The sequence below is a fragment of the Novibacillus thermophilus genome (assembly GCF_002005165.1).
In the GTDB taxonomy this organism is placed as follows: Bacteria; Bacillota; Bacilli; order Thermoactinomycetales; family Novibacillaceae; genus Novibacillus; species Novibacillus thermophilus.
On sequence record NZ_CP019699.1, the window covers coordinates 57,672 to 288,357 of the forward strand.

At 51.0% G+C, this 230,686-nt stretch carries 231 protein-coding genes, 11 tRNA genes, 3 rRNA genes, 13 pseudogenes, 1 riboswitch and 1 other annotated feature (2 of these 260 only partly in view); of the genes and pseudogenes, 211 read left to right on the forward strand and 47 right to left on the reverse strand.

Going from position 1 to position 230,686, the window contains the following annotated elements:
- The 36 genes and pseudogenes from yabN to B0W44_RS00485 all read left to right on the forward strand — a co-directional run.
- Positions 1-190, forward strand: the final stretch of a protein-coding gene (gene yabN / locus B0W44_RS00310; RefSeq protein WP_077718285.1) for a bifunctional methyltransferase/pyrophosphohydrolase YabN. The gene continues 1,289 nt to the left of window position 1, outside the view; 190 of the gene's 1,479 nt are visible here — the last part of the coding sequence; its start codon lies off the left edge, out of view; it ends in the stop codon at positions 188-190.
- An 80-nt stretch (positions 191-270) separates the two neighbouring features.
- Positions 271-543, forward strand: coding sequence for an HU family DNA-binding protein (locus B0W44_RS00315; protein WP_077718286.1), 273 nt, complete (start codon positions 271-273; stop codon positions 541-543).
- Positions 543-809, forward strand: coding sequence for an RNA-binding S4 domain-containing protein (locus B0W44_RS00320; RefSeq protein ID WP_077718287.1), 267 nt, complete (start codon positions 543-545; stop codon positions 807-809). Before B0W44_RS00315 ends, B0W44_RS00320 begins: the two co-directional genes overlap by 1 nt.
- Positions 810-905: 96 nt before the next feature.
- Positions 906-1,193 carry a sporulation protein YabP gene (gene yabP / locus B0W44_RS00325; RefSeq protein WP_077718288.1) on the forward strand — a complete coding sequence of 96 codons (288 nt, stop codon included), beginning with the start codon at positions 906-908 and terminating at the stop codon, positions 1,191-1,193.
- Positions 1,190-1,783: a spore cortex biosynthesis protein YabQ gene (gene yabQ, locus B0W44_RS00330; RefSeq protein ID WP_077718289.1), complete on the forward strand. Its 594-nt coding sequence runs from the start codon at positions 1,190-1,192 to the stop codon at positions 1,781-1,783. The genes yabP and yabQ overlap by 4 nt, the downstream gene beginning before the upstream one ends.
- Before the next feature lie 8 nt (positions 1,784-1,791).
- Positions 1,792-2,115, forward strand: a complete 324-nt coding sequence (locus tag B0W44_RS17935) for an FtsB family cell division protein (protein WP_169835348.1) — start codon at positions 1,792-1,794, stop codon at positions 2,113-2,115.
- A gap of 130 nt (positions 2,116-2,245) precedes the next feature.
- The gene (locus tag B0W44_RS00340; protein WP_077718291.1) at positions 2,246-2,632 is read left to right on the forward strand and encodes a S1 domain-containing RNA-binding protein; all 387 of its coding nucleotides are present in this window, start codon (positions 2,246-2,248) and stop codon (positions 2,630-2,632) included.
- Between the two features lie 110 nt (positions 2,633-2,742).
- A tRNA-Met gene (locus tag B0W44_RS00345) sits at positions 2,743-2,819 on the forward strand.
- A 29-nt stretch (positions 2,820-2,848) separates the two neighbouring features.
- Positions 2,849-2,925: transfer RNA gene (locus tag B0W44_RS00350), tRNA-Met, on the forward strand.
- 154 nt (positions 2,926-3,079) lie between these two features.
- Positions 3,080-3,559, forward strand: coding sequence for a ribonuclease FAU-1 family protein (locus tag B0W44_RS00355; RefSeq protein WP_169835349.1), 480 nt, complete (start codon positions 3,080-3,082; stop codon positions 3,557-3,559).
- A gap of 228 nt (positions 3,560-3,787) precedes the next feature.
- On the forward strand, positions 3,788-6,265 hold the full coding sequence (spoIIE, locus tag B0W44_RS00360) for a stage II sporulation protein E (RefSeq protein ID WP_169835350.1): 2,478 nt from the start codon (positions 3,788-3,790) through the stop codon (positions 6,263-6,265).
- Positions 6,266-7,193: 928 nt separating this feature from the next.
- Positions 7,194-8,624, forward strand: a complete 1,431-nt coding sequence (tilS, locus tag B0W44_RS00365) for a tRNA lysidine(34) synthetase TilS (RefSeq protein WP_077718294.1) — start codon at positions 7,194-7,196, stop codon at positions 8,622-8,624.
- 61 nt (positions 8,625-8,685) lie between these two features.
- Positions 8,686-9,225, forward strand: a complete 540-nt coding sequence (hpt, locus tag B0W44_RS00370) for a hypoxanthine phosphoribosyltransferase (protein ID WP_077718295.1) — start codon at positions 8,686-8,688, stop codon at positions 9,223-9,225.
- 65 nt (positions 9,226-9,290) lie between these two features.
- Positions 9,291-11,270 (forward strand): ATP-dependent zinc metalloprotease FtsH, encoded by a 1,980-nt coding sequence (ftsH, locus tag B0W44_RS00375; protein WP_077718296.1) that lies wholly within the window; start codon positions 9,291-9,293, stop codon positions 11,268-11,270.
- A gap of 198 nt (positions 11,271-11,468) precedes the next feature.
- Positions 11,469-12,239 carry a type III pantothenate kinase gene (locus B0W44_RS00380; protein WP_077718297.1) on the forward strand — a complete coding sequence of 257 codons (771 nt, stop codon included), beginning with the start codon at positions 11,469-11,471 and terminating at the stop codon, positions 12,237-12,239.
- A gap of 13 nt (positions 12,240-12,252) precedes the next feature.
- On the forward strand, positions 12,253-13,116 hold the full coding sequence (hslO, locus tag B0W44_RS00385) for an Hsp33 family molecular chaperone HslO (protein WP_077718298.1): 864 nt from the start codon (positions 12,253-12,255) through the stop codon (positions 13,114-13,116).
- Positions 13,117-13,221: 105 nt separating this feature from the next.
- Positions 13,222-14,151: a cysteine synthase A gene (gene cysK, locus B0W44_RS00390; protein WP_077718299.1), complete on the forward strand. Its 930-nt coding sequence runs from the start codon at positions 13,222-13,224 to the stop codon at positions 14,149-14,151.
- 124 nt (positions 14,152-14,275) lie between these two features.
- Positions 14,276-14,848: an anthranilate synthase component II gene (locus B0W44_RS00395; protein WP_077718300.1), complete on the forward strand. Its 573-nt coding sequence runs from the start codon at positions 14,276-14,278 to the stop codon at positions 14,846-14,848.
- 392 nt (positions 14,849-15,240) lie between these two features.
- Entirely contained in the window at positions 15,241-16,137 is an 897-nt protein-coding gene (folP, locus tag B0W44_RS00400) for a dihydropteroate synthase (RefSeq protein WP_418304081.1), read from the forward strand.
- Positions 16,138-16,153: 16 nt separating this feature from the next.
- Positions 16,154-16,525: a dihydroneopterin aldolase gene (gene folB, locus B0W44_RS00405; RefSeq protein ID WP_077718301.1), complete on the forward strand. Its 372-nt coding sequence runs from the start codon at positions 16,154-16,156 to the stop codon at positions 16,523-16,525.
- The gene (gene folK / locus B0W44_RS00410; RefSeq protein ID WP_077718302.1) at positions 16,518-17,045 is read left to right on the forward strand and encodes a 2-amino-4-hydroxy-6-hydroxymethyldihydropteridine diphosphokinase; all 528 of its coding nucleotides are present in this window, start codon (positions 16,518-16,520) and stop codon (positions 17,043-17,045) included. Before folB ends, folK begins: the two co-directional genes overlap by 8 nt.
- On the forward strand, positions 16,997-17,221 hold the full coding sequence (locus B0W44_RS00415; RefSeq protein ID WP_077718303.1) for a helix-turn-helix domain-containing protein: 225 nt from the start codon (positions 16,997-16,999) through the stop codon (positions 17,219-17,221). The genes folK and B0W44_RS00415 overlap by 49 nt, the downstream gene beginning before the upstream one ends.
- A gap of 42 nt (positions 17,222-17,263) precedes the next feature.
- Positions 17,264-18,769 (forward strand): lysine--tRNA ligase, encoded by a 1,506-nt coding sequence (lysS, locus tag B0W44_RS00420; protein ID WP_077718304.1) that lies wholly within the window; start codon positions 17,264-17,266, stop codon positions 18,767-18,769.
- Between the two features lie 381 nt (positions 18,770-19,150).
- Positions 19,151-19,933: a hypothetical protein gene (locus tag B0W44_RS00425; protein WP_077718305.1), complete on the forward strand. Its 783-nt coding sequence runs from the start codon at positions 19,151-19,153 to the stop codon at positions 19,931-19,933.
- Between the two features lie 12 nt (positions 19,934-19,945).
- Positions 19,946-20,749, forward strand: coding sequence for a Flp pilus assembly protein CpaB (cpaB, locus tag B0W44_RS00430; RefSeq protein WP_077718306.1), 804 nt, complete (start codon positions 19,946-19,948; stop codon positions 20,747-20,749).
- Between the two features lie 20 nt (positions 20,750-20,769).
- Positions 20,770-21,906 (forward strand): CpaE/TadZ family protein, encoded by a 1,137-nt coding sequence (locus B0W44_RS00435; protein WP_077718307.1) that lies wholly within the window; start codon positions 20,770-20,772, stop codon positions 21,904-21,906.
- Between the two features lie 3 nt (positions 21,907-21,909).
- Positions 21,910-23,252 (forward strand): annotated as a pseudogene (locus B0W44_RS00440) (CpaF family protein).
- The gene (locus B0W44_RS00445; RefSeq protein WP_077718308.1) at positions 23,249-24,181 is read left to right on the forward strand and encodes a type II secretion system F family protein; all 933 of its coding nucleotides are present in this window, start codon (positions 23,249-23,251) and stop codon (positions 24,179-24,181) included. The pseudogene B0W44_RS00440 and the gene B0W44_RS00445 overlap by 4 nt, the downstream one beginning before the upstream one ends.
- A 6-nt stretch (positions 24,182-24,187) precedes the next feature.
- Positions 24,188-25,126 carry a type II secretion system F family protein gene (locus tag B0W44_RS00450; protein ID WP_077718309.1) on the forward strand — a complete coding sequence of 313 codons (939 nt, stop codon included), beginning with the start codon at positions 24,188-24,190 and terminating at the stop codon, positions 25,124-25,126.
- Between the two features lie 52 nt (positions 25,127-25,178).
- The gene (locus B0W44_RS00455; protein WP_077718310.1) at positions 25,179-25,397 is read left to right on the forward strand and encodes a hypothetical protein; all 219 of its coding nucleotides are present in this window, start codon (positions 25,179-25,181) and stop codon (positions 25,395-25,397) included.
- A 20-nt stretch (positions 25,398-25,417) separates the two neighbouring features.
- Positions 25,418-25,798 (forward strand): TadE/TadG family type IV pilus assembly protein, encoded by a 381-nt coding sequence (locus B0W44_RS00460; protein WP_077718311.1) that lies wholly within the window; start codon positions 25,418-25,420, stop codon positions 25,796-25,798.
- A complete protein-coding gene (locus B0W44_RS00465) occupies positions 25,798-26,577 on the forward strand; it encodes a pilus assembly protein TadG-related protein (protein ID WP_077718312.1) in 780 nt (259 codons plus the stop codon). The genes B0W44_RS00460 and B0W44_RS00465 overlap by 1 nt, the downstream gene beginning before the upstream one ends.
- Positions 26,578-26,590: 13 nt before the next feature.
- The gene (locus tag B0W44_RS00470) at positions 26,591-27,961 is read left to right on the forward strand and encodes a hypothetical protein (protein WP_077718313.1); all 1,371 of its coding nucleotides are present in this window, start codon (positions 26,591-26,593) and stop codon (positions 27,959-27,961) included.
- A 24-nt stretch (positions 27,962-27,985) separates the two neighbouring features.
- On the forward strand, positions 27,986-28,282 hold the full coding sequence (locus tag B0W44_RS00475; protein WP_149026891.1) for a hypothetical protein: 297 nt from the start codon (positions 27,986-27,988) through the stop codon (positions 28,280-28,282).
- A gap of 46 nt (positions 28,283-28,328) precedes the next feature.
- Positions 28,329-29,015 carry a hypothetical protein gene (locus tag B0W44_RS00480; RefSeq protein ID WP_077718315.1) on the forward strand — a complete coding sequence of 229 codons (687 nt, stop codon included), beginning with the start codon at positions 28,329-28,331 and terminating at the stop codon, positions 29,013-29,015.
- 14 nt (positions 29,016-29,029) lie between these two features.
- The gene (locus B0W44_RS00485) at positions 29,030-30,400 is read left to right on the forward strand and encodes a vWA domain-containing protein (protein WP_077718316.1); all 1,371 of its coding nucleotides are present in this window, start codon (positions 29,030-29,032) and stop codon (positions 30,398-30,400) included.
- A gap of 399 nt (positions 30,401-30,799) precedes the next feature.
- Here the strand turns inward: B0W44_RS00485 and B0W44_RS00490 are convergent, their stop codons facing one another.
- Positions 30,800-31,174: a DUF4870 domain-containing protein gene (locus B0W44_RS00490; RefSeq protein ID WP_077721177.1), complete on the reverse strand. Its 375-nt coding sequence runs from the start codon at positions 31,172-31,174 to the stop codon at positions 30,800-30,802.
- A 495-nt stretch (positions 31,175-31,669) separates the two neighbouring features.
- Here B0W44_RS00490 and B0W44_RS18960 point away from each other — a divergent pair, with 495 nt between their 5' ends.
- From B0W44_RS18960 to pssA, 8 genes are all read left to right on the forward strand, one after another.
- A complete protein-coding gene (locus B0W44_RS18960) occupies positions 31,670-32,869 on the forward strand; it encodes a C40 family peptidase (protein ID WP_269466620.1) in 1,200 nt (399 codons plus the stop codon).
- A 250-nt stretch (positions 32,870-33,119) separates the two neighbouring features.
- The gene (locus B0W44_RS00500; protein ID WP_077718317.1) at positions 33,120-33,593 is read left to right on the forward strand and encodes a CtsR family transcriptional regulator; all 474 of its coding nucleotides are present in this window, start codon (positions 33,120-33,122) and stop codon (positions 33,591-33,593) included.
- A gap of 5 nt (positions 33,594-33,598) precedes the next feature.
- Positions 33,599-34,120: a protein-arginine kinase activator protein McsA gene (locus tag B0W44_RS00505; protein ID WP_077718318.1), complete on the forward strand. Its 522-nt coding sequence runs from the start codon at positions 33,599-33,601 to the stop codon at positions 34,118-34,120.
- Positions 34,121-34,137: 17 nt separating this feature from the next.
- The gene (locus B0W44_RS00510) at positions 34,138-35,220 is read left to right on the forward strand and encodes a protein-arginine kinase McsB (protein ID WP_077718319.1); all 1,083 of its coding nucleotides are present in this window, start codon (positions 34,138-34,140) and stop codon (positions 35,218-35,220) included.
- A 78-nt stretch (positions 35,221-35,298) separates the two neighbouring features.
- Positions 35,299-37,740 (forward strand): ATP-dependent protease ATP-binding subunit ClpC, encoded by a 2,442-nt coding sequence (gene clpC, locus B0W44_RS00515; RefSeq protein WP_077718320.1) that lies wholly within the window; start codon positions 35,299-35,301, stop codon positions 37,738-37,740.
- 124 nt (positions 37,741-37,864) lie between these two features.
- Positions 37,865-39,226 carry a DNA repair protein RadA gene (radA, locus tag B0W44_RS00520; RefSeq protein WP_077718321.1) on the forward strand — a complete coding sequence of 454 codons (1,362 nt, stop codon included), beginning with the start codon at positions 37,865-37,867 and terminating at the stop codon, positions 39,224-39,226.
- A gap of 3 nt (positions 39,227-39,229) precedes the next feature.
- Positions 39,230-40,309 (forward strand): DNA integrity scanning diadenylate cyclase DisA, encoded by a 1,080-nt coding sequence (gene disA / locus B0W44_RS00525; RefSeq protein WP_077718322.1) that lies wholly within the window; start codon positions 39,230-39,232, stop codon positions 40,307-40,309.
- Between the two features lie 59 nt (positions 40,310-40,368).
- Entirely contained in the window at positions 40,369-41,079 is a 711-nt protein-coding gene (gene pssA, locus B0W44_RS00530; protein ID WP_077718323.1) for a CDP-diacylglycerol--serine O-phosphatidyltransferase, read from the forward strand.
- Positions 41,080-41,177: 98 nt separating this feature from the next.
- Here pssA and B0W44_RS00535 read toward each other — a convergent pair whose 3' ends face one another.
- On the reverse strand, positions 41,178-41,573 hold the full coding sequence (locus B0W44_RS00535; protein ID WP_077718324.1) for a nucleoside triphosphate pyrophosphohydrolase family protein: 396 nt from the start codon (positions 41,571-41,573) through the stop codon (positions 41,178-41,180).
- Between the two features lie 217 nt (positions 41,574-41,790).
- On the opposite strand from B0W44_RS00535, the gene B0W44_RS00540 reads away from it, so the two are divergent.
- The 14 genes from B0W44_RS00540 (at position 41,791) to nusG (ending at position 52,517) form a co-directional block, all read left to right on the forward strand.
- Positions 41,791-42,288, forward strand: a complete 498-nt coding sequence (locus tag B0W44_RS00540) for a CarD family transcriptional regulator (protein WP_077718325.1) — start codon at positions 41,791-41,793, stop codon at positions 42,286-42,288.
- A gap of 101 nt (positions 42,289-42,389) precedes the next feature.
- Complete coding sequence (locus B0W44_RS00545) at positions 42,390-43,484, forward strand: PIN/TRAM domain-containing protein (RefSeq protein WP_077721179.1); 1,095 nt, start codon at positions 42,390-42,392, stop codon at positions 43,482-43,484.
- A gap of 211 nt (positions 43,485-43,695) precedes the next feature.
- On the forward strand, positions 43,696-44,358 hold the full coding sequence (gene ispD, locus B0W44_RS00550; protein ID WP_418304082.1) for a 2-C-methyl-D-erythritol 4-phosphate cytidylyltransferase: 663 nt from the start codon (positions 43,696-43,698) through the stop codon (positions 44,356-44,358).
- Entirely contained in the window at positions 44,346-44,825 is a 480-nt protein-coding gene (gene ispF, locus B0W44_RS00555; protein WP_077721180.1) for a 2-C-methyl-D-erythritol 2,4-cyclodiphosphate synthase, read from the forward strand. The genes ispD and ispF overlap by 13 nt, the downstream gene beginning before the upstream one ends.
- Positions 44,826-44,905: 80 nt before the next feature.
- Complete coding sequence (gltX, locus tag B0W44_RS00560) at positions 44,906-46,402, forward strand: glutamate--tRNA ligase (protein ID WP_077718326.1); 1,497 nt, start codon at positions 44,906-44,908, stop codon at positions 46,400-46,402.
- Positions 46,403-46,794: 392 nt separating this feature from the next.
- Positions 46,795-47,475: a serine O-acetyltransferase EpsC gene (epsC, locus tag B0W44_RS00565; RefSeq protein WP_077721182.1), complete on the forward strand. Its 681-nt coding sequence runs from the start codon at positions 46,795-46,797 to the stop codon at positions 47,473-47,475.
- On the forward strand, positions 47,444-48,844 hold the full coding sequence (cysS, locus tag B0W44_RS00570; protein WP_077718327.1) for a cysteine--tRNA ligase: 1,401 nt from the start codon (positions 47,444-47,446) through the stop codon (positions 48,842-48,844). Before epsC ends, cysS begins: the two co-directional genes overlap by 32 nt.
- Complete coding sequence (locus B0W44_RS00575; protein WP_077718328.1) at positions 48,841-49,287, forward strand: Mini-ribonuclease 3; 447 nt, start codon at positions 48,841-48,843, stop codon at positions 49,285-49,287. Before cysS ends, B0W44_RS00575 begins: the two co-directional genes overlap by 4 nt.
- Positions 49,280-50,014, forward strand: a complete 735-nt coding sequence (gene rlmB / locus B0W44_RS00580) for a 23S rRNA (guanosine(2251)-2'-O)-methyltransferase RlmB (RefSeq protein ID WP_077718329.1) — start codon at positions 49,280-49,282, stop codon at positions 50,012-50,014. Before B0W44_RS00575 ends, rlmB begins: the two co-directional genes overlap by 8 nt.
- Before the next feature lie 15 nt (positions 50,015-50,029).
- The gene (locus B0W44_RS00585; RefSeq protein ID WP_228441321.1) at positions 50,030-50,548 is read left to right on the forward strand and encodes an NYN domain-containing protein; all 519 of its coding nucleotides are present in this window, start codon (positions 50,030-50,032) and stop codon (positions 50,546-50,548) included.
- A gap of 92 nt (positions 50,549-50,640) precedes the next feature.
- Positions 50,641-51,306: an RNA polymerase sporulation sigma factor SigH gene (sigH, locus tag B0W44_RS00590; protein ID WP_077718331.1), complete on the forward strand. Its 666-nt coding sequence runs from the start codon at positions 50,641-50,643 to the stop codon at positions 51,304-51,306.
- Between the two features lie 211 nt (positions 51,307-51,517).
- Positions 51,518-51,667, forward strand: a complete 150-nt coding sequence (gene rpmG, locus B0W44_RS00595; RefSeq protein WP_077718332.1) for a 50S ribosomal protein L33 — start codon at positions 51,518-51,520, stop codon at positions 51,665-51,667.
- Positions 51,668-51,711: 44 nt separating this feature from the next.
- Positions 51,712-51,936 (forward strand): preprotein translocase subunit SecE, encoded by a 225-nt coding sequence (secE, locus tag B0W44_RS00600; protein WP_077718333.1) that lies wholly within the window; start codon positions 51,712-51,714, stop codon positions 51,934-51,936.
- Positions 51,937-51,983: 47 nt separating this feature from the next.
- Positions 51,984-52,517, forward strand: a complete 534-nt coding sequence (gene nusG, locus B0W44_RS00605; RefSeq protein ID WP_077718334.1) for a transcription termination/antitermination protein NusG — start codon at positions 51,984-51,986, stop codon at positions 52,515-52,517.
- A gap of 281 nt (positions 52,518-52,798) precedes the next feature.
- Here nusG and B0W44_RS00610 read toward each other — a convergent pair.
- A pseudogene (locus tag B0W44_RS00610) lies at positions 52,799-54,078 on the reverse strand (ISNCY family transposase).
- A 188-nt stretch (positions 54,079-54,266) separates the two neighbouring features.
- On the opposite strand from B0W44_RS00610, the gene rplK reads away from it, so the two are divergent.
- The 54 genes from rplK (at position 54,267) to B0W44_RS00875 (ending at position 93,761) form a co-directional block, all read left to right on the forward strand.
- Positions 54,267-54,692 (forward strand): 50S ribosomal protein L11, encoded by a 426-nt coding sequence (gene rplK / locus B0W44_RS00615; protein ID WP_077718335.1) that lies wholly within the window; start codon positions 54,267-54,269, stop codon positions 54,690-54,692.
- Positions 54,693-54,750: 58 nt separating this feature from the next.
- Positions 54,751-55,446, forward strand: a complete 696-nt coding sequence (gene rplA / locus B0W44_RS00620; RefSeq protein ID WP_077718336.1) for a 50S ribosomal protein L1 — start codon at positions 54,751-54,753, stop codon at positions 55,444-55,446.
- Between the two features lie 56 nt (positions 55,447-55,502).
- Positions 55,503-55,637, forward strand: a sequence feature (ribosomal protein L10 leader region).
- Between the two features lie 24 nt (positions 55,638-55,661).
- Positions 55,662-56,174 (forward strand): 50S ribosomal protein L10, encoded by a 513-nt coding sequence (gene rplJ, locus B0W44_RS00625; RefSeq protein WP_077718337.1) that lies wholly within the window; start codon positions 55,662-55,664, stop codon positions 56,172-56,174.
- A gap of 34 nt (positions 56,175-56,208) precedes the next feature.
- Positions 56,209-56,574, forward strand: a complete 366-nt coding sequence (rplL, locus tag B0W44_RS00630; protein WP_077718338.1) for a 50S ribosomal protein L7/L12 — start codon at positions 56,209-56,211, stop codon at positions 56,572-56,574.
- A gap of 144 nt (positions 56,575-56,718) precedes the next feature.
- Positions 56,719-57,234 carry a class I SAM-dependent methyltransferase gene (locus B0W44_RS00635; protein WP_335582639.1) on the forward strand — a complete coding sequence of 172 codons (516 nt, stop codon included), beginning with the start codon at positions 56,719-56,721 and terminating at the stop codon, positions 57,232-57,234.
- 230 nt (positions 57,235-57,464) lie between these two features.
- Positions 57,465-60,995 (forward strand): DNA-directed RNA polymerase subunit beta, encoded by a 3,531-nt coding sequence (gene rpoB / locus B0W44_RS00640; protein ID WP_077718340.1) that lies wholly within the window; start codon positions 57,465-57,467, stop codon positions 60,993-60,995.
- Between the two features lie 38 nt (positions 60,996-61,033).
- Positions 61,034-64,651: a DNA-directed RNA polymerase subunit beta' gene (gene rpoC / locus B0W44_RS00645; RefSeq protein ID WP_077718341.1), complete on the forward strand. Its 3,618-nt coding sequence runs from the start codon at positions 61,034-61,036 to the stop codon at positions 64,649-64,651.
- An 83-nt stretch (positions 64,652-64,734) separates the two neighbouring features.
- Positions 64,735-64,995, forward strand: a complete 261-nt coding sequence (locus tag B0W44_RS00650) for a ribosomal L7Ae/L30e/S12e/Gadd45 family protein (protein ID WP_077718342.1) — start codon at positions 64,735-64,737, stop codon at positions 64,993-64,995.
- A 235-nt stretch (positions 64,996-65,230) separates the two neighbouring features.
- The gene (gene rpsL, locus B0W44_RS00655) at positions 65,231-65,641 is read left to right on the forward strand and encodes a 30S ribosomal protein S12 (RefSeq protein ID WP_077718343.1); all 411 of its coding nucleotides are present in this window, start codon (positions 65,231-65,233) and stop codon (positions 65,639-65,641) included.
- Positions 65,642-65,678: 37 nt separating this feature from the next.
- On the forward strand, positions 65,679-66,149 hold the full coding sequence (rpsG, locus tag B0W44_RS00660) for a 30S ribosomal protein S7 (protein ID WP_077718344.1): 471 nt from the start codon (positions 65,679-65,681) through the stop codon (positions 66,147-66,149).
- A gap of 48 nt (positions 66,150-66,197) precedes the next feature.
- On the forward strand, positions 66,198-68,273 hold the full coding sequence (gene fusA, locus B0W44_RS00665) for an elongation factor G (RefSeq protein WP_077718345.1): 2,076 nt from the start codon (positions 66,198-66,200) through the stop codon (positions 68,271-68,273).
- 97 nt (positions 68,274-68,370) lie between these two features.
- Complete coding sequence (tuf, locus tag B0W44_RS00670; protein WP_077718346.1) at positions 68,371-69,561, forward strand: elongation factor Tu; 1,191 nt, start codon at positions 68,371-68,373, stop codon at positions 69,559-69,561.
- Positions 69,562-69,797: 236 nt separating this feature from the next.
- Positions 69,798-70,106, forward strand: a complete 309-nt coding sequence (gene rpsJ / locus B0W44_RS00675; RefSeq protein ID WP_149026892.1) for a 30S ribosomal protein S10 — start codon at positions 69,798-69,800, stop codon at positions 70,104-70,106.
- A gap of 53 nt (positions 70,107-70,159) precedes the next feature.
- Complete coding sequence (gene rplC, locus B0W44_RS00680; protein ID WP_077718347.1) at positions 70,160-70,789, forward strand: 50S ribosomal protein L3; 630 nt, start codon at positions 70,160-70,162, stop codon at positions 70,787-70,789.
- A gap of 29 nt (positions 70,790-70,818) precedes the next feature.
- Entirely contained in the window at positions 70,819-71,442 is a 624-nt protein-coding gene (gene rplD, locus B0W44_RS00685) for a 50S ribosomal protein L4 (protein WP_077718348.1), read from the forward strand.
- Entirely contained in the window at positions 71,439-71,729 is a 291-nt protein-coding gene (gene rplW, locus B0W44_RS00690; RefSeq protein WP_077718349.1) for a 50S ribosomal protein L23, read from the forward strand. Before rplD ends, rplW begins: the two co-directional genes overlap by 4 nt.
- Before the next feature lie 28 nt (positions 71,730-71,757).
- Entirely contained in the window at positions 71,758-72,588 is an 831-nt protein-coding gene (gene rplB / locus B0W44_RS00695) for a 50S ribosomal protein L2 (protein ID WP_077718350.1), read from the forward strand.
- Positions 72,589-72,654: 66 nt separating this feature from the next.
- On the forward strand, positions 72,655-72,933 hold the full coding sequence (gene rpsS, locus B0W44_RS00700) for a 30S ribosomal protein S19 (RefSeq protein ID WP_077718351.1): 279 nt from the start codon (positions 72,655-72,657) through the stop codon (positions 72,931-72,933).
- Positions 72,934-73,112: 179 nt separating this feature from the next.
- Positions 73,113-73,487, forward strand: coding sequence for a 50S ribosomal protein L22 (rplV, locus tag B0W44_RS00705; RefSeq protein ID WP_228441624.1), 375 nt, complete (start codon positions 73,113-73,115; stop codon positions 73,485-73,487).
- Position 73,488: 1 nt separating this feature from the next.
- Positions 73,489-74,145 carry a 30S ribosomal protein S3 gene (rpsC, locus tag B0W44_RS00710; RefSeq protein WP_077718353.1) on the forward strand — a complete coding sequence of 219 codons (657 nt, stop codon included), beginning with the start codon at positions 73,489-73,491 and terminating at the stop codon, positions 74,143-74,145.
- Between the two features lie 2 nt (positions 74,146-74,147).
- A complete protein-coding gene (gene rplP / locus B0W44_RS00715) occupies positions 74,148-74,582 on the forward strand; it encodes a 50S ribosomal protein L16 (protein WP_077718354.1) in 435 nt (144 codons plus the stop codon).
- Complete coding sequence (rpmC, locus tag B0W44_RS00720; protein WP_077718355.1) at positions 74,572-74,781, forward strand: 50S ribosomal protein L29; 210 nt, start codon at positions 74,572-74,574, stop codon at positions 74,779-74,781. Before rplP ends, rpmC begins: the two co-directional genes overlap by 11 nt.
- A gap of 20 nt (positions 74,782-74,801) precedes the next feature.
- Positions 74,802-75,065, forward strand: coding sequence for a 30S ribosomal protein S17 (rpsQ, locus tag B0W44_RS00725; protein ID WP_077718356.1), 264 nt, complete (start codon positions 74,802-74,804; stop codon positions 75,063-75,065).
- Between the two features lie 33 nt (positions 75,066-75,098).
- Positions 75,099-75,467 carry a 50S ribosomal protein L14 gene (gene rplN, locus B0W44_RS00730; RefSeq protein ID WP_077718357.1) on the forward strand — a complete coding sequence of 123 codons (369 nt, stop codon included), beginning with the start codon at positions 75,099-75,101 and terminating at the stop codon, positions 75,465-75,467.
- 26 nt (positions 75,468-75,493) lie between these two features.
- A complete protein-coding gene (gene rplX, locus B0W44_RS00735) occupies positions 75,494-75,820 on the forward strand; it encodes a 50S ribosomal protein L24 (protein WP_228441327.1) in 327 nt (108 codons plus the stop codon).
- Between the two features lie 27 nt (positions 75,821-75,847).
- Positions 75,848-76,393 carry a 50S ribosomal protein L5 gene (gene rplE, locus B0W44_RS00740; RefSeq protein ID WP_077718358.1) on the forward strand — a complete coding sequence of 182 codons (546 nt, stop codon included), beginning with the start codon at positions 75,848-75,850 and terminating at the stop codon, positions 76,391-76,393.
- A 24-nt stretch (positions 76,394-76,417) separates the two neighbouring features.
- Positions 76,418-76,603 carry a type Z 30S ribosomal protein S14 gene (locus B0W44_RS00745; protein ID WP_077718359.1) on the forward strand — a complete coding sequence of 62 codons (186 nt, stop codon included), beginning with the start codon at positions 76,418-76,420 and terminating at the stop codon, positions 76,601-76,603.
- Between the two features lie 68 nt (positions 76,604-76,671).
- A complete protein-coding gene (gene rpsH / locus B0W44_RS00750) occupies positions 76,672-77,070 on the forward strand; it encodes a 30S ribosomal protein S8 (RefSeq protein ID WP_077718360.1) in 399 nt (132 codons plus the stop codon).
- Positions 77,071-77,104: 34 nt separating this feature from the next.
- The gene (rplF, locus tag B0W44_RS00755) at positions 77,105-77,641 is read left to right on the forward strand and encodes a 50S ribosomal protein L6 (protein WP_077718361.1); all 537 of its coding nucleotides are present in this window, start codon (positions 77,105-77,107) and stop codon (positions 77,639-77,641) included.
- A gap of 44 nt (positions 77,642-77,685) precedes the next feature.
- The gene (rplR, locus tag B0W44_RS00760) at positions 77,686-78,051 is read left to right on the forward strand and encodes a 50S ribosomal protein L18 (protein WP_077718362.1); all 366 of its coding nucleotides are present in this window, start codon (positions 77,686-77,688) and stop codon (positions 78,049-78,051) included.
- A 26-nt stretch (positions 78,052-78,077) separates the two neighbouring features.
- Positions 78,078-78,581, forward strand: a complete 504-nt coding sequence (gene rpsE / locus B0W44_RS00765; RefSeq protein ID WP_077718363.1) for a 30S ribosomal protein S5 — start codon at positions 78,078-78,080, stop codon at positions 78,579-78,581.
- A 12-nt stretch (positions 78,582-78,593) separates the two neighbouring features.
- Positions 78,594-78,782 (forward strand): 50S ribosomal protein L30, encoded by a 189-nt coding sequence (rpmD, locus tag B0W44_RS00770; RefSeq protein WP_077718364.1) that lies wholly within the window; start codon positions 78,594-78,596, stop codon positions 78,780-78,782.
- 22 nt (positions 78,783-78,804) lie between these two features.
- Positions 78,805-79,245: a 50S ribosomal protein L15 gene (rplO, locus tag B0W44_RS00775; protein WP_077718365.1), complete on the forward strand. Its 441-nt coding sequence runs from the start codon at positions 78,805-78,807 to the stop codon at positions 79,243-79,245.
- A 1-nt stretch (position 79,246) separates the two neighbouring features.
- Complete coding sequence (secY, locus tag B0W44_RS00780) at positions 79,247-80,554, forward strand: preprotein translocase subunit SecY (protein WP_077718366.1); 1,308 nt, start codon at positions 79,247-79,249, stop codon at positions 80,552-80,554.
- A gap of 26 nt (positions 80,555-80,580) precedes the next feature.
- Positions 80,581-81,234: an adenylate kinase gene (locus B0W44_RS00785; RefSeq protein ID WP_077721185.1), complete on the forward strand. Its 654-nt coding sequence runs from the start codon at positions 80,581-80,583 to the stop codon at positions 81,232-81,234.
- On the forward strand, positions 81,231-81,977 hold the full coding sequence (gene map / locus B0W44_RS00790) for a type I methionyl aminopeptidase (RefSeq protein ID WP_077718367.1): 747 nt from the start codon (positions 81,231-81,233) through the stop codon (positions 81,975-81,977). Before B0W44_RS00785 ends, map begins: the two co-directional genes overlap by 4 nt.
- An 18-nt stretch (positions 81,978-81,995) precedes the next feature.
- Positions 81,996-82,307 carry a KOW domain-containing RNA-binding protein gene (locus B0W44_RS00795; protein WP_077718368.1) on the forward strand — a complete coding sequence of 104 codons (312 nt, stop codon included), beginning with the start codon at positions 81,996-81,998 and terminating at the stop codon, positions 82,305-82,307.
- 3 nt (positions 82,308-82,310) lie between these two features.
- A complete protein-coding gene (gene infA / locus B0W44_RS00800; RefSeq protein WP_077718369.1) occupies positions 82,311-82,529 on the forward strand; it encodes a translation initiation factor IF-1 in 219 nt (72 codons plus the stop codon).
- A 32-nt stretch (positions 82,530-82,561) separates the two neighbouring features.
- Positions 82,562-82,675, forward strand: a complete 114-nt coding sequence (gene rpmJ, locus B0W44_RS00805) for a 50S ribosomal protein L36 (RefSeq protein WP_029091518.1) — start codon at positions 82,562-82,564, stop codon at positions 82,673-82,675.
- A 19-nt stretch (positions 82,676-82,694) separates the two neighbouring features.
- On the forward strand, positions 82,695-83,063 hold the full coding sequence (gene rpsM / locus B0W44_RS00810) for a 30S ribosomal protein S13 (RefSeq protein WP_077718370.1): 369 nt from the start codon (positions 82,695-82,697) through the stop codon (positions 83,061-83,063).
- A gap of 17 nt (positions 83,064-83,080) precedes the next feature.
- The gene (gene rpsK, locus B0W44_RS00815; RefSeq protein ID WP_077718371.1) at positions 83,081-83,476 is read left to right on the forward strand and encodes a 30S ribosomal protein S11; all 396 of its coding nucleotides are present in this window, start codon (positions 83,081-83,083) and stop codon (positions 83,474-83,476) included.
- A 163-nt stretch (positions 83,477-83,639) separates the two neighbouring features.
- Entirely contained in the window at positions 83,640-84,584 is a 945-nt protein-coding gene (locus tag B0W44_RS00820) for a DNA-directed RNA polymerase subunit alpha (protein ID WP_077718372.1), read from the forward strand.
- 25 nt (positions 84,585-84,609) lie between these two features.
- Positions 84,610-84,981: a 50S ribosomal protein L17 gene (gene rplQ, locus B0W44_RS00825; RefSeq protein ID WP_077718373.1), complete on the forward strand. Its 372-nt coding sequence runs from the start codon at positions 84,610-84,612 to the stop codon at positions 84,979-84,981.
- 202 nt (positions 84,982-85,183) lie between these two features.
- Positions 85,184-85,858 (forward strand): ATP-binding cassette domain-containing protein, encoded by a 675-nt coding sequence (locus B0W44_RS00830; RefSeq protein WP_228441330.1) that lies wholly within the window; start codon positions 85,184-85,186, stop codon positions 85,856-85,858.
- Positions 85,859-85,875: 17 nt separating this feature from the next.
- Complete coding sequence (locus B0W44_RS18380) at positions 85,876-86,037, forward strand: hypothetical protein (RefSeq protein ID WP_228441333.1); 162 nt, start codon at positions 85,876-85,878, stop codon at positions 86,035-86,037.
- Positions 86,013-86,882 (forward strand): energy-coupling factor transporter ATPase, encoded by an 870-nt coding sequence (locus B0W44_RS00835; RefSeq protein WP_077718374.1) that lies wholly within the window; start codon positions 86,013-86,015, stop codon positions 86,880-86,882. Before B0W44_RS18380 ends, B0W44_RS00835 begins: the two co-directional genes overlap by 25 nt.
- Before the next feature lie 2 nt (positions 86,883-86,884).
- Entirely contained in the window at positions 86,885-87,682 is a 798-nt protein-coding gene (locus tag B0W44_RS00840; protein ID WP_077721186.1) for an energy-coupling factor transporter transmembrane component T family protein, read from the forward strand.
- 30 nt (positions 87,683-87,712) lie between these two features.
- Positions 87,713-88,462: a tRNA pseudouridine(38-40) synthase TruA gene (gene truA, locus B0W44_RS00845; protein WP_077718375.1), complete on the forward strand. Its 750-nt coding sequence runs from the start codon at positions 87,713-87,715 to the stop codon at positions 88,460-88,462.
- Between the two features lie 195 nt (positions 88,463-88,657).
- Positions 88,658-90,283, forward strand: coding sequence for a transposase (locus tag B0W44_RS00850; RefSeq protein ID WP_077718376.1), 1,626 nt, complete (start codon positions 88,658-88,660; stop codon positions 90,281-90,283).
- Positions 90,284-90,456: 173 nt separating this feature from the next.
- A complete protein-coding gene (rplM, locus tag B0W44_RS00855; protein ID WP_077718377.1) occupies positions 90,457-90,894 on the forward strand; it encodes a 50S ribosomal protein L13 in 438 nt (145 codons plus the stop codon).
- A 44-nt stretch (positions 90,895-90,938) separates the two neighbouring features.
- Complete coding sequence (gene rpsI / locus B0W44_RS00860) at positions 90,939-91,331, forward strand: 30S ribosomal protein S9 (protein WP_077718378.1); 393 nt, start codon at positions 90,939-90,941, stop codon at positions 91,329-91,331.
- Between the two features lie 492 nt (positions 91,332-91,823).
- Positions 91,824-92,057 (forward strand): hypothetical protein, encoded by a 234-nt coding sequence (locus tag B0W44_RS18385; protein ID WP_228441336.1) that lies wholly within the window; start codon positions 91,824-91,826, stop codon positions 92,055-92,057.
- A gap of 11 nt (positions 92,058-92,068) precedes the next feature.
- Positions 92,069-92,590, forward strand: coding sequence for an N-acetylmuramoyl-L-alanine amidase (locus tag B0W44_RS00870; protein ID WP_237087423.1), 522 nt, complete (start codon positions 92,069-92,071; stop codon positions 92,588-92,590).
- 70 nt (positions 92,591-92,660) lie between these two features.
- Positions 92,661-93,761, forward strand: a complete 1,101-nt coding sequence (locus B0W44_RS00875; protein ID WP_077718380.1) for an Mrp/NBP35 family ATP-binding protein — start codon at positions 92,661-92,663, stop codon at positions 93,759-93,761.
- A gap of 140 nt (positions 93,762-93,901) precedes the next feature.
- On the opposite strand, the gene gerD is transcribed toward B0W44_RS00875, so the two are convergent.
- Positions 93,902-94,504, reverse strand: a complete 603-nt coding sequence (gerD, locus tag B0W44_RS00880; protein ID WP_077718381.1) for a spore germination lipoprotein GerD — start codon at positions 94,502-94,504, stop codon at positions 93,902-93,904.
- Positions 94,505-94,667: 163 nt separating this feature from the next.
- Between gerD and B0W44_RS00885 the strand changes: the two genes are divergently transcribed.
- Complete coding sequence (locus tag B0W44_RS00885) at positions 94,668-95,270, forward strand: KinB-signaling pathway activation protein (protein ID WP_077718382.1); 603 nt, start codon at positions 94,668-94,670, stop codon at positions 95,268-95,270.
- 80 nt (positions 95,271-95,350) lie between these two features.
- Here the strand turns inward: B0W44_RS00885 and pdaB are convergent, their stop codons facing one another.
- A complete protein-coding gene (gene pdaB / locus B0W44_RS00890) occupies positions 95,351-96,133 on the reverse strand; it encodes a polysaccharide deacetylase family sporulation protein PdaB (protein ID WP_149026893.1) in 783 nt (260 codons plus the stop codon).
- Between the two features lie 93 nt (positions 96,134-96,226).
- Here pdaB and B0W44_RS00895 point away from each other — a divergent pair, with 93 nt between their 5' ends.
- The 10 genes from B0W44_RS00895 (at position 96,227) to B0W44_RS00940 (ending at position 105,261) form a co-directional block, all read left to right on the forward strand.
- Positions 96,227-96,841, forward strand: coding sequence for a stage II sporulation protein M (locus B0W44_RS00895; protein ID WP_077718384.1), 615 nt, complete (start codon positions 96,227-96,229; stop codon positions 96,839-96,841).
- A 397-nt stretch (positions 96,842-97,238) separates the two neighbouring features.
- A complete protein-coding gene (locus tag B0W44_RS00900; protein ID WP_077718385.1) occupies positions 97,239-98,330 on the forward strand; it encodes an inositol-3-phosphate synthase in 1,092 nt (363 codons plus the stop codon).
- Positions 98,330-99,664: an NTP transferase domain-containing protein gene (locus B0W44_RS00905; protein ID WP_077718386.1), complete on the forward strand. Its 1,335-nt coding sequence runs from the start codon at positions 98,330-98,332 to the stop codon at positions 99,662-99,664. The genes B0W44_RS00900 and B0W44_RS00905 overlap by 1 nt, the downstream gene beginning before the upstream one ends.
- Before the next feature lie 391 nt (positions 99,665-100,055).
- Positions 100,056-101,615 (forward strand): 16S ribosomal RNA (locus B0W44_RS00910).
- Between the two features lie 68 nt (positions 101,616-101,683).
- Positions 101,684-101,760, forward strand: a tRNA-Ile gene (locus B0W44_RS00915).
- Positions 101,761-101,777: 17 nt separating this feature from the next.
- Positions 101,778-101,853 (forward strand) — tRNA-Ala (locus B0W44_RS00920).
- A gap of 60 nt (positions 101,854-101,913) precedes the next feature.
- A 23S ribosomal RNA gene (locus tag B0W44_RS00925) occupies positions 101,914-104,947 on the forward strand.
- A gap of 34 nt (positions 104,948-104,981) precedes the next feature.
- Positions 104,982-105,098 (forward strand): 5S ribosomal RNA (gene rrf / locus B0W44_RS00930).
- The 16S, 23S and 5S rRNA genes sit together here with 4 tRNA genes alongside, the layout of an rRNA operon.
- An 11-nt stretch (positions 105,099-105,109) precedes the next feature.
- Positions 105,110-105,184: transfer RNA gene (locus tag B0W44_RS00935), tRNA-Asn, on the forward strand.
- Position 105,185: 1 nt separating this feature from the next.
- Positions 105,186-105,261: transfer RNA gene (locus B0W44_RS00940), tRNA-Thr, on the forward strand.
- Positions 105,262-105,459: 198 nt separating this feature from the next.
- Here B0W44_RS00940 and B0W44_RS00945 read toward each other — a convergent pair.
- Positions 105,460-105,711, reverse strand: a pseudogene (locus B0W44_RS00945) (transposase); the annotation flags it as partial.
- Between the two features lie 210 nt (positions 105,712-105,921).
- Here B0W44_RS00945 and B0W44_RS19150 point away from each other — a divergent pair.
- Together B0W44_RS19150 and B0W44_RS18390 are read left to right on the forward strand one after the other, a co-directional pair.
- Positions 105,922-105,996, forward strand: a pseudogene (locus B0W44_RS19150) (hypothetical protein); the annotation flags it as partial.
- 58 nt (positions 105,997-106,054) lie between these two features.
- The gene (locus B0W44_RS18390) at positions 106,055-106,402 is read left to right on the forward strand and encodes a hypothetical protein (protein WP_077718388.1); all 348 of its coding nucleotides are present in this window, start codon (positions 106,055-106,057) and stop codon (positions 106,400-106,402) included.
- 646 nt (positions 106,403-107,048) lie between these two features.
- Here B0W44_RS18390 and B0W44_RS00960 read toward each other — a convergent pair.
- From B0W44_RS00960 to B0W44_RS00965, 3 genes are all read right to left on the reverse strand, one after another.
- Positions 107,049-107,630 carry a hypothetical protein gene (locus B0W44_RS00960; protein WP_077718390.1) on the reverse strand — a complete coding sequence of 194 codons (582 nt, stop codon included), beginning with the start codon at positions 107,628-107,630 and terminating at the stop codon, positions 107,049-107,051.
- Positions 107,576-107,761 carry a hypothetical protein gene (locus B0W44_RS17945; RefSeq protein ID WP_169835353.1) on the reverse strand — a complete coding sequence of 62 codons (186 nt, stop codon included), beginning with the start codon at positions 107,759-107,761 and terminating at the stop codon, positions 107,576-107,578. The genes B0W44_RS00960 and B0W44_RS17945 overlap by 55 nt, the downstream gene beginning before the upstream one ends.
- 134 nt (positions 107,762-107,895) lie before the next feature.
- Positions 107,896-108,177: an RNA polymerase sigma factor gene (locus B0W44_RS00965; protein WP_228441342.1), complete on the reverse strand. Its 282-nt coding sequence runs from the start codon at positions 108,175-108,177 to the stop codon at positions 107,896-107,898.
- An 86-nt stretch (positions 108,178-108,263) separates the two neighbouring features.
- Between B0W44_RS00965 and B0W44_RS00970 the strand changes: the two genes are divergently transcribed.
- On the forward strand, positions 108,264-109,535 hold the full coding sequence (locus B0W44_RS00970) for an IS1380 family transposase (RefSeq protein ID WP_077721187.1): 1,272 nt from the start codon (positions 108,264-108,266) through the stop codon (positions 109,533-109,535).
- Between the two features lie 138 nt (positions 109,536-109,673).
- Here the strand turns inward: B0W44_RS00970 and B0W44_RS19155 are convergent, their stop codons facing one another.
- Positions 109,674-109,892 carry a hypothetical protein gene (locus B0W44_RS19155; protein WP_418304064.1) on the reverse strand — a complete coding sequence of 73 codons (219 nt, stop codon included), beginning with the start codon at positions 109,890-109,892 and terminating at the stop codon, positions 109,674-109,676.
- Positions 109,893-109,948: 56 nt separating this feature from the next.
- On the opposite strand from B0W44_RS19155, the pseudogene B0W44_RS00980 reads away from it, so the two are divergent.
- The 3 genes and pseudogenes from B0W44_RS00980 to B0W44_RS00985 all read left to right on the forward strand — a co-directional run.
- A pseudogene (locus B0W44_RS00980) lies at positions 109,949-110,161 on the forward strand (aldehyde dehydrogenase family protein); the annotation flags it as partial.
- 67 nt (positions 110,162-110,228) lie between these two features.
- The gene (locus tag B0W44_RS17670; RefSeq protein ID WP_169835354.1) at positions 110,229-110,477 is read left to right on the forward strand and encodes a hypothetical protein; all 249 of its coding nucleotides are present in this window, start codon (positions 110,229-110,231) and stop codon (positions 110,475-110,477) included.
- Between the two features lie 41 nt (positions 110,478-110,518).
- On the forward strand, positions 110,519-111,070 hold the full coding sequence (locus B0W44_RS00985) for a UPF0236 family transposase-like protein (protein WP_237087441.1): 552 nt from the start codon (positions 110,519-110,521) through the stop codon (positions 111,068-111,070).
- Positions 111,071-111,456: 386 nt separating this feature from the next.
- Here the strand turns inward: B0W44_RS00985 and B0W44_RS18395 are convergent.
- Positions 111,457-112,002: pseudogene (locus tag B0W44_RS18395) on the reverse strand (transposase); the annotation flags it as partial.
- A gap of 69 nt (positions 112,003-112,071) precedes the next feature.
- On the opposite strand from B0W44_RS18395, the gene B0W44_RS01000 reads away from it, so the two are divergent.
- Positions 112,072-112,584 (forward strand): hypothetical protein, encoded by a 513-nt coding sequence (locus B0W44_RS01000; protein ID WP_149026895.1) that lies wholly within the window; start codon positions 112,072-112,074, stop codon positions 112,582-112,584.
- A 5-nt stretch (positions 112,585-112,589) separates the two neighbouring features.
- On the forward strand, positions 112,590-112,901 hold the full coding sequence (locus B0W44_RS01005; RefSeq protein ID WP_077718397.1) for a hypothetical protein: 312 nt from the start codon (positions 112,590-112,592) through the stop codon (positions 112,899-112,901).
- Positions 112,902-113,108: 207 nt separating this feature from the next.
- Here the strand turns inward: B0W44_RS01005 and B0W44_RS01010 are convergent, their stop codons facing one another.
- From B0W44_RS01010 to B0W44_RS01025, 4 genes are all read right to left on the reverse strand, one after another.
- Complete coding sequence (locus B0W44_RS01010) at positions 113,109-113,438, reverse strand: transposase (protein WP_077718398.1); 330 nt, start codon at positions 113,436-113,438, stop codon at positions 113,109-113,111.
- Entirely contained in the window at positions 113,405-113,569 is a 165-nt protein-coding gene (locus tag B0W44_RS17950; protein ID WP_169835355.1) for a hypothetical protein, read from the reverse strand. The genes B0W44_RS01010 and B0W44_RS17950 overlap by 34 nt, the downstream gene beginning before the upstream one ends.
- A complete protein-coding gene (locus B0W44_RS01015) occupies positions 113,569-113,829 on the reverse strand; it encodes a hypothetical protein (RefSeq protein ID WP_149026896.1) in 261 nt (86 codons plus the stop codon). The genes B0W44_RS17950 and B0W44_RS01015 overlap by 1 nt, the downstream gene beginning before the upstream one ends.
- Before the next feature lie 1,208 nt (positions 113,830-115,037).
- A complete protein-coding gene (locus B0W44_RS01025) occupies positions 115,038-116,360 on the reverse strand; it encodes an IS1380 family transposase (protein ID WP_077718401.1) in 1,323 nt (440 codons plus the stop codon).
- 1,463 nt (positions 116,361-117,823) lie between these two features.
- Here B0W44_RS01025 and B0W44_RS01035 point away from each other — a divergent pair.
- The 4 genes and pseudogenes from B0W44_RS01035 to B0W44_RS01055 all read left to right on the forward strand — a co-directional run bounded on the left by B0W44_RS01035 (position 117,824) and on the right by B0W44_RS01055 (position 121,106).
- Positions 117,824-118,285 (forward strand): stage II sporulation protein M, encoded by a 462-nt coding sequence (locus B0W44_RS01035; protein ID WP_237087424.1) that lies wholly within the window; start codon positions 117,824-117,826, stop codon positions 118,283-118,285.
- Between the two features lie 312 nt (positions 118,286-118,597).
- Positions 118,598-119,172, forward strand: a pseudogene (locus B0W44_RS01045) (transposase).
- A 202-nt stretch (positions 119,173-119,374) separates the two neighbouring features.
- On the forward strand, positions 119,375-120,040 hold the full coding sequence (locus B0W44_RS01050) for an ABC transporter ATP-binding protein (protein WP_077718405.1): 666 nt from the start codon (positions 119,375-119,377) through the stop codon (positions 120,038-120,040).
- A gap of 322 nt (positions 120,041-120,362) precedes the next feature.
- The gene (locus tag B0W44_RS01055) at positions 120,363-121,106 is read left to right on the forward strand and encodes a transposase (protein ID WP_169835358.1); all 744 of its coding nucleotides are present in this window, start codon (positions 120,363-120,365) and stop codon (positions 121,104-121,106) included.
- A 253-nt stretch (positions 121,107-121,359) separates the two neighbouring features.
- Here B0W44_RS01055 and B0W44_RS01060 read toward each other — a convergent pair whose 3' ends face one another.
- The 3 genes from B0W44_RS01060 to B0W44_RS01070 all read right to left on the reverse strand — a co-directional run bounded on the left by B0W44_RS01060 (position 121,360) and on the right by B0W44_RS01070 (position 124,712).
- The gene (locus B0W44_RS01060; protein WP_077718407.1) at positions 121,360-121,950 is read right to left on the reverse strand and encodes a hypothetical protein; all 591 of its coding nucleotides are present in this window, start codon (positions 121,948-121,950) and stop codon (positions 121,360-121,362) included.
- 212 nt (positions 121,951-122,162) lie between these two features.
- Positions 122,163-122,675, reverse strand: coding sequence for a PadR family transcriptional regulator (locus tag B0W44_RS01065; RefSeq protein WP_228441627.1), 513 nt, complete (start codon positions 122,673-122,675; stop codon positions 122,163-122,165).
- Between the two features lie 663 nt (positions 122,676-123,338).
- A complete protein-coding gene (locus B0W44_RS01070) occupies positions 123,339-124,712 on the reverse strand; it encodes an aminotransferase-like domain-containing protein (protein WP_077721189.1) in 1,374 nt (457 codons plus the stop codon).
- 171 nt (positions 124,713-124,883) lie between these two features.
- Here B0W44_RS01070 and blaOXA point away from each other — a divergent pair, with 171 nt between their 5' ends.
- A complete protein-coding gene (gene blaOXA / locus B0W44_RS01075) occupies positions 124,884-125,687 on the forward strand; it encodes a class D beta-lactamase (protein WP_077721190.1) in 804 nt (267 codons plus the stop codon).
- A gap of 166 nt (positions 125,688-125,853) precedes the next feature.
- Here blaOXA and B0W44_RS01080 read toward each other — a convergent pair whose 3' ends face one another.
- The 3 genes from B0W44_RS01080 to B0W44_RS01090 all read right to left on the reverse strand — a co-directional run bounded on the left by B0W44_RS01080 (position 125,854) and on the right by B0W44_RS01090 (position 128,105).
- A complete protein-coding gene (locus B0W44_RS01080) occupies positions 125,854-127,002 on the reverse strand; it encodes a DUF418 domain-containing protein (RefSeq protein ID WP_228441628.1) in 1,149 nt (382 codons plus the stop codon).
- 79 nt (positions 127,003-127,081) lie between these two features.
- Positions 127,082-127,819 (reverse strand): MerR family transcriptional regulator, encoded by a 738-nt coding sequence (locus B0W44_RS01085; protein WP_077718409.1) that lies wholly within the window; start codon positions 127,817-127,819, stop codon positions 127,082-127,084.
- Between the two features lie 61 nt (positions 127,820-127,880).
- Complete coding sequence (locus B0W44_RS01090; protein ID WP_077718410.1) at positions 127,881-128,105, reverse strand: helix-turn-helix domain-containing protein; 225 nt, start codon at positions 128,103-128,105, stop codon at positions 127,881-127,883.
- A 160-nt stretch (positions 128,106-128,265) separates the two neighbouring features.
- On the opposite strand from B0W44_RS01090, the gene B0W44_RS01095 reads away from it, so the two are divergent.
- From B0W44_RS01095 to B0W44_RS01125, 7 genes are all read left to right on the forward strand, one after another.
- Complete coding sequence (locus B0W44_RS01095) at positions 128,266-129,189, forward strand: glycine betaine ABC transporter substrate-binding protein (protein WP_077718411.1); 924 nt, start codon at positions 128,266-128,268, stop codon at positions 129,187-129,189.
- Between the two features lie 172 nt (positions 129,190-129,361).
- On the forward strand, positions 129,362-130,219 hold the full coding sequence (locus B0W44_RS01100; protein WP_077718412.1) for a nitrilase-related carbon-nitrogen hydrolase: 858 nt from the start codon (positions 129,362-129,364) through the stop codon (positions 130,217-130,219).
- 101 nt (positions 130,220-130,320) lie between these two features.
- A tRNA-Glu gene (locus B0W44_RS01105) sits at positions 130,321-130,396 on the forward strand.
- Between the two features lies 1 nt (position 130,397).
- A tRNA-Val gene (locus B0W44_RS01110) sits at positions 130,398-130,473 on the forward strand.
- 16 nt (positions 130,474-130,489) lie between these two features.
- A tRNA-Lys gene (locus B0W44_RS01115) sits at positions 130,490-130,565 on the forward strand.
- Between the two features lie 75 nt (positions 130,566-130,640).
- Positions 130,641-130,724 (forward strand) — tRNA-Leu (locus B0W44_RS01120).
- Positions 130,725-130,752: 28 nt separating this feature from the next.
- A tRNA-Gly gene (locus B0W44_RS01125) sits at positions 130,753-130,827 on the forward strand.
- 123 nt (positions 130,828-130,950) lie between these two features.
- On the opposite strand, the gene B0W44_RS01130 is transcribed toward B0W44_RS01125, so the two are convergent.
- A complete protein-coding gene (locus B0W44_RS01130; protein WP_149026897.1) occupies positions 130,951-131,148 on the reverse strand; it encodes an alpha/beta-type small acid-soluble spore protein in 198 nt (65 codons plus the stop codon).
- A 155-nt stretch (positions 131,149-131,303) separates the two neighbouring features.
- Between B0W44_RS01130 and rocF the strand changes: the two genes are divergently transcribed.
- The 9 genes from rocF to glmS all read left to right on the forward strand — a co-directional run bounded on the left by rocF (position 131,304) and on the right by glmS (position 140,008).
- Positions 131,304-132,203, forward strand: coding sequence for an arginase (gene rocF, locus B0W44_RS01135; protein WP_077718414.1), 900 nt, complete (start codon positions 131,304-131,306; stop codon positions 132,201-132,203).
- Positions 132,204-132,292: 89 nt separating this feature from the next.
- The gene (locus tag B0W44_RS01140; RefSeq protein WP_077718415.1) at positions 132,293-132,835 is read left to right on the forward strand and encodes a hypothetical protein; all 543 of its coding nucleotides are present in this window, start codon (positions 132,293-132,295) and stop codon (positions 132,833-132,835) included.
- 145 nt (positions 132,836-132,980) lie between these two features.
- Positions 132,981-133,556 carry an RNA polymerase sigma factor SigW gene (sigW, locus tag B0W44_RS01145; protein ID WP_077718416.1) on the forward strand — a complete coding sequence of 192 codons (576 nt, stop codon included), beginning with the start codon at positions 132,981-132,983 and terminating at the stop codon, positions 133,554-133,556.
- Positions 133,557-133,597: 41 nt separating this feature from the next.
- Positions 133,598-133,918, forward strand: a complete 321-nt coding sequence (locus B0W44_RS01150) for an anti-sigma factor family protein (protein WP_169835360.1) — start codon at positions 133,598-133,600, stop codon at positions 133,916-133,918.
- The gene (locus B0W44_RS01155; protein ID WP_169835361.1) at positions 133,918-134,262 is read left to right on the forward strand and encodes a polymer-forming cytoskeletal protein; all 345 of its coding nucleotides are present in this window, start codon (positions 133,918-133,920) and stop codon (positions 134,260-134,262) included. The genes B0W44_RS01150 and B0W44_RS01155 overlap by 1 nt, the downstream gene beginning before the upstream one ends.
- A 110-nt stretch (positions 134,263-134,372) precedes the next feature.
- The gene (gene cdaA / locus B0W44_RS01160) at positions 134,373-135,188 is read left to right on the forward strand and encodes a diadenylate cyclase CdaA (protein WP_077718419.1); all 816 of its coding nucleotides are present in this window, start codon (positions 134,373-134,375) and stop codon (positions 135,186-135,188) included.
- Positions 135,181-136,395 carry a CdaR family protein gene (locus tag B0W44_RS01165; RefSeq protein WP_077718420.1) on the forward strand — a complete coding sequence of 405 codons (1,215 nt, stop codon included), beginning with the start codon at positions 135,181-135,183 and terminating at the stop codon, positions 136,393-136,395. Before cdaA ends, B0W44_RS01165 begins: the two co-directional genes overlap by 8 nt.
- Before the next feature lie 15 nt (positions 136,396-136,410).
- A complete protein-coding gene (gene glmM / locus B0W44_RS01170; protein WP_077718421.1) occupies positions 136,411-137,751 on the forward strand; it encodes a phosphoglucosamine mutase in 1,341 nt (446 codons plus the stop codon).
- Positions 137,752-138,178: 427 nt separating this feature from the next.
- Positions 138,179-140,008 (forward strand): glutamine--fructose-6-phosphate transaminase (isomerizing), encoded by a 1,830-nt coding sequence (gene glmS / locus B0W44_RS01175; protein WP_077721192.1) that lies wholly within the window; start codon positions 138,179-138,181, stop codon positions 140,006-140,008.
- Positions 140,009-140,243: 235 nt separating this feature from the next.
- On the opposite strand, the gene B0W44_RS01180 is transcribed toward glmS, so the two are convergent.
- The 8 genes from B0W44_RS01180 to B0W44_RS01215 all read right to left on the reverse strand — a co-directional run bounded on the left by B0W44_RS01180 (position 140,244) and on the right by B0W44_RS01215 (position 145,717).
- Positions 140,244-140,990: an SIR2 family NAD-dependent protein deacylase gene (locus B0W44_RS01180; RefSeq protein WP_228441345.1), complete on the reverse strand. Its 747-nt coding sequence runs from the start codon at positions 140,988-140,990 to the stop codon at positions 140,244-140,246.
- 182 nt (positions 140,991-141,172) lie between these two features.
- Positions 141,173-141,670: a small multi-drug export protein gene (locus tag B0W44_RS01185; protein ID WP_077718423.1), complete on the reverse strand. Its 498-nt coding sequence runs from the start codon at positions 141,668-141,670 to the stop codon at positions 141,173-141,175.
- Between the two features lie 105 nt (positions 141,671-141,775).
- On the reverse strand, positions 141,776-142,333 hold the full coding sequence (locus B0W44_RS01190; protein ID WP_228441348.1) for an RDD family protein: 558 nt from the start codon (positions 142,331-142,333) through the stop codon (positions 141,776-141,778).
- Complete coding sequence (gene sfsA / locus B0W44_RS01195) at positions 142,314-143,090, reverse strand: DNA/RNA nuclease SfsA (protein WP_169835362.1); 777 nt, start codon at positions 143,088-143,090, stop codon at positions 142,314-142,316. Before sfsA ends, B0W44_RS01190 begins: the two co-directional genes overlap by 20 nt.
- Positions 143,091-143,192: 102 nt before the next feature.
- Positions 143,193-143,543: a TM2 domain-containing protein gene (locus B0W44_RS01200; protein WP_228441351.1), complete on the reverse strand. Its 351-nt coding sequence runs from the start codon at positions 143,541-143,543 to the stop codon at positions 143,193-143,195.
- Positions 143,544-143,680: 137 nt separating this feature from the next.
- Positions 143,681-144,469 carry a hypothetical protein gene (locus B0W44_RS01205; protein WP_077718425.1) on the reverse strand — a complete coding sequence of 263 codons (789 nt, stop codon included), beginning with the start codon at positions 144,467-144,469 and terminating at the stop codon, positions 143,681-143,683.
- A 1-nt stretch (position 144,470) separates the two neighbouring features.
- Positions 144,471-145,343 carry an ATP-binding cassette domain-containing protein gene (locus tag B0W44_RS01210; RefSeq protein WP_077718426.1) on the reverse strand — a complete coding sequence of 291 codons (873 nt, stop codon included), beginning with the start codon at positions 145,341-145,343 and terminating at the stop codon, positions 144,471-144,473.
- The gene (locus B0W44_RS01215; RefSeq protein ID WP_077718427.1) at positions 145,340-145,717 is read right to left on the reverse strand and encodes a GntR family transcriptional regulator; all 378 of its coding nucleotides are present in this window, start codon (positions 145,715-145,717) and stop codon (positions 145,340-145,342) included. Before B0W44_RS01215 ends, B0W44_RS01210 begins: the two co-directional genes overlap by 4 nt.
- 266 nt (positions 145,718-145,983) lie before the next feature.
- Here B0W44_RS01215 and B0W44_RS01220 point away from each other — a divergent pair, with 266 nt between their 5' ends.
- The 6 genes from B0W44_RS01220 to B0W44_RS01245 all read left to right on the forward strand — a co-directional run bounded on the left by B0W44_RS01220 (position 145,984) and on the right by B0W44_RS01245 (position 152,731).
- Positions 145,984-146,646: a TetR/AcrR family transcriptional regulator gene (locus B0W44_RS01220; protein ID WP_228441353.1), complete on the forward strand. Its 663-nt coding sequence runs from the start codon at positions 145,984-145,986 to the stop codon at positions 146,644-146,646.
- Entirely contained in the window at positions 146,643-147,545 is a 903-nt protein-coding gene (locus tag B0W44_RS01225) for an ABC transporter ATP-binding protein (RefSeq protein ID WP_077718428.1), read from the forward strand. The genes B0W44_RS01220 and B0W44_RS01225 overlap by 4 nt, the downstream gene beginning before the upstream one ends.
- Positions 147,538-149,139 carry an ABC transporter permease gene (locus tag B0W44_RS01230; protein WP_077718429.1) on the forward strand — a complete coding sequence of 534 codons (1,602 nt, stop codon included), beginning with the start codon at positions 147,538-147,540 and terminating at the stop codon, positions 149,137-149,139. Before B0W44_RS01225 ends, B0W44_RS01230 begins: the two co-directional genes overlap by 8 nt.
- 96 nt (positions 149,140-149,235) lie before the next feature.
- The gene (locus tag B0W44_RS01235; protein ID WP_077718430.1) at positions 149,236-150,351 is read left to right on the forward strand and encodes an NAD(P)/FAD-dependent oxidoreductase; all 1,116 of its coding nucleotides are present in this window, start codon (positions 149,236-149,238) and stop codon (positions 150,349-150,351) included.
- A gap of 264 nt (positions 150,352-150,615) precedes the next feature.
- Entirely contained in the window at positions 150,616-151,518 is a 903-nt protein-coding gene (locus tag B0W44_RS01240; RefSeq protein ID WP_077718431.1) for a M23 family metallopeptidase, read from the forward strand.
- 388 nt (positions 151,519-151,906) lie between these two features.
- Positions 151,907-152,731, forward strand: a complete 825-nt coding sequence (locus tag B0W44_RS01245) for an aldo/keto reductase (RefSeq protein ID WP_077718432.1) — start codon at positions 151,907-151,909, stop codon at positions 152,729-152,731.
- A gap of 296 nt (positions 152,732-153,027) precedes the next feature.
- On the opposite strand, the gene B0W44_RS01250 is transcribed toward B0W44_RS01245, so the two are convergent.
- Positions 153,028-154,308, reverse strand: a complete 1,281-nt coding sequence (locus B0W44_RS01250; protein ID WP_077718433.1) for an ISNCY family transposase — start codon at positions 154,306-154,308, stop codon at positions 153,028-153,030.
- A gap of 434 nt (positions 154,309-154,742) precedes the next feature.
- On the opposite strand from B0W44_RS01250, the pseudogene B0W44_RS19160 reads away from it, so the two are divergent.
- Both B0W44_RS19160 and erm read left to right on the forward strand, forming a co-directional pair.
- Positions 154,743-156,166, forward strand: a pseudogene (locus tag B0W44_RS19160) (MDR family MFS transporter).
- 411 nt (positions 156,167-156,577) lie between these two features.
- Positions 156,578-157,408 carry a 23S ribosomal RNA methyltransferase Erm gene (gene erm, locus B0W44_RS01260; RefSeq protein ID WP_077718434.1) on the forward strand — a complete coding sequence of 277 codons (831 nt, stop codon included), beginning with the start codon at positions 156,578-156,580 and terminating at the stop codon, positions 157,406-157,408.
- Between the two features lie 134 nt (positions 157,409-157,542).
- Here the strand turns inward: erm and B0W44_RS01265 are convergent, their stop codons facing one another.
- Together B0W44_RS01265 and purU are read right to left on the reverse strand one after the other, a co-directional pair.
- Positions 157,543-159,279 (reverse strand): ABC transporter ATP-binding protein, encoded by a 1,737-nt coding sequence (locus B0W44_RS01265; RefSeq protein ID WP_077718435.1) that lies wholly within the window; start codon positions 159,277-159,279, stop codon positions 157,543-157,545.
- Positions 159,280-159,357: 78 nt separating this feature from the next.
- Positions 159,358-160,257 carry a formyltetrahydrofolate deformylase gene (gene purU / locus B0W44_RS01270; protein ID WP_077718436.1) on the reverse strand — a complete coding sequence of 300 codons (900 nt, stop codon included), beginning with the start codon at positions 160,255-160,257 and terminating at the stop codon, positions 159,358-159,360.
- Positions 160,258-160,341: 84 nt separating this feature from the next.
- Positions 160,342-160,443, reverse strand: a riboswitch (glycine riboswitch).
- A 269-nt stretch (positions 160,444-160,712) separates the two neighbouring features.
- On the opposite strand from purU, the gene B0W44_RS01275 reads away from it, so the two are divergent.
- A complete protein-coding gene (locus B0W44_RS01275) occupies positions 160,713-161,297 on the forward strand; it encodes a TetR/AcrR family transcriptional regulator (RefSeq protein WP_077718437.1) in 585 nt (194 codons plus the stop codon).
- A 119-nt stretch (positions 161,298-161,416) separates the two neighbouring features.
- Here the strand turns inward: B0W44_RS01275 and B0W44_RS01280 are convergent, their stop codons facing one another.
- Complete coding sequence (locus tag B0W44_RS01280) at positions 161,417-162,904, reverse strand: MDR family MFS transporter (RefSeq protein ID WP_179947361.1); 1,488 nt, start codon at positions 162,902-162,904, stop codon at positions 161,417-161,419.
- Positions 162,905-162,979: 75 nt separating this feature from the next.
- Positions 162,980-164,452 (reverse strand): MocR-like pyridoxine biosynthesis transcription factor PdxR, encoded by a 1,473-nt coding sequence (pdxR, locus tag B0W44_RS01285; RefSeq protein WP_077718438.1) that lies wholly within the window; start codon positions 164,450-164,452, stop codon positions 162,980-162,982.
- A 98-nt stretch (positions 164,453-164,550) separates the two neighbouring features.
- On the opposite strand from pdxR, the gene pdxS reads away from it, so the two are divergent.
- From pdxS to B0W44_RS01315, 6 genes are all read left to right on the forward strand, one after another.
- Complete coding sequence (pdxS, locus tag B0W44_RS01290; protein ID WP_077721197.1) at positions 164,551-165,438, forward strand: pyridoxal 5'-phosphate synthase lyase subunit PdxS; 888 nt, start codon at positions 164,551-164,553, stop codon at positions 165,436-165,438.
- Between the two features lie 134 nt (positions 165,439-165,572).
- On the forward strand, positions 165,573-165,773 hold the full coding sequence (locus B0W44_RS01295; protein WP_077718439.1) for a hypothetical protein: 201 nt from the start codon (positions 165,573-165,575) through the stop codon (positions 165,771-165,773).
- A 182-nt stretch (positions 165,774-165,955) separates the two neighbouring features.
- Positions 165,956-166,414, forward strand: a complete 459-nt coding sequence (locus B0W44_RS01300) for a DinB family protein (protein ID WP_077718440.1) — start codon at positions 165,956-165,958, stop codon at positions 166,412-166,414.
- A gap of 52 nt (positions 166,415-166,466) precedes the next feature.
- Entirely contained in the window at positions 166,467-166,661 is a 195-nt protein-coding gene (locus tag B0W44_RS01305; RefSeq protein WP_077718441.1) for a hypothetical protein, read from the forward strand.
- Positions 166,662-166,709: 48 nt separating this feature from the next.
- The gene (locus tag B0W44_RS01310) at positions 166,710-166,979 is read left to right on the forward strand and encodes a hypothetical protein (protein ID WP_077718442.1); all 270 of its coding nucleotides are present in this window, start codon (positions 166,710-166,712) and stop codon (positions 166,977-166,979) included.
- A 33-nt stretch (positions 166,980-167,012) separates the two neighbouring features.
- On the forward strand, positions 167,013-167,561 hold the full coding sequence (locus B0W44_RS01315) for a hypothetical protein (protein ID WP_077718443.1): 549 nt from the start codon (positions 167,013-167,015) through the stop codon (positions 167,559-167,561).
- Positions 167,562-167,749: 188 nt separating this feature from the next.
- On the opposite strand, the gene B0W44_RS01320 is transcribed toward B0W44_RS01315, so the two are convergent.
- The 3 genes from B0W44_RS01320 to B0W44_RS01330 all read right to left on the reverse strand — a co-directional run bounded on the left by B0W44_RS01320 (position 167,750) and on the right by B0W44_RS01330 (position 170,847).
- Positions 167,750-168,115, reverse strand: a complete 366-nt coding sequence (locus tag B0W44_RS01320) for a DUF423 domain-containing protein (protein ID WP_077718444.1) — start codon at positions 168,113-168,115, stop codon at positions 167,750-167,752.
- Positions 168,116-168,253: 138 nt separating this feature from the next.
- Positions 168,254-169,357: an aminotransferase class I/II-fold pyridoxal phosphate-dependent enzyme gene (locus tag B0W44_RS01325; RefSeq protein WP_077718445.1), complete on the reverse strand. Its 1,104-nt coding sequence runs from the start codon at positions 169,355-169,357 to the stop codon at positions 168,254-168,256.
- Between the two features lie 218 nt (positions 169,358-169,575).
- The gene (locus B0W44_RS01330) at positions 169,576-170,847 is read right to left on the reverse strand and encodes an IS1380 family transposase (protein WP_077721187.1); all 1,272 of its coding nucleotides are present in this window, start codon (positions 170,845-170,847) and stop codon (positions 169,576-169,578) included.
- A gap of 365 nt (positions 170,848-171,212) precedes the next feature.
- On the opposite strand from B0W44_RS01330, the gene B0W44_RS01335 reads away from it, so the two are divergent.
- Complete coding sequence (locus tag B0W44_RS01335; RefSeq protein WP_077718446.1) at positions 171,213-172,115, forward strand: EamA family transporter; 903 nt, start codon at positions 171,213-171,215, stop codon at positions 172,113-172,115.
- A gap of 15 nt (positions 172,116-172,130) precedes the next feature.
- On the opposite strand, the gene B0W44_RS01340 is transcribed toward B0W44_RS01335, so the two are convergent.
- Positions 172,131-172,622, reverse strand: coding sequence for a DUF3221 domain-containing protein (locus B0W44_RS01340; RefSeq protein ID WP_077718447.1), 492 nt, complete (start codon positions 172,620-172,622; stop codon positions 172,131-172,133).
- Positions 172,623-172,772: 150 nt separating this feature from the next.
- Between B0W44_RS01340 and B0W44_RS01345 the strand changes: the two genes are divergently transcribed.
- From B0W44_RS01345 to B0W44_RS01415, 14 genes and pseudogenes are all read left to right on the forward strand, one after another.
- The gene (locus tag B0W44_RS01345; protein ID WP_077718448.1) at positions 172,773-173,471 is read left to right on the forward strand and encodes a response regulator transcription factor; all 699 of its coding nucleotides are present in this window, start codon (positions 172,773-172,775) and stop codon (positions 173,469-173,471) included.
- Positions 173,472-173,475: 4 nt separating this feature from the next.
- Entirely contained in the window at positions 173,476-174,540 is a 1,065-nt protein-coding gene (locus B0W44_RS01350; protein WP_077718449.1) for a HAMP domain-containing histidine kinase, read from the forward strand.
- 129 nt (positions 174,541-174,669) lie between these two features.
- Positions 174,670-175,449, forward strand: a complete 780-nt coding sequence (locus B0W44_RS01355; protein ID WP_077718450.1) for an ABC transporter ATP-binding protein — start codon at positions 174,670-174,672, stop codon at positions 175,447-175,449.
- Positions 175,424-177,358: an ABC transporter permease gene (locus B0W44_RS01360; protein ID WP_169835363.1), complete on the forward strand. Its 1,935-nt coding sequence runs from the start codon at positions 175,424-175,426 to the stop codon at positions 177,356-177,358. Before B0W44_RS01355 ends, B0W44_RS01360 begins: the two co-directional genes overlap by 26 nt.
- A 501-nt stretch (positions 177,359-177,859) precedes the next feature.
- On the forward strand, positions 177,860-178,513 hold the full coding sequence (locus B0W44_RS01370) for a 5-bromo-4-chloroindolyl phosphate hydrolysis family protein (RefSeq protein ID WP_077718453.1): 654 nt from the start codon (positions 177,860-177,862) through the stop codon (positions 178,511-178,513).
- On the forward strand, positions 178,510-179,676 hold the full coding sequence (locus tag B0W44_RS01375) for a toxic anion resistance protein (protein WP_077718454.1): 1,167 nt from the start codon (positions 178,510-178,512) through the stop codon (positions 179,674-179,676). Before B0W44_RS01370 ends, B0W44_RS01375 begins: the two co-directional genes overlap by 4 nt.
- Before the next feature lie 13 nt (positions 179,677-179,689).
- Positions 179,690-180,484: a thymidylate synthase gene (locus B0W44_RS01380; RefSeq protein WP_077718455.1), complete on the forward strand. Its 795-nt coding sequence runs from the start codon at positions 179,690-179,692 to the stop codon at positions 180,482-180,484.
- Entirely contained in the window at positions 180,481-180,954 is a 474-nt protein-coding gene (locus tag B0W44_RS01385; RefSeq protein WP_077718456.1) for a dihydrofolate reductase, read from the forward strand. Before B0W44_RS01380 ends, B0W44_RS01385 begins: the two co-directional genes overlap by 4 nt.
- Before the next feature lie 120 nt (positions 180,955-181,074).
- On the forward strand, positions 181,075-182,133 hold the full coding sequence (locus B0W44_RS01390) for a D-alanyl-D-alanine carboxypeptidase family protein (RefSeq protein ID WP_077718457.1): 1,059 nt from the start codon (positions 181,075-181,077) through the stop codon (positions 182,131-182,133).
- A 216-nt stretch (positions 182,134-182,349) separates the two neighbouring features.
- A pseudogene (gene mtnA / locus B0W44_RS01395) lies at positions 182,350-183,422 on the forward strand (S-methyl-5-thioribose-1-phosphate isomerase).
- Positions 183,423-183,425: 3 nt separating this feature from the next.
- The gene (locus B0W44_RS01400; RefSeq protein WP_077718458.1) at positions 183,426-184,127 is read left to right on the forward strand and encodes a class II aldolase/adducin family protein; all 702 of its coding nucleotides are present in this window, start codon (positions 183,426-183,428) and stop codon (positions 184,125-184,127) included.
- 35 nt (positions 184,128-184,162) lie between these two features.
- Positions 184,163-185,872 carry an ABC transporter ATP-binding protein gene (locus B0W44_RS01405; protein ID WP_228441360.1) on the forward strand — a complete coding sequence of 570 codons (1,710 nt, stop codon included), beginning with the start codon at positions 184,163-184,165 and terminating at the stop codon, positions 185,870-185,872.
- A 3-nt stretch (positions 185,873-185,875) separates the two neighbouring features.
- Positions 185,876-186,649, forward strand: a complete 774-nt coding sequence (locus B0W44_RS01410; RefSeq protein WP_077718460.1) for an energy-coupling factor transporter transmembrane component T family protein — start codon at positions 185,876-185,878, stop codon at positions 186,647-186,649.
- 50 nt (positions 186,650-186,699) lie between these two features.
- Positions 186,700-187,515 carry a QueT transporter family protein gene (locus tag B0W44_RS01415; protein ID WP_149026899.1) on the forward strand — a complete coding sequence of 272 codons (816 nt, stop codon included), beginning with the start codon at positions 186,700-186,702 and terminating at the stop codon, positions 187,513-187,515.
- A gap of 153 nt (positions 187,516-187,668) precedes the next feature.
- Here the strand turns inward: B0W44_RS01415 and B0W44_RS01420 are convergent, their stop codons facing one another.
- Positions 187,669-188,766 (reverse strand): M24 family metallopeptidase, encoded by a 1,098-nt coding sequence (locus B0W44_RS01420; protein ID WP_077718461.1) that lies wholly within the window; start codon positions 188,764-188,766, stop codon positions 187,669-187,671.
- 212 nt (positions 188,767-188,978) lie between these two features.
- Between B0W44_RS01420 and asnB the strand changes: the two are divergent.
- Positions 188,979-190,828, forward strand: a pseudogene (asnB, locus tag B0W44_RS01425) (asparagine synthase (glutamine-hydrolyzing)).
- A gap of 18 nt (positions 190,829-190,846) precedes the next feature.
- On the opposite strand, the gene B0W44_RS01430 reads toward asnB, so the two are convergent.
- Positions 190,847-191,755, reverse strand: a complete 909-nt coding sequence (locus B0W44_RS01430) for a glutamate biosynthesis transcriptional regulator GltC (protein WP_077718462.1) — start codon at positions 191,753-191,755, stop codon at positions 190,847-190,849.
- 123 nt (positions 191,756-191,878) lie between these two features.
- Here B0W44_RS01430 and gltB point away from each other — a divergent pair.
- The 9 genes and pseudogenes from gltB to B0W44_RS01475 all read left to right on the forward strand — a co-directional run bounded on the left by gltB (position 191,879) and on the right by B0W44_RS01475 (position 204,645).
- Positions 191,879-196,397, forward strand: a pseudogene (gene gltB, locus B0W44_RS01435) (glutamate synthase large subunit).
- A 102-nt stretch (positions 196,398-196,499) separates the two neighbouring features.
- Entirely contained in the window at positions 196,500-197,984 is a 1,485-nt protein-coding gene (locus B0W44_RS01440; protein ID WP_077718463.1) for a glutamate synthase subunit beta, read from the forward strand.
- A 68-nt stretch (positions 197,985-198,052) separates the two neighbouring features.
- On the forward strand, positions 198,053-199,390 hold the full coding sequence (gene glnA, locus B0W44_RS01445; RefSeq protein WP_077718464.1) for a type I glutamate--ammonia ligase: 1,338 nt from the start codon (positions 198,053-198,055) through the stop codon (positions 199,388-199,390).
- A gap of 69 nt (positions 199,391-199,459) precedes the next feature.
- A complete protein-coding gene (locus tag B0W44_RS01450) occupies positions 199,460-200,701 on the forward strand; it encodes an LL-diaminopimelate aminotransferase (protein WP_077718465.1) in 1,242 nt (413 codons plus the stop codon).
- Complete coding sequence (gene dapF / locus B0W44_RS01455; RefSeq protein ID WP_077718466.1) at positions 200,702-201,568, forward strand: diaminopimelate epimerase; 867 nt, start codon at positions 200,702-200,704, stop codon at positions 201,566-201,568.
- 138 nt (positions 201,569-201,706) lie between these two features.
- Positions 201,707-202,054, forward strand: coding sequence for a P-II family nitrogen regulator (locus B0W44_RS01460; RefSeq protein WP_077718467.1), 348 nt, complete (start codon positions 201,707-201,709; stop codon positions 202,052-202,054).
- Between the two features lie 21 nt (positions 202,055-202,075).
- Entirely contained in the window at positions 202,076-203,482 is a 1,407-nt protein-coding gene (locus B0W44_RS01465) for an ammonium transporter (protein ID WP_077718468.1), read from the forward strand.
- A gap of 76 nt (positions 203,483-203,558) precedes the next feature.
- The gene (locus B0W44_RS01470; protein ID WP_077718469.1) at positions 203,559-203,864 is read left to right on the forward strand and encodes a MerR family transcriptional regulator; all 306 of its coding nucleotides are present in this window, start codon (positions 203,559-203,561) and stop codon (positions 203,862-203,864) included.
- 121 nt (positions 203,865-203,985) lie between these two features.
- A complete protein-coding gene (locus tag B0W44_RS01475) occupies positions 203,986-204,645 on the forward strand; it encodes a carboxylesterase family protein (RefSeq protein WP_077718470.1) in 660 nt (219 codons plus the stop codon).
- 66 nt (positions 204,646-204,711) lie between these two features.
- Here B0W44_RS01475 and B0W44_RS01480 read toward each other — a convergent pair whose 3' ends face one another.
- Together B0W44_RS01480 and B0W44_RS01485 are read right to left on the reverse strand one after the other, a co-directional pair.
- Entirely contained in the window at positions 204,712-205,701 is a 990-nt protein-coding gene (locus B0W44_RS01480; protein WP_418304065.1) for an ABC transporter permease, read from the reverse strand.
- The gene (locus B0W44_RS01485) at positions 205,694-206,608 is read right to left on the reverse strand and encodes an ABC transporter ATP-binding protein (protein WP_077718472.1); all 915 of its coding nucleotides are present in this window, start codon (positions 206,606-206,608) and stop codon (positions 205,694-205,696) included. The genes B0W44_RS01480 and B0W44_RS01485 overlap by 8 nt, the downstream gene beginning before the upstream one ends.
- 138 nt (positions 206,609-206,746) lie before the next feature.
- On the opposite strand from B0W44_RS01485, the gene B0W44_RS01490 reads away from it, so the two are divergent.
- On the forward strand, positions 206,747-207,517 hold the full coding sequence (locus B0W44_RS01490) for a GDSL-type esterase/lipase family protein (RefSeq protein WP_169835364.1): 771 nt from the start codon (positions 206,747-206,749) through the stop codon (positions 207,515-207,517).
- Positions 207,514-208,374: a VOC family protein gene (locus tag B0W44_RS01495; RefSeq protein WP_077718474.1), complete on the forward strand. Its 861-nt coding sequence runs from the start codon at positions 207,514-207,516 to the stop codon at positions 208,372-208,374. The genes B0W44_RS01490 and B0W44_RS01495 overlap by 4 nt, the downstream gene beginning before the upstream one ends.
- A 10-nt stretch (positions 208,375-208,384) precedes the next feature.
- On the opposite strand, the pseudogene B0W44_RS01500 reads toward B0W44_RS01495, so the two are convergent.
- Positions 208,385-209,517, reverse strand: a pseudogene (locus B0W44_RS01500) (conserved virulence factor C family protein).
- 264 nt (positions 209,518-209,781) lie between these two features.
- Here B0W44_RS01500 and rfbA point away from each other — a divergent pair.
- The 10 genes from rfbA to B0W44_RS01550 all read left to right on the forward strand — a co-directional run bounded on the left by rfbA (position 209,782) and on the right by B0W44_RS01550 (position 220,234).
- The gene (gene rfbA, locus B0W44_RS01505) at positions 209,782-210,714 is read left to right on the forward strand and encodes a glucose-1-phosphate thymidylyltransferase RfbA (RefSeq protein ID WP_077718475.1); all 933 of its coding nucleotides are present in this window, start codon (positions 209,782-209,784) and stop codon (positions 210,712-210,714) included.
- Positions 210,707-211,741, forward strand: coding sequence for a dTDP-glucose 4,6-dehydratase (gene rfbB / locus B0W44_RS01510; protein ID WP_077718476.1), 1,035 nt, complete (start codon positions 210,707-210,709; stop codon positions 211,739-211,741). Before rfbA ends, rfbB begins: the two co-directional genes overlap by 8 nt.
- A complete protein-coding gene (locus B0W44_RS01515) occupies positions 211,728-212,708 on the forward strand; it encodes a glycosyltransferase family 2 protein (protein WP_077718477.1) in 981 nt (326 codons plus the stop codon). The genes rfbB and B0W44_RS01515 overlap by 14 nt, the downstream gene beginning before the upstream one ends.
- Before the next feature lie 31 nt (positions 212,709-212,739).
- Entirely contained in the window at positions 212,740-213,414 is a 675-nt protein-coding gene (locus B0W44_RS01520) for a GNAT family N-acetyltransferase (protein WP_077718478.1), read from the forward strand.
- 4 nt (positions 213,415-213,418) lie between these two features.
- Positions 213,419-213,799, forward strand: a complete 381-nt coding sequence (locus tag B0W44_RS01525) for an EamA family transporter (protein ID WP_228441363.1) — start codon at positions 213,419-213,421, stop codon at positions 213,797-213,799.
- A gap of 38 nt (positions 213,800-213,837) precedes the next feature.
- Positions 213,838-214,968: a dTDP-4-amino-4,6-dideoxygalactose transaminase gene (gene rffA, locus B0W44_RS01530; RefSeq protein WP_077718480.1), complete on the forward strand. Its 1,131-nt coding sequence runs from the start codon at positions 213,838-213,840 to the stop codon at positions 214,966-214,968.
- A complete protein-coding gene (locus B0W44_RS01535; protein ID WP_077718481.1) occupies positions 214,943-216,628 on the forward strand; it encodes a DUF6044 family protein in 1,686 nt (561 codons plus the stop codon). The genes rffA and B0W44_RS01535 overlap by 26 nt, the downstream gene beginning before the upstream one ends.
- Before the next feature lie 193 nt (positions 216,629-216,821).
- Entirely contained in the window at positions 216,822-217,784 is a 963-nt protein-coding gene (locus B0W44_RS01540) for a TAXI family TRAP transporter solute-binding subunit (protein ID WP_228441366.1), read from the forward strand.
- Positions 217,765-218,310, forward strand: coding sequence for a DUF1850 domain-containing protein (locus B0W44_RS01545; RefSeq protein ID WP_077718482.1), 546 nt, complete (start codon positions 217,765-217,767; stop codon positions 218,308-218,310). Before B0W44_RS01540 ends, B0W44_RS01545 begins: the two co-directional genes overlap by 20 nt.
- The gene (locus B0W44_RS01550; RefSeq protein ID WP_228441368.1) at positions 218,285-220,234 is read left to right on the forward strand and encodes a TRAP transporter permease; all 1,950 of its coding nucleotides are present in this window, start codon (positions 218,285-218,287) and stop codon (positions 220,232-220,234) included. Before B0W44_RS01545 ends, B0W44_RS01550 begins: the two co-directional genes overlap by 26 nt.
- A 15-nt stretch (positions 220,235-220,249) precedes the next feature.
- Here the strand turns inward: B0W44_RS01550 and B0W44_RS01555 are convergent, their stop codons facing one another.
- Positions 220,250-221,470, reverse strand: coding sequence for an MFS transporter (locus B0W44_RS01555; protein ID WP_228441370.1), 1,221 nt, complete (start codon positions 221,468-221,470; stop codon positions 220,250-220,252).
- 513 nt (positions 221,471-221,983) lie between these two features.
- Between B0W44_RS01555 and B0W44_RS01560 the strand changes: the two genes are divergently transcribed.
- Together B0W44_RS01560 and trxB are read left to right on the forward strand one after the other, a co-directional pair.
- Positions 221,984-222,625, forward strand: a complete 642-nt coding sequence (locus B0W44_RS01560; RefSeq protein WP_077718485.1) for a class I SAM-dependent methyltransferase — start codon at positions 221,984-221,986, stop codon at positions 222,623-222,625.
- Positions 222,626-222,787: 162 nt separating this feature from the next.
- Positions 222,788-223,741, forward strand: coding sequence for a thioredoxin-disulfide reductase (gene trxB / locus B0W44_RS01565; protein WP_077718486.1), 954 nt, complete (start codon positions 222,788-222,790; stop codon positions 223,739-223,741).
- A 101-nt stretch (positions 223,742-223,842) separates the two neighbouring features.
- Here the strand turns inward: trxB and B0W44_RS01570 are convergent, their stop codons facing one another.
- The gene (locus B0W44_RS01570) at positions 223,843-224,514 is read right to left on the reverse strand and encodes an AroM family protein (RefSeq protein WP_169835365.1); all 672 of its coding nucleotides are present in this window, start codon (positions 224,512-224,514) and stop codon (positions 223,843-223,845) included.
- Positions 224,515-224,806: 292 nt separating this feature from the next.
- A complete protein-coding gene (locus B0W44_RS01575; protein ID WP_077718433.1) occupies positions 224,807-226,087 on the reverse strand; it encodes an ISNCY family transposase in 1,281 nt (426 codons plus the stop codon).
- A gap of 219 nt (positions 226,088-226,306) precedes the next feature.
- On the opposite strand from B0W44_RS01575, the gene B0W44_RS01580 reads away from it, so the two are divergent.
- The 5 genes and pseudogenes from B0W44_RS01580 to B0W44_RS01600 form a co-directional block, all read left to right on the forward strand.
- Positions 226,307-227,608: a cytosine permease gene (locus tag B0W44_RS01580; protein WP_077718488.1), complete on the forward strand. Its 1,302-nt coding sequence runs from the start codon at positions 226,307-226,309 to the stop codon at positions 227,606-227,608.
- A 52-nt stretch (positions 227,609-227,660) separates the two neighbouring features.
- Positions 227,661-228,464 carry a nitrilase-related carbon-nitrogen hydrolase gene (locus B0W44_RS01585; protein WP_228441373.1) on the forward strand — a complete coding sequence of 268 codons (804 nt, stop codon included), beginning with the start codon at positions 227,661-227,663 and terminating at the stop codon, positions 228,462-228,464.
- 70 nt (positions 228,465-228,534) lie between these two features.
- On the forward strand, positions 228,535-229,470 hold the full coding sequence (locus tag B0W44_RS01590; protein WP_077718490.1) for a DUF1177 domain-containing protein: 936 nt from the start codon (positions 228,535-228,537) through the stop codon (positions 229,468-229,470).
- 136 nt (positions 229,471-229,606) lie between these two features.
- Positions 229,607-230,382: pseudogene (locus tag B0W44_RS19165) on the forward strand (IclR family transcriptional regulator).
- A gap of 15 nt (positions 230,383-230,397) precedes the next feature.
- A protein-coding gene (locus B0W44_RS01600; protein ID WP_077718491.1) for an aminopeptidase crosses the window boundary here: on the forward strand, positions 230,398-230,686 show its beginning. 665 nt of this gene lie beyond the right edge of the window; only the first 289 of its 954 coding nucleotides appear in the window; the start codon lies at positions 230,398-230,400; the stop codon falls past the right edge of the window.

Genomic DNA, 230,686 nt, shown 5'->3' on the forward strand with positions numbered 1-230,686 from the left:
CAATTTAGCCCGCTTTTTGAACGTCGACCCGGAACAGGCCCTCAGGCGGGCTGAAAGCAAATTTACCGTGCGATTTGATCAAATGAAACAGAAGGCCGAACGGGAAGGACTCCTTTTCCATCATTTAACTCTAGAGCAGATGGAGGCATTGTGGCAGTCAGTTAAACAGAGCGAAGCGGTCGGACGCTGATTTTTTCAGGCGTTTAAGCAGGAATTACGCGACAAAGCACGAAGTAGTTATAAAGAATAACATAAGGAAGGTGTTAGAGTATGACTAAGCAGGAACTTATCCAAAAAATCGCGGCCAAGAGCGGCCTCACCAAAAAAGACGCCGAAAGTGTTCTGAATACGGTATTGGATGAGATTTCTCAAGCTTTAAAGTCCGGGGAAAAAGTACAGCTAATCGGTTTCGGCACGTTTGAAACGCGCAAGCGGTCCGGCAGAGTCGGGCGCAACCCGCAAACTGGGGAATCCATCGAAATTCCGGAAACGACAGTCCCCGCATTCCGCGCCGGGAGCAAACTTAAAGAAGCGGTGAAGTAGTGCGACTCGATAAATTTCTAAAAGTTTCCCGCCTGATTAAGCGCCGCACGCTGGCAAAAGAAGTGTGCGCCCAGGGGAGGGTCACCCGAAACGGAACGGTGGCCAAAGCGAGTACGTCAGTGGCTCCGGGGGATGAGCTGTCCATCCGCCTCGGACAGAAACGGATAACCGTTCGGGTGGAAAAGGTAAACGACACACCTCGCAAAGGGGAAGCAGCTGAACTGTACACACTGCTTTCGGAAGAGCGAATCGACGCTGACGTTTGAAAGCGAAAGAACTACCGCGGGCGGTAGTTCTTTCGCGCTTCGGCAGTTCTAATCCCGCATGGTCGTCATATCATGTACCAAAAGGAGGTACATGCTATGGTCGACGATCAATACCACGCGCAGCACGAGATTGTCATGGTGAACCGTCACACGTTAGACGTGAGCGGAGTCATCCATGTCGAAAGTTTCGACAGCGAGGAGTTTTTGCTCAATACCGAATGCGGCTATTTGGCCATTCGCGGCCGTGATTTACACATCAAAACGCTGAATTTGGAACAGGGTAAAGTCGCCATCGAAGGATCGCTCTTCGATGTCGGTTATTTGGACGAAGGGACACACACAGTGGAGAAGGCTAAAGGTTTCTTTAGCAGGTTGTTTCGGTGACGTTGCAAACCCAGTGGGTCGCTTTCGCCACGATGCTCGCGTCTGGAATCCTGCTCGGCGTTTTCCTCGACTTATACCGAGTGTTAAAAGGCCGGTGGCACCTAACCGGGTGGGTTGTGGCGTTAGTGGACCTGTGTTACTGGATACTAGCTGCAGGGTGGGTGTTCAGTGTACTGCTTTGGAGCACCTGGGGTGAGCTGAGGTTTTACATGCTGTTGATCCTCTTTGCCGGTATAGGGTTATACTATTGGTGGTTCAGCCGCCCGACAATCAAGGTGCTGTTAATTGCGATTGGCGTCGTACAAGCTCTCATTCACTTTTTCATTCAACTGTTGCGCACGTTTGTCTGGACTCCCCTCCAATACGGGTGGCGGTTGTGCCAGAAATTGGTTTTGTTAATGCTTCGGCTCTTATGGGCTGTTTTACGTACGGTCGCTTGGTTGTTGCAGCCGGTTTGGCGGCCGGTCCGCTCCGTTTTGGAGCCTCTATACTTGCCGCTCGTACATTTCGTGTTAAAAGTTTACCGATGGCTAGCAGGGATTTTGCGAAAGGTGAAGAAAGTACTACAGAAGTTGTTTCATCCGGAGTGAATGGCAATATGGAGAAAAGGTACCACAATCACAACCGTTATAGAGCAAAACAGGAGCCAGGTGCAAAGCGGCGCTTGACGATATGGCTTGCGGTTTGCGTCTTATTTTTCACGTGGGCGGCTGTTCAGTCGTTCCATCAACAGGGCAAAATTGCAGATAAACAGGCTGAGCTGGAGCGGGTGGAACAACAGTTGAAGGACGCCCAACGGAAAGAGAGAGAGCTTGAAACCCGCATTGAACTGCTTCACGACCCGGATTACGTGTCAGAATTGGCTCGCAAAGAATACTATATGACCAAAGAAGGGGAAATTATTATCGTGGACCCGCGCTGAGCAGTCGGCCTTTATTGACAAGCTTTTTGACAATCGCGTATAATGGTGCATACAATAGGCAATGAATACGCTCTGGCGTGCAAAGGGGTTCGCGCTCAGCGGCAAATGTTTAAGGAGGACTTTTTGTTTCATGACAATTGATGTGGGCAGCAAATATGAAGGAAAGGTGACAGGGATCACCCATTTCGGAGCATTCGTTGAGCTGCCAGGTGGTCGAACAGGACTTGTTCACATTTCCGAGGTCGCCGATCAATACGTGAAAGACGTCAATGAGCACTTATCTGTTGGCGATACTGTGACGGTGAAAGTGTTGAACATCGATGACAGCGGTAAAATCGGTCTGTCCATTCGGAAAGCGGTCGACCGGCCACAAGGACAAAGCCGCCGCGGCGGCAGAACGGACCGCTCTTTCGAAGATAAGCTGAGCCGTTTTATGAAAGACAGCGAAGACCGCTTGACTTCGTTGAAACGTCACGCGGAAGGCAAGCGAGGTGGCCGTGGAGCGCGGCGAGGCTAATGGTGACAGAATGGAATGGGGACACGATGGACGTGTCCTTTTTGGATACTGGCTCTAAATGGCACTTGACATCAAGTGCCTGGCTGATTTATAATCGAGATTGTGACTGACGCGGGGTGGAGCAGTCAGGTAGCTCGTCGGGCTCATAACCCGGAGGTCGCAGGTTCAAATCCTGCCCCCGCAACCATCCTAACAGAGTGAACTGTCGTGTAAAATGGCGGTGTAGCTCAGCTGGCTAGAGCGTACGGTTCATACCCGTGAGGTCGGGAGTTCGATTCTCCCTGCCGCCACCACAACGAAAATAGGATCGGACAGGCTGTTCTGTCCGGCATAAAACGCGCCCTAGGGGCGCGTTTTTATCTGTGGATATTCCGACTGACGTCATGGAATAACTGCGAGGTTTGATCAGTACATTAAAAGTTAAAGATGGAGTTGGGAGGTGCGACGATGGATGTGACGATTAAGAAAATTAAGTATACGACATTGAATAAAACATACACAGAAAAAGTGCGCGACTGGCGGGGAAACAACTGTTTTGCCACCCAATATCCAAATCCGGACGGGAAACGTATTTTTTTAACATTCTACATGGTGGACAAAGGGTATACGCTCTCGAAAGTTTTTAATAAAGAAGGGGAATTTATGTACTACTACTGCGACATCATGAAGATGAAGCAAGTCGGAAAATGGCGCTACGTCATGGTCGATTTACTGTTGGATCTCATTGTCTACGCCGACGGCAGTTATGACGTACTCGACATTGACGAGTTCGCCAATGCGATTGACAAAGGTGAATTAAAGCGAAACCGACAAGTGTACGCATTGCGAATATTGCACGAAATGATTCAACTGCAGAGGAAACGTCGCCTAATTCCGCCTTTTATCCACAAAGCGGAAATGTACGACACTACAATTGACGGATATTGATGAAGGCGTGTGGGGGGACTCGACAGAGACGGCGTAAGAGTATATCGATTCGACGATAAATTTAGTTTGCGAATAACCGAAATGTGGAGACTTGCTAAACAGAATGTGTGAAAGCTTGGGGTAAAAAATTGTCGGAAAGTTTTTGTGCACATTCAGTTTTTTTGACAAACTTCCTTACGGTACCACGGTATAATGGGAACCACTCACGAATTTAAAGGAGTGGACAAGATGAAAATCATCCCGTTACGTCAAAGTTTACACGAGCGATGGAGGCAGTTGGACTCACAGCTGTCCGTGAGGCGAACGTTCCGGCAGCTTCAGAACCTCGTCGTGGGGAGGTGGAATATTCTGCTGCTGTTGATGGGGTTTTTGCTGGGACGAGCTGTCTTGCTGGAGCAAGTGTCTCCGTTTGCGCTGCCTTTTTTGGCCGTCGTCTATCACTTAAAGCGAGATCGATGGGCAGCCGTCGCCGTTGCACTTCTAATCGGTCAGAGCACGACGCCCAACGGACAAGCTGTCTGGATGTTGGCGACCTTTCTCTTGTACATTGTATTGCAGAAAGGAGCGGATCGGTGGCTTAAACGTGATCTGAACTACACCCCCCTCATTGTGTTGACCACACTGCTCCTGACGCAAGGAATCCGTTTGGGAGCAGGGGGTTGGTCGCTGTACGGCGGCATGTTGGCCCTGATTGAAATGGTGCTCAGCGTATTGCTCACCTTCATATTCGTCCAGTCACTTCCTGTCTTTACAAGCCGCAAGCGGCGCAATGTCTCTCTCAAAGGGGAAGAATTAGTCTGTCTGGCCATTCTGCTGGCGTCGGTCATGACAGGAATGGTTGGATGGACGTACGGTGACATGTCGGTTGAGCACATTTTTTCCCGCTATGTTATTTTACTGTTTGCGCTGGTTGGGGGCGGGATGCTCGGAACGACCGTGGGGGTTGTAACCGGGATGATCCTCAGCCTGTCGAATCAGCAGGCAGTGTTGGAAATCAGTTTGCTCGCCTTTTCCGGACTGCTGGCAGGACTATTTCGAGAGGGGAAAAAATGGGGTGTTGCGACGGGATTCTTGATCGGAACGTCGATTCTCGCCCTCTACACCAGTCCTTCCGTCGGCCTGTGGACGTCACTGCAGGAATCGCTTGCGGCCGTTCTATTGTTACTGCTCACCCCTGCAGCGCTGACGACAGCCCTCGCCCGGTTTGTTCCAGGAACGAACGAAAATGAGCGCAGTCAGCAGGAGTATTCCCGGCGTGTCCGAGACATGACAGCGAAAAAAGTAGAGCAGTTTTCTCATGTGTTTTCTCAATTGTCCCGCAGTTTTTCTTCGCATTTTCAGCACCCGGAACAAGAGGAGGAGTACTTGCAGCGCTTTGTCACGGAACTGTCGGATTCGGTGTGTGCGGGCTGCCGAAAATATGAGGAGTGTTGGGGGACAAAGTTTTACCAGACGTACAACGGAATAACGGATTTGGTGGCTTTAGTGGAACTTGCCGACAACAAAGGAAAAATACAAACTCCCCGCTCGTGGAAGGACCACTGTGTCAAAAGTAAAGACATGGTGGCGCTCATTCGCGACAAGTATGAGACGTATCAGCGCGACTTAGCCTGGCAAGAGCGCCTCAGAGAGACGCAACAGATCGTCTCAGAACAGCTATCCGGCATGTCAAAAGTGATGATGGATTGGGCTTTCGACATCCGCCGGGAAACCCAAGTGTTAACGACGCAAGAAGAACAAATTCAACAGGCGTTGGAAGATCTCGGATTGTCAATTCACCGTGTAGACGTGATGAGTCTCGAGGAAGGGAATGTCGAAATAGAAGTGACGTTACCCCACGACGACGACTTGGAAAGCTGCCGCAAAATCATCGCCCCGCTCTTGACAGACATCGTCGGCGAGCACATAACCGTTTACGAGAAAGAAGGGCCGTTGAGTGAAAACGGCGGATTGACGACTATTACATTCGGTTCAGCTCAAAATTACGAAGTGAAGGCAGGGGTGGCCAAAGCTGCCAAAGGCGGGCGATGGTTGTCAGGAGACAGTTACAGTTACACGAATCTGGGAACGGGCAAGTACGCCGTTGCCATCAGTGACGGTATGGGAAATGGACCCCGGGCACAAGAAGAGAGTCAGGCGGCGTTAAAAATGTTGGAGCAGTTGTTGCTGGCGGGGATGGAAGAACTGACGGCGGTCAAGACGGTGAATGCCATTCTCGGCATGCGGAAGACCGATGAAGTGTACGCAACCGTCGACTTGGCGTTAGTCGACCTCGACACTGCGCGGACGACCTTTTTGAAAATAGGGTCGACTCCCAGCTTTATTAAACGTGGAAACGATGTGATCCCCGTGACAGCAAGCAATTTGCCCATCGGCATTTTGGAAGATATTGACGTCGACACTGTGACCGAACGCCTGATGCCAGGCGATATGTTAATCATGATGACAGATGGCGTGTTTGATGCGCCACGGCAGGCCGCAAATAAAGAAGCGTGGATGAAGCGGGCGATACACGAAATTCGCATACGGGATCCGCAAGCGTTCGCCGACCTTCTGTTAGAAAAAGTTGTCCGCGAACGGGGGGGTCACATTGATGACGACATGACTGTTGTCGTGACGAAAGTCGACCACTCCATTCCTAACTGGGCGACCATATCCATTCCTGGCATGCCACGGATCAGACGAAAGGAGGCGCTTTCAAATTGAGGGTGGACTAATCCCGCCGACAGTACCAGTCAAAAGAAAAAATCGAATGACCGACGTCATTCCAGTAAAGTGACCGTGTGAGGTCACTGTCCTGGCGCGACAGCACGTATTTCGAAATAGGAGTGTAGCGGAATGATTGGAGAAGTTAGATGGCAACGCTTTAAATTCGGACTGCGCATAAGGGAACCGTGTCGGACTCACGTCTTAGATACCGTCACTAAATGAACGCAGCGAGACGTGATATCACCTGGCCACAGTCCGCATCCCTGTCGCTCCGATATTGCGTCAGTTGGTTTGCGTGGCGGAGGCGGAGCGTTTGACACAATGGCGTGAGGCGAATGGTAAACGAGGGGCATAGTACCGACGGGCCTGGCTTATATCGCAGAGTGGGGTGGGAGGAGACGTACGATATCGTATCAGGGTGAGCGCATAGCGCTCTTCAAAAAGCTCTATTCCGCTTTATCAGGAGTATATGTAATGGCGTGGCGCCAAAATACCGGGGGGTGGAGTATGCCGTTATTTCCTCGGAAATAAAAATTGCCTAAATAGAACGAGTCAGGCTCAGGAGGGTTTTCCTGGGCCAAAGGTGTTTTACGAAAGAAGATGCAGTCATTGATGGGGAGCGTGTCGCTACATGTCTGAAATCAAACAACTCCTCTATATGATATAATTCGGAGGTAAAGATGCATTGTACGTATCTTTATCCTGTGGCGAGGCGTGTTACTCATTTAAGTGTCATTCGTAGTGGGAAAGGGACGTCTGAAGACAGGGAAACAGCTTCCTCAATAAGGGAAGAAAAACTCGAACGGGGGACTCATTTCAAGCCTTGAGCCCAGTCGGCATGAAGGATCTCGCGAGAGCTCGTGAATGCAGCACCTGCCAAAGGAGACGATAACGGATGACCGCGGCAGATGCAAGTTAAGCGAAGGTGATAGCCGTGATAGTCAAACAGATAGAAAAATCCGTCCGCGAATGTTCGCTGTTGGAACGAGGGGATCACATCATCGTCGGCTTTTCCGGCGGAGCTGATTCCCTGGCACTGTTAGACGGATTGCACCGTCTGTCCGATGAAGGTGGATGGGATTTAACGGCCGTTCACGTGCACCATCAGTTGCGGGGGAAAGAGGCGGATGAAGACGCGGCTTTTGCCGGGAGTTTTTGCCGCGAACGGGGTATTCCGTTTCATTTGCGCAAAGTCGACGTGCCCGGTCACATAGAGCGGTACGGCGGAAATGTGCAGGACGTGGCACGCGAGTTGCGGTATGAGGTTTTTCGGGAAGTGGCGAAGCAAGTCGGTGCGAACAAGCTGGCCCTCGGACACCATGCGGACGACCAGGCGGAAACGGTGTTGATGCGCTTTTTGAGGGGAACCGGTGCAGCTGGGTTGGCGGGCATTCCCGTGAAACGCGAATGGGATGGGCTCGTCGTCGTGCGGCCGCTGTGGCGGACATGGCGGCATGAAATTGAGGCGTACTGTCGCGCGCGGCAATTGACGCCACGATTTGACTCCAGTAACGTGTCGACCGATTATGTGCGGAACCGGGTCCGGTTAGAACTCATTCCCCAGTTAGAGGAGCAATACAACCCGCAGCTAAAGAGCGGACTGTTACAATTAAGTGAACAATTGGCCGCTGAGGAAGAAGTGTGGAAGAAGTGGACGGATGAAGCGTCGGAAAAAGTGTTGCTCAAGGGGAATGATGGAGAATGGGTGTTGTCGGTTCGCGAATTTCGCACGTTGTCCCTTGCTTTACAAAGGAGGGTGATTCAACTAATATTAAATTATCTTGCAATCCGTTCCTGGAAACATATTGAGAACGTTCGGCTTTTAGCGAATCACACTTCACCGTCGGCTCGCTGTTCACTTCCAGGAAACTGGGAAGCTGTACGAGATTACGACAAAATCAGGTTCAGTCGGACAAAACCCGCTCGTAAACCGCAAGGTTATGACGTCCAGCTCAATGTGCCCGGTTTGACGAAACTTGAACCGTGTGGCGCAAGTTTTGAAGCCATCGTGACGGACGAGGCGTTGGAAGCCGACAAATGGGGGATGCGATGGGCTGTTTTTGATGCGGCTAAAGTAACGGGAACGTTGCGCGTGCGAACGCGAAAGCGCGGAGACCGTATACATATCATCGGCATGGACGGACACAAGAAAGTCAAGGACCTGTTTATAGATGAAAAGATCTCCAGAAAAGAGCGGGACATGTGGCCCCTTGTCACGGACGAGGCCGACATTTTATGGATTCCTGGCTTGAGACGTTCGGCGAAAGCTCTGATCACGGACGATACCCGTCAGCGAATTTATCTGTTTTACCGCCAGGAGGCATCTGTACATAACCGTGATAGTCGCAACGTTTGAGGTCAGTCGTCATAGAGAACTATTACGCAGAAGAATGAACAGCACACGTAGGAGGCATAGTATGCATGACGATATCCAGGAAATTCTGTTTTCTGAGGAAGACATCGCACGAATCGTCCGGGATTTAGGCGAAAGGCTCAGTGAGGATTACCGGGGGTTAAACCCATTAGTCGTATGTGTGTTAAAAGGCGCAGCACCTTTTATGAGCGATTTAGTGCGGAGGATGGATATTGCGTTAGAGATGGACTACATGGCCGTCTCCAGTTACGGGGCATCGAGTCAATCGTCAGGTGTTGTACGGATTATGAAAGACTTGGACATTCCCGTCGAAGGACGCCACGTATTGATCGTTGAAGACATTATTGATACGGGTCTGACACTGCAGTACTTAATGGACATTTTGAAACGGCGCAATCCGGCTTCGTTAAAAGTTGTCACTCTCTTGGACAAACCGGAACGGCGGACGGAAGGTTTGGTTCCAGACTATTGTGGTGTGAGAGTACCGAACGAATTTGTTGTCGGATACGGGCTCGATTACGCTGAAAAATACCGGAACCTTCCGTACATCGGTGTACTGAAACGCGAAGTGTATAACGCGTAATCGTGTTGTGACACGTTACACGGTATGGTAAAATAATGGATGTTGTGTTCGAGAGGAGGTAACAGATGAATCGCTTCTTCCGGAGCGCCGGAGTCTATATAGTTATTCTTCTTGTCACCGTGGGGATTGTCAATTTCATTGCAAACCAGGGACAAGAAACGGACCAAATTCAGTACAACGAATACAAGGAGCTGCTCAATAACGGCGAACTTGTAGATATCACCATCAAGCCTGACGGCGGAACGTACTTAATCGAAGGAAAGTACGCTGGTCAGGAAGGTACGTTCCAAACGCGCGGGCCGCTTTACGACGGCACGGTTATCCCGGACCTGGAACAAGCGGGGGTTAATGTTACGTTTGAAAAAGAAGAAGGACCATCGATTTGGTTAACGTTCTTTACCTCCATTATTCCGTTTGCGCTCATTTTTATTTTAATCTTCTTCTTGCTCAATCAAGCACAGGGCGGCGGCGGCAAAGTCATGAACTTTGGCAAGAGCAAAGCCAAACTGTACAATGAGGAGAAGAAAAAAGTGACGTTTGACGACGTCGCCGGGGCAGACGAAGAAAAAGCGGAACTCGTAGAAGTTGTCGACTTCTTGAAAGACCCGCGAAAATTCTCTACTGTTGGCGCTCGTATTCCAAAAGGGGTGCTGCTTGTCGGTCCTCCCGGTACGGGTAAAACGTTGTTGGCACGGGCTGTAGCGGGAGAAGCAGGTGTGCCCTTTTTCAGTATTAGCGGCTCTGATTTCGTGGAAATGTTCGTCGGTGTCGGAGCTTCACGCGTACGGGATCTCTTTGAGAACGCGAAAAAGAATTCTCCCTGTATCATTTTCATTGATGAAATCGACGCCGTCGGCCGCCAACGCGGCGCCGGTTTGGGAGGAGGTCACGACGAACGGGAGCAGACGTTAAACCAGTTGCTCGTGGAGATGGACGGGTTTGGCGCAAACGAAGGCATCATAATTATGGCTGCTACGAACCGCCCGGACATTCTCGACCCGGCCCTTTTACGGCCTGGGCGGTTTGACCGACAAATTACGGTCGACCGTCCCGACGTCAAGGGAAGAGAAGCGGTGTTAAAAGTTCACGCACGAAACAAGCCCCTTGACGACAGTGTGGACCTGGGCGTGATTGCCCGTCGGACGCCGGGGTTCACAGGGGCTGATTTGGAAAACTTACTCAATGAAGCGGCACTTCTGGCTGCCCGTCGCAACAAGAAAAAAGTTTCAAAGGACGAAATCGATGAAGCCATCGACCGGGTGATCGCCGGGCCAGAAAAGAAAAGCCGTGTCATCAGCGACTACGAGAAAAAAATTGTCGCCTACCACGAGGCCGGTCACACAGTCGTCGGCTATCACTTAAAGCATGCAGACGAAGTGCATAAAGTGACCGTCGTCCCGCGTGGCAGTGCCGGAGGCTATACGGTCATGTTGCCGAAGGAAGATCGCTACTTCATGACCAAGACGGAACTGTTAGAGAAAGTGATCGGTTTGCTGGGCGGTCGTGTCGCAGAGGAGATTGTGTTAGGCGAAATAAGTACGGGGGCTCACAATGACTTTGAGCGGGCGACGAATATTGTTCGCAGAATGATTACCGAGTTCGGCATGAGTGATCGTTTAGGGCCGTTGCAGTTTGGCCGATCGCAAGGGCAAGTGTTTTTGGGGCGGGACATTGGGCACGAGCAGAACTACAGTGACGCCATTGCGTACGAGATAGACAAAGAAATGCAACAAATTATACAGGATTGTTACCAGCGGTGTACTGATCTGTTGACGAAATACCGGGACGACCTCGAAGCGATCGCCCAAACACTGCTCGTCAAAGAGACGCTGGACGCCTCCGAAATTAAACAAATTATCGAGACGGGAAAACTGGAAGAATCAGATGAAGGCGACGAAGTGAAAGTCCAAATTCAAGGTAAAAAGGAAGAAAGACCAGAAGCCGACGCTGATCAAGAGGATAGGGACGAAAGTGAATCGACAGGTGCAGGTGACCGAGAGCAGCGGGAGGATGGAGACAACGGCGAAGACGGAAAAAAAGAGTAACGGATGGAATGACCGGCACGTGATAGGATCGCGCCGGTTTTTCCGTATCACGCCTCACAGTGGGCGGTCGACTGACCACGCGACGTACTCCCGCTCCATGTCCTCAGCGAATTTCGCTTGCCTTTTCGGCTTGTTGCGCGTGTGGGACGATGTCGCAGCGCGTTTGAGATGGATTTCCTTGTTGAGCAGGTGGACGTCATGCTACTCGTGATGGATGTCGGGAATACGAACATAACGTTCGGCGTATACGAACGGCGCCGTTTAATCCACCATTGGCGTGTGCACACGAATCGCAGCGCGACCGAAGACGAATATGCCATCAGCATTAAAAACTACCTTCGGGAAGCGGGTGTACCCGTGAAGCAAATTGACGGCGTCTCCATTGCTTCAGTCGTGCCGCCGTTAAAGCATGTGATGGAGAAAATGTGCCGCAAACACTTCAACGTTACCCCGTTAGTGGTGGGTCCCGGTGTAAAGACGGGGCTAAACATCAAATACGAAAATCCCCGGGAAGTGGGGGCAGATCGCATCGTGAATGCCGTTGCAGCTGTTCAGTTGTACGGCGCTCCGGCCATTGTCGTCGACTTTGGCACAGCGGCGACGTTTTGCCTGATCGATGATCGCGAACATTATGTAGGCGGGGTCATTGCCCCCGGCATTCACGTATCCGTTGAAGCCCTTGTCAGCCGGGCGGCACAGTTGCCTCGTATTGAAATTGTAAAACCTGAACACATTTTAGGGAAAAATACGATAAACGCGATGCAATCCGGCGTGTACTACGGGTATGTCGGGCAAGTGGACGGCATTGTCTCCCGCTTACAGCGCGAAGTGGACGGGCGGGCTTACGTGGTGGCGACGGGCGGATTGGCGGAGTTGATCGGTGAAGAGGCGGAGACGATTGACACGATCGACCCTTTCCTCACTTTAGAGGGCCTCCACATCGTGTACGAACGAAATCGTTCGAAATGAAAGAGGTGCGGAAATGAAAGACTACGCCATACGGGCGACAGCTTACGAAGGTGAGGCGCGGGCGTTTGCCGCCCGCACTACCCATTTAGTCAACACGTTGCAACAGCGTCACCACAGTTGGCCTATTGCCAGCGCTGCTCTAGGACGGACTGTGACGGTCGGCGCGATGATGGGGATGATGTTAAAAAACGAGACGGATCATCTGACGATCCAGATTCGAGGTGACGGTCCCCTCGGGAGTCTGGTCGTCGACGCTAATCCGCGGGGAGAAGTGCGGGGTTATGTCCAAAATCCCCACGTCCACTTGTCAGCAAATGCCGAGGGCAAACTCAACGTAGGCGGCGGTATTGGGAAAGGCACGTTAAATGTCGTAAAAGATCTGGGCTTAAAAGAGCCGTATCGCGGCAGTGTGGAACTCGTCTCAGGGGAGTTGGCCGAAGATTTTGCCTACTACTTTACCGTCTCTGAGCAGACTCCGTCGGCAGTGGCGGCGGGAGTGCTCGTTCAGCCGGATAACAGCGTGTCACACGCCGGAGGGTTTATCGTCCAAATGCTCCCAGGGGCTCGGGATGAAACGATTGAGAGAGTGGAAACAGGCGTCCGTCAAGTCGGGTCCGTCACGGATCAGTTGTTAAAGGGTAAGAGTCCAGAAGACATACTGGAGATTGTACTCGGCGAGCCTGTCAACGTACAGGAAGAGCTGCTCCTATCATTTCGCTGTCGGTGTTCCCGCGAGCGGATTGAGAACATGCTGAAAGCGTTAGGGAGAGATGAGATTCGGTCGCTGCTTGAAGAACAGGGGGAAGCTCGCGTTCAGTGTCACTTTTGTAACGAAACGTACACGTTGTCCAGAGATGAACTGGAGGCCCTGCTGTAATCGCCCATTGCCGCGCCCTCTTTTATTGACAGGTGACCCGAACATTGCTACTATAAACTTACTTTATAAAACCTACCAATTTAATAGGAATAGGAGGATTCAGGTATGCGCGTGGCGGACAACATAACGGAGTTGATCGGGGAAACACCGCTGGTTAAAGTGAACAAACTCGTCGGTCAAAACGATGCGGAACTGTACTTAAAACTTGAATTTTTCAATCCCGGGAGCAGTGTGAAAGACCGGATTGCGGTGAGCATGATTGAAGAGGCGGAAAAGCAAGGCAAACTGAAACCGGGTGACACGATTTTAGAGCCGACTAGCGGGAATACCGGCATCGGTTTGGCGATGGTCGCCGCGGCCAAAGGTTACCGCGCTATTTTGGTGATGCCCGAGACGATGAGCATCGAGCGGCGCAACCTTCTAAGGGCTTACGGAGCAGAACTGGTGTTGACACCAGGCTCTGAAGGGATCGGGGGATCCATTCGCAAAGCGGAAGAAATTGCGGCTGAGCACCCGGAGTACTTTGTGCCGCAGCAGTTCAAAAACGAGGCGAACGTAAAAATACACCGAGAGACGACGGGGAAAGAGATTGTCAAGCAGACGGAAGGGAAGTTAGATGCCTTCGTCGCCGGCATCGGCACCGGAGGGACGATTACCGGAGCCGGAGAAGTGATAAAGAAAGAGATTCCCGGCGTAACGATCGTCGGCGTGGAACCGGCGGCTTCTCCCGTGCTGTCAGGAGGAAAGCCCGGTCCGCACAAAATTCAAGGGATCGGCACCGGCTTTGTTCCTGACATACTGGATACAGACATTTACGATCGCATTATCACAGTGGAAAATGAAGAAGCTTACCATTGGTCGCGGCGCATGGCGCGGGAAGAGGGCATTCTCGTCGGCATTTCTTCCGGCGCTTCCATAGCAGCTGGAGTGAAAGTGGCGAAAGAGCTGGGCAAAGGAAAGAAAGTACTCGCCGTCGTCCCTGACAACGGGGAGCGTTACTTGAGCACGCCACTGTTTCAGTTCGAGGACCATTAAGGAAGCTTGGTCAATACAGCAGGAGAAGGAGCACTGGAAAAGTGCTTCTTTTTATGTAGACCAATATAGTGTAAACTAAAGCATATGCGATGAGTTGAGCTGAGACGAGACGGAGGCGAGGCAGATGATTGCAGTCATTGACAATTACGATTCTTTCACGTACAACCTCGTGCAGTATGTGGGGGAATGCAGACGTAGAGTGCAAGTGTTTCGGAATGACGACATATCGGTGGCGCGCTTGACAGAGTTGGAGCCTGAGGCCGTCATTCTCTCTCCGGGACCTTGTACACCAGACGAAGCGGGCATCGGACTCGCGCTCGTGCGGGCGTTGGCCGGCAAAGTTCCGATACTCGGGGTCTGTTTAGGGCATCAGACGATTGCCCAGGCCTTTGGCGGTAAAATCGTCCGTTCGCCAAAATTGATGCACGGGAAGACGTCGCCCATTTACCACGACGGAAAAGGCATGTTTGAACGCATTCCATCTCCTTTCACCGCGACGCGCTACCATTCGCTGAGCGTGGAAAGAGAGACGCTTCCCGCGTGCTTTACTGTATCCGCTTGGACAGAAGAAGGCGAAATCATGGGGATTCGGCACAAGGAGTACCCGGTAGAAGGTGTACAGTTTCACCCGGAGTCGGTTATGACGGACGAGGGAAAGGCCATGTTAGCACGTTTTTTGGCCCGGGAAAAACGGTAGACGGTGCAACCGGAACCGTCCATCACTCTCAATTCGGCTTGATAGCCTTACAGACTTCCGACGTGGGAACAGGATGTGGAAAATTGGTGAGGTACAGCCATAGGTATGGGCAGCGACTAGGGGTGAACCGCGACATGAAACCGAAAGTGTACATGTTGAAGTGTGTTCCTTTAGAAGCCGGCGCAAACGAAGCACATGTGACGTTGTCACTGGCAGGATTTCCGGACACGGACGAGGACACGCTGTTTTTCGACGAAAGGTTGAGTGTGACTTGGCGGCAGACAGGGCGTTCCCGTGACCTCGTGATCTCCGGGCGAAAGTGCGTCATCGAAAACGCCGTCGACCGGTGGCCGGCCCCCCTCGCCCCCTGGCGCTCGTCGGTGAAGGCGGCATTGAATCGAGCGGAACGCCGTGGCCCGGACAAGCCGTTCAAGGTAGGGAAGTGGTCGTTGCCGTGGCACGAGCGGACACTCGTCATGGGGATCCTGAATGTGACGCCTGACTCTTTTTCAGACGGAGGACAATACGACTCCACCGATGCGGCCATCGAACACGCGCGACGGCTTGTTGAAGATGGGGCGGACATCATCGACGTAGGAGGAGAGTCGACCAGACCGGCGGGCGTGTACGGAGAAGGCGCCGCCTATGTGAGCGCCGAAGAAGAAAAAAGACGGGTCCTCCCGGTCATCTCCCGTTTGGCGGAGGAGATAGACGCCCCGATATCCATCGATACGTACAAAGCAGAGGTGGCGGAAGCGGCCATCAGAAGCGGGGCTCACATCGTCAACGACGTGTGGGGACTGAAGCGAGATCCGAAAATGGCGGAAGTCGTGGCCCGCTACAACGTGCCGGTCGTAGTCATGCACAACAGGGAACAGACAGACTACGCTGGGCCCGTCGTGCAGGAAGTCTTGGACGATTTGCTGGAAAGTGTGGACATTGCGCACGCCGCCGGAGTAGAGGACCATCACATTATTCTCGATCCTGGGATCGGGTTTGCTAAGACGTATGAGCACAATTTACACGTTATGCACCATCTGGAGCAGATCGCGTATTTGGGGTACCCTGTTTTGCTCGGAACATCGCGGAAATCTATCGTCGGTCAGACGTTAGGGCTGCCGGTGGATCAACGTGTGGAAGGAACAGGTGCCACCCTGGCTTACGGCATTGTGAAAGGCTGTCACATCGTACGCGTTCACGACGTGAAAGAGATGGTACGGGTGTGCCGGATGACAGACGTCCTCGTCAGATTTCCGAAAGGGGTATCACGGGACGCATCTCCTGTGTAAAAGGGGGACACGACACGTGGATAAAGTGTTTTTCCACGAAATGATGTTTTACGCTTACCACGGCGTTTATCCAGAAGAGAGCCGGCTGGGCCAGCGTTTTACGGTCGATTTAGAACTGGGACTGGATTTGCGCCCGGCAGCGGAAAGTGACGATTTGGCGAAGACGGTCAACTACCAGGCCGTGTACGAGACGGTCCGTTCAACTGTTGAGGGCAAACCGGTGAAATTGGTGGAAACATTGGCGGAACGGGTGATCGAGCAACTGTTTGCCAAGTTTCCGGTGGAGTACGCGTGGGTCCGCATCACGAAGCCGGACCCGCCAATCCCCGGACACTACCGGGCCGTGGGAGTGGAAATGCGCAGGGAGCGGAACAGGCGAGATGAGTGAGCGTGCGTATATCGCATTAGGTTCCAATGTAGGTGACAGGCTGTCTTATTTGCGCCGTGCCCTTAAAGCCCTCAAGGAGCATCCGGAGATTCGCCTGTCCGCCCTTTCTTCTGTGTACGAAACGAAACCGGTTGGATTGACAGAACAAGCTGATTTTCTCAACATGGTGGCGGCCGTTGACACGGCCCTTTCACCGCACGCGCTGCTGGACGTCACCCAGGGCATCGAACAGGCACTGCACCGGCGGCGGGAGATCCGGTGGGGTCCGCGTACGCTGGACATCGACATTCTGCTGTACGGGAATGTCACGATGGAGGAGGACAGGCTGACGATTCCTCATCCGCGCATGACGGAAAGGGCCTTCGTCCTCGTACCGCTCGCAGAGTTGGGTCCCGATGTGGACATACCTGGGACAGGGAGAACCGTTCAACAGCAAGTCGAGCATGTAAAGGGGAAAGAGGGGATTCAGCGTTGTCCGACGATATCATTGGCCGCAGAATTCGGGCTTACCGCAAGTTAAAGGGCTACACCCAGCAGGGTCTCGCCGAGGCCCTCGGTGTTTCCGTCGCCGTGATCGGTTCGGTTGAACGCGGAACGCGCATGCCGAAGAAACAGCTGTTGCAAGACATTGCGGACGTACTCAACATCGAGGTCGAAGAGTTGCTCCCGAGTGATCGGGACCTTGACGATGGGTGACCGTTTTTTGCACACTTGCCAAAAGGATCAAGGAGGAAACGTATGGATCAACAATCATCGACTTTCAATGAACTGCTGCAAGTGAGACGCGACAAATTACACCATTTGCAAGAGAGGGGAATCGACCCGTTCGGCAGCCGGTACGAACGGACGCACTTGGCAGCGGACATTCACGAAGCTCACGGAGACAAAAGCAAAGAGGAGTTGGAGCGTGAACAGCATCGGGTGAAGGTTGCCGGTCGGCTCATGTCTATACGGGGACACGGGAAAGCAGGGTTTGCCCATATCCAGGACGTGTCCGGCCGCATCCAAATCTACGTGCGACAGGATACCGTCGGCGATGACGTTTACGACTTGTTTAAGACTCTCGACATCGGTGATTGGATCGGAGTAGAGGGGGACGTCTTTAAGACGAACCGCGGCGAGACGACAGTGAAGGCAGAGGTTCTCACGCTGCTGTCTAAATCGTTGCGCCCGCTGCCGGAGAAGTTCCACGGACTGCAAGACATCGAACAGCGGTACCGGAAGCGGTATTTGGATCTCATCGTGAACCCGGAAGTTCGAGAAACGTTTGTCACCCGGAGCAAGATCATTCAAGCGATTCGCCGTTACTTGGACGAGCAAGGCTTTCTCGAAGTGGAAACGCCGACGATGCACGCCATTGCCGGTGGTGCCGCTGCCCGGCCGTTCGTCACCCACCACAACGCTTTGGACATGCCGCTGTACATGCGCATCGCCATTGAGTTGCACTTGAAGCGCCTAATCGTCGGCGGGATGGAGAAAGTGTATGAAATCGGTCGCGTCTACCGCAATGAAGGAATTTCCACGCGGCACAACCCGGAATTTACGATGCTTGAACTGTACGAAGCGTACGCGGACTTCCGCGATATTATGGATCTGACAGAACACATTGTCACATTTGTGGCAGAGACCGTGTTGGGAACCCGTCAGCTGGAGTATCAAGGGCACGACGTCGATCTGTCTTCGCCGTGGCGGCGGCGCTCAATGGTCGATCTGATTCAAGAGCACGTCGGCGTCGATTTTTCCCAAGAGATGACAGATGAACAGGCACGTCGATTGGCGGAAGAGCACGGGGTTGACGTCAAACCGGAGATGACTTTTGGCCACATCGTCAACGAGTTTTTTGAACAGCGGGTTGAAGATAAACTGATCCAGCCGACATTCGTCTACGGACATCCTGTGGCCGTTTCGCCCCTGGCCAAGAAAAATGCCGACGATCCGCGCTTTACGGACAGATTCGAGCTGTTTATCGTCGGCCGTGAGCACGCCAACGCCTTTACAGAGCTAAACGACCCCATCGACCAGCGGCAGCGGTTTGAAGCGCAATTGAAGGAACGGGAAGCCGGTAACGAGGAAGCGCACATGATGGACGAAGACTTCCTCGAAGCGTTGGAGTACGGCATGCCGCCCACCGGCGGCCTCGGCATCGGCATCGACCGCTTAGTGATGCTGTTCACTGACGCCCCTTCCATCCGCGACGTGTTGCTGTTCCCGCTCATGCGGGACAGGGATGGAGGGAACCTGTAGCCCTTGGACGATTTTGTAACAGTTCAAGTGCTGGACGGAGAAAAGACTATACGAAAAAGCATGGAAGAACGGTTCTTTAGTCGAGAATCGTTCTTTTTTGTGTCTGTATGACTTTAGCGGTAAAGTTTTTGAGGACAAAGTCTCATTTATCGACCTCCAGAACATAGCTCCAAAAGACTATTGACCGGAATGATACAAACTGAACCGCGGATTTAAAGACAAAAAAGTTATGTAGGTTGAATGGTCTACTTCTTTTTAGGGATGCCGTTGAATAATAAAAAATCAAAACTATTTACCTATTATTTTAATTCGCCAATGCTGCTAATATATGTTTATGGTCAAATTGGCCGCACCAATTTACGAGTCAGGAGTCCCTGAAAAATGCTTGTTGTGCTAGACGAATGGTTCCACTTTGAGAACTTCCCGGCTGAACATTATGCCGTTAAACCACTAAAGATAGGAAGAAAGCATCAAAGTTTGCAACAGTCGTTGAAACAGGAAGGATCAGGCTGGTTGTCGAAGCGGCTGCCGCTCAAACCGTACAGTATAGCGGAGGAACTAGAGTTCTTTACGAAATTGGTAACAGAGCAAGAAACGATTTTGTATTTTTATGAGCCGCGTTACACCAGCACGGACAACCTGTACCGCGTTCGCAACTGGCTTTTACCGGACAAACGGCTGTATCCAGTTCCTGTTTACGGTAACCGTGCGGAAGTTCTTTATTTGATGCATCACCTCGTAGAAACGTTAGGGCAAAAACGTACCGTAACATACCAGGAGTTGCAAAAAGACATTAAGGGGTTGAAAGATCAAGCGACATGTTTAATCATTTCGCCTGAACCGACGAGATTGGTCGAGTGGAAAAAATTGAATTCTGTTTACAAAGGTGTCGGAAAAAAGCAGTACTGCTTAGTAAAGGTCGAGGAGCAGCAGAAGATAAAAACGAGTGAAATCGGAGAACTGGCTGTTTTGTGGCGAAAAGTGTTAAAGGAAGAAGCGTCAGGTGGGGACATTTGGGCAGTGTGTAAAGGTGTTGCAGAAGAGCTTGTTCCCTCAAAACACTTTTATCGTGTGGGAGAGCCAGCCCCTCCTGTCAACGTCCCGTTTGTGCACGCCGTCGTAGTACCGAAAGAGATTGAACAAGAGCGCCACCGATCCGCCTAGGGAGGAAGGAACATGGTCGATTCCAAGCGCAAGGCGATGATTTTTCTCACTTTGGCCTTTATTTTAGCTGTTTTAACGGCTTGGCTCATCATTAATCAAGTCAGCCAAGCACAAGAAACCCTTGGCCAAACGGTTAAAGTGGCAGTCGCCAAAACGGATATCCAAGCGTATACAGACATCTCCCCAGACATGATTGACTGGGTGGACATGCCCCAATCTGCTAATTTGTCTACGTTAATTCAGGATGAAAAAGAGTTGGAAGGACACGTGTCAATCGTCAATTTGGAAAAAGGCGATTTGTTCACAGCTAACTTAGTGAGGTCTCGCATCGACATACCTGCTGACCACCGGGTGGTTTGGCTAAACCCGACAGAGAACGTCATCCTGGATCAAAGTGTGGTGGAAGGTGACAAGGTCGATATTGTCGCTTCCTACAAATCAGGGTCAGGTATCGTCACCAAACGGATACTCCAAAACATCCCTGTTGTGCAGAGCCAAGATCTTAAGAGCGGCGATGATGAAACGAAACAAGCCCTTAAAGTGTCGTTACCTGTTTCCCAGGCTGAGTTGTTGATCCACATGCAAAATACTGCGGAACAAGTACGGGTACTTCGGCTTGACCAATTGCCTCAAGAACAAAAAACGGATGAGGCCCAGCAGACAGAAAACAGCGGAACCCAGGAACAGACGACGAAACAGCAACCCGAAAACCAAGCGAAGGAGCCCGCCTCAAAAAAAGAAGAACCCAAAGACGCGAAACAATCAAACGACAAAAATGACAAAGATGAAAACAAAGATAAAAAGAAAGACAGCTGATTCAAAGGGAGGCTGAAACCGTGAATGAAACAGAAGCACTAATTGTGACAAAGGACGAGGGGTTAGTACATGAGGTAGAGCGTTTGCTAGCGGGACAAGGCCTCCGAGTACATGTCAGTGAAGATTGGAAGCAGCCTTTTACCGAACGTGGGAAATACGCGTATTACTTGGTTGACGACAGGACCGTTAAAAAAGTCGATGACGTAAACGTGCCATCCGCCAGTTGGTTAATCGTACTCATAGGCCAGCGGTCATTTGACCGGGTAAGGGATTGGTTGAAACAAGGGGCTCATGATGTACTTGTCATTCCCGACGAATTAGAAAAGTTAAACGCATTAGCTCAACGTATGGCGGTGCGCGCTCCTATCGATGAGACAGCGGCAGCGCAAAGGAATGCCCTTGACGCCGGTGGGAGAGTGAGGGCATTTTACAGTGTGAAGGGCGGCAGCGGCAAAACTGTCATATCCGCAATGGTTGCCCAAAGTTTACAATTGCAGTTCGGCAAGCGTGTCATGTTAATTGATTTCAACGCGCAATTCGGCGGGCTGGAGGTGATCCTCGGCTTGGAGTCGCCCCGGTCGTATTTGGATTTACAGCCCGTTTTGCAAGAACTGTCGTTTAACCACATCCAGAATGTCGCGGTCAAAGAAGAGACGACGGGAATTCACGTGCTCCTCAGCCCGTTAAACCCGGAACAGGCCGAAAGTATTTCGGATGAATTAGTCACGCGCGTGCTTCAGACGTGCAAAGCCCACTTCGATGAAGTGATTTTGGACTTGCCGAGCACGCTGAATACCGTCAGCTTTACCGCTTTGACTGGAGCGGATGACATATACTACGTCGTGACACCGGACAGCATGGCGGTGCGGGGACTGAAACACGCTCTGGATTTGTTCCGCCGGTTTCAAATCGGAAACCACGGCAATGTGCATCTCATCGTGAACCGCAACAACAAAAAAAGCGAACTGTCGGAGAAAGACCTCACTCAATTGGTGGATTTGCCGCTGATAGGAAGCGTTCGGGCAGACTACTACGGCATTCAACCTTTTGTGAATATGGGACGTCCGTTTTACAGCAAAAAAGGGGATAAAGGGTCCTCCAAAGTGGCGCAAGACGTCCGTTTGCTGGTGGAGAAGGCATTGTTAAAAGGGGTGTAGAACATGTCCTGGCTTGAGCGCGTGAAGCAACAGACAAATTCACCGGCATCTAACGGAGAGGCGGACTGGAATGTCTCGGACACTCAACTTGAACAGCGGGCACGTCATTATAAAGCCCGCCTGATTAAAGAAGCGGATCTCGAGGCCATTACCAAGTTACCTCCGAATGAAATGAAGCAGACCATAGAGCGCCTCGTGTACCGCATGATAGAGGAAGAGCGCGCCATCATCCCGCGGCAGGAGATGGAAGCCCTCGTCAGGCAAATCATCCATGAATCGGTCGGGTACGGTCCCCTGGAAGTTTTGCTCAGAGAAGACGACATTACGGAGATCATGGTCAACGGCCCGAGGGAGGTCTACATCGAGCGCAGAGGGAGATTGGAAAAGACAGATGTCCGATTCAAGGATGAGCAGCACATCCGTCACATTATTGACCGTATCATCGCACCGTTAGGCAGGAGGATCGACGAGAGTTCCCCTATGGTGGACGCCCGGCTGCACGACGGAAGCCGCGTCAATGCGGTCATTCCCCCGATCAGTTTGAACGGGCCCGTCATGTCCATTCGCAAATTTAACAAAGATCCGTTTACCATCGACGACCTCATTTCATTTGGCTCATTTACGGAGGAAATGGCAGAATTTCTCCGCGCTGCCGTGAAGGCCAAGTGCAATATTCTCGTCTCTGGGGAACAGGGAGCGGAAAGACGACCCTGTTGAATGTGCTCTCGGCGTCTATTCCTTTTGGTGAACGCATTGTCATCATTGAGGACATGGCGGAACTCCGATTTGAGTACGACAATGTGGTCCGTTTAGAAGCGAGGCCTCCCAACATGGAGGGAGAAGGGGAAATTACGATTCGCCAACTGGTGCGCAACGCGTTGCGCATGCGGCCGGATCGCATCATTGTCGGAGAGGTCCGGGGTTCAGAGGCCATAGATATGCTGCAAGCGATGAACACCGGTCACGAGGGGTCCCTGACGACCGTTCACGCCAATTCACCGAAAGACGCCCTCGGGAGACTGGAAGCGATGGTGATCATGTCCGGATTGCCCCTGACAGTCGACGTCATCCGCGGATACTTTGTCAGTGCTCTGGACTTGATCGTCCAAAGTGAGCGGTTGCCGGACGGAAAACGCAAACTTGTCAGCATTGCCGAAATCGGCGAAGAAGCCGGGCACATCCAAGTGAGAGACATCTTCCGCTACGAGCAGCAGGGGGTTGCCGAAGACGGTACGGTACAAGGCCGGTTCGTCGCTACGGGCTACGTTCCGCGAGTTTACCACCGGATGAAAACTTTCGGCATCACACTGCCGGAAACGTTGTTCAGGGAGGAGGTTTTCTCGTGACTGTGGCGTGGATTAGCGCCAGCGCCGCTATCTTTTCGTTCTTCGTCTTTGTGTACTACGTCATCCAAAGTGTGGTGACGCGGAATACCCGTAAGCGCGTAGACGACTGGTTTGAGCGGGAACGGGAGCAGGAAAGGAAAAGTACCATCCTGTTAATCGGGGATAAATACGACAACTCCGAACTCGCGGAGGAGCTGAAGAAGAAGTTAATACAAGCCGATTTGCGTCTCAAGCCTTCTGAGTATGTCGGCATTTGCCTCTTCCTGTTCGGTGCGTTGCTGTTCGTCGGGCACTTTCTGTTCCAGCTCATTTTTATCGTGAATGTGACGGTCGCCTATTTCGTCGTTTGGCTCGGTTCTAAAATGTTTTTGAGATCCCGGCAAAACAGGCGAACGGAAAGTTTTAACAAGCAATTGCCAGAAATTTGTCGCATGATGAGCAATACAGTCAAGGCCGGCTTGACGATTCCGCAGGGCATTGAAATGGTAGCCCAAGAGATGAAAGAGCCAGCGGGCCCTGAATTTCAAGCGATGTCCCAACAACTAAAGCTCGGGGATGATTTTGACGAGGTAATGAACCGGTTCCGCGACCGCATTGCCAGTAAAGAATTGAACATTTTCGTGAGCACGGTACTCATTCAGCGGCGTGTAGGCGGGAACTTGGCGGAAGTGCTGAGTCTGATGGCCGATACGCTGGAAGAGCGAGCCCGGGTGAACAAAGAGGTGGACACTGTAACGGCGGAGGCGCGGTTTGTCGCCTTTATTCTGCCGATTATGCCGCTCGTGATGGCCTTGATGATGAACTTGTTTATCGAAGGGTTTCTCAACCCGCTGTTTTCGACGTGGGGATTGGTGTTGTTGTCCATTTTTTTAGCCATGCAGTTTCTCGCCTTCATCATCATTCGCCAAATCACGAAGATAAGGGTGTAAAGTTGCATGAGTCCGCATTTTAGTACGCTGGTCACCTTGTTGATCTTAATCATACTGGGGCTCTTGTTTGTGAGTTTTGTGTACGTGTGGCTGTTTATTGCCAAAAAACAGCGCCTCGTGTCGTACCTCAAGCCCCTAGATAAGAAAAAAGAGAAACGGAGAAAGTGGAGGGAACGGCTGTGGACTCCTGTCGTTAAAGCGGCAGACTACGTCGGGCCAACGGCAGTGAAGTACCCGCTCATGTTCGACCTCGAGCAGGACAGGCAACAGCTCGTCCGGGCGGGGAATCCGATGGGAATGGATGTGGAGACGTTTCACGGACTGCGCTTCGTTCTCGGATTCGGCAGCTTGCTGTTCAGTACCCTTTACACTTTTTTGGGGATGCCGTTTGCCCTTCTGTTGCTGGTGGTGTTACCGCTCAGCGGGTTCATGTTTCCCTCGGCTTGGCTGTGGTACCGCGTGAGAGAGCGGCAAGACATCATCAGTGCCACGATGCCGGACTTTTTAGATACAGTGAGCATTACGCTGCAGGCAGGGGTGTCCATGGATTCCGCATTGCGGCAAGTGACAGAACAAATGGACGGACCGCTAAGTGAGGAAATTCAGCGGTTTAACCGTGAAATTGATTTGGGTGTCCCCCGGCGGCAGGCGCTGCTCAATTTGTTGAACCGCAATACATCAAAAGAACTGGAAATGTTGGTGAACTCGCTGATGCAAGGGGCTGATCTGGGAGTGCCGGTGTCTACGACGTTTCGGGTACAGGCAGAAGATTTGCGGTCGATGCGCGGCTTTCGCGCCAAAGAGAAGGCGGCGAAGGCGAGTCCGCAAGTGACACTAGTGACGACGTTTCTCGTGGCGCCTGCCGTGTTTTTCCTCATTATCGGCCTCTTGTTTTTGAACATGTTATACAACCCTGAAGCATTCGGACTGGATGTCTGGTTCTGATGTTTCAGGGATCATATAAAATCAATCAAAATTTAAAAGGAGAGGATAGACGATGTTTAGACGGTGGTACGTTTCCTTGACGTCGCGTATCAACCAGGCTGTGCAAAACGAGCGGGGAGCTCAGGCTTTAGAATGGATTGCCCTCGGCATGCTCGTGTTGGCCATCATGGGAGCTATCGCCGCCACAATGGAGGGCGATACACAACTTGGACAAGCGGTGAAGAACTCGCTGTCTAACATGATTAACAGCCTCAGCGAAGGTGGGAATTAAGCCGAGAAGGTGTGAAAAAGTTGAAACGCTGGAGACGCTGGATTGGAAATGAGCGGGGATCACAGCTGATCGAATTTTTAGCTGTGTTCCCCATGATCGTCATGGCCCTGCTGTTTATTTGGCAGATGGCCCTCGTGGCGTATACCGTCGTAGTCGCGGAAGCAGCCGCCCGCGACGGCGCCCGGGTGGCAGCAGTAGGGGGAGATTATGAAGCGGCCGTTGAACGGGCGGCTTACGGGCTCGATGTGAGCAGTAACAGCTATTCGAGTTCGACAGACTACGGCGAAGAAGTGACTGTGACGGTGACAGCGTCAATTCCGTCTATTAAAATACCGTTTATCGGGAAAATAGAGGAAACGTTGACAGCCGACGCGTCCATGCCAAAGGAGGATGAGGACTGATGAAGATCCCGTATCTCAATAACGAGAGGGGCAACACGCTCATGGTGGTGCTCGGACTGTTGATCGCGGCCATCTTCATCAGCTTCATCTTTTTTGACTTTTTCACGACGTTTGCCAACAAGCGCGTCAGCCAGACGGGAGCAGATGCTGCCGCTCTGGGTGCAGCGCAAAAGATCAAAGAGATTTATGACGCAAAACTCGATGACGAGATAGAGGAACGAATGGACCAGTTGCGAGAAGAAGCGAACCATCTCGTCGACGAATTGCTGGGAAGACATGAGGACGAGGAAGGAAATACCGAAGACGACGAAGGCGAGGACGAGTCGGAAGAGCCAGAAGTGACAGAAGACGAGGCCTGGGAAGAAGTTCTGGACGAAATGGACATCCCAGATGAGCTTCGCGATGCGATCCGCTATCCGTGGGCAGATTTCGATGCAAACGAGGCGTTGAAATATCTCTTCCACAACCCGTGGTACAAGGACATTTTCTCATTTGATAACGACATTGAGGAAATAAACGACGTCGTCTGTGAGGAAATCGTGAACACCGAATCCGAGTGGCGGGAGGCCGCTCGTTACTACGCTGTCACCAACGGTGCAAAAGAAGACGTGGACATCGACTTTATCGGCGATGAGTTCCGCGTGTACGTTCGCGTCAAACGTGAGCCCTCATTCATTACGGTAGACGAATCACTGTTTGGTGAAGGTGAACGGGACATTTACGCGGAAGCGGAAGCCAGCATCAAAACACCGACAGGAATTGACATCATATGCGATTAGAAGGGGGGATAACATGCGTAGTACAGAAGGAAGTAAAATGCGATACATAATCAGTTTGGCGCTGCTGTTCACACTGCTGCTCCCATTTTCGCCCGTATACGGAGACAGTTCAATTGAGTACGACGACAACGGATTGACGCCCACCGAGCAGCAGGAAGGGAACAGCGGCGGGTTCGGTTGGAATCCGCTCGGTTGGGATTGGAGCGGTGTGGGTGATTTTTTTGGTGATTTGTGGGACGGATTTGTCGACGGCCTCTCCAGTGCCTGGGAGGGAACGGTAGACTTTTTTTCGAATCTGGGCGACATGATGGCCGATTTGTGGAATGCGCTCCCTGATTGGGCCCAAGACCTCATCATCACTGTTGGCCTGATTTTGGGGGTCGCTATCGCCGCGGTTCTCCTTGTCGTCGCCGGCGTGATTTCTGTCGCCGTCGCAGTGGTGGCGGTGGTGGCCGCAGCCATTGCCGGCATTATATACTATGCGCTGTACGGTGGTACCGATGCGTTCAACTGGATGCATGCGGCCGGATGGATTTTCGGATCGGCTCTCGTCGCTGGCCTTGCTACGTTTGCTGTGACGTCCATTGGACTCGGCACGATTTGGGCTGGAATCAAATCGTTTGGGGCTATGCTCGGCAGTTGGATCGCCCGTGGCCTCTCCGGCATTTGGAGCGGCTTGAGGTGGTTGGGAGGGAAAGCCTGGGGCGGCCTCAGATGGCTGGGCGGCAAGACCTGGGGCGGCCTCAAATGGCTGGGCAGCAAAATGTGGGGTGTCCTTAAACCAGCGGGAAGCTGGGTTTGGACGTTCATCAAGGCAAATGTGACCGCTGGATTGGTGAGCGCCCTCGCCAGTATGGCAATCGACGGATTTAAATACTTCGTCCTTGGCGAAAGCATGACTCTAGGCAACTTTGTCACGAATACGCTTTTGTCAGCACTGTTTGGTTTCGTCGGGGGACCGATTGCTGGAAATATTAAAGTCGCGTTTCAAGCGAGAAGTTGGGGCCAACTCGTTGGTTGGGCCGGCCTAACTGGTTTGTTGGCTGGAGCGAATAATTTACTAGGTGATCTTTTTAAAGGGGAAGCGTCATGGCACAGTTTTGTATCGGGTACTCTGGCTGGATTGTTCGGTGCTCCTTTTGCAAGTAGTCTTTCAGACGTGGGAGGAGGATTTTTGGCAAATCTAGGAGTTGATTTCGGTACAAAGGCGATCGAAGAGTTTGTGAAGGCAGGATACAATAATGCGGGAGAGATATTTTCGTTTTTTGCAGACACGGCTGTCGCTTACTACGACTTTTTTGTCAACATAGAATTTTACTTCAATTATTACTATAATCAGATATGGGAGTACCTCCTACAGCCGTTTCCGTATTTTCCTTTTTAAATCAGAGTGTTCGGAGTGAATGCGTTGAGTAATAAAGGGTGGACTGCGTTACAGATTTGCTCGGGTGCTGCAATTGTGGTGATTATGATATTGGGTTTTACGGTGTTCGGTGAACAGCAAAGCGACGGTTCATTTGTCGCAAAAAGGACACCTTTAACCGTATTTTTAGGATTACTGTTGCCGTTCTTTGGTTTATTCGTTATTTTGGCTGAAGTGCGGAAACGCACCGGTGAACTGAGTGTGAGAACATTTTTGCTCGCGGCCCTTTGGTTTGGAGGCATTGCCTTGCTCCTGACCCTTATGAGTCTTTTTCGAAATTAAACGTGGCCCTTATAACGAGAAGTACTCATAACAGAAGGTGGTTGTGTTGGATTACGTAAAAGCCGACAAGGCTGTTAAAAATGCAGTGATCGCGGCATTAGTTTCGGCAGGAGTTACGGCCGTTTTGTCGGTTTTCACCATTTTTACAAATGTGGAAGTGCTTCCCGTCAGTCCCGCATTTTTTGTAGATATTGTCGTTATGCTGGGACTGGCGTTCGGTGTGTACAAGAAGAGCCGCGTGTGTGCGGTGTTGCTGCTCCTGTACTACCTTATCGGACAAATCAGCGTCTGGCTGTCATTGGGGAATGTGTCTTCTCTCCCGATGGCCCTTGTCTTCTGCTACTTTTATGTGCAGGGGATACGGGGAACGTTTGCATACCACAGCATGACGTCTAACGTGTCTTTAGATGACGAACCCAAAAAAACCACTGAAGTGACCAAACGTTCCATTCCGGGAATCATATCTTTCACTTTAGGGGCCGGGCTTTTTGTGACCATCGTCGTCATCGTGCTCTTCGGCTCTGGTGCCTCTCAAGGCATTAAGATTGTGATCGGTTTGTTGATGATGACGAGCATTCTCGCAAGTGTGACGGGGCTCGTGTTCGGCATCGTCGGACTCATCCAAAAAAACCGGCGGCGTTTGTTTTCTGTATTGGGCGTTATTTTAAACGGGCTGTTTTCCTTTTTGTACGTTGCCGCTGCAGTTTCTTTTGCTCAGAATCTGGGATTTTAGGAGGGTCAAACAAGTTGTACAACGTTCGGCTGTGGCTTTACATCAGCGTTGTATTTCTGCTCATTGCAGCAGGATGCACGGGGGAAGCGGGTACTTCCGAAGAGGGGGACACTTCAGAAGTAGAACAGGAGGAGGCAGACAAGGAAGAAGATGGAGGAATAGCTAATTTAGCGGAAGCCCTTGAGGCACAGGACGTTCCGCAGACGACGGAAGAACTGATTGCGTATCCAGCGGGACCGCTGTCTGGGCAATATTTCGATGACAATCGTGAAGAGATTGAGGAGACGCTATCCAAGTTGCCCAAAATCGACGAAACGCCTGAACAAGAGACAGTGAAGGCCTACTGGGCGAAATTGCTGTCTTTGTTCGCGGAAGATTATCCGGACCCGGCGGACCTCCTCAGTGAGTGGAAAATGACGGAGTTCGGCAATCCCGAATGGAACGATCCGCGCTTGCAGTTTAAGGAGAATTACAACGTGGAAATTATTTTAGATGCAAGTGGCAGCATGGCTAACGTGATCGGGGATAAAACAATGATGGAATTGGCGAAAGAAGCCATTCGCGACTTTGCGGCTGCTCTCCCGGAAGAAGCGAACGTCGGTCTTCGCGTGTACGGGCACAAGGGAAGTAATGCCGATGCTGACAAAAAAGTGTCGTGCGAGAGTAGCGAACTCGTGTACGACATACAGCCTTACGATGAAGACAAGTTAAAGGAAGCCCTGGATCAATTTGAGCCGACCGGCTGGACTCCCATTGCCCGTTCTCTGGAAGGGGCACAGCAAGATCTCGCAGACTACGACGGTGAAAACAATACAAATATCATTTACCTCGTCAGTGATGGGGTTGAGACGTGTGACGGCGATCCTGTGAAAGTGGCGAAAGCACTGTCCGAGTCCGATGTGACGCCGCTAATTAACGTCATCGGATTCAACGTGGACGGAGAGGGGCAGGAGGAACTGCGAAAAATTGCTGAAGCAGCCGACGGGCATTACGCTACCGCCCAAAACCAGGAGCAGTTAAAACAGGAGCTGGACCGCTCACAAGAGATTGCCACGAAGTGGATACAGTGGAAGCTGGATGCAGATACAGAGAATATTAATACGCTCCAAGAGCGGGAAAGCTCGGTTCACGCCTTTAAGAACGAGTGGGGAGAAAAAAAGTCACGGGAATACCGGAACCTCGACGAAGCGATTCACTATTTGTCCGCTAACGGACACATACCGCACGGCATGAGAGAACCGTTGCGGGATTTGCGTGAAAAACATTACAACTTGGTCAACGACTCAGAGAATACAACGTATCAAGATTTAAAGTCCGTAGCGCGCAAAAGTTTTGAAGAAATGGAAGAGGAAATTAAGGAAAAGTACGGACAAAACGCCCCGTAGCTCATACGACAAGAGAACCTTCCTATCGTCGGTAACGGTCTGTTACCGTCTTTTTTTATGTTTCCTAAAGTAAAAATTAAAATGTGAAGACTATCTGTATCTCATGTAAAGGTCTCAGAAAGATGTTTTTAATAGCGCTCCAAATTTCACTACCGCCACATTTTTTGTACTTGTGGCCGCAATAGCCGACTGGCTTGTGACAACCGGTTCCCAGGTAAAAAACTAGCTATAGCGAGGTGATCGAACTGAATGATAAAAAATGGATGTGGGGCATTGCAGTGCTCTCAGCTTTTTACCAGTCAGTATGTTTCGGTGAAACACTTGAGATCAAGTTCAAGCGAGCTGCTGTTGAAAGAGCAGGTACAATCGACGTTGTTGGCGACGGTACCTGCAGAAGTTTTACGTCTGGCTATTCGTGGATTGGTCAAATTTTTTCATCAAGGTTTCGGCAATGTCGCTGGCGACGGGCAGTTTATACAGTTCCTTTTGGTAGGCTTTGATCATGAGCACAATCCACAATGCGAGGCCGAAGAGAGAAACAAGGGTTCGCAAAAACCAACCGACAAGCGGGATCACATCCAGTATGAGATAGGCGATCCACAAAGACAAAAAAGTGACGAGTGACTGCATGGCGTGAAACTTGACAAACGGACTTTTTTTCTCCAAAAGAATAAATATCAGACCGGTGACGAATGTCCCGAGGTAGCATAAAAGGCCTGCGATGTGTTCGTCGATCCCTGTCGACGATTTTTCGTTTTGATTCGAATCTTCCACATTTTTCACCTCTCTTTGCACCTATAATTGTCGATCATTGTATCAAAATGACCCTTTAATTACCATAAGATTACCCAAAATCATCCAAATCGCCTACAAAATCTGGAGTTCCGATAGGTATTTTGAATGATCGTTGAGAACCGTTGAGCAATCTTTCACATACTGGACAGGTTGCCGCATATTGCTTGACTTGCCTGTTTCACGATACCGAAAGGTTTGAAAATCACAACGTCTAAGCGTGCAATGGCGACACTGTCTGCAGGCTGCGGTACGTACAAATTTTTATTCCAAAGACAAGGGGTCTATCAAAAATTTCGGCACAATATCTCGGTTTCTCCCTTTTACTCTGGAACGAGATATTGTGTTTTCTTGTGTACTTTACCGGCACAGTACGGGAAAAGAATCGGTCCCTGAGGTAAAAATCATAGGTTTTTGTGCCGATGTAATAACTACTAGTCTATGAAGCGAAATAGTATACAGGGGGAGTCATAAGTCGTGGTCAATCCGACAAAAGTAAAGAAAGTCGTACTTTCGTCCACCGTCGCGGGTATGATGTTGACCGCTCCGATGACGGGTTATGCGGCGCTTGGCGACCAAACGTTAAGGCCAGGCATGTCACACAGTGACGTGAAAGAGTTGCAAGAGTTGTTGCGGGAAAAAGGGTATTTCACTTACCACACGTCGACCGGATACTTCGGCAGCATGACGAAACAAGCTGTGATGGATTTTCAACGACATGCGAAAATTCGAGTGGATGGCATTGTAGGACCGCAGACATTTCAAGCGTTAAAGGTGACGTACTCTCGAGGAAAACAGACTTCCAATGCAAGTGCGACACCACTGCTTCGCTTAGGATCCCGCGGACAAGCCGTGACGGAGTTGCAAAACATGTTGAAAAGGGAGGGCTTGTACCGTTATCAAATTGACGGCATTTTCGGTTCCAGAACCGAGCAGGCGGTTCGGCAGTTCCAGCAAAAAAACAAATTGCTCATAGACGGGATCGTCGGACCGCAAACGTGGGCTGCTCTGAACGGTGTGGAGTCTCAACCGGACAAACCGACCCAAGCATCCCCGCCCAAACATAGTTCCAATCCCGTTTTGCGCCTTGGCGCCCGCGGGGAGGCTGTGAAAGAACTGCAAAAAAAATTGAAGGAAGCGGGTGTCTACCCGTATGCCGTCGATGGCCTCTTCGGTCAGCAGACCCTGTCTGCTGTCAAAAGCTTTCAGCTGCAGCAAGGGCTCGCCGTTGACGGCGTCGTCGGCCCTAAAACGTGGGAAAAGTTGAAATCGCCGGACAAAAACAAGTCGGGAGGGAGCAATTCCGGCAGTACGCGTTTGAATGTCATTCAATTGGTGGCGGATGCCAGCAAACTGATGGGCGTGCCTTACGTGTGGGGTGGCACGACACCCAGCGGTTTCGACTGCAGCGGGTTTATCGTGTACGTGTTTAAAAAGCAAGGTGTCCACCTGCCCCGGACAGTGGCTGAACAGTGGAAGGTCGGAAAGAAAGTGAGTAAACCGAGTGTCGGAGATGTGGTCTTCTTTGAAACGTATAAACCGGGTCCGTCCCATAACGGCATATATGTGGGAAACAACCAGTTTATTCACGCCGGATCGTCAACGGGGGTCACAGTGAGCAATATGAACTCCAGTTATTGGAAGTCCCGTTATTTAGGAGCGCGACAACTGCATTGAATGATTTTTAAGCTGATACCATACAATGACATAGAGACGTCACGAAGCTTGGGATCTACAACGTCTTGCGAAGATGTGGACGTTCCCAAGCTTTATCTTTTTTAGCAAATGGAGCTGAGAATTGTGTGTGGCGGTATGAAGTGTACCGTGTTTAGGGGAATATAAGAATAAAGTTGAAAAAGCTCTTGTCAAACAGATGAGAACTTTATATAATATAGTCAAAGTTAGTCAAAGTCAACGGAGGTTGCCTATGGCTAATGTTTCTGATGTGATCGAACAGTATATCAAGCAAGTATTATCAGAATGTGACGATGGCGTTTTAGAAATTCAGCGCAGTGAGTTGGCGAAGCTCTTTCAGTGTGTGCCGTCTCAGATTAATTACGTCATCAGTACCCGCTTTACAGTGGAAAAAGGGTACAAAGTCGAGAGCAAGCGCGGCGGAGGCGGTTACATTCGCATTCAAAAAATTGAGTGGACGTGCCCCAAGTCTTGGTACGACAACGTGATGCGCTTGATTGGCAACCGCGTGACTCAAGTGGCGGCGGAAGGGATTATTGACCAGCTGGAAGAACAGAAACACGTGACAGAACGGGAAGGGCGCTTGATGCGCACTGTCGTTTCCCGGAATGTGTTGAACGTTCCGACGCCGTTACGCGATCAGTTGCGGGCAAACATTTTGCGGGCCCTCATTACGCAATTACTTATTCGCGAAGAAGGAGGTTAAACAGTATGGTTTGCCAAGAATGCGGTGAAAGGCCGGCATCTCTTCACTTTACGAAGATCGTCAACGGGGAGAAAACGGAATTCCACTTGTGCGAAGCGTGTGCCAGGGAGAAAGGTGAGATTCTGCCTGGAACTCAAAACGGCTTTTCCATCCACAATTTACTGTCTGGCATGCTCAATTTTGACTTTCCGAATCAAACGGCGTCCAAAGCGAAGACGTCGCCTAAAAGTTTGCGTTGCGGGACGTGCGGACTGACGTACCAACAGTTCAGCAAGATGGGCCGATTTGGTTGCAGCGACTGTTACCGGCACTTTGAGCCGGTGCTAGAGCCTTTGTTTCGGCGCGTACACGGTAATACGACCCACAGCGGCAAAGTGCCTGAACGGGCGGGAAGCCAGCTCAAACGCAAACGCGAACTGAGTGACCTGAAGGCGCTGCTCAACCAGCTCGTCGCCAGAGAGGAATTCGAAGAAGCGGCTCGCGTACGGGACCGCATTCGCGAATTGGAACAGAATCGTGAAGCTTAAGCGGGGTGAACGGTTAAATGGCATTACAACGGTTTATGAAAAACGCTGTAAGTGAATGGATGAAAGGGGAAGGACCCCATTCGGACATTATGATCAGCAGCCGCATCCGCATCGCGCGCAATTTCCGCGACATTCCTTTCCCGATGTTGGCTACATCTTCGCAAGCGAATGAAGTGATTAAGCGGGTGCACCGCGCATTTCAAAAGATAGGTACACATAGACAGCTGGCCGGTTCGGAACTCATTCGCATGGATGACTTGACCGAATTGCAGCGCCGCGTTTTAGTTGAAAAGCATTTGATCAGTCCGGCGCTGGCCGAGGAATCCCGGCAAGGTGCCGTCATCTTGAGTGGAAGCGAAGCTGTGAGCATCATGATTAACGAAGAAGACCACCTGCGCATACAGTGTTTGTTCCCAGGCTTGCAGCTACAGGAAGCGTGGACCCTCGCCAGCGAGTTGGACGATCAGTTTGAACAGGAGCTCGACTTCGCTTTTGACGAAAAGCGCGGTTACTTGACGAGTTGTCCGACGAATGTCGGGACTGGAGTTCGGGCTTCGGTCATGGTCCATCTCCCTGCCCTGACGATGACACAGCAGATCAAGCGCATTTTGCCTGCTGTCACACAAGTAGGGCTTGCTGTCCGGGGCATCTACGGCGAGGGAAGTGAGGCGGTCGGGAGCCTGTTTCAAATTTCCAACCAAATTACACTGGGTCAGTCGGAACGGGAGATTGTCGATAAAATATCGAGTGTCGCCCTGCAAATCATGCATCACGAGAAAAAAGCGCGTGAACAATTAATGAATGAAGCCCGTTTAAAATTAGAAGACCGCGTACAGCGCTCCCTTGGCATTTTGTCGCACGCCCGGGTCATAGACAGTAAGGAAGCGACGGAGCGACTGTCCGATTTACGGCTGGGGATCGACCTCGGATTGATCAAGGGCGTGTCCAGTACGATTTTGAACGAACTGATGGTCATGACGCAACCCGGTTTTTTGCAGCAAATAGCGGAACGAGGCCTCGGTTCTGGAGAGCGCGATGTGCGCAGGGCTCAACTTATACGGGAACGCCTCGCCGGTGAGCGGGGAGCAGCCGAAAAGTGACGGGCGGGTATGGCGGAAACGGTAAGTGACGAACAATAAGCATGGCGCAATTTTCATGAGGAAAAGGAGTGTTCGATGATGATGTTTGGTCGTTTTACAGAGCGAGCGCAAAAAGTGTTGGCTCTTTCGCAAGAAGAGGCGGCACGACTAGGTCACAACAATATCGGGACGGAACATATCTTGCTCGGTCTCGTGCGGGAAGGTGAAGGCATTGCGGCAAAAGCGTTGATCGGTCTCGGTCTCAATTTGGAAAAAATCCAAAACGAAGTGGAAGCCTTAATCGGACGGGGACAAGAACAGCTGGGAACGCCGGCGTACACACCGCGAGCGAAAAAAGTCATCGAGCTGTCCATGGACGAAGCGCGGAAACTCGGCCACACTTACGTCGGAACAGAACATATTTTGCTCGGACTCATCCGCGAGGGTGAAGGGGTCGCGGCCCGCGTCTTGAACAACTTGGGCGTCAGCTTAAATAAAGCACGGCAGCAAGTGCTGCAGTTGTTAGGTTCAAACGAAGCGGTCTCGTCCAGTCAGACGGGGAGAAGTGGGGGAGCCAACACGCCGACCCTCGACAGTTTGGCCCGCGATTTAACGGCCATCGCCCGGGAAGGAAAGATTGATCCGGTGATCGGGCGTAACAAAGAAATCGAGCGCGTCATTCAAGTGCTCAGCCGACGAACGAAAAACAACCCGGTGCTAATCGGTGAACCAGGTGTCGGGAAAACGGCGATTGCAGAAGGTCTCGCTCAGCGAATCGTGGACAATGAAATTCCAGAAATCCTGCGCGACAAACGGGTGATGACCCTTGACATGGGCACGGTCGTCGCTGGGACGAAATACCGCGGCGAGTTTGAAGACCGTCTGAAGAAAATTATGGATGAGATTCGCCAAGCGGGCAACATCATCCTATTTATTGACGAATTGCACACGCTGATCGGTGCCGGCGGTGCAGAAGGTGCCATCGATGCGTCCAACATCCTCAAACCGGCGTTGGCCCGGGGGGAACTCCAGTGTATCGGAGCGACGACACTCGACGAGTACCGCAAGCACATTGAAAAAGATGCCGCCTTAGAGCGCCGCTTCCAGCCGATCACCGTCGACCAGCCGTCGCCAGAAGAGGCGATCCAAATTTTGGAAGGGTTGCGTGACCGCTACGAAGCCCACCACCGGGTGAAAATTACCGACGAGGCTATCCGCCAGGCGGTCAAACTGTCGGACCGATATATTACGGATCGGTTTCTGCCGGACAAGGCGATCGATTTGATCGACGAAGCAGCGTCTAAAGTGCGGCTCAGATCTTACACAGTTCCGCCGAATTTGAAAGAACTGGAACAGAAGCTGGAGGAAGTTCGCAAAGAGAAGGATGCCGCTGTTCAAAGCCAAGAATTCGAAAAGGCTGCTGCCCTTCGCGATGACGAACAAAAATTGCGTGAACAGCTGGAGGAATCGCGCAAACAGTGGAAGGAAGACCAAGGGCGCGATGACTCCGAAGTGACGGAAGAGGACATAGCGGAAGTGGTGGCCAGCTGGACGGGAATACCCGTGAAGAAGATTGCCGAAGAAGAATCCGAACGCCTGTTAAAAATGGAAGACATTTTACATGAACGCGTCATCGGACAGGACGAAGCTGTCAAAGCCGTTTCCCGTGCGATTCGCCGTGCCCGTGCCGGCCTGAAAGATCCAAAGCGGCCGATTGGGTCGTTCATTTTCCTCGGACCGACTGGTGTCGGGAAAACAGAGCTGAGCCGTGCCCTGGCCGAGGCGCTGTTCGGTGACGAAGATGCGATGATTCGCATTGATATGTCCGAGTACATGGAACGGCACTCCACTTCGCGGCTCGTGGGGGCCCCTCCGGGATACGTCGGTTACGACGAGGGGGGGCAGCTGACGGAACGAGTGCGGCGCAAACCGTATTCGGTCATACTGCTGGACGAAGTGGAGAAGGCGCACCCTGAAGTGTTTAACATCTTGCTGCAAGTGTTGGAAGATGGGCGTTTAACCGACGGAAAGGGGCGGACTGTCGATTTTCGCAACACGGTATTGATTATGACGTCCAACGTCGGAGCGAATACGATTAAGAAAAATTCGACTCTCGGTTTCGCCGTCAACAAGGACGACGGTTACGACGACATGAAGAGCAAAGTGATGGAGGAGTTGCGCAACAGCTTTCGGCCGGAATTTTTGAACCGGATAGACGAAGTCATCGTCTTCCATTCGCTGAACGAAGCGCACATTCGGGAAATTGTTTCCCTCATGTCGGAAGACGTGCGCAAGCGCCTGGCCGAACAAGATATCCACTTTGTGTTGACGGAGGAGGCGAAAGACTGGCTGTCCAAAACCGGCTTTGACCCGACTTACGGAGCAAGGCCGCTCAGGCGGGCCATTCAGAAGCACATTGAAGACCGTCTGTCAGAAGAACTGCTGAAGGGGAATTTCGAGAAGGGAGATACGGTAGAAATCGACGTACAGGGCGATGAGCTGACGGTGAAAAAAACAGATGAAGTCAAAGCGAACGCCTAAATCTTGCACTTTCATAAAACCCCCCTCTGAAGTTGAAGAGGGGGTTTCTCTTTGTTGGCTCTGTGTAGTGGCGTCATGTTCTGTGATATAATATAAACCAATGAAATTGATGGGAGAGCGGTGAATGGGGAAGGAAAAGACGAGGTTTGTCTGTCAGGCGTGCGGTTTTGTCGCTCCCAAGTGGCTGGGGAAGTGTCCTGGCTGCGGGAAGTGGAATGCGTTGGTGGAAGAGCGGGAAACGCCTGCGCGGGGAGCCCGCTACGCAACGGGTACAATGGCGAGAGCTCAGCCGATTACCTCTCTGACGGTGACATCGGAAGTCCGCCAGGATACCGGGTTGAAAGAACTGAACCGGGTTCTTGGCGGCGGGCTCGTTCCCGGTTCACTCATTCTCGTCGGTGGCGATCCGGGGATCGGGAAATCGACTCTGCTGCTGCAAGCCTCCCATCAAGTCGCCCTCGACGGGCAGAAAGTCTTGTACGTTTCAGGCGAGGAGTCGGTCCAACAGACGAAAATGCGGGCTGATCGGCTGGGGGCGTTACACGAAAGGCTTTTGGTTGCAACGGAGACGAGTGTGCCCCATGTTGAACAGATCGTCGCAGACGTGAACCCTGCCCTCTTGGTTGTTGATTCGATCCAGACTGTCTTTCACCCTGATGTGACGTCGGCCCCGGGAAGCGTGGCCCAAGTGCGAGAGTGTACCGCCCACCTGATGCGCATGGCTAAGGCGCGCGGGACAGCCGTGATTATTGTCGGACATGTCACGAAGGAGGGCGCGATAGCTGGACCGCGCCTTTTAGAACACATGGTGGACTGCGTGCTCTACTTTGAGGGAGAGCGGTCTTCCACTTATCGCATAGTTCGGGCCGTGAAAAACCGTTTCGGTTCGACCAACGAAATTGGCCTGTTCGAAATGAAATCTGACGGTTTGGCAGAAGTGGCAAATCCGTCAGAATTGTTCCTTTCAGAAAGGCCTGTCGCATCTTCTGGTTCAGTCGTCGTGGCCAGTTTAGAAGGGACGCGTCCGATTCTCGTCGAGTTGCAAGCACTTGTCACCCCGACGTCGTTCGCGGCTCCGAGGCGAATGGCGACAGGTGTGGACCACAACCGCGTCTCGCTCCTGATCGCCGTACTGGAGAAACGGCTGGGCATGTTTTTGCAAAATCAGGACGCCTACGTCAATGTAGCTGGCGGCGTCCGTTTGGACGAACCTGCTGTTGACTTGGCCATTGCCGTCAGTATCGCCTCGAGCTTCCGAGACCAAATGTGTTCGCCGCAAGACGTGCTCATCGGCGAAATAGGCTTGACCGGCGAAGTGCGCAGTGTCTCCCGCGTGGAGCAGCGCGTGCAGGAAGCAGCGAAACTCGGTTTTCGCCGTATCGTGTTGCCGCGCCAAAATGTAGACGGCTGGTCGCCGCCTCAAGGGATTGAACTCGTCGGAATTAACACAGTACAAGAAGCGCTAGAAGTCGTGTTAGGGGGGTAGCCAATGGGAGAAGACGTGAAAGACGAAGACGTCAAGGAGGAAGTTTTGCGTTTGGTGGCGCCGGGGACGGAACTGCGGGAAGGACTGGAAAACGTATTGCGGGCTAAGACGGGAGCTTTAATTGTACTCGGTTATGAGGAAGAGATGGAGGATTTGGTGGACGGTGGGTTTCGCATCGATTCGCCTTTTTCACCAGCCCATTTGTATGAACTAGCGAAGATGGATGGCGCCATTCTACTGTCGGGGGACGGCAAGCGCATCTTGTATGCCAACACTCACTTAAATCCCGATTCGAGTATACAGTCTTCCGAAACCGGCATCCGCCATCGCACAGCGCAGCGCGTGGCGAAGCAAACGAAGAAGCTAGTGATCGCGATCTCGCAGCGCCGCAACGTCATTACGCTGTACAAAGGGGCCTTCCGCTATTCGCTGAAGGACATCGGAGTCATATTGACGAAAGCGAACCAGGCGCTGCAGACACTGGAAAAATACAAATCGGTGCTGGATCAGTCGATGACCAACTTGTCCGCCTTGGAATTCGAAGACTTGGTGACGCTGCAAGACGTCACTGAAGTGGTCCAGCGCATAGAACAAGTCTTGCGAATTAAACATGAAATTCAGGCGTACATCCACGAGCTAGGAACTGAAGGGCGTCTCATACGGATGCAACTCGAAGAACTCGTTGCTGGCATTGAGAAAGAAGAGTACTGGCTCGTCAAAGATTACATTCCCCAACTAGATGAAAAGTCGGCGGAAAAAGCACTGGCCGAACTTCAACAACTGTCGTCTGAAGGACTGTTGGATCGTCAGAACATTGCGCGCATTATCGGCTACACAGACGTTGAAAATGCGGAAGAAAACGCGGTTATGCCGCGGGGGTACCGCATCATACACAAAATACCTCGTTTACCGGCTTCCGTCGTCGAAAACCTCGTGCGGGAATTTTCCCATTTGTCCAAAACGATGATGGCGACCATCGAGGAATTAGACGAAGTCGACGGTATTGGTGAAGTGCGGGCGCGCATTATTAAAGACGGTCTCAAACGAATTCAAGAGCAAGTGTTTGTAGATCGCCACATTTAAGGCGAGGCATGAGACGGACTTCGCGAACATAGTGATGGAAGATGGGGAGGTGACTGTGTTTGCTGGCAAAAGTACTTCCCAATGTGATTACGATCGGTAACCTTTTTTTTGGCTTGTTGGCGTTAAAACTCGTACATGACGGCTTGTGGGAATTTGCAGCCATTACAGTCATTGCCGGCATGTTGTGTGACGGGTTAGACGGGATTGTGGCGCGGATGCTGAAGACGGAAAGTGCTTTTGGCAAAGAGCTGGACTCATTATCGGATATGGTGACATTTGGCGTTGCACCGGCTTTCATCATGTATGTGGCAGTGCTGCATGAAATCGGTGTGATCGGCTGGGTCGTTTCAGTCGTCTTTCCCGTTTGCGGCGCATTGCGGTTGGCCAGGTTCAATGTGAGAAAAGGGATTCCCGGGTATTTCGTCGGTTTGCCGATCACAATTGCCGGGGGAGTACTTGCGACAATGGCGCTGTACAGTGAGGTCATGACCTCTCCATCTGTCCTCGTTTTGGCGATGCTAGGGCTGTCCTTTCTCATGGTCAGTTCGATTAAATATCCGAACGTGAAAAAAGTGGGGCTCCCGAAGCAGACGTATTGGTTGGGTCCCGCATTGGGAGTCGTCGCCGTCGTTCTCGCGGTGCGTTTTCCTAACGATCTTCCGCGCATCGTGTTTCTTCCGCTCATTCTATACGCATTGTGGGGACTTGGCGGACATTTTAGACGGAAGGGATACGAAGACTCTCCTTTAGAGTCGGACGTACATCTTTAAAAAGCGATAGACCGGAATGAATTCCGGTCTATAAGTTTTTTTCGAAAAAAGTGTGTAACTTTTATAAAATTATATCGTTTATTATCGTTAGAAGGGAGTCAACTCATATTGAACAAACCGAGAGTCGACAGTTTTTCTGACTCTTTTTCGATGACATCGCGCATGTGAATATCGAGCAGATTGCAGGCTGACGCTAAGTAGAACAAGTGCTTGCCCATCTCGGAAACGACCACGTCACGACAATGTTCACAAAGGTCTCCAGACAGGTGTGTGTCTACTGCGTCTTTTGCTGTGTCGAAGTTTGAGGCCGAAGTAAAGGGCTGTTTGCCGGCCTGAACCTTTAGGCAACCGCAGTTGGTGACTGCCTTTGTGATGGATCGGTTCGTACGAGCGCTTGTTTCCTGTAGTTTTGACAACACATCCAGTACACTTCGGTGTCTGAGCAACAACTCGGCGACTTGCGTTTGGAACCGGTCTAATTGGTGGTCGCGCATGTAGGTGTCCTCCCTGGGAATTGTGGGAAATTTACAGTTTTATTATAGAGCCTGGAAGTTTTAAGAGTCAATTTTTATGTAGCCGGTATGGAAGAGATTTTTATTCGCCGAAAGGGGTTGACTGCTATTATATGAATGTGCTAATATAATTGGTTTAAAAATTGACCTCCGCCTCCAATTGTGATATATTGGAAGAAGGTCCTTGGAGGTGGTGTATGTGTTTAAAGTTGGCGATAAAGTGGTGTACCCGATGCACGGCGCCGGCGTGATTGAAGCGATCGAGGAGAAAGAAATACTCGGAAAAAAGCGAGAATATTACGTCATGCACCTGCCTGTCGGAAATATAAAAGTGATGGTGCCAATGAAAAGCGCAGACGATATCGGGATACGGGAAGTTGTGGACGAACAAGGGGCCAACCGGGTTATAGAAATTTTGAAAGACGAAGCGAACGTCGATTTGACCAATTGGAATCATCGCTACCGCGCCAATTTAGAGAAGATGAGGAGCGGTGACATTTATGAATTGGCAGATGTCGTTCGTTCACTTATGCAGAGGGAAAGCGACAAAGGGTTGTCGACAGGGGAGCGGAAAATGCTGGACAATGCGAAGCAAATGTTAGTCAGCGAACTCGTCCTGGCCAAAGAGATGGATGAGGAACAGGCCCTCTCCCTTTTGGACAGCACGGTGCAACGCAATGGAACGAGCACTGTCTAGCGTGTTGAACTTTTGGGAAAAATTTTTTATTTTCGGTCTTATCGGTCGGATGTTTAGTTATGCGTGAATTGTCTATAATGAGTAAAAGGGGGTGACATATGTTGTTAAAGAGAATCGTACAGCTGTTCTTTGCCATTCTCGGCGGGACGGTTGGCTTTTACGTCGGGCCGATGTTGTTTGCGTTACTGGAACGTCCACCTGTCAACTTCGGCCAAGTTCCGATACCGGATTATATAGGCGCTGTTTTGGGTGCGATTTTGCTCATATTTGTAACAGGGAAGCTGTCAGACGCCGCTTGCAGTTGGATACGCTGGAGCGAAGAACGCCTGGCGAAAGTACCGGCAGCAGATTTTATTTTCGGAGTTATGGGCTTAACGGTCGGTCTCATTGTCGCTTATTTATTGGTTCCGTCCATATCCACCTTGCCGGTTCCAGTACTGTCCGATATACTGCCCATTGCCATTTCCACTCTTTTCGGTTATCTCGGCTTTCGCGTCGGATACAAGAAGCGGGATGAACTGGTGTCTATTTTTTCAATCGGGCGCTTGAGTCGCGATAAAGACAAGTTGAAGAAAGACAATCAGAATGCGGCTTACAAAATTTTGGATACGAGCGTCATCATTGACGGGCGCATCGCGGATATTTGCCGCACGGGCTTTGTGGAAGGAACGTTAGTCATCCCAGGATTTGTGTTGGAAGAACTACAACACATCGCCGATTCGTCGGACGTATTAAAGCGGAACCGGGGTCGACGCGGTCTGGACATACTGAACAAGATCCAAAAAGAGTTAAAAGTGAAGGTGTTGATTTACGAGGGCGACTTCGAAGACATTCATGAAGTTGACAGTAAGCTGGTTAAACTGGCGAAAGTGCTCTCGGGAAAAGTGGTCACTAACGACTACAACTTGAACAAAGTGTGTGAACTGCAAAATGTGCCGGTTCTGAACATTAACGATTTGGCCAACGCAGTGAAACCGGTCGTTCTCCCAGGTGAGGAAATTAATGTACAAGTGATTAAGGATGGCAAGGAACACGGACAAGGTGTCGCTTATTTAGATGACGGGACGATGATCGTCGTTGAAGGTGGTCGCGACTACATCGGTAAAAATATAGAGGTGTTGGTGACGAGCGTACTGCAAACTTCCGCCGGACGCATGATTTTTGCTAAGCCGAAATTGTTGGAAAAGGCTCTATAGTCTCGGCTGCGCAGAGGAATTCCGCTGAAGCGGCGGGATTCCTTTTTTCTTGCTCCGCTGGCGAGAGGAGAACACTTTGTGTACAATAGGATGTTAGAATGACGGGTTCAGGGAGGGCGGTCGTGTCCTTTTCCGCCTATTGGACGACCTTAAAGGGGAAGTGGTTGTGACAGTTGGAGTGGTTGTGGCGGCCGCCGGTCAAGGAAAGCGGATGCGAAAAGGGTTTAACAAGCAGTTTATCCAACTTGGCGACCGGCCGATTTTGATGCATACGTTGCAAGCATTTGAGCACATGTCGTTCGTCGAGCAAATCGTTGTCGTCACGAGCGCAGGGGATATCGCAAAGTGTGAGGCGTTGTGTCGTTCGTATAATGTGAGGAAAGTGACGGATGTTGTAGCAGGTGGAAAAACGCGCCAAGACAGTGTCCGTATCGGCTTAAACAAGGTGCGGACGGACTGGGTACTCGTCCATGACGGTGCCCGGCCTTTCGTATCTGAAGAAATGGTGAATGAACTCTTGGAAAGCGCGCAAAGACACGGCGCAGCTGTCCTCGGCGTTCCCGTTAAAGACACGATCAAAAAAGTGAATGTAGACGGGATCATCGAGGAAACACCGGAACGTCAAAGCATGTGGGCGGTTCAGACTCCGCAAGCATTCCGCCTGACCGAATTAAAAAGAGCCCACGCGCAGGCGAGGGAGGAAGAGCTGGCGGCTACTGATGACGCGATGTTGATGGAGCACTTAGGCTTCGACGTGCGTATCGTGCGCGGCGATTATTACAATATCAAGATCACGACACCGGAAGACTTGTGGTTTGCGGAGTCTATCTTGCAACACATGCGCAAAATGGGAGATCGAACATCATGCGAGTAGGACAAGGATTTGATGTACACCGTTTGACAGAAGGGCGTCCCCTCATCGTCGGCGGCGTCCACATCCCGTATGCAAAGGGGTTGGACGGACACTCTGACGCTGACGTCCTGTTGCACGCCGTTACGGATGCCGTGTTAGGTGCCATGGGTCGAGGAGACATCGGCAAGCACTTTCCCGATACAGACCCGGCGTACAAGGACGCAGACAGTGTAGAGCTGTTGCGGAAAGTGTGGGAACAGGGAGTCCGCTCCGGATTCAGCGTGGGCAATGTAGACGCTACGATCATCGCTCAAAAGCCCAAGATGTCTCCGTATATCGAGGACATGAAAGGCGTAATGGCGAAAATTTTTAACTGTCCCCTCGACAGGGTGAACGTCAAGGCGACGACGACGGAATGGCTCGGTTTTACAGGGCGCGGTGAAGGCATTGCAGCCCTGGCCGTCGTCTGTTTGATCGAAAAGGCGTAAGGGGCTGTTGAATGTCGATCGACGAACGGGTACTGGCAGCGTGTATAGACGATGATATGGATACAGGAAGGAGTTATACCATGGTGGAAACAGTCAAGGTGCGGACGCGTTATGCGCCGAGTCCGACTGGTCACTTGCATATAGGTGGAGCGCGGACGGCTTTATTTTGTTATTTGCTCGCCCGCAAGACGGGAGGCCAATTTATTGTCAGAATTGAAGACACCGATCAAGAGCGGAATGTGGCACAGGCGGAACAGGGGCTGTTGGACAGCCTGAAGTGGCTCGGACTCCATTGGGACGAAAGCGTCGATGTGGGAGGGCCCTTCGCCCCGTACCGTTCCATGGAACGCTTGGACACGTATGAGAAATATATACATCAATTACTGCAAGAAGGGAAAGCCTACTACTGCTACTGTACGAAAGAAGAGTTAGAGGAGGAGCGAAAGGCGCAGCAGGCGAGGGGCGAGATGCCGCGGTACTCCGGCAGGTGTCGCCAACTAAGTGAGGACGACATACGGCGGTTCCAGGCCGAGGGGCGAAAGCCGACTGTACGCTTTCGAGTTCCGGAAGACCGGACGATTGTCGTCGACGATATCGTGCGCGGAAAGGTCACGTTTGAATCCAACGGAATCGGGGATTTTGTCATTGCTCGTCCCGACGGTCGCCCGACGTACAATTTTGCCGTAACGGTCGACGATGCGCTGATGAAGATTTCGCATGTGATACGGGCGGAAGAGCACTTGTCCAACACTCCCCTCCAGGTGTTGCTTTACGAAGCACTCGGATTTCAGACGCCCCGCTTTGCCCACGCTTCGCTCATCCTCAACAAGGACCGGAAAAAAATGAGCAAGCGTGATGAGACGATTATTCAGTTTGTCGACCAATACGAGAAATTGGGTTACTTGCCAGAGGCTTTGGTGAACTTTTTCGCCCTACTCGGTTGGGCTCCGCCCGAACCGCGTGCAGAAGATGAGATCTTCTCTCTGGATGAATTAGTGGAGTTGTTTTCCCTGGAGCGGTTGTCCAAAGCGCCGGCTGTTTTTGATCCGGAAAAGTTGAAGTGGATGAACAACCACTACATAAAGGAGTCCGATTTAGATCGCATTGTGAACTTGTGTGTGCCCCACTTAGAGCAAGCTGGGCGAATCCCGAAAGAACGCACCCCCGAACAAAACGCGTGGGTTGAACGCCTCATCGGTTTGTACCAGGAGCAGTTGAGGTACGGGGCTGAAATTGTCGAACTGACGGACCTGTTTTTCCGCAATCAGCTCTCTTACAGCGATGACGCGAAGGCGGTACTGGCGGAAGATCACGTTTTAGACGTTTTGAAGGCATTTCAGAAGCAGGTGGAGGCGTTGGAAGCGTTCCGCCCCGATACGCTGCAACAGGCGTTCAAAGGGACGCAAAAGGAGAGCGGGAAGAAGGGCAAGCAACTGTTTATGCCTGTGCGGGCAGCGTTGACGGGACAAGTTCACGGCCCCGATTTGAAGGAAACGATCTCTTTGATCGGACGCGAAAAAGTGGAGCAACGGCTAAAGTACGTTATTGACAACTATCACCGCCTTGTTTCACAATAAGGGAAAGTTGAATAAAAGAAAGGCGATGAACAGGAGAAGGAGCTGGAGATCCGCGCATTCACCAGAGAAGATGGCCGCTGGCTGAGAGCCATCTGAAGCGCGCCAGCCCATGTGCCCCTGGGAGTTACAGGCTGAAAGCGAGTAAGCCTGAAAGAGACGTTCGAGATGGCGTATGCCGTTTGGAACGCGTCTCATTCGGTCCCCGCCGTTACCGGGACCTAAGGGGAGTCCTACTGGGCTCAAACAGAGTGGAACCGCGGCAATTACCCGTCTCTGTAGCCATAGCTACTGAGGCGGTTTTTTATAGAAGGATGGCGTTTTGTGCGGTGCCAAGGACTGTTGTACGTGTGAAGTTCGACAGCACTTTATAAGGAGGGGTGACATCAGTGGGCATGTGGCAAACGATGAAAGCCGACATAGACGCCGTGTTTGAGCGTGATCCAGCGGCGAGGAGCGTCTTCGAAGTCGTGTTGACTTACTCAGGGTTGCACGCGATCTGGGCTCATCGAATCGCTCACGCCTTGTACAAGCGCAAACACTTTTTGATCGCCCGCATCATCTCCCAATTGAGCCGTTTCTTTACCGGCATAGAGATCCATCCCGGTGCGCGCATCGGTAAAGGTGTGTTCATCGATCACGGGATGGGGGTTGTCATTGGCGAAACGTGTGAAATCGGGGACAACGTCACGCTGTTTCAAGGGGTCACGTTAGGTGGAACGGGAAAAGAAAAGGGCAAGCGTCATCCGACGATAGAAGATAACGTCATGATTGCATCGGGAGCGAAAGTGTTGGGCTCCATGCGGATTGGGCGCGGCTCAAAAATTGGGGCTGGTTCGGTCGTGCTGCAAGAAGTTCCCCCCAACTCAACCGTCGTCGGAGTTCCCGGGAGAGTCGTCCGCCAAGACGGCGAGCGCGTTCCAAACGACCTTGACCACATTAACTTGCCTGATCCCGTTGCCGACAAACTGAAGACGATGGAACAAGAAATAGATTCGTTGAAGCGCGAATTGGCACTTCTGAAAAAAGAGAGGGAAGAATGTTATGGGCGTGAAACTGTTCAACACGTTGACTAGAGAGAAAGAGACATTCAAGACGATTGAACCGGGAAAAGTTCGCATGTACGTCTGCGGTCCGACTGTGTACAACCATATTCACATCGGGAACGCACGGCCGTTCGTCGTATTCGACGTTGTACGGCGGTATTTGAAATACAAAGGGTATGACGTCAAGTACGTGCAAAACTTTACCGATGTCGATGACAAGCTGATCCGCGCCGCCCGTGAAGAAGGAAGTACGGTTCCGGAGATCGCAGAGCGGTACATTGACGCCTACTTTGATGCGGTCGACAAACTCGGCGTGCACCGTGCCGACGTTCATCCGCGCGTGACGGAAAATATGCCGGACATCATCGAGAGCATCCGACAACTTTTGGACAAAGGAGTCGCTTATGAATCGGAACAGCACGTCTACTTTCGCGCCCGAAGTCAGAAGGATTACGGCAAACTGTCACACCAGTCACCGGACGAGTTAAAGGCGGGAGCTCGTGTCGAAGTGAACGAGGCGAAGGAAGACCCGCTGGACTTTGTACTGTGGAAACCGGCCAAGCCGGGAGAAATTGCGTGGGACAGTCCGTGGGGGAAGGGGCGCCCGGGATGGCACATTGAGTGTTCCGTCATGAGTCGGAAATTTCTGGGAGACACGATTGACATCCACGCGGGCGGCAGTGATTTAACGTTTCCGCACCACGAAAATGAAATCGCCCAGAGTGAAGCCCTCACCGGCCAAAAGCCGTTCGCCCGCTACTGGCTGCATAACGGGTTTATTAACATGGACAACGAAAAAATGTCTAAGTCCCTCGGGAACGTCGTGCGGGTCAACGAGTTGCTGGAGCAGTTTTCGCCGCTTCCCATTCGCTATGTCTTGTTGTCAGCACACTACCGTCAGCCCCTTAATTTCAGCCAGGCGCTCATTGAACAAGCGGAAAATGCTGTTGAACGCATTCACACCTGCGCTGCCAATTTGAAACACCGTCTGTCCGCTTCGCGTTCTGAAAAGGTAGAACCAGATGTGGAACGCACTTTACAGGCGCTGTCAGAGAAGTTTGAACAAGCGATGGACGACGACTTCAACACTCCCAACGCCATGTCCGTCGTGTTTAAAGCGGTGCGCGAAGCGAATGAGTTTTTAAACCGTCCCGTCGTTTACCGCGAATCGGTAGAAGCGTACCTGGCGTGGTTTGACACGTATGCAGAAGAGATACTCGGGCTGCTCCCGCAAGATGAATCGCTTTTGGACAGCGACATCGAACGGTTGATTGCGGAGCGCGATCGGGCGCGCAAAGAGCGAGATTTTGCAAAAGCGGACAGCATACGCGATCACTTGAGGCAGAAGGGCATCATTCTCGAAGACACACCGCAAGGTGTACGGTGGCGTCGCAAATGACGTTCAGTTTTGACAAAGTCGGTGTGGTGCCTGGCGACGACGTTCGGCCCGTCCGGGTCGATCACCCCCTTTCCCTCGCCTACATCGGGGATGCCGTGTGGGAGTTGTACGTACGGTACCATTTACTCGCGTGCGGCATTGTCAAGCCGGGCGACTTGCAGAAGGAATCGATCCGTTTTGTTTCGGCTAAAGCGCAAGCGGAGGCGTTGAAACGGCTCATGCCGGAGTTGACGGAAAAAGAGCGGGACATCGTCCGTCGCGGTCGCAATGCAAAGTCGAAAACGACGCCGAAACACGCGGGCGTGCACGAGTACCGCCACAGTACGGCGGTGGAAGCCCTCGTAGGGTACCTGTACTTGACCGACCAAGTGAAGAGGTTGTCTCAAATAATGGAACAGGTCATCGACACCGTGGAAAAAGAGAGGAAACGAACGGATGAGTGAGTGGCTGGCAGGCAAAAATCCGGTGACAGAAGCGTTAAAGGCCAACCGGCCGATTGACAAGCTGCTCGTCGCCAAAGGAGTAAAACCGGCGAGTGTGGCTCCAATCTTGCAGTTAGCCAAAAGACGGGGCATCGTCGTTCAATACGTCAAGCGGCACAAGCTTGATCACGTGACGGGAGGCGTGCCACACCAAGGCGTTGTGGCCATGGCGGCTCCCCGGCATTATTCGGACTTGGCGGAAGTGCTGAACCTTGCTCAAAAGAGGGGAGACCTTCCGCTTTTGCTCGTTCTGGACGGGATTGAAGACCCGCACAATTTAGGTTCCATCATCCGGACAGCTGATGCGGCCGGTGTACACGGTGTCATCATCCCGAAACGCCGAGCCGCCGGTTTAACGCCTACAGTGGCCAAAACGTCTGCCGGCGCTGTGGAGTACGTACCGGTCGTTCGCGTGACGAATCTCGTACACACACTGAAAGAATTGAAGCAAGAAGGATTTTGGGTGACAGGCGCCGAAGCGGCGGGGGACCGTTCTTACACAGAAGTGGATTTTACTGAACCTACTGTCATCGTCATCGGGAGTGAAGGGAAAGGGATCAGCCGTCTCGTTCGAGAAAATTGCGATTACGTTGTTCGCCTTCCGATGAGAGGCACCGTCAATTCCTTGAATGCTTCCGTAGCAGCAGGGATCATGCTGTACGAAGTCATGCGTCAACGGACCGTGTGAATGCGAGGCGAACGAATGGAAGAATGGTTAGTCGTCGACGGATACAATGTGATCGGTGCGTGGCCTGAGTTGCGCCAACTGAAACGATTCAATTTAGCTGCGGCTCGGGACAGGTTAACCGACATCTTGTCAGAGTACGCGGCGTACACAGCCCAGCGCGTCGTAGTGGTATTTGATGCCCAACACGTACCGGGAAGAGGCGAACACGAGTCTTCTGAATACCTTTCTGTCATATTTACGGATGCAGAAGAAACGGCTGACGAATGTATCGAACGGCTCGTCGGTAAGTTGAGAGATCCGTACCGACGGCGGCTGTTCGTCGCGACGTCTGACTACGTAGAACAGCGCATTACATTCGGCCGCGGTGCCCTGCGCATTTCTGCGAGGGAGTTGTTGCAAGCTGTGCAAAGGGCTGAAACGTCTGTCTCCAGGAAAGTGGAGGACATGAAATTGGAACGGACGACGTTGGGGCAAGGGCTAAGCGAGGAGGTGAAACGACGTTTGGAGCAGTTGAGGAGGCGGCAGCAGTCGTGATATTTGACGATTTTGTTACAATCCAGGTATAATAATGAGACTACTGCGCTATCGCGATGGAACCGCTATATCCTGTCATCGGGGGGATGAGAGTGAGTGTAGATTTGAAAGAGAAAAAGCAGCAGACCGACTGGCACCTGTTGACGGATGAAGAGCTGGTGGAACGCGTGCACGTGTCTGACGGGACAGCGCTGGAGTACTTGATCAACAAGTATAAAAACTTTGTGCGCGCTAAAGCGAGGTCTTATTTTTTAATCGGAGCGGACCGGGAGGACATCGTGCAAGAGGGGATGATTGGTCTGTACAAAGCCATCCGCGATTTTCGCGGGGACAAGCTGTCTTCCTTTAAGGCGTTTGCGGAACTGTGTATTACCCGTCAAATAATTACCGCCATCAAAACCGCAACCCGTCAAAAACACATTCCTCTCAACTCTTACGTTTCACTGGACAAGCCTATCTACGATGAAGATTCGGACCGCACGCTGTTGGATGTCTTGTGCGCCACGAAGGTGTCAGATCCAGAAGAACTCATGATTAATCAGGAAGAGTTTGACGACATCGAAATCCGACTGTCTGAAATATTGAGCGAGTTGGAGCGTAAAGTCTTGCGGCTTTATTTGGACGGCCAATCATATCAGGAAATCGCCCTCGATTTAAACCGACACGTGAAGTCCATTGACAATGCCTTGCAGCGGGTAAAGCGAAAGTTAGAGCGATATTTGGAAGTGCGTGACGACCTCTCTCAACCTGTATCGTGACGATGTTTTGACGGGGTCTTTGTTGTCAATAATAGTCCAATAAGCAAGGAAGGCGGAGGCTGGCAGCACTGGGATCAGTTGACACGTTTTGTCCTGCTGTGATACAGTATTTTAGTGATTTGTTTTCATGCTCACCGAATTAGTAGGTTCTACGCGCTGATGCACGTGTTTGTCAACGGGCGTCAGTTTCACATAAAAGGAGGTACGCATCGTGCGTGTAACGGTTACGTTGGCGTGTACGGAATGTGGCGAACGCAACTACACAACGACAAAAAACAAACAGAAGCATCCTGATCGCATTGAATTCAGAAAGTACTGCCCGCGAGACAATCGTCACACCCTTCACCGTGAAACGAGGTAACGGAACTGTTATGAGATAGAGGGCATTAGAGGGGTGGCCAGGTAGTGGGCTTTTTGGCGAGATTGGGGAACGGCGTGAAAAATGGAGTGACGGGAACCTTCCGTTTCATACGGGACAGTGTTAACGAATTAAAGCGCGTCCGCTGGCCCAATCGCAAAGAGTTGACAAGTTACACGATCGTCGTTCTCGTAACGGTCATCATTGTTGCCATTTATTTTACGCTCTTGGATTTAGGGATTTCGAATCTTGTACAGTTGATTGTCGGATAACTTTACCCAATAAGGGGGCATAGGGGCGTTTTAGCCCTGGTCGAGCGATGGAAAAGATGTGGTATGTCGTCCATACGTACTCCGGGTACGAAAACAAAGTCAAGGCGAACCTGGAGAAACGCGTGGAATCGATGGAAATGCAAGACAAAATTTTCAGAGTTATGGTGCCGACAGAAGAGGAAGTGGAAAACAAAGACGGTCAGAAAAAGACGGTACAGCGCAAAGTTTTTCCTGGGTATGTGCTCGTCGAGATGATTATGACCGACGACTCGTGGTACGTCGTGCGCAATACACCGGGTGTGACCGGTTTCGTCGGCTCATCTGGCGCTGGCTCTAAACCGACTCCCCTCATGCCCGATGAAGTGCAGGCCATTCTGAAGAAAATGGGTGTGGAGGACGCGGTTCCAAAGATCGATTTCGACATTAACGAATCGGTCAAAGTGAAAGAGGGGCCGTTTACTGACTTCATCGGATCGATAGAGGAAATTGATGCGCAGCGGCAGAAGTTGAAAGTGCTGGTTAATATGTTCGGCCGAGAGACGCCCATCGAACTGGATTTTTCTCAAGTGGAGAAAGTTTAACAGTCTTTGTGACCGCAGTGAGACTTGTGGCTGAATCGCACCCCGCCTTAAGGTGGTGTCAAGCGTCAGTGAAAATGTCCTATTAACTCGTCAGTGATTCTGTCCTATTTTAGTTATTCCCCCATCCCGTTCAGGAGCGTAGCTTGTAGTGGGCATTTTATCAAGGGTAAAGGCGTATGCCCGAGTTTCACTCGCCCTTGATAAAATGCCCACTACAAGCTCCCTGGCTAAAAGGGATGAAGGGATCATTGTCCGTATTCTAACGGCACAGTCTAGATTTTTTAAGCCCGTTGTCGTATCCTAGATTTAGATTGGGTGCGCCCATATTGGCGCCAAGGATGATTGAGTGCGGGCTTGTGAGGTTGTTTCTCCGAGCTCGCCTTTTGTTTTTGCAGCGACTGGCGTTTTGGTTTTACTGTTTCCTTTAGGGGTAATCCACCCCTTTGTGCCGGACAAATAGTCTTCCGTCTAATGTTTCTCGCACTTCGACACGGGTTTTGCGCGGGATGGTTTGTTGGTGATCCGAGCGATCTATTGTGTAGGTTTTTCCTTTGTAAGCAATTGTTTCTCCGGTTCCCAGAGTACGCTTTTCACGGTAGCAAAGAATTAGATCCAACGCTTGTCCTTGTTCCAAAGGGACAAACGCACTTTCTGGGTCACGCGGTTCAACCGCAAACTGTTCGTTATGCGCTTTGATCAACTCCGGCAGCACCGTGTTGGCCTCCTCAATGGTGTCGATGCCCCGGAGGCGCAACTCGACAATCCAACGGTCTTGTAGCGTTTGGAACAGCCGTTCAATCCGTCCCTTGGCTTGTGGTGTTAAGGCTTTGATATGAGTCACACCTAACTCTTCAAGGGCTTGTCCGAATTGCGACAAAGGAACGGGTTCTCCCGCCAATTCCTGCTCGATCGTTTGCTTCTCGTTAGGGGAACGGAAAATCATATGGCGATCCGAATACACACTCATCGGAATGCCAGTTTGCTCAATCATCTGTCGTGTCAGCCTAAAATAGCCCTCGGTGTCCTCCTGTGGCCGGAAAAGAGCAGCCACGACTTTTCCAGTGGCATCATCAATGGCGGCAAGAAGGGACATCGGTTCCGCTCGATCTTCCAACCAAGGGTGAGGGCTCCCGTCCATTTGGACTAACATGCCGGCTTGTGGCTTTCGCTCACGTGGCCGGTGCACGTTAGCCGGACGCCGTTTGCGTTTCGGTTTGATGCCGGCCTCAGAGCGAATGCGACGCACGGTTGACGGACTGACGTGAATTCCTTCGTACTTGGCCAACAATTCGGCAAAATGCACATCATTACACCCTTGATACGCATCGCTTTGGTGGAGCTCCAGAATTCTTTGACGTGTATTGTCAGACAGTGCGTGTGCCGGTTTGCGTCCTTTGTTTTTGTGGATAATCCCCGTTTCCCCCTCCTCAAGCACCCGTTTTTTGAGACGACAAACCTGGCGGTAACTTAACCCAAGGAGTTCAGCGGCTTCACCTCCTGTGATCAAACCTTGAATCCAGCGATCAATGACGGTGTAACGCTTCAGCTCTTGTCTGCTCATGAATATGTTCTCTCCCATATGTGACATTTTCACTGACGCGTTACAATATGACAATATCACTGACGAACAACACCCCGCCTTAAGGTGGTTGCGATTTTCGTGTTTGTATGATAAATTTGGTTTTGTTTTGACAGTGGGAGGACTCACCATCCGCTCTAACCACATTATGGACGAAGGAGGTGGACGGCGTGGCAAAGAAAGTGTTTAAAGTGATTAAACTGCAAATTCCGGCCGGTAAAGCGAATCCGGCACCGCCGGTAGGGACGGCGTTGGGGCCTGCGGGCATTAACATTATGGCCTTTTGTAAAGACTTCAACGCCCAGACACAGGATCAAGCGGGACTGATTATACCGGTAGAAATTACGGTGTATGAAGACCGTTCGTTTACATTTGTCACCAAAACACCGCCGGCAGCCGTACTCTTGAAAAAGGCGTGCGGCATAGAGACGGGTTCTGGTGAACCGAACAAGAACAAAGTGGCGACGATCAAGCGGGATAAAATCCGCGAAATCGCAGAAACGAAAATGGCGGACCTGAACGCTGCCGACGTCGAAGCGGCGATGCGCATGGTGGAAGGAACCGCCAGAAGTATGGGGATTGCGGTAGAAGACTAATCGGTTCGGAAAGTGTGGGAGGAAGTCCTTCCGTTTGACCACAAAGGAGGATCGTAAGATGGCGAAACACGGCAAGAAATATAAACAGGCCTTGGAACAAGTGGACCGAGACAAGGCGTACGGCCCGACCGAAGCCCTTGATCTGGTCAAAAAAATCGCTCCGGCCAAATTTGATGAGACGGTGGAAGCCGCGATTCGGCTCAACGTGGATCCAAAGCGGTCTGACCAACAAGTGCGGGGAGCCGTCGTGCTGCCCCACGGAACCGGGAAAACGAAACGCGTTCTCGTGTTCGCCAAAGGCGAGAAAGCGAAAGAGGCAGAGGCGGCCGGCGCAGATTACGTCGGGGACGAAGACTTGATCGAAAAAGTGAGTCAAGGGTGGCTCGATTTTGACGTCGTCGTGGCCACGCCGGACATGATGGGTCAAGTGGGCAAACTCGGGCGCATTCTCGGTCCGAAAGGGTTAATGCCGAACCCGAAAACGGGGACGGTGACGTTTGAAGTCGAGAAAGCCGTCAGCGAGAGCAAAGCTGGTAAAATCGAGTACCGGGTCGATAAGGCGGGGAACGTTCACGCGCCGATCGGCAAAGTGTCGTTTGAAACGAGACAGCTGGCGGAAAACCTGGAAACGCTGATTGAGACACTAATTAAGGCCAAACCGCCGGCAGCTAAAGGCCAGTACATTCGCAATGTCTCCGTCTCTTCGTCTATGGGCCCAGGGATTCGCGTCGACATTTCGGCTGTTGCCAGCTGAAATCCTTGACGCGCGTGAAGTCGTGTGATAAGGTAAACACTGTCATTCATACATCACCCCATATACCGTCAATGCCGTAGACTGCAGGGGCGCTAAGCTTAAACCTCTACCCTGCCGAGGCGTGTGGAGCAGTTTGAACGTTTGCTTTCTGCAGCCTCCGTATGTCTTACGGAGGCTTTTCATATGCCGTGTCGAGAAGGAGGTGTTTAGAACACATGTCCTCTGCAACCATCGAGGAAAAGAAAAAAATTGTCGAGGAAATCACGGAAAAGCTGAAAAAGAGTAAAACGACCGTTCTGACTGATTACCGCGGACTAAATGTGGCCGAAGTGACGGAACTTCGAAAACAGCTTCGCGAAGCCGGTGTCGAGTTTAAAGTGTTAAAGAACACGATGTCGCGCCGGGCCGCAGAAGCTGCCGGTTTTACGGAACTCGAACAGCACCTCGTGGGTCCGACGGCATTTGCGTTTAGCTACGAAGACGTTGTGGCTCCGGCAAAAGTGTTGTACAAGTTCGCGAAAGATCACGAAGCATTAGAGATTAAAGCTGGCCTGTTGGAAGGTGAGTACGTCACCGTTGAACAGCTGAAGGAATTGGCTGATCTCCCGTCTTACGAAGGTCTGTTGTCCATGCTGTTGAGTGTTCTCCAGGCCCCGATGCGCAACATGGCTCTGGCGGTCAAGGCTGTGGCAGACCAACAAGGTGAAGGCGAAGGGCAAGAAGCGTAGACGAAAAAAGATGGAATGAATGGAGGTTATCTCATTGAGTAAGGAAGAAATTATTGAAGCGATTAAAGGCATGAGCGTTCTCGAACTGAATGACTTGGTAAAGGCGATTGAAGAAGAGTTTGGTGTAACGGCAGCTGCCCCCGTTGCAGTAGCAGGCGCTGCCGCACCGGCCGAAGCTGCTGAGGAGCAGACGGAGTTCGATGTCATTCTGGCTGAAGCTGGAGCTTCTAAAATTAACGTCATTAAAGCCGTTCGCACCATTACGGGTCTGGGCTTAAAAGAAGCGAAAGCTCTCGTCGACGAAGCGCCGAAGCCGATTAAAGAAGGGGTTTCCAAAGAAGAAGCCGAAGAAATTAAAGGCAAGTTGGAAGAAGCAGGTGCAAAAGTCGAGCTGAAGTAGTTTTAGTTCCGGTATAACCCGCTGAGTGTTCTCGGCGGGTTATCTGTCTAGGGGGCGATTTCCATCGGGGACCACTATTACTCTCGCAATCCGATCAGTGAAAGGGACAAACGGGAATTTTCGACAGACATTCGTGGCCGGACGTTGACATTTTCGACGGACGCGTCCGTATTCTCGAAAAAAGGGGTCGATTACGGAACGCGCCTGTTAATTGAAGCGCTGCCCCTGCCGCTGGAAGGAGACGTACTCGATCTCGGTTGCGGGTACGGTCCGATCGGAATCGCGGTCGCGTCGTGGTCTCCCCGTTCCCGCGTCGTGATGGCCGACGTCAATCGCCGGGCACTCGAACTGTGTCGTCACAATGCGAAACGGAATGGGGTTGAGCAGGTCACTGTCTTAGAAAGTGATGGACTGTCGGCGTTAAAACACCTTTCCTTTGACTGGGTTTTGACGAACCCTCCTATTCGCGCGGGCAAACGAGTCGTATACCGTTTATTCGAAGAAACGCGTACCCATTTGCGGGAAAACGGACAGTTTTGGCTCGTCATACAGAAAAAGCAAGGGGCTCCTTCTGCCATAAAAAAACTCCAGTCTCTCTTTTCCGACGTGACGGTCGCTGTAAGGAGTAAAGGGTATGCTGTTATACGCTGCCGTAACTAGACAGGAAAATCTGTCTGCAGAAACATTTTGACTTCGCCTATCGGCTATGATAAAATCTTAGAATGCCACCAAACCATCACAATGAATCTGTCATTTAGGGCAGGTGAATGAATAAACGATTTGAATTAGGCAAAGATGGGGATATGCACTTTTTGAATGAAAGGTAGTCACCCATTTTCTTTTTTTGTGGGGTCAAAGATTCCAATTATCGGGCATGAGGGGTGAAAGTGTTGACAGGTAAACTTGTACAGTACGGTCGGCGCCAGCGGAGAAGTTATGCGAGGATCGAAGAAGTCCTGGAACTGCCCAATTTAATTGAAGTACAGCTCAGCTCGTACCAGTGGTTTTTAGAACAAGGTTTGCGCGAAATGTTTCAAGAGATTTCCCCCATTGAAGACTTCACGGGGAATTTAGTGTTGGAATTTATCGATTACAGCTTGGGTGAACCGAAATACTCTATTGAAGAGGCGAAAGAGCGCGATGTTACGTACGCTGCGCCGCTGCGCGTCAAAGTGCGTTTGATCAATCAAGAAACGGGAGAAGTCAAGGAACAGGAAGTGTTCATGGGTGACTTCCCGCTTATGACCGATACCGGAACGTTTATCATTAACGGCGCGGAGCGAGTCATTGTCAGCCAGTTGGTCCGTTCACCTAGTGTTTATTTTAACACAAAAGTCGACAAAAACGGAAAGACAACTTACACGGGGACGGTCATCCCGAACCGCGGAGCTTGGCTAGAATTAGAGACAGACGCAAAGGACATCGTCTACGTGCGGATTGACCGTACGCGGAAGCTGCCCGTCACCGCCCTGTTGAGGGCACTCGGATTCAGTACGGACGCCGAGATCATCGAGGTGTTGGGCGATGAGGAGTACGTGCGCTACACACTGGACAAAGACAATACCGACTCGACCGAAAAAGCGTTAATTGAAATATACGAGCGTCTTCGCCCCGGCGAACCGCCGACGGTGGAAAACGCCAAGAGCCTGTTAAATTCGCGTTTCTTCGATCCGAAACGTTACGATTTGGCGAGTGTGGGCCGCTACAAGATCAACAAAAAGCTCAACGTCAAAAACCGTTTGCTCAACAAAAAGTTGGCCGAGCCGATTGTCGATGCCGAGAGCGGGGAAATCATCGCGGAGGCCGGACAAATTGTAGACCGTCGGCTGTTAGATAAGTTGATCCCCCATTTGGAAAAGGGATCCGGGAAGGAAACGTACAACATCACGGAAGGCCTGTCAGAAGAGACCAGTATCACTGTGCAGAGCGTGAAAGTGTACTCTCCGCTCGAAGACGGCAAAGTGATCAAAGTCATCGGAAACGGCGATATTTCCAACCAGACGAAGTGCATAACGGCGGCTGACATCGTCGCCTCCATCAACTACTTTATCAATCTATTGCACGGCATTGGGGACACAGACGACATTGACCACTTAGGCAACCGCCGTCTGCGTTCAGTCGGCGAACTGTTGCAAAATCAGTTTCGCATCGGCTTGTCGCGCATGGAACGCGTCGTGCGCGAGCGCATGTCCATCCAGGACGCCAACGCCATTACACCGCAGGCACTGATCAACATCCGCCCGGTCATCGCGTCCATCAAGGAGTTTTTCGGGTCCAGCCAGTTGTCGCAGTTTATGGACCAAACGAATCCACTTGCAGAGTTGACGCACAAAAGGCGTTTAAGCGCGTTGGGACCTGGCGGTCTGACGCGGGAGCGAGCCGGTTTCGAAGTGCGCGACGTCCACAACTCTCACTACGGACGCATGTGCCCCATTGAGACGCCGGAAGGTCCGAATATCGGGTTGATCAACTCCCTTTCCACTTATGCCCGGGTGAACGAATTCGGCTTTATCGAGACGCCGTACCGGAAAGTCGATCCCGAAACGGGCCGCGTCACTGATGAAATTGTCTATTTGACGGCAGATGAAGAGGACAACTACATTATCGGGCAGGCAAACGCGCCTTTAAACGAAGACGGTTCGTTTGTGAAAGACGAAGTCCTCGCCCGCTACCGGGACGACGTGATGACAGTTCCGAAGGAGCGCGTCGATTTTATGGACGTCTCCCCGAAACAAGTCGTCTCTGTCGCAACGGCGTGCATCCCGTTTTTGGAAAACAACGACTCGAACCGAGCGTTAATGGGATCGAACATGCAGCGTCAAGCGGTGCCACTCCTCGTCCCTGAGGCGCCGATCATCGGAACCGGCATGGAGTACAAAGCCGCCAAAGATTCCGGTGTGTGCGTCATTGCCAAGCGCCCCGGAACGGTGGAGCGCGTCACAGCAGATGAAATATGGGTGCGCCACGAAGGAGAAGTGGACGGTCAGCGTGTCGCAGGCGACTTAGATAAATATAAGCTGTACAAATTTGTGCGTTCCAACCAGGGAACGTGTATCAACCAGCGTCCCATCGTGAAAAAAGGCGACCGCGTGGAAAAAGGGGACGTCATCGCCGACGGCCCGTCCACGGAGATGGGAGAGCTGGCGCTCGGAAAGAATGTGATCGCCGCCTTTATGACGTGGGAAGGGTACAACTACGAAGACGCCATTCTCTTGAGCGAAAAGCTCGTCAAAGAAGACGTGTACACGTCGATTCACATCGAAGAGTACGAATCGGAAGCCCGTGACACGAAGCTCGGGCCGGAAGAAATTACCCGCGACATCCCCAACGTCGGAGAAGATGCTTTGCGCAACTTGGACGAACGCGGGATTATACGCATCGGTGCGGAAGTGAAGTCCGGGGATATTCTCGTCGGCAAAGTGACGCCGAAAGGGGTCACGGAACTGACGGCGGAAGAGCGGTTGCTGCACGCCATATTCGGTGAGAAGGCGCGGGAAGTGCGCGATACGTCTCTGAGGGTCCCGCACGGAACGAGCGGCATCGTTGTCGATGTCAAAGTGTTTACACGGGAAAACGGCGATGAGTTGCCCCCGGGTGTCAACCAGCTCGTGCGGGTGTACATCGCCCAGAAGAGAAAAATTTCCGAAGGTGACAAAATGGCCGGACGACACGGGAACAAAGGGGTGATCGCCCGCATTTTGCCGGAAGAAGATATGCCCTTTCTCCCAGACGGAACGCCGGTTGACATCGTACTGAACCCTCTCGGGGTTCCGTCGCGGATGAACATTGGACAGGTGCTGGAAACACACCTGGGCATGGCGGCAAAAGCGATGAACATTTACGTCGCTTCCCCGGTGTTTGACGGCGCAACGGAAGATGACACGATTGAAGCGTTGAAAGAAGCTGGTCTCGATGAAGACGGCAAAACTGTGCTGTACGACGGGCGCAGTGGTGAACCGTTTGAAAATCGCGTCACCGTCGGCGTCTTGTATATGCTGAAGTTGGCACACATGGTAGACGACAAAATTCACGCCCGGTCCACCGGTCCGTACTCCCTCGTCACCCAGCAACCGCTGGGCGGAAAAGCCCAGTTCGGTGGTCAGCGCTTTGGCGAAATGGAAGTATGGGCGCTGGAAGCGTACGGTGCGGCTTATACGCTGCAAGAAATTTTGACTGTCAAGTCAGATGACGTCGTCGGTCGCGTGAAGACGTACGAAGCGATTGTCAAAGGGGAAAACGTTCCGGAACCCGGTGTGCCGGAATCGTTTAAAGTGCTGATCAAAGAGTTGCAGAGTCTCGGAATGGACGTGAAAATTCTCGCCGAAGACGAGGAGGAAATCGAAATTCGCGAAATTGACGATGATGAAGATCAGTCCGGGGATAAACAGTTGAACCTGAACTTGGAGACAGCGGAAAAGTAGTGCCCACACTTGCCACCACTCATGAGGAGGGTTGACCTTTGTTAGATGTCAACAACTTTCAGTTTATGAAAATCGGCCTGGCCTCTCCCAACAAGATTCGGTCCTGGTCGCGCGGTGAGGTGAAAAAGCCGGAGACGATCAACTACCGGACGCTTAAGCCAGAAAAAGAAGGTCTTTTTTGCGAAAAGATTTTCGGTCCGACCAAAGACTGGGAGTGCCATTGCGGGAAATATAAGCGCGTCCGCTACAAGGGCGTTGTCTGTGACCGCTGTGGCGTGGAAGTGACACGGGCAAAAGTGCGCCGCGAGCGGATGGGGCACATCGAATTGGCGGCGCCGGTTTCCCACATTTGGTACTTTAAAGGCATCCCGAGCCGCATGGGGCTCGTACTGGATATGTCCCCTAGGGCTTTGGAGGAAGTGATTTACTTTGCTTCCTACGTCGTAACCGATCCCGGCGACACACCGTTGGAGAAGAAACAGCTGCTCTCGGAAAAAGAATACCGCAGTTACCGGGAAAAATACGGTCAGGCGTTCCAAGCGATGATGGGAGCGGAGGCGATTAAGAAACTGCTTTCGGAAATTGATCTGAACCAAGAGGTTGCGGCGCTGAAAGAAGAACTGAACACCGCGCAGGGACAGCGACGCAACCGCGTCATTAAGCGCCTGGAAGTGTTAGAGGCCTTCCGTCACTCGGGCAACGAGCCGGAATGGATGATTTTAGAGGTTCTGCCGGTCATTCCGCCGGAACTCCGCCCGATGGTGCAACTTGACGGTGGACGCTTTGCTACCTCCGATTTGAACGACCTGTACCGTCGCGTCATTAACCGTAACAACCGGCTTAAACGACTGCTGGATCTCGGGGCGCCGGACATTATCGTCCAAAACGAGAAACGGATGTTGCAGGAAGCAGTTGACGCTCTCATCGACAACGGTCGCCGCGGCCGCCCAGTGACAGGTCCAGGCAACCGCCCGCTCAAGTCCCTCAGCCACATGCTGAAAGGGAAACAGGGACGGTTCCGTCAAAACCTCCTCGGCAAACGCGTCGACTACTCGGGCCGTTCCGTCATCGTCGTCGGACCAGAACTGAAAATGTACCAGTGCGGACTGCCGAAAGAAATGGCCCTCGAGCTGTTTAAGCCGTTTGTGATGAAAGAGTTGGTCAGCAAGGGGCTGGCGCACAACATTAAGAGCGCCAAGCGCAAAGTGGAACGGGTACATCCCGAAGTGTGGGACGTTCTGGAAGAAGTGATCAAGGAGCACCCCGTTTTGCTCAACCGGGCCCCGACACTGCACCGGTTGGGAATTCAGGCGTTTGAACCCGTTTTGGTTGAAGGGCGTGCGATCAAACTGCACCCCCTTGTCTGTACAGCGTACAACGCCGACTTTGACGGGGACCAGATGGCCGTTCACGTCCCTCTGTCAGCGGAAGCTCAGGCAGAAGCGCGCATTTTGATGTTGGCCGCACAAAATATTTTGAACCCGAAAGACGGCAAACCCGTCGTGACCCCGTCTCAAGACATGGTGCTCGGCAGTTACTACTTGACACTGGAGCGGGAAGGCGCACTGGGAGAAGGCGGCGTGTACTCCTCGCCTGGTGAGGTGATTAACGCCTATCAGCAGGGGTACGTCGCGCTGCACGCGCGCATCGCCATTCCAGCTCGTACACTCGGCAAAACGTCGTTTAGCGACAAACAGCAAAAGGCGCTCATGGTGACGACGCCAGGAAAAATTATTTTCAACGAAATTTTCCCGGCCGATTACCCGTACATCAACTCTCCAGAAGAGCAGAAAACGATCGATCAGACGCCGGATAAGTATTTCATCTATGAGAAAGGGAAAGATGTGCGGGAATTCATTCGCGGCCTGGAGCCGACGGAAGCCGTTGCCAAAAAGTACCTCGGACTCATGATCGCTGAATGTTTCCGCCGGTACGGGACGACGGCGACGTCGGTCATTATGGACCGGGTCAAAGCGCATGGGTTTAATTACTCGACAAAAGCGGGGATCACGATTTCAGTCTCTGACGTTATCGTGCCCAACAACAAAAAGCAGCTCCTCCGAGAGGCCGAAGAGAAAGTTCAGACGGTGATGAAACAATTCCGGCGCGGCTTGATTACAGAAGATGAGCGTTACGAACGAGTGATCTCCATTTGGAGCAAGGCGAAAGACGACATTACCGACATATTGATGAAATCCCTTGACGCGTTCAACCCGATTTACATGATGGCCCATTCCGGTGCAAGGGGAAACGTTGCACAAATAACGCAATTAGCCGGGATGCGCGGACTCATGTCGGCACCTTCTGGGAAGATCATCGAAATGCCGATCAAATCCAATTTCCGCGAAGGGCTGACTGTGTTGGAATACTTCATTTCCACACACGGTGCGCGAAAAGGGTTGGCCGATACGGCATTGAGAACAGCCGACTCCGGATACTTGACCCGGCGGCTGGTCGATGTGGCGCAGGATGTCATCGTCCGCGAAGAGGACTGTGGGACAGATAAAGGGGTCCGCATTCGCGCTCTTCGGGACGGTCGAGAAGTCATCGAAAGCCTGTACGACCGCATTGTGGGCAGGCTCGCTTTCCGAACAGTTCGCCATCCGGATACGGGCGACGTCATCGTTGAACGCAACGAAATGATCGATGAAGACAAAGCGAAGCGCATTGTGGACGCCGGAATAAAGGAAGTTGACATTCGCTCTGTGCTCAGTTGCCGTACGCGGCACGGCGTGTGCAAGAAGTGTTACGGCCGCAATTTGGCCCTCGGAACACAAGTGGAAATCGGAGAGGCCGTCGGCATTATCGCCGCCCAGTCTATCGGGGAGCCCGGCACGCAGCTGACGATGCGCACGTTCCACACAGGCGGTGTCGCAGGAGACGACATTACGCAAGGTTTGCCGCGGATTCAGGAACTTTTTGAAGCGCGCAATCCGAAAGGGCAGGCGGTCATTACAGAAATTTCCGGTACAGTGACAGACATACGCGAAACGAAAGACCGCCGCGAGGTAGAAGTGAAAGGCGAGGCGGAAACGAAAGTTTACGCGATACCGTACGGGGCTCGCCTGAGCGTGGCCGTTGACGACCGAGTAGCAGCAGGAGACCTTCTGACCGAAGGCTCTGTGGATCCGAAGGAACTCCTGTTAGTGAAAGGAGTGCGCGGCGTACAAGAGTACATTTTGCAAGAAGTGCAAAAAGTGTACCGCATGCAAGGCGTGGAAATTAACGACAAGCACATCGAAGTGATGATTCGGCAGATGATGCGAAAAGTGCGCATTACCGATGCAGGGGATACCGATTTGTTGCCTGGTTCTGCTGTCGATGTCCACGAATTCGAAGAGGCCAACGAAAAAGTGTTTGAAAATGGAGGAGACCCGGCTGTCGCAAGGCCGATCCTGCTCGGAATCACAAAGGCGTCGCTGGAGACGGATTCGTTCCTGTCAGCCGCTTCGTTCCAAGAAACGACGCGGGTACTGACCGATGCGGCGATCAAGGGCAAGGTCGACGAACTGCTCGGCTTGAAGGAAAACGTCATTATTGGAAAGCTCGTACCGGCCGGGACGGGTATGAACCGTTACCGAAACGTGAAGGTCGACGACGGCCGAGCTGGCGAAGAACGAGCGGAAGCTGGCCAAGAAGCGGTCGCGGTCGATTAAAGGTTTGGCGTGTTGACATTCCGAAAACGGGATGGTACTATATTCGAGTATGTCAATGATCCTGTCAGCTTTGGAGGGCTGTCATGTCTTATGATAAAGTGAAGCAGGCGAACAAAATTTGTGTCGGCGTCAAGCAGACAAAAAAGGCACTAGAACAACAAAAACTGAAAGAAGTCGTCGTGGCACGAGACGCTGACCCGAATGTAACGGCACCGGTTGTAGAGCTGTGTGAACAACACGGGGTGCCGGTCAGTTACGTTGAATCTATGAAACAACTGGGGGCTGCAAGCAACATTGATGTCGGAGCTTCAACGGTCGGTATTTTGAATGAAGAGACCTCGTGACGGAGGCTGTCCCATGCGTCAATGTGTGTGGCAGCCGTGTCACTACATCGACGGTCTCCCTTCTTTTTTGTCCGAAAATGAACCGCCTGGATCTGTGGGCTTGAAGCGTGCGGCCGGCTTAGGCCGATGTTTTAAGCCCCTCAACGCAAGGCGTAGGTGACCAGGTGACGATAGATTTCCACAGTTTGCAGTCCGAATGTGTGGATCAAATGTTGAGGAAGGAGGTGGCAACAGGATGCCGACGATTAACCAACTCGTGCGCAAAGGGAGAAAACGCAAAGTCAGCCAATCTGACTCACCGGCTCTGCAATTTGGTTACAACAGCTTTCGCAAAGAGCATACGCATCTAAATTCGCCCCAAAAGCGCGGTGTGTGCACGCGTGTGGGGACGATGACACCGAAGAAGCCGAACTCTGCCTTGCGCAAGTACGCGCGGGTTCGCTTGTCCAACCAGATTGAGGTGACGGCTTACATTCCCGGAATCGGGCACAACCTGCAAGAACACAGTGTCGTCTTAGTGCGCGGCGGTCGGGTGAAAGATCTGCCGGGTGTCCGCTACCACATCGTGAGAGGGGCTCTGGACACCGCGGGCGTACAAGATCGTAAACAAGGTCGCTCCAAATACGGGACGAAGCGCCCGAAATAGTGCGTGAAACGAATGAAGTAGTGAAGGAGGAGTGGAAGTGCCGCGTAAGGGACCTGTCCCGCGCCGGGACGTATTACCGGATCCTATATACAACAGCAAGCTTGTGACTCGCCTAATCAATCGGATCATGATTGACGGTAAGAAAGGCGTTGCACAAAGAATTTTGTATGAGGCGTTTGAAATCATTCGCGAACGTACGGGAAAAGATCCGTTGGAAGTGTTTGAGCAAGCACTCAAAAACGTTATGCCCGTACTGGAAGTGCGCGCGCGCCGTGTCGGGGGTGCCAACTATCAAGTGCCGGTCGAGGTGCGACCGGAACGCCGAAAAAGTTTGGCCCTCAGATGGATCGTGAACTACGCACGGTTGCGGAGCGAAAAAACGATGCAAGAGCGTTTAGCTGCTGAAATTATGGATGCGGCGAACAACAACGGTGCATCGGTGAAGAAGAAAGAAGATACCCACCGGATGGCAGAAGCCAACAAGGCGTTTGCTCACTACCGCTGGTAATGAAAGGCCGGTAGGGTACGGAACTCATCACGAAAGGAGAAAAACAGAATGGCTCGCGAATTCTCCTTAAAAGACACACGTAACATCGGGATCATGGCACATATTGATGCGGGCAAAACGACCACGACAGAGCGCATTTTGTTCTACACCGGTCGAGTGCACAAGATAGGGGAGACCCATGAAGGTGCCGCGACGATGGACTGGATGGAGCAGGAACAGGAGCGCGGAATCACCATCACGTCTGCTGCGACCACTGCCCAGTGGAAAGGACACCGCATTAATATTATCGATACCCCGGGGCACGTCGACTTCACAGTCGAAGTGGAACGTTCGCTGCGTGTGTTGGACGGAGCAGTCGGCGTATTTTGCGCCAAAGGCGGGGTAGAGCCGCAATCGGAAACGGTCTGGCGCCAGGCAGACAAGTACCGGGTGCCGCGCATAGCGTACGTGAACAAAATGGACATTGTCGGGGCCGATTTCTTCGGTGCAGTCGAGCAAATGCGCGAACGCCTGCAGGCAAACGCAGTTCCGATTCAGCTGCCGATCGGAAAAGAGGACACGTTCGAAGGGATCATCGACTTAATCGAAAATGTCGCCTACTATTACTTGGACGAACTGGGGACGCGTTCTGAAGCGCGTGAGATTCCAGACGAATACAAAGAGCAAGCGGAAGAGTACCGTACCGCTTTGCTCGAAGCTGTCGCGGAGTTGGACGAAACGCTCATGGAGAAATACTTGGAAGGAGAAGAGCTGACGGAAGACGAAATCAAGTCAGCGCTGCGCAAGGGAACGTGTAACGTAGAAATTACGCCTGTGCTTTGCGGTTCCTCCTATAAAAACAAGGGCGTGCAACTGTTGTTGGATGCAGTTGTCAACTACTTGCCGTCGCCCCTCGACGTCCCGGCGATCAAAGGGCATTTGCCGGACGGCGAGGAAGCAGAGCGGCATTCGGGAGACGACGAGCCGCTCGCGGCCTTGGCGTTTAAGATCATGTCCGATCCTTACGTCGGGAAGCTGACGTTCTTCCGCGTGTACTCGGGAATGCTCAACTCCGGTTCGTACGTGTTGAATTCGACGAAGCAAAAGCGGGAACGCATCGGGCGCATTTTGCAGATGCATGCGAACCACCGGGAAGAAGTGAGCACAGTGTATGCCGGTGACATCGCCGCTGCCGTCGGGTTGAAAGACACGACGACAGGTGATACGCTATGTGACGAAAAGAGCCCCATCGTTCTTGAGTCGATGGTTTTCCCAGAGCCGGTCATTGACCTGGCGATTGAGCCGAAGACGAAAGCTGACCAGGAAAAGATGGCGACAGCCCTAGCCAAACTGGCAGAAGAAGACCCGACGTTCCGGACGAAAGCAGACGAGGAAACGGGGCAGACCATCATCTCAGGAATGGGCGAACTGCACCTTGACGTCATCGTCGACCGGTTGTTGCGGGAATACAAAGTGGAAGCGAACATCGGGCAACCGCAGGTGGCCTACAGGGAGACATTCCGCACTTCCGCTGAAGTGGAAGGAAAGTACATCCGCCAGTCCGGTGGACGCGGACAGTACGGCCACGTGTGGATTCGCTTTGAACCGTTAGAGGAAGGCAGCGGCTTCGAATTCGAAAACAATATCGTCGGCGGTGTCGTGCCGCGGGAGTACATCCCCGCTGTACAAAGCGGCATCGAAGAAGCGATGCAAAACGGCGTGTTGGCCGGCTACCCGCTGGTGGATATCAAAGCGACGTTGTACGACGGTTCTTACCACGATGTCGACTCGTCGGAAATGGCGTTTAAAATAGCCGCGTCCATCGCCCTCAAAGAAGCGAAAAAACACTGTAACCCGGTTCTGTTGGAGCCGATTATGAAAGTCGAAGTCGACATACCGGAAGAGTACCTGGGTGACATTATGGGCGACATTAACTCCCGCCGCGGGCGCATTGAAGGCATGGATGACCGGTCTGGCGCAAAAGTAATCCGGGCTTTCGTACCCCTCGCTGAAATGTTCGGCTATGCCACGACTTTGCGTTCGCGCACCCAGGGGCGCGGAAATTACAGCATGTACTTTGACCATTACGAAGAAGTGCCGAAGAATATCGCCGATGACATTATCAAAAAAGCGTCCGGTGAGTGAAACGAGTTTTAGCTGTCTGCGAGGCGGGATAACCGTTTCGCAGCTTCATCCATAAAAAATAACAGCATATTAAGGTATGAAGGAGGATTTCTTCAACATGTCAAAAGAAAAGTTTGAGCGTTCAAAACCACACGTTAACGTTGGCACGATCGGTCACGTTGACCACGGAAAAACGACGCTGACCGCTGCGATTACGACAGTGCTGGCTTCAAAGGGAAGCGGTGAAGCCCGCGGCTACGATCAGATCGACAACGCTCCGGAAGAGCGCGAACGCGGCATTACCATTGCGACGTCTCACGTGGAGTACGAAACAGAAAACCGTCACTACGCCCACGTAGACTGCCCGGGTCACGCTGACTACGTCAAAAACATGATCACCGGTGCAGCCCAAATGGACGGCGCCATCCTTGTCGTATCCGCTGCAGACGGTCCGATGCCGCAAACGCGGGAACACATCTTGTTGTCCCAACAAGTCGGCGTCTCCCACATCGTCGTGTTCTTGAACAAGTGCGACATGGTTGACGACGAAGAGCTGTTGGAACTCGTCGAAATGGAAGTGCGCGACCTGCTCTCGGAGTACGACTTCCCCGGCGACGACATTCCAGTCATTCGCGGTTCGGCACTGAAAGCTTTAGAAGACCCGAACGGGGAATGGGCTAAAAGCATTCACGAATTAATGGAGCAAGTCGACTCCTACATTCCGACACCGGAACGCGCCGTAGACAAAGACTTCCTCATGCCCGTGGAAGACGTGTTCTCCATTACCGGCCGCGGTACCGTTGCAACCGGCCGTGTTGAACGGGGAACGATCAAAGTGGGCGACGAAGTTGAAATCGTCGGAATTAAACCCGAAACGAACAAAACAGTCGTAACCGGTGTGGAAATGTTCCGCAAACTGTTGGATCAAGCAGAAGCCGGTGACAACATCGGGGCTCTTCTGCGCGGTGTGGACCGGGATGAAGTCGAACGCGGTCAAGTACTGGCAAAACCTGGTTCCGTGAATCCCCACACGAAATTTTCCGGCGAAGTGTACATTTTGACGAAGGAAGAAGGTGGGCGTCACACCCCGTTCTTTAACGGATACCGTCCCCAATTCTACTTCCGCACAACAGACGTCACAGGTGTCATCACTCTGCCTGAGGGGACGGAAATGGTGATGCCTGGTGACAACGTCACGATGGATGTCGAGCTGATCGCTCCGATCGCCATCGAAGACGGAACGCGCTTCGCTATTCGTGAAGGTGGGCGCACTGTCGGTGCCGGCGTTGTCACAAAAATTAACGAGTAGTCTGTAGATCCCCAAGCCCCTGGGTGTCTCTCACCCGGGGGTTTTGTGTACTATGCGTATATTCCGATTTTTTTCTTGCATCGTCTGGATGTTTTTTATATAATAGGGAACGTTGCCATGGACTTGCGATGAAGCGGGAGGTTGCTGACACACCCGGCTGCTTTGTCTTGGTGTGTGAGGATAATTTCCGCGGAGAATTGTCTGTTGGTCAAATAGGCGTACAAGGAGGGAAAGTCATGGCAAAGCAAAAAATTCGCATTCGTTTAAAGGCTTATGATCATCGCATTTTAGATCAATCTGCTGACAAGATCGTTGAAACGGCTAAACGGTCGGGCGCTGACGTGTCCGGACCCGTCCCGCTTCCGACGGAGAGAAGCGTGTATACGATTCTTCGAGCCGTGCACAAGTACAAAGATTCCCGTGAGCAGTTCGAGATGCGTACACATAAGCGCCTCATCGACATTGTCAATCCGACGCCCCAGACCGTCGACTCGCTGATGCGTCTGGATTTGCCGTCCGGTGTTGATATCGAAATCAAACTGTGACATTAAGCGTTGACGTGTAGATGGAACCACGTTGCAACAGGAGGTGTGCGAAAATGAGGAAAGGTATCTTGGGAAAAAAACTCGGGATGACTCAAGTGTTTAACGAAGAGGGCGAAGCGGTACCCGTCACTGTCATCGAAGCGGGGCCGTGCGTCGTCTTGCAAGTGAAGCGCGAGGAACACGAAGGGTACAACGCCATCCAGCTCGGGTTTGACGATCAGAAAGAACACCGGGCCAACAAACCGATGCTCGGCCACGCCAAAAAAGCCGGAACGGCGCCCAAGCGCTACATTAGAGAGATACGCGACGTCAATCTTGACGACTACGAAGTAGGAAAAGAAGTGAAAGTTGACATTTTCGCCAAGGGAGAGAAAGTAGACATCGTCGGAACGTCGAAAGGAAAAGGGTTTGCCGGTTCGATCAAGCGGCACAAACAGAGGCGCGGCCCGATGTCTCACGGTTCACACTACCATCGCGGTCCCGGCTCTCTCGGAGCGATAGACCCGATGCGCGTGTTCAAAGGGCGTAAACTTCCGGGCCGCATGGGCGGGGAGCGCGTCACCATACAGAACCTGGAAGTGGTGGATGTCGATGCCGATCGAAACTTGCTTCTCGTAAAAGGGGCCATCCCAGGGACGAAAAACAGCTACATCACCATTAAATCGGCCGTTAAAAGTCGTTAATGGATCTTTTGGCGAAAGGAGGAACACACATGCCTAAAGTAACGATACGCAATATGGACGGTTCCGAAGTCGGTGAATTGGAACTGTCAGATGCCGTATTCGGCATTGAACCGAACGAATCCGTCCTGCACGAAGCAGTTGTCATGCAACAGGCGTCGATGCGACGTGGAACCCACGCTGTCAAAAACCGTTCCGCCGTACGCGGCGGCGGGCGCAAACCGTGGCGGCAAAAAGGGACAGGTCGCGCACGCCATGGCAGTATTCGCTCTCCCCAGTGGGTCGGCGGAGGTGTCGTTTTCGGGCCGACTCCGCGCAGTTATCGCTATAAATTGCCGAAAAAAGTGCGTCGGCTAGCGATAAAGTCCGCCCTTTCTTCCAAAGTGAAGGACAATGAGCTCATCGTGTTGGAGAGCCTCACGTTCGACGAGCCGAAAACGAAAGAGATGGTGCGTGTTCTGTCAAACTTGGACGCCAAAGAGGCGCTCATCGTCGTCAAGGACCGCAACGAAAACGCAGAGCTCTCTGCGCGTAACATTCAGGGCGTGACGTTAATACCGTCTAGCAAAATCAACGTGTTGGACGTGTTAAAGCACGACAAGCTGATTATGACGGTCGATGCCGTTTCTCAAGTGGAGGAGGTGCTCAGCTCGTGAAAAATCCCCACGACGTCATCATACGACCGATCATTACTGAAAAAAGCACCGACTTGATGGAAAAGAAGAAGTACGCGTTTGAAGTCGACAGGAAAGCCAACAAGACGGAAATCAAGCAAGCGGTAGAAAGTATTTTTGACGTGAAAGTCGTCAAAGTGAACACGATGAAAATGCCGCGCAAACCGAAAACGTTCGGTCGGTATTCCGGCTACACGGCACTGCGCAAAAAAGCGATTGTCACGTTGAGCGAAGACAGCAAGCCGCTGGAATTCTTTGAAGGTGTGTAGAGCTTAATGCGAAGGAGGGACGAATTCCATGGCCATCAAACACTTTAAGCCGACCTCTCCGGGCCGGCGTCAAATGACGGTCTCCACATTTGAGGAAATTACAACGGACAAACCTGAAAAATCCCTGCTGGCGCCACTGCCGAAAAAGGCGGGACGCAACAATCAGGGGCGGATCACGGTACGCCACCAGGGGGGCGGGCACAAGCGCAAATACCGCATCATCGACTTTAAGCGGAATAAAGACGGCGTTCCCGGGCGCGTGGCGACTATTGAATACGACCCGAACCGTACGGCGAACATCGCACTCATCCACTACGCTGACGGGGAAAAACGTTACATTATCGCGCCTAAAGGTTTGAAAGTCGGGGATACCGTCGAATCGGGACCGTCCGCCGACATTAAACCGGGCAATGCGTTGCCTCTTGCCAACATTCCGGTCGGAACCGTGATTCACAACATCGAGCTTAAGCCCGGCAAAGGTGGACAGCTGGTGCGTGCAGCCGGAGCAGAGGCCCAGTTGCTCGGAAAGGAAAAAGGGTACGCCATCATCCGCCTGGCTTCGGGAGAGATGCGCATGGTACGTGAAGAGTGCCGGGCGACCGTCGGTCAAGTGGGGAACGTCGACCACGAAAACATCACGATCGGAAAAGCAGGGCGGTCTCGCTGGCTCGGTCGAAGACCGGCCGTGCGCGGATCCGTGATGAACCCGAGCGACCACCCGCACGGCGGTGGAGAAGGTAAGGCTCCCATCGGATTGAAGTCGCCGGTGACTCCTTGGGGGAAACCGACGATCGGATACAAGACGAGAAGGAAGCGGAATCCGTCTGACAAATATATTGTCCGCCGGCGTAGAAAGTAACGAGACGCTGACAGTTCGTTTTTAGCGGCTTCATAAACGGCTTGGCGAGAAAGGAGGGTAAACCGTATGGGTCGCAGTCTGAAAAAAGGCCCTTTTGTTGACGACCATTTAATGAAAAAAGTGGAGGCTCTAAACAAAAAAGGCGAAAAACGCGTCATCAAGACGTGGTCGCGGCGCTCGACCATTTTCCCTGAATTTGTCGGACACACGATTGCCGTTCACGATGGGCGGAAGCACGTTCCGGTTTACATTACAGAGGACATGGTCGGCCATAAACTGGGCGAGTTTGCCCCGACGCGTACCTTCAGAGGGCACGCCGGTGAGGATCGGCGGACAAAGCGGTGACGTTGCTCGAAGTGTCAGCTGACTGAATGCGAAGAGAACGGAAGGAGGTTGTGGAGATGGCACAAGCGAACAAAGTGAGGAGAGGGAGGTACTCCCAGGAAATTGTCGAAGGGAATGTGGGGACGACCTTCCGCGTGAACAACGGGCACGGATACACGAAAGTGACAGTGGAACAAGATATGGTCGGCAAGACGTTCGGCGACGTCATCGGAGCGAAACCGTCAAGTGTCGCGCGCTACGTGCGGATAGCGCCGCGGAAAGCCCGTCTCGTCGCTGATCTGATCCGTGGAAAACAGGTTGAGGAAGCACTGTCCATCTTGCATCACACGCCGCGAGCTGCTTCGCCCATCTTGGAGAAAGTGTTGAGATCGGCGATGGCGAATGCAGAACACAACTTTAACATGAACGCACAGGACTTGTATATTGGTGAGATACGCGTAGACGAAGGGCCGACGTTGAAACGGTTCCGTCCGCGCGCTCAAGGGCGTGCCAGTCGAATTGATAAACGTACGAGTCATATTACGATCGTGTTAACTGAACGCAAGGAGGGATAGCATGGGCCAAAAAGTCAATCCGGTCGGTTTGCGCGTCGGCATTATCCGCGATTGGGAATCGAAGTGGTATGCCGATAAAGACTACGCGAACCTCTTGCACGAGGACATTAAAGTGCGCGAATACATTATGAAACGGTTAAAAGATGCTGCTGTTTCCCACGTCGAAATCGAGCGGGCAGCCAACCGGGTAAACATTAACATTCACACCGCCAAACCAGGGATGGTCATCGGGAAAGGTGGTTCACAAGTCGAAGCGTTGAGGGAAGAACTGAGCCAGTTGACTGGCAAGCGCGTACACATCAACATCAACGAAATTAAAACTCCCGAACTGGACGCCAACCTCGTGGCACAGAACATTGCCCAGCAGCTGGAGCGTCGTGTGGCGTTTCGCCGTGCTCTCAAACAGGCGATCCAACGCACCTTGCGCTTCGGTGCCAAAGGGATTCGCGCTCAAGTGAGCGGGCGCCTTGGCGGCGCGGACATCGCCCGGACTGAAGGGTACAACGAAGGAACCGTACCGTTGCACACGCTGCGTGCCGACATTGACTACGGAACAGCTGAAGCCCACACGACTTACGGTCGCATCGGAGTCAAAGTGTGGATTTACCGTGGCGACGTCTTACCGCCCAAGAAAGAAGCGAAGGAAGGAGGGCGATAGGGATGTTAATGCCCAGGCGCGTGAAATACCGCAGAGAACATCGAGGACGTATGCGCGGTCGTGCCAAAGGTGGAACGGACATTGCCTTCGGAGAATACGGCTTGCAGGCACTGGAGCCGTCGTGGGTGACCAACCGCCAAATTGAAGCGGCACGGATTGCCATGACCCGTTACATGAAGCGGGGCGGAAAAGTGTGGATTAAGATTTTCCCTTCAAAACCCGTGACGCAGAAGCCTCTTGAAGTGCGGATGGGGAGCGGTAAAGGCGCACCCGAGCATTGGGTCGCCGTCGTCAAGCCGGGGAAAATCATGTTCGAAATTGGCGGAGTTTCAGAAGAAGTCGCCCGCGAAGCGCTACGTCTGGCTTCCCACAAACTTCCGATTAAAACGAAGTTTGTCAAACGAGATGAAGTGGGTGGTGACACGGATGAAAGCTAAACAGACGGCGAAAGAATTTCGCAATATGACGACAGCTGAAATTGAGCAGAAGTTGTCGTCTTTAAAGGAAGAATTGTTTAACTTGCGCTTTCAAATGGCCACCGGACAATTGGAAAATCCGACACGAATCAAACGGGTGCGCAAAGACATCGCCAGAGCGAAAACGATCTTGCGCGAACGCGAACTTGGAATCAGTTGAGAGAGGAGGCAGACATCTTCATGGCAGAACGCGGAAACCGCAAAGTGAGGATCGGGCGGGTCGTCAGTGACAAAATGGACAAAACGATTGTCGTCAGCGTCGAAACGTACAAGCGGCACAAATTGTACGGAAAACGCGTGAAGTATTCGAAGAAGTTCAAAGTCCACGACGAGCACAACGAAGCGAAAGTGAACGACATCGTCAAAATTATGGAAACACGGCCGCTGTCAAAAGACAAAAGATGGCGTTTGGTTGAGATCGTCGAAAAATCTGTCGTGATCTAGTCAAAGAACTTCTGGAAGGAGGGACGGTGGAGCATGATTCAGCCGCAAACGCGTTTAAAAGTTGCTGACAACTCCGGGGCGCAAGAACTGATGTGCATCAAAGTGCTCGGAGGATCCCGGCGGAAGTCAGCGAATATCGGAGACATGATCGTAGCATCGGTCAAACAGGCAACACCCGGAGGCGTTGTCAAGAAAGGGGACGTCGTCAAAGCCGTTGTCGTCCGCTCTGTCCGCGGATCGCGCCGCCGAGACGGTTCTTACATTCGGTTTGATGAAAATGCCGCAGTCATTGTACGTGACGATAAAACACCGCGGGGGACTCGCATATTTGGGCCCGTTGCCAGAGAGTTGCGCGAGAGGGACTTTATGAAAATCGTTTCTCTAGCTCCTGAAGTGCTTTAGGACACTGAGTGAAGGAGGTGCCATGGGTGACACACAAGTTACACGTCAAAAAAGAGGATACGGTGATGGTGATTAGCGGTAAGGACAAGGGAAAAAAGGGCCGCGTGCTCAAGACGTATCCGCGTGAAAATCGTGTACTCGTCGAAGGTGTGAACATGGTGAAAAAGCATGTGCGCCCGTCGCAGCAAAACCCGCAGGGCGGCATTGTGGAGCAAGAGGCGCCGATCCACGCTTCTAACGTGATGCTGATCGATCCGAAGTCAGGTGAACCGACGCGGATTGGATACAAAGTGTTGGATAACGGCAAAAAAGTGCGCATTGCCCGAAAATCTGGTGAACCGATTGACAAGTAACCAGGTGAATGAAAGGAGGCACGTCACATGACAGCTCGATTGAAAGAACAGTACGTCAACGACGTAGTACCGGCATTAGTCAAAAAATTTTCCTACAAGTCCGTGATGCAGGCGCCCCGGCTGGAGAAAGTTGTCATTAACATGGGTGTAGGAGACGCTGTCCAAAATGTGAAATTCTTGGACAGTGCCGTTGAGGACTTGGCCAAAATAACGGGGCAAAAACCGATCGTCACTAGAGCGAAAAAGTCGGTGGCCGGTTTTAAAGTGCGGGAAGGAATGCCCATCGGTTGCAAAGTGACCTTGCGCGGCGAACGGATGTACCACTTTGTGGATAAATTGTTTAACGTCGCCTTGCCGCGGGTTCGGGACTTCCGCGGTGTGTCGCCGAAGTCGTTTGACGGACGGGGGAATTACACGTTAGGTATCAAAGAGCAACTCATTTTTCCGGAGATCGAGTACGATAAAGTAGAAAAAGTGCGTGGGATGGACATCGTCTTCGTCACGACAGCCGACACCGATGAAGAGGCACGAGAACTGCTTGAGCAACTCGGTATGCCGTTTCGGAAATCATAAAACCCGGGATAAGGAGGGAAGTCCGTGGCCAAAAAGTCGATGATTGCGAAAGCAAAAAAGAAACAAAAGTTTAAAGTGCGCGAGTACACCCGCTGCGAGCGTTGCGGTCGTCCGCACTCTGTCTTGAGGAAATTTAAATTGTGCCGCATTTGTTTTCGCGAACTGGCTTACAAAGGGCAACTGCCCGGCGTGAAAAAAGCCAGTTGGTGAAGCAGGAATTTGAAATGGTATGGCACGAGTATGTTGCGCGCCTTGAATAGAGGGAAGGAGGTATTGAGATGTCCGTATCAGACCCAATTGCCGATATGTTGACCCGCATTCGCAACGCCAACATCGCGCGGCACGAAAGCGTGGAAATTCCGGCCTCCAACATTAAGCGCGAGATAGCGGAAATTCTCAAGCGGGAAGGATTTATACGCGATGCGGAGTATATAGAAGACAACAAACAAGGGATTATTCGCATCTTCCTGAAGTACACGCAAGACAATCAGCGGGTCATTACAGGATTAAAACGCATTAGTAAGCCGGGTTTGCGCGTGTATGCTAAAAGTCACGAAGTTCCCCGCGTCTTAGGTGGACTCGGCATAGCCCTTGTGTCAACGTCACAAGGTGTCATGACAGATAAAGAAGCACGCAAAAACAACGTAGGGGGAGAAATTCTCGCTTACGTTTGGTAACATAACGGTCTTGGAGAAAGAGAGGTGTGACACGATGTCCCGTATCGGACGCAAGCCTATACCCGTACCTGACGGTGTAGATGTGAAAATTGACGGGAAACAGATTACCGTAAAAGGTCCGAAAGGAACGCTGACCCGTTCGTTTCATCCGGAAATGGACGTGAAAGTCGTTGACAAAGAATTACGCGTAGAGCGCCCGAGTGACGCAAAAAGACACCGTGCACTGCACGGCACGACCCGCAGTATCATCGCCAACATGATTGAAGGTGTGGCGAATGGGTTTTCCAAAGAGCTGGAGCTTGTCGGTGTAGGGTATCGAGCGCAGAAGAAAGGCAAGAATTTGTCGTTAAACGTCGGGTATTCGCACCCTGTCGACATAGAACCGGAAGAAGGCATCGAATTTGAAGTCCCGTCGCAAACGTCTGTCATCGTCAAAGGGATTGACAAAGAACGCGTCGGAGCTGTGGCCTCCCGGATTCGCTCTGTACGCAAACCTGAACCTTACAAAGGAAAAGGGATTAAATACAAGGGCGAACGCATTGTGCGCAAGGAAGGGAAAGCCGGTAAATAACGGTACACGGACAGCCATCACAGCGTAGAAAGGAGTGCAGTCACGTGATAGATCGCGGAAACCGAAAAACAGCGCGCAAAAGGCGCCACTTGCGTGTGCGCAAAAAAGTACACGGGACGCCAGAACGTCCGCGTTTAAACGTATTCCGTTCATCGAAACACATGTACGCCCAGATTATCGATGACACAAAGGGTCACACACTCGTCTCTGCCTCAACGGTAGATCCCGATCTCAAACAGTTGGAAAACGGGGCTAACGTAGAGGCAGCAAAAAAAGTCGGCGAACTTATTGCCAAAAGGGCGAAAGATAAAGGGATAGACAAGGTTGTCTTTGACCGGAGCGGCTATGTTTACCACGGGCGCGTCAAAGCACTGGCAGAAGCTGCCCGCGAGGCAGGCTTAAACTTTTAATCTGTTGAGAAGGAGGGACGACTTACATGGCTAAAGGCAAGGACGGGAAAGAAAAAGAATTCGAAGAGCGGGTTGTGAGTATCAACCGCGTGGCGAAAGTTGTCAAAGGCGGCCGGCGTTTCAGTTTTAGCGCACTCGTCGTCGTCGGTGACGGAAAAGGCCGTGTCGGAGCCGGGATCGGCAAAGCAGCGGAAGTTCCCGAAGCGATCCGCAAAGGGATCGACGCTGCAACGAAAAACATTATCCGCGTCCCAATCGTGAACACGACCATCCCCCACGAAATCATCGGACATTTCGGGGCTGGAAAAGTGTTGTTGAAACCGGCAGTAGAAGGGACGGGAGTGATTGCCGGAGGTCCGGTTCGCGATGTGTTGACCGTTGCCGGCATCGGCGATATTTTGACGAAATCCATCGGATCGAACAACCCGATTAACATGGTGAACGCAACACTCGAAGGACTTAAAAATTTGAAGCACCCGCAAGAGGTTGCGAAATTGCGTGGAAAAACTGTGGAAGAACTGTTAGGATAGGAGGGGATACACATGTCTAAAGAACTGCACATCACCCTCAAACGCAGTATGATCGGGCGGCCGGAAACTCAGCGGAAAACCCTTCGGGCGCTCGGGTTGAAGAAGCGGGAACAAACGGTCATACATCCAGATAACCCCGCCGTACGCGGGGCGATAAAAAAAGTCGGTCACTTACTGGAAGTCAAAGAAGTCGACGCGTAACAGTGAATGAGGAGGTGCAACCATGAAACTGCACGAGTTGAAACCTGCACCGGGATCTCGCCAAAAACGGAATCGGGTCGGACGCGGTATCGGTTCAGGGAGCGGCAAAACGTCTGGACGCGGTCAGAAAGGGCAGAAAGCCCGCTCGGGCGGAGGGGTACGTCCCGGGTTTGAAGGGGGACAAAACCCGATCATCAGACGTTTGCCGAAGCGCGGTTTCCACAATCGCAACCGAAAAGAGTACGCGATCATCAACTTGGACGCATTGAATCAGTTTAGTGAAGGAACAGAAATCACTCCGAGTTTACTCTTAGAAAAGAGGGTCATCCGAAACTTAAAAGACGGATTAAAGGTGTTAGGAGAGGGCGATTTGAACGTCAAACTGACGGTCAAAGCCCACAAATTTTCCAAAACCGCTGAGGAAAAGATACAAGCAGCTGGTGGCACTACCGAGGTGATTTAATGTGTTCAAGACACTTCAAAACATCATGAGAGTGGATGATCTGCGGAGGCGGATCATCTTTACCCTTTTGATGCTTCTCGTGTTTCGGATTGGCAGTTTCATTCCGGTCCCGAACATTAACGTGGAGCTCTTGGAAGAGGTCGCTCAAAACAATAACGTGTTTGGCATTTTAAACACGTTTACGGGTGGCGCCCTGGCGAACTTCTCTATATTTGCCATGGGGATCATGCCCTATATTACAGCTTCCATTATCGTCCAGCTGTTGTCGATGGACGTCATTCCGAAGTTTGCCCAATGGGCAAAAGAGGGAGAGGCTGGACGGCGCAAGCTGACGCAAGTGACACGGTACGGCACCGTGGTGCTGGCGCTCATTCAGTCCTTCGGATTGGCCATCGGCTTTGACAACCTGTTTGGAACGCCGAATGTGGAATTTGTCGAGGATAAAGGTGTTTTCACATTTATTTTAATTGCGTTGACCTTGACGGCAGGGACGACGTTTCTCATGTGGCTCGGCGAGCAGATCACGGAAAAAGGGATTGGAAACGGCATATCTATCATCATTTTCGCCGGGATTGTCGCCGGCATTCCGAACTCGGCTAGACAAATATACGCCACCCAGTTCGTGGACGCCGGAGATCAGCTGTTTCTCAATATAGTGAAAGTGATCGTGATCTTGTTACTGCTTGTGCTCATCACGGCCGGCGTTATTTACATTCAACAGGGAATTCGTCGCATTCCAGTTCAGTACGCCAAACGAGTTGTGGGACGGAGGATGTTCGGCGGGCAGTCGACACACATCCCGCTGAAGGTAAACGCGTCGGGGATGATCCCGGTCATCTTTGCCATTGCGCTGATCTCGTTTCCTTCGCAGATAGCGAGTTTTTGGGCCGGAAACCCGATTGCCAACTGGATTATCAACCATTTTAACTACACTGCGCCGTTTGGGATGTTCTTGTACGTCTTGCTCATCATCGGATTTACGTACTTTTACACATTTGTCCAGATTAATCCGGTGCAAATGGCGGACCAAATGAAGAAAAACGGCGGGTACATTCCCGGCATACGCCCAGGCAAGACGACGGCAACCTATTTGACACGTATTTTAAACCGTATTACGTTAGCTGGAGCGCTGTTTTTGGCAGTCGTTTCAATTATGCCGATCTTTTTTACGAATCTAGCCGGCTTACCGCCATCAGTGCAAATTGGCGGGGTATCCCTGTTGATCGTCTCGGGGGTCGCATTGGAGACGATGAAACAAATTGAGAGTCAGTTAATCAAACGTCATTACAAAGGGTTCATCAACAAGTGACAAAATTCGATGGAGGGATACGCGGTTTGAACATCGTGTTAATGGGATTGCCAGGGGCCGGTAAGGGAACGCAGGCGGAACGCATAAAAGAAACGTACCACATTCCGCACATTTCGACGGGAGACATGTTTCGGGAAGCGGTGAAAAATGAAACGGCGCTCGGCCAAGAAGCCAAAAAGTACATGGATAGAGGGGATCTCGTTCCCGATGAGATTACCGTAGGGATTGTGCGCGAACGCCTTAGCCAAGACGACTGTACCCAAGGATTTTTGCTAGACGGGTTTCCGCGCACAGTGGCTCAAGCCGAAAACCTCGATGAGACGCTGGCGGATCTGTCCCGCGAGCTAGATATCGTCTTGTATATACACGTATCGCGTGATGAGCTGATGAAACGTTTGACGGGGCGGCGCATCTGTCAGGACTGCGGTGCGACGTACCACGTGACGTTTCATCCCCCGGAAAATGAAGGCGTCTGTGACAAGTGTGGCGGTCCCCTTTACCAGCGGTCTGACGATCGAGAAGAAACGGTCGGCAACCGCCTGGATGTGAATATGAAACAGACCCAGCCACTCCTCGACTATTATGCAAGCAAAAAACGGCTCGTCAAAATTAACGGTGAACAGTCAATCGATCAGGTGTTTGCCGACATTGACGCCAATTTGCGGAGAGAGTCGCCATGATCATCCGCAAATCTCCGTACGAGTTGGAATTTATGCGGGAAGCTGGTAGGATCGTGGCCCTGGCACACCAGCAATTGCGGCAAGCGATTGAACCGGGTGTGACGACGCGGGAATTGGACCGCATGGCCGAAGAAATCATTCGCAAGCATGGGGCAACCCCCTCTTTCAAGGGTTACGGAGGCTTTCCCGGCAACGTGTGCACCTCTGTGAACGAAGAACTTGTTCACGGAATCCCCGGGGATCGAAAGCTGAAAGAAGGAGACATCATCAGCTTGGACATTGGAGCAGAGTACCGCGGTTACCACGGTGATTCGGCTTGGACGTACCCGGTGGGAGCAGTCAGCGAAGAAGTAAAGCGGCTCTTAGACGTGACGGAAAAGTCTTTGTACGTTGGTTTACAAAAAGCGAGCCCGGACCATCGGCTTTCCGACATCTCCCACGCCATTCAAACGTACGTTGAAGGAGAGGGATTTTCCATCGTCCGCGAGTATGTTGGGCACGGAATTGGGCAAAACTTGCACGAAGACCCACAAATCCCCAACTTTGGCCCTCCCGGAATGGGCCCCCGCCTGAAGTCGGGAATGGTCCTCGCCATTGAACCTATGGTCAATGCGGGTTCACGTTACGTCAAAACACTGGACGACAACTGGACTGTCGTCACGCAAGACGGCGCGATGTGTGCCCACTTCGAACACACCGTCGTCATTACAGAAGAAGGCTGCGAGATTTTAACTCAGTTGTAGTTAAAGGTGATGGGGGAAATGGCTGACAAGAGTCAACCGGATCCCCGTCTCGGGCAGGTGGTGTATGTATTGCGCGGACGGGATGCCGGCCAGTATGCGGTTGTGGTGGGTAAAATCGATCCAAAGTTTGTTCTGTTGGCAGACGGGTATAAACGCAAGTTTGACACTGCCAAAAAGAAAAATATACGCCACGTTCGTTTTCAGGACTTTGTCAGTGAAGAAGTGGAGCGCAGTCTGCACGAACAGGGTCGTGTCACCAATGCCAAGCTAAGGTATGCTTTACAACAATTTTTATCAACACATCCCCGAGCGGAAGAGAAAGGAGAGTGAACCGTGGCCAAGGAGGACGTCATCGAGGTGGAGGGGACCGTGATCGAACCACTGCCGAACGCCATGTTTCGTGTCGAATTGGAAAATGGACACAAAGTGTTGGCTCACGTCTCCGGCAAGATTCGGATGCACTTTATCCGCATTTTGCCCGGTGACAAAGTAACGGTTGAACTGTCACCCTACGACTTGTCGAGAGGCCGTATTATCTATCGATATAGATGATGACACTCTCCGAATTAAGGAGGTTAGCGATTGTGAAAGTACGTCCATCGGTTAAACCGATTTGTGAAAAGTGCAAAGTCATCCGACGTAAAGGAAAAGTGATGGTCATTTGCGAAAACCCGAAACACAAGCAAAGACAAGGATAACCTTCAGGAGGTGAATGAATTGGCACGTATTGCCGGAGTGGATTTACCGCGTGACAAGCGAGTGGAAGTGGCGTTGACATACATTTACGGTATCGGACGTTCAACATCGCGGAAACTGTTAGCCGACACCGGAATTAATCCGGATACGAGAGTTCGCGATTTGACAGAGGAAGAAACAAGCTTGTTGCGCAACAAGATTGACAAGGAGCTCACGGTGGAAGGCGACCTTCGCCGTGAAACAGCCCTGAACATCAAACGTCTGATCGAGATCGGGTCTTACAGAGGCATTCGCCACCGTCGCGGTTTGCCCGTCCGCGGTCAGCGCACGAAAACGAACGCGCGCACGCGCAAAGGCCCCCGCCGTACCGTCGCGAACAAGAAAAAATAAGGTAGGAGGGATTGTATTTGGCTAGACAGAAACAGTCTACACGCGTTAAGCGGAAAACGCGCAAAAACATTGAGAGCGGCATTGCTCACATTAAATCGACGTTTAACAACACGATCGTAACGATTACCGACCCCCGCGGTAACAGCATATCATGGGCGAGTTCAGGTAACTTAGGGTTTAAAGGTTCTCGTAAGAGTACGCCTTATGCGGCCCAGATGGCTGCAGAAGCGGCAGCGAAAGCAGCGATGGAACACGGGATGAAAACCGTCGAAGTGATGGTGAAAGGGCCGGGTGCAGGCCGTGAAGCGGCGATTCGTTCGTTACAGGCTGCCGGTTTGGAAGTCAGTGTCATCCGGGACGTCACACCGATCCCGCACAACGGGTGCCGCCCGCCAAAACGTCGCCGCGTGTAACTGGTATAGCATTCCAAATACACGTCAATACTGGAGCGGATAGGGTTTTATCCAGTTATAACCAGAAATTGTGCCGTTCCGTTCACTAATAGGCTGATGTGAATACCCTCAAGTAAGGTGAGAGTGAACCGGAATGCGACGTCTGAAGGAGGGTAACCCGTAAATGATTGAGATCGAAAAACCGAAAATTGAAATTGTGGAGATCAGTGAAGACTCAAAGTACGGTAAATTCGTTGTAGAACCTTTGGAACGTGGCTACGGAACGACATTGGGGAATTCACTGCGCCGTATTTTGCTGTCCTCTTTACCGGGTGCTGCTGTAACGTCCGTCCAAATTGACGGTGTGCTGCATGAGTTCTCGACCGTTCCCGGTGTAGTGGAGGATACGACCGAAATTATTCTCAATCTGAAAAAGTTGGCCCTGAAAATCCACTCGGATGAAGAGAAAGTACTGGAGATAGACGTCGAAGGAGAAGGCCCTGTTACGGCAGGAGACATCCGTGCCGACAGCGATGTCGAAATTCTCAATCCCGAGTTGCACATTGCATCACTCGCGGACGATGCCCGTTTGCACATGCGCATTACGGCAAACCGCGGTCGTGGCTATGTACAGGCTGATCGGAATAAATCTGAAGACCAGCCCATTGGCGTCATCCCGGTCGATTCCATTTACACCCCGGTAACACGTGTGAATTTCAATGTGGAAAATACACGGGTCGGCCAAGTGACCAACTACGACAAGCTGACATTAGAAGTGTGGACGGATGGCAGCATCCGCCCAGACGATGCCGTGAGTCTCGGTGCAAAGGTGATGACGGAGCACCTGATGCTGTTCGTCGGCCTGACCGACGAAGCGAAAGACGCCGAGATCATGGTTGAAAAAGAAGAAGATAAAAAAGAAAAAGTCCTCGAAATGACAATAGAAGAGCTCGATCTCTCAGTTCGCTCCTACAACTGCTTGAAGCGTGCCGGAATCAACACGGTTCAAGAGTTAACTCAGAAGACGGAAGAAGACATGATGAAAGTCCGTAACCTGGGGCGAAAATCGCTGGAAGAAGTGCAGCAGAAACTGGGTGAACTCGGGTTGAGCCTGCGCAAAGACGAATAGTAGTCTAAAGGAGGGAATACATCCGATGGCGAAAAAATTGGGACGACCGTCTTCCGCCCGTCAGGCCCTTTTCCGTGACCTCGTCACAGACCTCATTATTAATGAACGCATTGAGACAACAGAAGCGAAGGCAAAGGAAGTGCGCCGACTGGCGGAAAAAATGATTACACTTGCCAAGCGTGGCGACTTACATGCGCGCCGTCAAGTGGCCGCGTTCGTCCGTAAAGAGCAAGTGGACCCACACGATGAAGACAGTAAACAGGACGCAATTCAGAAGTTGTTTGACGACATCGCACCTCGCTATAAAGAGCGTTCAGGTGGCTACACTCGTATATTAAAACTCGGACCCCGCCAAGGAGATTCAGCCTCCATGGTCTATTTAGAACTGGTTCAATAACGAGCAACAGATGGAGACTGCCCCTTTCTGGTGGGGGATTCAGTGGGTGCGCAACGGTATCCTGGTTGTCAAAGGGTGGGTCGGAATCTGAGCATCGGATTCTGGAACCACCTTTTTTATTGAGCTGAGAGAACGAGTCGTCGATCAGCACTGTGCTTGCAAAGGTTGAGAATACCCGTCACATGAGCAGAGGAGAAGAGCGATGGGAGAAAAGATGCCCTATCTACGTGTAAAGGATGTCTCGTTTCACTACCGTTCCGAACAACCGAAAGTTGAATGGGCAGTTCGGCGTGTTAATCTGACCGTACAATCAGGAGAGACCGTAGCGATTATCGGGCCAAACGGATCCGGAAAATCGACTCTGGCCAAATTGATCATCGGCTTACTTAAACCTCTGTCCGGGGAGATATCCGTGGACGACTTAAACCCTGCAGACGATCGAGAAGTGTGGTCGGTCAGACAGCAGGTGGGTATCGTCTTCCAAAATCCGGACAACCAGATTGTCGCCCCGACGGTACAGGACGATGTGGCCTTCGGTCTGGAAAATCTCGGACTGCCCCGAGAGATCATTTTGGATCGTGTGCACGACGCTCTAGAGCGCGTGGGATTAGCCGGGATGGAAAATGTAGCGCCGAGCCGTTTGTCGGGCGGACAAAAACAACGTCTTGCCATCGCCGGGGTTTTAGCTATGCGCCCGAAAATGATCGTCATGGATGAGGCGACGTCCATGCTCGATCCCCGCGGCCGAAAGGAAGTGGCCGACGTTGTTCAAAAGGTGAAAGAGGAAGGGGTCGCCGTCATCACGGTCACCCACGCGATGGACGAAGCGTGGCAAGCGGACCGCGTCGTCGTGATGGCGGGGGAACGGTGCAGTTGACCGGTTCCCCGCAGGACGTGTTTCGTCGAAGGGAAGAATTGACTGCGTTAGGATTGGACGTGCCTTTTTCAGTTAAAGTGCAATATGAATTGATTCAACGGGAGTTTCCGTTGACAGAGAAAGCGATGGACGATCAGAGCTTGGTGAACACGCTATGGACATTGTGGCAAAAAACGTAAGCTATACGTACAGCGAAGGAACGCCTTTTGAAAAGCGGGCACTCAACAATGTCAATTTTCGGATTCCTTCGGCCAGTTTTACGGGGATTATCGGCCATACCGGATCCGGAAAATCTACGCTCATTCAACATTTTAACGGGTTGTTGCGTCCGATGAGCGGTATGCTCAAAGTCGGTGACGTGACCGTCAGCGCCTCTCTGAAAAATGTGAGCGAGTTGCGCCGACAAGTGGGAATGGTGTTTCAATACCCGGAGCACCAACTGTTTGAAGAGACAGTTGCGAAAGATGTAGCCTTTGGCCCCCGCCAGTTCGCACTGGCCGAAAGGGAAGTAGAGGAACGCGTACGCGATGCCCTGTCCCTTGTCGGACTGGAATACGACCAAGTGGCCGAAATGTCCCCATTTCAGTTGAGCGGCGGACAGATGCGGCGCGTGGCCATTGCCGGTGTCTTGGCGATGCGTCCAAAAGTGCTCGTACTGGATGAACCGACAGCGGGGCTAGACCCGCAGGGGAAAGAGGACATTTTGCAAACGATCGTCGATTTGAAGCGCACCGAATCTCTCACCGTCATATGCGTGTCTCACAGTATGGAGGACGTGGCCCGCTACGCGGATCACTTACTTGTCATGCATCAGGGAACTGTCGTCATGGAAGGTGATCCGATAGCCGTTTTTCAAAAAAGAGATCAACTTCAGTCTTACGGTTTGGATTTGCCACCGGTGCTCGATTGGGTCCATCGCTTGAATGCGTTTGTTGAGCCACAGATCCCCTATGCCCTGTACACAGCGGAACAACTCGCCGAAGAAATTGCCATTCGCTGGCGCAAAAGGACAGAGCCGGTATGAACCTGTCGAAGTACGTGATTGTCGGTCAATACGTGCCGGGCGATTCTCCGGTCTACCGTCTAGATCCGAGGGCAAAACTTTTGGGGATCGCATGTTTCGTCGCCCTTGTATTCTTGGCGAACAATGCAGCTTCTTACGCACTTTTAATCGGGTTTACGATACTTTCCATAGCCGTGTCACGGGTGCCGCTTCGATTTTTGTGGAACGGGATGAAGCCAGTCCTCGTATTAATCGCGTTTACCGCGGTGTTGCACCTCACGTTTACAGAAGGTGGGGCCGTCGTGACCGAATGGGGATGGTTCGCCATTCACGAAGAAGGCGTACGTCAGGCTGTATTCATCGCTCTGCGTTTGCTCATTATTATCGTTTTGACATCTTTGCTCACGTTGACGACCTCTCCGTTGCAACTGACGGACGGGCTGGAGCAGATTTTGTCTCCTTTGAAAGCGATCGGCGTCCCGACCCACGAGTTGGCTCTCATGATGTCCATCGCCCTGCGGTTTATCCCGACTTTGCTTGAGGAGACAGAAAAAATTGTGAAAGCCCAAATGTCGCGGGGAGCGAAACTTGACAGCGGCCCTGTCTGGCAACGGATGAAGAACCTCATCCCTGTTTTAATTCCGCTCTTTATATCGGCCTTCCGCCGCGCTGAAGACTTGGCGACGGCGATGGAAGCTCGCGGTTACCGGGGAGGGATAGGGAGGACGAAGCTGAGGGCCCTGCGCTACACGTGGCGCGACCTCGCATTGGCAGGGGTCCTGTTGTGCCTGTTGACAGGACTGTTGTTTCTGAGGAGCTAGATGGACGGGATGGGAAGAAGGTGAGTGTTTGTGCAGAAGATCAAGTTGACGATCGCTTACGACGGAACGGATTTCCACGGCTTTCAGGCACAAACGAGGCGAGACGCGACCATCCGCACTGTACAAAGCGTCTTGGAGGAGTCGCTGGAGAGAGTAACAGGGCATCCAGTTCCCGTGACGGGAGCCGGGCGGACAGATGCTGGTGTGCACGCAAAAGCACAAGTCGTCACGTTTGAATCTGCCGGTGCCGTTCCTGTGGAACGGTGGCCGCGTGTCCTCAACCACCGTCTGCCGCGGGACGTAGTCGTGATCTCGGCCCGATCTGTCCCCCCTTCTTTCCACCCCCGTTACGATGCCGTGGCGAAAGTATACCGTTACACTATTGACACGGCGCCCGTCCCCGACATTTTCACTCGCCGGTTTTGTACGCACTTTACTGAAGCGCTAGACGTGGAACGGATGCAGCAAGCCGCACGGTACTTGATCGGAAAACATGATTTTACGTCTTTTTCAGCTGCCCGGGCCCAAGTGTCCAACCGCATTCGCACCTTGAGAAAGGTAGACGTGTGGACAGACGGGACATACGTTCACTTCCTGTACGAAGGGAACGGCTTTTTGCAGCACATGGTACGGATTTTAACGGGAACGCTGGTCGAAGTCGGTATAACGGAGCGTCAGCCGGACGATATTCCACACATTCTCAAAGCAAAGGATCGGCGTGAAGCCGGCCGCACCATGCCGCCAGAGGGGCTGACGTTGTGGAAAGTGAAATATTCGTAGCAGTGGGTCGGAGGGTGGGATGTGCTGGAGGTCGGCATTTATGGTTATGTCACTCGACCAATCTGAAAAGATAACATAGCTAATCAATTGTCGAATCACCATTAGTTTTGTCGAAATGGGTCAGTCTACAAGGAAAATAGTGGTTCCGGAGCGAATGTCTTCATTCCAGATAAAAATCGGAATGAGGGATGATTGATGAGTAACTTCGCCCACATCTTAAACGACCGTTTTTCCATTGTGGCCGCTACAAGGGATGATGAATACGTCGCCCAGGTGATCAGCACCACGAAAACGATGGACAGCGTACACAACCTGGAAGATGAAGCTATCTTGGATGATTTTATGGGCTACTTGTCAGAAACCGGTGTCCTCCATTCTTTTTCCACCTTTCAAGCTAGCCAGTATCAACGGGTGATGATTCCGTTTTATTACTTCTTGATCACGTATTTGGCCAAAACATTGCTGGGCATTAAGGCGATGAAAAGTTTGCCTGCTCTGTTGTTTAGTGATCAGGGTGTGATGCGAACCTTGGGCTTTTCGGCTATGGTGTTGGAAGAAGGGTACTGTAATCGGGGTGCCGGTAAACGGCATAACGACACCCCACCCGCCAGCCCGTTTACCCCTCAGACACTGGCAGAATTCATGAATAAGGCGACACCACAGGAGATTGAACAACTGTTTAACACCAATATCGCCAACTTAGCGGCATCTGGTGCTTTCTACCAACAAGTGACGGGCATCATCGATGGCACCGATATCGAAACGACGCCGAACTACGAAGGTGCCGGAAAAGTGATGCGCAAAAAGAAAATCCACAACAAAAAGGGCGTCCGGGAGATCGAGTGTGTCGTTTACGGATGGAAAGCGATTGTGTTGTTTGACCAGCACACGGAAATTCCCCTTGCTCTAAAAGTCGTCCCCATTCATGAACACGAGTCCAAATATACGCGTGTGCTCATCGAGCAGGCTCAGCGCAATCTGGGCAAGCACAGCCGGATCACCCAAGTGTTGATGGATCGGGGCTTTCTGGACGGCACCACCTTATATTGGCTCGACCAACAAAAGATCACATTTGTGATTCCCGCACGCTCCAACATGGACGTCGCCCAGGATGCACGGGACTTGGCTCAAGCGTCCATGGGGGTGACGGATACACGCCAAGAAAAACAGACGTCCGGTCGTGGCAAAAGCAAAACCGAGCACATCCTCGAGACCCAAGTTACTGGTGTCAAGGCGTTAACCAGTTATGTCGATTATCGGGACCCGGCAAAGCCCGCAAAGCAATACAGTAAGACGGGCGGCGGCGGTTGCCCAATCAACGCCGTGGTCATTCAACGCTACCGAAACGAGGAGATCCCGGCAGACAAATGCCCTGTTTTTTTGACCAACAGTCCCGTTGACCGCCCTTTTGTTCCGTATGATGCTTATGATGGGCGCAGCCTTATTGAGAATTTACTTTTTCGTGAAGGCAAACAGGGCTGGAATCTGGAACATGCGCCAACCAAAACGGCCAATGGCATGGTATCGCACGTCTATTTCACGTTTTTGACCATTGCCCTGACAACGGCTTATCGAACTTGGTGTGCCGAGCAAACGGAAGAAGGCGAAGAGAGTGAATCCTCTAATCAGCCGTCGAAAGGGATTCGCAATTGGCGTCGTCGCCTTATGCAAGAAAATCAAGATCAGATCATTGTGTTCAGTGGCCCTTATTATGGTATCTTCCATCTCATGACCTTTGTTCAGCTTATGGGAGGTCAAGTTAAAGACCAGTCTCCCCGTGAGACTGCCGTTTTTCGACAAAATCATCATTTTTCGCCTTAAGTTATCTTTTCAGTACTCGACCAATGGTGACGCTTGACTTGCAGTTTGCAGTGTTATAATATGAACTTTGGTATTTTTTAAACCCACGAGCCCCGGGTTTAGTGATAAACGAGATTATACGTGGTGATACATGTTAACCGCAAGGTGAGTTGGATACGTAAGGAGGGACGGCCATGCGCACCACATATATGGCAAAGCCAAACGAAGTAGAGCGGAAGTGGTATGTCGTCGACGCGGCCGGTCAGACGCTCGGCCGTTTGGCATCGGAAGTGGCGAGCATTTTGCGAGGCAAAATGAAGCCGACGTACACACCTCATGTCGATACCGGCGATTACGTCATCGTTATCAATGCCGATCAGATTCAGCTGACCGGGAAAAAGTGGCAGAAGAAGAAATACTATCGCCACTCTGGGTATCCCGGCGGCCTGAAAGAAACGACGGCTCAAGAGCTGATGGCGAAAAAACCGGAAAAGCTGATCGAACTCGCGGTTAAAGGGATGCTCCCGCGGAACAGTTTGGGGCGGGCCCAGTTGAAAAAGTTGAAAGTGTATGCGGGTTCTGAACATCCCCATCAGGCTCAACAGCCGGAAACGTGGGAACTTCGCGGTTAAAACGCATAAATGGAAAATGTGCGGTGAAAAGGAGGTAAGACGATTTGGCGGAAGTGCAATATTACGGAACGGGACGCCGGAAAGAGTCCGTCGCCCGCGTATGGCTCGTGCCGGGGGAAGGCCGAATCACAGTTAACAAGCGGGACCTGGATGATTACTTCGGCTTGGAGACACTAAAGGCCATTGTGAAACAACCGCTCGTGTTGACTGATACCCTTGACCGTTACGATGTGAAGGTGAACGTGAGCGGCGGCGGATTTACCGGTCAAGCCGGAGCGATTCGCCACGGCATTGCCCGCGCTCTGTTGAAGGTGGACCCTGATTTGCGCCCGGTACTAAAAAAAGCCGGTTTCCTCACCCGAGATCCGAGAATGAAAGAACGGAAGAAATACGGTCTTAAAGCAGCACGTCGCGCACCGCAATTCTCGAAACGGTAAAACGTTCGGTACAACGCAACTGGCTGACAGCCTTTCTCACATTGGATGAGGAGGGCTGTTTTGTTTTCACGTCATCATCACTTATGTTGATCAACCGTGTGGCGCCGTTCGTTTCATTTGCGATAAATGCTACCACCGGCCTGGTGGTAAACGTGGAAGGAAGCAATGCTACGCGGCTAGACTGGATACCTTCACAGAAAAGCTGTAGGGATAGGGCTCGCTTTGGACTGGGACGAGGAATGGCTTGGATGTGTTTGTCGTGACTCCATATGGTGATCGGGAAAATGGGGTTTTTCATTCGAAAGTACTCCAATGGGGGATGGCGAGCTTGTAAAAATGGAAAAGGGAAAAGAATGTTTACGTCTTTTTGGCAAAAAAGTGTCCTTCTCCTCGGGGCGGAAGTGTGCATTTCGCTGTACCCGGAAAAAAGTCTTCTTAAACGTAACATAATGGCTGCCCTTGTCCCATATGTTGAACTAGGAGGGACAGGGGATGCCGCACACGAAAAAAAGCAGCGATGACAAGATGTTAATCGAAAAAAAGTGGGGAAAGAAAAAAAGGTGGGTGTTCCTCGCTTTGCTCGGGCTGGCTCTGGCAGTCTTGCTGTCACAGCCGACCTTTGAAGACAATTGGACGGTGTGGAAAATGCCGTTGGCTGGCCAAGTCATTGTGTTGGACCCAGGGCACGGGGGGATGACCCCGGCGCCATTAGCAGGAGTGGGGTAAAGGAGAAGGAGGTGGCGCTGAACATCGCGTTGGCATTAAGGGATTACTTGCAGCAGGCGGGCGCTTATGTCGTCATGACCCGGGAAAGCGATACGGACCTTGCCAACGAAAGGACAAAAGGCCACCGTAAGCGCAAAGTGGAAGATTTGAAGGCCCGTGTTAAACTCATTCGGGAGACGGAACCGAATTTCGTTGTCAGCATTCATGTGAACAGTATCGGTTCCTCCCGTTGGTATGGGGCCCAAACTTTTTACCATCCGGCGTTTGAAGAAAGCAAGCGCCTGGCTCACCTCATTCAACATCAATTTATTCAACATTTAAGGAATACGACACGTGTTGCAAAACAGGAGAGCAACATTTTTTTGCTCAAGTCGTCGCATGTCCCTGCGGTACTCGTCGAAGTCGGATTTTTGTCAAACCCGAGGGAGGCCGAATTGTTAGGACGGGAGTCATACCAGGATCGCGTTGCTTCCAGCATTTATAAAGGAATTCTCTCGTATTTTGCCGGTGAAACGCTCCCGGAAGTGCAATGAGTGAGTTTGGGTTGAGTCCAAATGTGTTATAATGGCAATGAACACGATATCAATATTGGGGTGTTTCACTATGTTGACGGAAGACAAAATTCTCGAGGCCTTAAAAGACGTAAAAGACCCGGAAATCAACCAAAGCCTCGTGGAATTAAATATGATTCGCGATGTTCAAGTAAACGGAGACATCGTCTCTTTAACCGTTGTCTTGACCATCCCCGGATGTCCGTTGAAAGCCAAAATTGAAGAAGACGTCGTAAACAAAGTGAAAGCGTTGGGGGCGAAGGAAGTTCACGTCACATTCGGCTCCATGACGGATGAAGAACGGGCCAAACTGTCGGCGAAGCTTCGCGGCCAAAGGCGAGGAGACGCGCCCAAATCCCAAAAACTTCTTTCCCCGATGCTGGCAGAAGATTCACCGACCCAATTTATTGCTGTGGCGAGCGGCAAGGGCGGGGTTGGTAAGTCGACCATTACCGTCAATCTGGCCGTTGCCCTGGCACGCAAAGGAAAAAGGGTCGGAATTATTGATGCTGACATTTACGGGTTCAGTGTTCCGGATATGATGGGAGTCGACCAGCGCCCCACCGTTATAGACAAAACAATTTTACCCGTCGAACGGTACGGTGTGAAAATCATTTCGATGGGATTCTTTGTCCAAGAGAACGCCCCTGTTATATGGCGCGGGCCGATGCTCGGCAAAATGTTGCGCAATTTCTTTACTGAAGTGCACTGGGATGAAATGGACTACATGCTCATCGACTTGCCCCCGGGAACCGGAGATATGGCGCTGGATGTCCACCAGTTAATCCCCAAGAGTAAGGAAATCATCGTCACGACACCCCATCCGACTGCCGCATTTGTGGCAGCGCGGGCAGGCGCCATGGCGTTGCACACGAATCACGAAATACTCGGCGTCGTGGAAAACATGGCGTATTACGAATGTTCCGACTGCGGTCACAAAGATTACATCTTTGGACAGGGCGGCGGTGAGAAGTTGGCCAAAGAGTTGAAAACGACGCTGCTAGCACAAATACCGCTCGGTGTACCAGATCACGACATTTCCGATCCGGACGCGTCCCCTTCGGTTTATGCAGCAGACTCCCGAACAGGAAAAATTTACGATCACTTGGCAGACGAAGTGCTGGATCGCTGTCCCCAACCGGTTATGGGTTAATGCGTGCCCCAGGGTCAACCTGGGGCTGTTTTACGTCGGTTGCGCGAGAGTGAGAGGCGTGTCCTTGTCTCCTCGCGCATGGTCCTCCTTTTTCCAAAAACGTGCCCGTGTTGGTACCGTTCCAGTGTAAGACCTTTGCGTTACGATCCGCTACCCCCTCCGCTTTGTCCACTGTCACCTCCTTGTCCTCCTTGATCCTCTTTCTTTAACGCTTCCTCGTTCGCCTTTATCATCAGCTGCATGTACTTTTCTTTAAACACGGGGTTATCGAGGGCTTCCGTCATGATCACCATGAGCTGTTTGCGGTAAGGTTCGGTTTTCATTAAGTCTGTCATCTGTTTCTCAAAGTCCGGGTTTTTCATGACGTCTGTCAACATTTTCTGGTATTCCGGGTCTTTCATTAATTGCTTGATCATTTCTTCGTGTTGTTTCTGAGTGGCTTTGGCAAAATTGGCGGCAACCTTTGGATCTTGAAACATTTTTTGTAGGTTCTTTTCATTTTTTGGGTCACTGATCGCCTTATTGACCGCTTGTGCCATATCCGTGTCCGTCATCATAATTTTCTCTTTGAATTCCGGATCCTTCATCATGTCTTGTATCGTCTTTTTGCCGTCTTCCGTCTTTAAAATGTCGATGACCATTTGTTTAGTTTCCTGGTAATCGGGCGAGCTTTGTGGACGTTCCTGGGGTGTACACGACACGATGAGAAACGTCAAACAGATGGCTACCAGCCACTTCTTCATTGCGATCACCTTTTGCACTGGGTCTTTTGGGATTACTGTTTAATATGACATTGTCAAGGAAAGATCATACTTATTAGAGGGGATTGGGTAGTATTGGCAGGGGGATTTTTGGTAAGATGATTAAAATGGCCGAATAAGGATTGTCAAAGGAGATTCACCAATCATGACCGTCAGAAAATGGGTTTTCCTCTTTTGGACGACCTTGCTCATCGGGGGTGTGGCAGCCCTCGTTACCGGATTCGTTCAGGAGTTCATTTCAGGGGTTAACTACGGAGCAGATTGGGGAACTGAACTGATCTTTAGCGTTTTTGGGAAGCTTTGGGCAGGTGCCATGTTTAGCGTCGTCGCACAATTAGGCTTTTTTGCATTTGTTGTGTTGAACTACCTTTTACTCAGTACATTTAGGCACAGCCGTTTGTACCAAGGTGTGTTGTGGGTGTTGCTGGTGTTTGTATTCGCGGACATGGTATACTTGCGCTACGCCTTTTTTGCCCAAGAAGGCGATACTGTGTTGACGTTTATGTGGTTCCCGTTGTTTATCCTCGCTGTGTCTGCACTCGTGGCCTGGTGGAAATCCCGGGAGACCAATTTCAAGGCGTTTGCCTCTACGATTTTCTTTATGTTTGTGTTTACGGTCATTGAGTTAATCCCTGCCCTGCGGGAAAACAACGTCAACTCTCTATGGTTTATGGTGATTCCATTGCTCGTATGCAATACGTGGCAAATTATGCAGTTACACCGTCTATTGCCGAAAAAACAGAAGTAGGAAGATGGACCTCCCATATGGAGGGATAAAAATAAGGCGGCGATTGGAGATATAGACTTCGCCGCTCACGCTTTCATCACTTACTCGGATTTGGCGTCTTCAACCGGATCCGTCTCAACCGTACTTCCCGCAATAAGTTCAGAAACGGTCACCAGTTTGTACCCTTTGGCGCGCATTTCTTTGACGACACGGGGCAGGGCTTCTGCCGTGTTTTTAGCTGAATCGCTGGCGTGGAATAAAATAATGTCCCCAGGATGGACTTTAGAGACGACGCGATCGACGATTTCATCTGCGCTCTTCCGCATCCAATCAAGGGAGTCGGTGTCCCACTGGATCACCCGGTACCCCATGCTGTCGGCGACTTCCAGGGTACGTTTGTCGAAATCGCCGTTGGGGAGCCTAATCAAGTTGATTTTCTGACCGGTTAACTCGGTCAGAATTTGGTGGGACTTCGTAATTTGGTCCCGCATCCACTTTTCGTCCTGCTCGCTGTAATTTTTGTGTTCATGACCGTGGTTGCCCACTTCGTATCCCATGTCCACAATGCGCTGAACAATGTCGGGATGATTTTCTGCCCACGGTGAAGAGAGGAAGAACGTTGCTTTATCGACGTCGCTTTCCTCTAAGGCGTCCAAGACCGGGCCAGGGATCTCCTCTCCCCAGCTGATGTCAAACGTTAAAGCGGCGACCTTTTGATCGGTTTCAACCGAGTAGTACGCTTGCGGCCCTTCTTCTTGAAGAGAGAAGACGTTGATTTGTTGTTGGTTGGCGTAGTACAGACCGAGTGCGAACAACAGCGCCGTACCGATCACGGCAAACCGCTTGATTTTTTTTCCAGACAGTACCCAAAACACAACTGTCACCTCCCCTTATAGGCTTATCCGCTCCATAGTACAATCTATGCCTGTCTTAAACGGATATGAATCGGGGAATAAGAAGGTGAAGGGGGATGACTCATGCGATCATTTGTCAACATTTTGAAGCAAAACCGGGTATTCCTGTGGATGGCGGCAATACTGCTGTTTGGAAGCAGTGTGTTAGGGTATGTCTTTCACAACGAGGTTCAACCGTTTGTTCAACTTGCGCTGGAACAATTGGAGGAGCTCGCACAATCGCTTCAAATGGAGCCCGGGTATTGGAATGCGTTTAGCACTATTTTTCTCAACAACTTACAGGCGTCGATCGCCATGTTGGCGGCAGGGTTTTTCTTTGGCATTTTTCCTGTCTTCGCGTTAGTATTAAACGGGTTTATGCTCGGCTATGTCTTGTACGAAGCGGCTGAACAGTATGGCATACATCCACTCCTTGTGTTCGTCCAACAAATTCTGCCCCACGGCGTATTGGAATTTCCGGCGATCATTATTGCTGCTGGGTTTGGCCTGAAATTCGGGTGGCTGATTGTGCGCGGAATCGGTTCTATCTGGAGTGAAAAAGCGCGCATCCGTGTCGGTCGGCAGTTCCGCCAGTCGTTTCGTCACATGCCTGTCGTGCTACTCGGGATTGTAGTCTTGCTGTTTTTTGCTGCAGTCATCGAAGCCGGTCTCATCATGTTGGCACAGGTTCACTTTTAAAGCCAGGCACACTTACCCTTAAATGTGGAAAACATTAAGCGGCATCTTTGCATTTCCTTCGACAAGGTGGACTTGCAAAATTTGTGCTGCTGTGTATAATAGATTTTGTTAGCAGCCGTTAAATGTGAGTGCTAATTAATTTACTGAATTATTATACGCGCGTTGTTTGGAAGGGGCTCTTTATTTCTTGTTTCGTTACATGATTTAGGGAGCGTCTTTCTTGTTAGAAATGTGAATAAGCCTTGTGTTCACAATCGCTCCCTTTTCTCAGATGGGAGCTTTTTTAATGCAAAATACAGAAATCACGATAAGGAGGTGATGAGTGTTCTAACGGGAACGTTTACCACTCATTAAGCATCGGAGGTCAAACATCAAAACGAGGAGGAGGTATGAAAATTTGGGTAAAATTAACATCGCGATAGCAGGTGTCGGTAACTGTGCGAGTGCTCTATTACAAGGAATCGAAATGTACAAAGAGATGTCTGACGACCCCATCGGTTTGATGCACTATGATCTAGGGGGGTACAAACCAGGCGACATCAACGTCGTGGCTGCCTTTGACATCGATAAGCGCAAAGTCGGGCGGAAATTAAAAGATGCCCTCTTGGCTCAGCCCAACTGCGCGAAAATGTTTTACGACAACTTGCCCGATTATCCTGTCGAAGTCAAAATGGGACCGGTGTTGGACGGTGTCTCAGAGAAGATGGACGAATACGACGATGAGTACAAGTTTATCGCCGCTGACGAAGAACCTTGCGATGTCGTTCAAGTGTTGAAAGAGAGCGGCGCCGATCTGTTGATCTCTTATTTGCCTGTAGGGTCTGAAGAAGCGGTTCGCTTTTACGCGCAAGCGTGCCTGGATGCCGGAGTGGGCTTTATCAACGCGATGCCGGTTTTCATCGCCTCCGATGAGACATGGGCAAACAAGTTTAAGGAGAAAAACATTCCGATTATCGGAGACGATGTCAAGAGCCAGGTAGGGGCCACGATCGTTCACCGAACGCTGACGAAATTGTTCGAAAACCGAGGCGTTGCGTTGGATCGCACGTATCAATTGAATTTTGGCGGAAACACTGACTTCTTGAACATGCTCAATCAAAACAGACTGAAGTCCAAGAAAAAATCCAAAACGCAGGCTGTACAAGCCGAGCTGAATACGCCGTTGGATGAACATAATATCCACATCGGACCGAGCGACTACATTCCCTGGCTTGAAGACAACAAAATCGCATATATTCGCATGGAAGGTCGGGGCTTCGGTCACGTGCCACTGACGTTGGAAGTCAAACTGTCGGTGCAAGATTCGCCCAACAGTGCCGGGGTTATCATTGATGCTGTCCGCTGTATGAAACTCGCTTTAGATCGGAAGATCGGCGGTCTGTTAACATCGATTTCCGCTTATACGATGAAATCTCCACCAGTCCAATACACAGATACGGAAAGCAAAAAAATGGTGGAAGAATTTATCGAAGGCAGGAGAGAGCGGTAATGCGGGCTGCTATTTTAGCAGCCGGCAGTGGGAGCAGGTTCAGGCGCCACTTCGATGGCCCTAAACCGCTCTTCCCTTTATTGGGGGTCCCTTTGATTGTGCGAAATATCCTCGGTTTACGTGAAGCCGGAGTCCATGAGTTTGTCGTTGTCACGGGGTGCTATGACCGCGAATTGCGTGACTATTTGGGCGACGGCAGCCAGTGGGGAGTCTCCATCCGCTATGTGCACAACTCTCGCTGGCAGTTGGGCAATGGCACGTCAGCCCATACTTTTCAGGAAGTGTATCGTCCTGAAGAAAAATTTGTATTGCTGATGGCAGACCATCTTTACGAACCCGAGGTCTTTCAAGATGTCATCGCCGAGGCTGAACAGCTTGACGAGGGAGACGTGCTGTTGGCTGCGGACCGTAGAGTGAACGACGCGTATCGTCTGGAAGAAAGAACGAAAATTGTGGCGGACGGCGACGTGGCGCGACAGCTTGGGAAAGAGTTGGGTCAATTCGATGCTGTGGACTGTGGTCTGTTACTTTGCACTGGAGCGTTGCTTGAAGCCCTGTCCCAGGCCATCGACCAAGGGCGCTACACACTGACAGACGGAGTTAATATTTTGACCCGCGAAGGTCGTGTGAAACTGCTCTTTGTAGATCGGAACTGGGTGGATGTGGACGATCTGGAAAGTTGCCGGCGCGGCGAAAACATCTTGCTAAAATCGTTAATTCCAGAAAAAGACGGATTTGTGTCCAAACACCTTAACCGCAAAATCTCCCTCAGGATAACCCGTTGGCTTGCCCCGACTCGAGTAACGCCGAATCAGATCAGTTTCTTTTCCTTTCTCATTTGCCTTTTTTCTGCGTTGTGTTTCGGTTTAGGACATCCCTTCGCTGGCGGGATTCTAGCCCAGCTCGGCTGCATACTGGATGGTGTCGACGGAGAAATCGCCCGCCTAAATTACAAGAAGAGCTCCTACGGAGCCCTGTTCGATTCTATTTTGGACCGCTACGCCGACTATTTTATGATCATCGGAATGGGTTACTGGTGGTTCCAGCACAGCGATTACCCGGGATTTGCTTTAATTGTCAGTATGCTCGCTTTAAGTGGACAACCGATGTCTATGCTCATCAAAGAAAAGTACAAAAGTTCAACGGGACAAACTTTTATTCCCGAACGGGACGACGGCATATTTCGCTACGTGCCCGCGAACCGTGACGGTCGGTTGTTTCTCATAATGCTGGGAGGCATTTTCCACTTAATACCCGCCACTTTGATCATACTCGCTATAATTTCCCACGGGCAAACTATCGTTCGGCTCGTATCGCTGAGACGGAAGATGTAATCCAAAGTGGACGTTATCCGACGGCCGTGACTTCAAGGTAACGGTGGTTGCCGCAGTCGCCGGCACCCCGAACACTTTTTTTATGTCATAGCGCAATGACAAAACCTTAATGTAGGTGTTGACTTTAGGCAAAGACTTTGCTAAATTAATTCTTGCCGTTGTCAGAACAACGGCGGTTTCATACGCGAAGACAAATAAAAAAAGTTATTGACATATCGCGCCCTGCGTGATAAGATGTAGGATGTCGCCTTTCAGGCGAGAGCGCGAATGTTCCTTGAAAACTGAACGAACAAGCCAACGCCCCAAGAGCTTGGAACAGCTTGTTTCGTACAAGGAGCCTGTTTGGCTTCTGAAGAAAGTGTTACGCAGCCGAGCTGCGGACAGACCATAATTAATGGAGAGTTTGATCCTGGCTCAGGACGAACGCTGGCGGCGTGCCTAATACATGCAAGTCGTGCGGGTGAAGCCGACCACCCCTTTGGGGGCGGATGGCGGAACCAGCGGCGGACGGGTGAGTAACACGTGGGCAACCTGCCTGCAAGACCGGGATAACTGCGGGAAACCGGAGCTAATACCGGATAAGAGGCTTTTCCGCATGGGGGAGCCTTAAAAGGCGGCGGAAGTCGCCGCTTGCAGATGGGCCCGCGGCGCATTAGCTAGTTGGTGAGGTAAGGGCTCACCAAGGCGACGATGCGTAGCCGACCTGAGAGGGTGACCGGCCACACTGGGACTGAGACACGGCCCAGACTCCTACGGGAGGCAGCAGTAGGGAATTTTCGGCAATGGGGGGAACCCTGACCGAGCAACGCCGCGTGAGCGAGGACGGCCTTCGGGTTGTAAAGCTCTGTCATGTGGGAAGAACGGCTAGGAGAGGGCATGCTCTTAGCGTGACGGTACCACAGGAGGAAGCCCCGGCTAACTACGTGCCAGCAGCCGCGGTAACACGTAGGGGGCGAGCGTTGTCCGGAATTATTGGGCGTAAAGGGCGCGCAGGCGGTCTCTTAAGTCTGATGTGAAAGGCCACGGCTCAACCGTGGGATGGCATTGGAAACTGGGGGACTTGAGTGCAGGAGAGGGGAGCGGAATTCCCGGTGTAGCGGTGAAATGCGTAGAGATCGGGAGGAACACCAGTGGCGAAGGCGGCTCTCTGGCCTGTAACTGACGCTGAGGCGCGAAAGCGTGGGGAGCGAACAGGATTAGATACCCTGGTAGTCCACGCCGTAAACGATGAGTGCTAGGTGTTAGGGGCGTCACGCCCTTAGTGCCGAAGTAAACACATTAAGCACTCCGCCTGGGGAGTACGGCCGCAAGGCTGAAACTCAAAGGAATTGACGGGGGCCCGCACAAGCGGTGGAGCATGTGGTTTAATTCGAAGCAACGCGAAGAACCTTACCAGGGCTTGACATCCTCTGACCCCTCTAGAGATAGAGGTTTCCCTTCGGGGACAGAGAGACAGGTGGTGCATGGTTGTCGTCAGCTCGTGTCGTGAGATGTTGGGTTAAGTCCCGCAACGAGCGCAACCCTTGAGCTTAGTTGCCAGCATTGAGTTGGGCACTCTAAGCTGACTGCCAGTGACAAGCTGGAGGAAGGTGGGGATGACGTCAAATCATCATGCCCCTTATGTCCTGGGCGACACACGTGCTACAATGGCTGGTACAGAGGGCAGCGAAGCGGTGACGCGGAGCCAATCCCTAAAAAGCCAGTCTCAGTTCGGATCGCAGGCTGCAACTCGCCTGCGTGAAGGAGGAATCGCTAGTAATCGCGGATCAGCATGCCGCGGTGAATACGTTCCCGGGCCTTGTACACACCGCCCGTCACACCACGAGAGTCTGTAACACCCGAAGTCGGTGAGGCAACCGTAAGGAGCCAGCCGCCGAAGGTGGGACAGATGATTGGGGTGAAGTCGTAACAAGGTAGCCGTATCGGAAGGTGCGGCTGGATCACCTCCTTTCTACGGAGTAAAAAAAGGCGTTCGGCTTGTTCGTTTAGTTTTGAGGGAGACATTTGTTCCTTCGCATTGGGCCTATAGCTCAGTTGGTTAGAGCGCACGCCTGATAAGCGTGAGGTCGGTGGTTCAAGTCCACCTAGGCCCACCATCACAATACTAGATTGTGGGGCTATAGCTCAGCTGGGAGAGCGCCTGCCTTGCAAGCAGGAGGTCAGCGGTTCGATTCCGCTTAGCTCCACCATTGTTCCTTGAAAACTGGATCGGAAGCATTCACCGGGATGACGAGAGTCATGTCGAGAACGATTAAGCAAGAAAGGGCGCACGGTGGATGCCTAGGCGCCAGGAGCCGACGAAGGACGGGGCGAACACCGAAATGCCTCGGGGAGCCGTAAGCAGGCGTAGATCCGGGGATGTCCGAATGGGGGAACCCGCTCTCTTTCATAGGAGAGCATCCGTTGCTGAATGCATAGGCAGCGGAGGGCAACCAGGGGAACTGAAACATCTTAGTACCCTGAGGAAAAGAAAGCAAGGCGGGCCCTGCGAAAGGGAACCTTTCGTGGGTGCTCAAAGCGATTTCCTGAGTAGCGGCGAGCGAAACGGAAACAGCCCAAACCCGGCACTCAACTGAGATCCACAAGACGCATTTATCATATGCGTAGTGGGTTTGAGTTGAGTGTCGGGGGTTGTGGGGCGTCTCATAAGGAGTGAGAAACGGACGGGATAGCCGAAGCGGCCTGGAACGGCCCATCAGAGAAGGTAAGAATCCTGTAGGCGAAATTCTGTCCGCTCCGAGACGGACCCCGAGTACCGCGGGGCACGGGGAACCCCGTGGGAAGCAGGGAGGCCCACCTCCCAAGGCTAAATACTCCCTGGCGACCGATAGCGCACCAGTACCGTGAGGGAAAGGTGAAAAGCACCCCGGGAGGGGAGTGAAAGAGAACCTGAAACCGTGTGCCTACAAGCAGTCGGAGTCCGGGTAATCTGGATGACGGCGTACCTTTTGTAGAATGGACCGGCGAGTGACGATGCGTAGCGAGGTTAAGCGGGAGACGCGGAGCCGTAGCGAAAGCGAGTCTGAAGAGGGCGATTTTAGTTGCGCGTCGTCGACCCGAAACCGAGTGATCTACCCATGTCCAGGGTGAAGGTCGGGTAACACCGACTGGAGGCCCGCACCCACGTCTGTTGAAAAAGGCGGGGATGAGGGGTGGGTAGGGGTGAAATGCCAATCGAACTCGGAGATAGCTGGTTCTCCCCGAAATAGCTTTAGGGCTAGCCTCAGGGGAAGAATCGCGGAGGTAGAGCACTGATTGCGTGAGGGGCCCTCGACGGGTTACCGATCGCAGTCAAACTCCGAATGCCGTTGATTCGGTTCCTGGGAGTCAGACGTCGGGTGCTAAGATTCGACGTCGAGAGGGGAACAACCCAGACCATCAGCTAAGGTCCCGAAGTATCCGTTAAGTGGGAAAGGATGTGGCGTTGCCGAGACAACCAGGATGTTGGCTTAGAAGCAGCCATCATTGAAAGAGTGCGTAAAAGCTCACTGGTCAAGTGACGTCGCGCCGAAAATGTACCGGGGCTAAACGGATCACCGAAGCTATGGGCGGGACACCGTGGTAGGGGAGCGTACCCAGTGCAGCGAAGGATTTCCGGGAGGGAATGTGGAGCGCTGGGTAGTGAGAATGCCGGTATGAGTAACGATAAGAGGGGTGAGAATCCCCTCCGCCGAAAGCCTAAGGGTTCCTGAGGAAGGTTCGTCCGCTCAGGGTAAGTCGGGACCTAAGCCGAGGCTGAAGAGCGTAGGCGATGGAGAACAGGTGGAGATTCCTGTACCACCGCGTTCCGATTGAGCGAAGGGGGGACGCAGGAGGGCAGGGGAGCAGGCGGATGGATGTGCCTGTCCAAGCGGTGAGAGAGCAGCGCGAGGCAAATCCCGCGTTGCGAGGATCTTGAGCCGTGATGGGGAGTGAAACTTAGAGTAGCGAAGTCCCTGCACCCACACTGACAAGAAAAGCCTCTAGCGAGGAGCGCGGTGCCCGTACCGCAAACCGACACAGGTAGGCGAGGAGAGGATCCTAAGGCGCACGGGAGAACTCTCGTTAAGGAACTCGGCAAAATGGCCCCGTAACTTTGGGAGAAGGGGTGCCCCGTTAGGGTGGCCGAGAGGTTGCCTGAGGGGGCCGCAGTGAAGAGGTCCAAGCGACTGTTTAGCAAAAACACAGGTCTCTGCGAAGCCGCAAGGCGACGTATAGGGGCTGACGCCTGCCCGGTGCTGGAAGGTTAAGGGGAGGACTTAGCGGAAGCGAAGGTCTGAACCGAAGCCCCAGTAAACGGCGGCCGTAACTATAACGGTCCTAAGGTAGCGAAATTCCTTGTCGGGTAAGTTCCGACCCGCACGAAAGGCGTAACGACTTGGACACTGTCTCAACGAGAGGCCCGGTGAAATTGTAGTATGCGTGAAGATGCGCATTACCCACGACAAGACGGAAAGACCCCGTGGAGCTTGACTGCAGCCTGATAGTGGGTTTGGCGATGATGTGTACAGGATAGGTGGGAGCCAGAGAAATCGGTTCGCCAGGATCGAGGGAGGCGCCGGTGGGATACCACCCTCATCATGGTTAAATCCTAACCGACCGCCGTGAGCCGGTGGCGGGACATTGTCAGGTGGGCAGTTTGACTGGGGCGGTCGCCTCCTAAAAGGTAACGGAGGCGCTCGAAGGTTCCCTCAGCGCGGTTGGACATCGCGTGAGGAGTGTAAAGGCAGAAGGGAGCTTGACTGCGAGACTGACAGGTCGAGCAGGGACGAAAGTCGGACTTAGTGATCCGGTGGTTCTGAGTGGAAGGGCCATCGCTCAACGGATAAAAGCTACCCCGGGGATAACAGGCTTATCTCCCCCAAGAGTCCACATCGACGGGGAGGTTTGGCACCTCGATGTCGGCTCATCGCATCCTGGGGCTGAAGCAGGTCCCAAGGGTTGGGCTGTTCGCCCATTAAAGCGGTACGCGAGCTGGGTTCAGAACGTCGTGAGACAGTTCGGTCCCTATCTGTCGTGGGCGCAGGAAATCTGAAGAGGAGCCGTCCTTAGTACGAGAGGACCGGGACGGACACACCGCTGGTGGACCAGTTGTTCTGCCAAGGGCATCGCTGGGTAGCCACGTGTGGCCGGGATAAGCGCTGAAAGCATCTAAGCGTGAAGCCCCCCTCAAGATGAGATTTCCCACCAGGCACTCAGGTGCTTGGGTAAGACCCCTTGGAGAAGACGAGGTGGATCGGTCCGAGGTGTAAGCGTGGTAACACGTTGAGCTGACGGATACGAATCGGTCGAGGGCTTAATCGAGGGAATGCTTCCGACCAGTTTTGAGGGAATGCTGTCTGGTGGCCATAGCGGAGGGGACACACGCGTACCCATGCCGAACACGACCGTTAAGCCCTCCAGCGCCGATGGTACTCGGGGCGAGAGCCCCTGGGAGAGTAGGTCGCTGCCAGGCATAAATTTTATTCCTCCGTAGCTCAATGGTAGAGCGGTCGGCTGTTAACCGATAGGTTGTAGGTTCGAGTCCTACCGGAGGAGCCATGCTCCCATAGCTCAGCCGGTAGAGCGCTTCCATGGTAAGGAAGAGGTCACCAGTTCGAGTCTGGTTGGGAGCTCCACTCATAAAGCCTGTAACGGCGGGGGTTTTGGCCGATGTGTCCGCCCGCCGTTTTTGCATTCTACCCTACATTTTTATTGCATTTGGGTTTCGGCAGCTTCACATTACATTTCAGGTAAAAGATGGACATAAGTGTCATATGTGAACCAAACAGATGAATGTCCAAGAATTTGACTGACAGTAGGCCGAAGAAGTCCTACAGGTACGGATTCTTTTTGATCTGTTCGACGGTTTTCCGATCGTATGATCAAGGCACCGAGTGCCATGCGTACAGGCACGGTAGGACGGCCTTTGATCCGTTTCTCAAAACGCCTGGCATAAACTGTTCCACCTTCCACCACGGGATGATGGCAGCCAACTTGACCCAGCGGTTGTCCTTGTTCAATTTGCCACCAAACGGCAAGAAAACGTCGTCCGGCATGATCATCTGTTGCTCAGTTTGACAGTACATCTATGCCTCACTCCATGTGCAAAGTTATTTTAGCCATATTGATAAAATCCTTGCACATATCTTCGACATCACATGCTCTAAACCCTTGTAGACACTGGATTTATTCATCTTTCAGCAAGCTCTAATTACGTATGTGTAAAATTTCACTCGGAGAATTTTAGCAAGAATTCAGAGAATAAATAAAGAAAAGGAGTTTCTGTGTCGTTTAACATGGACTACACTGTTTTGACCTTTCCAACCAATACAATTATAGCTTCTCAAAGTAGTTTGCCAGCCATCTCAGTACCTGTAGGATTTAAGGATCAGGGGATACCTGTCGGAATGGAGTTAATCGGGAAGCCTTATGGAACCGGATGCGCCTTATCAATATTGCCAGTACCACTACCTAAAAGACATCACAAAGCCAGTGGAGGAAAAAGATCGCAAACTGAAAACAAGTGTAAAGAAATCCCTACGTGGCATCCGTCAAATTGAACGTCAAGTGGCAGAACAGGAATCCTTGGAAGCAGAGGTGGATCAGGATTATGCTGCTGCCATTCGTTCGGTCCTGTTGGAAGACGGCAAACCCCCGCTTGATTTGTCCGGAGTACGAACGGGACACAAGCGATTCGCCAGTCCCTTGAAAAAAAAGGCCTGGGTAAAAAGGGGACTTCTCTTCTTAAACGTTTGTTCAGAATTGTCAGCAAAGTAGAGGCGTTTGAACCATTATACCGACAGGTAGTACGTTGGCAATCACGTATTAAAAGAGTTGTGAGCATTCTTGAGCCCAACGACAGCAAAACAAGCAAAAGTGTCGAAGATGAACTAGCCGAATACCTTCAACAAACTCAAGCTGAACTGGATACAAAGGAGGATTTCCTTTCATCGACAATCTCGTACGTTATTCCAACGGATTTTGGAAAGGGTTATTTGCCTGTTATGATCACCCCATTTTACCTAGAACAAACAATGTAGAGTTGTTTTTCAAACGGCTGAAAAGTACGCATCGGCGTATTACTAGATTAAAAAGAAACTGGAATCGGTATATTATTCGACACGGTGAACTCATTGTGTTTACACCTGAAGCTGTTGACGATGCAATACATTGCGACGGATTGCTTCTGTTTCGTACAAACAATACAAAAAAGGAGATGCGTTGCTGGAAGGAGAGAACTTCCGAGCAAGTGAAGCGTCTTCGCTTTAAGTGAAACCCACAAAAGTATTTTCATGAAGTGGAGCAAAAGTGGTTTAATCATTAGTTGCGTTAGTTATTCCGTCTAAGAAAAAAAGAGGACGATCCTCCCTCGTCTCCCAAAATCTTCATAACGCGAACTTTAAAGATGAGAATTAAGTGATGTTCATTGTATCTCCCAATCTATGATTTTTGCCCCGGTCTTTGAGGAAATCCCGTGGTCATCCACTATTTCGATCCACACCTTAACTGTTTCACCTTCGATCTCATAAGAAAGGGTCAGTTGATTGCCGTCTTTTAAGGTTTCCCAATCTTTGTCCTCATAGTCGGCAAAAAGACTTTTGCCCTCGTCGCTCGTCACTGTTAGGTGAGTGTCCAAACTCTCCAAGTCCATTTCCTTCCCTTTCATTCCTTCCAATTCCCATATAAATTGCCCTATTTTGGTTTCGGGACGAGATCCCGATGGTTTCTGGCGGTTTTCCTTAAATAAATCGAGATTGCTTTTTTCTGTGATCGTATCGTCAAGTCGAATCAGCATTCCCATTGCTTTGAGGAAAGAGCGATAATCGTTGTCTGCTTTAGCTGTATTCAAATACTCCCTTACCTGGTTCATATATTCGATAAATGCAGGGTCGAGATTATCGATCCCTTTCGCGACCTCCAGCGCTTGGTCTGTTCTTTCATTCGCTTCACCTAACCCGTACCATTCTTTCCCGCTGATTTCATTCTCATAATCGGGAGACTCCATTTTTTTACAACTTCATCTGACGGATTTAAAAATCCGTCCAAATCACCAATATCCTGTCCCATTAAAAAGTCATGAGACGCTGCACCGACAAGGGTTTTTAAATATTCTCTTGACGGATCTGGATGTTCCACTTCGAGTTTCCCATCGACGACGCTACCACTCGAAATTATATCTAGAGGAGGCCCGGAACCTTCAAAGTCTTTTTCAATCTTTTCTAACCACTTAGCCTCTTGATCGTTGATGGGCTGTTCCGATGGACTGCCACTTACACGTTCGTCCGAAGTTTGTTCAAAAGTTGCGGCGCAGACGCTTCTCTTTTCTCAGAATGTCGTGCCCGGTGTAAAGTCGTTTTAACTTTCGCTTCACTCCAATTTAGTATTTCCGCTACCTGAGCAGTCGATAACCCTTCAATGCCCCGGAGGATAATCGCTAATCTGTATTGCGGACGAAGGGAGTTAATGGCTTGTATAATGCGCTCTACACTTTCTTTATCTAATCCTGAATTTCGAAAGTAAAGTTGCTTGATCCAGTAATAAAGGTGCTCCAATCCTTGGTATAATGGTGTTTGAACGAACAACAAAACCCAAAGAGAGGGGCACCCGTTAGGTGAAGTCTACCACAAACATCGCCAAAATGAAAACAGAATTCACGCTAAAGAATGCAACCTCACACGCAGGGAGTAAACCCTTGCTTGCGTACCTTGAAAAAATCAAACTGGAAGACGCTTTTCGTCAGATAGGTTGCGGGAAAGGCCGGAATACGCTTTTTCCGTTCTTCAAGATCTTGATGTACCTTTTAGTCGGATGGCTACTGGGTTGCGAACGTATATTCCATTTCCGCTCATTGCGAGACGATTCGCTGGTACGTCGATTTTTAGGTGGACGTTGTCCCCATCACACTCTTTTGTATAAAGAACTGTGCCGCGCTGCTGTCTCCATGCCCACGATCCGTCGGGACTTGAAGGCATTAAACCTTGATCTCATCACTCCCTGCCTATCCGACGAATGCATTCTCGACCTCGATTCCACCGTTGAGACGGTGTACGGGAATCAGGAAGGGGCCGAAGTTGGGACAAACGCTCAAAAGCCCGGACGTAAAAGCTTCCAACCACTCATCGCCTTTGAAGGAAAGTCCCGTCTTTACCTTAATGCCGAACTGCGTTCAGGCAATACGCATTGTTCCCGCAATGCCCATACTTTCGCGAAGGAAACCCTTCAACGTCTTCCTAAATCGTGTAAAGTCAAGTATGCCCGATTCGACAAAGGATTCGGCGGCGAAACCTTCTATAGTTTTTGGGAAGGCAAACAGATCGGCTACGTTGGCAAACTCAAATGGACGCATCGGTTAGCCAAAGAAGTCGCCAAATGTCCTCATTGGAAACGCTATGTGGACGGAGACGTCATCATCGAAGGCCTTTGTTTAGTGTACAAAGCCACTTCTTGGAAAAAGGCTCGAATGGTGGTCGTCATCAGGAAAGCCGAACGCTACGATGGTGATCAACTCCAATTCGACTTTCTTTGGGATTACGAAGCAATCGTGACCAATTTGGATTGGGAGCCCATCGACATTTGGCGTTTTTACAATCAGCGCGCGTGCATGGAGAACTACATCAAAGAAGTGAAGCACGGCTTTTCGATTCACCGTATTCCGACAGATTCGTTTAAAGCCAATGAAATCGATCTGTTGCTGAAGCTGTTGGCCTACAATGTATTCGAGCGTTTTAAGATGGACTGCTGTGAACCGGTTCATCGCCGCTATACCATTGCACGATTTCGTAAGGAGTTTTTCCATGTCCCTGGTACGATCATCTATCGCAGTCGCCAAGTCATTCTAAAAATCGCGGCAGCCTTCCAAAATGAGTACAGTTGGCGGCGCATGGAAGAACGGGTGGTTCTCCTACAATAATGCCTATCCAAACTTTTACATGGAAATAACCGAGCCCGCTTGTGTGGGGAGGGGGAAAGTGTATCCCAAGAACAAGAAACCCCATCGAAAGGACAAGTTTAGTTTCCACTTTTACTGTTTGTTTCCATGTGGGTAATGCTAGAAATAGCTGATGTTATCCACATTCGAAATTCGGGCTAATACTTCTTCTTCAGTGTTTGTCAAAGATTGCAACTGATCGAACCGGTCTGTTTCGTATGGAGAGTTGAAGATGGGAAGACGTCTTCGACGTTCATAATCGATTACCACATTTTTTGCAATCTTTAAAATCCACGTTTTGGGGTGTGAACGCCCCTCAAAGTTGGCGTAATACTGCATAACCCGTAAAAACGTTTCTTGAACCAAGTCCTCAGATGCATGTCGATTACCTGTATGTCATCAGTATCATACCGTTTGAACATATTGATGATGCTTTTCATCAAGCAAATGATTCGAATCTAGGTTTGCAAGTTGGATTTTTCACGTCTGACCTCAATTTGGCAATGCGTGCAGCGTAAGAACTTAAATTTGGCGGCGTGATTATTAACGATGTATCGACGTATCGTGCTGATGTCATGCCTTACGGTGGCGTGAAAGATAGCGGGATAAAAACCCCGTAAGAGATACAGTCCTGACGTCATGATACTGGGGGTGGAGTTAGCGACCGCTCCGGGGATGACTGACCGATTGGCGTCAGAGGCGACAAAGCGACTCGCCGGTATCCCCATCAGCCATATGACCTTTCAACGTCTCGTCAAAGATGCAGGTCAAGCTCAGGCAGCGATGGATACGCGGAAACGGGATCAGATATTTGAAGACATCACCATCCCTGAAGCGCCATCTACCCAGCATTTGTACTGTGAAGCCGATGGCTTGTACTTTGGGAGAAGGGTTTTGCTGTTATCCGACATCGCTGGGATCTAACAGGATCCCATATCGCCATCAACGCGGATGCAGCGTCGTGGATCTCGACAGAACGCGTGGCGGAAATATTCTCGGAGGCGGCGTCCATCACCCATCAACTGGATCGCTTTCATGTAAAGCGGAGTATTCGCCGTGGATTAAGCCGTCAGCCTAAGCTGATCCCTTTACTGGAAGAGGCGATCACACAACAGAATCAAGATCGCTTTAAAGCGGCCATCGATACCGCCTTAGGGAATGCGGAAACCGAGGGCGAAGAAAAGCGAATCGAAGACATGAGAAAGTATCTGGAAGGGCATTGGGACTTACTGCGTGATTGGCGCGAGGTGAGCCCGAATAAGCCGGAAAACGCCCGAGGGATGGGCTGTATGGAATCGAATCAGAGGCGTTTGGCGTACCGGATGAAACGGAGAGGGATGTACTGGAGTGAAGCAGGAGCCGAAGCGGTGGCGAAAGTGCAACAGGGAATCGCCAATAGGACGTTGAAAGAGGCGGTGCTCACGGTGTGGCCCAATCGTCCGGTGACAAAAGCTACGGCGTCAGGCAAAAAAAGCAAGCAAACGAGATGCGATGGGCATTCACCACGGAAGGATTGAGGTTGGAGCCGCCTCGTCATCAAGTGCGATTGGACAGTTGAACAAGGTGATCAATCGTCTGTCTTCCGTCATCGCATAAAAGATATGACATCCCTAGTGGAGGTCAAAATGCATTTTGCCCTCCACTAGGGATCAAACAAGCGAAGCGCGTTAGGGGTCTGGCGACAAAAAATTAAGGCTTCTGATCCTTTTTCCTATAAGGTCGTCGAGTAAAACTTTACACATACATTCTACATTTTGGACTTGATACATTACATTTTTTAATGTTATTATAAAAATAAATTTAAATTTAGCTTATTGATCGACAACATAGCTATACCAAATTCCCTATATCGTGCTTTTCTACATACCTATACGTACTGTAATTAGGGTCTGCTGAATCATTCCTAAATAGCTATAGGGCGATTTAAGGTCCTTACAAGCCATCCGAAAAATGGGTAAAAAAGAACTCGTAATCCGTGTTCCAGGTTCATCACCAGGAATTGAAGGGCAATCACGGTCTCACTGGTTTGTTGAAGGCGTGCTTGAATGAGCCTCAGCCCATACTGGCGCTCACCTTCACCTAGTTTGCCTTCGATTGCGTTTCGTTCGGAGGCAGCGATCTTTTGTCATACATCTTGCTTTGTTGTCTGTACAACTCTTGGATGACCAGAAGTTGTTTGTATTGTGGCTTGGTAAGCAGACGGAGGCTGCTTTGCTCCGCCAGTTTGGCGATATGTTTCAAATTCCGCTCAAATGTAGCGAAGTTGCTGACCAATGGCTTTGCGAACGTTGCGTGTCCCCGGACGCTTTTGTTTGGCTACTTTCAGGTAATCCCGCCGAGCCTTCTGGCGGTACGTGCGGGACTTCTGCTTTTGACCACGGAAAGGGGCGTGCAGGGTATCGATGATGCCTTCCAGCTTTTCGCGCGCTTCGTTGAGCAGGGGCAGGTCCCCTATTTATGGTAACTTGCGATCTTAAAATACAAATAATTAAAGGAAACTGTGGACGAGGTGAATGTTTTGCTTAAAGAATGGAATATTTTGGTGTATGAGAGACCAAAGTATTTTTCGAGGATTTTCTTTGCAATATTATTTCTGTTAATTCTTATAAATATAAATTTAGGTATAGATTATACTGGTACTGATTTTAACGATGTGTTTTGGCTTTTATTTGGCTTAATGCTTGTGATTACTGCTTTAATCGTATGGATCAGTGTTTTTGTAGTATCGCTGTTTGTAACATTTTTAGTTAAAGCAATTTCAAAAAAAAATGTTGTGAACTTTCGTCACTTTTTCTGTTTAATTAGTTTAGCAAGTATTTTTCTTACTATTGGTGATATATGTGTAGTTTTATTAATAGGCGATATAAATTATCCTTATATTTTTAGAATTTTTAACCCGTTTTTTTTCCTTAGTTATTTAGTCATCTATCAATTCTTTATTAAAGCTTATAAATTAGTTCAAAAACAAGCTCTTCTGATCATATCTATTTTGGTGTTATTTCATGTCACCATAATAATTTTAGGAGGATGATCTAAATGTCAACTATAATCAAAAACAATCTAATGACAATTGTATATCTCTTTATGGGATCAATGTCTTTAGTGCTGTTAAATGTTTTTTCAGGAACGTTAGACTTTGAAATATCAAGAATATTAGGCGTCCCGATGGGTGTTGCACTAGGGTATGTTGGAGCTGCTTATGCAGCTTGGAAAGCAGGTAAAAGCATAAGGAGAGCATTAACCATAGCTGTTGGAGCTGTCGGGGCTTCCTTGATTTTGTCCGTCCTGGCTGATGCTGCCATTGAATGGGCCTTGAAAAACAATCAAGAATGGCTCGCTAACTGGTAATAACTTAACGACTAAGGCTATAAGATCAGAAGAGCTTGTTTTTTACTAGCTTATAATTATCAAGTCTAAATTAGGGTGTGAGTGTTGCTCAGCACTGTACTAAGTGTCAATTGCGATATTGGACCCACCTGACCAAAAGGAAAAAAAGAAAGCGGAGGCGAGCGACACTCCAAATTCATCACCATGAATTGGACAGCGATGACCGTTTCACTGGTGTTTGCAAGCCGCGCCCGAATGCTTGCGTTCCGCTGCATCTTGCCGTTTTTGCTTCTGGTCAGCTTTTCGTCCCTCTTTCGGTGGCCTGCCAAGTTTCGGACCGCTTAGCCGGATCCCACGTTCTTGGCAATACCTACGATTTTCCCGGTTTCGGTAAAGTTTATCTGCAAGAACGGCTTCAGGGTAATAGCCGAACCGCTGTATAAAGGATTCGACGGATGCTTGTAGTGTCTTGGCTTCATTGAAGTTGTCCCATTGCATGTTTTCGATACGGACATAACCATCGATCAAACTGGCAGCAATCTTGGCACCGAATTCCACTTGCGCACCGGCTTTGCCACGGACAATGGGGGGACATGGGGTTGGTCAATATTCACGATGCGGTCTTCAATCCGGTGTTGCCTCTGTTGGTACATTTCCCACTGTTGACGGCACAGCTCTTGGACCACCATCAAACGACGATATTGACGATGGCTCCACACGGTAAGCGGGGTGTCTCAACCATCTGCTTTTCAATGGTTTTGAGGTTTCGCTGCACATAGGACAGTTGCTTTCGAATCGCTTTTCGCGTCGCCTTGCCACGCGATTTTCGTTGCTTGGCCACGCTCAAATAGGCCTTACGAGCTTGGTTGCGATAGGTGCGTGGTTTTTTCTTTAACCCGATGTGGGGTTCATGCAAGGTATCGATGACGTCTCCGTGATCTCGCGGCATGGTTCAGCAAGCCAAGATCTGTCGGATATTTAAAAAATCCTCCTGTAAAGAGGAGGAAGATTCATGGGGTGGAATAAGGAAACACTTGTCCCGCCTGCCTCGGCGAATGCCGAGAGGCTATCTAATTTATAAGAGGTGCTAAGAATGGGGTTATGGTTAAATGAGTTCATTATAATGACAAATATAAAGTATAAATTGTTTTTAAATAAAATTTATTATGTAATTAGAAATTTTGGATTCACATCTGAGAAAAAGGATGTATTCTATAAAGAAATTTATAAATTAATCTTCATAGGTTATGTGTTATGGTTTATTTTTACAACTGCCGTACAAATCATTTTTTTGGACCCTTTATTTTTTGATGCAGCAATATTCATCTCTATATTATTATTTGTTATAGCCATAATGTTTTTAGGAACACAACTGTACTCAGAAGAAGTTAGATCATTTATTAAAAATTGTCCTTTACAACCTGAAGTTAAGGTTAAGTTATTTATCTCCAATGAACTAAGTAGTAGTTTATTCAGTTGGTTTATAGTTCTTCTACTAGCGGTACCTTTAATACTATTTCAATCATTAAAAAACGGAATTGTAGGGTTAAGCTACTTAAGCTACTATTTGTTTATTCTTTTAGTGATTTCATTTATATTTTTCCTTTTTCGCTATCTTCATTTCTTAATATTCTATTTATATAATAAAAACATTCTGAACCCTATAAAGGTTATATTTATAATTTTGTTTTTTTTACTCGCCCCCCCTGTGTTAAGTTATGTTATCCATTTTATTAAATCTTATTATACTAAGGACAATAGGCTGCAATTTTTAAGTAATTTCTTAAGAGAGTTAAATATTAAACATTACATAACTTACTTTTCTCCAAATATTTCCTACACAGTGATTGGAATTATAATAATAATCATAGTAATGTGTATTTGCATACTCTTAACAAAAAGAATACATGTCTATGAAAAAAAATTATATATCCTGAATTATTCATAACCGCGTCTCAAATGTTTTAAAAACCAGTTTCAAGCCTGATTTTTGTAAGTTTTTGGTTTCCCTAGATGTTTTCTCATAATATATTACCTAATCTACTGGAAAAACAGCAGGAAGTCATACGCTAGCTTTCAAAATCGGCTGTAAAAGGGCACACTGATCCTGTGGTTAATGTGAATGCTATGAGATTGACTTTTCTAATATCATCTCATTCAACCAAACCGTGGGAGGTGATGGATGGTTCGTAAAGTCTGCCAATAAGCCTTTTGATACAGACAACTGCTGCACAGTTTAAATGTCAGATATCTGCCTGAACGAACCAGCTTTCCCGCGATCTTAAGCAACTTCAAACGGATGTTGTCGATACGATTTTTGTTCATCGTTCTGGGTAGACACAGTCGACGAAACCAGTTGTTGAAGTTATAGGCGAGCACCATGAGTTGCAGCTTTGTGGCGTTGCTGTAAAACGATGGACTGCTCATCTGATCGAAAGCAAAGCCGTTCTTGGCTTCTTTGATAAAGTTTTCCATCGTGCCACGGTTCGCATAAAGCTTGACGATGTTTTTGGGTGAGAGCCCCATGTTGGTCACGATGAAGGTGTAGGTGAAGAAAAGCTCACCTTCCGGTTTCTCCATCTTGACCACCACACGACGCGGCTTATCCCAAGCACGTGCCTGGTAGTCAAATGATGTGTAAAACACCTTGGCTTCTGTCGTGTTCAGATCAAACTGTTTCCAGAGTTCATCTTCAAATGGCTGTGCTTTTTGTTTCAACACGTTGTTTGCTTTTAAGCGGATCACATAGTGGACATCATGTGTTTCCGCCAATTGATAGAGAGCCGGGATGGCAAAACCGCTGTCCCCGCGTATGCATAGCGTTGCCCATGGACTTTGCTTCCGATATCGCTTGATTTCAGGGCCGACAAAGCGGACGACTTGCCGGGATGTGTACACATGACCAGCGCGCAGTTCTGCTTTGAGACAATCTCCAGTCAGTCCATCAAACATCATCAGGGGATGGTAACCCTGGGCTTGATAATGCGTGTTAAAGGCGGATCCATGCTGTTCACCATAGGTGGCCAAGTTGGTCGAGTCCAGATCCATCATGATGTTTTCCTTGGGTTGGATGATATCGACTCGTTTTTGCATCAGTGAATTGACCGATTGCAACTGCTTCATCGTTTCCTTATCCAATTTCTGATTTAGCCGGGAAATGGTCGGTTGAGAAGCCAGGACTTCTTTACCCAAAATGGTGGTCAACACAGGTTCATGACGTAATTCATCGGCATGATCATCCGCATGATACCCGGCAATGTGCTGATAGATCTTTTGGATGATGACGTCATCGTTAAAATGGATGTGATGACGGTTTGGATCATTCACATTGAGGTGATCCGTGATCGCTTGACTGAGCCCGATTTTTTCATCAAATTCTTTATACAGTAACCAACCGGCATCTGAGGTCAGGTTTCCACCTTCAAAATTGACTTTCACACTTTTGTTGAAATGCATGGTCTGCTCGTTTACACTATGCATAAGGGAGCCTCCTTGGTTTGTATTGGTTTTGGTCACTTTTACAATACCAAAGGTTGGGCTCCATTTCTATTTTTCACCCATTGGGTGAAAAGGTGGAATGCTTTTAATGGCCTGGTATGACGCGCTTTTTGATATTTTAAGTTCAGCTATATGAATAATTCAGGTATATGGATTATAAGAAAATTGCATTATTAAAAATTGATAACAAATGGTTCTATGTATTGAACAACTATTTACGAGAAAACAATTTAATAGATAACAGCTTATTCATTACATACTTTATATTTTTAATTATTTATGAATTTATGGAGGAAATTAGTACTAATACCTACTGGAGTATCTCAGTAATATTGTTGGCTTTCATTATGCTTCCTAATTACATAAATTCAGATTACGATAACAAATTATTATTTTTAAAAAGAAATGGCGTTTCATTGATGCAAAGTACATTTTTTTATTCTACATATCCCTTGCTTCAGCTTTTGATTTGGTTTTCTATATTATACTTGCTCAAAATTTTATTTCTAAATTCAGATGCGATCTCAACTATAATGAGCGGAATTATGTTTTTTATATTCGGGTCTATTATGAACATTTCATGTATTCTGTTCTACAATGCAATTACATACATTTTGGAAAGATACATCGATGTCAGTTTGTTTAAGGATTTGAAACGGTTTTTTATAGCCTTTATTTTAACCCTTGTAATATTTGTTTATCATCTATTTAATGTTCTACTTAAAGAAAATATATTTCTCTCTAATATAATAATATCCATTTTATTAATAGCAATAGCTATGTTATTGAATAAACTGTGTAAATTAAATTAACAACGAGGGGTTATTCCCCTGTAAGAAAAAACCCTCTTGGTATCGTACGGGAATGTAGATTGCGATCGACTAATTCCAAAACCAAGGAGAACTCAAAATATAACCGTAAGGTAACAGGAACCAGAAGACAACTCCCCCAAGATGAATGCGGAAGATGCCTACGTTATCTGCCGATCAAAGAAAAAGGCACGCAAACCAACTTGCAGAAAGGAGTTTACGCCGGAACTAAGTGAAGGCTTGAATTCGCCATCAGCTGTCTAATAATGTACAAATCACCACTGCGTATTGACAACTGACTCAGCTATACCGTCTTTTAAAGACTAGGATGGAAAACTACCGTATACGCCTTTGCCGGATAAAAAAATCAAGCGATGTACGGCTCAAACGATCTTGAACCAGTGGAAAATCGTCGTCCAAAAGGGCCGTTCACGTTGACATCGACAAAAGCTTTTGGAACAAGACGTCAGAACGAGGAAAATACAGAAAATCATTAATTAGTGGAGGGATTAGAGGAAATTGATTGATCTTATTAGTAGAATTATTTTTAGAAATAGCCGAATATTCCTTTTGGCGTTTTTCATATGGTTCACCATAACGGTGTTCCCCTATCTCATAGTTTTATTTAACATCGAATTGGATATACCAGAACAGCTACGATCATTTGACAATTATTTAACTAATGATATTACATGGCATGAAATTTTTATTCATAATTTTATTTCGGCTACAGCTATGATAATTTTGGGTAATTTATCTGGTGGTCTCATTGCTGTTCTTTTATTAGTTTATAATGCATCAATTGTTGCAATTGCTGCATACATAGCGTTTCTCAAAGGGGATTCTATTGGTTATTCTATTATGATTTTTTTACCACATGGTATATTTGAAGTCCCAGCAATTTTTTGTTCTTTTTTACTGGGAATGAGTACTTTTAAAGCTCTAATAAACAAAATTTATTCAGAGGAGGTTATTCCAAATGATTCAACGAAAGATAAAATTGCAATATTGATATTCATGCTGCTTTCCCTTCTGGTAGCTTCAATTATAGAATCAACTGTAACACCAAAATTTTCAGCTGTGTTTATTAATAATTAGAGGCAACGAGTAATTTACCAACAAGAAGGTCACTTTTTGTGTTTTTAAAACAAACATTTGCCATCTTTTATTTTCAGCTTCTTCGCTATGTGAGTATGATACACGCCTATGGCGTATATTTCGCCATTACGTACAGAAGGCGATGGATCAACTTGACCTGTCCAATGTAAGGCGAATCGCGATAGACGAAACCTCCTCCCGCAGAGGCCATCAGTATATCACGCTCTTCGTGACGCCGATCGCGATTGATGTTATTTGCGGCAGAAGGCAAGGGCACAGAAACCTTGCCGGGATCACTTATCCAGTAAAGGTGTGGATGCGGATCAAATTACTGGTCACCAGGTTTTTATTAGCGGTATCCCAGACACTTTTCCAAACGCACAGATCACCTTTGACAGGTTTCATGTGATCAAAATGGTCAATGAGGCTGTCGATAATGTCCACAAAGAAGAGCAAAAGCAGGCGCAAGAGTTACACAAAACCAAATATATTTGGCTTATAACAAGTTAACAAGTGATCAAAAGCAAACATTAGAGCAGTTAAAAGATGGCAAGCTTAAAACGGGACGCGCCTATCGCACGAAACTGGCCCTGCAGGATTTATGGCACGTTAACCAGCTTTTTGCCGACTTCGAATGGTTAGGTTGGGTGGCACGCTCACAATTACAGCCCTTGATGCGTGTTGTTAAAACAATTAAGAAGCATAAAGAAGGCATACGCTGGTTTACGTCCCGTATGACAAATGGGCTTTTAGAAGAGCTCAACAGCCTCATGCAGGTAGCAAAACGAAAGGCGCGTGGTTACCGTAATACCCAAAACCTCATTCACATGGTGTATATGACGGCAAACAAATTGTACATTCAAGCGCGGGCGATGAGTGGCGCATAATGAGCCTTTCCGCTTAGCTGACCAATCTCATAGTCAAAAGGCAAGGGTCAAGCGGTTTTCTTGACGGCTGCTTTTGGCTATGAGAACCTTTTAAAAAGCGGAAAAGCTGTCATAATTTTATACCCACGCGATAGAGAGAAGAGCCTATTTTCACTGATTCATAAAAGCGAAATCGATTAAAAATCTTTTCTAGGAGGATTACATGTATTTAGAAGTTAAGGGTCTGAAGAAAAAATACGAAACATTAGTTTTAAAAAATGTTTCATTTAAATTAGAGTCGGGTAAGGTTTATTCACTACTTGGACAAAATGGCGCTGGCAAAACAACCTTAATGAAAATTCTTTCCGGTATTATAGGATATGATGAGGGAGAGATATTGCATTCGGCAAAAGATTTGAAGAAAATAACGTATTATGTACCGGATAACCCTGTTTTTTTTGAATATTTAACGGGAAGGGAACACCTGACATTCATTTGTAGATTACATCGAATCCAAATTAACAATAAAAAAATGGAGATGTTTTTAGAGGAATACAATTTATCCGATATATCCGATAAATTTGTTGTAGATTATTCCTATGGTATGAGAAATAAGCTTGCTGTTGCGATGGCTATTATTACTTCGCCAAAAATATTGTTGCTCGATGAACCATTAGCATCATTGGATCCCCTTGTATTTAATTCATTTAAAAAACAGTTGATTCAATATTCAAGGAAAAATAATATTGTTGTAGTTTCGACCCACATTCTTTCAATAGCTCATAACATTAGTGATGAGATATTGATCTTAAATAATGGCACCATTGATCAAAAAATTAATGATTTTACTGAAAAAGAATTTAAAGATTATGTATTAAATAATATTTGAACCTAGTTTTCGCAAGTAAATCTCAAAAATCATTCTAAAAAATTGAAAAGGTGCACCAAATCAAGGAAAATGGAAGTTGCATAACAACCAAAATACCTTGAAAGGAGCACCCATAAGGTGAATGATAAACGAAACTTATCCACAAGTAAAGAACTACATGTAGAATTTTCGCTTCCCAACGCCACATTATTTGGCGGGGTATGCTCGATTACATCAAGAAACAGGATCTTGAGAATCAATTTTCCGCTGCACTTGAAATGACCAAGCCCCTCACTCTACGTACTCACTACCTCAAATATGTGTTACTCAGATCGTAGGGCGATTGCTTGGCAAAGAGCGAATTTGTCACTTTGAAGAAATCGAACAGGTTCTGGCCAGAGAACTGGGACTTGTGGGCGGAAAGTTACCCGACACCACGATCCTTTATAAAGACCTGGATCGATTCGACTCTCAAGAAAAAATCCATGGCCTTAAGCAAGTCAATGATCAGGTGAATGCTAGACAACTAAAAGATCAAAAAACGGTCATTCTTGATTTTGATTCATCTGTAGAAACTCTTTATGGCCAACAAGAAGAAGAAGGCGCTGCCAACGGCTGGAGCATTCCACGACGCATTGTCACTGTTCGTACCAAGGAAGTCATCGATGAAGAACAAATGGAGCTCTGTCCCGAGTACGGTTGGGCATACGAATGGATTGTGACCAACCTGTTATGGGAAGGAGAAGACATATGGCGTTTCTATAACCACCGCTGTGGAATGGAAAACTACATTAAGGAAGCTAAAAACGGTTTTGCTCTGGATGCCATCAGTAATGACGGGTTTTACCCGAATGCCGCTGATGCTCTACTTAAACTGATTGCTTACAATGTGTACCAGGGTTTCACGAAAGAAGTGACACCTCAAGAAGCCAAAACGTTCACAGTTTCCCGTATGAGACGTATCTTCTGGATGATTCCAGCCGTCCTCGTTTCACATGCCAGGCAATGGACACTTAAGCTGTGGAACGGTTTTGCGAAACAAGACCTGTGGATAAGTATGCTCCACCGTTCCCACCAAATTGAATGACAGAGATCTAACAACTGGAAATCCTCTTCTTACCCAGTATGTGGAGGGGGAAATTGTGTCTTCCGAGCGTAAAACAATAAGATTGTACTTCCATAAATGGATTATTATGGAATAAACCCTGTGGATAACCGTTTGGCTTTTAAAAGTTATTCACAGTGCGAAATCTAGGGTAAATAGACATTTTTGGTTCATAATTTCAGCATTATTGGTTTTCTTATATTAATTGTTGGGGTGGCTTTTAGCTACATGGTTATCAAAAGATTGTTAAGACATTTTCAACAACAGAAACCAAACAGAAAAAATAACTAATTTTTAAATAATCTTTAGGGGAGAGAACCGTTGAGACAGTATCGTATTCATCAAATTCGAGTCCGTTTCGCGACGGCCCCGCCAACGCTGTCTGGCTTTTTAACGGATTGAACACAACTCCACAATCTAAACTGTTGTCCTTTTTCCCCACGGCTTCAGGTACGAAATTCCAACCAAGAAAAGTAAAATGACGAGACAAATAGTAATGCCTACAAATAACAATTATTCGATTATTGAGATATGCTTGGTTTTGTAACGGATACAGATCAAGGGAAAGGATTTTCGGAATCGAGTTGTGGATGCGAAGGCCAATAATTGCTGAACCCAATAGAATAGCCACAATGTTCCCAATCCACTTTGCAATAATCCAGTAGTATTTTGCGAATCCCCAATTTGTTCGGACCGCAATCCAAATTCCCGTTATTAAACAGCCAAAGCCGCCGGGTATAATCAGGAAATTGTCAAAGAACAAGATATACAAATGGGCCGCGTATATGTGCTCTTCAAAATTGGAAAGAGTCGTAGAAACGGCCATCACAAGTTCTCCTAATAATCCAGCAAAGTACATAATGACAAATATAACGTGAGCAATGACCCACCACTTTTTTTATTGCCACTTAAATTTTTCGACATCCGATTTCCGACAAAAACCAATAAAGTGGTCAAAGCCAAAATGGTTAACGCGATTGAACCTACTATAATAATGCCCATAAAGTATAATACTCCTCTCAAGCTTTTTATTGTGGATTAAACCGTTTTTTTCAACTTTCTCAGTTCACGTAATAACCAATCCAGCCACTCTCTCTCCATTTCGTAATACGATTTTAAAAATCTCACATTAGCCCTTCGGCCTATATAAATATCCGTGTCCTCTACATCTTCTTGCGAAAATTGGTGAATAATTTTTTCTACAAAGCTTTTCCTTTGGATAACTTGATCTATGACTAATTGTGTAGGCAAAACCTCCAACCATCCGATCGCGATCGAATAGTCAAAAGTGACAATTTCTTGTGAAGCAAGGCCAGCGAACACCATTTCTTGTAAAGCCTTTTTTCCTTTAGGCGTCAGTGTATAAATTTTTCTTCTCGGCATATTTCCTACGACTTCTGTGTCACTCGTTACCCAGCCTTTCCTTTCGATCCTCTGAAGAGTTTGATAAATTGTGGCTCGATTGGTTTTAGTCCAATATCTAATTTTCATTTGTTCCATGTATTTATCTATTTCGTGACCGTATCGTGCACCAGAATGCAACAACCCCATCACAAGACATTCAGCGGGTGAAAAGTTCATCTCAAAACCACCTTTATGCAGTTAATTAACTAGTATGTATAACACTAGTATTAAACATACTAAATAAATTAACCTTTTTCTTTTCATTTGTAAAGTGCTTTTTCAAAACTGCTAGTGTTTACTGGAGCGTTGCCGATTCTGCGCCCTGAACGGAATACACGATACAGGACAACCCACTGGTGCAGATGTGATCGTTGTCCTCCATTCAGGTAAGGTTTTTTTGTAAAGTGGATCCGGAGCAGAAGAAGATTGAGCGGATACCATATAGGCGTCGAAAGATTTATGCAGAAGGATAAACTGTAAAAGCTCTTTAAAATAAGGACTTACAGATGATTTAGAATGGGGGAGCATCGTTTACATACTACTCTTTACAAGGTAAGGAAGAGGTCACCAGTTCGAGTCTGGTTGGGAGCTTCAGTAAAACCCTTGTTGTTACAACAAGGGTTTTGTATTTAAAGGAAATGTATGATTGGGGGCGAATTGGGATCATCTTAAGGAGACAGATTTTTAAGATTGCTGAAGGAATAGGCAGATCCCACAACAAGTTGCTTGACAAAATGGGGGTGCAGTGTTGTCATTGAGTGTTGGAAAGTAGACAGTCAGGCGAAACACGTGGTCCATCCACCAATGATGTTAGGTCCACCGAAAAGAATAGATCTGCCTTTTCTTGAGCATTAATTTGTTAATGCCGTTCGCTATTTTTTGAATGCCACGATCGATCAGTTCTTCTTCCACTTGAGAAATACTCAGCCTTAGGACGTTATCTTTTGCAAATTCGGGTAGGAACATTTTGGATGCATCGTCGATGTACACATTTTCCTGTTCTAAAAGTTGAATGAGCTGCTTGGCCTTTAGCGGTTCAGGTAATGCGATCGTGGAGTAGAATCCGGATAGCGATTTTGAAAAGGAAACGATAGAAGGCAAATGGTCCCTATACGCTTGTTGTAGCAGCGCGGCCTTTTTGCTGTACATCAGTCTCATCTTATGGATATGGGCATCAAACATTCCACTTTTCAGATAAATTTCAAGTGCTCCTTGGGTGAGTACCGGAGAGTGCAAATCTTGCGCGAACTTGGCCTGCAAAAACCTCTCTCTTATGGCATCAGGAATGACGGCGAGTCCCAGGCGCAAGCCAGGCAGCATCACCTTTGAGAAGCTTTTCGTATAGATGACTCTCCCAGAAGGATCATAAGCAAACATAGGGTCGTGTTTCAAATTCAGATCCAGATCCCCCATATAGTCGTCTTCGATAATGTAGACGTCGTATTTTTGAGCCAATTCGACAATTTTTCGCTTCTGTGTATTCGTGTAGCTGTACCCCGTAGGGTTGTGGAACCGTGAAACAGTATAGAAAAACTTGACATCACCGCGCTTAAAAATCTCCTCCAGACGTTTCAAGTCGATTCCCTTGCCTGTGATCTCAATACCGATGGATGCTGTTTGATGTACTTGAATGGATTCGATAAAACTGGCATGGGTTGGCTGTTCCACGCATATTTTATGTTTCCCGTTGGGAAACGGCAGTGAAACGAAGAGATTTAAGGCCTGCTGGGAACCGGAAACGACACATATCCGCTCCGGAGTGGTAAAAACTTGATTGTTTCGCAAATACTGGACCAGTTGCTCCCGCAGGGAGTACAACCCTTGGGGCTCCGAGTACACAAACATCTCATGCTTATATGTTTCAATAGCCTGGTTGATGCAGTGTTGAAAATCACGAAAAGGCATTACGTGTCGATCTGGACCGGCAGATAGAAAATCAATCTTTTTGTTCTCTGTCGAATGGCTTAGTCGGAAACGATGGTTGTCTACAACGTAGTAACCGCTTTTAGGCACCGAATAGATTAAGTGCTTGCTCTCCAACTCCTGATAAGCTCTGATAACCGTATTTTTACTGCACGCAAACTCCTTGGATAGAGCGCGAATGGAAGGCAACTTATGGCCGGGCTTTAAAAGACCTTCTTCGATTTGTCGAATAATTTCATCCACAATGTGTACGTATTTCATTTCCTGATCCTCTCCCATCTGTACGGGTACAAAGCGAAAAAAAGCGCATTTCAATGTGACCTCAACACCAGTATACTGACTTTACATAATAGAGAGAAAGGAGGTAAGAAAAAGTCCAGCCGCGTTTTTGCTACATTTTATAATGATTAGGAGGTATCCTACGTGAAAAAAATGAAAAAGTTAGTGATCGTGCTTCTTACCTTGTTCATGGTTGGAGCAACGGTTGGTATCCTGACTGGAGCCAATACAGCTGACAACAAAATAAAGGAACTTCAGGCCGATCGCCTTTTTGCTGACACATCAGGGACGATCGTTATGAAAAACCTAAAGAATAACAAAATGTACGCTTACAATTTTAAGCGAAGCAAGGAGAGATTTACGCCGGAATCCACGTTCAAGGTGCCTAACGCGCTGATCGGTTTAGAAGAAAAGGCCGTAGAGGATGAATACGATGTCAAACGCTGGGATGGGACCGTTCGGCAATTCGAAGAATGGAACAGAGACCATACTCTAGGTTCAGGAATGCGGCATTCGGTTATATGGTATTACCAGGCAATGGCTCGAGATATTGGGGCAGAGAAGATGCAAGATCACCTGAATCGCATAAATTACGGCAATCGCGACATTTCAGGCGGCATCGATACGTTCTGGCTTGACAGCAGTTTAAAAATATCCGCTCTAGAACAGATCGCGTTCATGGAGCGGCTTGTAAAAGAAACATTGCCGTTTCATAAGCAAACGATGAAAATCGTCAAAAGGATCATGATCGAAGATGAACAGGATACTTACACGATTCACGGCAAAACGGGCACCAGGTTATCCGATACAGGTCTTGGGTGGTATGTCGGGTTTGTGGAGACGAAGAAGGACATTTGGGTATTTGCCACAAACGTTGACGGGAGTGGCTCCACCGCGAAAGACATTACACTTAAGTGTTTAAATAAACTGCGGATTATTAAAAGTCACGTGGATTGAAAAACGTTTTTTCGGGAGCTTTCGTTCATCCGTCGCAAAGCTCCCTTCGCATCCAGATTTCATGTACAACAGGGTATCCCCTTTGTGCACACGAGAGCAAACTATTGGACCTATTTGGCAGAAAGGCCCACGTCACACGATTGCGAAATAAGGGGCCTTGTTGTATTTATTTTTTATAAACTAAGTGTCGCATGAGGGATTCAAGTGGTCCATTCATGTGGTACCTTTCCAGTACATAAGCAATAGCGACGGCTAAAACCCATATGGAAATTGCAACAAACGTGGCTCCAGTGTTGTCTAATACTCCGCCTAAACCTAATGCAACAGGTGAAAATAGAAGGACTAATAAGGTTTCATTGAGAACAAAAAATGTGAGTGAACGTTTTCCTAAAGAAGTTAATGATTTAATGAACCAACCAGGATTTTTAAGAAGGTTGCCAAGAATTCCAAATAACGCTGCATATCCTATTCCGCCAGCAATGCCGGTTATGATGTGAATTCCATAAACGATGCCAGCTAAAAACAAACTTGGCTCCCACAGTTCACCGATCAGTACTAATGGAAGGGCACCTAGGATGGAGATGGCAATACCAATCGCAGCCACCGTTTTTAATCTTCTACTTGGTTGAAGCACTTTCGTAAACAGTTGTTTTCTTCCAAACCACATCCCTGCCAGAACAGAGGGGAGAACGGGGAAAAGGAAATGAATGAGGAGAGGGATCATGGGAAAATAGAACATTGCTTCCATTACCGACTGCATATAATCATGATTCGTGGAAAAGACAGTGCTAAAGCCATAACGGCCGTTTTGATACAAAAGGAACCCCCACACAAATGGGAGATATGATACAACGATTAGTGTGACAAACACTGTAACCGTGATTAAGACTTTATTCTGGCGTAATAACAACCAACTCACTAAGAGGCCGGCAACACCGTAAGTCATTAAAATATCTTGGCCGCCAATAAATACGGTTAATATAAATCCGAACAAGATTAGATATAGAGAACGACGCCTAATTGTTTTCTTTGCTTCTTTTTTTGAGCAACCCTTTGAAAGTTGGTTTTCGAACATCATCACTAATCCGTATCCGAATAGAACTGAAAATAAAGACCGTGCACGATTATCTATAAAAAGTTCACCAATGGAATTAAGAAGTTTATCCAAAAAGGTAACACTTTCTGGCCGGCTCATGATCCCTGGGCCAGATCCGTACAGCAATAGTGGGGCATGTGCCATTACGATGAGCAGAAGCATAAAGCCTCTCGCTAAATCAAGTGAAATAGCCCGTTTTTTAGAAAATGATCCGTTCATGTTGCCTTTCTCCCTCAGTGGATGAACTACTGGTTTTTTCTTTTTCCGCCAGATGGTATGCGAAAATGACCGCATCAACTCAATGACCTTCTTCTAACCTTTCTGCATAAACGTCCATGATATCGTCGATATACTGAATGACATCTTGGTCCAAAACAATTAAGGCAGATTCCTCGGGTGAGCGCTTTTGCAGCTCCCAATACTTGTTAATCAGAGTGTCATCTCCGTGAAAGGCGTCATTTAAAAAGCGCGTCAAGCGTTCAGCCAATGCCTGAGACTTTGGGGCGTACGGGTCTTCGTGCTTTTGTTCATGTGCTGTTTTTAATAAATCTACCAACGCCATCGCTTTCTCTTCGCCAATATCAAACAAAGGGTTATTTAAAATTTCCAATTCCCTTTCGTCAAAGTATTCGTTTAAAAATTTCGTTTTCTGTCTTTGCCCCTCTCGGGACTGTCGAACATAGCGAAAAATGTTGTCCCAGCTTATGTCCTGTTCCACAATGGAAAGTTGTAAACAAAGGCGAGACAATTTCTCCAGATAGCTCAGCCGTTCCCTTTCCTTTGCGATATACGCTAAATGTTCTTCAAAAACATTTTTCCATTGATTTTGATCGAGAATCTCCTTAATTTGATTCAAATTAAAGCCAAGTTCCTTCAATGCAAGAATTCTGTGCAATTTCAGAACATCTTTTTTCGAGTAGTAGCGGTAGCCTGATTCTGCAACATGGGATGGCCGCAACAAATTTATTTCGTCGTAATACCTGAGTGTGCGAACGGTCAAGTTCGTTTCGGATGCGACTTTACCAATACCGTACATACAACGCAATCCTCCAACACTTTTGCTAATCTCATTATAAACTCTAACGTCAACGTGAGAGTCAATACCCGTTTTCTCTTCTTTCGCATATGCGAATCCCGTCACGGTTCGTCTCTAACAGATGATCTCTTTTTAGTTGATTGAGCGTACGGCTAATCGATTCGCGCGAAGTGCTGATCATGTTGGCGAAGTCCCGGTTGGTGATGGGGAACGGGACGAAAACGCCGTCATCCCTTTTTTGGTCCGCATTTTTTCTCCCCAGCGATTTGAATGATTGAGTAAACATGTCCGTATTGCCAAGGATTGTAAGACCAGTAGACCTGATATCCGATCAGGGGATGACATCAGCAGCTATCCGTGCTCAAGCCCCATGACCCTTTTTTCATTTCGGCCCGGCTTTTGTTACAATGGGCACCAATGTGTATAACTTGGGGAGGCATTGTTTGATGGGTTTAAGGAAATTAGTTGTTGTGTTGTTTGTAGGGGTTGTTCTCGCACTCGCCGCGTGCGGAGGAGAGGGCGCATCTGATGGCTCTTCTGACGCTGACAGCACGGAAGGGGACGGCGGAGAAGAAGCCGTCAGTGAAGAGAAAGGGACGATTACGATTGGCATGAACAATTGGGCTGAGAACATAGCGGTTTCGAATATGTGGAAAATTGTGCTAGAAGAGCGGGGTTACGACGTGGAATTGATGCCGGTAGAAAAGGCGGCTTTGTACGAAGGATTGGCAAGTGGAGAATTAGATATTGGAATGGAGATTTGGCTGCCGAATACAGACAAAGCCCATTATGAACGGTACGAAGAAGAGATCGACTTGCGCGACACGTGGTATGAGGGCACTGACCTGGCGCTCGTCGTCCCTTCTTACGTAGAGAATGTGACGAGCATTGAAGATCTCGAAGCGAACAAGGACCAGTTTCATTCACAGATCGTCGGGATTGAACCTGGCGCCAGCATCATGGGGCTCACTGAAGAAGTTATCGCCGAATACGGTCTCAGTTACGAGCTGGTCGGTTCGTCAGAGCCGGCAATGTTAGCCGAACTGCAAAAAAGCGTCGAGAGTGAAGAACCGATCGTTGTAACCTTGTGGAAGCCTCACTGGGCGTTTGCGGAGATGGATTTGAGACTGTTGGAAGACCCGAAAAATATTTACGGTGACGCAGAGAACATCTACTATGCAGCACGTCAAGGCCTAGAAGAAGAACAGCCTGAGATTGTAGAATGGTTTGACAACTTCATGTTAGACGACGAGCAGTTAGGAAGTCTGATGGCGGCCATCGAAGAAGCGGATTCTGAAGCAGAAGGCGCGCAAAGCTGGATAGATGAAAACCGGGAACTCATTGATGAGTGGACGAACACGTCAAAATAAAATAAACAAAGTCGACCCCACAGCAAGGAATAAATTGACACAGCGAGACGGCATGGCCGATCTCGTTTTTTTTATCTCTGAGTGGATCACCAGTATTTTAGAGGGATTCAGACGCCACTTGTCGAAGTGAGTTGGTACATGAACGAAAAAATGGAAGGGAGACTGACAGGCTATGCTGAAGGCGGCCGGGATACAATTTTGTTCCGAACCAGGGAATGTCAAAAGCAACGTCAGACGGGCCGTGTCGATGGTGAACGCCGCTGTGGAACAAGGAGCTCGATTGGTTGTCCTCCCGGAGTTGTGGCCGTACGGGTACAATTTGTCCCCAGACCAGTTTGCCCAGTTGGCGGAAACAGTGGAAGGGAACGTCATGGTGACGTTCCGTGCCCTTGCGCAGAAACTGGAGGTCGTGATGGTGGTGCCATTTGCGGAGAGAGCGAATCACCGTTTGTACATTGCGGCGGCCGTCATTGAACAGAACGGTGCTTTAATTGGCGTTTACCGCAAATCTTTTCTGTGGGGGCGAGAAAAGCACATTTTCACCCCAGGAGAAAGAGAGTATCCCGTCTTTCAGACATCGGTTGGCAAGCTGGGGGTGCTGATGTGCTATGATGCAGAATTTCCCGAATCGAGCCGCCTCATCTCACTGCAGCAGGCCGACCTCATTGTTGTGCCCGCTGTTTGGAGTGTGCAGGCAGAAAGGAGATGGGACATACAACTTCCGGCACGGGCGCTGGACAATACGGTGTTCGTCATGGGTGTCAACGCAGTCGGCGGGAACAGTTGTGGAAAGAGCAAATTCGTCAGACCCGACGGCATCGTCCTCACTGAGGCGCCTCGGTCGAAAGAGGCAGTTTTGATCTGTGAAATGGATAGCGCCGTCACAACAGAAGTGCGCGGGTCCATCCCGTACTTAAAAGATTACGATTTTACTGTCATTCCAGGACGTAATGGGGAAGCTGGAATTCATAAGGAAAATGATGAACAGTTACATGAGGGAAAGGGACACTCACGAAAACGGTGGGAGTGAAAAAGAAGTAATAAGAAAATAAAAAAATCGCGCGAAATCTTTACAAAGCCCGTTACTTTGTTATAAAATAATGATTGTCGATTTAGACAGGTACTGTTTCTGGCCCGTTGGTGAAGCGGTCAACACACCAGCCTTTCACGCTGGCATTCAGGGGTTCGAATCCCCTACGGGTCACCATGGACGGTTAGCTCAGTTGGGAGAGCATCTGCCTTACAAGCAGGGGGTCGGCGGTTCGAGCCCGTCACCGTCCACCACATCTGACAGTATCTTGAGCCATTAGCTCAGTCGGTAGAGCACCTGACTTTTAATCAGGGTGTCGCAGGTTCGATTCCTGCATGGCTCACCATCGTCTTCTTATAATGAATGGTCGTACGGGTACCCAACATGTTAATGGGTACATTGTTATTTAATCAGCTCATTGGCGGGTGTGGCGGAATTGGCAGACGCGCTAGATTTAGGATCTAGTGCCTTTGGCGTGGAGGTTCGAGTCCTCTCACCCGCACCAATCCAGGCATAAAACGACAAACACCCGTGCGGAAGTGGCTCAGGGGTAGAGCATCGCCTTGCCAAGGCGAGGGTCGCGGGTTCGAATCCCGTCTTCCGCTCCACGTAACCGAAAGCCGCTCGATTGAATCGAGCGGCTTCAGTTTAGGGAAATTTGATCGCCTTAGGTTGTGCGCGCATTGTTCTGTGGCTAAACAAATGACTTGCAGTTTGGCGAAACCATTTCCCTAAGCCTTCTTCCCGAGGGACTCTTCTCCCAGCTGAATCAGCTTTCTCACTATTTGCCCTCCGACAGCACCGTTATTCCGGGCGGTTTGGTCGGCTCCCGTTTCAATGTCGAGTTCTCGAGCCGTTTCCTCTTTCAAACGATCCAACGCGTCTTGAGCCCTGGGCGCTAACCGTTCACGTCGGTTACGGCGTGTCACTGGGATTCACCTCGGTAAAGAGGAATTGACGCGGCTTAACCGCGCCAACTATAATGTGTGATGGTTCGGTTAACCCCATACAAGGAAATCTTTCCGCTGTGTATGTTATTTTGTAAACAAGAAAAAATGAAACTGAGTTGGAAAAAGGTGAAGGTATGTTACGGCAAATAACAGTCATCGGCGTACCGATGGATTTGGGCGCCGACCGGCGCGGAGTCGACATGGGACCGAGCGCGATACGCTATGCGAACCTTCAGGGCAAATTGCAGCAAATCGGGTTTGAAGTGGAAGATATAGGAAACCTGCAAGTGCCGACGCCGGAGACGTACGAGATAGGCGACACGAAGCTGAAGTACTTGCGTGAAATTGTTCGTGTCAACGAAGAGCTGGCCCAAACAGTCACGAGTGTGATGGAGAAAGGGGGCTTTCCCCTCGTATTGGGTGGTGACCACAGTATTGCCATCGGGACCATTGCCGGCGTATCTCGCCTCCAGAAGAGGACGGGTGTCATTTGGTTTGACGCCCACGGTGATCTGAACACCGCAGAGACCTCGCCGTCCGGTAATATTCACGGTATGCCCTTGGCCGCAAGTTTGGGGTGGGGCCATCCGGACCTGACGAATTGCGCCGGTGATGGGCCTAAAATTTCACCGGAACACGTGGCGCTCATCGGAGTCCGTTCCTTAGACGAAGGAGAAAAAAGGGCGATACAGGAGAACGGAATTCACGTCTTTACGATGCATGAAATCGATCGAATGGGGATGGCCAAAGTTGTCGAGGAAGCTCTCCACATTGTCACGAATGGGACAGACGGCGTACACCTCAGTCTCGATCTGGACGGGATCGATCCGAACGAAGCGCCGGGTGTCGGGACCCCAGTAGCCGGGGGAGTAACCTACCGCGAATCCCACTTGGCTTTGGAAATCATTTCTCAGGCTGACGTGTTGACATCTGCCGAATTCGTAGAAGTGAATCCGATTCTCGATGTAGAAAATAAAACGGCGAAAGTGGCGGTCGCTTTAATAGGGTCTGTTTTTGGGGAACGCGTGTTGTAATGGCAGTGCTCTTGAATTATTTTTAAGATGAAGGGAGAATGTGTCGATATTTAAAGTGACAGGTAACGTTTGTGGAGGATGTAGTTAGCATGAATATTGCCCGTACCTTAGCTAAACCGACCGTCTCCCGCAGTAAAAAAAATCGCCGCAGGCGCAGAATCAGACGGGCGTTCAACGTCGCCGTTTTGATACTCCTTTTGAGCAGTGCAGCGTTTGCTGCCTATTGGACCGTTATCGGCATTGGCATCGTGTGGCGCACTTTAGGTTCTCCCGCTTTAGCTACAACGTGGGCGTGGTTACAGGGGATGACGTCAGCTGAGAGGTTCATGTGGCTGAACTACGTCGGCTGGGGAGCCGCCGGCATAGGGCTGTTGTCCAGTTTCTGGTTGTGTGCGCACGGTACCCGGTGGGTCAAATGGCTAATGTTAATAAGTTTTACGTACTGCTATGGTTTTATGTGGTATATCGTGTGGCTGGCGATCGAGTCGTTCATCGGCATGAACGGTTGGACGGCCAACGGACTTTTGGGGTTCGCTGTCATAAGTTACGTCTGGATCGTCAGCCACACCGGCATGTCCAAATCCTCACCCAAGCCTAAACAGGAGATAGAGGGCGAATCGTCAGGGAAGTGACTGAAGCTCTTGTCAAGTCATTTTTCTGACGATTTTTTTTGTACTAGTGAAACGCAACTTTTTTTGTTTCGTATATAATAAAGATCGTAGAATCACGACGGCCAAGTCGCTACGATCCTGCAACATGCGGAGGTTTTTGTGCAGTATGCAAGAAGAGCAATTGGAACCCCGGCTGGTAGAGCAAGCGAAAGAAGGCAACCAGTCGGCTTTTATTCAGCTAGTCGAGCGGTACAAGGATAAAATATACTCCTTATGTTTACGCATGTTGCGTTCTGCCGAAGATGCTGAGGACGCTGCACAAGAAACGTTTTTACGCGTCTACACGAACTTACACCGCTTTGATCCAAAGCACCAGTTTTCGACGTGGATCTACCGCATAGCGTCTAACTTGTGCATCGACCGCATTCGCAAAAAAAAGCCGAACCACTCGTTAGATGAGCCCATAAGGGGAGACGAAGGGGGACGGGATCGGTTAAGCCAGCAGGCGGGCGATGAACCGACGCCGGAAGAATCCCTTATAGCATTAGAGACGCGAAAGCGCGTGGTCGATGCGTTAGAGCAGTTGCCGGCTCACTATCGAGCGGTCATCGTTTTACGTTATTTTCATGATTTGTCGTTGGCAGAAATCGGGGAAATTCTTTCCTTGCCGGTGACCACGGTGAAGACTCGTGTCCACAGGGGACGGGAAGCGCTGCGTCGCCTCCTCTCACCGCTGGAATGAAACCGTATGGCTGTCAACCGTTAACTGATAAAAGTTGCAGGATGGAGGAAGGAGTGGCCGATGTGGACTGTCGAACGAGTCGCTTGATGATGCACCGCTATTTGGACGGTGATCTATCAGAAGACGAGCAGCAGGAATTGCGGCAACATTTTAATGTCTGTTCGGCCTGTTTAAAACATTTCCGCGAGCTGGACTACACGGTTACAGCGCTTCAAGCAGATGCGATCGTCGACGCACCGTCCGATTTTACTGAAAAGTTGTTTCAGCAGCTTCCCAAAAAAACTTCTGGGCGACGGTCTGCCTGGGGGAAAGGTTGCGGCGACACCCCTTTATCTTTGCGGCATCCATTTTTCTCATCTTGATGAGCACCAGTTTTGTAGCCGCTTGGAACAAGCCGACTGAATTCTCGATGACGACGGACCCTGAGAATTTAGATGCTATCGTCATCGATGCAGAGACACAATCAGTCCGCATTCCGGAAGGGCACACGGTCGAAGGGGATTTAATCGTACGCGGCGGTAAGGTGGATGTGCGAGGAGAAGTGACGGGTAACGTGGTGGCGGTTGACGGTGAAGTCGTGTTAGCTTCCACAGCACACATATACGGTAAAAAAGAAGAAATCGATCAAGTATTTGATTGGATTTGGTTTGAGTCCCGGCGGTTGTTGGAAAAACTTTGGCCGGGGGGACGTGACGAGGGAGATTGACGAAGGACCCAATGCCATAAGGGATTCATTGCGTCAACAGTGCGTCTTTAGTACTCTATAGGTATAGATAGAACAGAGAGGCAGTCGGTTGTGTGCCAGGGGGTTTTTTCATGGACTGGTTGTTGGGGCTCACCGAGTATGTCAACGACGTCGTCGACATACTCATCGTCAGTTACGTCATCTATAAATTGTTAATGCTGATTCGGGGGACACGTGCGGTTCAACTCTTGAAAGGGATTATCGTCGTCATCCTCGCCTGGGTGCTCAGCACCTTTTTGAATCTGCAAACGTTGCGCTGGATGATGGAACAAGTGTTTACATTCGGTGTCCTCGTGGTGCTGATCATTTTCCAGCCTGAACTGAGGCGAGCCCTGGAACAACTGGGACGAGGACGTTTCTTTGGCCGCAGTCAGACCCTTGAGGAGCAGCGGGTCACGAAACTGGTCGGCGATGTCGTCAAAGGCGTCAGCTACTTAGCCCGACAACGGATTGGGGCCCTGATCGTGATTGAACGAGAAACCGGCATCATGGACTATATCGAGACGGGTATTACGATGAATGCCGACACCAGCTCGGAACTCCTCATCAACATCTTTGTTCCTAACACCCCCCTCCACGACGGCGCCGTGATCATCCGCGAAGACAAGATTATGGCTGCGGGATGTTATCTGCCGTTGACTGATAACCCCTTTATAAGCAAGGAACTGGGGACACGTCACCGGGCAGGAATCGGTATGAGTGAAATTTCCGACTGCATTTCCGTGATGGTGTCGGAGGAAACGGGGCAAATTTCCGTGGCGGTCAACGGAGAAATTACGCGCGGTTTAACGGAGGAAACGTTGCTCGACAAGCTGTACAGTGAACTGAAACCCTCCCGCAACAGTCAGTTCTGGCAGTGGAAAGGGGGGGACCGCCACAGTGGATAAGTGGCTGAAGAGCAATACCTTCGTCAAAATCATGTCGGTCGGTTTGGCGATTTTGTTGTACATCGCCGTGAACGACACGCCGTTGGGCAGACAGCCGGCGAATCAAACGACGGCGACGGTCATTCGCAATGTGGCGCTGGATGCCCACATAGACGGGGATCGGTATGTCGTGGTGGATATGCCGCAAACGGTGAATTTGACGTTGCGGGGGAGTTCATTTTTGTTAAACCGAGTTGTCGTCGGAAATTACCGCGCTTATGTTGATTTGACCCCATACGGCACTGGCGTTCACCGAAATGTACCGGTGAAGGTGGAAGGGTTGCCCGAAGGGATAGATTACGTGACAGAGCCGTCGAGCGTCAGAGTCGTCATCGAAGAGAAACAACAGAAAGAAGTGGACGTCCAGATCGAAACAGTCGGTCAACCTGCCGAAGGGTACACATTGGGCACACCCCGCGTCTCCCCGGACAGAGTGCTCGTCCGGGCCAGTGAAGCGCGGCTGGAGGACGTTGAACTTGTCAAAGCCGTTGTCAACATTAGCGGTCAAACGGAGACGATACGCGAGACTGTTGAGCTTAAAGCTTACAGCGGGGCGGGAGACGTGTTGGAAGACGTCGAAGTGGTGGAACCGGAGGCCGATGTCAAAGTGCCGATTGTGAGTCCGTCAACTGAAGTTCCGCTTCGTCCTCAAGTGAAGGAATTTCCGGCTGACGGCTACAGTATTCACAACTTGGCCGTTAAGGACAATCGCTTTACCGTCTATGGGAACAAAGACGTCATCGATCAACTGGACGTGTATCCCGGCCCCGCCCTCGACCTTTCCGGCGTGTCCAAAGATAGAACGTTTGAGGTGAAAATCCCGTTAATAGAAGGGGTAAACCGCGTAGAACCGGAGACGGTGACGATAGACGTTGACGTACGTCGAGCGGAGCGGAAAGTGCTTGAGAACATACCTGTAAAAGTGCGCGGTTTACCGGACGATAAGCAGGCAAATGTGGTGTCAGACGAAGATGGCACCGTGTCCGTCACACTGGAAGGCTCACCGGAACGCTTAAATGAGGTAGACAGACGTGATGTCGAGGCGTATGTCAACGTTTCCGACTTAAAGTCAGGCGTTCATGAAGTGGAGGTCCAATTCGACTTACCCCCCTTTATACAAGCGGTGGAAACCGCGAGCATACAAATAGAACTGAAGAACGATACATAGAGAGGAGAAAAACGAGTGGGAAAATACTTTGGGACAGACGGTGTCCGCGGCATTGCCAATGCAGAACTGACGCCTGAATTGGCATATCAACTGGGGAGGGCTGGGGCCTACATCCTGACGGAGAATGCAGAGCGGCCGAAAATCGTCGTCGGCCGAGACCCCCGCATTTCCGGCCACATGTTGCAAGCGGCACTCGTCTCCGGGATGCTTTCCATCGGAGCCGACGTCATGTTGCTCGGCGTGGTGACGACGCCAGGAGTCGCTTTTTTGACGCGGCATGTTGGCGCCGACGCAGGGGTGATGATTTCGGCGTCCCATAACCCGGTCGAAGATAACGGCATCAAGTTTTTCGGCCGGGACGGATTTAAGCTGCTGGATGAGAAGGAGCAGGAAATTGAAGAGCTGTTGGACGAGGAAATCGACCGCCTCCCCCGTCCGGTAGGGGGGGACGTCGGCAGACTGGCAGAACGTCCGGAACTCAAACAGGCTTACTTGGCCCATCTGAATCAGACGATTGAGCACCGCTTGGACGGAATGAAGATCGTACTGGACTGTGCACACGGTGCTGCCTCACATTTGGCGCCCGAACTGTTTCGCCAGTTGGGAGCTGACGTGGTCGTCATTGGCGGAAATCCCGACGGTATCAACATTAATGTCAATTGCGGATCGACTCATCCGGAAGGGCTGCAGAAAGCGGTTGTCCGGGAGAAGGCGGATCTCGGCCTTGCCTTTGACGGCGATGCCGACCGCCTCATCGCTGTAGACGAGAAGGGGAAGGTCATAGACGGCGATGGCATCATGTGCATTCTCGCCACACATTTACAAGCACAAGGCAAACTCGCCCGCGATACCCTCGTCACCACAGTCATGAGTAACATCGGCCTGCACAAAGCGGCAGCTGCCCGTCAGATCAAAACCGTCCAGACGAAAGTCGGAGACCGCTATGTCATGGAGGAAATGCGCAAAGGCGGATTTAACTTGGGCGGCGAACAGTCCGGGCACATCATCTTTCTCGACCACGGCACGACAGGCGACGGGATGTTGACTGCCGTTCAGCTGGTGAACGTCTTGACGGAAAGACAAGAGCCCTTGTCCGAGTTGGCGCGTATCATGCAAAAGTATCCGCAGCACATGGTTAACGTGCGAGTGAAAGAAAAGAACGGCTGGGACAGAAACAGCGCTATTCGCGCTGCCGTTGACAAAGTTGAGGAGGCCCTCGGCAGTAACGGGCGGGTGTTAGTACGTCCTTCTGGTACGGAACCGGTCATCCGAGTTATGGCGGAAGGACCCGACGAACATGAGCTGAAGTCGCACGTTGCGTACATTGCCGACGTCATTCAAAGGGAGTTGAGCTGAGACGCACCCGCTCGCGACGTAGGCACGGGTTTCAATGTTCCGCATATGTTGTGGTATGTTCCTCTATTTTGGCTAAACGATAAGCCAATTTTAGAGGAACTTCTTTACAGGTGGAACGCTTTTTAGTAAGATTTTATTGTTCATTCTAGAAGAGAAAGTGAGGGTAGCAAGTATTAAATTTTGAAGCGCCTGAACTGCCATGGACGTTAAAGTGGCAGTTGACGAGGAGGGGGACATTCGAGTCATTCGGCGGGTACCCCCCGGCTTGACCGGAAGTCGAAGTTCGCGGACAAACCGGTAAGGCGACTTACCGAACAAAACCGCCAACATCCGGCAACACCAAAAGACAGCGATGGAAGTGACGGGGCGTTGGAGCCCCGTGCCACGGGGTTTCTGCGCCCTTTTTCGGAAGGGAGACATGAAACTTGTGTGTGGCATAGTCGGATATATTGGAAACAAGGAAGCCCAAGACATTTTGACGGCAGGGCTGAAGAAATTGGAGTACCGCGGCTACGATTCAGCCGGAGTGGCCGTTTACAACGGGGAACGCATCCAAGTGAAGAAGACAGAAGGGCGTCTCGCTGCGCTGGAGGGAATGTTGGAAAGGCAGCGCCTGCCCGGAAAGGTCGGTGTCGGCCACACGCGCTGGGCGACCCACGGCAAGCCGTCTGACCACAATGCACACCCGCACGTGGACAATACCGAGAAGATTGCTGTCGTCCACAACGGGATTATCGAAAACTACTTGCCCTTAAAAGAGGAGTTGACGTCTAAAGGGCACACGTTCGTCTCAGATACAGACACGGAAGTCATTGCCCACTTGCTGGCCGATCTGTATGACGGGGATATGGTCACCGCTGTCCAGCAGGCTGTCAAACGACTGGAAGGGGCTTTCGCGCTGGCGATTGTGACGGAGTATGAACCGGATCGCGTGATTGCCGTGCGCCAGGCCAGTCCCCTTGTCGTCGGCGTGGGAAATGGTGAACACTATGTTGCTTCTGACATACCGGCCTTGCTTCCTTACACGCGTCATGTGTACGTCCTGGAAGACGGTGAAATGGCCGTTCTCACGAAGGACAACGTCCAGCTTTTGACGACGGACGGCACCCCGATTCGGCGAAATGTCCAAGGAGTTAAGTGGGATGTCGCCCAAGCGGAACGGGGCGGCTTCGATCATTTCATGCAAAAAGAAATCTACGAGCAACCCCAGGCCATTCGAGACACGCTAGGAGGTCGCATAGACGAAAACGGCAACGTCGACATCCGGGCCGAGCTGACGTTTAGTGACCGGAACGTATGCGACATTGACCGCGTTCACATCGTGGCATGCGGGACGGCATCGTATGCGGGGATGGTCGGGAAAGGGCTGTTGGAACAGCTTGTTCGTGTACCTGTGGAGTGGGACATCGCGTCTGAGTACCGGTACAAAGGCCCCATCTTCACGGAGAACACCCTTGTCATCGTCGTCAGCCAGTCCGGGGAAACCGCCGATACGTTGGCTGCCTTGCGCGAAGCCCAGCGAAACGGTGCTCGCGTTTTGGCCATTACGAACGTCGTCGGCAGTTCCATCGCCCGGGAAGCCGACGACGTCCTGTACACGTGGGCCGGACCGGAGATCGCCGTCGCTTCGACCAAAGCGTACACGTCCCAGCTGATCGCCTTTTACCTGATAGCCCTTCACTTTGCCCGGGTGAGGGGAGCGCTGCCCCAGGAACAGCTGAGGGCACTGGCTGTCCAACTGCGGCAATTGCCGGAACAGGCCGAGAGACTCCTCGCACAAGCGGGAAAACTTCGGGAGATGGCACGGAAGATTGCGCGCCACGCGCACGTGTTCTACATCGGCCGCGGTCTCGACTACGCCGTCAGTTTGGAAGGCTCGTTGAAACTGAAGGAAATCTCGTATATCCACTCCGAGGCTTACGCGGCCGGAGAACTGAAACACGGCACCCTTGCCCTGATCGAAGAAGGTACCCCGGTGATCGCCCTGGCCACTCAACGGGCGTTGTTCGGGAAAACATTGAGTAACGTGAAAGAAGTGAAAGCGCGCGGCGCCTACGTCATCGGGCTGCGGACGGAGGGGAATGGCGAACTCGATTCGTCTGTTGACGACCTACTGGAAATTCCGGATGTCCACCCGCTGTTGACCCCGCCGCTGTCCGTCGTTCTCCTGCAACTCCTCGCGTACTACACTGCCGTCCTTCGCGGCAACGACGTAGATAAGCCGAGAAATCTGGCCAAAAGTGTGACAGTGGAGTAAGAGGAAGGGAGAAAAACGCTGTCCTGCGACATGTGGATTCACGATGCGCCGACATGTTTTAAAAATTGCGAATTTTTCCCTTTTGGATGTGTTTGGTCCAAAGGGGATTTTGTTTGAAAACATATTGATCTACTTTTGATGACACCATTGATTCTTACTGCAGATGACTGCCTGTTCAGCATCTGATCCGTTTCACCCACCTTTGTCTTCCAACCTTAAGTTCAGCCTTTAAAAGTTACGTGCTGGTGACGAACGCATTGACTTGTTGCAGCACTTCTCCAGCTTTCCCTTTAATAACAAGGTCAAAGCGGGTGTTCGGATGATCTACTTCAGCATTGATGTAGACAGTCTTACCTTCTGTCATATTGGGGAGTTCGCTTGCAGGGTAGACTTTGAGACTGGTGCCAATGACGATGACGAGATCTGATCGACGAATGTGCGCGAGTGACGCCTTCCAGCTGTCTTCGGGGAGCGTCTCACCAAACAGGACGACTCCCGGACGCAGGTGACCACCACAGTGTTGACAGTTCTCTTTGTTTAAAAATTGTTTTTCACTGCTTGGTCTGGCGCAGTGGGCACACCGGAATTGATGGAGGGAGCCGTGCAGTTCGTAAACGTGTTCGTTACCGGCTCTGGTGTGAAACCCGTCGACATTTTGTGTTGAAATGGCTTGAATAAGGCCGTTTTTCTCCCAATCCGCCAGTATGTTGTAACCAGTGTGAGGTGTACAGGATTTTATTCTTTTGATGCGCATGGCATAAAATTCGTGGAATAAATCGTAATGATTTTGCAGAGCTTCGGGTGTGGCAACCGTCCTCGGGTCGACTCTGTTCCACCATCCCTCTTTGGACCGGAAGTCCGGGATGTCAGATTCGGTCGACATTCCCGCTCCTGTCAGGATCGTCGCATGAGTGGCGTGTTGGAGCCAGTCAGCTAAAGTGCCCGTTTCTTTGGAATCATCCGCGTCGGCTTTGAATGACACCGCATCTCCATCCTTTCCCATACCGGAACACTCACCATTTCCTCTATATCACTTTTCGGTCAATGACGGCAAAATCGGGAGAAATTTGAAGAACGAATCCGAAGCTGTTAAATGACAGGTACGGTCTGTTGAGGGGATGTCACGAGTCTTCCGTCTTGTTCTCCGTCAAGCTTGAGCTGCATTCACTCTGTCTCGAGAAGCGGTTCCAAAAATCCGTCTCTCCCCATTCTGTCATAAAAGAAGTCGATCCCGTAATAAGAGGCAACCCCGATGATAGCGGACCATGCTAGAATGCTGACCGTCATCCAAAACGTTATCTGTTGTTTCGTTCCCCCAAATCCCATGGCTAATACGGCACCGAGGTGACTGCCTATCAAGATCGGGGAAAGGAGCGCTAACCCGGGCAGACCGTATTTTTTCCATATTTTCTCTGCACGTGCTTGTCGCTTCTGTGGAGACGTTTTGCCTTGCCTTTCCTTGCGTTGTTTCCGCCATGTTTGGATGTGGTCGATGAAAAGAATTAAGAGGTAAATCGTGACCATGTTCCCCCAAAATGCCACAAGGGTTACGGTTAAAGGGTTTAAACCGGCGGCAATTCCCAATGGAATCACGGCTAATACTTCAAAAAACGGAATCGCGGCAACTAGAAAAATGATGAGATGGGCCACATAGACGCTCAATAGAGTTCCTCCTCGCGTTGCCTTATGCATTCACAAAAACAGTGTAAGTGGTCCCTTTGACGGTGGCCATTGACAACGTGTGAACAAATACTGAAGGTTGCTGCTTCATTTGGGGGAGATTTTGACCACCTGTGTTTTGGCTATCAGGTCGTACAGAGATTGCTTCCTTTTCGTGAAAATGGCTGACAGTATATAAACAAGGATGAGGATGTAGATGAGTCCGCCAGTTAAGACGTGGTGCAGTGGCATTTCGCCATCCTCAACATGTGTGATTCGGTAAACGAAGTAATGCGACAGCTCCCACGGCAAAAACTTTAAGATTGTCCGAAGGGTACTGTGTCCCAGCGAAAGGGCAGCCCCGTTTTTGTCCACAACTTGAATACCCACCCTCTTTTTCCCGAAGGACTGCCGGCCTATAGCCGAGTCGCTGATCATGAAATAGAGCGATACGGGCAATGTGACGACGATAAACCCAGCAAACTGAGCGACGATGAGTGACTGTTTGAACCATTCCTGCACGGAAGGCAAGAGAAACAGACTCAGCACTAAAAGCAGGGCTAAATAGGCGAGAATGAGCACATAATCGATGACGAAAGCTTTAAATCGAAGCCAAAAGGTCGCATTCATGACGGTATCCACAACCTTACGTCTGTCTTCCTTCAATCTCAACGGGAACGGCTTGATCCAGTATAACCGAATGGCGTGTGACTTGGCAGCGGCGAGCGATCAAGCGCACGCCGGCCTGGTAGGCTTCTGCCAGTGTGTCTGCAAACACCGGGTCGATGTCGGCTGCCGGACGGATGCGCTCAATATCCTTCCGCTGACCGACAAAGAGAACCGCCGCTTCCCAGCTCGTCTTTCGGCACAGGTCCGCCAACTCCCGGACGTGCCGGGCGCCTCGCGCTGTTACCGCGTCGGGGAACAGTCCGATTCCGCCTTGCACCAAGGTGACACTTTTTACTTCCAGCGCCATTTTTCGTCCATCGGCATCTTCCAGCAGAAAATCAAAGCGGGAATCTCCTATTTTGGCTTCCTGGCGATCCAGTTTCCATCCGGTTAACTCGGACAGACTCTCCTTGGCCAGCGCATCGGCGATGAGGCGATTGGGCAGAGTGGCGTCAATGGAAACGAGCGTCCTGGATTCAGGTACTTCCGTCAACACGGCGGTCCACTTCGTTTTTCGGGCGGGGTTTTTGGAAGGCTTGAGCCAGATGTGCCTCCCGGGTACCAGCAGTTCGTTCATCCGCCCTGGGTCCGGGAGGTGGGCCTCCACTACTGGACCGTTTGCGTACCCGTCATTGGCGCTCTCTCCTTCCAATTGACAGAGGATGAGAAAGCGGTTTGGCCGTTCGATGAAACGCGCTTTTCTGAGATCATGATCTCGTGACAACCTGATTTCGGATGTGTACAATCGAATCACCTTAAATTTTATGAACGGTGCGGCGATGTGTTGCCGATGCTGATCGGTCTCGATACCTCAAATAACCCCGTCATGACACCGGGGAAGTTGCCCTTAAAGGTGTTATGTCTGATGCAACACTTGTTGCAAAATGTCCCTTTCAATCTGCTGGTTCAGCCGGCTGACAATCCCGTGGAGCAAGAAAGCATCGATGATCAGCCAGATGCCTACCGGAATGAGGAAAATAAGACCGAGTCCGAAAATCCAAACGGTGGCCCATCCCAAAAGGTCGAGGATGAGGATTGTCACGGCCGTTCCAAATTTGCGGACGTAGAAGCGGTGTGCGCCTAGTGACCCAAGGAAGAACCACAACAAATAGGCGATCACCGTCGACTTTTTTCTGTGTTCCATTTCGCTCTGTACGATCGCTAACTGCTTTTCATCCAACTGCTGTTTCAATTCGACGTTCGACACGGTTCCTCTCCTTTGACATCATACGCCATTATTATCGAGGGATACTGTATGAAAGTCAAGGTACACTACCGGATGACAGCGTGTTAGCAAACAGCGGCATTGCCAGTCGGCAGATGCCACGCATTCGTTTGGTTTCGTTACAGTTTAATCGTGACCCTCTGTGTCAGTAACCGGATCAGCCATAAAATGCCTCCGATCAACACAATCGTTCCAGCGACAGATCCGTAAAGGGGCAGTTCCAAAATGGCAGGCGGCACCCAGTCGGCGGCCAACTCCCTCGCCACATCTCCTCCCCACACGAGACCGCGAATAAGGAAAAAGAGCGTCGCAAGCACGATAGACCCGAGCCCCATCGTCCAACCGTACCGGTAGAACACAGCACTGATGAACCACCCGATGACGTAAGAAGTGAAGATGTTCGTCATGTAAACGAACAGTGACAGGAGCCCGTGACTGCTGAAGTCGACAAGAGGGCCCAGAACAATTAGCAGTACAAGATTTCCTATGACGTCGTCGTCCACGCCTTCTGTAAATTCGAGCGTACTGTTTAAATGAAGGGGGAGGTTCGCGATGTTCACGACAGAGTACTCTGCCGCCGTTATCACCGCCGCTGTCAGAACGATTGCGGCTGAAAGTAAACCTGCAGCCAACACCCCGCCTCTAAAGACATCTTTTCGCGTAACGCCGTGTTTGACAAAAAACGGATAAAATCCGTAACCTATAATAATCCCGATCACCAGCATGTAAATGTCGGCGGCATAATAGGACGAAAGAAAGAAATGTTCAAGGTCTTTTCCGGCATAGATGGAATTAAAGATTCTCACGACATGAATGATGAGTAAAATCCCGAGAAACCATAACGTCCATCCCATTTGTTCTAAAAACAGATCTATTGCTACTTTCAAGGCGTTTGATTTCGACTTCAACTTAATTTTCCTCCCCTGTCAAATAGATAAACAAATCTTGAAGAGACACGGGACCGACTTCTAATCCTTTTTGCTGTGCATCTTTTTTCTGTTCCTCGCTTAACTCTCCGTACACGGTTACGCTTTTCGTGTTCCCTAAACGTTGTTCGTTCAGCTTCTTTAAACCCCCGACAAAATGGTCGACTTCGTCAGCGGGTCCCGTAATGGAGGCTCCCCTGGAAACTAACGTTTCATACGCTTCATGCAGAATAAGAGACCCCCGGTGAATGATCAAGATTTCATCAAATAAATAATCCATTTCCGATACGAGATGGGTGGATACAATCACGGTCCTAGGGTAACGTCCTTGATCTTCAAGCAATTCTTGATATAAAATGTCCCTTGTCGGTGCATCCATACCGAGATACGCTTCATCAAAAATCGTTAAAGGAGACCGGCTGGCCAATCCAATTGTGGCATTAAATGCCGACTGCATCCCTTTGGAAAGCTTGTTAACAGCTTTGTCTAAAGGGAGATTGAAACGCTTTGCGAGATGGAGGGCGTAGTCCCTGTCAAAGTGTGGGCGGTATCTTTCGACGAATTTCAGCATCGAATTGACTTTTTCTGTTTCGTCGCTGTAGTCCATCTGGTAAATGAAGGACACATTTTGCATCACACGCGTGTTTTCAAAAGGATTTTCCCCATCGATGCGGATCGACCCTTCCGTCGGTTCCCGAAAGGAGGCTAACAGCGACAGCAGGGACGTTTTTCCGGCCCCGTTTCTTCCGAGGAGGCCGTATATTTTCCCGCCTTCCAGTTGAAATGATACATGTTTGAGTGCTTCGACACGTCTGTATTTTAGAGAAACGTCGTTCACTTCGACCTCAAGCGTCATTTGGCATCACGCCCTTTCACCTGTTTAATCAGCTCGATGATTTCGTTGTCCGATAACCCTAATTTGTTGGCTTCCCTTACGAAACCGACGACGTAGTCTTCCACGAACGTCTTTTTTCTTTTTTGGATCACTCTTTCTTTTGCCCCTTCTGCTACAAACATGCCGATTCCCCGCTTTTTGAACAAAATGCCTTCCTCGACCAGTTGGTGGACCCCTTTCGACACTGTGGCGTGGTTGACTTTGTAAAAATGGACGAGTTGATTGGTCGAAGGAGCCTGATCGCCTTCCTGCAGCTGGTCGTTCAAAATTTGATCTTCAATTTTTTCCCGTATTTGCAAGTAAATCGGTTTATGCTTGTCAAAATGGTGGTTCAACGGGGGATCCCCCTTTGGTCAGTTCCACACTTAACTGGTTATATACTCATGTATATAACCGTACAGGAAAGGGGCTGCTTTGTCAAGGACATTTTTAATGATTTCACAACACGGGTTCATTTTTTCGTTGTGTTCCTCATGTGCGGGACGTTGTGTGTAGTTATTCGTTCAGTAGAGGAACAAATTATTGACCAGTATGGTCGGCCGTGTTACACTGGAATCGACCATACTGGTCTAATCGGTGGACAGTGGAGGATATTCACCTAATGGAGGAAGTAGCGGAAATGGCGACGGAAAAATTTGAGAGTCTGGACGAAGGGAAGAAAAAAAGGATTTTAAATGCGGCGCTGCAAGAATTTGCCGAGAACGGATTCGCTCAAGCTTCCACCAACCGGATTGTCAAAGAGGCCGGGATCGGGAAGGGAATGCTCTTTTACTACTTCAACAACAAAAAAGGACTGTACCAATATTTGTTCGACTACAGTGTGAAGGTGATACAGAATGATTTTCTAGCGCGCATTGACATGCATGAAACCGATTTTATTGAACGCATGAGGCAGATGGCCCGATTAAAGTTGCAGGTGATGAAGGACAAACCCGGCGTGTTCAATTTTATGGGGACTGTCATGCTGACGCGGGAATCGGAACTCCCCGACGATATAAAAACGCGGATTGAAGCGTTGGAAAAACTGGGGTACGAGAAAATGTACGCCAACGTCGACACGGGGTTATTCCGCGATGATGTCGGTGTGGAAAAGGCGTACAAGTTGATTCAGTGGGCCATCGACGGTTATCAGAACGAGGTCAAGGCACGGCTCAAAGGGCAGAAGATGACGTCCATCGACCTGGAGCCCCTTTGGAAGGAGTTTTACGGCTACATGGATGTGATGAAAACTATTTTTTACAAACAAGGGGTGGATGAGGCGTGACGGTGCTAAAGACGACGAACTTGACTAAAAAGTTCGGGAAGTTGACGGCGTTGGACGGTGTCGACATGGACGTGGACGAAGGAGAAATTTTCGGTTTTATCGGCCCGAACGGAGCGGGGAAGTCGACGACGATCCGCATCTTGCTCGGCTTGTTAAAGCCGACGGCAGGGGAGGCGAACATTTTCGGCAAAGACGCGTGGAAAGACGCGGTAGAGATTCACAAGCGCATCGCCTACGTGCCGGGAGACGTGAATTTGTGGCCGAACTTGACGGGCGGAGAAGTGATCGACCTGTTTCTCTCCTTGCGGGGGGAAAAGCACAGGAACCGACGAGAGGAATTGATCGAGCGTTTCCAGCTGGACCCGTCAAAAAAATGCGGCACGTATTCCAAAGGAAACCGGCAAAAGGTGGCATTAGTGGCGGCGTTCTCCTCTAATGCCGATCTGTACATTTTGGATGAACCGACTTCTGGCCTCGATCCTTTGATGGAACGGGTTTTCCAGGAATGCGTCATGGAAGCGAAAGCAGAAGGGAAAAGCGTCCTTCTTTCCAGCCACATTTTGTCGGAAGTGGAGAAAGTGTGTGACCGTGTCGGCATTATTCGCCAGGGCCGAATCATTGAATCGGGAACGTTAAGTGAGTTGCGCCATTTAACGCGGACCTACGTGCTCGTCGAGACGAAGCAGCCGGTTCCGGAGTTAAACGCGTTAAGCGGCGTGCATCACGTTGAACGGAAGGATCGCGTCATGCGTTTTCAGGTGGATACGGAAGAACTGGATCGTGTGATGAAATATGTCAGCCAATACGGAATTGTAAAGTTGGAGAGTGCGCCGCCGACGTTGGAAGATTTATTTATGCGCCACTATGAAGGAGCAAGTGGGGTGAGGCGGGATGGCTGACGCGGTATTTGCCAAAAGTAGCAGGCTCTCCCGTTTCATTTTGAGGAAAGAGCGTGTGCGCATTCCGTTGTGGCTCGCAGGCCTCACGTTTTTTACGCTCATCGTGCCTATTGCGTTCAAAGATTTATATCCTACCCAAGAAGAGCGGGATGCGATGGCGGAAGGGATGCGCAATCCAGCGATGACGGCCATGGTCGGCCCCGGGGATTTGGATCACTATACGATCGGCGCGATGACAGCCCATCAAATGCTGTTGTTCACCGCCGTTGTGGTCGGATTGATGAACATCTTGCTCGTGACTCGCCACACCCGGGGAGAAGAGGAAGACGGATCAGCCGAGTTGGTCCGTTCATTGCCGGTCGGACGCCTGTCTTATGTGCATGCCGCATTGTCGGTCATGATTTTGACCAATGTGGTGTTGGCTTTGTTGACCGGTTTTGGCTTATACGCCTTGCGCCTCGACAGCATGGATCTGGAAGGGTCGCTGCTTTACGGTGCGGTTATCGGTGCGATCGGTCTCTTCTTCGCCGCAGTGACGGTCTTGTTTGCTCAGTTTTCGGCAAGTTCCCGGGCAACGATAGGGTATGCTGTCACCTTACTCGTCTTGTCCTATCTCGTCCGGGCCATCGGTGACGTGGTGAATGACGCCATCTCGTGGCTTTCGCCTCTGGGCTGGGTGACGAAGGCCGAAGTGTACACGAACAACCGTTGGGGGGCGGTTTGGTTAACCCTTGGAGCGTCAGCGCTTCTGCTTGCTGCTGCCTATTACTTGCAGGCGTTGCGTGATTTCGGAGCCGGATTTCTCCCGCCGCGGCCGGGCCGGAAACACGCGTCTTCTCTGTTGCGACGTCCGACGGGGCTCGCTTTGCGGCTGCAGCGAACGGGTATGATCGCATGGGCTGTCGGCATGCTGCTCATCGGACTGTCCTACGGATCGGTGTTAGGCGATTTGGAGCTGTTTTTTAGCGACAATGAGATGATGCGGCAGTTTCTCTCGCCTGCTCCCGGCGTATCCTTGACAGAACAGTTTATCCCGATGTTGATGGCGGTGATGGCCATTCTCGGCACAATCCCCCCTGTCATGACTGTGAACAAGCTGTACAGTGAAGAGAAAAAGGGCCGGATGGGACACGTGCTGGGAGGGGCAGTATCACGTACGCGGCTGATGACAGGCTATGTGACCCTGGCCGCTGTAAACGGGTTCGTCATGCTGTCCCTGGCGGCTTTAGGACTGTGGTCGGCAGGAACAACCGTCATGGAAGAGCCGTTTGCATTCGGCACTGTTTTCGGCGCCGCCATCGCTTACTATCCGGCTGTCCTCGTCATGATTGGCGCTGCTGCGTCGCTTATCGGCACAGTGCCGAGACTGACGAGTGTGGTCTGGCTCTACCTGTTTTTCTCCTTTGTTGTCGTATATCTCGGCGGGTTGTTCCAGTTTCCGGACTGGGTTGAAACCCTTACGCCATACGGTCACATTCCGGAGATTCCCGGTGAAGGTGTGGATTACAAAATTGGTTTTGTTCTTGTTGCCGTCGCTATCCTGCTCGTGGCGGTGGGATTGACTGGTTACAGGAGGCGGGATGTTGACGGTTAATCCATGCTGTTCTTTTTGAGACTTTTTGAGATAATAGTTCGTAAGGAATATGGCAGTAAGCCTAGATGTTTTTTGTCAGAAGGGAGGATCGGCTGGATGAAGGTTGTGGTAGTCGGAGCGGGCATCGTGGGAACGAGCACGGCCTACCACCTCGCCTGTAAAGGAGCAGACGTTTTTCTCGTAGACCGAAAGGACGAGGGACAGGCGACGGCGGCAGGGGCCGGGATCGTGTGTCCGTGGCTGTCCAAAAGGCGGAGTGTCAATTGGTACCGCCTGGCCCGGACCGGGACACGTTACTATGCAACGCTCATCTCCCAGTTGGAAGAAGACGGTGAGACGGCCGTCGGTTATGCTCGCATCGGAGCATTGGCGGTCAGTCGAGATTCAGATGAGCTGGATGCGATTGAAGAGCGGGCCCGACAGAAGCGAAAAGACGCTCCTGAAATGGGAGAGATTTCACGGTTAGACGCTCAAGAGGTGCAAAAACTTTTCCCGCCTTTGCACGAGGAGCTTTCAGCCGTACACATTACCGGGGCGGCCAGGGTTGACGGCCGTTTGCTCTCTCAAGCCTTAAAGCGATCCGCGCGAAAACGCGGGGTAAAAGAGTGTACAGGAGAGGCTCAGTTAGAAGTGAGTGGCGTTGGCGTCACTGGTGTTCGGGTAAACGGTGAGAAAATTAGAGCGGACGCCGTCGTCGTGGCAGCCGGAGCCTGGTCAGCAGAATTGTTGCACCCGTTCCAGCTGAAACTGCCTGTGGAGCCGCAACGGGGTCAGATTGTGCACCTCCGGCTGCCAGGGACAGACACGTCGCGTTGGCCGGTTGTGCTTCCTGAGAGCAGCCATTACTTGCTTGCGTTTGATGATTCCCGCATTGTAGTCGGAGCTACCCGGGAAGACGGTTCCGGCTTCGACTACCGGGTGACGGCGGGAGGGCTAGAGGAAGTGTTCCGCGAGGCTTTATCCGTTGCGCCCGGACTGGCTGACGGTACGGTACACGACATTAGAGTGGGGTTTCGGCCGATGAGTTTGAGGCGTCTCCCGTTGATCGGTGCGCATCCACACATTCCTGGGTTGGTCGTGGCGACTGGCATGGGACCGACTGGATTGACGATCGGGCCTTACGCGGGGAAACTGGCGGCGGGCCTCGCGCTAGGCGAAGAGCCAGAGGTGGATTTGGAGCCTTTCAATCCGTTCCGAACTGGGGGGCAGTGATGTCGATGGGGGAAAAGCTTCAGAACACATAAGCGCGGACATTCACACCTACTAGAAGCGACGCGGGAAATGATTTCGAGAGGGAGGAAAGGCTTCAAAACTTTTAGTAGGGTCCGGTCCTAGATAAACCGTGACTATGTGCAGACGTTGGAGCTCGAAGGAAACAAAAGCATCGGTGGGGACATTGCCATACAGGTGCCTCAAATGAGCCGCGCTTTGACTTTTTGGTTGAGAAAAACTTGTAACGCGAGAGGATAATTAAACGTGACGTTTGTCATTCTCCAAGTACTCGTCATCAACTTGATTCTGCCCGCCGTATTTATTTACTCCTTGTGGAGGGGGTCATTTGAGAGCAAGCTCGAATGGCTAATACAACTACTCGCAACGACCCTGTTAACTGTGTGGGTATTTCTGGCCGGACGATGGGATTGGACCGGGTATTACATGCGTTATGCCTGGTTGGTGTTTCTGGCTGCTGCCATTTACTTGTCATGGAGGAAAACCCGTTCTCGGCCCTTTCGGATTGCCTTCGACCACAAGCAAAAGTGGTCGATGGGCGTGTGCGTCGTCGTTTTGCTCGTGTTTGGCCTGTACAATGTGTTTGTTATCAGCAGTTTGACCACTCAAGATGACGCCATCGCCTTGTCCTTCCCGCTGAAGAGCGGCACATACTACGTCGGTCAGGGCGGGAACCACGTGCAGATGAATTATCACCAGGCCTATTCACCGCAGGAGTACGCGTTGGACATCGTGAAGATAAACACGTTAGGCCTACGAGCCCACGGCCTGTACCCGAAAGACCTTCATCAGTACGAGATCTACGGCGACCGACTGTTCAGTCCGTGTGACGGCGAAGTGTTGGAAACGAGAGGAGACCTGCCGGATTTGACGCCACCTGATACCGATCCTGATCAACCCGAAGGCAATTATGTAGCTCTCACATGTGACGATGAGGAGGCTGTCATCTATATTTGCCACATGCAGCAGGGAAGCGTCGCGGTAGCGGAAGGGGACGTTGTCCGGGAAGGCCAATTGCTCGGGACTGTGGGCAATTCTGGCAATACTTCCGAACCGCACCTGCACATTCATGCGGAGAAGGACGGGGAAGGTGTTCCGATACGATTCGGTGGCCGGTTTCTCGTCAGAAACAACCTCATGCGCAAGTAGAGCGGGGACACGGTGCCGTCTGCAACGGTGTCAAATTCAGACTATCCCTATTGTTTTTGTGTTCGACCGTTAATTTCCTCAGCTCATTTACCCCTCAATACTACCGTAAACGGGGGAACTTTACGAATACATTTATTGTGTGGTGATGGTTCGAATGACGGACTGATGCCGTAGTTCTTTTTGGGGGTGTCAGGTACTCTGTCTGTATGGTAACATATGAAAAGGGAAAAGCCGTGATGGCCCCAAGTCTGTGGGTAAACAAACGCAGATAAGTGGTGCCGAGGCTTTCAAGCAAAGCGGTCCTTGAGGGGCAAGTTAAACAACATGGATCACAGTGTAAACCGCTGAATCCAGCACACTATAATATTAAAAAAAGGAGTGTTGGTAGTTGAATTTCGTCACGTTGAACAACGGGATCAAAATGCCTCAACTCGGGTTTGGCGTATGGAAAGTCGACAATGAAGTCGTCACATCTGCGGTGGCAAAAGCGCTTGAAGTGGGCTACCGGTCCATTGATACGGCCATGATTTACCGCAATGAGGAAGGGGTTGGAAAGGCTATCAAGGAATCGGGTATTCCACGGGAAGACCTCTTCATCACGACAAAGGTTTGGAACAGCGACCAAGGATATGACAAGACGTTGAAGGCGTACGACGAAAGTTTAAAGCGACTAGGACTAGATTACGTCGACCTTTACTTAATTCACTGGCCGACGCCGGAATATGACGAGTACGTCGATACATACAAGGCGATGGAAAAGCTTTATAAGGACGGACGGGTAAGGGCAATCGGTGTGTGCAACTTTGAGATCGAGCACTTACAGCGCCTTTTGGACGAATGTGAAGTCACACCTGTCCTCAACCAGGTGGAATGTCATCCGTACTTCGCACAGGACGAGATCAAAGACTTCTGTGCTAAGCACGACATTTTTGTCGAAGCGTGGAGTCCGCTGGATAATGGAGGAGAGGTGCTTCAAGACGAAAAGATTAGGCAAATAGCTGACGCCCACGGCAAAACGAATGCACAAGTCATCTTGCGCTGGCACTTGCAAAACAACACGATTACGATTCCCAAGTCGGTCACGCCGTCGCGTATAGAAGAGAACTTCAACGTATTTGACTTTGAACTCAGTGAAGAAGAAATGCGAATCATCGATTCCCTCGACCGCGGTGCTCGCCGAGGAGCCCACCCTAATGAAATGAACGTGCGTTAGGACCGTTTGTACCGCGGTCCTTTTTTATCTGACGTCGAAGTGGTAAGCGGAACCGGGCTGTTACATTTTGGTGTCAAGCGTCAGTGAAAATGTCCTATTAACTCGTCAGTGATTCTGTCCTATTTTAGTTATTCCCCCATCCCGTTCAGGAGCGTAGCTTGTAGTGGGCATTTTATCAAGGGTAAAGGCGTATGCCCGAGTTTCACTCGCCCTTGATAAAATGCCCACTACAAGCTCCCTGGCTAAAAGGGATGAAGGGATCATTGTCCGTATTCTAACGGCACAGTCTAGATTTTTTAAGCCCGTTGTCGTATCCTAGATTTAGATTGGGTGCGCCCATATTGGCGCCAAGGATGATTGAGTGCGGGCTTGTGAGGTTGTTTCTCCGAGCTCGCCTTTTGTTTTTGCAGCGACTGGCGTTTTGGTTTTACTGTTTCCTTTAGGGGGTAATCCACCCCTTTGTGCCGGACAAATAGTCTTCCGTCTAATGTTTCTCGCACTTCGACACGGGTTTTGCGCGGGATGGTTTGTTGGTGATCCGAGCGATCTATTGTGTAGGTTTTTCCTTTGTAAGCAATTGTTTCTCCGGTTCCCAGAGTACGCTTTTCACGGTAGCAAAGAATTAGATCCAACGCTTGTCCTTGTTCCAAAGGGACAAACGCACTTTCTGGGTCACGCGGTTCAACCGCAAACTGTTCGTTATGCGCTTTGATCAACTCCGGCAGCACCGTGTTGGCCTCCTCAATGGTGTCGATGCCCCGGAGGCGCAACTCGACAATCCAACGGTCTTGTAGCGTTTGGAACAGCCGTTCAATCCGTCCCTTGGCTTGTGGTGTTAAGGCTTTGATATGAGTCACACCTAACTCTTCAAGGGCTTGTCCGAATTGCGACAAAGGAACGGGTTCTCCCGCCAATTCCTGCTCGATCGTTTGCTTCTCGTTAGGGGAACGGAAAATCATATGGCGATCCGAATACACACTCATCGGAATGCCAGTTTGCTCAATCATCTGTCGTGTCAGCCTAAAATAGCCCTCGGTGTCCTCCTGTGGCCGGAAAAGAGCAGCCACGACTTTTCCAGTGGCATCATCAATGGCGGCAAGAAGGGACATCGGTTCCGCTCGATCTTCCAACCAAGGGTGAGGGCTCCCGTCCATTTGGACTAACATGCCGGCTTGTGGCTTTCGCTCACGTGGCCGGTGCACGTTAGCCGGACGCCGTTTGCGTTTCGGTTTGATGCCGGCCTCAGAGCGAATGCGACGCACGGTTGACGGACTGACGTGAATTCCTTCGTACTTGGCCAACAATTCGGCAAAATGCACATCATTACACCCTTGATACGCATCGCTTTGGTGGAGCTCCAGAATTCTTTGACGTGTATTGTCAGACAGTGCGTGTGCCGGTTTGCGTCCTTTGTTTTTGTGGATAATCCCCGTTTCCCCCTCCTCAAGCACCCGTTTTTTGAGACGACAAACCTGGCGGTAACTTAACCCAAGGAGTTCAGCGGCTTCACCTCCTGTGATCAAACCTTGAATCCAGCGATCAATGACGGTGTAACGCTTCAGCTCTTGTCTGCTCATGAATATGTTCTCTCCCATATGTGACATTTTCACTGACGCGTTACAATATGACAATATCACTGACGAACAACAGGGCTGTTACATTTTGGTTGACACAGCCGTTCCGCTCTGCTATGTTAGTAACCATCGACAGTGAAAGGGTGTCAGAACAACGATGATTTTCTAATCCTGTTTTTCGAAAAATGAACGGATTTTTCGGGACAGGATTAGTGTGACGTTATGTTGTAACAATGTTTGGCATGCTGATATGTCGAGGCACAAGCGTTACTCCTGTCCTGTTGGGAATGGGAGGTTTTTTATGTGAAAAATAGGCCTCTTAACGTAGTTCTTGACCATGATCGGAGAGGAGAGAAACCGTGCACCAAGCACATGTTCACACGGAGACCGAAGGCGAGTCACGCCATATTCGAGTCGTACCGCTCATCGCCGTTTTAATGTCCGGCGCATTTGTCGCCATATTGAATGAAACGCTGCTCAACGTCGCCATAGCGCCGATTATGGAATCCTTCGGGGTGGCGGCGAGTACTGCCCAGTGGATCACGACGAGTTATTTACTCGTCGTGGCGGTTTTAGTACCGGTGAGTGCCTTTCTCATTCAACGGTTCACGACGAGGCAACTGTATCTCACCTCGATGGCCTTATTCGGCATCGGGACTGTCATTGCCGGAACGGCCCCTGTCTTTTCTCTGTTGTTACTGGGGCGAGTCGTCCAGGCATCTGGTACCGGCATTTTGATCCCGTTGCTGACGAACGTCATTTTGGCCCTAATCCCTCCCGAGAGAAGGGGACGGGTGATGGGGATACTTGGTTTGGTCATGATGTTCGCTCCGGCCATCGGCCCGACCGTCTCCGGACTGATCGTGGACTATTTGTCGTGGCGATGGCTGTTTTATTTGGTCATTCCCGTCGCGATCGTTTCCATTTTGTACGGAGTCGTCTCGTTAAAAAACGTCACAGAGCTCACGTATCCGAAAATTGACGTGTTTTCAATCGTGTTGTCAACGATTGGCTTTGGAGGCGTTGTGTTCGGGTTCAGTTCTGCCGGTGAAGGGGCGGGAAGCTGGACTGAACCAAGTGTGCTCGTCGCGTTAGCGGGAGGGTTCGTTTCCCTCTTTCTGTTCGTCATTCGACAAGTGAAACTGGAGACGCCGATGCTCGACATGCGGGCCCTTGCTTATCCGATGTTCAGCCTGGCGCTCATCGTGATGATGATTGTAATGATGACGATGTTTGCGACGATGATCGTCATGCCTATGTACATGTTGAACGTTCTCGCCTTTAGCGCCGTGACCGTCGGCTTGGTCATGTTGCCGGGGGAATCATTAACGGAGCCATCTCGCCGGTAATGGGGTACTTGTTCGATAAATTCGGACCCCGCTGGCTGCTCATTCCGGGGATCGTGATGATGACTCTCACGGTCTTCCTGTTCCGTTCGTTGGATCAGGGAGCCACTCCGGTTGCGATCGTCATCCTGCACACACTGTTAATGGTGTCAGTGGCGATGGTAATGATGCCGGCTCAGACAAACGGCTTGAATCAATTGCCGCCTTACCTGTATCCGCACGGCGCGGCCATTGCGAACACGCTCATGCAGGTGTCCGGCGCCGTCGGAACAGCGTTGTTTGTGACCATCATGACGATCGGCCAGCAACGTTACTTGGCCCGAGTCGATCGTCCGAGTGCAGCTGACGAAGTGGCCGCCCTTGCAGCAGGTGTGAAACAGGCGTTTACGTTCGGTCTGATCCTGGCCGTCATTGCCTTCATTCTGGCTTTGTTTGTAAAGCGGGTGGCGGCGCCTCCGGACGAAGGCGAGAAACAGGGGGGCGAAAGTTCCCAAGGACATCCCAAAACCGTTTAACCGGATAGGGTGTTCAAGCGTTCATGGGGACATCCGTTGACATAAGTAGTAGAAATGGGTTAAGTTTAGAGTAATCGTCACAGGGAGGGTTGGTTCCTCATAATGGGTATTGCGTCTATCCGACTCAAAACTGAACACTATACCTCGCGAATTGCATAGTGTTCAGTGCTCTGTCTGTGTGCAGAGTAAGCGGGATAGGTCTGCCCATTTTTGGAAAAACCGTATGTGGTCCTATACAAAGTGGACGAAGGAGGGCGATCTTGCCCTCCTTTTTTGATCTTCAAAAAGCTGTATGGCGGAAATTGCACGACACGTCAACCCGTTCAGCCAAGAGAGGATAGCCTCATCTCCGTTTACTCAAACACAGGCAGGGCCTGTGTTTTTTAATAAAACGAAACGGAGGATGAGAGCATGAACAAACAGAATAAACGCCATCGGCGGATTCGCAAATTTAAGGACGGGACGAATTTTCCAGGACAGCACTTTATGCATCGGGGATTAGCCAAAAGGTTGGTGGAGATGGCGAAGATAAAACCGGAGGATCTCGTCCTCGACATCGGTGCCGGAACCGGGGCATTGACGCTTCCCTTGGCAGATAAGGCGGGGAAAGTACTGGCGATCGAAAATGACCCGGTTTTGGCAGAGAAGCTTCAGAGAAAGGTGGCAGAAAAACATAACGTCACCGTGATTCAACAAAGTATTTTAGACATGCGTTTGCCCCGGAGGCCGTTTTGTGTCGTGTCCAGTATACCGTACTCGATCACGACTCCTATACTACGGAAGCTCCTGGATCAACCGGGCCCAGCGTTTCAATGGGCGGTACTCGTCGTTGAAAAAGGAGCGGCAAAGCGATTTACTGCGGTTCCGGTGACAGACCCCCGCATCATGACATGGAGAATGTGGTTCCACATCGAGAGGGGGCGAACGATACCCCCCCAACACTTTTCACCTCCGCCAGACGTGGAGTCATCTGTTTTAACCGTGCGAAGAAGGCATGAACCTGGGGTTTCCCTTCGCCACCGCGCCCGTTTTGCAGCTTTGGCAGCGTATTGCCTCAAAGATCCAGAACGGCCGATGGACGAGGCGTTAAAGGGCGTGTTTACGCCACGGCAAATAAAGCGGTTGGTTAAACAGCTGAAGATAGACCGATACGCACCGATCTATTCTCTCAGTGAACGACAGTGGGAATTCGTTTTTCATACAATGCGTCAGTATGTGGAACCTTACCGTTGGCCGAAATAACATTGCCGTCAATCATTGTAAGCCATTGCCGACAAACCTCTAACAGAAAAAGATGTAGCCGGCTGAAGGAGAGCGAGACGTCCGCTACGTAAACTGACTGCCGAATCGGTTCCCGGACCGGTTCATCATGGCAGTCACCTTGCGTTTGTTTCTGAAAGACGTTCGTATTGAATGCGGTGGAGTCTGGCAAAAACGCCGCCTCGCTCCAACAACTCATCGTAACTCCCTTGTTCGGCGATGCCGTCTTTTGTCACGACGATAATTCTGTCAGCGTTGCGAATCGTCGCCAAGCGATGGGCAATCACCAAGGTGGTGCGCTCTTCGGACAGTTCGTGCAGGGCAGCTTGAATCAACTTTTCCGATTCGGTATCTAAAGCGGACGTCGCTTCGTCCAGAATCAAAATCGGCGGGTTTTTCAGAAAGGTGCGGGCAATGGCAATCCGCTGTTTCTGGCCGCCGGACAGTTTCAGCCCTCTTTCGCCTACCTGGGTGTCATACCCATCCGGCAACGTGTCAATAAACGACTCCAGATGGGCCCGTCTTGCGGCTTCACGTATTTCTTCCTCGGTGGCGTCCAACTTTCCGTAAGCGATGTTTTCGCGAATCGTTCCGGTAAACAGAAAAACGTCTTGTTGTACGATACCAATTTGCGACCGGAGGGAGCGTTTGGTGAGATCGCGTACGTCCATGTTGTCAATCGTAATCCTTCCCCGGTCTACATCGTAAAAGCGGGGAATGAGGGAGCAAATGGTCGTCTTGCCGGCACCTGACGGGCCGACGAAAGCGACCGTTTCTCCGGCTTTTATTGAAAAATGAATGTCCTCTAAGACGGGATGATCTGGATCGTATTGGAAATAAACGTGTTCAAATCGAATATTCCCTTTAAGAGCCGGAGCGTCTATCGCGTGGTCACGGTCTTGCACATCGGGTTCTTGGGCGAGCAGTTCGAGAAACCGCTTGAATCCGGCCATGCCTCGCGGGTACAGTTCCATCAATGCACTGATTTTGTCAACCGGTTTCATTAACACATTGACGTACAGGACGAAACTGACTAGTTCACCGTACGACAATTCGTGGCGAAACGACAGCCAGGCGCCGACAACGAGTACGATGAGCGTCACAAACCGCGTCATCATGTAGACGCTGGAAGTCGTGAAGGCCATCACTCGGTACCCTTTTAATTTCGCCTCGCGGAATTTCTTGTTGTCAGCGTCGAACCGTTTCTTTTCATACTCTTCATTTGTGAACGATTGGACGACCCGAATGCCGGACACACTGTCTTCGACACGGGAGTTAATGTCTGCAATTTTCGAATACATTAACCGCCACGCTCGATGCATGCGGACATTGCAGTAGGTGATGACCCAGATGAGAAACGGTACGACTAAAAAGGTGACGAGGGCTAGCTTTACGTTGATCGTGAACATGATGCAGAACGTACCGACAAAGGTCATGACCGCAATGAAAAAATCTTCGGGTCCGTGGTGGGCGAGTTCCCCGATATCAAACAAGTCGTTGCTGATCCTGCTCATAATGTTGCCAGTTTTCGTGTTGTCAAAAAATCGAAAGGATTGTTTTTGCACATGATAAAAAAGCTCCTGGCGCATGTCCGTTTCAATGTTGATGCCCAATTTGTGTCCGAGAAAGACGACGACGTACTGCAAGAAGGTACTCAGCGCATAGACGAAGAGCAATAAAACGCTGACCGTGACGATCATCGGCCAGTTCCCGCCTGGAAGCAAGCGGTCAATAAACCACTGCACTGCAACTGGAAAGGCGAGCTCGAGAACGGCGACTATGACGGCACTCATAAAGTCGATCATAAATAGCCTTCGATGCGGTTGATAGTAGGAGAAAAAGCGCCGAATCATGACAATCCCCTTTTGAACAGTGACATTTAATAGGATTATATCATCAATGGAGAAGTTGGGAAGGATTCGGCACGTCCATTAAGAAAAGACAATGGTTTTGTTTTCATACGTCAGAATGCGGTCTTCAATGTGCCATCTGACGGCCCGAGCCAGGACGATGCGTTCGATGTACTTTCCGATTTGCTTCAAGTCTTCCACCTGGTCCCGATGGTTGACGCGCTGTACGTCTTGCTCGATAATCGGGCCTTCGTCTAACTCGTCGGTGACGTAGTGGGCCGTCGCCCCGATCAGTTTGACCCCTCTTTCGTAAGCGCGGGCGTAAGGATTGGCACCGACAAAAGCCGGCAAAAAAGAGTGGTGAATGTTAATGATCCGGTTCGGAAAGGCCGCCGTGAACTGGGGTGTCAAAATTTGCATGTATCTCGCCAACACGATGAGGTCGACACGATACTTGCGGATCAGATCTTCTTGAGCACGTTCAACTTTCCGTTTGTTGTCAGCCGTCACGGGGAAATGGTAGAAAGGAATGCCCATTTCTTCGACGGTTTCCCGCAAGGTCGGGTGGTTGCTGGCGACAAAGGCCATCTCCACGTCTAAATTGCCAGACTTCCATTGCCAAAGGAGCTCCAGCAAACAGTGATCTTCTTTGGACACGAAAATGGCGAGGCGCTTTTTTTGTCCAGCGTGCTCCACACGCCAGTCCATGTCGAACTTGCCGGCGATGTCGGAAAACGCCTGTTCCATACCTTCGGAATTGGAACGGTGAAAATCTGCTTCAATCCGCATGAAAAACATGCCGTTTTCCGGGTCTGTCGTGTGCTGATCCGACTGGACGATATTTCCGCCGTGTTCGTAAAGAAACTGGGAGACACTCGCGACAATCCCCGGTCGGTCCGGGCAAGAGATTAAGAGGCGCACCCGGTCTTTCGTACTGTTTTGCAGTGGTGCTTCAGTCGGTAACGTGTCAGTGTGTCTCATGAGATTCCTCCGTCTTCGTAGTCATGAAAAAAGCCGCGTCTTGTGGAAAGACACGGCAACGGATGAACATCCAAGAAGATTTCTATCCGTTCCCCTGTCCTTTTACCTGAGAGTTTCGCAATCCGCATCGTGCAGATTGGTTTGCCCCTTCGGTGGCCGCGAGCGGCTCTCTCCAGAGGTGCGTCCAGCAACAGTTTTGATCCAGCTGCCTTCATCCGGCGGTTATTCAACTGTACGAACTACGGTGCTATTTTACTTCGTCATCGCTTCGCGTGTCAACATTTGCGAGGTGAGTCTTTCTTTTTGTCGGTCATTCAGGTGCAACGGTTGTTCATGTCTAGAGTTGGGTGCGTCATCAACCGCTATTTTTTCAAAAAAGTCATGAACAAAAAGGTTGCGTCGTACTATTCTATGGGCTACAATCAAACCAAACGGTCGGTTTAGAAGGTGGCGTTATGGCGACATCGAAAGGACAAAAAAAGCGCGACTTTATTTTGGAAAAAGCGAAAGAGCTCTTTATCCAAAAAGGTTATGCGGGGACCTCTATGGAAGATCTGGTGCAGTACAGCGGCGTCAGTAAAGGGAGTATATACTACCACTTTGACAGCAAAGAGGATTTGTTTTTGAACGTGATTGAAAAAGATACGAAAGAATGGTTGGCATCCTGGCGGGAAAAGGAAAGACGTTATACGTCGTTTGCGGAAAAGTTGTACGGAATTGCTGACCATTATGCGGAAGACTTCCATAACCCGCTCCAAAAAGTGGCAGAAGAGTTCATGTTTAGCCAACCGATTCAGACAGAACTGCTGGACCATGCGCTGATGACGATACGGACGAAGCGGGAAGAGTATGCCAACATTTTTCGGGACGCCATTGAGGCCGGGGAGATCGAAGCGGGTTCCCCTGAAGAGCTGTCTTTCATATTTTCAGGGTTGATGGATGGGCTCAGTACACTGTATTACGTGAAGTCGCAGGACGAACTCAAATTACTGTACAAACAGGCGATTACGTATTTCTTGAAAGGAGTGATCCCGCGGTAAATTTTTTGGTGTTACTAAACCGACTAGTCGGATTTTGCATGGAGATTGACGGATGAACATCTTGTCACGATATCGAGCCTTTGTGTGTAAAACAGGTGGCATTTTTTGGTACGAATATTTTACGAAGATTCCCTAGGGCTCTGTTGCCGTGGCAACAACAGCGTGATGAGCAAAGCGATGAGGGAAACCGCAATTAAAGCGGTAAATACGCTGTGGATGCCGGAGACGAGGGCTTCTCGCAACACGTTGCGCAAGTGTTCAGGGAGCGGCTGTGGATTGTACGGGTTGATCAGTTCGTTTATTTGTTCAGAGCCGATGTCACTATCAGCGCCCCGCTGTGTCAGCTGGGCGGTCACCCTCGCGTTGAAGTACGTGCCGAGCAATGCCACCCCGACCGTTTGTCCCAAGTTGCGGAAGAATGTGTTCAAGGCGGTCGCGACGCCGCGCATGGACCAGTCGACAGCCGACTGCACTGTGACGGTCGTCATTGTGATGACGAACCCGAAGGCAATCCCTTGAATGGCGGTAATAAGCGGGAGGACCATGAGCGGTGTGGACGGGGTGATGAGGGCGAGTAGACATGTTCCCGCCAGTAAGAAAAAAATGCCTAAAACAGCTGTAAATTTGACGCCTTTTCGCAACAGAAGTTTCCCGCCGAGGAAAGAAGCGATCGTCCACAAAACGGACATCGGGGTGACGATAAATCCAGAAACCGTCGCGCCGTGACCGAGTACCCCTTGGATCCACATCGGCATGTAGACGGTTGTCCCGATCAGTACTGCCGTCACAAAAAAGGCGATCGCGTTGGCGACGGAAATGGTACGAATGCGGAACAGGTGAAGGGGGATCATCGGTTCTTCCGCTTTCATTTGAATGCGTATAAACAGGGCTAGTAAAACACTTGACGCCATAAAGAGCCAAAAGGTGGCAGGCGCGGCCCAGCCGTTTCCTTCTCCACCTTTTTGGAAGGCGTACAGCAAGCAAAACATGCCGGCGGAAAATGTCAAGGCGCCGGCGTAGTCAATTCGTTGCTGTGTCACTTCCAGTTTTTCCCTGAAAAAGACGGTGACCATGATTACTGTTGTGATGCCAAAAGGGATGTTGATGAAAAAGATCCAGTGCCACGTCAATTGGTCGACGAAAAAACCGCCCACTAACGGGCCCGCAATGCTGGATATGCCCCACACCAAGCTGATAAAGCCCAACATTTTCGCCCGTTGTGCGTACGGGTAGACATCGGCCACAATTGTCGTGGTAACGGGTAACAGCGCACCCGCTCCAATGCCCTGGATGACGCGGAAGGCGATGAGTTGTTCCATCGTTTGCGACAAACCGCACAAAGTCGACCCGATCAGGAAGATAAACGTCCCGATTATAAAGATTTTTTTTCGTCCAAACAGGTCGGCGAGTTTGCCGAAGACGGGAACAGTGATGGCTGACAGTAAGAAGTAAACAGAGTAGACCCAGTTCATCAGGTGCAAGCCGAAAAGATCGCCTACGATGGCCGGCATCGCTGTGCTGACGACTGTCCCTTCGATGGCTGCGAGAAACGTGGCGATCATCATCGCGGCCATGACGATGTGTCGGTTTAGGGCGTTTCCTGCCATGTGTGACCCTCCGTATGTCGTGACGGTTACACTCCCTCTATTTTAACAGGTGGTGGGACGTTTGAATAACCGTTTTTAGAACAGCGGCGTATTCCCTTTGCGGTCGTGAAGGGAGGCTAAGTACGTTGCCGTCACGACACATAATTCCCGTATCCCTTTTTGTAATACGGCCTCGTCTACATGGGCATAACTCACCCGGAAGTGGTGCCATTCGATGTCCCCCGGGTAGCAGGAAGAGCCGGGGAGGAAGCTGATCTGGCGCTTTTCCGCTTCTGCCAACAGGTCGTTAGCGTTGGCGCCATCGGGCAAGGAGAGCCACAGGTTAAACCCGCCTTTCGGCACGGTCCAGGACAGATCTGGATGGGCGTGTCGTTCTAGCAGTTGGATCGTGAAGTCGCGCCTTTTTCTCAATACGGACCTCAAGTGGGTGAACAGCTCGGCGATCTTTTGGGGCGATTGGATAATCGGGAGGACGACCTTCTGGTTTAGTAACGGATTGCCCAAGTCAGCGTACGTTTTCGCAGTGATCAACCGGTTCAATACGTGAACGGAGGCGACGAGGAACCCGATCCGGCAGCCTGGAGACAGTATCTTGCTCAGCCCTTTTAAGTAGATGACATTGCCATGCGAATCCATCGATTTAATGTGCGGCGGAGGTGTTGTATCGAAAAAAATTTCGCTCCACGGGTCGTCTTCTAACACGAGACAGTTCATGTCAGCGGCTAAATCGACTAACGCTTTTCGCCGTTTTGTGCTCATGACACGGCCGGTAGGATTGTGAAACGTGGGAATGGTATAGATCAACTTCGGTTCGTACCGATCTAGCATAACCGTGAGGGCGTCGAGACGCATGCCGTCTTCGTCCACTGGGACTGAGACGACGGTCGCACCGCGGCTGCGAAAGACGTCGATAGCAGCAGCATACGTCGGTTCTTCCGTGAAGACGACATCCCCTGGTCCTAAGAAACTGCGCGCCACAAGGTCAATTCCCTGTTGTGAACCGTTCGTCACGAGAATTTCTTGGGGTGAGACGTGAATGTTTTCACCGGTCAAGTATTGCGCCATCGCCTGCCTCAGTTCGAGGTCACCCTGAATCTCCCCGTACGTCCCCAGAATGTCCGGATGATGGTGCGCCAGGTGTTGCAAACTTTCAGCCAACACTTGTGTCGGCAGCAAGGAGGGGTCAACAGTGGACAAGGCAAAGTTGATCGCAACGGTCTTTTGGTTGTAGTACACGTCTTGTGCACGGTGCAAGTAGTCTGGTAGTTTAAACGACGTGCTACGCTGTGTCGATTCATCCGGCGGCTCCGCTTCTTCGTATACGAACGTTCCTTTCCCTTGAATGCGCGTGACGAGTTTTTGGTTTTCCAACATTTCCAGGGCGTGGGACACAGTCACCGGGCTGACGTGGAGCGTGCGTGCCAATTCCCGCACGGACGGGAGTCGGGCCCCTTTGGCGAACTGACCGGACAGAATGCGGTCCGCCAGCTCTTGATAGATTTGTTTAGCCAGGGGAATTTGGGAATGCCGGTTGAGTTCGATTTTCATCTCAATGCCTCCGCCAAGTGTTACACAATGATATTGACTGTTACACTCCAGTATAACTAGAATAGCGCTCAAACACAATGATGGAGGCGAATGTGACGATGACAGTGAACGAGAATAAATTGAGGACAAAACGCGGCATGGCCGAGATGCCAAAAGGCGGTGTCATTATGGATGTCGTCAACGCCGAGCAGGCGAAAATTGCAGAGGAGGCGGGAGCGGTTGCCGTCATGGCACTGGAACGTGTCCCCGCCGACATCCGCGCAGCCGGCGGTGTCGCCCGAATGGCAGATCCGGCCGTAGTTGAAAAAGTGATGAACGCCGTGTCCATCCCCGTCATGGCCAAAGTGCGCATCGGACATTTTGTGGAGGCTCGCGTCCTCGAAGCGCTCGGAGTGGACTACATTGACGAGAGTGAAGTGCTCACGCCTGCCGATGACGAGTTCCACATCGACAAGTCCGTGTTTACCGTTCCGTTCGTATGCGGTGCTCGGGACCTCGGTGAGGCGTTGCGCCGCATCGGGGAAGGGGCGTCGATGATCCGCACGAAAGGGGAACCGGGGACGGGGAACATTGTGGAGGCGGTTCGCCATATGCGCCTGGTGCAAAGTCAAATACGCAAAGTGCACAGTATGTCCCGGGACGAGTTAATGGCGGAAGCGAAACGGTTAGGGGCGCCGTATGACCTGTTACGGTCCGTTCATGAGTACGGAAAGTTGCCCGTTGTCAACTTCGCGGCAGGTGGTGTCGCCACGCCGGCAGACGCCGCGTTAATGATGCAGTTGGGGGCAGACGGGGTGTTTGTCGGTTCCGGCATCTTTAAGTCAGAACACCCGGAGAAATTTGCTAGGGCCATTGTTGAAGCGGCGACGAATTACGACGATTACGATCGCATCGCTGCGCTGTCTAAAAATTTGGGCACCGCCATGAGCGGTATTGACATCGCTGGTCTGGAACCAGCGGAACGCATGCAGGAGCGTGGATGGTAACGGATCGGAGGTGTGGGATGTGAAAATAGGTCGGTAGTTTGCCGCCAAGGAGAAGGCCATTTTCGGTACGTGTGCCGGTTCGATCCTCCTGGCGTCAAAAATTGAAGGAGAGGAAGGGGGATTTCCTCAGGTTAATGAATACAACCGTCTCTCGGAACGCTTTCGGGCGTCAAAGGGACAGTTTTGAGGTAGATCTTAACATCCGACATATCGGATACAGCTTCGGGGTGTTTTTATTCGCGGTCCGTACATTGTTGGAGAGGACGTACACGGATGCACACTTATTTCGTGCAAACGTGCAAACGAGTCGCAGCATGCCGTCTAACTGTCAATAAGGCCACGGTACGACATCCTTCCCGTACATCGGGGAGGCGTTTTTTTGTGTGAGCGAACGTTATAACGTTGTATACTACAAAGATAGAACAAGTGGTGGAGGTGGATGATTGGAACCGAAAAGGTTAGCCGCTATTTTTGATAGACAGGCAGATTGACTAAAATTATTTTGGAGGGATTACGTGTGGGACAAGTGGAACAGTTGATGAATCATTGGCTGAGGCACCGCCGCGTTTTAGAAGAATTGCTCAAAACGATTCCGGATGAACAGATCGGCTATAAGCCCTGGGACGGTGCGATGGCACTCGGGGAGCTGGCACAGCACATTGCCGCTTCCACAGACATGTTTGTTTCCCTCACCAAGACGGGGGATCAAGAGATCAAGCCACCGGAAATAGCCGATTGTAGGACGATGGAGGAAGTGCGACACGTCGTCACGGAATATACCGAGAAGACGAAGGGGACATTCGCGTCACTTACAGATGAAGAACTTGAAATACATTACGATTCGCCACATCCAAACTTTCGTGGTCCAAGAAAAAATCTACTCTTGATCGCCATCGATCACGAAATTCACCACAAAGGTCAGCTTTTCGTGTACGCGCGCATGATCGGGAGGAAAGACTTGCCGTTTTTTATATGAGTTAACAAAATGTCACGTGCCCTTAACACTGGCTTAATAAAGAGGGTGTAGGATGGAGGCAAACGGACGAAAGGTGACGGGCGTCATGAACCTTTTGGATGCTGCAGTGTTGGGATTTACCGCCTTCATCTTGCTGTACAGCGGTTACGGGTATTTGAAAGAAAAAGCGGAGTTGCCAAAATACCGTCGTGAAAAGACCCCAAAGGACAAACAGCTTGCCAACACTTTAAAAGCGGAAGCTCAGTGACGAACAGCTCGTCACTTTTTTTTGTGCAAAGGTGCCAAGGCGGAGTTCATGTCCTTAGCCGGAATCGCTACCGGAAACGCGACCTTTGAAGGCGGGACCGCCGAGGTGGGAGGATTGGGAAACAGTCATCTCTTCAGTTGCCGCATCGTGGTCGTTCGACAGAGGAGAGTTGTTGGCTGGGAAGCCATTAGTCCTGTTCGGAACCGATGCGTCTATACAGGTGTCGCCGAAGTCCGTGTGCATGGTTTGCACGGAAAAGGGATTGCGAAGACGGAAATAATTGGCGATTCCCCTCACCTGTGGTACTATTCCGTATAAAGAAACTGTGCACAGGTATGGGGGTTAGTCGCATTGAAAAAAGCAGTCGCGATCTTGATCAGTCTCACTCTATTTTTAGCCGCTTGCAGTTCGTCCGAATCTGCAAGAGAAGAGGCGGAGCAGCCAAGAGACGTTGCAACCGCTGCCGAAGAGGGCAACCATTCGCCGTCGACTGAAGGAGAGGAAGCCGCAGAGACCGCTGATGGCGTTGGTGGAAGGGCCCAAGGTGAAACGTCCGTAGGTGTAACGGACGATCACAAGACGAACAGTGGAGCGGAACGCGGGAACAACAACGCGTCCAACGGAGGACAGCAGAGAGGCGGTAACGAATCGGACGCAACGTCTGAGGTGAGAGACGCTGACAGTCGGCCGCTGACGAAAAAAGAAGCCGAGGATCTCGTGAGGCACTACTTACAGTTAGAGGATCGCCCGGAAGTGAAAGTTCAATTCGATCACGAAGAAGACGGGCGCTATGTCATTCACGTCTATGAAATCGTCGGCAACGGGGAAGAGTCCCACACAGCCACTCTAGGCTGGTACTACGTCGATCCGAAGACGCAAAAGATAGAATCAATGTTTTAAAGGCGAAAATGCCATATCCCGTGACGAATGCGAGAAGTCACGGACTGAGAGTGAAAAAGGTACCCTCTGTGGGCGCAGGGGGTACCTTTTACCGTAAGGATCGCGTTCTTTGTGATTTTCTGAACCGCATGCCAGCGAGGTGTTTCTACCCTCTGAAGGGAGAGAGGTCGCCCTTCTTTTTCCGGCGCCTATTTAAGAGCTGCGATGGCCACCAACACCCAACCGATGAGAAAGGCAACACCGCCTAGGGGGGTGATGGCACCCAGCTTCGTGATACCGGTCAAGGCCATTGCGTACAGGCTTCCTGAAAAGAGCGCGATGCCAACGAAGATCACCCATCCGGCCGTTGAAACGAGGCTGGAGGGTCCGAGGCGATCGGCGACGATGCCGATAAACAACAGGGCGAGGGCGTGCGCCATGTGGTAATGAGTGGCTGTCTGCCAGTTTTCTAACATGCGCTCCGGTATTTTGCCGGCCAACCCGTGTGCTCCGAAGGCTCCGAGGGCGACGCTTAAAAACATGTTGAGACTGCCCAGTACGACAAACAGCTTCATCGCAATCACACCTTACAATCTGTACGATTTGGTGTCATTGTACCACAGACGGAGAGCGTTTGTGCCCGCACGGCGACTGGTACCCGCAACATTTCTGTGAAACTTTGGCGGATCATCGATTCTTCCATGACAAGTGCCTTACAAGCGTTTGTGGACCTCTTCGCGGAAGATGTCACTGAACTGTGCCCGCTCTGCCGGGGTACCAACTGTGACGCGGATATAACGGTTGAATGGCGGCGTCTCCGGGCGGCGCACAAAGACTCCCCGTTCCGACAGTGCATTTATGACGGCGCGCGCGCTTTCGTCTGAGCCCATATTAAAGGTGACGAAATTGGTGACGGACGGTATCGTGGACAGGCCGAGGTCTTTCGCCAGTTGGTCGTATTCGCGGCGCCCCTCTGCTACTTCGCGGACCACCTTTTGCAAGAACTCACGGTCTTGAAGCGCGGCGAGTGCTCCAGCCTGGGCGATGTTGTTAACGCCAAAGTGGTTCCGAATTTTTTCAAAGGCGGCGATCGTCTTTCGTTCCGAGACGGCATAACCGATGCGCGCTCCGGCCATACCGTACGCTTTGGAAAACGTGCGCATGCGGATCACGCGCGGGTCACTGGGATCCATCGGGAGAATGGCTTCATCCGGGGCGAACTCTCCGTACGCTTCATCCAGTATCAACAAACAATCGGGAGGAATTTGGGCGATAAACGATTTGAGATCGCCAGGGGTGTGGATCGTCCCTGTCGGGTTGTCCGGATTGGCCAAGTAAACGATGCGGGCCTTTTTCTGTTTCGCCGCTTCGGCTAACCCCTGCAAGTCGTTCTTCTCGTGACGGTAAGGGACATAGTGGATGTGACCGCCGTAACCTTCGACGTGGTAGTCGAAGGTCGGGTATGCGCCTGTAGACGTGACTACTGTGTCGCCGGGATTGAGAAAGAGGCGCACGGTTAATCCGAGCAATTCGTCGATCCCGCTGCCGATGACGATGTTGTCCATCCCGACTGCCAGTTGGCGGGCGAGAGCCTGGCGCAGGTCGTAATTTTCCGCGTCACCGTACCACGGGACGTGTTGAATGGCTTCTTTCATGGCTTGAAGTGCCAGCGGGGAAACACCGAAACTGCTCTCGTTTGCTCCCAGCCGCAACGCCAGTTTTTTCCCGGTCTTTCTCTCGATCGCCTCAGGAGGTACAAACGGACCGGTAGGGGGAAGTTTTTGAACAATCCTTGAAAAAGGCGGACGTAAAGACATCAGGTAGAACCTCCAAGATTATCGCGATATCGAAAATATAACCCCGAATTTCGAATGTGGATAACATCAGCTATTTCTAGCATTACCCACATGGAAACAAACAGTAAAAGTGGAAACTAAACTTGTCCTTTCGATGGGGTTTCTTGTTCTTGGGATACACTTTCCCCCTCCCCACACAAGCGGGCTCGGTTATTTCCATGTAAAAGTTTGGATAGGCATTATTGTAGGAGAACCACCCGTTCTTCCATGCGCCGCCAACTGTACTCATTTTGGAAGGCTGCCGCGATTTTTAGAATGACTTGGCGACTGCGATAGATGATCGTACCAGGGACATGGAAAAACTCCTTACGAAATCGTGCAATGGTATAGCGGCGATGAACCGGTTCACAGCAGTCCATCTTAAAACGCTCGAATACATTGTAGGCCAACAGCTTCAGCAACAGATCGATTTCATTGGCTTTAAACGAATCTGTCGGAATACGGTGAATCGAAAAGCCGTGCTTCACTTCTTTGATGTAGTTCTCCATGCACGCGCGCTGATTGTAAAAACGCCAAATGTCGATGGGCTCCCAATCCAAATTGGTCACGATTGCTTCGTAATCCCAAAGAAAGTCGAATTGGAGTTGATCACCATCGTAGCGTTCGGCTTTCCTGATGACGACCACCATTCGAGCCTTTTTCCAAGAAGTGGCTTTGTACACTAAACAAAGGCCTTCGATGATGACGTCTCCGTCCACATAGCGTTTCCAATGAGGACATTTGGCGACTTCTTTGGCTAACCGATGCGTCCATTTGAGTTTGCCAACGTAGCCGATCTGTTTGCCTTCCCAAAAACTATAGAAGGTTTCGCCGCCGAATCCTTTGTCGAATCGGGCATACTTGACTTTACACGATTTAGGAAGACGTTGAAGGGTTTCCTTCGCGAAAGTATGGGCATTGCGGGAACAATGCGTATTGCCTGAACGCAGTTCGGCATTAAGGTAAAGACGGGACTTTCCTTCAAAGGCGATGAGTGGTTGGAAGCTTTTACGTCCGGGCTTTTGAGCGTTTGTCCCAACTTCGGCCCCTTCCTGATTCCCGTACACCGTCTCAACGGTGGAATCGAGGTCGAGAATGCATTCGTCGGATAGGCAGGGAGTGATGAGATCAAGGTTTAATGCCTTCAAGTCCCGACGGATCGTGGGCATGGAGACAGCAGCGCGGCACAGTTCTTTATACAAAAGAGTGTGATGGGGACAACGTCCACCTAAAAATCGACGTACCAGCGAATCGTCTCGCAATGAGCGGAAATGGAATATACGTTCGCAACCCAGTAGCCATCCGACTAAAAGGTACATCAAGATCTTGAAGAACGGAAAAAGCGTATTCCGGCCTTTCCCGCAACCTATCTGACGAAAAGCGTCTTCCAGTTTGATTTTTTCAAGGTACGCAAGCAAGGGTTTACTCCCTGCGTGTGAGGTTGCATTCTTTAGCGTGAATTCTGTTTTCATTTTGGCGATGTTTGTGGTAGACTTCACCTAACGGGTGCCCCTCTCTTTGGGTTTTGTTGTTCGTTCAAACACCATTATACCAAGGATTGGAGCACCTTTATTACTGGATCAAGCAACTTTACTTTCGAAATTCAGGATAACATATATTTTAACAAACTTGACGCTCGTGTACCGTTTTTCGGACTAAAGTTTATCGCACAGCCGCCAAACTACAGCCCTGTATTGAGTGGTGAAGCAAGAGATTCAGTGACGGGGTGACGAATTGGCTTCAGGGAGCTGATTTCTGACCAGCGTCCTTCTTTTTGCTATAATCGTAATGGAGAACAGAACATCCAAAATGACAGTCGCGTTCGAGGAGAGGGAAAATGAAACGTAGCGTCGCTGCCCTGCTTGTCCTTTTAGGTGGAGCCAGCTACGGCTTGTTGGGCACGTTCGTCAATTTTGGATACGGAGAAGGGTATACAGTCGGAGAAATGACAGGCAGCCAAATGTTTTTTGGGGCTCTTTTTTTATGGGTCGTCGCTTTGTTCAACCGGCGGACGTGGAAGAAAATGCGGATAAAGACGGTTTTGCTCCTCGTGTCGGCAGGTTCCCTTAACGGACTGACGGGGGTATTGTACTATAGTTCGATGCAAACCGTTCCGGCGTCCATCGCCATTGTATTGCTGTTCCAGTTTGCGTGGGTCGGCATGCTGTACGCTTGGCTGTTCGACGGACTGAAGCCAACGAAACCGATGCTCGTCTCACTTGTCCTCATCCTGGTTGGAACATTTTTTGCGGCGGATGTGTTTACGGGCGGATTTGAAGGCCTTTCGCCGTGGGGCGTGTTGTCCGGCTTTTTGTCGGCTTTTACGTTTGCCGGCTTTATTTACGTGAGCGGGAGACTGGCGACGGAAGTCACACCTTGGTTGCGGAGCCCGCTGATGGTATCGGGGGCAGCCCTCGCCATTTTTGTGCTGTTTCCCCCTTCGTTTTTCACCTCAGGGGCACTGGTCGAAGGGTTGTGGAAATATACCTTCCCCCTCGCGTTATTCGGTGCTGTCGTTCCGACGGTCTGTTTTACGATGGGAGCCCCCAGGCTGAAAAGCGGAGTGGCTACCATCTTGAGCTCCATCGAATTGCCGGTGGCCGTCGTCATGGCGTATCTCGTGTTGAAGGAGACCGTTCACTTTTGGCGGTGGTTCGGTGTTCTCTTGATACTGTTCGCCATTGCTTACGGAGAGTTGCGCGAAAAAAAGGCAGGAAGCACGGAACCTCAGTCGAAATAACAACCTAACGGTCCTTTAATCTCTTTCTATTATGACGATTTTACCGGCAATGGCGCCGACCGGGTACGACTCCTCGACGGGCCCTGTAAAGGTGACTTCGACTGTCGAACCTGTTTTCACATCGTTAAACGCAGCGGGGACGGTGTCATGTCCCAGCTGTTTTTCGATAACGGTTTGCTTTTTAACTGTAATATTGGCTTTGTCGTGTACAGTGTCGGCTTCCATTTCCCCCTCGACCAAAATGTGGCCGATCACATCTTTTACCGGTGTCGGTGTGACCGGATCGTCACTGGAAATCGGATCATCTGGGTCGCGTTCCGATCCCTCGTCTTGCTCTGCTTCGCTGTTGTTTTGTTCATCGTGCTCAAGTTCCCGAACGACTCCCCGGATATCGATTTTCCCGTCAGGTTCTGAGCCGATGTCATCTCCTCCCTGCACCTGTCCAGTGCCGCAACCAATCAGCAATGCGAAGGCTACCCACGCACTCCACCTGGTGAACCGTCCCATTCTAAGTCCCTCCGAGTGAAACTTTTCGCTGTTAGATAGACGTTTTACCTGCCAATGGGTTACGCTTAGGGATCGTTCCTTCTGTTTAAAAATGGCATCCCTTTTAGGTAAAATAGTCCATAATGACGGGTCGTTAGGAGAGAGAGGTCAATGTACCGTATTTTTATCGTTGAAGACGATACGAAAATCCGCGACATCCTCAGTGACTATTTACAAAAGTACGGGTACGACGTTGTCGCGGCACAGGACTACAGACGGATAAAAGAAGAATTTAGTGCCGCCCAGCCGAATTTGGTATTACTGGACATTAACCTGCCGTGGTATGACGGGTTTTACTGGTGCCGGCAGATCCGCACCATCTCCAATGTGCCCATTATCTTTATTTCCGCCCGGGACGGCGGGATGGACCAGGTCATGGCGTTAGAAAACGGGGGCGACGACTACATGACGAAGCCGTTCCACTTTGAAGTGGTGCTGGCAAAGGTGAAAAGTGTGTTGCGGAGAGCGTACGGGGAGTACGCCGTACACGCCATGTCGCCGCGCGACGTTTACGACGTTGGCGGTCTTTACTTGTACCGGGACCAACAGTCAGTGGAGTGGAAGGGGAAGCGTCTGGAATTGAGCAAAAAAGAGTTTTTGCTCTTGGACTGTCTGGCAAGTAAAGTAAACCAGATTGTGTCCCGGGAGGAGTTGTTAGAAGCGCTGTGGGATGATACGCATTTTGTCGATGACAACACCCTGTCGGTCAATGTGACGAGAGTGAGAAAAAAGTTAGAGCTGCTCGGCATTGAACGCGCGATAGAGACGAAGCGCGGACAAGGGTACCGTCTGGTGCAAAAATGGGGGTAATGCCATGAATGTGAAATCGTTTTTAGTTGACCGCATCGTTTATATTGTGGCCTACGCTTTTAATGTCGCCCTCGTGTTAATCGTTGTCCAGTTAGGACTGTTTGAAAACGATGCGCCCCTCAGCTGGGAGAACGTTCTCTACGCGGTTGTGTTGTCGGCTGTCGTCTTCATTTTGTTTTTCTTCCTCGACTACGTCCGGCAGCGCCCTTTTTACAAAAGGCTCAATCTTTTGAGGCAAAGGGGGATTGACCCTGCCAACGCTCCTCTGTTGCAGAGGCCAGTTACGCGGGAGCAGAACGTCTTCCGGGAGGTATTGGAGCAGCAGCATCGGGATAATGCGAGCCGTTTAGCCCAATTGCGTCAGCACAGGAAGCAACACGTCCATTTCGTGAACCAGTGGGTTCATCAGATGAAAACACCGGTGTCCGTCATCCAGCTTTTGTTACAAAAGCTTGCGGAAACGAGAGGGTATGCCGAGCAGCGGACTATACGCGACAGCATGTGGGAAGAGACGGAAAAACTGGTGCACGGTCTGGAGACGATGCTATACACAGCCCGGCTGGATGACTTCGCCCTCGACGTGAAGGGCGACCGCGTGGACGTTGTTCACTTGTTGCGCGAAGTCGTGCATCAGCACAAAAAAGCGTGCATCCGCTACGCCGTGTTTCCGAAAATGGAGACCGAACAGGAAGAGGTCGTCGTCCAGACAGACGCCAAGTGGATGCGTTTTGTCTTGAACCAGCTAATGACGAATGGGATAAAATATTCCCGGAACCAACCGGGCAGTCAAACACTGCAGATCCGAGTGTTCGAAGATGAGGTCGGGTGGCATGTCAGCATTCGCGACGAAGGGATTGGCATCCCGAAGCAAGACCTCCCGCGGGTGTTTGACGCTTTCTTTACCGGAGCGAACGGCCGGGAGTTTCCCGAATCGACGGGAATGGGGTTGTACCTGGCGAAGCAAGTGTGCGACCGGCTCGGCCACCGGTTGCGTCTCCAGTCTGAAGTAGGAGAAGGGACGACTGCTACTGTCACATTTCTCAAAAACCGCCATGTGCACGAAAGGTGAAAAATGTTATCTGACAAAAATGTAAGATTCGAGATTGAAATTGAAAGATCGATCGATACTTCGCCCGGCATTCATCGGTTAAAGTATAGAGTGTAAGGGGACTACATCGCTTAGAGAAGGGAGAAGACAATGGCGGTTTTACAGGCAACATCACTGAAAAAAGTGTACGGGTCAGAGAAAGGGGGCGTCGTCCATACCGCTTTAAACGAGCTCTCCCTCAAAGTGGAAGGGGGAGAATTTGTCGGGATCATGGGCCCTTCGGGCAGCGGGAAGACGACCTTCCTCAACATTTTGGCGACGATCGATCAACCGACATCCGGTTCAGTGGAAGTGAACGGCGTGAACCCGATGCAATTGAAAAATGAAGACCTCGCTTTATTCAGGCGGCGGCAGCTCGGGTTCATCTTTCAAGACTTTAATTTGTTGGACACACTGTCTATCAAAGAAAACATCATGTTGCCCCTCGTGTTGGATCGTAAACCAGTGAGGGAGATCGAAAGGCGGGTGTCGGAAGTGGCCGAATCGTTGCATATTGAATCTATACTGGAAAAGCGGACGTACGAAGTGTCCGGCGGGCAACAGCAGAGAGCAGCGGCTGCCCGGGCGATTATTCACCGGCCGGCCATTGTACTGGCAGATGAACCGACGGGCAACCTCGATTCTAAATCGTCCAAAGATTTGATGGCCTCCCTGCAGAGGTTGAACGAAAAACAGCAGACGACGATTCTGATGGTGACCCACGATCCGTTTGCCGCCAGCTTCTGCGAACGCATTGTCTTTATTCAGGATGGCGCGTTCTTCTCGGAAATCCGAAAAGGGTCTCACCGTCAAGCCTTCTTCCAGGACATTCTCGACGGGTTGTCCTTGTTAGGAGGGGATGTCAGTGAATTTACGCACCCTCGCCCTTAACAACGTGCGCGGCAATTGGCACCGGTATGCGGCTTACTACTTCAGCAGTGCCTTCACCGTCATGATCTTCTTTATTTACGCGGCCTTTATCGCTCACCCCGATGTCGCGGCCGGTGCGGTTGGCGACAAAATTCGGACGGGCCTTCTGTTTTGTGAAGCTATCATCGTCATTTTCTCGTTTTTCTTCGTGCTTTACTCCAATTCGGCGTTTTTAAGAACCCGCCAAAAGGAGTTTGGCCTGCTGAATTTGCTTGGAATGACGCGGGCCCAAATCAACAAAATGGTCTTTTACGAAAATACAGTTATCTCCCTCATTTCCATCGGAACGGGTATCGTGTTCGGTGCGTTACTGTCGAAGCTTTTTTTCATGGCCATCGGGACCTTGTTGGATCTGGACAATCCGATTCCGTTTGTGCTTGCGCCGAGCGCGGTCGGGGTAACGTTCATCTCTTTTTTTGCTTTGTTTGAAGTGTTGACGGCATTGGCGCTGTGGAAGACAGGCCGGCGTGAGATCATCGATTTGTTGAAAGCCCCTCGCAAACCGAAACCGTTCCCGATTTTTTCAAAGTGGTTGGTGCTCCTTTCCGTATTGTGCCTTGGAGGTGGATACTACCTGGCTTGGCACACGGCAGATCAAATCAACAGCGGCAGGATTTTGTTGCTCGTCGTCGTCGGGACGTACTTTTTGTTTACCCAAGGCAGCGTCATGGTTGTGCGCTTTCTGCAAAAAAAGGCGCGCTTCTATTATCGGCACACCCGTTTGTTGGCTATCTCCCAGTTGGCCTACAGGTTAAAGGACAACGCCCGCACACTGTTTAACGTCGCCATCTTGAGTGCCGTCGTGTTAACGGCAACCGGCACGTTTTACGCTGTCTACCAAGGGTTGGTTGACAGAAACATACAGCTGTATCCCCACGCTGTCAGTTTCGTGGAAAGGGGAATCGAACAGCGGGGCACCGGTGCTGAAGTGGTGGAGCGCGTTCTGGAAGAACAAGGTGTTCCTGTCACCGGAAAAGACGCAATCCCTGGATTCGTCGTGTCTGTGACGAAAGATGGGGAGGACGATGTGCCGAGTTCGCTGTTTCTGATGGCAAACCGTGACTACAATGCCCGGGCAGATAAGATGGGTGAGGTGGACTCGTTACATGTCGAGCGGGGACAGGCGGTTGTTGTCACCCCCTACCCAGAACTGAACGTCCAATCTGATGTCTCCCCGTTTCACGTCAACGTGGAGGTGGGCGGGGAGCACTACCCTTTTTCCGTTGACGGGGTACGTCATACGCCGATCGTCAATCAACGAGATGGCGCCTTGATACCGTCTGAGGTCAACGCGTATGTTCTCGTTATAAGCGACGCGGATTACGCTTCTCTCCTCAGGCAAGTGCCGGACAGTGAGCAGTTGGTCTATTGGGGATATCATCTGGAAAGCTGGGAGCAGTCCGAGGAAGTCGTACACGAGATAAAGTCGCACATGCCGGCGGTGTTGAAAGATTCCCTTTCGTCCAGAGTAGAGCCGTATCTGTCGGTGAAGCAAACATGGGGGATCGTTTTATTCATCGGTTTGTTTGTCAGTGTGCTCTTCTTTATCGCGGCGGGCAGTTTCCTCTACTTCAAGTTGTTTACCGAGCTCGAAGAGGACAGAGCGCAGTTTAAAGCGCTGCGCCGGATTGGTCTGACTGAAAGGGAAATGCGGAAAGTGGCGTCTGTTCAAATCGGAGCGATGTTTTTGCTGCCCTTTTTGGTGGGTGTCGTCCATGCCGCTTTTGCCTTGAAAGTGCTGGCGAACATTTTGGCGATGAACGTGTGGCATTACGGTCTCGTGGTAGCGGTTGTTTACTTAATAGCACAGCTTGTTTACTATTGGTTCAGCCGACACGTTTATTTAAGGCAAATGGTGCAGGAAGTTTAGAGCGTAAGCAATCAATCGAGACCAAGTAGGAGGGGAAAATGTTTACATTAGCTGATTTTCAGAAAACAATAGATGAACAGTTATCCCATAATCGAAACAAAAGTCTTTTTTATATGTCGGACAACGGAAATGTGATTTTGAGTCCTTCAACAAAAACGATAAAGGTATTAAAACAAGATCCGGAAGGAATCGGTGGTTTTATACATTCAACAATACGGGACGGTACTTTTCAACAGTTACTGAGAGAAGTGTCAACGAAAACCATTTGGGCTCACTGTTTAGGTAGCAGATACTTGGAAAGTTAAGGGAAATTATTGTAAGAATAAGTGGCGTACTTTATTGCGATGAGTGCACTCGTTGAAACGGCAGGAGAACGTGGTCACCGGCTGTTTTGTGTGCCCTTCTGTTAATAAGGGCCATTTTTCTTTATAATGGAGGCAGAACGAAACCCTTATCGCTTGCCGTTCGTATGTATAAGTGAAAAGATCGCGTCAGGGGTCGATGATCGTGAAATTTGTGTACGTGATGGGCCGCATGCTGGTAGCTTGTTCGCTGTCGTTCGTCGCATGGCTGTTCCTCTTTTTTGGCTTTGGTCAGCCGTTTTGGCTGTCGGCCGCCCTCGCTTTAGCCGGAGGGGGCGTCGTGTTCGGCGTGTTAACGGCGTACGCCCGGTACGCCTTTTTAAAGAAACACCAGCTCACGCGCAAAGAGTACGCCTACATCCGTCGAAATTTGCGCGAGGCACAAGGTAAAATCCGCCGTTTGCAGAAGGCGTTTGTGCAGGTGCGAAGCATTCAGACCTTCAGGCAGATGCTCGTGATAAACCGGTTGGCGAGGCGGATCTACACGATCGTCAAGCGGGAACCGAAGCGTTTTTATTTAGCTGAGCGCTTTTTCTTCTATCATTTGGATTCACTCGTGGAATTGACAGAAAAGCACGCCTTTCTGGCGGCGCAGTCGGTGAACGACGATCACCTGCTCCAGTCTCTCCGTGAGACGAGCCGGATGATCGACCAGTTGATCGCCACAGTAGAAAAAGATTTGGCGACGCTGCTCTCGACAGACGTCGAGCACTTGCAATTCGAGTTGGATGTGGCGAAGCGGACGATTCACACGTGGGCCCCTCCGCTGAAAGAAGGGAGTTCGGATCAATGAGCGAGGAAAATAAGCGTGCAATCCCGTTTGAAAAGCCGGACGACAGTCTGGAAGATCTGTTGGCGAACCCGTTCGGCGAACAGGATCGCGCTGAAGAGACGCGGGGGGAACAGTCGCCGAAGCGCATGATCGACGTGCTGCCGGAAGAACACAGACAAAAGGCGCTGCAACTGGCGAAACAGATTGATCCAGAGAATCACGAAGCGATCACCGCTTACGGTACGGAAGCCCAGTCCAAGCTGCTAAACTTCTCCCACGCCATGCTCGACCACGTGCAAAAGAAGGATCTGGGGCCGATTGGCGACATCCTGAAAGATTTAATGAAAAAGCTGGAACAGACGAATCCTGACGAGTTGCAAAGGGAAAGGAAAAACGTGTTGGCCCGTTGGTTCGGAAAAATTTCCGGGTCCATCAATGAAACGCTGTCCAAGTACCAAAAAGTCGGGGCGCAAGTGGACCGCATCAGTGTGAAATTGGAGCACGCCAAAAAAGGACTCGTCGACGACATCCACGTGCTGGAAAAACTGTACGAACAAAACAAAGAGTACTTTCAAGCCCTGAACGTCTACATCGCGGCGGCCCAGGTGAAACTGGAGGAGCTCAACACGAAGGTCATTCCAGCATTGAAGCAAAAGGCTGAAGCAAGCGGCGATCAGATGGCGTATCAAGAGGTGAACGACATGGTGCAGTTCGCCAACCGGCTGGAAAAAAGGGTGCACGACTTGGAAGTGAGCCGGCAGGTGACGATTCAGAGCGCCCCGCAAATCCGCCTCATTCAACATACGAACCAGGCCCTGGCGGAAAAAATCCAGTCGTCGATCATGACCGCCATTCCCCTGTGGAAAAACCAGATTGCCATCGCGCTCACACTGTTCCGTCAGAAACAGGCCGTAGAAGCCCAGCGACAAGTGTCGGATACGACGAATGAGCTTCTCATAAAAAACTCGGAAATGCTAAAAGCGAATACGGTTGCCACTGCCAAAGAGAACGAGCGGGGACTCGTCGACATGGAGACGTTGCAGCAGACGCAGGCGAACCTCATCTCCACACTGGAAGAGACGATTGCCATTCAGCAAGAAGGACGTGCCAAGCGGCGGCAGGCGGAGCAAGCGTTACTCGCCTTGGAAAACGAACTGAAACAAAAACTGATTGAACTAAAATAAGGGAGGTCGCCGCATGAGACAGTATTTAGACCTGTGCCGCAGAATATTGACAGAAGGAACGAAAAAAGAAGACCGGACAGGCACGGGGACGATCAGTCTGTTCGGTCACCAAATGCGCTTTGATTTGAGTGAGGGTTTTCCGCTGTTGACGACGAAAAAGCTGCACACGAAGTCCATTGTTTACGAACTGCTCTGGTTTTTAAAAGGAGACACGAACGTCCGCTATTTACAGGAAAACGGTGTGCGCATTTGGAACGAATGGGCCGATGAGAACGGCGACCTCGGTCCCGTGTACGGCAAGCAGTGGCGCAGTTTCCAGGGGGCGAACGGCAAAACGGTGGACCAGATCCAATGGGTCGTGGACGAAATCAAGCGCAACCCGAACTCGCGTCGGCTAGTGGTCAGCGCCTGGAACCCGGCGGAACTGGATGAGATGGCGCTGCCGCCATGCCATTGCCTGTTCCAATTTTACGTCTCTGAGGGGAAGCTGTCGTGTCAGCTGTACCAGCGCAGCGGAGACACGTTTCTCGGTGTGCCGTTTAACATCGCCAGTTACGCCCTTTTGACTCACATGATCGCACACGTCACGGGTCTAAAGCCGGGCTGGTTCATCCACACCCTCGGCGACGCCCACCTGTACCTCAACCACCTTGAGCAAGTGAACGAACAACTGCAGCGGGAGCCTTACCCTTTGCCGACGTTGAAGTTGAACCCGGATGTGCGCTCGATTTTTGACTTTACTTACGAAGACATTGAAATTGTGAACTACAGAGCACACCCCCACATCAAAGGGCGTGTGTCTGTATGATCAAGTTGATGGTGGCTTATGCGAACGGCCGGGTTATCGGCAAGGACGGCAAGATGCCCTGGCACTTGCCGAATGACTTAAAGTATGTCAAAAACACGACGACCGGTCACACTGTCGTCATGGGTCGCAAGACGTTCGAATCCATCGGGCGGCCGCTGCCGAACCGGCGCAACGTCGTCCTGACGCGGAATGAGCACTTCGACGCACCGGGCGTTGAAGTCGTACACAGTAAGAGCGACGTCCTCGCCCTCGGTGACGTGTTCATTCTCGGCGGCGCGAACGTGTACGCCCAGTTTCTCGACGAGGCGGACCGCCTCTACATTACGGAAATTGATCTTGACGTGGAAGGCGACACGTTTTTTCCCGATTGGAACCGGGAGGCGTTTACGTTAGTGTCGAAAGAGGAAGGGACACTGGACGAGAAGAATACGATCCCGCATACGTTTTACGTTTACGAGCGCAAGCGGTGATACATGTTAGCGGGATATCGCCGTGTTCCGCTTGGCGTGCTTTCCTCTTTCTGTCATCATGTGCTGGGGTGGTGTCAGCGTAACTTCTGAAAGAAATAGAGGTGACAGGCGGACGTCCGGTTGGAACGTCGCCGTGTAACGATGAAAGGAAATTATTGGGTGACCACTTTCGCCGTTGTCGGGTTGTTTGCCGTGTTGGGACTCGTGGTCGTCATCTCGACGACGGACGTCATTGATCCGAAACAACCGAGCCAAGAGGAAAAAGAGCATGCCTCCGACGCTCCCAGTGCGACACCTGACGCCAGTCAAGGCGGAGTCGTCGCTGAACAAGCGCCACAAATCCTGCTGGAGGAAGGGGACACTGGCGAAGCGGTGCGCGAACTGCAGAAAAGGCTCACTGCACTGGGCTATGAGCTGGATGTCGACGGTGAGTACGGGATGACGACCAGGTGGTATGTCAAAGACTTTCAGTTGCAGGTAGGTTTATCCGGTGACGGACAGTATGACGCGGAAACGGATGTCCGTCTGAAACAGGCGCAGCGGGGAGAATGGACGATTGAACCGGGTCAAGCGATCCATCTGAACGTATCGGACCGTACCGTGACAAATCCTGACGACCTGTTAGTGTTGGTGAATAAAACGCGGAGTCTGCCTGCCGATTACGTGCCGGAGGAGCTCGTTGAGCCTGATGTTCCCAAGTATTTCCAAGGGGGCGACTTGCCGTACAACAAAATGCGAGAAGTCGCGGCAGACGCTTTGGAGCGACTGTTTGCGCAAGGGGAACAAGAAGGTTTACAGCTTGTGGCGAGATCGGGGTACCGTTCGTACGAGACGCAAGTGGCCGTCTTTAACAGGAATAAAGAAAAAATTGGGGAAGAAGCGGCGAACAAGTACAGCGCCCGCCCCGGTGAAAGCGAGCACCAAACGGGCTTGGTGATGGATGTCACGTGTCCCGCTGTCGACCACGAGCTCGTGACGGCGTTCGAGGACACGAAGGAAGGGAGGTGGCTGCGGGCCCACGCCCACGATTTTGGATTTATTATCCGCTATCCGAAGGGAAAAGAAGGGATTACCGGATACCAGTATGAGCCGTGGCATTTGCGCTATGTCGGTGAAGAAGCAGCTCAGGCCATCATGTCGCAAAATCTGACACTGGAAGAGTACTTGCTGCGAAACTGAGGTCCTGCCAGAGGGCCTCAGTTCTTTTTGGTAGAGAAATCTTCCTCTCTATCCTTCAAAAGATTGCAAAAGCAAAGTGAAGCCTGCACATCAGACATCCCGCCCAACCCGCGTCCGTTCCTGTTGCCGAGCGTACAGTCAGATGAGTACTTCTTTTCTTTTTGATGACAATTATCGCATGATAGAGTATATTCTAAAATGGGAGTGTGATCTTAATTGCAACGAGGGGATCGCGCCGTTTGCCCGTTGTATTGGGATGACGATACCGGGCACATAGTGTTGCTCGACCAGACAAGACTGCCCACGGAGATCGTATGGATTCGCATGAATCGAGTAGAAGACGTCTGGTCTGCGATTAAGCAGTTAAAGGTGAGGGGGCACCGGCTATTGGAATTGCGGCTGCTTACGGGGTGTACGTCGCGGTAGCAGATGAGCCGGAAAACGATTGTAAGGCCTTTTATACAGCATTTGTGGAAAGACGGGACTATTTATCGACGTCGCGGCCGACTGCCGTCAATTTGTTTTGGGCCCTTGAGCGCATGACGCGGGTTCTGGACGAGGCGATGGAGGTGACGGACGATGTCGCCGGGCTCAAACGCGTTCTGCTCGAGGAAGCCCACACCATTCGGGAGGAGGATGCGCGCATTTGCCGCAAAATCGGTGAGAACGCCCTCCCATTGCTCCGCGACGGGATGGGCATTCTGACGCACTGTAACGCCGGCGGGCTCGCCACATCCCAATACGGCACTGCCCTTTCTCCCATCTATTTGGCACATGAGCGGGGGTGGAAGCTGAACGTTTTTGCCGATGAAACGCGTCCGTTGTTGCAAGGCGCTCGGCTGACCGCTTGGGAGCTCTTACAGGCGGGTGTGGATGTGACGCTCATTTGCGACAGTATGGCTGCAGTGGTCATGGCGCAGAAAAAAGTGCAAGCCGTCATCGTCGGCTGTGACCGTGTCGCGGCCAACGGCGATGTGGCAAATAAAGTCGGCACATACGGTTTGGCGATTTTGGCGAAGGCCCACGACATTCCATTTTATGTGACGTGTCCGCTGTCGACGATCGACATGCAGGCCAAAACAGGTGAGCACATCCCTATCGAAGAGAGGGAAGCGGAGGAAATGACACACGGGTTCGGAAAGCAGACGGCGCCAGACGGCGTCACGGTCTACAATCCCGCCTTCGACGTCACCCCTCACACCTATGTATCAGCGATTATTACGGAGCGCGGCATTGTCAGGCCGCCGTTTGATCAAAGTCTCAAAACTCTTTTTGGAAAAGTGGGGTAATAAATGACAGGAAAAAGTATCAGAGAGGACATATGTGAGGTCGGCAGGCGCATGTATGCTAAAGGCTTTATCGCTGCCAACGACGGGAATGTGTCAGTCCGGACCGCGGAAGGTGAAATATGGACTACGCCTACAGGCTACTGTAAAGGTTTCCTCACGCCAGATGTGCTTGTAAAAGTGAGTGCTGCAGGGGAAGTGCTCGAAGGAAACGCGAGACCGTCGTCCGAGTTGAAAATGCACTTGTGCGTTTACCGAAAAAGAGGCGATGTTCAAGCTGTCGTTCACGCGCACCCTCCGTTTGCGACGGCCCATGCAGTGGCGGGTATTCCCTTGGACCGTGCCTACATGCCGGAATCCGTTGTCGTGCTGGGGACGATTCCCATTGCCAAGTACGGAACGCCTTCAACAGAAGAAATTCCGGAAGCCATTGCGCCCTTCGTTCAAAATCATAACGGGCTGTTGCTGGAAAATCACGGCGCTCTCACGTGGGGGAAAGATTTACAGACGGCGTACGCTTTAATGGAGGCGTTGGAGTTTAACGCACATGTCAGCTTTCTCGTGCGCCAAATGGGAATGGAGCGCGAACTGTCGCATGAGCGTGTGGCTCAACTCGTCTCACTGCGTCAAAAAATGGGGTTCACCGGGGCCGTACCGAAAGGGGCTCCTTGTGCTCCGGGCGTGGACGTCTGCTTTGTACAAAAGTAGAGATGCAAGCTCGAAAGGATAGGGAGTGTACCAGATTGAAAGCAGTTGTGTGGAAAAACTTCAGCTTCCTGTACCGCGGCGAGGCGGACGACGCTCTGCACGACATCAACCTGGCGATTGAGCCAGGCCAGTTTGTGGCGGTCGTGGGGGCGAGCGGAGCGGGAAAATCGACGTTAAGTTTTACGTTGAACGGGCTGATTCCCCATTTTCAGAAAGGGCGTTTAACTGGTACGGTCACAGTGTTTGGCAAAGACGTTCAGCAGAAAAAAGTAAACGACATGGCGCAAGACGTCGGTCTCGTATTTCAAGACTTTGAGTCCCAGTTGTTTTCTACGAACGTGAAACTGGAAGTGGCGTTCGGTCCAGAAAATTTTGAGCTGCCTTGGCAGGAGATCGACGAACGGGTAAAAGCGTGGCTCCAAAATGTTGGGTTAGAGGAGTTCCAGGACCGGGACCCCAGCTCCCTTTCTGGCGGACAAAAACAGCGTCTCGCCATAGCCTCCGTCCTCGCGTTGAAACCGAAACTGTTAAGTCTGGATGAACCGACGACGGACCTAGACCCGGAAGGGAAAGACCATATTTTTCGCATCGCACATCAGCTAAAACGAGAGACGGACATGACGATCATCATGGCAGAACACGAAACGGAACGAATCATGGGCGCCGCGGACCGCGTCGTCGTGTTAGACCGGGGACAAATCGTCATGGACGGAACGCCGGCTGATGTCTTTTCGCAGACGGAACAGCTCCGGCAATGGGGCATTGCGCCGCTGCAAGGGGTTGAGTTACTGGAGGAAATCGGCGCTCCGCTCCCCGAGCAGCTGACCGAGGAGCACTTGTTGGAAGCTTTAGACCAGGCGGCACCTCGCATTGATGAAGCACAGTACAAAAAATTGTTGGACGGCGACTCGGCTTATGTGCAATCTCTTGGAGAACCGCTCGTTGAGGTGAAGGAACTGACACATGTTTATTCCGGGGCGCCTCCCGGAACGCCGCCTGCTGTCGATCGCGTGTCTCTCGACATCCAAAAAGGAGATTTCGTCGCCGTTCTCGGGCAGAACGGCAGCGGGAAAACGACTCTGGTCAAACATTTTAACGGGTTGTTAAAGCCGACGGCGGGGACTGTCTCCTTCCGGAAAAAGACGACAGAAGATACTAGCATATACGAACTCGGCCAGCATATCGGTTACGTTTTTCAAAACCCGGATCACCAAATTTTTGCCGAAACAGTATTTGATGAAGTGGCTTTCGGGTGCCGCATGCAGCGCTTGCCGGAAGAAGAGCTCAACGTCAGGGTAGCCGATGCCTTGGAAGCCGTCAGTTTAAGCGGCTATGAGGAGCGCGATCCCTTTTCTCTGACAAAAGGAGAACGGCAACGGGTGGCCGTCGCCTCTGTCCTGTCCTTGAAACCGGAAGTGCTCATTTTCGATGAACCGACGACCGGCCTCGACTACAGGCAACAGCGTTCGATGATGGGCCTGATTCAGAAACTGAATGAGGAAGGGCACACGGTCATCATGGTCACACACCAGATGGACATCGTCGCCGAGTACGCCAAACGGGTGATCGTCATGAAAGACGGCAAATTGCTGTTACAGGGAAGGACGCGGGAAGTGTTTGCCCAGGAAGACGTGTTAAAGCAAGCGCATTTAGACGTTCCGTTTGTGACGAGGTGGTCGAACCGCCTGCAAAAAACACTCTTGTCCGTTGCGGAAGCGAAGCGCGTTTTCGTGAAGGAGGCGTGAGCTGTGAACTTATACGAAGACAAAAATCGCTGGGTACACCGTTTAGACCCCCGCAGCAAAATCGCTTTTGCCTTCGTTTACACACTGTTGCTCTTCGTGGCGAGTCACCCGCTGTACGTTTTCACGCTGACGCTCATTATCGGAGCTGTCGGCTTTTCGGCCTCAGCTTTCGGACGGTTGAAGAAAATTTATCCGGTGTTGCTGTTCGTCTTTTTCTTCACCATCTTCTTGTGGACGCTGTTTGTCGGAGGCGAGACGAAGCTGATCGGGTGGATCGACCTTGAAGCGGTGCTGTTCGGGGTGACCGCAGCTTTGCGGATCTTGAACGTGATTTTTCTCACTGTAATATTTTTTGCCACGACGCGGGTGGAAGAGCTGACAGCCGGTTTAGTGACAATCGGTTTGCCGTACAAGGTGGGATTCGTGTTTTCCATGGCGATGCGTTTGGTGCCGACGTTCGTCGGAGCCGTGTATCAGATCATACAGGCACAGCGCTCCCGAGGTCTGGATCTGGAAAGCGGTTCGGTGTTCGTCAAACTAAGGCGCAGTGTCCCCCTTGTTGTCCCCGTCCTTTTAACTTCCTTGCGCAATACGAATCAGTTGGCGATGGCTTTGGAGAGTAAAGGGTTTGGCGTTGGAAAGAAGAGGACGTCCTATTTGAAGCTGAAACTCAGCCAAGCGGACAAGCTCGTTTTGGCGGTCGTCATCGCCATGCTGACGGGAGGTGGTGCAATTGTAGCTCTCGATTTGTTCGAGTTAGGTGGTGTCGTACGCTAAGTATTTCACGAGGGAACAAAGGTAGTTTATTGCGGAAAGGAAGGGTCAAAATGCGCATCGTGCGCGAAGTGTTGGGTGTTTGGACGAACACGCGGGCCATCATCCTCGTCGCACTGACAGCGGCTATTTACGCAGCGGTCCTCATTCCGCTGAAGGCGATTCCGATCATTCCAGGATTGACGGAATTGCGCCCGGCCAATGTGTTGCCAGTTGTGTTTTCACTGCTGTTTGGTCCCGCTGCCGCGTGGGGGAGCGCCATCGGCAACACGATTGGGGACATTGTCGGCGGTATTTTAGGACCTGGCAGTTTTTTCGGGTTTTTTGCCAATTTCTTCTTCGGCCTTGTTCCGTATTTATTGTGGGGGAGGCTTGGCTTTTTGTCCTCGGGCAAGAAGCCGATCATGAGCCCGAAAGAGGGACAGTACGGCAGGCAACTGCTGGAATATCTCGCGATTGCGTTAACAGCGTCTGGAGCGTGTGCCGTCGTCCTCGCGTGGGGTGTGGACGTGCTCGCCCTGTCTCCTTTCGGCGCTTTTTCCAACATTGTCTTGTTGAACAACTTTATTGCGTCGGCCGTATTGGGACCGTTACTGATGCCGCTCCTTTACCGGCGGGTTGAGCGGTGGGGGCTCCTGTACAGTGATCTCGTCGGTTGGGAAGACGGGGATGCCGCGCGCCCAGACGGTACTTTAAGGGCTGCGCCGCCCAGTTCCGGTGTCGGCGTGGTGCTGATGTTCACCGGCATTATCGGAGCGTACATTGTAGGAAATATGATCGCATTCGGGCTGTTGTCCGTTGGGATAGGCATTGCCGCCGGTGCAGGCGTGTTTCTGCTGATCTTTATCGCTTCACTCGTCTTCTTTTAAAAACTGACGCTTTGCTATGCCAGGCGGGACCTTTTAATGGTGGTGAATGGAACGTTTTGACGTCTCCACTCAGAAAAGGCGTGACCGCCAGTGTTTCAGGCGTCACGCCTTTCCGGGGACAGGACCTTCGTGAAAGTCGAGCGGGTTGAACGGTTACAAGAAGGTTAGCTCCTTCGGGTATGACGTCAGTACTTGAACTTGGCCGTCTGCCCCTACATATACGTCGTCCTCGATGCGGACCCCGCCGATCTCTGGAATGTAAATGCCCGGTTCAATCGTCAACAGCAATCCCGGCGTGACGACGAGGTCGTTGTCGGAGTGGAGGGAGGGCGCTTCGTGCGCTTCCAAGCCGAATCCGTGCCCGACGCGGTGGGTAAAGAACGGCCCGTATCCCCGCGCCGCAATGTAATCCCGCGCCGCCCGGTCGGCATTTCCGATTGGAGTTCCGCTTTTGACTGCAGCAATCGCTTCGCGATTCGCTTTTAAGACGGTATCGTACATGTCCGTTTGTTTTTCCGTCCCTTCCCCGACGACAAAAGTCCGGGTGATGTCGGAACAGTACCCGTCCACGAAAACTCCCATGTCAATGAGCAGAAAATCCCCCCGTTCGATTTTTCGCTCTCCCGGGGTCCCGTGGGGCAGGGACGAACGCTGTCCGGACAGGACCGTCGTGGAAAAGGCGGGACGTTCCGCGCCGAGCACTTTCATGTGGTACTCCAACTCGGCGGTTAACTCCAACTCAGTCATACCGGGAGAAAACGCCTCGATTCCCCGCCGCAACACGTCTTCGATGACGTCTACGGCCCGTTGTACGCGCGCGATTTCATCGGCTGTTTTGATCATGCGTTGGGATGTGATCCACGCTTCGACGTCGGTGAATGCGGCTTGCGGAAAGCGTTCAGCGAGTTGTTCATACTGGAACAGGCTGACGTTCTTCTTCTCGATGCCAAACGCCCGTACTCCAGGACGAATCGTCTGTTGCAACAGTGTGTAAGGGTTTTCGCCGTCTGGAACAGAAATGAGTGTGCACGTGTCCACTACATCTTTTGCAGCTCGCTCCTCGAGTTCGGGGACGAAGAGCGAAATCTGGTCGCCGCGGTTATCAATGACCAGAGCCAAAAAACGTTCGTGCGGATCGGTGTAAAAACCTGTGAAATAGTAAACGTTCACAGGTGACGTGATCATCGCCACGTCCACGTTGTCCTCCGCCATCTTGTGCCGCAGGCTCTTCAGTCTCGACTGATAGTCCATCAGCAGTCATCCCTCCTCCTTTATTACTATACCATTGATTTCAACGAAGGCGTGCATAACTGTACTTTCCCCGTCGCATACAAATGTCTGTCCAACCCACACGCGATCGCGTTACAATCCGAGAACCGACGTGCACGCTCTCGCATAATGTGAGGCATGGGTGATGATCCAGATTGTCAATTAAAATTGTGTGACGTGTGGGAGAGATGTGTATGTGTGGCATTACGGGATGGATTGACTGGGAACGGGATTTGACCGGGCAGGAAGCGGTTGTGAGGACGATGTGCCAAACCTTGAAACGGCGCGGCCCCGATGCGAACGGAATTTGGACCTCCCCCACGCACTGTTGGGTCACAGTCGGCTGATCGTGATCGATCCAGAAGGCGGTATGCAGCCGATGGTTTACCACAAGGACGGCGGCTACACTGTTCTCGTCTACAACGGGGAGCTGTACAATACGTCAGAGTTGCGGCGGGAGTTGACCGGTTGCGGGCACGAGTTTCTGTCTCATTCTGACACGGAAGTGTTGCTGCACAGTTACGTGGAGTGGGGGAGTTCGTGTGTGGAACGCTTCAACGGAATTTTCGCCTTTGCCGTTTGGGACGAGCGGGAGCAAAAGCTGTTCATGGCCCGGGACCGACTCGGCGTCAAACCTCTGTTTTTCACCCGTATTAAGAACGGTTTGCTCTTTGGGTCAGAAATCAAAGCACTTTTGGCTCATCCTGAAGTGGAGGCAGCCGTCGATGCCGAAGGCTTGGCAGAAATATTCGCCCTGGGTCCGGCGCGAACGCCGGGGCACGCCGTTTTTCGCCACATACAGGAGTTGAAACCGGGTTGGACGTTGACGTACGACCGTCGGGGGATGAGCGTCGCGCCCTACTGGAAGCCGGAAAGCCGGCCCCACGAAGACGATTTAAACACGACGCTCGCAAAAGTGCGTTCGCTCGTGACCGATTCGATTGAGCGACAGCTCATCTCCGACGTTTCCCTCTGTTCGCTACTGTCCGGAGGGCTCGATTCCAGCATCATTACGGCCGTGGCCGCCCGGGCTTTTCGGCGGGAAGGTCGCGGAGACTTGCACACCTATTCCGTCGATTACGTGGACAACGATCGTTATTTTCGAGCAAACGAGTTTCAACCGCATGACGACGCGCCGTGGGTGAGGAGGGTGGCCAGTGTGCTCAACACGGTGCACCGGACGGTCAAAGTGGATACGCCGCAACTGGTGGAAGCGTTGGGAACAGCGGTGCGGGCACGGGACTTGCCTGGCATGGCCGACGTGGACGCTTCACTGTTTTTATTCGCCAGGGACATAAAAAAAGAAGCGACGGTAGCCCTTTCCGGTGAGTGCGCTGACGAAGTGTTTGGCGGGTATCCTTGGTTTCGGCGCAAAGCGCTGTTTAACGCCGACACGTTTCCGTGGTCGGTGAAGCTGGCTGACCGTCTCCGTTTCCTTTCCGGTGAGCTCGTTGAGAAGATAAGACCGCACGAGTACGTTCGCGACCGGTATGCGGAAGCGTTGGCGGAAGTCCCGCGCCTTGAAGGGGAAAGCCGGGAGGAGGCCCGGATGCGGGAAATGTTTTACCTCAACTTGACCCGTTGGATGCCCACGTTGCTCGACCGTAAAGACCGGATGGCGATGGCTGCTGGCTTGGAAGGGCGCGTCCCGTTTTGCGACCACCGCCTCGTCGAGTACATGTGGAACGTCCCGTCCGAGATGAAGTTTTTGGACAACAGAGAGAAAGGATTACTGCGCCAGGCGATGAACGGCCTGTTGCCTGAAGACGTTCTCCGGCGAAAGAAAAGCCCGTACCCGAAGACGCACAACCCCGCTTATTTACAAGCGGTTCGTGAACGGATGCGGCAAATACTGGACGACCCCCTTTCCCCGCTGTTGCCGTTGATCGACGTGAAAGCGGTCCGTGCGTTTTCCGACAACGATCACTTGTCCGACGTTCACATGCCGTGGTTCGGCCAACTGATGAACGTGCCGCAGCTGTTTGCTTATTTAATCCAAATAGATACGTGGCTGCGCGAATACAAGGTCGAAATTCGGGTGTGAACACCTGTCCGTACAGTTTTACTCAAACTGTCCAAAACGGCTGACGGTGTCGTAGAAATGACAGATGTAGTCGTAAAACAACTTTTCCGAAGGAGATAAATCCCGTTTTTTCGTGGTAATCATCCCCACTGTGCGGCTGATCATCGGTTCCAACACCGATATTTTTTTTGTGCCTTGCGGGAGGTTGTCATAGACGGTGGATTCCGGAAGGAGACTGACCCCGAGTCCGGCTGCCACTAAGTTTTTTATCGTGTCGATGTTTTCCCCTTCAAAGGCGACGGTCGGTTGAAAACCGTCTCGTTGGCATGCTTCAAGGATGATGTTGTCCTCTAAGCCTATGCGCAACAGAATAAACGGTTCGTTGCGCAGCTGGTTCAGTCGAATGGCATTTTGCTCTGAAAGGGGATGATCGTCCGGGACTAAGGCGATCAACTTCTCGCTAAAAAAGATTCTTCCGCTCACTTTCTTCTCGTCCTTTGGGACGGGGGTGACAAAGGCAAGATTCAGCTTTCCCTCGACAATGGATCGAAACAAGTACTGAATACTCCCTTGTTCGACATGCAAGTTTACTTTGGGGTATTCTTGCCGGAATGAAGAAATAACCCTCGGCAACGTATTCGCTGCGATACTGTTCGGAAATCCGAGGCGTATGACCCCAGTCTCCGGGTTAAGAAATTCATTCACCTTTTCTACAGCGTGCTCCATTTCAAGCATGGCGATCTCGATGTGTTCGAGGAAGATGCGCCCGACGGGAGTGAGTTTGACATTCCGCCCAGAGCGTTCAAACAACTTCACATTTAATTCTTTTTCCAAATTGGCGATTTGTTGGCTGACGGCCGATTGGGCCACATGTAAGTTCAATGCCGCTTCCGTCATGTGCTCCGTTTTTGCCACTTCGATAAAATATTTAATTTGCCTGATCTCCATCGTCGTCCCTTTCCCTCCCTTTACTCATCTGTTTTTCTGATTGGTCTTATCTGAATTATATATTGAACAGATTAATTGATGCCAGTAGTATGTGCTTAAGGAGACGGGAGAGGGGGTGGACAGATGAGACTTCAAAAACGAGGACTGTACGATCCGTCTTTCGAACACGACGCTTGCGGGATAGGATTTGTGGTCCACATAAAAGGGAAACCTTCGCATCAGATTGTGGCGCAAGGGCTTTCCATGTTGTGCAGGCTAGAACATCGCGGCGGTAGAGGGAGTGACCCCGAAAGCGGAGACGGGGCCGGCATTATGTTGCAAATTCCCCACGACTTCTTGCAAAAAAAGACGGATCTAGACTTGCCTCAGCCCGGTCAATACGCTGTCGGGATGGTCTTTTTGCCGAAAGACTTAGCGCGCAGGGCAAAATGTGAACGTCAATTGGAAGGAATCGTGCGGCGGGAAGGACAAGAGGTGCTTGGGTGGCGCACGGTCCCCGTCGATCAAGGCGCTGTCGGGGAAGCGGCCAAAGCGTGCCAGCCTGTGATACGGCAGCTCTTTATCGCCCGGAGCTCTTCCGTTGGCGACCAACTTGACTTTGAGCGCAAGCTGTATGTCATTCGCAAACAGGCGGAAAACACAATCGGTTCCAACATGAGAGAAACCGACACATTTTACATTGCCAGCTTGTCCAGCCGCACGATTGTGTACAAAGGTATGCTCACGCCTCGGCAAGTGGGCCGTTTTTACACCGATCTCCAAGACGCGTCTTTGGCGTCGGCGCTGGCGCTCGTGCATTCGCGCTTCAGCACGAACACTTTCCCAGCTGGGAGCGCGCCCACCCCAATCGCTATATCGTTCACAACGGGGAAATCAACACACTTCGCGGCAACGTCAATTGGATGAACGCGCGTGAAAAAACGTGTGCCACTGATGTGTTCGGAGACGACATCAGCCGTGTACTCCCCGTCGTCGATGCGAAAGGAAGCGATTCTGCCGCTCTCGACAACGTACTGGAATTTTTGACCCTTGGCGGCCGTTCCCTCTGCCATGCCGCGATGATGATGATTCCGGAACCGTGGGATCGGGACGAGGCGATGACTGATCCGCTAAAGGCTTTTTACGAGTACCACAGCACCTTGATGGAGCCGTGGGATGGGCCGACAACTTTTGCGTTCAGCGACGGAACGCAAGTGGGCGCGATGCTCGACCGCAATGGGCTCCGTCCGGGGCGGTACACCTTGACCGACGACGATTGCGTCATTTTTGCTTCGGAGGCCGGTGTGTTGGACATTTCGGAAGAGAAAATTTTGCAAAGGAGTCGTCTGGAACCGGGACAACTGCTGCTCATCGATCTGGCCGAGGGGCGGATTGTGCCCAACGAAGAGATAAAGCAGCGAATTGCTTCTGAGTACCCATACCGCCGTTGGCTGGACGAACATGTCGTTCATGTGAAAGATTTACCGGTCAAAAGGTGTGAGGCGCAGGGAGAAGGAGGCGTGACAGATACAGACGAGCTATTCAGACGTCAGAAAGCTCACGGGTATACGGACGAAGAACTGACGAAACAGTTGAAGCCGATGGTCACAGAGGGGCAGGACCCGGTCGGCTCGATGGGGTACGATGCACCGCTCGCCGTACTGAGCGAACAGCCGCAGCTCTTGTACAACTACTTTAAGCAGTTGTTCGCCCAAGTGACAAACCCGCCGATCGATGTCATCCGCGAACGAACGGTCACGTCGACGGTCACCACTTTGGGGGCCGAACGGAACTTGCTCCGTCCCGAGCCCATCAGTTGTCGTCGCATTCGTCTCGATTCCCCGCTCATCGACGGTCTCACGTGGAGAAAGTTGTGTGACAACGGGCACGACGCGTTCTGCGTCAAGCGGTTGTCTGCCGTGTTTCCAGTCGCCCAGGGATCGCGGGGATTGACGGCAGCACTAGAACGGCTGTTTGCAGAAGCGGATCAGGCGATTGCCGACGGCTACACACTGTTGGTGTTGTCCGACCGGGACATGGGGTGCGATCAGGCGGCGATACCGGGGCTTTTGGCCGTGTCGGGACTGCATCATCATCTGATTCGGCGAGGCACTCGTACAAAAGTGAGTCTGATTGTCGAATCCGGGGAAGCGCGAGACGTGCATCAGTTTTGCACACTTTTGGGCTACGGAGCAGATGCGATTTATCCGTACTTGGCGATCGCAACGGTGGAACACATGGTCGCGGAGGGTGAACTGCAAGGGTTTCACACGTCTCAAGCCGTCGCCGCATACTTGGATACGGCGCTACGCGGCATCCAGAAAGTGTTGGCTAAAATGGGAATTTCCACGATTCAAAGTTACCGCGGCGCGCAAATTTTTGAAGCGATCGGGATCGACTCGTCCGTCATGGACCGCTATTTCACCGGCACTGCGTCCCAAATCGGCGGCATCGGGCTGGACGTAATTGCTGAGGAAACACTCATGCGCCACGAGCGAGCGTACGGAAATCCCTCCAACAGCGAGCATGCCCTCGATTCCGGAAGTGACTTTCAATGGCGCCGTGGCGGTCAGTACCACAAAATTCACGGACTGACTGTTTACACGTTGCAACAGGCAACACGCCGAAACGATTACGCGGAGTACAAACGGTACTCCCAGCTGGTGGATCGGGAAGAAATCGCCTTTTTGCGCAACTTGCTGACGTTTAAACGGGGCCAAAAGTCGATTCCCCTTGACGAAGTGGAATCCGTTGAGGCTATTTGTCGCCGGTTTAAAACAGGTGCCATGTCCTACGGCTCCATCAGCCAGGAAGCGCACGAGGCGTTGGCGATCGCCATGAACCGCATCGGCGGCAAAAGTAACAGCGGGGAAGGGGGTGAAGACCCGAACCGCTACGTGCCGGACGAGAACGGTGACTGGCGCCGAAGTGCGATAAAGCAGGTCGCATCCGGCCGATTCGGCGTCTCCAGTCACTATTTGACAAACGCAGATGAAATCCAAATCAAAGTCGCCCAAGGGGCCAAACCGGGAGAAGGCGGTCAGCTCCCTGGGGAGAAAGTGTACCCGTGGATCGCGGAAGTGCGTGGGTCCACGCCCGGCGTCGATCTCATATCGCCGCCGCCGCACCACGACATCTATTCCATTGAGGATCTGGCGCAGCTCATTTACGACCTGAAAAACGCGAACCCCGACGCCAGAATTAGCGTGAAACTGGTCGCCAAGTCAGGGGTTGGCACGATTGCCGCCGGCGTGGCAAAAGGGCTGGCCGATGTGATCTTAATCAGCGGGTACGACGGCGGAACCGGAGCAGCTGCCAGGACGAGCATCAAACACGCCGGCATACCGTGGGAGATCGGCCTGGCGGAAACGCACCAGACACTTTTGTTAAACAAGCTGCGGGACCGGGTCACCCTGGAAGTGGACGGGAAACTGATGACCGGGCGCGACGTCGTCATCGCCGCTCTGCTCGGAGCTGAAGAATTCGGGTTTTCCACTGCGCCGTTGCTGGCCCTCGGCTGTGTGATGATGCGCGCATGCCAGTTGAACACGTGTCCGGTGGGGATCGCCACCCAAGATCCGGAGCTCAGAAAGCGATTCGCGGGGCAGCCTGAATACGTCGAGCGATTCATGCGGTTTGTCGCCCAGGAAGTTCGCGAAATGATGGCTGAACTCGGTTTTCGCACGGTGAACGAGATGATTGGACGCACCGACGTGCTCGCCGTCGATGAAAGGGCAAAAACCCATTGGAAAGCGAAACACTTGGACTTATCACGCCTGTTCTATCAACCGGACGTCCCTGAAAGTGTCCGCAGGTACAAGCGACGCGAACAGCAACACCGGCTCAGTCACTCGCTGGACACACGGGAATTGCTGCCTGTTTGTCGCCCTGCCCTTGAAAGAAAAACGCCGGTGCGGGCCGTGTTGCCCATTGACAACACCGACCGCGCTGTCGGCACAATCCTCGGCCACGAAGTGAGCAAACGGTACGGTGCAGAAGGTTTGCCGGACGATACGGTCAACTTGTGTTTTAAAGGCTCGGCGGGGCAAAGCTTCGGCGCCTTTGTCCCGCGAGGCATTACGCTCCATTTGGAGGGTGATGCCAACGATTACGTTGGAAAGGGGCTGTCTGGCGGAAAGATTGTCGTCCGCCCTTCGAAAAATGCGGGGTTTACCGCTGCTGACAATGTCGCCGTCGGGAATGTAGCTTTTTACGGAGCGACCGCCGGGGAAGCGTATATTCACGGTCAGGCGGGCGAACGATTTTGCGTTCGAAACAGCGGTGCCCGCGTCGTTGTGGAAGGCATCGGAAACCACGGCTGCGAGTATATGACGGGAGGACGCGTCGTCGTTCTCGGCTCTGTCGGCAAAAATTTTGCCGCCGGCATGACCGGGGGATTGCCTATGTGTTGCCGCGTCGAAACGACGTTGCCTTCGAGGACCTTTGCAATCAGGAGATGGTCTTACTGGAGACGGTTGATGACGGCGATGAACTCTATGATGTGAGACAGATGGTCGAGCATCACGTGGCCTACACTGGCAGCCCAGTCGGAGAGTACGTGCTGCATCACTGGACAGAATGTGTGCCGCGGATCATTAAAGTGATTCCGAAAGCGTACAAACGCGTTCTCGAATCGCTAAAAACGCGGGAGCCTGTGCCGTAACGGCGATGAAGGCCTCATAGGAAGCGCGCGGAACGGACACGTCGGCGTTGCCCTTGATATTCGACTTCTGTCGGGCAGTCTCATACGAAAGGGGGGCGTAGAGTGGGGAAACTGACGGGCTTTATCGAATACGAGCGGGAAATGGGGAAAGAGCGGCATCCGTGTTCACGGATCGGCGACTGGCGGGAATACCAGTTTACTTTGCCAGAAGCCAACCTGAAGAGGCAAGCCGCCCGCTGCATGGATTGCGGGACGCCCTACTGTCACATCGGCGTCGAAGTTGTCGACACCTCATTCGGTTGCCCGCTTTACAATTTGATCCCGGAATGGAACGATCTCGTGTATCGCGGGCGTTGGAGAGAAGCTTTTCTGCGGCTCAAGAAAACGAACAATTTTCCCGAGTTTACCGGCCGGGTATGTCCGGCCCCTTGTGAAGGGTCTTGTACCGTCGCGCTGCACGGAGACCCGGTAGCAATTAAAACAATTGAAAGGAGCATCATCGACAAAGCCTTTCAAGAAGGGTGGATCGTCCCAGAACCACCGCACGAGCGTACCGGCAAGCGAGTCGCCGTTGTCGGCTCGGGACCGGCCGGCTTGGCCGCCGCCGACCAACTGAATAGAGCCGGACATCGGGTGACGGTATTTGAACGCAGCGACCGCCCGGGCGGGCTGCTCACATACGGCGTTCCCAATATGAAGTTGGAGAAAGAGCTCGTTTGGCGGCGCATCCATCTGCTCGAACAGGAAGGGGTCGTGTTTAAGGTGAATACCGATGTCGGAGTGGATATCGAGATCGAGGACATTCGCGCCACCTTTGATGCGGTCGTCGTCTGCACCGGTGCGCAACAGCCGCGAGATCTTCAAATTGAAGGCCGCCATTTGAACGGTGTTCACTTTGCCATGGACTACTTGACGGCCAGTACAAAAAGTTTGTTGGATTCGAAGCTTGCTGGCGCTCCCTCCATTTCCGCCGAAAACAAACACGTCGTCGTTATCGGCGGCGGGGACACTGGTGCTGACTGCGTTGCAACGGCACTGCGCCAACGTTGTAAAAGTGTGGTGCAATTCGGCAAACATCCGCGCCTTCCGGACGAGCGGACACCCGACAACCCGTGGCCGGAACAGCCGAACGTCTTCACCCTGGATTACGCTTACGAAGAGGCGGCAGCACTTTTCGGTGAAGATCCGCGCGAATACGCCATTCTGACTAAAAAATGTGTCGGCGACGCCGAGGGGAACGTCAAACAGCTGCACACCGTGCGAGTCGAAAAAGTGATCGGAACTCACGGGGAAACCGTCTTACGTGAAATCCCCGGTACGGAGAAAACATGGCCGGCTGACCTCGTGTTGATTGCCGTCGGCTTTAAAGGTCCCGAAGAAGAGACGGTCTCCCGGTTTGGGCTCGAACGGGACCACAGCGGATGTGTCAAGGCGGCGTACGGTTCGTTCGCGACGAACCTCGACGGTGTATTTGCCGCGGGAGATGTGCGGCGAGGTCAGAGCCTCGTCGTCTGGGCGATGAACGAAGGGCGTGGAGCGGCGCGGGAATGTGACCGCTACCTCATGGGGACGACGAGATTACCGTGAGAGTTGAGCGCATAACAACTAATCTGTGCTCGGCGGGCAGTCGAGCCTGGGAGAGGAGAGGGTTTGGTGTGAAAAGAACTTTCAGCCGTGATGACATTTTGCAATCGGTCGAAGAAAACGATGTGCGTTACATTCGCTTGCAGTTCACAGATTTGCTCGGAGCGATTAAAAATGTTGAAATTCCGCGCAGTCAGTTAGTGAAGGCGCTCGACAACAAATTGATGTTTGACGGTTCTTCCATTGAAGGGTTTGTACGCATCGAAGAATCGGATATGTACTTGCATCCGGACCCGAGCAGCTGGGTCATTTACCCGTGGGGCGGGAAGGAAGGGGCAGTCGCAGGGTTGATGTGCGATGTTTACATGCCGGACGGTACGCCGTTTGCCGGCGATCCCCGCGGCATTTTAAAAAGGGTACTGAAAGAGGCGCACGACCTGGGATTCACGGCGTTCAACGTCGGTCCGGAACCGGAGTTTTTCCTGTTCAAAACAGATGAATCCGACAAGCCGACCCTGGAGTTGAACGACAACGGGGGGTACTTTGACCTCGCCCCGGTCGACCTGGGAGAGAACTGCCGCCGTGACATAGTGCTGACGCTGGACCAGATGGGATTTGAAATGGAGGCGTCGCACCACGAAGTGGCGCCAGGACAGCACGAAATCGATTTTCAGTACGCCGATGCCGTGCAAGCGGCGGACAACATTCAGCTGTTTAAAATCGTCGTGAAAAATGTGGCGCGGCGTTACGGCTTGCACGCGACATTTATGCCCAAACCGCTATACGGAGTGAACGGATCCGGGATGCATACACACCAGTCGCTGTTTCGCGGAAAGGAAAACGCGTTTTTCGATGAAAAAGATGCGCTCGGTTTAAGCGACGTTGCGCGCCACTATATCGCGGGGCTTCTGAAACACGCCCGTGCTTGGACCGCGGTAACGAACCCGCTCGTAAACTCCTACAAACGGCTCGTTCCCGGTTACGAGGCCCCGGTCTACGTCGCGTGGTCAGCCAAAAATCGCAGCCCCCTCATCCGCATCCCGGCCTCGCGTGGCTCAAGCACTCGAGTCGAAGTCAGGTGTCCCGATCCGTCCGCCAATCCGTATTTGGCCCTGTCCGTAATGCTAAAAGCCGGTCTGGACGGCATTAAAAACAAGATGACGGCGCCTGATCCGATAGACTGCAATATTTACGGCATGGATGAATCCGAACGTGTTGAGGCAAAGATCGAAACGTTGCCGTCGACCCTGTACGAGGCGCTGCACGAACTTCGCCAAAATCCAGTCATTTGCGACGCGCTGGGCGAGCACGCCCTGACCCATTTTCTCGAAGCGAAAGAAATTGAATGGAACATGTTCTGCACGCAAGTTCACCCGTGGGAGCGGGAGCAGTATTTACAGAGTTATTAATCTTGTTGACACGGCGTGTGCCGGACTGTCAGGACGGTAGCGTGTATTTTCAGGATAGGAGAACGGATCATGCGGGATACAGGTTACATTCGGAAAATGTTGGCGAACCGAGTCGGGGGCGAACAGTTCGGCCGGGAGCAGAAGATTTACAAGTTCGAAAAAATTAAGCGTGCCAAGCGGTTAGCGAGAAAGAAGCATCCCGACCTTGAACTCATCGATCTAGGTGTCGGTGAACCGGACGCGATGGCAGATGAACGTGCGGTGCGCATTCTGGCGGAAGAGGCGGGAAAGCCTGAAAACCGCGGGTACGCAGACAACGGCATTTTCGAGTTTAAACAAGCGGCGAGCGTTTATTTGGAACGAGTGTTCGGCGTCAACGATGTCGACCCCGAGACGGAAGTCAACCATGTCATCGGCACGAAGTCGGCACTGGCGATGCTTCCCACCGCCTTTATCAATCCCGGAGACATTGCCATTCTCCCGACGCCGTGCTACCCGGTACTCGGCGTGCACACCGAATATCTCGGCGGATCTGTGACGTACCTCCCGGTTTCCGAGGAAAATCAGTTTCTTCCCGATTTAGATTCACTGTCGAAAGACGTGTTGCAGCGCGCAAAATTGCTGTATCTCAACTTCCCGAACAACCCGACCGGCGCGTCGGCGACGCCTGAGTTTTTTCAGAAAGTCGTACAGTTCGCCAAACAAAACGACGTCATCGTCATTCACGATGCGGCGTATGCCGCCCTCGTGTTCGATGGAGCGAAGCCGCTCAGTTTCCTCTCGATCCCCGGCGCAAAAGATGTCGGAGTCGAACTTCACTCCTTGTCCAAATCGTACAACATGACCGGCTGGCGGATCGGGTTTATAGCGGGCAACCCCCTCATTGTCAAAGCGTTTGCCGCGGTAAAGGACAACAGTGACTCCGGTCAGTTTATCCCCATTCAGAAAGCGGCAGCTTACTGTTTGCATCACCCGGAGATCACACACTCGATTTGCGAAAAGTACTCGCGCCGTCACGATCTCCTCATCGAGGCGTTAAGATCGCTCGGGTTTCGCGCTAAAAAGCCACAGGGGTCGTTTTTCGTCTACACGGAGGCGCCTCAAGCAGTTGCGGGCGGGCCGACGTTTGATACCGCTGAAGATTTCACCCAGTACTTGATCATGGAGAAAATGATTTCCGCCGTTCCTTGGGACGACGTGGGCCGGTATGTCCGGTTTTCCGTCACGTTTCAGGCAGAGGGCGAAGAAGACGAGCAGCGGGTTGTGGAAGAGGTGAGACGACGGTTGTCCGACCCCCCGTTTATCTTTTAGATGAGTGAGGGAATCAAAGTGAAATTTACGAAAATGCACGGGATCGGAAATAGCTACGTCTTTGTGAACCTGTTTGAGGAGTCGCTTCTGGAACGACGTGTGTCGTCTTTGGCGCAGCGTGTCGCGGACGTGCACATGGGGATCGGTTCCGATGGCCTCATACTCATCGGGCCATCTGACCGCGCGGACTTTTGCATGCGGATCTTCAACGCCGACGGTTCGGAAGGTAAAAATTGCGGCAACGGCCTGCGATGCCTGGCCAAGTACGTCTATGAACGCAAATTGACAGATAAAAAGAGATTCACAGTTGAAACGCTAGGCGGCATCGTTTCTGTGGACGTACATCCTGACGAAGGGAGAACGGTCTTTTCAGTGACAGTCGATATGGGGGCGCCGCACTTGAGAAAACAGGAGGTCCCGATGGTAGGAGACCCGGACAGCTACACCATCGATGAACGTGTGAATATTGACGGCCAACCGTACTGGTTAACGGTCGTCTCGATGGGGAACCCGCACGCCGTCCTGTTTGTGCCGGACGTCGATGCCGTCCCGGTGAGCACAATCGGTCCCTTAATCGAACGCGCTCCTCTATTTCCCGAACGTATCAATGTAGAGTTTGTCCAAGTGAAGAACCGGAAGGAAATCGACTGTCGCGTGTGGGAGCGCGGCTCTGGGGTGACCCAGGCGTGCGGTACGGGAGCGTGCGCGGCAGTAGTGGCAGGCGTGTTGAACGGACACCTCGACCGTCATGTGCCGGTTACCGTTCATTTAATGGGCGGTGACCTTGAAATCGTTTGGGCAGCCGATTCGCGTGTGTACATGAAAGGACCCGCACACACAATTGCGGATGGAAAATTTGATGTGTAAAAGACGTCTGTCGGGTGATCTGTTTTTGCCTTAGTGTGACGTGAAAATGGGTGTGGCCGAGCCAAAACGTCGTTGCGTCATGTGACGCCATGCTCTTCGTGACCATCACTTTATCCTTTATTCGCGAGGGGATGAAAGATGAATAAAGTAGAGGCGATTATTCGACCTGAAAGTTTTCAAAAACTGAGGCAAGCATTGTTGGGGTTAGGTGTCCGCGGGATGACGGTTTCCGAAGTGGCCGGTTTCGGATTGCAAAAAGGACAGACGGGAGTCTTTCGAGGAAGTGTCTTCGAAATGCAGTTTTTGCCGAAAGTGAAGGTTGAACTTGTGATCGAAGAGAGCAGAGTGGACGCCGTTATTGAAGCGATTAGGAGCAGTTGTGCCACGGGGAAGGTTGGCGACGGCAAAATATTTGTTTACCCGGTGGAAGACGCCGTGCGCATCCGAACCGGTGAGCAAGGTTTGGAGGCACTGACGGGCGAATAACGCATAAGAGGAGATGGTGACATGACCCAAAAGGTTTTGACGGGGAGTATCGTCGGACTGTCCCTATGCTTCATTCACACCTCTGCACTGGCAGCTGACGTATCGGGGGAAACGCTTAAGGTATCTATGGACACGATGTGGATGTTAATCGGCGCGCTGCTCGTGTTTTTGATGCATGCGGGATTTGCCATGCTGGAAAGCGGGTTTACCCGATCGAAAAACACACTGAACATCCTGATGAAGAACGTATTGACCATTTCACTCGGTGCGTTAGTGTACTTTGTCATAGGATACGGCATCATGTTTGGCACCGACGTTGCGTCGTTCATCGGAAGTGACGGGTTTTTTCCAGGTGTAGAAGAAGACATCGGGTTCTTTGTCTTCCAGGCGATGTTTGCGGCTACGTGTGCGACGATCATTTCCGGAGCGGTGGCCGAACGGATAAAATTAAGTAGTTACTTGTTGTTAACCATCGCCTTTACCGCCTTTATTTACCCTGTCGTCGGTCATTGGGTTTGGAGTGACGGGTGGCTGGCTAAGCTCGGGTTTACGGACTTTGCCGGTTCTACCGTCGTGCATATGACGGGTGCCCTGGGGGCGCTGGTGGCGGTTAAGTTTCTCGGTGGACGCATCGGCAAGTACGAGGGCGACAAAGTCAACGTCATTCCCGGGCACAATATTCCGTTAGGAGCGCTCGGCGTCCTGCTGCTCTGGTTCGGCTGGTTCGGGTTTAACGGCGGTAGCACATTGGAGGCTGACCCGGTATTGCTCCCGCTCATTGTAACGACGACCATGCTGTCCGCATCCAGCGGAGTCGTGTCTAGTGCGGTATACTCTCTAATCAAGTACAAGCGGATTGACGCGTCCCTGACACTAAACGGTGCCCTAGCCGGTCTTGTCGGAATCACGGCTGGTACGGCGGACGTTTCTCCGGTGGGGGCGATCGTCATCGGATTGGTGGCAGGAGTTGTGTTGGTCGAATCCGTTCAGCTCATTGACCGCAAATTCAGACTGGACGATCCCGTCGGCGCCATTGCGGTTCACGGTGTTTGCGGTGCATGGGGAACATTGGCCGTAGGACTGTTTGCCACAGACGGCGGTTTGTTTTACGGGGGAGGTGTCTCCCTTTTAGGAATTCAAGCGGTTGGCATTTTGGCTGTGACTGCGTGGACGATCGTGCTCACGACGGTTGTGCTCGGGATAATGTGCCTCATCTATCCGATTCGCGTCCCAGAAGAAGAAGAAATTGAAGGGCTTGACTTTGCAGAACACGGATCTTCGGCATACGACGACCGGGGGAGCTTTTCGCACTATCCCTTTTTCGATTCAGCTCGTTTTGGTGAAGGCCTCGTACAGCGATTGAACAGTCTGGAAGAAAAACAGAGAGACGGAACACCGGCGACGTCGCCGCTTTTGCCTTCTGAATAGACCTCATGCGTGCTGTACGGCATGTACCAAGTGCATCGGGGGAGGACGGAACGAGAACAAGAAGGTGAACGGGTCAGTGGACTACAAAGAGAAGAAAGTGATGACGATTGGCATTGTCAGTGAGTTGACGGGCCTATCCGAAAGACAAATTCGATACTATGAAGTGCGCGGGTTAATCACACCTTCCCGTTCTAACGGAGGAACGCGAAAGTTTTCATTCTCTGACGTCGAGAAATTAGTGGACATTGCCAACAAAATGGAAGACGGATTACAGACGTTTGAAATTAAAGAGATGGAAAGGCGGAAAAGAAGGAAAGAAGAAGAGGCGAAGCGCCGGATGATCCGCGGCCAAATTAATGCCGCGTTTCGTCTGAGAGAGTAATCAACGAGGGAGTAGTGTTCACCGGTAGGCTGAGGCCCACCGGTTATTTTTTGAAGGGAACACCGTTCACGGTATAGAATAGAATTTGCGAGATGCCATCTTTTTGAAGGGAGCGAGATGATTGGCAAGACAGCTGGCACGGTCATTTGAGCGTCCAATCACGAAACAACTGGAGTTGGATTATTTGCTGTACCTTCCGGACGGTTACCGGGAAGATGCTTCACAAGGCTGGCCGCTCATTCTGTTCCTGCACGGTATGGGGCAGCGCGGCGACGACTTGGAACTCATTAAAAAGCACGGCATTCCGAAAATTGTGGAAGAGCGGAACGACTTCCCTTTTGTGGCGGTTTCACCTCAGTGCAAGGAGTCGACCTACTGGCCGATGGAACTGGAATCTTTGATCGCGTTGTTAGATGACGTCGTCGCTCGGTACAACGTAGATGCTGGCCGAATTTATTTGACAGGTCTCAGTATGGGGGGTTACGGGACGTGGTTGTTGGCCACAGCGTACCCTGAGAGGTTTGCCGCAATCGCACCGATTTGCGGCGGTGGTTTCCCTGTCATGGCGTCACGGCTGAAAGACGTCCCGGTTTGGGCGTTTCACGGGGCGAAAGACGAGACGGTCCCCCTTTCGGAGTCGGAGAGGATGGTTCACGCTTTGAAGGCGTGCGGCGGCGAGGTCCGCTTTACCGTTTATCCGCAAGCGGGTCACGACGCCTGGACAGAGACGTACGACAACCCGGAGCTGTACGAGTGGTTTCTTCGTCACAGGCGAAAGTAACAGTGCCTTCACGACGACGTTCAACAACGGATGTGACATTTGACTTGGGGCGGTTTGTGATTGCTTTTACACGATATCTTTTTGAGTAAAGACGGCGAACGCCACGATGAGACAAGCCAGGGCCCATACCCCGAGGACGGTGAGGGAAAACGGCAGTGTCATACCGGGGACAGGCGGTGCTTGTCCGGTTAAGTAATCGGTCAGCTTAAAGTTTAGCATCACCAAGTATTTGGCCGAATCCCAGGAAGAGACGACCGGGCTGAGGAGCATGCCGGAAGACGTCAACGCCATCATGAATCCAATGCCGACAGCCGTATTCCGGACGAGGACAGAGACCGTGAACGTGATCGTTCCGGTGACGATGGCGACAAACCAGCCGAGGCCGTAGGCCATGAGGTTGTATCGCCACAGGGGGACGGGATGGACGTTGTCTGTCTTCAGCTGTTCTCCATCCGACTGGAACCCTGTCAGTACCGGTTCGGTCCAGCCGCTGTAGCCGAGGGCTATCCCAGATACGGTGTAGCAGACGACGCCGATGGCCACGACAAGGAGTGAGGCATACAAGAGGACTGTAGCGTATTTGCTGGCGAGTATTTTCCACCGTTCAACCGGTCGGGTTAACAGTGTCTTAATCGTTCCGTCCGCGAATTCTCCGGAGACGATGTCCGCCGCAAGCACAGTGGCGAAGAGTGGTACTGCGAACGAAATCCCTTCTTGCATGAACACCCGCACAAACGTCGGCGCACCGGGCGTGCGCGGATTGATGCCGTGGTCCAAGTAGTACTGCTGCTGTTGCAGGCGCAGTTTCAAATGGGTTTGGACTTTTTCGGGTAAGCGGTTGGACGCCAACCGGTTTTGCGCGTCGATGATTTTTTGCTGCAGTTCAGCGCGCCAATCGACGGTTCCCGTCCGCTGCATCTGTTCTTGCGTTTCCCGGTACTGGGCGTACGTGAACAGCGATGCCAGGACGACAAGGATCAAGACAATGACAACAAAACGCCGTCGCCGCCCCATTTTGATGATTTCGTTTTGGATGAGGACGGGTAAGTCAGTCAACTTGATCGTCTCCTGTCAACGTCATAAACCAATCCTCCAGGGACGATTTTTCCCGTTCGATGCCGCTGACAGCGACCCCCGCTTTCAGCAGGGCTCGATTCACTTCAGCTATTTTGTCGGCTGGTATTCCCGCCTTCACGGTATCGTCGCTTTCCCGTTTTACAGTGTTGACGTCGGAATGCGATTGCATGACGGAAATCGCTTTTTCTACCGGCTGGAGATGCCATACCGTCGGACAGTGTTCGTCTGTGTTTCGCTTTTGTACCGATGCGACGTGCACCAGGCGTCCAGCGCTTACAATGGCCACACGATCACACATCGCCTCGATTTCACTCAGGATGTGGCTGGAGACGAACACAGTGACACCTTGTCGGTCGGCCAGACGACGGATAAACGCGCGCAATTCGCGCATGCCCGAGGGATCGAGGCCGTTTGTCGGCTCGTCCAAAATGAGGACTTTCGGGTGGCCGAGTAACGCCTGGGCGATACCGAGCCGCTGGCGCATGCCGAGGGAGTACGTTTTCACCTTATCGTCCGCACGCTCCTTTAGTCCAACTTGACGCACGACCTCGTCGATTCGTTCCGCTCCGACACCAAGCATGCGGGCAAACAGCTGTAAATTTTCCCTCCCGCTCATGTACGTGTAGAGGGCCGGATTTTCCACGATGCTGCCCATGTGCCGCATGGCCTGACGAAAGTCCCTCTGCACATCGTAACCGCAAATGCGTATGCGGCCGGACGTCGGTTTGACGAGGCCGGTCATCATGCGGATCGTCGTCGTTTTACCGGCGCCGTTCGGCCCAAGAAAACCGAACACCTCCCCTTCCTTCACTTCAAACGAAAGGTCGTGGACGATGCGCCTTTTTCCAAACGCCTTTGAGACGTGTTGAACCGATATCGTTATCATGACGGGCCCACCTTCACGTCGTTCTCATTTAAAGTGTGCACCGAATACGGCAAAAACATAGCCCAAACGTTTTTAACCTGCACTGGCTTGTGCTATAGTGTAAGGAAAATGACGAGAGCGTACAGCGGGGGAACGCGGATGAAATGCACAGGGTGGCTCGTGACGGCGATAGCGTCCGTTATCTCTTGTATTCTTTTGTTCAGTGGATTCGTAATGAGTATCGGCGAGGTGACTCGTCCACCTGCATCGGACTGGCAGTCCCTAGACACAGGGGACAGGAAGGTTCCCCTTGATGTTGGAGCTTTTTCCCTCGTCGCCCTCGGCGATTCCCTCACCCGGGGGACCGGCGACGACAGTGGCAAAGGATATGTGGGAGTGTTAAAAGAGGCGTTCGAAAAAAGGCACGACAGAGTCATCGTCCACAATTTCGGCGTACAGGGTGCCACACTTTCGGATTTACTCAAGCAAATTGAAGAGAGAGAGGTGAAGCGGACGATAGCCGGCGCCTCAGTCATTACTGTCTCCATCGGTGGCAACGATTTGTTTAGAGGAGGCAGGTCCTTGCAAAATTTTGATCCCGAGGGGTTGTCTTCCATCCAGACTGCCGCTGTTCAGAACATCGACAAGTTGTTCGCCGGCATTCGGTCCGTCAATCAAGAGGCGCCTGTTGTGTACGTCGGCCTGTACAACCCGTTTCCCGAATGGCGAGACGCCAACCTGTATGCGAAAGTTGTCCACGATTGGAACTACCAAGTGTCGCTCATGGCCAGCCAATACGACAATGTGGTGGTCGCCCCGACATTTGACATCATCCGCGACCCAGAGACCGATCTGTACAGCGACCACTTTCACCCGAACGGGAAGAGCTATCAACATATTGCAAGGAGAATACTGGAGGGATTGCCATGACTAGACGGGCCGACAAATGGATCCGCGTCCGTCAATTGGCACAGTCCGTATCGTTTTATGTCGATCAATTGGAGTTCGTACTCGTTGAGAAAGAAGAATCCAAACGTCTCGCCCTTGTCAAGTCGCCTGTTGGTGAGTTGCTCCTCATAGCGGAAGAGGACGTGAAGAGTGACGATCTGTTGCCGTGGCTGGAAGAGTTTTACGATGCACCCAAGGCGGGACAAAGTCTGTACTTCAAGGGAGGTGACGATCTTGTCGCTTACAAAAACCGTCTCCTCGCGCGCATCCCGCACCACCTCAACTGGGAAGAAACCGAGTGGGGACGCATGACGCTCGTCGTTAGCGACCCGGACCAGTACGTGCTTTCGTTTGAAGCGTCTGCGCCAATTTCAGATGAAGAATTGCTGAAACTGTATGAAGCTGCTCCTGAGAGGCTAAAGCGAGCCCTGGAAGGTTTGAAGGAAAGGGACTTGGATCTTTTCCGGGCGCCGGAGAAGTGGTCGATTCGGCAAATCGTATTACATATAGTGGACTCCGATGCAACATCGCTCTCGATCGTAAAATATGCCTTAGCGGAGCCCGGTCGGACGTTTTACGCAAACCCGTACCATCCTGACGTCTGGGCGGAAGGCCTGGACTACGCCAACCGGCCCATCGACGTCGAAGTGGCGTTGTTTGAAGCGATTCGCAAGCACGTCGCGGGTCTCCTTAAACATTTGCCTGATGCCCTGAACCGGACAGTTTTGCTTAAAGGTGGGGAGGAAGTGGTGGTGCGCGACCGGATCCACATGCTCATGGCCCACGCCTTGCACCACATTGAACAAATCTGGGAAACGCGGAAAGTGTATAAGAAATAAAGGGGTGACCTTACGATTTTTTCTGTCGGCTGCGAGTCATTTGCTGCCAGACGGTGCCTTCGGCCGCGTGTCCACTTTCGATCCGCTCCAGGGCCATCTTCACTTGCAGTTGCACTTCGAATTCCGGGTCGTCCTGTGCTTCACGCAGTGCCGGAATCGCCGTTTCGTCGCCGACTTCGTACAAGAAACGGGCAGCGCGCCAGCGCACAATTTTGTTTGGGTCTTTTAAGGCCTCCGTCATCGGGCCGATGGCGGCAGGATCTCCCAGATCCGAGAGGCAGTCACCCGCCGTGCGGCGGATGGTAGCTGATTTGTCTTTCAAAGCCCGGAACAAGTGGGGCAAGACGATCGGGTCTTCCACCATACCGAGGTAAGCGACGGCCAGTCGCTTCACTGACAGTTTCGCATCGTTCATCGCTTTGACGAGGACGTCCACGCTTTCCTTCGACGGTCGAACCTGTTCCAGTGCCGCGTAGCGCACTTTCCAGTCAGGATCGTCTAGTCGTTCGGCCACTTCCTCAAGGGACAGTTCCTCCAGGGTGGCAACAGTTTTTTCCGGTTCGAGGGCCCGTGTGACGAGCCGTTCAAGCCGGTTGTCATCGTAAGCCGCGGCAATTTCTTCTGCCACCTGTTTGCCGACGTCGTCCATCTCCCCGTAGCGTACGCCCCGCTCTTCCCACTTTCTCTCTAAAATGTAATTGTCAGACGTGTGCTGAATCTTCATGACCGCCTGGCGGAACCGCTCTGGAAGGGCGAATCGCCTTTCTTCCGTACCATCTGTAAGCTTGATTTGAATAGGGATGCCTTTAAACATTTGGACAAGCACGTTGACCTCGCCGAAGGCGTTCCCTTGGACGGCGTCGGATACGGCCTGGGCGGAGGCGCCGTCTTCTTCAAACACTTGGCGCACTTGTGACAAGACGTCTTGCCAATCGGCCTTCGGGTACCGTTCCACGGAGATAAAGTCGGCCACTTGAAACACGCTCTTCACGCCGTCAATGTTCAACAGTTTGCGCACGTAATCAGGAGCTTCTGCCCAATTTTCCTGGGTGTACGTCCCTTTACTTCGTCGGGGATGCGTTCATCCATGTTCAATTTCATGTTGTTTGGGCTGGGCGTCGGTTCGATGGATACAATTTTCATTCGCTGCGCCTCCTTTCATCGTTCTCCCACTAACTATACCATAAGCCCTATTTTGGAAAAAACACACTTTAAGAAGCGGAAGAAACGGAGGTTTCATACAATAGCAGCGACAGTGTGAAAACTCAAGCGGCTGCAATACCGTTATAGATACATAAAAGAGAAATAAACAAAGGAGTCGGTTGGAAAGGGACAATTGATGAAGGTTTGTTCAGAGGGCGATTCCCGTGACCAATTTGAACAGACTCACGAAGGGGGATTTTTCATATGAAAGGGATTGTCCTGGCCGGGGGTAACGGCACGCGGTTGTACCCTTTAACCCGCTGTATTTCCAAACATTTGCTCCCGGTCTACGAGAAACCGATGATCTACTATCCGTTGTCCGTACTGATGCTCGCAGGAATACGGGACATCCTTATTATTTGCAAACCGGAAGATCAACCGCGGTTCGAGCAATTGCTCGGAGACGGCTCGTCTATCGGTATTTCGCTTTCATACGCCGTTCAGCCGGAGCCTAACGGGTTGGCAGAAGCTTTTCTCATCGGAGAAGATTTTATCGGAGAGGACTGTGTGGCCCTCGTATTGGGGGACAACATTTTTTACGGTCAAGGCTTCACGCCCCTTTTGCGCAAAGTCGCCAGGCGGACGTCCGGCGCCACCGTGTTCGGCTACCGGGTGAAAGACCCGCATCGGTTCGGCGTCGTGGAGTTTGATCAACACCAGAATGTGGTATCCCTCGAAGAGAAACCACAACGTCCGAAATCGGATTTCGCCGTAACCGGTTTATATTTTTACGACAACGACGTCGTTGACATCGCGAAAACGATTCGACCTTCTGAGCGGGGGGAGCTGGAGATCACCGATGTCAATCAAGCGTATTTGAAAAGAGGGCAATTAAAGGTCGAGCTGTTAGGGCGGGGGTTCGCCTGGCTCGACACTGGCACGCACGAGTCGTTGCTGGAAGCGTCGCAGTTCATCGAGACAATTGAGAAGCGGCAAGGCTTTAAAGTCGCGTGTCTGGAAGAGATCGCTTACTACATGGGGTATATTACCCGCGAACAGTTGTACGCATTGGCAGAGCCGTTAAAACAGACCAATTACGGCCGCTATTTGCTGGAGGTGGCTGAGAGGGAGAGCGCCCAACACTACTGGGCGCAGACGGACGCCGATTACCGGAAGGAGCTGATGAAATATGCCTGAACAGACGTTACTCGTCACCGGAGGAGCTGGCTTCATCGGTTCCAACTTTATTCCTTATTTTCTGAACCGTTACCCCCAGTACCGCATTGTAAACGTGGACAAATTGACGGCTGCTGCCAGTTTGAGTCGACTGAAAAGTGTGGAGGGTCATCCCCGGTACCAGTTTATACGAGGGGACATTGCGAACCGAGAACTCATGGCGTTCGTGTTCACGCACTTTGACGTGAAAGGTGTGATCCATTTTGCCGCCGAATCCCACGTCGACAACTCCATTGCCGACCCGGAAGTGTTTGTGCGCACAAACGTCCTTGGAACGTTTACCTTGTTGGATGTGGCGAGGACGCACTGGATGGAGGAACCTTTCCGCTACCGCGACGACTACCGCGGCTGTCGTTTCCACCACATCTCGACAGATGAGGTGTACGGCACACTGGGGAGGACGGGCTTTTTCACCGAGGAGAGTCCGTATGCTCCGAACAGCCCGTACAGTGCCAGCAAGGCGAGTTCGGACATGCTGGTGAGAAGTTACCACCACACGTACGGCCTGGATGTCGTCACGACGAACTGTTCCAACAACTACGGACCGAAACAGCACAGCGAAAAATTCATCCCGACTGTTATCCGCAAGGCCCTTGCCTTCGAGCCGATTCCGATCTACGGGGATGGGAAAAATGTCCGCGACTGGCTGTACGTGTTGGATCACTGTAAAGGCATCGACCAAGTGTTCCACCGCGGGAAATCCGGCGACGTCTACAATATCGGAGGGAAGAACGAGTGGGAGAACATCGAGGTTGCCCGTAAAATATGCGACATTTTAGACCGCCTCGTTCCGCCAGATTCGAAGGGGGCGGCAGTCAAAAGCTACAAAGAGCTTATTCAATTTGTGAAAGACCGGCCGGGACACGACAGACGGTACGCCATCGACGCATCGAAAATAGAAAACGAACTCGGATGGCGGGCGGAGGAAGATTTTGAGAGCGGCCTCGCCAAGACAGTGGAGTGGTATGTCGAACATGCAGAAGGATAAGCCTTTCATTTCCGTTGTCACACCTGTATACGGCTGTAATTCGTGTCTCGGCGAACTGTACCGCCGCTTGAAAGCGACGTTGGCAGAGATCACGGCGAACTACGAAATTGTATTTGTCAACGACGCCAGTCCGGACAACGCCTGGGCGACGATATGTGCGCTGGCTGAAAAAGACAGGAGAGTGAAGGGGATTAACCTGTCGCGGAACTTCGGACAGCACCGGGCGATTACCGCCGGGCTTGATTTTGCAGACGGCGAATGGGTCGTGGTCATGGACTGCGATTTACAAGACCGGCCGGAAGAGATTTTACGCCTGTACCGTAAAGCGTTGGAAGGTTACGATGTCGTCTTCGCCAGACGCCACGAACGGCAGGATCGACTGTGGAAACGGTGGACGTCTATTTGCTTTTACCGGGTGTTAGACTTTTTTACCGAACACCGTTCGGATCACACAGTGGCCAATTTCAGTATCAGCTCCCGTACAGTGGTGGACAATTTTCGCAACATGCGCGAACAAAACCGGATCTTTCCCCTTTTTTTGCAGTGGATGGGATTTAATACGGCGACGATTGATGTAGAACACAGTAAGCGGTATGCGGGAAAGTCGTCTTACACCTTAAGCAAACTGTTTCATCTGGCGATTGATACCATTGTCTCCCAGTCCAACAAACCGCTGCGCCTGTCCATCCAGTTCGGGTTTCTCATATCTTTCGCATCACTGCTGTACGGGTTGTGGCTCATGTACCGTTACTTCTTCCTCGCCCAGCCTGTACCTGGCTGGACGAGTGTCATGGTGTCCATTTACTTCATCGGCGGTCTTTTGTTCGCCAATTTAGGTATTCTCGGACTGTATATCGGAAAAGTGTTTGACGAAGTGAAAAACCGGCCGTTGTACGTCATTCGGGACAAGGTTGGATTTGATAAGGACAAAGGGCGTGAAGTGTTGAAGCAGGTGGATTCGCTGTAAGAAAATATTCGGTTGCAAAGGAAGTGAGACGATGGATGCGGACATAAAAGAAACGCCGTGGGACAAGAAAGCTTTCGGCATCAACACGTACGAAATTGTCAATCCGACAGAAGAGGTGCTGAAAAAGACGTTGAACATGGACGGCCACTTCACTGTGAAAATTGATCCCCTTGCCGACAGCGAGCCCCTCTACCGTTACGGTTTTTACTACTGCGGCACGCTAATCGAACCGTATTGTCGGAAGGAGCACTTTCGCGACTTCCGCGACGACCGGGTGACACTGAAGCGGGAGGTTGCAGACTTCGCCGAATTGAAAAACCTTTCCGACGGCTCGTTTGTCCACGGTCGGTTTCACCGGGACTTCAGCCTTGACCGGGAGCTTGCTGACCGGCGGTACGCAAACTGGTTACGTCAAATGTATGAGGAGGACAACGTCTTCAGCTTGTACTACAACGGAGAGCTCGCCGGCTTCTTCGGCTTCAGCGGACCCCAAATTTTGCTGTACACACACAAACCACAATACAGAGGCAAAGGGATGGCCAAGTACTTCTGGAGTGCGGCGTGCCGAGAACTGTTTTCGTACGGACACGACGAATTGATTAGTTCCATTTCGGCGGCGAACATGCCAATTCTCAATTTGAGTGTGTCACTCGGCTTTAAATTTCGTCGACCGCGTGACGTCTATCACAAATTGAACCGGGTGTAACCCGGTGGAGGGTACGATGGGATACGTCTACATTTTTGGGACCATCATTTTTACGGTTTACGGCCAACTCGTACTAAAGTGGCGCATCAGTCAGTACGGAGAACTGCCGGACGGGCGTTGGTTTGAAAAAGGGTGGTTTCTCCTGAAACTAGTTCTCGACCCGTTTGTTTTTTCAGGCATGGTTTCGGCTTTTGCCGCCTCTCTCTTCTGGATGGCGGCGATGACGAAGTTCGAGATCAGTTACGCATATCCTTTTATGAGCTTGTCGTTTGTGCTCGTGTTCGGCTTGTCGATTTTTCTGTTCCAGGAATCCGTGACATTTGCCAAAGTGGCCGGATTGGGGTTGATCGTACTGGGAGTGATCGTGACCAGTCAATCGTTGTGACGATCAAAACAACGCATGCATTTCGGGAGTGGAGGAAGATGATACCATTTAACAGGCCGGCTGTGACAGGCGATGAGATGACCTGTATCGCACAAGCCCTCAAGGCGGAGAAAGTGTCGGGTGACGGCGAATTCACGCAAAGCTGCCAGCGCTGGTTCGAGGAACGCTTCGACTGTGCGAAAGTACTGTTAACGACGTCGTGTACCCACGCGTTGGAAATGGCGGCCATCTTGACGGAGGTCGGGCCGGGAGACGAGGTGATTATGCCGTCCTACACGTTCGTGTCAACGGCGAATGCGTTCGCTTTACGCGGGGCGACCATCGTGTTCGTCGACATACGTCCCGATACGATGAACGTGAATGAGCAACTGATAGAAGCGGCCATTACGGACCGGACGAAAGTGATCGTCGCCGTGCACTACGCCGGTGTCGCCTGTGACATGGATAAAATTATGGACCTCGCAGATACATACAAGTTGTTCGTAGTGGAAGACGCGGCTCAAGGTGTCATGAGCCGTTACAAAGGAACGGCCCTGGGCACGATCGGGCACCTTGGCTGTTACAGTTTTCACGAGACGAAAAACATCACGTGTGGAGAAGGAGGAGCGCTCCTCATCAACGACGAACGCTTTTTAGAGCGGGCCGAATACGTCCGGGAGAAGGGGACGGACCGCTCGAAGTTTTACCGTGGTGAAGTGGACAAGTACACGTGGGTAGACATCGGGTCGTCGTACCTGCCGAGCGAACTGAACGCGGCGTACTTGTACGCCCAGCTTCGGCATGCCGACGAGATTCAGAACGACCGGCTCAACAGTTGGCAGGCGTACGACCGACAGCTCCAACCGCTGGCCGAAGCAGGAGCGATTGAACAGCCGGTCGTTCCCCTTGAATGCGAACACAATGGGCATATGTACTACATCAAAGCGAAAGACGGGAACGAACGGGCGCGCCTTCTGGCGTGGATGAAAGAATGCGGCGCGATGGGGACTTTTCACTACGTTCCGCTACACCTGACGGAGCCCGGCCGCAAAGTGGGACGGTTTCACGGCGCGGACCGGTATACGACGCTGGAGAGCGAGCGGCTTGTACGTCTGCCCCTTTACTACGGTTTAAAATCTGACGAGATACGAGAGGTCGTCGACGTTGTCTGGCGCTTTTACGAAACATAAGTGGGTGTTGACAGCCGTCGTCCTCGTCGCGCTGTACGTGTCACCGTACGTCTTCCTGGGAGAGGATGCGCACGTCCGGATTCACGACAACCTCGACTCCAATGTCGTCTGGTTTAAAATACTGGCAGAGAGCGGTCAAATCTTTGCCCCGTCTGAGACAGAAATCCCCCATATGCTGGGCGGCTTGCCCCGGGGATCGTACGGCTCCGAATTCAACTTCATCCTGTGGCTGTTCGTCTGGTTCAAGCCGTTTACCGCTTACGCCATCAACGAAACGTTGATGCGCTTCGTCGCTTTTTTCGGCATGTACTTGTTACTGCAAAAGCACGTCATTCAAGGAGAACGGTACAAGTTCATCGCCTCAGGTGTCGCCCTCGCCTTTTCCTTTTTGCCGTTTTTGCCGACGAGCGGACTCAGTTTTGCGGGGATGCCCCTTGTGCTGTACGCCTTTTTAAACATTCGGGCCGAAAAGGCGACAGTGAAGGACTGGCTCATTTTACTGTTGGTCCCCTTTTATTCGAGCCTCGTGCTGACGTTCGCCTTTTTCCTTGCGGCGATGGGCGTTGTGTGCCTCGTCGACTGGATGAGAACGAAACGGCTGAACGGCAAGTTCCTGATGGCCATCGCCATGATGGGGAGCGTATACCTCCTCGTCGAGTACCGCCTCGTGTACGAGACGTTTGTCGCGTCAAGCTCTGTCCCCCATCGCGTGGAGTTCAATCTGGGACATAAAGACGTATGGGGAGCGGTTAAGCTCGGTCTGGAGGACTTTCACACTGCCCACACGCACGACATTTCCCTCCATGAGTATGGCGTGCTGTTTGCCATCGGGTTGGCCCTCCTCATCAGCCGCTTGCGGGGAAAGCAGGCGAAGTGGCTGGTGTTTCTCGTCTTACTCTCGTTTGGCCTGTCCCTGTGGTACGGATTTTGGTACTGGGAAGGGATGCGGTTCCTCAAGGACAGGAGTGAACTGCTCAATACGTTCAACTTTGCCCGCTTTCACTTTTTGAGTCCGTTGATTTGGTACGTCGCGTTTGCCCTTGCGTTGCGGGTCCTGGTTGACAAAACGAGGTGGATGAACGTTTTGGCTGTTCTTTTGGTCATTTCGCAGGTGGGGTACGTGACGTACGCTGGGCATCCGGAAATTAAGTACCAGCGTTACGACTCCCTGTCATACCGCGAGTTTTATTCAGAAGAGCTGTTCAAATCGATTCAGGACCACATCGGTCGAGACCCAGCCGATTACCGGGTCGTCAGTATCGGGATGCACCCGGCCATCCCTCTGTACAGCGGCTTCCATACGGTGGACGGATACATCACATCCTACCCCCTCGAATACAAGCACGCCTTTCGGGACGTCATCGCTCCTGAACTGGAAAAGAACAAAACGATCCGCCGCTACTTCGACACGTGGGGCAGCCGGTGCTACGTCTTCACCGATGAGTTGGGCAAACACTACACCTTCACGAAAGAGAAGGAAAAAGAGATCGACCATCTCGAGCTAGACACGGAAGCGCTGAAAACACTTGGGGGCGATTATGTGCTCTCCGCAGTTAAAATCAACAACAGTGAAGAGACCCGCTTGAAACTGATAGACACGTTCGAGAGCGAACAGTCCCCTTGGAAGATCTATGTGTACGAGGTGACAGGCGGGTCGTGAATGGACAATCCCATCTGCTACGGTTTACCGTCCTCGCGGGCGGTTTTTTATTGAGAACACTTTTGAAGAGCCGAATACCTAAAAAAGTGTGCGCGTAAGATGACAGTGAAGGACTACCGCTCGAAAGCTTTTTCCTGGCCAAAAGCGCTAGGGTGTTTGTCAGTTTTGAATACGCTTTAGGGGGGGCAAAGTTTTGAAACGAAAATGGTTCATGATTGCCTGTGCGTTGTATCCCTTGGTATTGTTGGCCGCCTGTGGAGGCGGCTCTACAGGCGACGGTGCGGAAGACTTGTTTGTGACCATTGCGACCGGCGGACAGTCGGGGGTCTATTACCCGATCGGAGGCGCTTTAAGCAAGTTGTACGAAGAAGAGCTAGGGGCGACGTCTTCGGTCCAGGCGACGGGTGCATCCGTGGAAAATATTAATCTCATCGACCAGGGGCGAGCCGAGTTAGCCATCATTATGGGAGATGCGGCCACTCAGGCGTTTGAGGGGATCGAGCCGTTTCAGCACAAAGTGGATTCATTTTCAGCGGTCGCCTCGCTCTATCCGAATTTCGTACAAGTCGTGACGACTGTCGATTCGGGAATCGAGAAAATGGAAGATTTGAAGGGGAAACATGTGGGTGTCGGGGCTCCGAACAGTGGGGTGGAATTGAACGCGCGGGCAGTATTGGAAGCGTACGGCTTGTCGTACGACGATTTTAATGCCGATTACTTGTCTTACAGTGAAGCGATTGACGGAATGAAGAACGGTACCGTCGATGCGGCATTTGTTACGTCTGGTTTACCCAACTCGACCGTAACCGATCTGTCTACTGCACAAGAGGTGAACGTGATTCCAATTGAGGGAGAAGCAATGGAAAAATTGAAGGAAATGCATCCGTATTACGTCGAAAATGTCATTCCTGCAGGCACGTACACCAATAAAGAGGACATACCGACTGCTTCGATCATGAACATTTTGGTAGCCAGCAATGAGTTGGACGAAGACACGGTGTTCACATTGACGAAAACGCTGTTCGACAACATTGAAGTGATTCACAGCTCTCACAACGCTGCAGCCGACATTACAAAAGATTCGGCAAAAGACTCTGTTCCGATCCCCTTTCATCCTGGTGCTGAAAAATACTTCAATGAAGCGGGAATTGAATAAGCGGATCCCGTTTCATCCTTTGCTGGGTGTGGTGCGCGTACTGCTCGTCGCAAGTGCAGTTGCTTGGCTTGTGTCTCCTGTCAAAGTCTTAACGGTGCAACACGAGGAAACGGGGAAAACATACATTATTAAACCCGTCCGCGACGGGGAAACGGTGCAACTTTCATGGGTGCATTCCGTTGAGAAAACGCCTTGGGTAGAAATTTACGTTGTCGACGAAAACGTGCTGGCGTTGCGGGAAATCCGCGTACAGTCGTTTGGAGCGGGTGTGGATGCTGAAGTACCAGTTGTCGCCGTGAATGACGGGTGGATCGTCATGCGCGAAATGAAGCGGTCTTTTCCAGAACTTCGTTTTTTTTACTCAAATCACGTCAATCATCAGTTGGAAGTAAACGGTCGTGAGCTGCCTATGGACGACATCCTCCCCCACCATGTCCCGGTAGTCGTCAAAGTACTCTTGAAACCGCGCTTGCAGGTATTTTTTAGTGAGGTGAACGATTGTGCGACCGACCTCGCAATCCGTTGAACGAACAGCGATACTGGAGAGATACGATCGAGAGTCCAAGTACCGCGTTTTTGAGACGAAGTGTCCAGCGCGCATCGTCTCCGTTTTAGCGGTCGGGCTCTCGATGTATCATTTGTACACCTCGGCTTACCCCGTTTTCAACACACATCCGCACCGAGCCGTTCATGTCGCGGTCATGCTGGCACTCGTTTTTTTGCTTTATCCGATGACGCATAAGAGTTCACGGAAAAAACTGCCCTGGTACGACGGCGTCTTGGCGGTCCTCGGGCTGATAACAGGTCTATATATTGTCGTGGAGTACGCCGGGATAGTGCAGCGGGGCACGACATTGTACAACGGGATGGACCTTGTGCTTTCAGCGGTGGTTTTAATACTCGTGTTGGAGGCGGCCCGACGCGTCGTCGGTTGGGGGTTGCCGATTTTGGCAGTCCTGTTCGTGTTGTACGCTGTCTTCGGTCGAGACGTTCCTGTCAGTGTTTTCGCACACCGCGGCTATTCGTTCGAAGATACAATCGCGTACATGTTTATGGGGTTAGAAGGAATTTACGGCACGGCGATCGGCGTTTCCGCCACGTATATCTTTTTGTTTATTTTGTTTGGTGCCATTTTGAGCAAATCGGGCATGGGTCAATTTTTTAACGATTTGGCTCTGGCTATAGCGGGTTCTTCAAAAGGGGGGCCGGCGAAGGTGGCGGTATTGGCCAGCGGCTTTATGGGGTCGATTAACGGGTCGGCCATTGCCAACGTCGTCTCGACCGGCGCGTTTACGATTCCAATGATGAGAAAAATCGGCTATCATCGCGAGTTTGCGGGGGCAGTAGAATCGAGCGCTTCCGTCGGTGGCCAAGTGTTGCCGCCGGTCATGGGGGCGGCCGCTTTTATTATGGCCGAGACACTCGGGATGAGTTATTCGGCCATCGCCTTGGCGGGCCTGCTTCCGGCGTTGTTATACTACTTAAGCGTTATGACGCAAGTGCATTTACGGGCTGACCGGCTAGGTTTGACCGGTATACCACGGAAAGACATCCCGCGGGTGAAGGAAGTCGTGAAGGAGCGGGGACACTTGTTGGTACCGCTTCTCTTCCTCATATACATGTTGTTTTTCTCCAAAGCGACCATTTTGTTTTCGGCCTTTTGGACGATCATGGTGACGGTTGTCGTGGCACAACTGCGCTCAACGACACGCATGAGTGTCCGTGACTTTGTCGAAGCCCTCGAGCAAGGGGCAAGGTCGGCGATCGGAGTGGCGATGGCGTGTGCCGCCGTCGGGATTATTGTCGGTGTTGCAGCTTTAACCGGGTTCGGTCTCAACCTTGCGAACGCGATTATTGCATTCGGCGGAGGGAGCTTGTTTTTGACTCTCGTGTTGGCGATGATAGCCTCTATCGTACTCGGGATGGGGGTTCCGTCAATCCCCGCGTACGTCATTACTGTGACGATGGCAGCTCCCGTCCTCGTCAGGATGGGAATCGAACCACTCGTGGCACACATGTTCGTCTTTTACTTCGGCATTTTCGCCAACGTGACACCTCCCGTTGCACTGGCTGCTTTTGCCGCGTCTGGGATCTCGGGGGGGAACCCGATGAGAACCGGTTTCCAAGCTGTTAAACTTGCGGTGGCCGGGTTTGTCGTGCCGTACATGTTCGTCTTCTCCAATGAGTTGCTCTTACTCGATACACATTGGACAGAAGGAATTGCCGTGGTGTTAACGTCTGTCCTCGGAGTGCTCATGCTCGGAACGGCAGTGGAAGGGTATCTGTTGACTAGAGTGCCGCTCCTGTTGCGTTTAACGCTAGCCATTTCGGCGCTGCTGCTCATTCAGCCGAACGGGTTGACGGACACATTAGGGGTCGTGATCGTACTAGGGACGTTATGGTGGCAGTGGCGTCGCCGTCAGAAGCACATCGATGCGAGTTCTGCCTAGTGCCTCAATCGACTGTCAAGCCTGACGTGATTCCACAATCCCCTTACCCTTCACCGTCCGTGGCCGATTGCGCGACTGCCTCACGTAGTCGACAAATACGAGAACGATCACGACGATGAAACAGATGCTCGAAAGTTCAAAAAGGGCGGCTGTCCCGACAGCGGGCTTTATGATGCCCAGCAACAGTCCGCTGAGCCCGATGCCCATGTCGATGGCTGAATAGTACATCCCGTTGGCCGTGCCGCTCTTTTCCCGCGTCGTTTTGGAGAGAACCCACGATTGCAGAGCGGGTATCATCGACCCGTACCCCATTCCGAACAAAATCCCTGACAAGATGAGATACGCGTTGCTTTTAGCGAGAATGAGGGCCCACATTCCGGCGAAAGCGAGTAGGGCACACGTCAAGATCAGGGACCACGGGCCCTTGCGGTCAAACCACTTGCCTGTAATCGGGCGCACGAGCGTCGCAGTAAGGGCGTTGAAAAGGTAAAAGAGAAAGACGTGCTCTAAAGACTTTTCTTGAGTAAATATGACGATGAAGGTCACGATGGAACCGTAGCCGAACGCCGTCAAAAACGTCACCAGGGCCGGGTACCAACTTTGCCTGTCTATCAATGAGCCGAAAAAGGAAAAAGATTTAAACGACACCTTGAGTTTTTTTACGCTATCTGGCTGCGGGATCTTAATCAAAGAAAACAAGGCCAGGGCAATTACGCCTAACGTGCCGGAAATGAAAATTAACGCGTTGAAATGGTAATGTTGAAAAATGTAAATCCCGAGGCTCGGCGCGATGATCATGCCAAGGGTGACAGAGAGGGTGAAATAACCCATCCCTTCGCCAATGCGGGAAGACGGGATTAGGTCAACGGCGGCTGTGCCGTTGACGGTCGTCGACAGTCCCCATCCCAGACCGTGCATAAAGCGCAACAGTAAAAACAGGGCGACGATGTGCAAGAACGGATACAAAATCGTCACCACGAGCAGTGAGACAGATCCGAAGAGAATCAGCTGTTTCCGCGGCTGACTTTCAAGGATGAATCCGATGAATGGGCGGACGAGGACAGCGGCCACAGAAAATAACGTCGTGACAAGCCCGACGGAAAGTTCCGATCCGCCTATATTTTGCATGTGGGGAGGAAGTGTCGGGATGAGCATTTGGAAGCTCATAAACGTAAACCAGTTGGCGAGAATCAGTAAAATAAAAGGTTTTGTCCACAGTTTCCCTCGTTTGTTCATACACACCATTCTCTCCTGAAGATTCGTGTTGCTGCCCTTACAGCCTCGGCACATGTCGTGTGATCCGTGGCGAAGGAGGAGGCTGAAAACAGTAGATGACGGTTTCCTCCAATCGGCAGTTACCCACACCAAATCGAATGAGTGAAGTATCACCTCCATAGAACGTGACTTCGAACAGCTCCCTTAGTCTTCAAGCATCCCCTTTTTCGCACAACGTCACACAGTGTTTCTTCCACTTCTCGGTGCCGCAAATGTGAGTGGTTTTATTACTTTAGATGACGCCCCAATCGGCCACGGGGCCGTTCTTGAACATAAAAAAACGCCACCTTGCCGTGGGCAAAGCGGAAAACTTTCACTATTTTCATTATAGCTTGAAACGACTATTTTAGAAAGGGTGGAATTGTTCAGAGCAAATATTCCCGTTGCCACACGGCACGAAGATGTGGTAACTTTAAAGCATTAAATATCTCATTAAACCCATGATGTTAATAAGGATTAGGGGGAAGAGGCATTATGGCGACGAGGTTTGACCCGTTATTTGACCAGTGGGCGGACACGTACGATCAAACGGTGTCCGGCCACGATGAAGAATATAAAGCGGTGTTTGAGGATTACGACCGCATTTTGACGAGTGTGGCTGAGCGAACAGTCGGGACCGTCCTGGAATTCGGTGTCGGAACGGGGAACTTGACTGAAAAATTGCTGGCTAGGGGGCACCGCGTGTACGGTGTAGAGCCGTCCAAAAAAATGCGAAAAAAGGCGAAGGAAAAGGTGCCGTCTATCATCCTTTTGGAAGGTGACTTTTTGCACTTCCCTCCCGTTGACGAGCCCATTCACACTGTTACCAGTACTTACGCTTTCCACCATTTGACCGATGCGGAAAAGAGCGAAGCCATCCGCCGGTACAGCGAACTCCTCCCGGTGAACGGGAAAATCGTCTTTGCGGATACCGTCTTCGAAACGGAAGGGGCAAGACAAGAGATCATGGAAAAGGTGAAACGGCAAGGCTACGAAAAACTACTGGAGGACTTGCAGACAGAGTACTATACAACGATCGCTGTGTTGAAGCAATTGTTTCGGGAACACAACTTCCATCAGGTGACATTTTCGCGATTCAATCAGTTCGTATGGCTTTTTGAAGCCGTGAAACAATAGAGATAAAACAGGACCCGCTTTGCTGGATACGCCCTTGACGATTCGCTGTCATTTGATAATATACCCTTAGGAGTATATGTATATTATGATGGAATGGAATGCTTGAAACGCTCTTTTTTTTCAACCATAATAAAACAAGACGATGTAGAGGGAGGACAGCACATGCACAAGGTCATTGTTCTCGGGACAGGTCCCGCCGGTTACACGGCAGCGATTTATTTGGCAAGAGCCAACATGAATCCACTAGTGATTGAAGGACAAGAACCCGGCGGTCAGTTGTCGCAGACGACGGATGTAGAAAATTACCCCGGTTTTCCAGACGGAATCCTTGGTCCGGAGTTAATGGATAACATGCGCAAGCAGGCCGAGCGTTTCGGTGCAGAGATTAAGCGGGGCTGGGTGACGAAAGTCGATTTGTCAAAGCGGCCGTTTACATTACAGGTGAGTGGACTTGGTGAGTTGGAAACACAGTCCCTCATCATTGCCACCGGCGCGTCAGCCAAATTGTTGGGCATCCCTGGGGAGAAGGACAATATCGGACGCGGTGTCAGCACGTGTGCCACGTGTGACGGATTTTTCTTCCGCAATAAGAAGCTCGTCGTCGTGGGCGGCGGCGATTCGGCGATGGAGGAAGCGACGTTCCTGACGAAATTTGCAAGTGAAGTCCGCATTGTACACCGTCGCAATGAGCTGAGAGCCTCAAAAATTATGCAAGAGCGAGCCCGCAACAACGACAAGATTACGTGGAGCATGAACCGAACGCCTGTCGAAGTGTTGTCAGACGGCCAAAAAGTGACCGGTCTCAAAGTGAGAAACAATGAAACGGGCGAAGAAGAGGTCATTGAGACGGACGGTCTTTTCGTGGCCATCGGTCACAGGCCAAATACGGCATTCCTCGAAGGGCAGGTGGATACAGACGAGATCGGCTACATTAAGGTAAAGCCAGGGTCGACGGAAACGAACATTCCGGGAGTGTTCGCGGCCGGCGACGTGCAGGACTTCAAGTATCGGCAGGCGATTACGGCAGCGGGGTCCGGTTGTATGGCAGCCCTCGACTGCGAGAAATTCCTGGAAGGCGAAATATCCACCGATTGGAGTCAAACGTTGTCCACTTAACGTTCAAGACGCGCACGTAAGTACAGTCATACGGCGTCAATCAGAAGCGGGGAGGGTGTGGAAGCTCTCCCCGCTTCTAATGGCTGACGGTGCGCCCGACGTCACGAAACCATTTCTGCTGCAGCTCGTGCGACAACCGACCGCGACAAAATGACGGGAACATTCACAACGTTTTTCACACGTTCCTTCATGCTCACACTGTATCCCATACAATCTAAAACAATCACATCGACACCTTGCTCCTGTAATACGCGACCTGCATATTCGAAGTCTGTTCCCTTGTCGTAAGGAGAGGCAGCGGTGAACGCTAACTGAAGATTCGGGCGTTCCCACTTCTCTCGCATTGCCGCGATTTGTTCAGGAAGCGGTACGATGATCCCGAGTTTCCCATGCGGTAAAATTCCCGAAACAAAATGCGTCAAAACTCGGTCTGGGTAAAGGAGCGGGTGTTTGCTTTTAAAAGGAGGAAATGTTCCCGTGCAGGCAATGATCGTTGTCGTTGTGCCCATTTCCTCAAGTAAACTTATTTTTTCTTGTAACAGTGGCAAGATCGCTCTCTCAGAAACAGTGACTGCTTCCCCATTTTTTAACCGCGACACGAGCGTGATGTCGCCTTCTTTTGGAGCCAGCGTTAAGAGATCCTCGCTCGAAAAGTCGTCTATTGCCCCTTTTTCTATCACTTCGATATGATCAGGCAACAAGGTACGCATCTCAGGAACCATATCGACACGGGGCGCTTGTCCGATGGTGATGATCCCCAATCTATTTGTCATTTCCACACCCTCCATTTCTCGCGTTTCGGTATAAAGAAAATATGGCAATCGTGTGACGAAAAACGTGTGTCAAGCGTCAGTGAAAATGTCCTATTAACTCGTCAGTGATTCTGTCCTATTTTAGTTATTCCCCCATCCCGTTCAGGAGCGTAGCTTGTAGTGGGCATTTTATCAAGGGTAAAGGCGTATGCCCGAGTTTCACTCGCCCTTGATAAAATGCCCACTACAAGCTCCCTGGCTAAAAGGGATGAAGGGATCATTGTCCGTATTCTAACGGCACAGTCTAGATTTTTTAAGCCCGTTGTCGTATCCTAGATTTAGATTGGGTGCGCCCATATTGGCGCCAAGGATGATTGAGTGCGGGCTTGTGAGGTTGTTTCTCCGAGCTCGCCTTTTGTTTTTGCAGCGACTGGCGTTTTGGTTTTACTGTTTCCTTTAGGGGGTAATCCACCCCTTTGTGCCGGACAAATAGTCTTCCGTCTAATGTTTCTCGCACTTCGACACGGGTTTTGCGCGGGATGGTTTGTTGGTGATCCGAGCGATCTATTGTGTAGGTTTTTCCTTTGTAAGCAATTGTTTCTCCGGTTCCCAGAGTACGCTTTTCACGGTAGCAAAGAATTAGATCCAACGCTTGTCCTTGTTCCAAAGGGACAAACGCACTTTCTGGGTCACGCGGTTCAACCGCAAACTGTTCGTTATGCGCTTTGATCAACTCCGGCAGCACCGTGTTGGCCTCCTCAATGGTGTCGATGCCCCGGAGGCGCAACTCGACAATCCAACGGTCTTGTAGCGTTTGGAACAGCCGTTCAATCCGTCCCTTGGCTTGTGGTGTTAAGGCTTTGATATGAGTCACACCTAACTCTTCAAGGGCTTGTCCGAATTGCGACAAAGGAACGGGTTCTCCCGCCAATTCCTGCTCGATCGTTTGCTTCTCGTTAGGGGAACGGAAAATCATATGGCGATCCGAATACACACTCATCGGAATGCCAGTTTGCTCAATCATCTGTCGTGTCAGCCTAAAATAGCCCTCGGTGTCCTCCTGTGGCCGGAAAAGAGCAGCCACGACTTTTCCAGTGGCATCATCAATGGCGGCAAGAAGGGACATCGGTTCCGCTCGATCTTCCAACCAAGGGTGAGGGCTCCCGTCCATTTGGACTAACATGCCGGCTTGTGGCTTTCGCTCACGTGGCCGGTGCACGTTAGCCGGACGCCGTTTGCGTTTCGGTTTGATGCCGGCCTCAGAGCGAATGCGACGCACGGTTGACGGACTGACGTGAATTCCTTCGTACTTGGCCAACAATTCGGCAAAATGCACATCATTACACCCTTGATACGCATCGCTTTGGTGGAGCTCCAGAATTCTTTGACGTGTATTGTCAGACAGTGCGTGTGCCGGTTTGCGTCCTTTGTTTTTGTGGATAATCCCCGTTTCCCCCTCCTCAAGCACCCGTTTTTTGAGACGACAAACCTGGCGGTAACTTAACCCAAGGAGTTCAGCGGCTTCACCTCCTGTGATCAAACCTTGAATCCAGCGATCAATGACGGTGTAACGCTTCAGCTCTTGTCTGCTCATGAATATGTTCTCTCCCATATGTGACATTTTCACTGACGCGTTACAATATGACAATATCACTGACGAACAACACGTGTGACGAAAAACGTGTTTACAGTTTCCCATTCATTTGGTATATTAGCATTAGATTGTGTTTCATATATTGAAATAAATATTCATTTAATGAAACAAACTGGCTGTATGAACATTATAACAGATAAATGAGGGGTGAACGATGCAATGGCTGAAAAGAAGGTAGATAAATTATTTGAGGATTACAGTGTGAAGTCTGTTCCTCAAGAAAAGACGAGAAGCTGGCTTTCAATGGGGCTTATTTGGGCAGGCGTAGGCATTAGTCTCGGTCTTTTGTTGACAGGAGGAACTGTTGGAGACGGATTAACAATTCGCCAGGCTGCTGTTGCAGCTGTCATAGGTGGCGCAATTCTTGCATTGGTAACGGTTTTAATAGGGGTCGTCGGTGCTAAAACAAACTTGTCCACCGCGATGATTAGTCGGTTTACGTTTGGTGATCGCGCTATCATTTTGATTGCACTTATTCAAGCACTGGGTTCATACGGATGGTTTGCTGTTCAACTCGGTCTGTTTGGGAAGACATCGTCCACTGCGTGGGAAATGTGGACCGGCTTAAGCGGCAACGTCTCTTTTTTTATCATTCTCGGCGGGATTTGTATGATGCTTACGGCCACGATCGGTTACAGAGGGCTTGATTTTCTCAGTAAGTTAGCGGTGCCTCTGTTGCTCTTGCTCATGTTTGGTTCAGTATGGAAAATAGCACAGGACTACAGTTTTTCTGAGATCATGGAAATGAAAGGGACTGGTGAACCGATTTCCATCGGGTTAGGCATCTCGATGGTCATCAGTTCATTCATCGTTGGAGCTGTTGTGGCACCAGACGTGTCCCGATATGCCAAATCAGCTAAAGATACGGTTGGAGCAGCGATATTATCTTTCGTGATCGTCGTACCGATTGTCATGCTTATTGGTGCGTTGATGGCTCAAGTGGCTGGGACGTGGGACATTGTTGACATTATGTTGCGTCTTGGTTGGGGGATAATCGCCCTCATCGTGCTGCTGTTAGCCCAGTGGACGTCAAACGACAACAACTTGTACTGCTCTGCTTTAGGGTTTGCCGTCGTGTTTAGAAAGATGAAAAAGTGGCACTTGACGGTTATTTCCGGAACGCTCGGGATCATCTTAGCCTTGCTCGGTATTTATGACAATTTCACGTCCTTCCTGACGTTTTTAGGTGTACTCATACCACCGATGGGTGGTGTCATCGCTGTCGATTATTACTTGTTTCATAAGCAACACTACGTCACATCGAACTTGGATCGACTCGTTAACATCCGCCCAGTTTCTGTAGTGGCTTGGGGCATTGGATCGCTCGTTTCATTTCTCGCGGGAAATGGGGTTTTCACGTTAACGACCGTTCCTGCATTTGACGGTCTTTTAATCGCGGCAGTCTTGCAATACGTCGGTATGCGGTTCGCGAAAAATGGCACTGCCATGTTTGTGAAGTAAAGATAAGTGCCGCATTTCAAGATATGTCAATATGAACGTTGGAGGGAAAAAATTGAGAAACACCGTTTTATCCTTCGTGCAGTTTCAAAGCGAAATGATGAATGTTTCTGCCAATGTCACTAAAGCGACTGACTTTATCAAGGAAGCTTCACAACAGAAAGCTGACCTCGTCGTGTTTCCGGAATTGTTTACAACAGGCTACAATCCAGAGATCATCGGTGATCGTTACTACGATTTGGCAGAAGATGCGAAGGGACCTACAGTTAAAGCTTTGTCTGACGCCGCAGCCAAATATAACGTTAATGTCGTTGCTCCGATCGCCTATCGGTTGAATGTTCCGGGTGTCATTTACAACAGCGCTATCGTCATAGACCGAAAGGGTCAGTTCGTCGGTGCTTACCATAAAACGCATTTGTGGGCACAAGAGCGTCTTTACTTCAGAGAAGGAACGGAACTGCCTGTGTTCAAACTCGATTTCGGAACGTTGGGCGTGATGATCTGTTACGATGGCGGATTCCCGGAAGTGACGCGTTCACTTGCGTTACAAGGGGCTGAGCTCATTTTGTGTCCCTCTGCGTTTCCAATACAGGATAAAGATTTGTGGGATATTTACTTTCGTTCGCGCTCTTTGGAAAATGCCTGCTTCGTAGGCGGTATTAACCGGGTTGGACACGAAGCGGATCGGCACATGTTCGGTAACAACCAGCTGTACAATCCACGAGGTCAACAACTCTTGTACGGAAAAATGGATAAAGAGGAAATGCAAGTGGTCGAAATTGATCTTGACGATGTGAAGAACTACCGTAAACAGGTCCCGTTTTTGAAAGACCGTCGACCGGACATATACCGATACTAGTTTATCACGAGACGAACAGATAACAGTTAGTCATTCGCATTACTTTGACATCGCAACGGGGAGGTATTCAATGTTAAAACAAACGCTAATCGTGTATGAACTATTGGATGACCCTCGCGTTTCTGGGGAAAGTGTCGTGGAACTGTTTGCGCCATACGAAGGTGTGGAAGTTAACTGTAAGACGGTACAGGGGGATAAAGGTTCGACAGATTTTGTGAAGATTACGATTCCAGGGAAGTCCGGGAAGATGGCCGGTGGGAAAGCACCGACGTTTGGTATCGTTGGACGTCTTGGCGGCATCGGTGCCCGACCGAATCGGATCGGTATCGTGTCAGACGCAGATGGTGCCATTGCTGCCATGGCGAGTGCTTTAAAGTTGGCACAAATGCACGATAAAGGGGATCGGCTCGCTGGTGATGTCATCATCTCGACCCACATATGTCCGGACGCGCCGACACAGCCGCACGAACCCGTCGACTTCATGGGTTCGCCGGTCGACATAATGACGATGAATCAATACGAGGTTGATCCGCGGATGGAAGCCATCTTATCGATAGATGCGACGAAGGGAAACCGCGTCATCAACCATAAAGGGATCGCCATCTCCCCAACGGTTAAAGAAGGCTACATTTTGCGCTTCAGCGACGATTTGCTGAGAATTATGGAGATGACGACAGGGCGATTGCCAGTGACGTTCCCCATCACAACGCAAGACATTACACCGTACGGGAATGATATTTACCACATTAACAGCATTTTACAACCTGCTGTCGCTACGGCTGCTCCTGTTGTCGGGTTAGCCGTTACAGCAGAGACGGCGGTACCCGGTTGTGGCACCGGAGCAAGTCATGAAGTTGACATTGCTCTCGCGGCGAAATTCGCGATCGAAGTGGCCAAGGAATTTACAATGGAAAAATGTCACTTTTACGATCGTGACGAATTCGAACGGTTGCAGCAACTGTACGGTTCGATGACCATTTTACAAACGATGGGCAAGACGAAATAAAGTACTAAAAACTAGAAGTTTTCGCCCTTTTGGCGAGTAATTAAGGTATAATTGTATGAAGGATATGCTCAAAAATACACTGAACAAGACGCAAACAACATGCGACTGTCAGTGTATTTTTTAAGGGGAATGTCAAATGCTTAAAACAGTCGATCAATCGTTAAAATTGTTAAATTATTTTTCTAAAGAAAAACCGTCCTGGGGCGCTCGTGAATTAGCGAAAGAAACAGGGATGAATCACTCGACTGTTTACCGTATTTTAGAGACGCTTGAAGCGAATCGTTTCTTGGTAAAAGATGACGCAACGAAAAAGTATACTCTCGGTATTCGGTTGTGGGAATTAGGCTTACGTATGTATGACAGCATGAAACTCCCAGAACTGATTAGGCCCATTATGAAACAACTCATGATCGACACTGGCGAATCGGTTTTTTTGACCGGGCTAGATGGCGACGAAGCGTTAACTTTAGATGCGATGGAACCTGACAACAAGGTAAAGTATTCTGTTTCCCTCGGAAGTCGAGTCCCGCTGTATGCAGGTGCATCGTATCGAGCGATTCTGGCGTTTATGCCCCTGAGAAAATTGACAACATCTTGCGTGGGACACTTCAGGCATATACAGAAAACACGATGACCGATCCCCAGCAAATACGGGAAACATTAACGGAGATACGCGAAAAAGGCTGGGCGCAAAGTAGCGGCGAATATACGAGAGATGTGATGGCGATCGCCGTACCACTATTTGATGCAAATGATCATATAGTCGGTTCACTGACTGTGTCTGGACCAAAATACAGATTTACAGAAAATGACATTACACGTCATTTACCTTTATTACAACAAGCGAAAAAGGACGTGTCAGCGGTCATGAAAAAATATCGGCTTAACTTGAACCGCTACTTTAATAATTAAAGGACGGGTGTCACCTTGGAAGATGTCAAACGATATACAGAGATTGCCACAAAACTGTTGAAAGTGAATTTGGCGGTACAAACGCAAGAAACGGTTTTAGTCGTCACGGATAGTCATAAAGAACACATCGGTCGTTTTTTCGTTACAGCGGGTAGAGAACTCGGTCTAGAAAGTGTTCACATAACGATGAGCCCTAGGCAAAAGTCGGGTGAAGAACCACCGTTTGTCGTCAGTGAGGCGATGTGTGCGGCCGATGTTGTCATCTGTGTGACAGAACACTCGCTCACACATACGAAGGCCCGCA

What these genes read in the sequence shown, in the direction of transcription:
- B0W44_RS00905 (WP_077718386.1), top strand. Translation starts at nt 98,330, where the DNA reads ATGCGGGCTGCTATTTTAGCAGCCGGCAGTGGGAGCAGGTTCAGGCGC.
- B0W44_RS01305 (WP_077718441.1), top strand. Translation starts at nt 166,467, where the DNA reads ATGGAGGCAAACGGACGAAAGGTGACGGGCGTCATGAACCTTTTGGAT.
- B0W44_RS01155 (WP_169835361.1), top strand. Translation starts at nt 133,918, where the DNA reads ATGAGCACCAGTTTTGTAGCCGCTTGGAACAAGCCGACTGAATTCTCG.
- B0W44_RS01025 (WP_077718401.1), bottom strand. Translation starts at nt 116,360, where the DNA reads ATGCATAGTGTAAACGAGCAGACCATGCATTTCAACAAAAGTGTGAAA.
- B0W44_RS00795 (WP_077718368.1), top strand. Translation starts at nt 81,996, where the DNA reads ATGGCTGACAAGAGTCAACCGGATCCCCGTCTCGGGCAGGTGGTGTAT.
- rffA (WP_077718480.1), top strand. Translation starts at nt 213,838, where the DNA reads ATGATACCATTTAACAGGCCGGCTGTGACAGGCGATGAGATGACCTGT.
- B0W44_RS00450 (WP_077718309.1), top strand. Translation starts at nt 24,188, where the DNA reads ATGAGTCCGCATTTTAGTACGCTGGTCACCTTGTTGATCTTAATCATA.
- B0W44_RS01070 (WP_077721189.1), bottom strand. Translation starts at nt 124,712, where the DNA reads ATGAAATACGTACACATTGTGGATGAAATTATTCGACAAATCGAAGAA.
- rplJ (WP_077718337.1), top strand. Translation starts at nt 55,662, where the DNA reads ATGTCCTCTGCAACCATCGAGGAAAAGAAAAAAATTGTCGAGGAAATC.
- blaOXA (WP_077721190.1), top strand. Translation starts at nt 124,884, where the DNA reads ATGAAAAAGTTAGTGATCGTGCTTCTTACCTTGTTCATGGTTGGAGCA.
- rfbB (WP_077718476.1), top strand. Translation starts at nt 210,707, where the DNA reads ATGCCTGAACAGACGTTACTCGTCACCGGAGGAGCTGGCTTCATCGGT.
- rplQ (WP_077718373.1), top strand. Translation starts at nt 84,610, where the DNA reads ATGGCGAAAAAATTGGGACGACCGTCTTCCGCCCGTCAGGCCCTTTTC.
- B0W44_RS01085 (WP_077718409.1), bottom strand. Translation starts at nt 127,819, where the DNA reads ATGTACGGTATTGGTAAAGTCGCATCCGAAACGAACTTGACCGTTCGC.
- B0W44_RS01385 (WP_077718456.1), top strand. Translation starts at nt 180,481, where the DNA reads ATGATCAAGTTGATGGTGGCTTATGCGAACGGCCGGGTTATCGGCAAG.
- B0W44_RS01095 (WP_077718411.1), top strand. Translation starts at nt 128,266, where the DNA reads ATGGGTTTAAGGAAATTAGTTGTTGTGTTGTTTGTAGGGGTTGTTCTC.
- cysS (WP_077718327.1), top strand. Translation starts at nt 47,444, where the DNA reads ATGGGCGTGAAACTGTTCAACACGTTGACTAGAGAGAAAGAGACATTC.
- B0W44_RS00505 (WP_077718318.1), top strand. Translation starts at nt 33,599, where the DNA reads ATGGTTTGCCAAGAATGCGGTGAAAGGCCGGCATCTCTTCACTTTACG.
- B0W44_RS01370 (WP_077718453.1), top strand. Translation starts at nt 177,860, where the DNA reads ATGATCGTGAAATTTGTGTACGTGATGGGCCGCATGCTGGTAGCTTGT.
- cysK (WP_077718299.1), top strand. Translation starts at nt 13,222, where the DNA reads ATGCGCGTGGCGGACAACATAACGGAGTTGATCGGGGAAACACCGCTG.
- B0W44_RS01400 (WP_077718458.1), top strand. Translation starts at nt 183,426, where the DNA reads ATGACAGGAAAAAGTATCAGAGAGGACATATGTGAGGTCGGCAGGCGC.
- B0W44_RS00355 (WP_169835349.1), top strand. Translation starts at nt 3,080, where the DNA reads ATGGATGTGACGATTAAGAAAATTAAGTATACGACATTGAATAAAACA.
- rplN (WP_077718357.1), top strand. Translation starts at nt 75,099, where the DNA reads ATGATTCAGCCGCAAACGCGTTTAAAAGTTGCTGACAACTCCGGGGCG.
- erm (WP_077718434.1), top strand. Translation starts at nt 156,578, where the DNA reads ATGAACAAACAGAATAAACGCCATCGGCGGATTCGCAAATTTAAGGAC.
- B0W44_RS00885 (WP_077718382.1), top strand. Translation starts at nt 94,668, where the DNA reads ATGACCGTCAGAAAATGGGTTTTCCTCTTTTGGACGACCTTGCTCATC.
- rpsQ (WP_077718356.1), top strand. Translation starts at nt 74,802, where the DNA reads ATGGCAGAACGCGGAAACCGCAAAGTGAGGATCGGGCGGGTCGTCAGT.
- B0W44_RS00340 (WP_077718291.1), top strand. Translation starts at nt 2,246, where the DNA reads ATGACAATTGATGTGGGCAGCAAATATGAAGGAAAGGTGACAGGGATC.
- gltX (WP_077718326.1), top strand. Translation starts at nt 44,906, where the DNA reads ATGGTGGAAACAGTCAAGGTGCGGACGCGTTATGCGCCGAGTCCGACT.
- B0W44_RS18390 (WP_077718388.1), top strand. Translation starts at nt 106,055, where the DNA reads ATGGAACCGGATGCGCCTTATCAATATTGCCAGTACCACTACCTAAAA.
- rpsJ (WP_149026892.1), top strand. Translation starts at nt 69,798, where the DNA reads ATGGCAAAGCAAAAAATTCGCATTCGTTTAAAGGCTTATGATCATCGC.
- B0W44_RS01495 (WP_077718474.1), top strand. Translation starts at nt 207,514, where the DNA reads ATGACTAGACGGGCCGACAAATGGATCCGCGTCCGTCAATTGGCACAG.
- rlmB (WP_077718329.1), top strand. Translation starts at nt 49,280, where the DNA reads ATGAGTGAGTGGCTGGCAGGCAAAAATCCGGTGACAGAAGCGTTAAAG.
- B0W44_RS00465 (WP_077718312.1), top strand. Translation starts at nt 25,798, where the DNA reads ATGAAGATCCCGTATCTCAATAACGAGAGGGGCAACACGCTCATGGTG.
- rpmD (WP_077718364.1), top strand. Translation starts at nt 78,594, where the DNA reads ATGTCTAAAGAACTGCACATCACCCTCAAACGCAGTATGATCGGGCGG.
- B0W44_RS01490 (WP_169835364.1), top strand. Translation starts at nt 206,747, where the DNA reads ATGAAATGCACAGGGTGGCTCGTGACGGCGATAGCGTCCGTTATCTCT.
- B0W44_RS17950 (WP_169835355.1), bottom strand. Translation starts at nt 113,569, where the DNA reads ATGGTGGTCCAAGAGCTGTGCCGTCAACAGTGGGAAATGTACCAACAG.
- rpsE (WP_077718363.1), top strand. Translation starts at nt 78,078, where the DNA reads ATGGCTAAAGGCAAGGACGGGAAAGAAAAAGAATTCGAAGAGCGGGTT.
- rplP (WP_077718354.1), top strand. Translation starts at nt 74,148, where the DNA reads ATGTTAATGCCCAGGCGCGTGAAATACCGCAGAGAACATCGAGGACGT.
- B0W44_RS19155 (WP_418304064.1), bottom strand. Translation starts at nt 109,892, where the DNA reads ATGCAGTATTACGCCAACTTTGAGGGGCGTTCACACCCCAAAACGTGG.
- B0W44_RS01375 (WP_077718454.1), top strand. Translation starts at nt 178,510, where the DNA reads ATGAGCGAGGAAAATAAGCGTGCAATCCCGTTTGAAAAGCCGGACGAC.
- B0W44_RS00820 (WP_077718372.1), top strand. Translation starts at nt 83,640, where the DNA reads ATGATTGAGATCGAAAAACCGAAAATTGAAATTGTGGAGATCAGTGAA.
- B0W44_RS00315 (WP_077718286.1), top strand. Translation starts at nt 271, where the DNA reads ATGACTAAGCAGGAACTTATCCAAAAAATCGCGGCCAAGAGCGGCCTC.
- B0W44_RS01575 (WP_077718433.1), bottom strand. Translation starts at nt 226,087, where the DNA reads ATGAGCAGACAAGAGCTGAAGCGTTACACCGTCATTGATCGCTGGATT.
- rplE (WP_077718358.1), top strand. Translation starts at nt 75,848, where the DNA reads ATGACAGCTCGATTGAAAGAACAGTACGTCAACGACGTAGTACCGGCA.
- B0W44_RS00500 (WP_077718317.1), top strand. Translation starts at nt 33,120, where the DNA reads ATGGCTAATGTTTCTGATGTGATCGAACAGTATATCAAGCAAGTATTA.
- B0W44_RS01090 (WP_077718410.1), bottom strand. Translation starts at nt 128,105, where the DNA reads ATGTTTACTCAATCATTCAAATCGCTGGGGAGAAAAAATGCGGACCAA.
- rpmC (WP_077718355.1), top strand. Translation starts at nt 74,572, where the DNA reads ATGAAAGCTAAACAGACGGCGAAAGAATTTCGCAATATGACGACAGCT.
- gerD (WP_077718381.1), bottom strand. Translation starts at nt 94,504, where the DNA reads ATGAAGAAGTGGCTGGTAGCCATCTGTTTGACGTTTCTCATCGTGTCG.
- B0W44_RS01250 (WP_077718433.1), bottom strand. Translation starts at nt 154,308, where the DNA reads ATGAGCAGACAAGAGCTGAAGCGTTACACCGTCATTGATCGCTGGATT.
- B0W44_RS01065 (WP_228441627.1), bottom strand. Translation starts at nt 122,675, where the DNA reads ATGGGGTTGTTGCATTCTGGTGCACGATACGGTCACGAAATAGATAAA.
- B0W44_RS01210 (WP_077718426.1), bottom strand. Translation starts at nt 145,343, where the DNA reads ATGACGCTTGAGGTCGAAGTGAACGACGTTTCTCTAAAATACAGACGT.
- B0W44_RS01015 (WP_149026896.1), bottom strand. Translation starts at nt 113,829, where the DNA reads ATGCCGCGAGATCACGGAGACGTCATCGATACCTTGCATGAACCCCAC.
- rpsS (WP_077718351.1), top strand. Translation starts at nt 72,655, where the DNA reads ATGGGTCGCAGTCTGAAAAAAGGCCCTTTTGTTGACGACCATTTAATG.
- B0W44_RS01420 (WP_077718461.1), bottom strand. Translation starts at nt 188,766, where the DNA reads ATGGACTATCAGTCGAGACTGAAGAGCCTGCGGCACAAGATGGCGGAG.
- rocF (WP_077718414.1), top strand. Translation starts at nt 131,304, where the DNA reads ATGTTACGGCAAATAACAGTCATCGGCGTACCGATGGATTTGGGCGCC.
- B0W44_RS01330 (WP_077721187.1), bottom strand. Translation starts at nt 170,847, where the DNA reads ATGAAAACAGAATTCACGCTAAAGAATGCAACCTCACACGCAGGGAGT.
- lysS (WP_077718304.1), top strand. Translation starts at nt 17,264, where the DNA reads ATGGATCAACAATCATCGACTTTCAATGAACTGCTGCAAGTGAGACGC.
- B0W44_RS01060 (WP_077718407.1), bottom strand. Translation starts at nt 121,950, where the DNA reads ATGGCCGTTTCTACGACTCTTTCCAATTTTGAAGAGCACATATACGCG.
- fusA (WP_077718345.1), top strand. Translation starts at nt 66,198, where the DNA reads ATGGCTCGCGAATTCTCCTTAAAAGACACACGTAACATCGGGATCATG.
- radA (WP_077718321.1), top strand. Translation starts at nt 37,865, where the DNA reads ATGGGGAAGGAAAAGACGAGGTTTGTCTGTCAGGCGTGCGGTTTTGTC.
- B0W44_RS17935 (WP_169835348.1), top strand. Translation starts at nt 1,792, where the DNA reads ATGGAGAAAAGGTACCACAATCACAACCGTTATAGAGCAAAACAGGAG.
- B0W44_RS00830 (WP_228441330.1), top strand. Translation starts at nt 85,184, where the DNA reads ATGGGAGAAAAGATGCCCTATCTACGTGTAAAGGATGTCTCGTTTCAC.
- tuf (WP_077718346.1), top strand. Translation starts at nt 68,371, where the DNA reads ATGTCAAAAGAAAAGTTTGAGCGTTCAAAACCACACGTTAACGTTGGC.
- B0W44_RS00650 (WP_077718342.1), top strand. Translation starts at nt 64,735, where the DNA reads ATGTCTTATGATAAAGTGAAGCAGGCGAACAAAATTTGTGTCGGCGTC.
- B0W44_RS00535 (WP_077718324.1), bottom strand. Translation starts at nt 41,573, where the DNA reads ATGCGCGACCACCAATTAGACCGGTTCCAAACGCAAGTCGCCGAGTTG.
- clpC (WP_077718320.1), top strand. Translation starts at nt 35,299, where the DNA reads ATGATGTTTGGTCGTTTTACAGAGCGAGCGCAAAAAGTGTTGGCTCTT.
- B0W44_RS00380 (WP_077718297.1), top strand. Translation starts at nt 11,469, where the DNA reads ATGCTACTCGTGATGGATGTCGGGAATACGAACATAACGTTCGGCGTA.
- B0W44_RS00510 (WP_077718319.1), top strand. Translation starts at nt 34,138, where the DNA reads ATGGCATTACAACGGTTTATGAAAAACGCTGTAAGTGAATGGATGAAA.
- B0W44_RS00470 (WP_077718313.1), top strand. Translation starts at nt 26,591, where the DNA reads ATGCGTAGTACAGAAGGAAGTAAAATGCGATACATAATCAGTTTGGCG.
- hpt (WP_077718295.1), top strand. Translation starts at nt 8,686, where the DNA reads ATGCATGACGATATCCAGGAAATTCTGTTTTCTGAGGAAGACATCGCA.
- B0W44_RS01050 (WP_077718405.1), top strand. Translation starts at nt 119,375, where the DNA reads ATGTATTTAGAAGTTAAGGGTCTGAAGAAAAAATACGAAACATTAGTT.
- sigW (WP_077718416.1), top strand. Translation starts at nt 132,981, where the DNA reads ATGCAAGAAGAGCAATTGGAACCCCGGCTGGTAGAGCAAGCGAAAGAA.
- cdaA (WP_077718419.1), top strand. Translation starts at nt 134,373, where the DNA reads ATGGACTGGTTGTTGGGGCTCACCGAGTATGTCAACGACGTCGTCGAC.
- B0W44_RS17670 (WP_169835354.1), top strand. Translation starts at nt 110,229, where the DNA reads ATGACTGACCGATTGGCGTCAGAGGCGACAAAGCGACTCGCCGGTATC.
- rplB (WP_077718350.1), top strand. Translation starts at nt 71,758, where the DNA reads ATGGCCATCAAACACTTTAAGCCGACCTCTCCGGGCCGGCGTCAAATG.
- rplA (WP_077718336.1), top strand. Translation starts at nt 54,751, where the DNA reads ATGGCGAAACACGGCAAGAAATATAAACAGGCCTTGGAACAAGTGGAC.
- rpsC (WP_077718353.1), top strand. Translation starts at nt 73,489, where the DNA reads ATGGGCCAAAAAGTCAATCCGGTCGGTTTGCGCGTCGGCATTATCCGC.
- folK (WP_077718302.1), top strand. Translation starts at nt 16,518, where the DNA reads ATGAGTGAGCGTGCGTATATCGCATTAGGTTCCAATGTAGGTGACAGG.
- rfbA (WP_077718475.1), top strand. Translation starts at nt 209,782, where the DNA reads ATGAAAGGGATTGTCCTGGCCGGGGGTAACGGCACGCGGTTGTACCCT.
- B0W44_RS01150 (WP_169835360.1), top strand. Translation starts at nt 133,598, where the DNA reads ATGGAGGAAGGAGTGGCCGATGTGGACTGTCGAACGAGTCGCTTGATG.
- B0W44_RS01340 (WP_077718447.1), bottom strand. Translation starts at nt 172,622, where the DNA reads ATGGGACGGTTCACCAGGTGGAGTGCGTGGGTAGCCTTCGCATTGCTG.
- B0W44_RS01235 (WP_077718430.1), top strand. Translation starts at nt 149,236, where the DNA reads ATGAAGGTTGTGGTAGTCGGAGCGGGCATCGTGGGAACGAGCACGGCC.
- dapF (WP_077718466.1), top strand. Translation starts at nt 200,702, where the DNA reads ATGAGTGAGGGAATCAAAGTGAAATTTACGAAAATGCACGGGATCGGA.
- B0W44_RS01460 (WP_077718467.1), top strand. Translation starts at nt 201,707, where the DNA reads ATGAATAAAGTAGAGGCGATTATTCGACCTGAAAGTTTTCAAAAACTG.
- hslO (WP_077718298.1), top strand. Translation starts at nt 12,253, where the DNA reads ATGAAAGACTACGCCATACGGGCGACAGCTTACGAAGGTGAGGCGCGG.
- B0W44_RS01345 (WP_077718448.1), top strand. Translation starts at nt 172,773, where the DNA reads ATGTACCGTATTTTTATCGTTGAAGACGATACGAAAATCCGCGACATC.
- B0W44_RS01545 (WP_077718482.1), top strand. Translation starts at nt 217,765, where the DNA reads ATGAAGCGGGAATTGAATAAGCGGATCCCGTTTCATCCTTTGCTGGGT.
- B0W44_RS01515 (WP_077718477.1), top strand. Translation starts at nt 211,728, where the DNA reads ATGCAGAAGGATAAGCCTTTCATTTCCGTTGTCACACCTGTATACGGC.
- B0W44_RS01310 (WP_077718442.1), top strand. Translation starts at nt 166,710, where the DNA reads ATGTCCTTAGCCGGAATCGCTACCGGAAACGCGACCTTTGAAGGCGGG.
- B0W44_RS00455 (WP_077718310.1), top strand. Translation starts at nt 25,179, where the DNA reads ATGTTTAGACGGTGGTACGTTTCCTTGACGTCGCGTATCAACCAGGCT.
- B0W44_RS01465 (WP_077718468.1), top strand. Translation starts at nt 202,076, where the DNA reads ATGACCCAAAAGGTTTTGACGGGGAGTATCGTCGGACTGTCCCTATGC.
- rplC (WP_077718347.1), top strand. Translation starts at nt 70,160, where the DNA reads ATGAGGAAAGGTATCTTGGGAAAAAAACTCGGGATGACTCAAGTGTTT.
- B0W44_RS01230 (WP_077718429.1), top strand. Translation starts at nt 147,538, where the DNA reads ATGGCTGACGCGGTATTTGCCAAAAGTAGCAGGCTCTCCCGTTTCATT.
- B0W44_RS00875 (WP_077718380.1), top strand. Translation starts at nt 92,661, where the DNA reads ATGTTGACGGAAGACAAAATTCTCGAGGCCTTAAAAGACGTAAAAGAC.
- B0W44_RS01325 (WP_077718445.1), bottom strand. Translation starts at nt 169,357, where the DNA reads ATGTCTTTACGTCCGCCTTTTTCAAGGATTGTTCAAAAACTTCCCCCT.
- B0W44_RS01220 (WP_228441353.1), top strand. Translation starts at nt 145,984, where the DNA reads ATGGAGGAAGTAGCGGAAATGGCGACGGAAAAATTTGAGAGTCTGGAC.
- B0W44_RS01100 (WP_077718412.1), top strand. Translation starts at nt 129,362, where the DNA reads ATGCTGAAGGCGGCCGGGATACAATTTTGTTCCGAACCAGGGAATGTC.
- ftsH (WP_077718296.1), top strand. Translation starts at nt 9,291, where the DNA reads ATGAATCGCTTCTTCCGGAGCGCCGGAGTCTATATAGTTATTCTTCTT.
- rplF (WP_077718361.1), top strand. Translation starts at nt 77,105, where the DNA reads ATGTCCCGTATCGGACGCAAGCCTATACCCGTACCTGACGGTGTAGAT.
- B0W44_RS01520 (WP_077718478.1), top strand. Translation starts at nt 212,740, where the DNA reads ATGGATGCGGACATAAAAGAAACGCCGTGGGACAAGAAAGCTTTCGGC.
- B0W44_RS01280 (WP_179947361.1), bottom strand. Translation starts at nt 162,904, where the DNA reads ATGGCAGGAAACGCCCTAAACCGACACATCGTCATGGCCGCGATGATG.
- B0W44_RS00575 (WP_077718328.1), top strand. Translation starts at nt 48,841, where the DNA reads ATGACGTTCAGTTTTGACAAAGTCGGTGTGGTGCCTGGCGACGACGTT.
- B0W44_RS01590 (WP_077718490.1), top strand. Translation starts at nt 228,535, where the DNA reads ATGTTAAAACAAACGCTAATCGTGTATGAACTATTGGATGACCCTCGC.
- B0W44_RS00850 (WP_077718376.1), top strand. Translation starts at nt 88,658, where the DNA reads ATGAGTAACTTCGCCCACATCTTAAACGACCGTTTTTCCATTGTGGCC.
- ispD (WP_418304082.1), top strand. Translation starts at nt 43,696, where the DNA reads ATGCGAAAAGGGTTTAACAAGCAGTTTATCCAACTTGGCGACCGGCCG.
- B0W44_RS01560 (WP_077718485.1), top strand. Translation starts at nt 221,984, where the DNA reads ATGGCGACGAGGTTTGACCCGTTATTTGACCAGTGGGCGGACACGTAC.
- pdxR (WP_077718438.1), bottom strand. Translation starts at nt 164,452, where the DNA reads ATGAAAATCGAACTCAACCGGCATTCCCAAATTCCCCTGGCTAAACAA.
- rpsL (WP_077718343.1), top strand. Translation starts at nt 65,231, where the DNA reads ATGCCGACGATTAACCAACTCGTGCGCAAAGGGAGAAAACGCAAAGTC.
- B0W44_RS00585 (WP_228441321.1), top strand. Translation starts at nt 50,030, where the DNA reads ATGGAAGAATGGTTAGTCGTCGACGGATACAATGTGATCGGTGCGTGG.
- B0W44_RS01005 (WP_077718397.1), top strand. Translation starts at nt 112,590, where the DNA reads ATGTCAACTATAATCAAAAACAATCTAATGACAATTGTATATCTCTTT.
- epsC (WP_077721182.1), top strand. Translation starts at nt 46,795, where the DNA reads ATGTGGCAAACGATGAAAGCCGACATAGACGCCGTGTTTGAGCGTGAT.
- spoIIE (WP_169835350.1), top strand. Translation starts at nt 3,788, where the DNA reads ATGAAAATCATCCCGTTACGTCAAAGTTTACACGAGCGATGGAGGCAG.
- rplM (WP_077718377.1), top strand. Translation starts at nt 90,457, where the DNA reads ATGCGCACCACATATATGGCAAAGCCAAACGAAGTAGAGCGGAAGTGG.
- B0W44_RS00835 (WP_077718374.1), top strand. Translation starts at nt 86,013, where the DNA reads ATGGACATTGTGGCAAAAAACGTAAGCTATACGTACAGCGAAGGAACG.
- B0W44_RS00895 (WP_077718384.1), top strand. Translation starts at nt 96,227, where the DNA reads ATGCGATCATTTGTCAACATTTTGAAGCAAAACCGGGTATTCCTGTGG.
- B0W44_RS01350 (WP_077718449.1), top strand. Translation starts at nt 173,476, where the DNA reads ATGAATGTGAAATCGTTTTTAGTTGACCGCATCGTTTATATTGTGGCC.
- rpsH (WP_077718360.1), top strand. Translation starts at nt 76,672, where the DNA reads ATGTCCGTATCAGACCCAATTGCCGATATGTTGACCCGCATTCGCAAC.
- rplV (WP_228441624.1), top strand. Translation starts at nt 73,113, where the DNA reads ATGGTCGGCAAGACGTTCGGCGACGTCATCGGAGCGAAACCGTCAAGT.
- B0W44_RS01485 (WP_077718472.1), bottom strand. Translation starts at nt 206,608, where the DNA reads ATGATAACGATATCGGTTCAACACGTCTCAAAGGCGTTTGGAAAAAGG.
- B0W44_RS01580 (WP_077718488.1), top strand. Translation starts at nt 226,307, where the DNA reads ATGGCTGAAAAGAAGGTAGATAAATTATTTGAGGATTACAGTGTGAAG.
- B0W44_RS01320 (WP_077718444.1), bottom strand. Translation starts at nt 168,115, where the DNA reads ATGAAGCTGTTTGTCGTACTGGGCAGTCTCAACATGTTTTTAAGCGTC.
- B0W44_RS01415 (WP_149026899.1), top strand. Translation starts at nt 186,700, where the DNA reads ATGCGCATCGTGCGCGAAGTGTTGGGTGTTTGGACGAACACGCGGGCC.
- B0W44_RS00425 (WP_077718305.1), top strand. Translation starts at nt 19,151, where the DNA reads ATGCTTGTTGTGCTAGACGAATGGTTCCACTTTGAGAACTTCCCGGCT.
- B0W44_RS01555 (WP_228441370.1), bottom strand. Translation starts at nt 221,470, where the DNA reads ATGAACAAACGAGGGAAACTGTGGACAAAACCTTTTATTTTACTGATT.
- B0W44_RS00395 (WP_077718300.1), top strand. Translation starts at nt 14,276, where the DNA reads ATGATTGCAGTCATTGACAATTACGATTCTTTCACGTACAACCTCGTG.
- pdxS (WP_077721197.1), top strand. Translation starts at nt 164,551, where the DNA reads ATGACAGTGAACGAGAATAAATTGAGGACAAAACGCGGCATGGCCGAG.
- trxB (WP_077718486.1), top strand. Translation starts at nt 222,788, where the DNA reads ATGCACAAGGTCATTGTTCTCGGGACAGGTCCCGCCGGTTACACGGCA.
- B0W44_RS00970 (WP_077721187.1), top strand. Translation starts at nt 108,264, where the DNA reads ATGAAAACAGAATTCACGCTAAAGAATGCAACCTCACACGCAGGGAGT.
- B0W44_RS01140 (WP_077718415.1), top strand. Translation starts at nt 132,293, where the DNA reads ATGAATATTGCCCGTACCTTAGCTAAACCGACCGTCTCCCGCAGTAAA.
- B0W44_RS01355 (WP_077718450.1), top strand. Translation starts at nt 174,670, where the DNA reads ATGGCGGTTTTACAGGCAACATCACTGAAAAAAGTGTACGGGTCAGAG.
- B0W44_RS01275 (WP_077718437.1), top strand. Translation starts at nt 160,713, where the DNA reads ATGGCGACATCGAAAGGACAAAAAAAGCGCGACTTTATTTTGGAAAAA.
- B0W44_RS01450 (WP_077718465.1), top strand. Translation starts at nt 199,460, where the DNA reads ATGCGGGATACAGGTTACATTCGGAAAATGTTGGCGAACCGAGTCGGG.
- B0W44_RS01295 (WP_077718439.1), top strand. Translation starts at nt 165,573, where the DNA reads ATGAATACAACCGTCTCTCGGAACGCTTTCGGGCGTCAAAGGGACAGT.
- B0W44_RS01570 (WP_169835365.1), bottom strand. Translation starts at nt 224,514, where the DNA reads ATGACAAATAGATTGGGGATCATCACCATCGGACAAGCGCCCCGTGTC.
- yabP (WP_077718288.1), top strand. Translation starts at nt 906, where the DNA reads ATGGTCGACGATCAATACCACGCGCAGCACGAGATTGTCATGGTGAAC.
- B0W44_RS18385 (WP_228441336.1), top strand. Translation starts at nt 91,824, where the DNA reads ATGCCGCACACGAAAAAAAGCAGCGATGACAAGATGTTAATCGAAAAA.
- B0W44_RS01380 (WP_077718455.1), top strand. Translation starts at nt 179,690, where the DNA reads ATGAGACAGTATTTAGACCTGTGCCGCAGAATATTGACAGAAGGAACG.
- B0W44_RS01430 (WP_077718462.1), bottom strand. Translation starts at nt 191,755, where the DNA reads ATGGAGATCAGGCAAATTAAATATTTTATCGAAGTGGCAAAAACGGAG.
- rplO (WP_077718365.1), top strand. Translation starts at nt 78,805, where the DNA reads ATGAAACTGCACGAGTTGAAACCTGCACCGGGATCTCGCCAAAAACGG.
- B0W44_RS00960 (WP_077718390.1), bottom strand. Translation starts at nt 107,630, where the DNA reads ATGGAGTCTCCCGATTATGAGAATGAAATCAGCGGGAAAGAATGGTAC.
- B0W44_RS01335 (WP_077718446.1), top strand. Translation starts at nt 171,213, where the DNA reads ATGAAACGTAGCGTCGCTGCCCTGCTTGTCCTTTTAGGTGGAGCCAGC.
- rplD (WP_077718348.1), top strand. Translation starts at nt 70,819, where the DNA reads ATGCCTAAAGTAACGATACGCAATATGGACGGTTCCGAAGTCGGTGAA.
- map (WP_077718367.1), top strand. Translation starts at nt 81,231, where the DNA reads ATGATCATCCGCAAATCTCCGTACGAGTTGGAATTTATGCGGGAAGCT.
- cpaB (WP_077718306.1), top strand. Translation starts at nt 19,946, where the DNA reads ATGGTCGATTCCAAGCGCAAGGCGATGATTTTTCTCACTTTGGCCTTT.
- B0W44_RS01265 (WP_077718435.1), bottom strand. Translation starts at nt 159,279, where the DNA reads ATGATTCGGCGCTTTTTCTCCTACTATCAACCGCATCGAAGGCTATTT.
- disA (WP_077718322.1), top strand. Translation starts at nt 39,230, where the DNA reads ATGGGAGAAGACGTGAAAGACGAAGACGTCAAGGAGGAAGTTTTGCGT.
- B0W44_RS01080 (WP_228441628.1), bottom strand. Translation starts at nt 127,002, where the DNA reads ATGAACGGATCATTTTCTAAAAAACGGGCTATTTCACTTGATTTAGCG.
- purU (WP_077718436.1), bottom strand. Translation starts at nt 160,257, where the DNA reads ATGAGACACACTGACACGTTACCGACTGAAGCACCACTGCAAAACAGT.
- nusG (WP_077718334.1), top strand. Translation starts at nt 51,984, where the DNA reads ATGGAAAAGATGTGGTATGTCGTCCATACGTACTCCGGGTACGAAAAC.